At 71.1% G+C, this 230,686-nt stretch carries 192 protein-coding genes, 12 tRNA genes, 3 rRNA genes, 2 pseudogenes and 1 riboswitch (2 of these 210 only partly in view); of the genes and pseudogenes, 74 read left to right on the top strand and 135 right to left on the bottom strand.

Annotation, left to right across the window (positions count from 1 at the left end; genetic code table 11):
• The 14 genes from fusA to GR130_RS02240 all read right to left on the bottom strand — a co-directional run.
• A protein-coding gene (gene fusA, locus GR130_RS02305) for an elongation factor G (RefSeq protein WP_159503156.1) crosses the window boundary here: on the bottom strand, positions 1–1,154 show its 5' portion. It extends 967 nt beyond the left edge of the window; the window shows 1,154 of its 2,121 coding nt (coding positions 1–1,154); its start codon is at positions 1,152–1,154; its stop codon lies off the left edge, out of view.
• Positions 1,155–1,193: 39 nt separating this feature from the next.
• Positions 1,194–1,664, bottom strand: coding sequence for a 30S ribosomal protein S7 (rpsG, locus tag GR130_RS02300; protein ID WP_004571813.1), 471 nt, complete (start codon positions 1,662–1,664; stop codon positions 1,194–1,196).
• Positions 1,665–1,666: 2 nt separating this feature from the next.
• Positions 1,667–2,038 (bottom strand): 30S ribosomal protein S12, encoded by a 372-nt coding sequence (gene rpsL / locus GR130_RS02295; protein WP_003948652.1) that lies wholly within the window; start codon positions 2,036–2,038, stop codon positions 1,667–1,669.
• Between the two features lie 346 nt (positions 2,039–2,384).
• Positions 2,385–2,867: a DUF1707 and DUF4190 domain-containing protein gene (locus GR130_RS02290; protein WP_159503155.1), complete on the bottom strand. Its 483-nt coding sequence runs from the start codon at positions 2,865–2,867 to the stop codon at positions 2,385–2,387.
• 215 nt (positions 2,868–3,082) lie between these two features.
• Positions 3,083–6,982, bottom strand: coding sequence for a DNA-directed RNA polymerase subunit beta' (locus tag GR130_RS02285; RefSeq protein WP_159503154.1), 3,900 nt, complete (start codon positions 6,980–6,982; stop codon positions 3,083–3,085).
• A 99-nt stretch (positions 6,983–7,081) separates the two neighbouring features.
• Positions 7,082–10,564: a DNA-directed RNA polymerase subunit beta gene (gene rpoB / locus GR130_RS02280; protein WP_159503153.1), complete on the bottom strand. Its 3,483-nt coding sequence runs from the start codon at positions 10,562–10,564 to the stop codon at positions 7,082–7,084.
• Between the two features lie 628 nt (positions 10,565–11,192).
• The gene (gene rplL / locus GR130_RS02275) at positions 11,193–11,579 is read right to left on the bottom strand and encodes a 50S ribosomal protein L7/L12 (RefSeq protein ID WP_159503152.1); all 387 of its coding nucleotides are present in this window, start codon (positions 11,577–11,579) and stop codon (positions 11,193–11,195) included.
• A 110-nt stretch (positions 11,580–11,689) separates the two neighbouring features.
• Positions 11,690–12,217, bottom strand: coding sequence for a 50S ribosomal protein L10 (gene rplJ / locus GR130_RS02270; protein WP_159503151.1), 528 nt, complete (start codon positions 12,215–12,217; stop codon positions 11,690–11,692).
• 296 nt (positions 12,218–12,513) lie between these two features.
• A complete protein-coding gene (locus tag GR130_RS02265) occupies positions 12,514–13,323 on the bottom strand; it encodes a hypothetical protein (RefSeq protein WP_159503150.1) in 810 nt (269 codons plus the stop codon).
• 215 nt (positions 13,324–13,538) lie between these two features.
• Entirely contained in the window at positions 13,539–14,255 is a 717-nt protein-coding gene (gene rplA / locus GR130_RS02260; RefSeq protein WP_159503149.1) for a 50S ribosomal protein L1, read from the bottom strand.
• Positions 14,256–14,338: 83 nt separating this feature from the next.
• Complete coding sequence (rplK, locus tag GR130_RS02255) at positions 14,339–14,773, bottom strand: 50S ribosomal protein L11 (RefSeq protein WP_016571043.1); 435 nt, start codon at positions 14,771–14,773, stop codon at positions 14,339–14,341.
• A 166-nt stretch (positions 14,774–14,939) separates the two neighbouring features.
• Complete coding sequence (gene nusG, locus GR130_RS02250) at positions 14,940–15,815, bottom strand: transcription termination/antitermination protein NusG (RefSeq protein WP_159503148.1); 876 nt, start codon at positions 15,813–15,815, stop codon at positions 14,940–14,942.
• A 74-nt stretch (positions 15,816–15,889) separates the two neighbouring features.
• Complete coding sequence (secE, locus tag GR130_RS02245) at positions 15,890–16,186, bottom strand: preprotein translocase subunit SecE (RefSeq protein WP_159503147.1); 297 nt, start codon at positions 16,184–16,186, stop codon at positions 15,890–15,892.
• Positions 16,187–16,294: 108 nt separating this feature from the next.
• Positions 16,295–16,367: transfer RNA gene (locus GR130_RS02240), tRNA-Trp, on the bottom strand.
• 183 nt (positions 16,368–16,550) lie between these two features.
• On the opposite strand from GR130_RS02240, the gene GR130_RS02235 reads away from it, so the two are divergent.
• Both GR130_RS02235 and GR130_RS02230 read left to right on the top strand, forming a co-directional pair.
• Complete coding sequence (locus tag GR130_RS02235) at positions 16,551–17,810, top strand: pyridoxal phosphate-dependent aminotransferase (protein WP_159503146.1); 1,260 nt, start codon at positions 16,551–16,553, stop codon at positions 17,808–17,810.
• Between the two features lie 120 nt (positions 17,811–17,930).
• Positions 17,931–19,010 carry an adenosine deaminase gene (locus GR130_RS02230; protein ID WP_159503145.1) on the top strand — a complete coding sequence of 360 codons (1,080 nt, stop codon included), beginning with the start codon at positions 17,931–17,933 and terminating at the stop codon, positions 19,008–19,010.
• On the opposite strand, the gene GR130_RS02225 is transcribed toward GR130_RS02230, so the two are convergent.
• From GR130_RS02225 to GR130_RS02200, 6 genes are all read right to left on the bottom strand, one after another.
• Positions 19,000–20,076 (bottom strand): UDP-N-acetylmuramate dehydrogenase, encoded by a 1,077-nt coding sequence (locus GR130_RS02225; RefSeq protein ID WP_159509667.1) that lies wholly within the window; start codon positions 20,074–20,076, stop codon positions 19,000–19,002. The genes GR130_RS02230 and GR130_RS02225 overlap by 11 nt on opposite strands.
• 61 nt (positions 20,077–20,137) lie before the next feature.
• Positions 20,138–20,572, bottom strand: coding sequence for a MaoC family dehydratase (locus GR130_RS02220; protein WP_159503144.1), 435 nt, complete (start codon positions 20,570–20,572; stop codon positions 20,138–20,140).
• Between the two features lies 1 nt (position 20,573).
• Positions 20,574–21,026, bottom strand: a complete 453-nt coding sequence (locus GR130_RS02215) for a MaoC family dehydratase N-terminal domain-containing protein (RefSeq protein ID WP_159503143.1) — start codon at positions 21,024–21,026, stop codon at positions 20,574–20,576.
• Between the two features lie 83 nt (positions 21,027–21,109).
• A complete protein-coding gene (rpmG, locus tag GR130_RS02210; RefSeq protein ID WP_006604855.1) occupies positions 21,110–21,274 on the bottom strand; it encodes a 50S ribosomal protein L33 in 165 nt (54 codons plus the stop codon).
• Positions 21,275–21,363: 89 nt separating this feature from the next.
• Positions 21,364–21,436, bottom strand: a tRNA-Met gene (locus GR130_RS02205).
• A gap of 47 nt (positions 21,437–21,483) precedes the next feature.
• Positions 21,484–21,556: transfer RNA gene (locus tag GR130_RS02200), tRNA-Thr, on the bottom strand.
• Between the two features lie 181 nt (positions 21,557–21,737).
• On the opposite strand from GR130_RS02200, the gene GR130_RS02195 reads away from it, so the two are divergent.
• Together GR130_RS02195 and GR130_RS02190 are read left to right on the top strand one after the other, a co-directional pair.
• Positions 21,738–23,012, top strand: a complete 1,275-nt coding sequence (locus GR130_RS02195; RefSeq protein ID WP_159503142.1) for an amidohydrolase family protein — start codon at positions 21,738–21,740, stop codon at positions 23,010–23,012.
• 89 nt (positions 23,013–23,101) lie between these two features.
• Positions 23,102–23,764, top strand: coding sequence for an NAD(P)H-binding protein (locus tag GR130_RS02190; RefSeq protein WP_159503141.1), 663 nt, complete (start codon positions 23,102–23,104; stop codon positions 23,762–23,764).
• Between the two features lie 52 nt (positions 23,765–23,816).
• On the opposite strand, the gene GR130_RS02185 is transcribed toward GR130_RS02190, so the two are convergent.
• Positions 23,817–24,791: a quinone oxidoreductase family protein gene (locus GR130_RS02185; RefSeq protein ID WP_159503140.1), complete on the bottom strand. Its 975-nt coding sequence runs from the start codon at positions 24,789–24,791 to the stop codon at positions 23,817–23,819.
• A gap of 196 nt (positions 24,792–24,987) precedes the next feature.
• Here GR130_RS02185 and GR130_RS02180 point away from each other — a divergent pair, with 196 nt between their 5' ends.
• Positions 24,988–25,617, top strand: a complete 630-nt coding sequence (locus GR130_RS02180; protein WP_159503139.1) for a TetR/AcrR family transcriptional regulator — start codon at positions 24,988–24,990, stop codon at positions 25,615–25,617.
• A gap of 105 nt (positions 25,618–25,722) precedes the next feature.
• On the opposite strand, the gene GR130_RS02175 is transcribed toward GR130_RS02180, so the two are convergent.
• Positions 25,723–25,804 (bottom strand) — tRNA-Tyr (locus GR130_RS02175).
• 189 nt (positions 25,805–25,993) lie between these two features.
• Here GR130_RS02175 and GR130_RS02170 point away from each other — a divergent pair.
• The 3 genes from GR130_RS02170 (at position 25,994) to GR130_RS02160 (ending at position 27,929) form a co-directional block, all read left to right on the top strand.
• Positions 25,994–26,482: a YajQ family cyclic di-GMP-binding protein gene (locus GR130_RS02170; RefSeq protein ID WP_159503138.1), complete on the top strand. Its 489-nt coding sequence runs from the start codon at positions 25,994–25,996 to the stop codon at positions 26,480–26,482.
• Positions 26,483–26,629: 147 nt separating this feature from the next.
• Positions 26,630–27,403, top strand: a complete 774-nt coding sequence (locus GR130_RS02165; RefSeq protein WP_159503137.1) for a hypothetical protein — start codon at positions 26,630–26,632, stop codon at positions 27,401–27,403.
• A 199-nt stretch (positions 27,404–27,602) separates the two neighbouring features.
• Complete coding sequence (locus GR130_RS02160; protein ID WP_236572701.1) at positions 27,603–27,929, top strand: hypothetical protein; 327 nt, start codon at positions 27,603–27,605, stop codon at positions 27,927–27,929.
• Positions 27,930–28,030: 101 nt separating this feature from the next.
• Here the strand turns inward: GR130_RS02160 and GR130_RS02155 are convergent.
• Together GR130_RS02155 and GR130_RS02150 are read right to left on the bottom strand one after the other, a co-directional pair.
• Positions 28,031–28,321: pseudogene (locus GR130_RS02155) on the bottom strand (YccF domain-containing protein); the annotation flags it as partial.
• Positions 28,322–28,650: 329 nt separating this feature from the next.
• Positions 28,651–28,872 carry a hypothetical protein gene (locus GR130_RS02150; protein ID WP_159503136.1) on the bottom strand — a complete coding sequence of 74 codons (222 nt, stop codon included), beginning with the start codon at positions 28,870–28,872 and terminating at the stop codon, positions 28,651–28,653.
• Between the two features lie 327 nt (positions 28,873–29,199).
• Between GR130_RS02150 and GR130_RS02145 the strand changes: the two genes are divergently transcribed.
• Complete coding sequence (locus GR130_RS02145; protein WP_159503135.1) at positions 29,200–29,547, top strand: hypothetical protein; 348 nt, start codon at positions 29,200–29,202, stop codon at positions 29,545–29,547.
• Positions 29,548–29,648: 101 nt separating this feature from the next.
• Here GR130_RS02145 and GR130_RS02140 read toward each other — a convergent pair whose 3' ends face one another.
• From GR130_RS02140 to GR130_RS02075, 14 genes are all read right to left on the bottom strand, one after another.
• Positions 29,649–30,041 (bottom strand): YccF domain-containing protein, encoded by a 393-nt coding sequence (locus GR130_RS02140; protein WP_201304779.1) that lies wholly within the window; start codon positions 30,039–30,041, stop codon positions 29,649–29,651.
• 116 nt (positions 30,042–30,157) lie between these two features.
• Positions 30,158–31,024 (bottom strand): zinc metalloprotease HtpX, encoded by an 867-nt coding sequence (gene htpX, locus GR130_RS02135; protein WP_159503134.1) that lies wholly within the window; start codon positions 31,022–31,024, stop codon positions 30,158–30,160.
• Positions 31,025–31,214: 190 nt separating this feature from the next.
• Positions 31,215–32,729, bottom strand: a complete 1,515-nt coding sequence (locus tag GR130_RS02130) for an NADH-quinone oxidoreductase subunit N (RefSeq protein WP_159503133.1) — start codon at positions 32,727–32,729, stop codon at positions 31,215–31,217.
• Positions 32,729–34,324 carry a complex I subunit 4 family protein gene (locus GR130_RS02125; RefSeq protein WP_159509661.1) on the bottom strand — a complete coding sequence of 532 codons (1,596 nt, stop codon included), beginning with the start codon at positions 34,322–34,324 and terminating at the stop codon, positions 32,729–32,731. Before GR130_RS02125 ends, GR130_RS02130 begins: the two co-directional genes overlap by 1 nt.
• Positions 34,325–34,436: 112 nt before the next feature.
• Positions 34,437–36,434 carry an NADH-quinone oxidoreductase subunit 5 family protein gene (locus tag GR130_RS02120; RefSeq protein WP_159503132.1) on the bottom strand — a complete coding sequence of 666 codons (1,998 nt, stop codon included), beginning with the start codon at positions 36,432–36,434 and terminating at the stop codon, positions 34,437–34,439.
• Positions 36,431–36,805, bottom strand: coding sequence for an NADH-quinone oxidoreductase subunit NuoK (nuoK, locus tag GR130_RS02115; protein ID WP_159503131.1), 375 nt, complete (start codon positions 36,803–36,805; stop codon positions 36,431–36,433). Before nuoK (GR130_RS02115) ends, GR130_RS02120 begins: the two co-directional genes overlap by 4 nt.
• The gene (locus GR130_RS02110) at positions 36,805–37,422 is read right to left on the bottom strand and encodes an NADH-quinone oxidoreductase subunit J family protein (RefSeq protein WP_159503130.1); all 618 of its coding nucleotides are present in this window, start codon (positions 37,420–37,422) and stop codon (positions 36,805–36,807) included. Before GR130_RS02110 ends, nuoK (GR130_RS02115) begins: the two co-directional genes overlap by 1 nt.
• Positions 37,419–38,102: a NuoI/complex I 23 kDa subunit family protein gene (locus GR130_RS02105; protein WP_443043524.1), complete on the bottom strand. Its 684-nt coding sequence runs from the start codon at positions 38,100–38,102 to the stop codon at positions 37,419–37,421. Before GR130_RS02105 ends, GR130_RS02110 begins: the two co-directional genes overlap by 4 nt.
• Positions 38,102–39,067 carry a complex I subunit 1/NuoH family protein gene (locus tag GR130_RS02100; protein WP_159503129.1) on the bottom strand — a complete coding sequence of 322 codons (966 nt, stop codon included), beginning with the start codon at positions 39,065–39,067 and terminating at the stop codon, positions 38,102–38,104. Before GR130_RS02100 ends, GR130_RS02105 begins: the two co-directional genes overlap by 1 nt.
• Entirely contained in the window at positions 39,064–40,452 is a 1,389-nt protein-coding gene (locus GR130_RS02095) for an NADH-quinone oxidoreductase subunit C (RefSeq protein ID WP_159503128.1), read from the bottom strand. Before GR130_RS02095 ends, GR130_RS02100 begins: the two co-directional genes overlap by 4 nt.
• A complete protein-coding gene (locus GR130_RS02090; RefSeq protein ID WP_236572699.1) occupies positions 40,449–41,186 on the bottom strand; it encodes an NADH-quinone oxidoreductase subunit B in 738 nt (245 codons plus the stop codon). The genes GR130_RS02095 and GR130_RS02090 overlap by 4 nt, the downstream gene beginning before the upstream one ends.
• Positions 41,177–41,578 (bottom strand): NADH-quinone oxidoreductase subunit A, encoded by a 402-nt coding sequence (locus GR130_RS02085; protein WP_159503127.1) that lies wholly within the window; start codon positions 41,576–41,578, stop codon positions 41,177–41,179. Before GR130_RS02085 ends, GR130_RS02090 begins: the two co-directional genes overlap by 10 nt.
• Positions 41,579–41,847: 269 nt before the next feature.
• A complete protein-coding gene (locus tag GR130_RS02080; protein ID WP_236572698.1) occupies positions 41,848–43,128 on the bottom strand; it encodes a hypothetical protein in 1,281 nt (426 codons plus the stop codon).
• Between the two features lie 803 nt (positions 43,129–43,931).
• A complete protein-coding gene (locus tag GR130_RS02075; RefSeq protein ID WP_159503126.1) occupies positions 43,932–45,065 on the bottom strand; it encodes a secretion protein snm4 in 1,134 nt (377 codons plus the stop codon).
• Between the two features lie 183 nt (positions 45,066–45,248).
• On the opposite strand from GR130_RS02075, the gene GR130_RS02070 reads away from it, so the two are divergent.
• The 6 genes from GR130_RS02070 to rarD all read left to right on the top strand — a co-directional run bounded on the left by GR130_RS02070 (position 45,249) and on the right by rarD (position 53,548).
• A complete protein-coding gene (locus GR130_RS02070; protein ID WP_159503125.1) occupies positions 45,249–46,484 on the top strand; it encodes a sensor histidine kinase in 1,236 nt (411 codons plus the stop codon).
• A 167-nt stretch (positions 46,485–46,651) separates the two neighbouring features.
• Positions 46,652–47,974 (top strand): sensor histidine kinase, encoded by a 1,323-nt coding sequence (locus GR130_RS02065; RefSeq protein WP_159503124.1) that lies wholly within the window; start codon positions 46,652–46,654, stop codon positions 47,972–47,974.
• Between the two features lie 216 nt (positions 47,975–48,190).
• The gene (locus GR130_RS02060) at positions 48,191–48,850 is read left to right on the top strand and encodes a response regulator transcription factor (protein ID WP_328707587.1); all 660 of its coding nucleotides are present in this window, start codon (positions 48,191–48,193) and stop codon (positions 48,848–48,850) included.
• 294 nt (positions 48,851–49,144) lie between these two features.
• Positions 49,145–51,097 carry a 2-oxoacid:acceptor oxidoreductase subunit alpha gene (locus GR130_RS02055; protein ID WP_159503122.1) on the top strand — a complete coding sequence of 651 codons (1,953 nt, stop codon included), beginning with the start codon at positions 49,145–49,147 and terminating at the stop codon, positions 51,095–51,097.
• Positions 51,090–52,184 (top strand): 2-oxoacid:ferredoxin oxidoreductase subunit beta, encoded by a 1,095-nt coding sequence (locus GR130_RS02050; RefSeq protein ID WP_159503121.1) that lies wholly within the window; start codon positions 51,090–51,092, stop codon positions 52,182–52,184. Before GR130_RS02055 ends, GR130_RS02050 begins: the two co-directional genes overlap by 8 nt.
• A gap of 341 nt (positions 52,185–52,525) precedes the next feature.
• On the top strand, positions 52,526–53,548 hold the full coding sequence (rarD, locus tag GR130_RS02045; RefSeq protein ID WP_201304778.1) for an EamA family transporter RarD: 1,023 nt from the start codon (positions 52,526–52,528) through the stop codon (positions 53,546–53,548).
• Here the strand turns inward: rarD and GR130_RS02040 are convergent.
• The 6 genes from GR130_RS02040 to GR130_RS02015 form a co-directional block, all read right to left on the bottom strand.
• Positions 53,538–54,404, bottom strand: a complete 867-nt coding sequence (locus GR130_RS02040; RefSeq protein ID WP_159503119.1) for an ABC transporter permease — start codon at positions 54,402–54,404, stop codon at positions 53,538–53,540. The genes rarD and GR130_RS02040 overlap by 11 nt on opposite strands.
• Complete coding sequence (locus GR130_RS02035; RefSeq protein ID WP_159503118.1) at positions 54,391–55,404, bottom strand: ABC transporter ATP-binding protein; 1,014 nt, start codon at positions 55,402–55,404, stop codon at positions 54,391–54,393. Before GR130_RS02035 ends, GR130_RS02040 begins: the two co-directional genes overlap by 14 nt.
• Before the next feature lie 178 nt (positions 55,405–55,582).
• Positions 55,583–56,854: a LolA family protein gene (locus GR130_RS02030; RefSeq protein WP_159503117.1), complete on the bottom strand. Its 1,272-nt coding sequence runs from the start codon at positions 56,852–56,854 to the stop codon at positions 55,583–55,585.
• A gap of 322 nt (positions 56,855–57,176) precedes the next feature.
• Positions 57,177–58,190, bottom strand: coding sequence for a polyprenyl synthetase family protein (locus tag GR130_RS02025; RefSeq protein ID WP_159503116.1), 1,014 nt, complete (start codon positions 58,188–58,190; stop codon positions 57,177–57,179).
• A gap of 458 nt (positions 58,191–58,648) precedes the next feature.
• Positions 58,649–59,851: an FAD-dependent oxidoreductase gene (locus tag GR130_RS02020; RefSeq protein WP_159503115.1), complete on the bottom strand. Its 1,203-nt coding sequence runs from the start codon at positions 59,849–59,851 to the stop codon at positions 58,649–58,651.
• Between the two features lie 25 nt (positions 59,852–59,876).
• On the bottom strand, positions 59,877–61,100 hold the full coding sequence (locus GR130_RS02015) for a carboxylate--amine ligase (protein ID WP_328707536.1): 1,224 nt from the start codon (positions 61,098–61,100) through the stop codon (positions 59,877–59,879).
• A 286-nt stretch (positions 61,101–61,386) separates the two neighbouring features.
• Between GR130_RS02015 and fahA the strand changes: the two genes are divergently transcribed.
• Both fahA and GR130_RS02005 read left to right on the top strand, forming a co-directional pair.
• Entirely contained in the window at positions 61,387–62,628 is a 1,242-nt protein-coding gene (gene fahA, locus GR130_RS02010) for a fumarylacetoacetase (RefSeq protein ID WP_159503113.1), read from the top strand.
• A 323-nt stretch (positions 62,629–62,951) separates the two neighbouring features.
• Complete coding sequence (locus GR130_RS02005) at positions 62,952–63,437, top strand: hypothetical protein (protein ID WP_159503112.1); 486 nt, start codon at positions 62,952–62,954, stop codon at positions 63,435–63,437.
• An 83-nt stretch (positions 63,438–63,520) separates the two neighbouring features.
• Here GR130_RS02005 and nuoN read toward each other — a convergent pair whose 3' ends face one another.
• The 14 genes from nuoN to GR130_RS01935 are packed head-to-tail and all read right to left on the bottom strand — an operon-like array spanning position 63,521 to position 79,677.
• Positions 63,521–65,173: an NADH-quinone oxidoreductase subunit NuoN gene (gene nuoN, locus GR130_RS02000; protein WP_159503111.1), complete on the bottom strand. Its 1,653-nt coding sequence runs from the start codon at positions 65,171–65,173 to the stop codon at positions 63,521–63,523.
• The gene (locus GR130_RS01995; protein ID WP_159503110.1) at positions 65,170–66,837 is read right to left on the bottom strand and encodes an NADH-quinone oxidoreductase subunit M; all 1,668 of its coding nucleotides are present in this window, start codon (positions 66,835–66,837) and stop codon (positions 65,170–65,172) included. Before GR130_RS01995 ends, nuoN begins: the two co-directional genes overlap by 4 nt.
• Before the next feature lie 3 nt (positions 66,838–66,840).
• Positions 66,841–68,724: an NADH-quinone oxidoreductase subunit L gene (gene nuoL / locus GR130_RS01990; protein ID WP_159503109.1), complete on the bottom strand. Its 1,884-nt coding sequence runs from the start codon at positions 68,722–68,724 to the stop codon at positions 66,841–66,843.
• A gap of 13 nt (positions 68,725–68,737) precedes the next feature.
• Positions 68,738–69,037: an NADH-quinone oxidoreductase subunit NuoK gene (nuoK, locus tag GR130_RS01985; RefSeq protein WP_006604821.1), complete on the bottom strand. Its 300-nt coding sequence runs from the start codon at positions 69,035–69,037 to the stop codon at positions 68,738–68,740.
• On the bottom strand, positions 69,034–69,900 hold the full coding sequence (locus GR130_RS01980) for an NADH-quinone oxidoreductase subunit J (protein WP_159503108.1): 867 nt from the start codon (positions 69,898–69,900) through the stop codon (positions 69,034–69,036). Before GR130_RS01980 ends, nuoK (GR130_RS01985) begins: the two co-directional genes overlap by 4 nt.
• Positions 69,897–70,553, bottom strand: a complete 657-nt coding sequence (nuoI, locus tag GR130_RS01975) for an NADH-quinone oxidoreductase subunit NuoI (RefSeq protein WP_201304777.1) — start codon at positions 70,551–70,553, stop codon at positions 69,897–69,899. The genes GR130_RS01980 and nuoI overlap by 4 nt, the downstream gene beginning before the upstream one ends.
• Positions 70,546–71,922, bottom strand: coding sequence for an NADH-quinone oxidoreductase subunit NuoH (nuoH, locus tag GR130_RS01970; protein ID WP_159503106.1), 1,377 nt, complete (start codon positions 71,920–71,922; stop codon positions 70,546–70,548). Before nuoH ends, nuoI begins: the two co-directional genes overlap by 8 nt.
• Positions 71,919–74,426 (bottom strand): NADH-quinone oxidoreductase subunit G, encoded by a 2,508-nt coding sequence (locus tag GR130_RS01965; protein WP_159503105.1) that lies wholly within the window; start codon positions 74,424–74,426, stop codon positions 71,919–71,921. The genes nuoH and GR130_RS01965 overlap by 4 nt, the downstream gene beginning before the upstream one ends.
• On the bottom strand, positions 74,423–75,805 hold the full coding sequence (gene nuoF, locus GR130_RS01960; RefSeq protein WP_159503104.1) for an NADH-quinone oxidoreductase subunit NuoF: 1,383 nt from the start codon (positions 75,803–75,805) through the stop codon (positions 74,423–74,425). The genes GR130_RS01965 and nuoF overlap by 4 nt, the downstream gene beginning before the upstream one ends.
• Positions 75,805–76,614 carry an NADH-quinone oxidoreductase subunit NuoE gene (gene nuoE / locus GR130_RS01955; RefSeq protein ID WP_159509653.1) on the bottom strand — a complete coding sequence of 270 codons (810 nt, stop codon included), beginning with the start codon at positions 76,612–76,614 and terminating at the stop codon, positions 75,805–75,807. The genes nuoF and nuoE overlap by 1 nt, the downstream gene beginning before the upstream one ends.
• A gap of 35 nt (positions 76,615–76,649) precedes the next feature.
• Complete coding sequence (locus GR130_RS01950) at positions 76,650–77,984, bottom strand: NADH-quinone oxidoreductase subunit D (RefSeq protein WP_159503103.1); 1,335 nt, start codon at positions 77,982–77,984, stop codon at positions 76,650–76,652.
• Complete coding sequence (locus GR130_RS01945; protein ID WP_159503102.1) at positions 77,984–78,739, bottom strand: NADH-quinone oxidoreductase subunit C; 756 nt, start codon at positions 78,737–78,739, stop codon at positions 77,984–77,986. The genes GR130_RS01950 and GR130_RS01945 overlap by 1 nt, the downstream gene beginning before the upstream one ends.
• Positions 78,736–79,308, bottom strand: a complete 573-nt coding sequence (locus tag GR130_RS01940; protein ID WP_159503101.1) for a NuoB/complex I 20 kDa subunit family protein — start codon at positions 79,306–79,308, stop codon at positions 78,736–78,738. Before GR130_RS01940 ends, GR130_RS01945 begins: the two co-directional genes overlap by 4 nt.
• A gap of 9 nt (positions 79,309–79,317) precedes the next feature.
• Positions 79,318–79,677, bottom strand: a complete 360-nt coding sequence (locus GR130_RS01935; RefSeq protein ID WP_043264951.1) for an NADH-quinone oxidoreductase subunit A — start codon at positions 79,675–79,677, stop codon at positions 79,318–79,320.
• 769 nt (positions 79,678–80,446) lie between these two features.
• Between GR130_RS01935 and GR130_RS01930 the strand changes: the two genes are divergently transcribed.
• Together GR130_RS01930 and GR130_RS01925 are read left to right on the top strand one after the other, a co-directional pair.
• Complete coding sequence (locus tag GR130_RS01930) at positions 80,447–81,244, top strand: C40 family peptidase (protein WP_159503100.1); 798 nt, start codon at positions 80,447–80,449, stop codon at positions 81,242–81,244.
• 313 nt (positions 81,245–81,557) lie between these two features.
• Complete coding sequence (locus GR130_RS01925; RefSeq protein ID WP_159503099.1) at positions 81,558–82,403, top strand: ATP nucleotide 3'-pyrophosphokinase; 846 nt, start codon at positions 81,558–81,560, stop codon at positions 82,401–82,403.
• Positions 82,404–82,425: 22 nt separating this feature from the next.
• Here GR130_RS01925 and GR130_RS01920 read toward each other — a convergent pair whose 3' ends face one another.
• From GR130_RS01920 to GR130_RS01910, 3 genes are all read right to left on the bottom strand, one after another.
• Positions 82,426–83,244 carry an alpha/beta fold hydrolase gene (locus GR130_RS01920; protein ID WP_159503098.1) on the bottom strand — a complete coding sequence of 273 codons (819 nt, stop codon included), beginning with the start codon at positions 83,242–83,244 and terminating at the stop codon, positions 82,426–82,428.
• Between the two features lie 421 nt (positions 83,245–83,665).
• Complete coding sequence (locus tag GR130_RS01915) at positions 83,666–84,121, bottom strand: carboxymuconolactone decarboxylase family protein (RefSeq protein WP_159503097.1); 456 nt, start codon at positions 84,119–84,121, stop codon at positions 83,666–83,668.
• 287 nt (positions 84,122–84,408) lie between these two features.
• Entirely contained in the window at positions 84,409–85,716 is a 1,308-nt protein-coding gene (locus tag GR130_RS01910; protein ID WP_443043748.1) for a geranylgeranyl reductase family protein, read from the bottom strand.
• A 512-nt stretch (positions 85,717–86,228) separates the two neighbouring features.
• Here GR130_RS01910 and GR130_RS01905 point away from each other — a divergent pair.
• On the top strand, positions 86,229–87,131 hold the full coding sequence (locus GR130_RS01905) for a D-alanyl-D-alanine carboxypeptidase family protein (protein ID WP_443043521.1): 903 nt from the start codon (positions 86,229–86,231) through the stop codon (positions 87,129–87,131).
• 353 nt (positions 87,132–87,484) lie between these two features.
• On the opposite strand, the gene GR130_RS01900 is transcribed toward GR130_RS01905, so the two are convergent.
• From GR130_RS01900 to GR130_RS01885, 4 genes are all read right to left on the bottom strand, one after another.
• A complete protein-coding gene (locus GR130_RS01900) occupies positions 87,485–88,183 on the bottom strand; it encodes a demethylmenaquinone methyltransferase (RefSeq protein ID WP_159503096.1) in 699 nt (232 codons plus the stop codon).
• Between the two features lie 686 nt (positions 88,184–88,869).
• Positions 88,870–89,460 (bottom strand): imidazolonepropionase-like domain-containing protein, encoded by a 591-nt coding sequence (locus GR130_RS01895; protein ID WP_159503095.1) that lies wholly within the window; start codon positions 89,458–89,460, stop codon positions 88,870–88,872.
• A gap of 289 nt (positions 89,461–89,749) precedes the next feature.
• Positions 89,750–90,949: a cyclic dehypoxanthinyl futalosine synthase gene (gene mqnC, locus GR130_RS01890; protein WP_159503094.1), complete on the bottom strand. Its 1,200-nt coding sequence runs from the start codon at positions 90,947–90,949 to the stop codon at positions 89,750–89,752.
• 230 nt (positions 90,950–91,179) lie between these two features.
• Positions 91,180–93,243: a serine/threonine-protein kinase gene (locus GR130_RS01885; protein WP_159503093.1), complete on the bottom strand. Its 2,064-nt coding sequence runs from the start codon at positions 93,241–93,243 to the stop codon at positions 91,180–91,182.
• Positions 93,244–93,661: 418 nt separating this feature from the next.
• Here GR130_RS01885 and GR130_RS01880 point away from each other — a divergent pair, with 418 nt between their 5' ends.
• A complete protein-coding gene (locus GR130_RS01880; RefSeq protein ID WP_159503092.1) occupies positions 93,662–94,750 on the top strand; it encodes an alpha/beta hydrolase in 1,089 nt (362 codons plus the stop codon).
• 81 nt (positions 94,751–94,831) lie between these two features.
• On the opposite strand, the gene GR130_RS01875 is transcribed toward GR130_RS01880, so the two are convergent.
• Positions 94,832–95,746 carry a menaquinone biosynthetic enzyme MqnA/MqnD family protein gene (locus GR130_RS01875; protein WP_443043520.1) on the bottom strand — a complete coding sequence of 305 codons (915 nt, stop codon included), beginning with the start codon at positions 95,744–95,746 and terminating at the stop codon, positions 94,832–94,834.
• Between the two features lie 249 nt (positions 95,747–95,995).
• Between GR130_RS01875 and GR130_RS01870 the strand changes: the two genes are divergently transcribed.
• The 3 genes from GR130_RS01870 to GR130_RS01860 all read left to right on the top strand — a co-directional run bounded on the left by GR130_RS01870 (position 95,996) and on the right by GR130_RS01860 (position 97,073).
• Positions 95,996–96,199 carry a cold-shock protein gene (locus GR130_RS01870; protein WP_003984261.1) on the top strand — a complete coding sequence of 68 codons (204 nt, stop codon included), beginning with the start codon at positions 95,996–95,998 and terminating at the stop codon, positions 96,197–96,199.
• 412 nt (positions 96,200–96,611) lie between these two features.
• The gene (locus GR130_RS01865; RefSeq protein WP_158690127.1) at positions 96,612–96,749 is read left to right on the top strand and encodes a hypothetical protein; all 138 of its coding nucleotides are present in this window, start codon (positions 96,612–96,614) and stop codon (positions 96,747–96,749) included.
• Between the two features lie 12 nt (positions 96,750–96,761).
• Entirely contained in the window at positions 96,762–97,073 is a 312-nt protein-coding gene (locus GR130_RS01860; protein ID WP_159503091.1) for a hypothetical protein, read from the top strand.
• Between the two features lie 3 nt (positions 97,074–97,076).
• Here the strand turns inward: GR130_RS01860 and GR130_RS01855 are convergent, their stop codons facing one another.
• Both GR130_RS01855 and GR130_RS01850 read right to left on the bottom strand, forming a co-directional pair.
• Positions 97,077–97,367, bottom strand: coding sequence for a DUF397 domain-containing protein (locus GR130_RS01855; protein ID WP_159503090.1), 291 nt, complete (start codon positions 97,365–97,367; stop codon positions 97,077–97,079).
• Complete coding sequence (locus GR130_RS01850; RefSeq protein WP_159503089.1) at positions 97,348–98,202, bottom strand: helix-turn-helix domain-containing protein; 855 nt, start codon at positions 98,200–98,202, stop codon at positions 97,348–97,350. Before GR130_RS01850 ends, GR130_RS01855 begins: the two co-directional genes overlap by 20 nt.
• Before the next feature lie 112 nt (positions 98,203–98,314).
• Between GR130_RS01850 and GR130_RS39635 the strand changes: the two genes are divergently transcribed.
• Both GR130_RS39635 and GR130_RS39630 read left to right on the top strand, forming a co-directional pair.
• The gene (locus GR130_RS39635) at positions 98,315–98,530 is read left to right on the top strand and encodes a hypothetical protein (RefSeq protein ID WP_201304776.1); all 216 of its coding nucleotides are present in this window, start codon (positions 98,315–98,317) and stop codon (positions 98,528–98,530) included.
• Entirely contained in the window at positions 98,527–98,907 is a 381-nt protein-coding gene (locus GR130_RS39630) for an ATP-binding protein (protein ID WP_201304775.1), read from the top strand. Before GR130_RS39635 ends, GR130_RS39630 begins: the two co-directional genes overlap by 4 nt.
• Before the next feature lie 94 nt (positions 98,908–99,001).
• On the opposite strand, the gene GR130_RS01840 is transcribed toward GR130_RS39630, so the two are convergent.
• Complete coding sequence (locus tag GR130_RS01840; protein ID WP_159503088.1) at positions 99,002–100,924, bottom strand: AMP-dependent synthetase/ligase; 1,923 nt, start codon at positions 100,922–100,924, stop codon at positions 99,002–99,004.
• A gap of 470 nt (positions 100,925–101,394) precedes the next feature.
• Here GR130_RS01840 and GR130_RS01835 point away from each other — a divergent pair, with 470 nt between their 5' ends.
• Entirely contained in the window at positions 101,395–102,336 is a 942-nt protein-coding gene (locus tag GR130_RS01835) for a hypothetical protein (RefSeq protein WP_159503087.1), read from the top strand.
• 45 nt (positions 102,337–102,381) lie between these two features.
• Here the strand turns inward: GR130_RS01835 and GR130_RS01830 are convergent, their stop codons facing one another.
• The 3 genes from GR130_RS01830 to GR130_RS01820 all read right to left on the bottom strand — a co-directional run bounded on the left by GR130_RS01830 (position 102,382) and on the right by GR130_RS01820 (position 105,181).
• Entirely contained in the window at positions 102,382–103,065 is a 684-nt protein-coding gene (locus GR130_RS01830; protein ID WP_236572694.1) for a TetR/AcrR family transcriptional regulator, read from the bottom strand.
• Between the two features lie 745 nt (positions 103,066–103,810).
• Positions 103,811–104,335, bottom strand: coding sequence for a DUF3995 domain-containing protein (locus tag GR130_RS01825; RefSeq protein WP_236572692.1), 525 nt, complete (start codon positions 104,333–104,335; stop codon positions 103,811–103,813).
• Positions 104,336–104,701: 366 nt separating this feature from the next.
• A complete protein-coding gene (locus GR130_RS01820) occupies positions 104,702–105,181 on the bottom strand; it encodes a DUF1453 family protein (RefSeq protein WP_159503086.1) in 480 nt (159 codons plus the stop codon).
• Between the two features lie 100 nt (positions 105,182–105,281).
• On the opposite strand from GR130_RS01820, the gene GR130_RS01815 reads away from it, so the two are divergent.
• Positions 105,282–105,899: a TetR/AcrR family transcriptional regulator gene (locus tag GR130_RS01815; protein WP_159503085.1), complete on the top strand. Its 618-nt coding sequence runs from the start codon at positions 105,282–105,284 to the stop codon at positions 105,897–105,899.
• Between the two features lie 114 nt (positions 105,900–106,013).
• Here GR130_RS01815 and GR130_RS01810 read toward each other — a convergent pair whose 3' ends face one another.
• From GR130_RS01810 to GR130_RS01790, 5 genes are all read right to left on the bottom strand, one after another.
• The gene (locus GR130_RS01810; RefSeq protein ID WP_159503084.1) at positions 106,014–107,378 is read right to left on the bottom strand and encodes a dicarboxylate/amino acid:cation symporter; all 1,365 of its coding nucleotides are present in this window, start codon (positions 107,376–107,378) and stop codon (positions 106,014–106,016) included.
• Between the two features lie 502 nt (positions 107,379–107,880).
• Positions 107,881–108,168, bottom strand: coding sequence for a DUF4229 domain-containing protein (locus GR130_RS01805; protein WP_159503083.1), 288 nt, complete (start codon positions 108,166–108,168; stop codon positions 107,881–107,883).
• A gap of 96 nt (positions 108,169–108,264) precedes the next feature.
• A complete protein-coding gene (locus tag GR130_RS01800) occupies positions 108,265–108,789 on the bottom strand; it encodes a GNAT family N-acetyltransferase (protein WP_159503082.1) in 525 nt (174 codons plus the stop codon).
• A 32-nt stretch (positions 108,790–108,821) separates the two neighbouring features.
• The gene (gene mqnE, locus GR130_RS01795; RefSeq protein WP_159509641.1) at positions 108,822–109,985 is read right to left on the bottom strand and encodes an aminofutalosine synthase MqnE; all 1,164 of its coding nucleotides are present in this window, start codon (positions 109,983–109,985) and stop codon (positions 108,822–108,824) included.
• Positions 109,986–110,193: 208 nt separating this feature from the next.
• On the bottom strand, positions 110,194–110,652 hold the full coding sequence (locus GR130_RS01790; protein ID WP_159503081.1) for an Lrp/AsnC family transcriptional regulator: 459 nt from the start codon (positions 110,650–110,652) through the stop codon (positions 110,194–110,196).
• A 121-nt stretch (positions 110,653–110,773) separates the two neighbouring features.
• Between GR130_RS01790 and GR130_RS39625 the strand changes: the two genes are divergently transcribed.
• Positions 110,774–110,911 (top strand): hypothetical protein, encoded by a 138-nt coding sequence (locus GR130_RS39625; protein ID WP_201305266.1) that lies wholly within the window; start codon positions 110,774–110,776, stop codon positions 110,909–110,911.
• Here GR130_RS39625 and GR130_RS01785 read toward each other — a convergent pair.
• The gene (locus GR130_RS01785) at positions 110,908–111,645 is read right to left on the bottom strand and encodes a UbiX family flavin prenyltransferase (RefSeq protein WP_201304774.1); all 738 of its coding nucleotides are present in this window, start codon (positions 111,643–111,645) and stop codon (positions 110,908–110,910) included. The two genes, GR130_RS39625 and GR130_RS01785, sit on opposite strands and share 4 nt — an antisense overlap.
• A gap of 109 nt (positions 111,646–111,754) precedes the next feature.
• Here GR130_RS01785 and GR130_RS01780 point away from each other — a divergent pair, with 109 nt between their 5' ends.
• Both GR130_RS01780 and GR130_RS01775 read left to right on the top strand, forming a co-directional pair.
• Positions 111,755–112,348, top strand: coding sequence for a rhomboid family intramembrane serine protease (locus GR130_RS01780; protein WP_159503080.1), 594 nt, complete (start codon positions 111,755–111,757; stop codon positions 112,346–112,348).
• A gap of 4 nt (positions 112,349–112,352) precedes the next feature.
• Positions 112,353–112,562: pseudogene (locus GR130_RS01775) on the top strand (hypothetical protein); the annotation flags it as partial.
• Positions 112,563–112,706: 144 nt separating this feature from the next.
• Here the strand turns inward: GR130_RS01775 and mqnP are convergent.
• Both mqnP and GR130_RS01765 read right to left on the bottom strand, forming a co-directional pair.
• Positions 112,707–113,627 carry a menaquinone biosynthesis prenyltransferase MqnP gene (gene mqnP / locus GR130_RS01770; protein ID WP_159503079.1) on the bottom strand — a complete coding sequence of 307 codons (921 nt, stop codon included), beginning with the start codon at positions 113,625–113,627 and terminating at the stop codon, positions 112,707–112,709.
• Positions 113,624–115,078, bottom strand: coding sequence for a menaquinone biosynthesis decarboxylase (locus GR130_RS01765; protein ID WP_159503078.1), 1,455 nt, complete (start codon positions 115,076–115,078; stop codon positions 113,624–113,626). Before GR130_RS01765 ends, mqnP begins: the two co-directional genes overlap by 4 nt.
• A gap of 87 nt (positions 115,079–115,165) precedes the next feature.
• On the opposite strand from GR130_RS01765, the gene GR130_RS01760 reads away from it, so the two are divergent.
• From GR130_RS01760 to GR130_RS01745, 4 genes are all read left to right on the top strand, one after another.
• Positions 115,166–115,690: a PLD nuclease N-terminal domain-containing protein gene (locus GR130_RS01760; protein WP_159503077.1), complete on the top strand. Its 525-nt coding sequence runs from the start codon at positions 115,166–115,168 to the stop codon at positions 115,688–115,690.
• A 103-nt stretch (positions 115,691–115,793) separates the two neighbouring features.
• Positions 115,794–116,354 carry a nucleoside deaminase gene (locus tag GR130_RS01755; RefSeq protein ID WP_159503076.1) on the top strand — a complete coding sequence of 187 codons (561 nt, stop codon included), beginning with the start codon at positions 115,794–115,796 and terminating at the stop codon, positions 116,352–116,354.
• Positions 116,355–116,440: 86 nt separating this feature from the next.
• A complete protein-coding gene (locus tag GR130_RS01750) occupies positions 116,441–117,070 on the top strand; it encodes a DUF4291 domain-containing protein (RefSeq protein ID WP_159503075.1) in 630 nt (209 codons plus the stop codon).
• Between the two features lie 192 nt (positions 117,071–117,262).
• Positions 117,263–118,690 carry an alkaline phosphatase family protein gene (locus tag GR130_RS01745; RefSeq protein ID WP_159503074.1) on the top strand — a complete coding sequence of 476 codons (1,428 nt, stop codon included), beginning with the start codon at positions 117,263–117,265 and terminating at the stop codon, positions 118,688–118,690.
• A 180-nt stretch (positions 118,691–118,870) separates the two neighbouring features.
• Here GR130_RS01745 and ccsB read toward each other — a convergent pair whose 3' ends face one another.
• The 7 genes from ccsB to hemL all read right to left on the bottom strand — a co-directional run bounded on the left by ccsB (position 118,871) and on the right by hemL (position 126,736).
• On the bottom strand, positions 118,871–119,965 hold the full coding sequence (gene ccsB, locus GR130_RS01740) for a c-type cytochrome biogenesis protein CcsB (RefSeq protein ID WP_159503073.1): 1,095 nt from the start codon (positions 119,963–119,965) through the stop codon (positions 118,871–118,873).
• The gene (gene resB, locus GR130_RS01735) at positions 119,962–121,815 is read right to left on the bottom strand and encodes a cytochrome c biogenesis protein ResB (RefSeq protein ID WP_159503072.1); all 1,854 of its coding nucleotides are present in this window, start codon (positions 121,813–121,815) and stop codon (positions 119,962–119,964) included. The genes ccsB and resB overlap by 4 nt, the downstream gene beginning before the upstream one ends.
• Positions 121,816–121,818: 3 nt before the next feature.
• Positions 121,819–122,580: a cytochrome c biogenesis CcdA family protein gene (locus GR130_RS01730; RefSeq protein WP_159503071.1), complete on the bottom strand. Its 762-nt coding sequence runs from the start codon at positions 122,578–122,580 to the stop codon at positions 121,819–121,821.
• 4 nt (positions 122,581–122,584) lie between these two features.
• Positions 122,585–123,199 (bottom strand): TlpA family protein disulfide reductase, encoded by a 615-nt coding sequence (locus GR130_RS01725; RefSeq protein WP_159503070.1) that lies wholly within the window; start codon positions 123,197–123,199, stop codon positions 122,585–122,587.
• 61 nt (positions 123,200–123,260) lie between these two features.
• On the bottom strand, positions 123,261–124,556 hold the full coding sequence (locus GR130_RS01720; RefSeq protein WP_236572690.1) for a hypothetical protein: 1,296 nt from the start codon (positions 124,554–124,556) through the stop codon (positions 123,261–123,263).
• A 147-nt stretch (positions 124,557–124,703) separates the two neighbouring features.
• Positions 124,704–125,384 carry a histidine phosphatase family protein gene (locus GR130_RS01715; protein ID WP_159503069.1) on the bottom strand — a complete coding sequence of 227 codons (681 nt, stop codon included), beginning with the start codon at positions 125,382–125,384 and terminating at the stop codon, positions 124,704–124,706.
• A 26-nt stretch (positions 125,385–125,410) separates the two neighbouring features.
• Positions 125,411–126,736 carry a glutamate-1-semialdehyde 2,1-aminomutase gene (hemL, locus tag GR130_RS01710; RefSeq protein ID WP_159503068.1) on the bottom strand — a complete coding sequence of 442 codons (1,326 nt, stop codon included), beginning with the start codon at positions 126,734–126,736 and terminating at the stop codon, positions 125,411–125,413.
• A 307-nt stretch (positions 126,737–127,043) separates the two neighbouring features.
• On the opposite strand from hemL, the gene GR130_RS01705 reads away from it, so the two are divergent.
• Positions 127,044–127,637 carry a hypothetical protein gene (locus GR130_RS01705; protein WP_159503067.1) on the top strand — a complete coding sequence of 198 codons (594 nt, stop codon included), beginning with the start codon at positions 127,044–127,046 and terminating at the stop codon, positions 127,635–127,637.
• 246 nt (positions 127,638–127,883) lie between these two features.
• Here the strand turns inward: GR130_RS01705 and GR130_RS01700 are convergent, their stop codons facing one another.
• Both GR130_RS01700 and GR130_RS01695 read right to left on the bottom strand, forming a co-directional pair.
• Positions 127,884–128,633, bottom strand: coding sequence for an SDR family NAD(P)-dependent oxidoreductase (locus GR130_RS01700; RefSeq protein WP_159509635.1), 750 nt, complete (start codon positions 128,631–128,633; stop codon positions 127,884–127,886).
• Between the two features lie 116 nt (positions 128,634–128,749).
• Complete coding sequence (locus GR130_RS01695) at positions 128,750–129,349, bottom strand: cupin domain-containing protein (RefSeq protein WP_201304773.1); 600 nt, start codon at positions 129,347–129,349, stop codon at positions 128,750–128,752.
• 364 nt (positions 129,350–129,713) lie between these two features.
• On the opposite strand from GR130_RS01695, the gene GR130_RS01690 reads away from it, so the two are divergent.
• Positions 129,714–130,007: a MazG-like family protein gene (locus tag GR130_RS01690; RefSeq protein ID WP_159509633.1), complete on the top strand. Its 294-nt coding sequence runs from the start codon at positions 129,714–129,716 to the stop codon at positions 130,005–130,007.
• Positions 130,008–130,204: 197 nt separating this feature from the next.
• On the opposite strand, the gene GR130_RS01685 is transcribed toward GR130_RS01690, so the two are convergent.
• Positions 130,205–130,861 carry a TetR/AcrR family transcriptional regulator gene (locus tag GR130_RS01685; protein ID WP_236572688.1) on the bottom strand — a complete coding sequence of 219 codons (657 nt, stop codon included), beginning with the start codon at positions 130,859–130,861 and terminating at the stop codon, positions 130,205–130,207.
• Positions 130,862–130,963: 102 nt separating this feature from the next.
• Between GR130_RS01685 and GR130_RS01680 the strand changes: the two genes are divergently transcribed.
• From GR130_RS01680 to GR130_RS01670, 3 genes are all read left to right on the top strand, one after another.
• Complete coding sequence (locus GR130_RS01680) at positions 130,964–132,607, top strand: FAD-dependent oxidoreductase (protein WP_159503066.1); 1,644 nt, start codon at positions 130,964–130,966, stop codon at positions 132,605–132,607.
• A 137-nt stretch (positions 132,608–132,744) separates the two neighbouring features.
• Positions 132,745–133,080, top strand: coding sequence for a YnfA family protein (locus GR130_RS01675; RefSeq protein WP_159503065.1), 336 nt, complete (start codon positions 132,745–132,747; stop codon positions 133,078–133,080).
• A gap of 349 nt (positions 133,081–133,429) precedes the next feature.
• The gene (locus tag GR130_RS01670; RefSeq protein ID WP_159503064.1) at positions 133,430–134,218 is read left to right on the top strand and encodes an SDR family oxidoreductase; all 789 of its coding nucleotides are present in this window, start codon (positions 133,430–133,432) and stop codon (positions 134,216–134,218) included.
• Between the two features lie 422 nt (positions 134,219–134,640).
• On the opposite strand, the gene GR130_RS01665 is transcribed toward GR130_RS01670, so the two are convergent.
• On the bottom strand, positions 134,641–135,834 hold the full coding sequence (locus GR130_RS01665) for an RtcB family protein (RefSeq protein WP_159503063.1): 1,194 nt from the start codon (positions 135,832–135,834) through the stop codon (positions 134,641–134,643).
• 162 nt (positions 135,835–135,996) lie between these two features.
• Here GR130_RS01665 and GR130_RS01660 point away from each other — a divergent pair, with 162 nt between their 5' ends.
• From GR130_RS01660 to GR130_RS01650, 3 genes are all read left to right on the top strand, one after another.
• A complete protein-coding gene (locus GR130_RS01660) occupies positions 135,997–136,875 on the top strand; it encodes a hypothetical protein (RefSeq protein WP_159503062.1) in 879 nt (292 codons plus the stop codon).
• 200 nt (positions 136,876–137,075) lie between these two features.
• Entirely contained in the window at positions 137,076–137,789 is a 714-nt protein-coding gene (locus tag GR130_RS01655; protein WP_159503061.1) for a DUF3558 family protein, read from the top strand.
• Positions 137,790–137,881: 92 nt separating this feature from the next.
• The gene (locus GR130_RS01650) at positions 137,882–139,282 is read left to right on the top strand and encodes a DUF2637 domain-containing protein (protein ID WP_236572686.1); all 1,401 of its coding nucleotides are present in this window, start codon (positions 137,882–137,884) and stop codon (positions 139,280–139,282) included.
• Positions 139,283–139,370: 88 nt separating this feature from the next.
• Here GR130_RS01650 and lysS read toward each other — a convergent pair whose 3' ends face one another.
• Positions 139,371–141,095, bottom strand: coding sequence for a lysine--tRNA ligase (gene lysS, locus GR130_RS01645; protein ID WP_159503060.1), 1,725 nt, complete (start codon positions 141,093–141,095; stop codon positions 139,371–139,373).
• A gap of 280 nt (positions 141,096–141,375) precedes the next feature.
• Here lysS and argS point away from each other — a divergent pair, with 280 nt between their 5' ends.
• Positions 141,376–143,133: an arginine--tRNA ligase gene (gene argS / locus GR130_RS01640; protein ID WP_159503059.1), complete on the top strand. Its 1,758-nt coding sequence runs from the start codon at positions 141,376–141,378 to the stop codon at positions 143,131–143,133.
• Positions 143,134–143,220: 87 nt separating this feature from the next.
• Here the strand turns inward: argS and GR130_RS01635 are convergent, their stop codons facing one another.
• Positions 143,221–143,787 (bottom strand): Uma2 family endonuclease, encoded by a 567-nt coding sequence (locus GR130_RS01635; RefSeq protein ID WP_201304772.1) that lies wholly within the window; start codon positions 143,785–143,787, stop codon positions 143,221–143,223.
• Between the two features lie 264 nt (positions 143,788–144,051).
• On the opposite strand from GR130_RS01635, the gene GR130_RS01630 reads away from it, so the two are divergent.
• Positions 144,052–145,011, top strand: coding sequence for a Het-C domain-containing protein (locus GR130_RS01630; protein WP_236572676.1), 960 nt, complete (start codon positions 144,052–144,054; stop codon positions 145,009–145,011).
• A gap of 51 nt (positions 145,012–145,062) precedes the next feature.
• Here GR130_RS01630 and hemB read toward each other — a convergent pair whose 3' ends face one another.
• From hemB to GR130_RS01605, 5 genes are all read right to left on the bottom strand, one after another.
• Complete coding sequence (gene hemB, locus GR130_RS01625; RefSeq protein ID WP_159503057.1) at positions 145,063–146,058, bottom strand: porphobilinogen synthase; 996 nt, start codon at positions 146,056–146,058, stop codon at positions 145,063–145,065.
• Between the two features lie 146 nt (positions 146,059–146,204).
• Positions 146,205–147,854, bottom strand: coding sequence for a uroporphyrinogen-III synthase (locus GR130_RS01620; RefSeq protein WP_159503056.1), 1,650 nt, complete (start codon positions 147,852–147,854; stop codon positions 146,205–146,207).
• Entirely contained in the window at positions 147,851–148,867 is a 1,017-nt protein-coding gene (hemC, locus tag GR130_RS01615; protein WP_159503055.1) for a hydroxymethylbilane synthase, read from the bottom strand. Before hemC ends, GR130_RS01620 begins: the two co-directional genes overlap by 4 nt.
• On the bottom strand, positions 148,864–150,261 hold the full coding sequence (locus tag GR130_RS01610) for a glutamyl-tRNA reductase (protein WP_159503054.1): 1,398 nt from the start codon (positions 150,259–150,261) through the stop codon (positions 148,864–148,866). The genes hemC and GR130_RS01610 overlap by 4 nt, the downstream gene beginning before the upstream one ends.
• 64 nt (positions 150,262–150,325) lie before the next feature.
• Positions 150,326–151,096 carry a redox-sensing transcriptional repressor Rex gene (locus GR130_RS01605; RefSeq protein ID WP_159503053.1) on the bottom strand — a complete coding sequence of 257 codons (771 nt, stop codon included), beginning with the start codon at positions 151,094–151,096 and terminating at the stop codon, positions 150,326–150,328.
• 332 nt (positions 151,097–151,428) lie between these two features.
• Here GR130_RS01605 and GR130_RS01600 point away from each other — a divergent pair, with 332 nt between their 5' ends.
• The 4 genes from GR130_RS01600 (at position 151,429) to GR130_RS01585 (ending at position 155,431) form a co-directional block, all read left to right on the top strand.
• A complete protein-coding gene (locus GR130_RS01600) occupies positions 151,429–151,716 on the top strand; it encodes a glutaredoxin family protein (RefSeq protein WP_159503052.1) in 288 nt (95 codons plus the stop codon).
• A gap of 259 nt (positions 151,717–151,975) precedes the next feature.
• Positions 151,976–152,845: an HAD family hydrolase gene (locus GR130_RS01595; RefSeq protein WP_443043747.1), complete on the top strand. Its 870-nt coding sequence runs from the start codon at positions 151,976–151,978 to the stop codon at positions 152,843–152,845.
• Between the two features lie 330 nt (positions 152,846–153,175).
• Positions 153,176–153,964, top strand: a complete 789-nt coding sequence (locus GR130_RS01590) for an ECF subfamily RNA polymerase sigma factor, BldN family (protein WP_159503050.1) — start codon at positions 153,176–153,178, stop codon at positions 153,962–153,964.
• A gap of 267 nt (positions 153,965–154,231) precedes the next feature.
• Positions 154,232–155,431 carry a DUF5667 domain-containing protein gene (locus GR130_RS01585; RefSeq protein ID WP_159503049.1) on the top strand — a complete coding sequence of 400 codons (1,200 nt, stop codon included), beginning with the start codon at positions 154,232–154,234 and terminating at the stop codon, positions 155,429–155,431.
• 58 nt (positions 155,432–155,489) lie between these two features.
• On the opposite strand, the gene GR130_RS01580 is transcribed toward GR130_RS01585, so the two are convergent.
• The 12 genes from GR130_RS01580 to GR130_RS01525 form a co-directional block, all read right to left on the bottom strand.
• Positions 155,490–156,476 carry a lysophospholipid acyltransferase family protein gene (locus tag GR130_RS01580; protein WP_159503048.1) on the bottom strand — a complete coding sequence of 329 codons (987 nt, stop codon included), beginning with the start codon at positions 156,474–156,476 and terminating at the stop codon, positions 155,490–155,492.
• A gap of 14 nt (positions 156,477–156,490) precedes the next feature.
• Positions 156,491–157,540: an NAD-dependent epimerase/dehydratase family protein gene (locus tag GR130_RS01575; protein ID WP_159503047.1), complete on the bottom strand. Its 1,050-nt coding sequence runs from the start codon at positions 157,538–157,540 to the stop codon at positions 156,491–156,493.
• Between the two features lie 201 nt (positions 157,541–157,741).
• On the bottom strand, positions 157,742–157,840 hold the full coding sequence (locus GR130_RS01570) for a 30S ribosomal protein bS22 (protein WP_003948845.1): 99 nt from the start codon (positions 157,838–157,840) through the stop codon (positions 157,742–157,744).
• A gap of 119 nt (positions 157,841–157,959) precedes the next feature.
• Positions 157,960–158,169, bottom strand: coding sequence for a helix-turn-helix domain-containing protein (locus GR130_RS01565; RefSeq protein WP_033271009.1), 210 nt, complete (start codon positions 158,167–158,169; stop codon positions 157,960–157,962).
• Between the two features lie 128 nt (positions 158,170–158,297).
• Complete coding sequence (locus tag GR130_RS01560; protein WP_159503046.1) at positions 158,298–159,113, bottom strand: phosphatase; 816 nt, start codon at positions 159,111–159,113, stop codon at positions 158,298–158,300.
• A gap of 142 nt (positions 159,114–159,255) precedes the next feature.
• Positions 159,256–160,431, bottom strand: a complete 1,176-nt coding sequence (locus GR130_RS01555; protein WP_159503045.1) for an acetoin utilization protein AcuC — start codon at positions 160,429–160,431, stop codon at positions 159,256–159,258.
• A complete protein-coding gene (locus GR130_RS01550; protein ID WP_159503044.1) occupies positions 160,382–161,635 on the bottom strand; it encodes an MFS transporter in 1,254 nt (417 codons plus the stop codon). Before GR130_RS01550 ends, GR130_RS01555 begins: the two co-directional genes overlap by 50 nt.
• Before the next feature lie 146 nt (positions 161,636–161,781).
• A complete protein-coding gene (locus GR130_RS01545) occupies positions 161,782–162,432 on the bottom strand; it encodes an HAD family hydrolase (RefSeq protein ID WP_159503043.1) in 651 nt (216 codons plus the stop codon).
• Positions 162,433–162,557: 125 nt separating this feature from the next.
• A 5S ribosomal RNA gene (gene rrf, locus GR130_RS01540) occupies positions 162,558–162,674 on the bottom strand.
• A gap of 77 nt (positions 162,675–162,751) precedes the next feature.
• A 23S ribosomal RNA gene (locus tag GR130_RS01535) occupies positions 162,752–165,875 on the bottom strand.
• 300 nt (positions 165,876–166,175) lie between these two features.
• Positions 166,176–167,704: ribosomal RNA gene (locus tag GR130_RS01530) — 16S ribosomal RNA — on the bottom strand.
• The 16S, 23S and 5S rRNA genes sit together here, the layout of an rRNA operon.
• 709 nt (positions 167,705–168,413) lie before the next feature.
• On the bottom strand, positions 168,414–168,974 hold the full coding sequence (locus GR130_RS01525; RefSeq protein WP_159503042.1) for a MarR family winged helix-turn-helix transcriptional regulator: 561 nt from the start codon (positions 168,972–168,974) through the stop codon (positions 168,414–168,416).
• Positions 168,975–169,154: 180 nt separating this feature from the next.
• Between GR130_RS01525 and GR130_RS01520 the strand changes: the two genes are divergently transcribed.
• The gene (locus GR130_RS01520) at positions 169,155–170,444 is read left to right on the top strand and encodes an MFS transporter (RefSeq protein ID WP_159509625.1); all 1,290 of its coding nucleotides are present in this window, start codon (positions 169,155–169,157) and stop codon (positions 170,442–170,444) included.
• 22 nt (positions 170,445–170,466) lie between these two features.
• On the opposite strand, the gene GR130_RS01515 is transcribed toward GR130_RS01520, so the two are convergent.
• Complete coding sequence (locus GR130_RS01515) at positions 170,467–172,245, bottom strand: ATP-binding SpoIIE family protein phosphatase (protein WP_159503041.1); 1,779 nt, start codon at positions 172,243–172,245, stop codon at positions 170,467–170,469.
• 295 nt (positions 172,246–172,540) lie between these two features.
• Positions 172,541–173,920 carry an NAD(P)/FAD-dependent oxidoreductase gene (locus tag GR130_RS01510; protein ID WP_268977959.1) on the bottom strand — a complete coding sequence of 460 codons (1,380 nt, stop codon included), beginning with the start codon at positions 173,918–173,920 and terminating at the stop codon, positions 172,541–172,543.
• 444 nt (positions 173,921–174,364) lie between these two features.
• On the opposite strand from GR130_RS01510, the gene GR130_RS01505 reads away from it, so the two are divergent.
• On the top strand, positions 174,365–175,168 hold the full coding sequence (locus GR130_RS01505) for a TetR/AcrR family transcriptional regulator (RefSeq protein WP_159503040.1): 804 nt from the start codon (positions 174,365–174,367) through the stop codon (positions 175,166–175,168).
• 261 nt (positions 175,169–175,429) lie between these two features.
• On the top strand, positions 175,430–177,427 hold the full coding sequence (locus tag GR130_RS01500; protein ID WP_159503039.1) for a sigma-70 family RNA polymerase sigma factor: 1,998 nt from the start codon (positions 175,430–175,432) through the stop codon (positions 177,425–177,427).
• A 131-nt stretch (positions 177,428–177,558) separates the two neighbouring features.
• Here the strand turns inward: GR130_RS01500 and GR130_RS01495 are convergent, their stop codons facing one another.
• Positions 177,559–180,918 (bottom strand): ATP-binding protein, encoded by a 3,360-nt coding sequence (locus GR130_RS01495; protein WP_159503038.1) that lies wholly within the window; start codon positions 180,916–180,918, stop codon positions 177,559–177,561.
• A gap of 208 nt (positions 180,919–181,126) precedes the next feature.
• Complete coding sequence (locus tag GR130_RS01490) at positions 181,127–183,208, bottom strand: asparagine synthase-related protein (protein WP_159503037.1); 2,082 nt, start codon at positions 183,206–183,208, stop codon at positions 181,127–181,129.
• A 710-nt stretch (positions 183,209–183,918) separates the two neighbouring features.
• Between GR130_RS01490 and GR130_RS01485 the strand changes: the two genes are divergently transcribed.
• The 7 genes from GR130_RS01485 to GR130_RS01455 all read left to right on the top strand — a co-directional run bounded on the left by GR130_RS01485 (position 183,919) and on the right by GR130_RS01455 (position 192,505).
• Positions 183,919–185,367, top strand: a complete 1,449-nt coding sequence (locus tag GR130_RS01485; protein ID WP_159503036.1) for an MFS transporter — start codon at positions 183,919–183,921, stop codon at positions 185,365–185,367.
• 270 nt (positions 185,368–185,637) lie between these two features.
• Positions 185,638–186,849: an L-2-hydroxyglutarate oxidase gene (lhgO, locus tag GR130_RS01480; RefSeq protein ID WP_159503035.1), complete on the top strand. Its 1,212-nt coding sequence runs from the start codon at positions 185,638–185,640 to the stop codon at positions 186,847–186,849.
• Positions 186,850–187,590: 741 nt separating this feature from the next.
• Positions 187,591–188,514, top strand: coding sequence for a tRNA (guanosine(46)-N7)-methyltransferase TrmB (gene trmB, locus GR130_RS01475; protein WP_159503034.1), 924 nt, complete (start codon positions 187,591–187,593; stop codon positions 188,512–188,514).
• A gap of 307 nt (positions 188,515–188,821) precedes the next feature.
• Positions 188,822–190,219 carry a PrsW family glutamic-type intramembrane protease gene (locus GR130_RS01470; protein ID WP_159503033.1) on the top strand — a complete coding sequence of 466 codons (1,398 nt, stop codon included), beginning with the start codon at positions 188,822–188,824 and terminating at the stop codon, positions 190,217–190,219.
• A gap of 137 nt (positions 190,220–190,356) precedes the next feature.
• On the top strand, positions 190,357–190,821 hold the full coding sequence (locus tag GR130_RS01465; protein WP_159503032.1) for a MerR family transcriptional regulator: 465 nt from the start codon (positions 190,357–190,359) through the stop codon (positions 190,819–190,821).
• 8 nt (positions 190,822–190,829) lie between these two features.
• Positions 190,830–191,861, top strand: coding sequence for an aldo/keto reductase (locus tag GR130_RS01460; RefSeq protein ID WP_159503031.1), 1,032 nt, complete (start codon positions 190,830–190,832; stop codon positions 191,859–191,861).
• A gap of 341 nt (positions 191,862–192,202) precedes the next feature.
• Positions 192,203–192,505 (top strand): hypothetical protein, encoded by a 303-nt coding sequence (locus GR130_RS01455; protein ID WP_043265018.1) that lies wholly within the window; start codon positions 192,203–192,205, stop codon positions 192,503–192,505.
• A 245-nt stretch (positions 192,506–192,750) separates the two neighbouring features.
• Here GR130_RS01455 and GR130_RS01450 read toward each other — a convergent pair whose 3' ends face one another.
• Positions 192,751–193,695, bottom strand: coding sequence for an aldo/keto reductase (locus tag GR130_RS01450; protein ID WP_159503030.1), 945 nt, complete (start codon positions 193,693–193,695; stop codon positions 192,751–192,753).
• Between the two features lie 202 nt (positions 193,696–193,897).
• On the bottom strand, positions 193,898–195,154 hold the full coding sequence (locus GR130_RS01445; RefSeq protein WP_159503029.1) for a M23 family metallopeptidase: 1,257 nt from the start codon (positions 195,152–195,154) through the stop codon (positions 193,898–193,900).
• An 11-nt stretch (positions 195,155–195,165) separates the two neighbouring features.
• Positions 195,166–195,310, bottom strand: a riboswitch (cyclic di-AMP (ydaO/yuaA leader).
• A gap of 449 nt (positions 195,311–195,759) precedes the next feature.
• Here GR130_RS01445 and GR130_RS01440 point away from each other — a divergent pair.
• A complete protein-coding gene (locus GR130_RS01440; protein WP_159503028.1) occupies positions 195,760–196,965 on the top strand; it encodes a DUF2332 domain-containing protein in 1,206 nt (401 codons plus the stop codon).
• A 119-nt stretch (positions 196,966–197,084) separates the two neighbouring features.
• Here the strand turns inward: GR130_RS01440 and GR130_RS01435 are convergent, their stop codons facing one another.
• The 5 genes from GR130_RS01435 to GR130_RS01415 all read right to left on the bottom strand — a co-directional run bounded on the left by GR130_RS01435 (position 197,085) and on the right by GR130_RS01415 (position 202,795).
• Positions 197,085–198,164, bottom strand: a complete 1,080-nt coding sequence (locus GR130_RS01435; protein ID WP_236572666.1) for a PP2C family protein-serine/threonine phosphatase — start codon at positions 198,162–198,164, stop codon at positions 197,085–197,087.
• Positions 198,165–198,760: 596 nt separating this feature from the next.
• Positions 198,761–198,833 (bottom strand) — tRNA-Lys (locus GR130_RS01430).
• A gap of 258 nt (positions 198,834–199,091) precedes the next feature.
• Positions 199,092–201,293, bottom strand: a complete 2,202-nt coding sequence (locus tag GR130_RS01425) for a DEAD/DEAH box helicase (protein WP_159503026.1) — start codon at positions 201,291–201,293, stop codon at positions 199,092–199,094.
• A gap of 281 nt (positions 201,294–201,574) precedes the next feature.
• On the bottom strand, positions 201,575–202,312 hold the full coding sequence (locus GR130_RS01420) for a hypothetical protein (protein WP_159503025.1): 738 nt from the start codon (positions 202,310–202,312) through the stop codon (positions 201,575–201,577).
• Between the two features lie 132 nt (positions 202,313–202,444).
• A complete protein-coding gene (locus tag GR130_RS01415) occupies positions 202,445–202,795 on the bottom strand; it encodes a metallopeptidase family protein (RefSeq protein ID WP_201304771.1) in 351 nt (116 codons plus the stop codon).
• Positions 202,796–202,934: 139 nt separating this feature from the next.
• Between GR130_RS01415 and GR130_RS01410 the strand changes: the two genes are divergently transcribed.
• The 4 genes from GR130_RS01410 to GR130_RS01395 all read left to right on the top strand — a co-directional run bounded on the left by GR130_RS01410 (position 202,935) and on the right by GR130_RS01395 (position 205,022).
• On the top strand, positions 202,935–204,584 hold the full coding sequence (locus GR130_RS01410; RefSeq protein WP_159503024.1) for a metallophosphoesterase: 1,650 nt from the start codon (positions 202,935–202,937) through the stop codon (positions 204,582–204,584).
• 166 nt (positions 204,585–204,750) lie between these two features.
• Positions 204,751–204,823: transfer RNA gene (locus GR130_RS01405), tRNA-Glu, on the top strand.
• Positions 204,824–204,869: 46 nt separating this feature from the next.
• Positions 204,870–204,944 (top strand) — tRNA-Asp (locus GR130_RS01400).
• A 4-nt stretch (positions 204,945–204,948) separates the two neighbouring features.
• Positions 204,949–205,022, top strand: a tRNA-Phe gene (locus GR130_RS01395).
• A 68-nt stretch (positions 205,023–205,090) separates the two neighbouring features.
• On the opposite strand, the gene GR130_RS01390 is transcribed toward GR130_RS01395, so the two are convergent.
• Positions 205,091–206,164: an ABC transporter permease gene (locus tag GR130_RS01390; protein WP_159503023.1), complete on the bottom strand. Its 1,074-nt coding sequence runs from the start codon at positions 206,162–206,164 to the stop codon at positions 205,091–205,093.
• A gap of 135 nt (positions 206,165–206,299) precedes the next feature.
• Between GR130_RS01390 and hrpA the strand changes: the two genes are divergently transcribed.
• The 3 genes from hrpA (at position 206,300) to GR130_RS01375 (ending at position 211,006) form a co-directional block, all read left to right on the top strand.
• Positions 206,300–210,322, top strand: coding sequence for an ATP-dependent RNA helicase HrpA (hrpA, locus tag GR130_RS01385; RefSeq protein ID WP_159503022.1), 4,023 nt, complete (start codon positions 206,300–206,302; stop codon positions 210,320–210,322).
• Between the two features lie 96 nt (positions 210,323–210,418).
• Positions 210,419–210,493: transfer RNA gene (locus tag GR130_RS01380), tRNA-Asp, on the top strand.
• Positions 210,494–210,769: 276 nt separating this feature from the next.
• Positions 210,770–211,006, top strand: a complete 237-nt coding sequence (locus GR130_RS01375; protein ID WP_159503021.1) for a DUF6274 family protein — start codon at positions 210,770–210,772, stop codon at positions 211,004–211,006.
• Positions 211,007–211,530: 524 nt separating this feature from the next.
• Here the strand turns inward: GR130_RS01375 and bldC are convergent.
• On the bottom strand, positions 211,531–211,737 hold the full coding sequence (gene bldC, locus GR130_RS01370) for a developmental transcriptional regulator BldC (protein WP_003980577.1): 207 nt from the start codon (positions 211,735–211,737) through the stop codon (positions 211,531–211,533).
• Between the two features lie 502 nt (positions 211,738–212,239).
• Positions 212,240–213,076: a hypothetical protein gene (locus GR130_RS01365; protein WP_159503020.1), complete on the bottom strand. Its 837-nt coding sequence runs from the start codon at positions 213,074–213,076 to the stop codon at positions 212,240–212,242.
• 193 nt (positions 213,077–213,269) lie between these two features.
• On the opposite strand from GR130_RS01365, the gene GR130_RS01360 reads away from it, so the two are divergent.
• The gene (locus tag GR130_RS01360; RefSeq protein WP_159503019.1) at positions 213,270–214,403 is read left to right on the top strand and encodes a Leu/Phe/Val dehydrogenase; all 1,134 of its coding nucleotides are present in this window, start codon (positions 213,270–213,272) and stop codon (positions 214,401–214,403) included.
• A gap of 323 nt (positions 214,404–214,726) precedes the next feature.
• Positions 214,727–214,975, top strand: coding sequence for a DUF3073 domain-containing protein (locus GR130_RS01355; RefSeq protein ID WP_159503018.1), 249 nt, complete (start codon positions 214,727–214,729; stop codon positions 214,973–214,975).
• Between the two features lie 119 nt (positions 214,976–215,094).
• Here GR130_RS01355 and purM read toward each other — a convergent pair whose 3' ends face one another.
• The 7 genes from purM to purS all read right to left on the bottom strand — a co-directional run bounded on the left by purM (position 215,095) and on the right by purS (position 223,370).
• Positions 215,095–216,165, bottom strand: a complete 1,071-nt coding sequence (gene purM / locus GR130_RS01350; RefSeq protein WP_159503017.1) for a phosphoribosylformylglycinamidine cyclo-ligase — start codon at positions 216,163–216,165, stop codon at positions 215,095–215,097.
• A 33-nt stretch (positions 216,166–216,198) separates the two neighbouring features.
• On the bottom strand, positions 216,199–217,758 hold the full coding sequence (gene purF, locus GR130_RS01345; RefSeq protein ID WP_159503016.1) for an amidophosphoribosyltransferase: 1,560 nt from the start codon (positions 217,756–217,758) through the stop codon (positions 216,199–216,201).
• Between the two features lie 453 nt (positions 217,759–218,211).
• Complete coding sequence (locus GR130_RS01340; RefSeq protein ID WP_159503015.1) at positions 218,212–219,009, bottom strand: maleylpyruvate isomerase family mycothiol-dependent enzyme; 798 nt, start codon at positions 219,007–219,009, stop codon at positions 218,212–218,214.
• A 41-nt stretch (positions 219,010–219,050) separates the two neighbouring features.
• Positions 219,051–219,932, bottom strand: a complete 882-nt coding sequence (locus tag GR130_RS01335; protein WP_159503014.1) for a M23 family metallopeptidase — start codon at positions 219,930–219,932, stop codon at positions 219,051–219,053.
• A 227-nt stretch (positions 219,933–220,159) separates the two neighbouring features.
• Positions 220,160–222,433: a phosphoribosylformylglycinamidine synthase subunit PurL gene (gene purL / locus GR130_RS01330; RefSeq protein WP_159503013.1), complete on the bottom strand. Its 2,274-nt coding sequence runs from the start codon at positions 222,431–222,433 to the stop codon at positions 220,160–220,162.
• On the bottom strand, positions 222,430–223,110 hold the full coding sequence (gene purQ, locus GR130_RS01325; RefSeq protein WP_159503012.1) for a phosphoribosylformylglycinamidine synthase subunit PurQ: 681 nt from the start codon (positions 223,108–223,110) through the stop codon (positions 222,430–222,432). Before purQ ends, purL begins: the two co-directional genes overlap by 4 nt.
• Entirely contained in the window at positions 223,107–223,370 is a 264-nt protein-coding gene (purS, locus tag GR130_RS01320) for a phosphoribosylformylglycinamidine synthase subunit PurS (RefSeq protein ID WP_159503011.1), read from the bottom strand. The genes purQ and purS overlap by 4 nt, the downstream gene beginning before the upstream one ends.
• 300 nt (positions 223,371–223,670) lie before the next feature.
• Here purS and GR130_RS01315 point away from each other — a divergent pair, with 300 nt between their 5' ends.
• From GR130_RS01315 to GR130_RS01300, 4 genes are all read left to right on the top strand, one after another.
• Positions 223,671–223,991, top strand: coding sequence for a histone-like nucleoid-structuring protein Lsr2 (locus GR130_RS01315; RefSeq protein WP_159503010.1), 321 nt, complete (start codon positions 223,671–223,673; stop codon positions 223,989–223,991).
• A 119-nt stretch (positions 223,992–224,110) separates the two neighbouring features.
• A tRNA-Gly gene (locus tag GR130_RS01310) sits at positions 224,111–224,182 on the top strand.
• A gap of 74 nt (positions 224,183–224,256) precedes the next feature.
• Positions 224,257–224,329 (top strand) — tRNA-Gly (locus GR130_RS01305).
• Between the two features lie 1,136 nt (positions 224,330–225,465).
• Positions 225,466–225,538, top strand: a tRNA-Gly gene (locus GR130_RS01300).
• 66 nt (positions 225,539–225,604) lie between these two features.
• Here GR130_RS01300 and GR130_RS01295 read toward each other — a convergent pair.
• From GR130_RS01295 to GR130_RS01285, 3 genes are all read right to left on the bottom strand, one after another.
• On the bottom strand, positions 225,605–226,504 hold the full coding sequence (locus tag GR130_RS01295; RefSeq protein WP_159503009.1) for a phosphoribosylaminoimidazolesuccinocarboxamide synthase: 900 nt from the start codon (positions 226,502–226,504) through the stop codon (positions 225,605–225,607).
• A gap of 87 nt (positions 226,505–226,591) precedes the next feature.
• Positions 226,592–227,827, bottom strand: a complete 1,236-nt coding sequence (locus tag GR130_RS01290) for an MFS transporter (protein WP_159503008.1) — start codon at positions 227,825–227,827, stop codon at positions 226,592–226,594.
• Between the two features lie 146 nt (positions 227,828–227,973).
• Positions 227,974–229,179 (bottom strand): RNA-guided endonuclease InsQ/TnpB family protein, encoded by a 1,206-nt coding sequence (locus GR130_RS01285; RefSeq protein WP_159503007.1) that lies wholly within the window; start codon positions 229,177–229,179, stop codon positions 227,974–227,976.
• Positions 229,180–229,328: 149 nt separating this feature from the next.
• Between GR130_RS01285 and GR130_RS01280 the strand changes: the two genes are divergently transcribed.
• Positions 229,329–230,231 (top strand): LysR family transcriptional regulator, encoded by a 903-nt coding sequence (locus tag GR130_RS01280; protein WP_159503006.1) that lies wholly within the window; start codon positions 229,329–229,331, stop codon positions 230,229–230,231.
• A 71-nt stretch (positions 230,232–230,302) separates the two neighbouring features.
• Here GR130_RS01280 and GR130_RS01275 read toward each other — a convergent pair whose 3' ends face one another.
• A protein-coding gene (locus GR130_RS01275; RefSeq protein WP_159503005.1) for a N,N-dimethylformamidase beta subunit family domain-containing protein crosses the window boundary here: on the bottom strand, positions 230,303–230,686 show its 3' end. It continues 1,098 nt past the right edge of the window; only the last 384 of its 1,482 coding nucleotides appear in the window; the start codon falls outside the window, past its right edge; its stop codon occupies positions 230,303–230,305.

The following is a 230,686-nucleotide window of genomic DNA, read 5'->3' as shown; positions in this document are numbered from 1 at the left end:
CCGGCACCCACCGACTCGATCTCCTCACGCTTGTTCGCGTGCATCCGGTAGATCTTGCCGATGCGCTCCTTCTTGCCCTTCACCGAGTTCTGCACCTGCGTGCCGGCCTCAAGGCGGCCCGAGTACACCCGGATGAAGGTGAGCTTGCCCAGGTGGGGGTCGCTCGCGATCTTGAACGCCAGGGCCGACAGCGGCTCGTCCTCGGACGGCTTGCGCTTGACGACCTCCTCCGGGTTGTTGACCGCGTGGCCCTCGATGGCCTCGACGTCCAACGGGGAGGGGAGGTAGCGCACGACCGCGTCGAGCAGGGGCTGCACGCCCTTGTTCTTGAACGCGGTACCGCAGAACACCGGGGTGACGGTGGTGACGTCGGCCTTGCCGGAAGCGATCGTGATACGGCGGATCGCCGCGTACAGCTGCTCCTCGGTGGGCTCCTGGCCCTCCAGGTACAGCTCCATGATCTCTTCGTCGTTCTCGGCGACGACCTCGAGCAGCTTGCCGCGCCACTCGTCGGCGGCCTCGGTGTGGGTGGCCGGGATGTCGACGGTGTCGTACATCTCGCCCTTGGCGGCCTCGGCCGACCAGACCAGGGCCTTCATCGACACGAGGTCGACGACGCCCTTGAAGTCCATCTCGGTACCGATCGGCAGCTGCATGACGATCGGCACCGCACCCAGGCGGTCGCTGATCATGTCGACGCAGCGGTGGAACTCGGCACCGGTGCGGTCGAGCTTGTTGACGAAGCAGATACGCGGCACGCCGTAGCGGTCCGCCTGACGCCAGACGGTCTCGGACTGCGGCTCGACACCGGCGACGCCGTCGAACACCGTCACCGCACCGTCCAGGACGCGCAGCGAGCGCTCCACCTCGACCGTGAAGTCGACGTGACCCGGGGTGTCGATGATGTTGATGGTGTTGTCGACGTTCTCCAGCGGCCAGTGGCAGGTCGTCGCGGCAGACGTGATCGTGATGCCGCGCTCCTGCTCCTGCTCCATCCAGTCCATCGTGGCAGCGCCGTCGTGGACCTCACCGATCTTGTACGAAACACCGGTGTAGAACAGGATCCGCTCGGTGGTGGTCGTCTTGCCCGCGTCGATGTGGGCCATGATCCCGATGTTGCGGACCTTGGCCAGGTCAAGCGAAGTGGTAGCCATAGTGGCTCAATCTTCTCTCGGTCTCGATGGGGGTTGCGACTACCAGCGGTAGTGCGCGAAGGCCTTGTTGGACTCGGCCATCTTGTGCGTGTCCTCACGCTTCTTGACCGAAGCGCCGAGGCCGTTGGAGGCGTCGAGCAGTTCGTTCATGAGGCGCTCGGTCATGGTCTTCTCGCGGCGGGCGCGGGAGTAGCCCACGAGCCAGCGGAGCGAGAGGGTGGCGGCGCGGCCGGGCTTGACCTCGACCGGGACCTGGTAGGTCGCGCCACCGACACGGCGGGACTTGACCTCAAGGGTCGGCTTGATGTTCTCCAGCGCGCGCTTCAGCGTGATGACCGGGTCGTTGCCGGTCTTCTCGCGCAGACCCTCCATGGCGCCGTAAACGATGCGCTCGGCGGTGGAGCGCTTGCCGTTCAGCAGCACCTTGTTGATGAGGGAGGTCACCAGAGGAGAGCCGTAAACCGGGTCGATGATGACCGGACGCTTCGGGGCGGGGCCCTTACGAGGCATTCTTACTTCTCCTTCTTGGCGCCGTAGCGGCTGCGAGCCTGCTTGCGGTTCTTGACGCCCTGCGTGTCGAGGGAGCCGCGGATGATCTTGTACCGAACACCCGGCAGGTCCTTCACACGGCCACCGCGCACGAGCACGATCGAGTGCTCCTGCAGGTTGTGGCCCTCACCCGGAATGTAAGCGGTGACCTCGATCCCGCTGGTCAGACGCACACGCGCGACCTTACGCAGGGCCGAGTTCGGCTTCTTCGGGGTGGTCGTGAACACACGCGTGCAGACGCCGCGGCGCTGGGGGGAACCCTCAAGTGCGGGCGTCTTGTTCTTCTCGACCTTGTCCTGCCGGCCCTTGCGGACCAGCTGCTGGATCGTAGGCACCGTTTCTCCGGTTTCTGTGTGCCAGTCTCGGTAAAGCTAACCTGGAACATTCCCCGACCCACGCGGTCGGGTGTGTCGAATACTGCAGACCTGCCTCGCTGGAACGAGGGCGGCGGCAGATTGCGGTGTCAAAACCCGGCTTCCGCGCTGTCCGCACTCTCCGGCCGGTGATGGCGGGAGAAGGCACGCACGGCAGCCCAGGGACACCCCAGGCACAAGGTCAGAGCGTACCTACCGCATTGGCTGCGGTCAAAACAAATGCACACGCGAAGGACACGCCGGACTCCCCCGGCGCTGCGGCCACCGTAGTGCGATCCACCGCGCTACGGAAGAAGGCGCACGGCCGTCACGGCCGCACCACGGCGACCAGCACCATCACCAGGATGAACAGCGCCCAGGCCCCGATCCCGAGCCAGCCCAGCACCAGCCCCGCGACCGCCTGGCCGTCCCCGCGCTCACCGGTCCGCCGGATCTCGGCCCGCGCCTTGTGCCCCAGGATCACCGCCGGAATCGAGGACACTCCCCAGGTCACCGGCGCCAGCAGGCCGCACACCAGCGCGCCCGTCGCGGAGCCGTTGGTGGGCTGCACCATCGGCATCTGCATCGGCAGGAACGTGGTCGGCACGGCCACCGGCCGCGGCGCGAACTGCGCCTGCGGCACCGGCCCTTGGGGCAGATCCGCGACCAGCATCTGCAGCTCGGCGTGGGTCTGCGCCTGATACGCCCGCGCGATCCGCTGCTCGTACTCCGGCTGCCCGAGCCGGCCCTCCGCGAAACCCGCCTTCAGGACATCGACCGCCCGCTCGCGATCGGCGTGCGAGGCACGCATGGCCGGCACCTGATACGGATTCTGAGCAGGCTGCCCACCCTGCCACGGCTGGAACGCCATGTCGCGAACCTCCCCCCCGCTCGACAGTTCTCCTCATCTTCTCATCACAGACGCAGCAATGGGAGGACGAGTTCCCTCCGCCACACGGGCGGCCGAACGCCGCAGGGCGGCCACCCCGAGGGGTGGCCGCCCTGTTGCTGTTCCGCGGTGCGGGATTACTGGTTGTACGGACCGTAGTCGTAGTCCTCCAGCGGGACCGCCTGGCCGGAGCCGGTGCCGAAGGGCGAGTAGTCGATGTCGTCGTAACCGACGGCCGAGTACATCGCGGCCTTGGCCTCTTCGGTGGGCTCGACCCGGATGTTGCGGTAGCGGGACAGGCCCGTACCGGCCGGGATGAGCTTACCGATGATGACGTTCTCCTTGAGGCCGATCAGGGAGTCGGACTTGGCGTTGATCGCCGCGTCCGTCAGGACCCTGGTCGTCTCCTGGAAGGACGCCGCCGACAGCCAGGACTCGGTGGCCAGCGAAGCCTTGGTGATACCCATCAGCTGGGGACGGCCGGAGGCCGGGTGGCCGCCTTCCGCCACCACGCGACGGTTCTCGCCCTCGAACTTCGTGCGCTCCACCAGCTCGCCCGGCAGCAGCTCCGCGTCGCCGGACTCGATGATCGTCACGCGGCGCAGCATCTGCCGGATGATGATCTCGATGTGCTTGTCGTGGATCGCCACGCCCTGGCTGTTGTAGACCTTCTGGACCTCGCCGACCAGGTGGACCTGGACGGCACGCTGGCCGAGGATCCGCAGCACGTCGTGCGGGTTGATCGCGCCGACGGTCAGCGGCTGGCCGACCACGACGTGGTCGCCCTCGCCCACCAGCAGACGGGCACGCTTCGAGACGCCGTAAGCCATCTCGTCCGAGCCGTCGTCCGGCGTGACGATGACCTTCTTGGTCTTCTCGGTCTCCTCGATCCGGACGCGGCCGGCCGCCTCCGAGATCGGGGCGACACCCTTGGGCGTACGGGCCTCGAAGAGCTCGACGACACGCGGCAGACCCAGGGTGATGTCGTCACCGGCCACACCACCGGTGTGGAAGGTACGCATCGTCAGCTGGGTGCCGGGCTCACCGATGGACTGGGCGGCGATGATGCCGACCGCCTCACCGATGTCGACCAGCTTGCCGGTGGCCAGCGAACGGCCGTAGCAGAAGGCGCAGGTGCCGACCGCGGACTCGCAGGTCAGGACCGAACGGGTCTTGACCTCCTCGACACCCGCGTTGACCAGCGCGTCGATGAGCACGTCACCGAGGTCGACGTTCGCCGGGGCGACGACCTTGCCGTCGACGACGACGTCCTCGGCCAGCATGCGGGCGTAGACGCTGGACTCGACGTCGTCCGCCTTGCGCAGGACACCGGCGGCGTCCTTCGCGGCGATCCGCAGCTTGAGACCGCGCTCGGTGCCGCAGTCCTCCTCGCGGATGATGACGTCCTGGGAGACGTCGACCAGACGACGGGTGAGGTAACCCGAGTCGGCGGTACGGAGGGCGGTGTCCGCCAGACCCTTACGGGCACCGTGCGTGGAGATGAAGTACTCCAGCACGGAGAGACCCTCACGGAACGACGCCTTGATGGGCCGCGGGATGGTCTCGTTCTTGGCGTTGGACACCAGACCACGCATACCCGCGATCTGACGCATCTGCATCATGTTTCCGCGAGCACCGGAGTCCACCATCATGAAGATGGGGTTGGTCTTCGGGAAGTTCTCGTTCATCGCCTCGGCAACCTCGTTGGTCGCCTTGGTCCAGATGTTGATGAGCTCCTGCGTGCGCTCGTCCTTGGTGATCAGACCGCGCTCGTACTGCTTCTGGACCTTCTCGTCCTGGGCCTCGTAGCCCGCGACGATCCCCTTCTTGGCCTCCGGCACGACGATGTCGGAGACGGCGACGGTGACGCCGGAACGGGTGGCCCAGTGGAAGCCGGCCGCCTTCAGGTTGTCGAGCGTCGCCGCCACGATGACCTTCGGGTAGCGCTCCGCCAGGTCGTTGACGATCGCGGAGAGCTGCTTCTTGCCCACCGAGTAGTCGACGAACGGGTAGTCCTCGGGCAGCAGCTCGTTGAAGAGCGCGCGGCCCAGGGTGGTGCGCAGCCGGAAGCTGTCACCCTGCTGCCACTCGGGCTCGCCCTCCTCCGCGACCGGCGGGGTCCAGCCGCGGGGCGGAACCGTACCGATCGGGAAGCGGATGTCGACCTTGGCCTGCAGCGACAGCTCGCGGGCGTCGAAGGCCATGATCGCCTCGGCGACCGAGCCGAAGGCCCGGCCCTCGCCCTTGACCTCGCGCTCCTCCTCGTCCGTGGTGAGGAAGAAGAGGCCGAGCACCATGTCCTGGGTCGGCATGGTGACCGGACGGCCGTCGGCCGGCTTGAGGATGTTGTTCGAGGACAGCATCAGGATGCGGGCCTCGGCCTGGGCCTCCGCGGACAGCGGGAGGTGGACGGCCATCTGGTCACCGTCGAAGTCCGCGTTGAACGCGGTGCAGACGAGCGGGTGGATCTGGATGGCCTTGCCCTCGACCAGCTGCGGCTCGAACGCCTGGATACCGAGGCGGTGCAGGGTGGGCGCACGGTTCAGCAGCACCGGGTGCTCGGCGATGACCTCTTCGAGGACGTCGTACACGACGGTGCGGCCACGCTCGACCATGCGCTTCGCGCTCTTGATGTTCTGCGCGTGGTTGAGGTCCACCAGGCGCTTCATCACGAACGGCTTGAAGAGCTCCAGCGCCATGGCCTTCGGCAGACCGCACTGGTGCAGCTTGAGCTGCGGGCCGACGACGATGACGGAACGGGCCGAGTAGTCGACGCGCTTGCCGAGCAGGTTCTGACGGAAGCGGCCCTGCTTGCCCTTGAGCATGTCGGACAGCGACTTCAGCGGACGGTTGCCGGGGCCCGTCACCGGGCGGCCACGGCGGCCGTTGTCGAAGAGCGCGTCCACGGCCTCCTGGAGCATGCGCTTCTCGTTGTTCACGATGATCTCGGGCGCGCCGAGGTCGAGAAGCCGCTTCAGGCGGTTGTTGCGGTTGATCACACGGCGGTACAGGTCGTTCAGGTCGGAGGTCGCGAAGCGGCCACCGTCCAGCTGCACCATCGGACGCAGGTCCGGCGGGATCACCGGGATGCAGTCCAGCACCATGCCCTTGGGGCTGTTGCGGGTCTGCAGGAAGGCGGAGACGACCTTGAGGCGCTTGAGCGCACGGGTCTTCTTCTGGCCCTTGCCGGTCCGGATGATCTCGCGGAGGCGCTCGGCCTCCTCCTCCAGGTCGAAGGTCTCCAGGCGCTTCTGCAGGGCAGCGGCACCCATGGAGCCGTCGAAGTACGTGCCGAAGCGGTCACGCAGCTCGCGGTAGAGGAGCTCGTCGCCCTCCAGGTCCTGGACCTTGAGGTTCTTGAAGCGGTTCCAGACCTCGTCGAGGCGGTCGATCTCGCGCTGCGCACGGTCGCGCAGCTGCTTCATCTCGCGCTCGGCACCCTCGCGCACCTTGCGGCGCACGTCCGCCTTGGCACCCTCGGCCTCCAGCTCGGCCAGGTCGGTCTCGAGCTTCTTGGCGCGGGCCTCCAGGTCGGCGTCGCGGCGCTGCTCGATCTGCTGGCGCTCGACGGAGACGTGGGCCTCCAGCGAGGGCAGGTCGCGCGTACGGCGCTCCTCGTCCACCCACGTGATCATGTAGGCGGCGAAGTAGATGACCTTTTCGAGGTCCTTGGGCGCGAGGTCCAGCAGGTAGCCCAGCCGGCTCGGCACGCCCTTGAAGTACCAGATGTGCGTCACGGGAGCGGCCAGCTCGATGTGGCCCATCCGCTCACGGCGCACCTTGGCGCGAGTGACCTCGACGCCGCACCGCTCGCAGATGATGCCCTTGAAGCGGACGCGCTTGTACTTACCGCAGTAGCACTCCCAGTCCCGGGTCGGACCGAAGATCTTCTCGCAGAAGAGTCCGTCCTTTTCGGGCTTGAGGGTGCGGTAGTTGATGGTCTCCGGCTTCTTGACCTCACCGTGGGACCACTGACGGATGTCGTCAGCGGTGGCAAGGCCGATCCGCAGCTCGTCGAAGAAGTTGACGTCGAGCACTATGCGTCAATCCCTCTCAGGGTCGTGTCTCTATGGTCTGTACGGGGTCCGGGGCGGGGCCGGGACCTCCTCTGCACGAGGCGGTCCCGACCAGACCCGTCAGACCTCTTCGACGCTGCTCGGCTCGCGCCGGGACAGGTCGATGCCGAGCTCTTCCGCAGCGCGGAAGACGTCCTCGTCGGTGTCGCGCATCTCGATGGACATGCCGTCCGAGGACAGCACCTCCACGTTGAGGCACAGGGACTGCATCTCCTTGATGAGCACCTTGAAGGACTCGGGGATGCCGGGCTCGGGGATGTTCTCGCCCTTGACGATGGCCTCGTAGACCTTCACGCGGCCGGTGACGTCGTCGGACTTGATCGTCAGCAGTTCCTGGAGGGCGTACGCGGCGCCGTAAGCCTCCAGCGCCCACACCTCCATCTCACCGAACCGCTGGCCACCGAACTGGGCCTTACCACCCAGCGGCTGCTGGGTGATCATCGAGTACGGACCGGTCGAGCGGGCGTGCAGCTTGTCGTCGACCAGGTGGTGCAGCTTGAGGATGTACATGTACCCGACCGAGATCGGGTCCGGGAACGGCTCGCCGGAGCGGCCGTCGAACAGCTGGGCCTTGCCGGAGCTCTTGACCATCCGCTCGCCGTCGCGGTTGGGGAGCGTCGAGTCGAAGAGACCCGCCAGCTCGTCCTCGCGCGCACCGTCGAAGACCGGGGTCGCGACGTTGGTGCGCGGTGCGACGTCGTCGGCGCCGATCGCCTGGAGCCGCTGCTGCCACTCCTCGGAGCCCTCGACCTTCCAGCCCTGGCTGGCGAGCCAGCCGAGGTGGATCTCCAGGACCTGTCCCGGGTTCATTCGGGACGGGACACCCAGCGGGTTGAGGATGATGTCGACCGGGGTGCCGTCCTCCAGGAACGGCATGTCCTCGACCGGCAGGATCTTCGAGATGACGCCCTTGTTGCCGTGGCGGCCGGCGAGCTTGTCACCGTCGGTGATCTTGCGCTTCTGCGCGACGTAGACGCGGACCAGCTGGTTCACGCCCGGGGGCAGCTCGTCCCCCTCCTCGCGGTCGAAGACGCGGACGCCGATGACCTTGCCGATCTCACCGTGCGGCACCTTCAGCGAGGTGTCGCGCACCTCGCGCGCCTTCTCACCGAAGATCGCGCGGAGCAGGCGCTCCTCGGGGGTCAGCTCGGTCTCGCCCTTGGGCGTGACCTTGCCGACGAGGATGTCGCCGGCGACGACCTCGGCACCGATCCGGATGATGCCGCGCTCGTCGAGGTCGGAGAGGACCTCCTCGGAGACGTTCGGGATGTCCCGGGTGATCTCCTCGGGGCCCAGCTTGGTGTCACGGGCGTCGACCTCGTGCTCCTCGATGTGGATCGAGGAGAGGACGTCGTCCTGCACGAGGCGCTGCGACAGGATGATCGCGTCCTCGTAGTTGTGGCCCTCCCACGGCATGAACGCGACGAGCAGGTTCTTGCCGAGGGCCATCTCGCCCTCTTCGGTCGACGGACCGTCGGCGAGGACCTGGCCCTCGACGACCCGCGCGCCCTCGTCCACGACGACCTTCTGGTTGAAGGAGGTGCCCTGGTTGGAGCGGGTGAACTTGGCGACGCGGTACGTGGTGTACGTGCCGTCGTCGTTGGCGACGGTGATGTAGTCCGCGGAGACCTCCTGGACCACACCGTCCTTCTCGGCCTTGATGACGTCGCCGGCGTCGACCGCGCAGCGGTACTCCATGCCGGTGCCGACCAGCGGCGACTCCGCCTTGATCAGCGGAACGGCCTGGCGCATCATGTTCGATCCCATGAGCGCGCGGTTGGCGTCGTCGTGCTCCAGGAACGGGATCATGGCGGTCGCGGCCGACACCATCTGGCGCGGCGAGACGTCCATGAAGTCCACCTCGTCGGCGGGGACGAGGTCGACCTCGCCGCCACGGCGGCGGACCAGCACACGCTGCTCGGCGAAGCGCATGTCGTCGCTGAGCTTCGCGTTCGCCTGGGCGATCAGGAAGCGGTCCTCCTCGTCAGCGGTGAGGTAGTCCACCTCCTCCGTGACCTGGCCGTCGACGACCTTGCGGTACGGCGTCTCGATGAAGCCGAAGACGTTGACCCGGCCGTACGACGCGAGCGAACCGATCAGACCGATGTTCGGGCCTTCGGGCGTCTCGATCGGGCACATGCGGCCGTAGTGCGAGGGGTGCACGTCACGGACGTCCAGACCGGCCCGCTCACGGGAGAGACCACCGGGACCCAGCGCCGACAGACGGCGCTTGTGGGTCAGACCCGACAGCGGGTTGGTCTGGTCCATGAACTGGGACAGCTGGCTGGTGCCGAAGAACTCCTTGATGGAGGCGACGACCGGCCGGATGTTGATCAGGGTCTGCGGCGTGATCGCCTCGACGTCCTGGGTGGTCATGCGCTCACGCACGACGCGCTCCATACGGGCGAGACCCGTACGGACCTGGTTCTGGATCAGCTCGCCGACGTTGCGCAGACGGCGGTTGCCGAAGTGGTCGATGTCGTCGGTCTCGACAACGATGCTGTTGCCGTTCTCGCCGATCGTCTCGGTCTCGCCGGCGTGCAGCTTGACCAGGTACTTGATCGTGGCGATGACGTCATCGGTGGTCAGCACGCCGGCGTCCAGCGGCTCGTCGCCGCCGAGCTTCTTGTTGACCTTGTAGCGGCCGACCTTCGCGAGGTCGTAGCGCTTGGGGTTGAAGTAGAGGTTCTCCAGCAGCGTCTGCGCGGCCTCGCGGGTCGGCGGCTCGCCCGGACGCAGCTTGCGGTAGATGTCGAGCAGCGCGTCGTCCTGGCCCTGGGTGTGGTCCTTCTCCAGGGTGGCGCGCATCGACTCGTACTCGCCGAACTCCTCGAGGATCTGCTCGGTCGTCCAACCGAGAGCCTTGAGCAGGACGGTCACGGACTGCTTGCGCTTGCGGTCGATACGCACACCGACCATGTCGCGCTTGTCGATCTCCATCTCCAGCCAGGCACCCCGGGACGGGATGATCTTGGCGGAGAAGATGTCCTTGTCGGACGTCTTGTCGATCGAGCTGTCGAAGTAGACGCCCGGCGAGCGGACCAGCTGCGAGACGACGACACGCTCGGTGCCGTTGATGCAGAAGGTGCCCTTGGGGGTCATGAGCGGGAAGTCGCCCATGAAGACCGTCTGGGACTTGATCTCACCGGTCTCGTTGTTGGTGAACTCCGCGGTGACGAACAGCGGAGCCGCGTACGTGAAGTCGCGCTCCTTGCACTCGTCGATGGAGTTCTTCGGGGGCTCGAAGCGGTGGTCGCGGAACGTCAGCGACATCGACCCGGAGAAGTCTTCGATCGGGGAGATCTCTTCGAAGATCTCTTCGAGACCGGACTTGGTGGGGACTTCCTGCCCACTCTCCAGCGCAGCCTCGACGCGACCCTTCCATGCGGCATTGCCGAGCAGCCAGTCGAAGCTTTCGGTCTGCAGCGCAAGGAGGTTCGGAACCCCGAGGGGCTCCTTGATCTTCGCAAAAGAGATGCGCAGCGGGGCGGTGCTGTCGCCGTTGTTCGTATTGGCAGTCGAGGCGTTGCGCGAGGCGGCCAAGAGGGGGTCCTTCCGAGGGCTCGGACTCACTACGCGCGTACCGGTCCCGAATCGAGCAGACTGAGGGAAAGCCCAGGTCAGGGCGGTTCATTCAGCTTTGCTCGGGCTCGGGTATGCCCCTGGTGACGGGCAGGGAGCAGCTAACAGGCAGCGCAAAGGGTCAGTGTAGCCACTTGGCACACTGATGTCCAGAGCGAGTTTCCGGAGACCGGCACAGCACCGTGATACCGATCTTCTCCCTCCGGGAGGTCACGCCCTCCGCACCGGAGGAGCCCCTCGTTGTTCTTCACTACGCCCAATGCCCTGCGCCTGCCGAAAGCCCTGCGCCAGTGGCGCACACCGATGCTTCCCTCTTCGTCGGCGATCCATGCCTCGAACCCTGGATCGCTTCTGCGTCGCGTCCCGAGAATTGCGCGCCGCGTCCGGTTCGTCAAGGCCCCCCACCTCAGGGAGATCGTCACATGGAGGCACGTCCGGACGACGAAGATCACCATACTCGCACTCCGGCGCGAGGCAATGCAGCCGTGGCTTGCACGACGAAGGGCGACCACCCGCATGGGTGATCGCCCTTCGCTGTGTCCGTGTACGCCCTCAGGCGCTCAGGACGTGAGTCAGAGACTCACCAGGGTCACTTGACCTCGACGGAGGCGCCGGCGCCCTTGAGGGCCTCGGCGGCCTTCTCCGCGGCCTCCTTGGAGACCTTCTCCACGACCGCCTTCGGGGTGCCGTCGACGAGGTCCTTGGCCTCCTTCAGGCCCAGGGAGGTCAGCTCACGCACGACCTTGATGACCTGGATCTTCTTGTCGCCGGCACCGGTGAGGATGACGTCGAACTCGTCCTGCTCCTCCTCGGCGGCGGCGGCCGGGGCACCCGGGGCACCCGCGACGGCAACGGCGGCCGGGGCGGCGGCGGTGACGTCGAACTTCTCCTCGAACGCCTTCACGAACTCGGAGAGCTCGATGAGGGTCATCTCCTCGAACTGCGCGAGCAGGTCTTCCTGGCTGAGCTTCGCCATGATGGGCGATCCTTCCACTAAATCGGCTGGTGCCGGATGTACATGTCGGCGGGCGTACGTTGGGCCCGCTTCGACCGTCGCCTCAGGCGGCGGTCAATGTGCGAGCCGAATTACTCGGCACCGCCCTGCTCGGCCTGCTTGGCACGAAGCGCCTCCGCGGTGCGGACGAACTTCGAGGGGAGCGCCTGGAAGAGCGCGGCAGCCTGGGACTGCTTGCCCTTCATGGCGCCCGCCAGCTTGGCGAGCAGAACCTCGCGGGACTCGAGGTCCGCAAGCTTCTTGATCTCGTCGGCGGACAGCGCCTTGCCGTCAAGGACACCGCCCTTGATGACGAGAGCGGGGTTCTCCTTGGCGAAGTCACGAAGACCCTTCGCCGCCGTGACCGGGTCACCGGTCACGAAAGCGACAGCGGTCGAGCCCTTGAGGTGCTCGTCCAGCTCGATCCCGGCCTGCTTGGCCGCGATCTTGGTCAGCGTGTTCTTCACCACACGGTACTGAGCGTTCTCGCCGAGAGAACGGCGGAGCTCCTTGAGCTGCGCCACAGTCAGTCCGATGTAAGAAGTCACAACAGCTGCGTTGGAGTCGCGGAGCTTCCCCGCGATCTCCTCAACGGCTGCGTTCTTGTCAGACGTCGCCATGAGCCTCGGCCTCCTTCCGGGTGATGAGGACCGCGCAGAAGGGGCTGGGCAAAACAAACGCCCCGGCGCAGGCGCACGGGGCGATACTCAACCAGGCTCACACCCGGGAGATCTTCCTCATTCACCTGCGCAGGCCGTCCGCAGCTAGCGGATCCTTCGGCCGCCACACGTCCCATACCGGACGCGCAGAGACAACCAGCGGTCTTTGGCTTCCGGGACACCGTACGGGACGGGCCTGCGCACAGGCAAATCGGCTGCGGTGGGGCGTCACGGACGCCCCACCGCGGACTCCCTCGTCAGGCGCCCGGCGCCGTCGTGGTGTCGCTCGCCGGCGGCGGCGTCACCGACACCTTGGTGCCGTAGTCCGAGTAGAAGACCGTCGAGTCCGACGCCCCCTGCTTGCCATCCATCTGCTCACGCTTCTTCACGAGCAGGTTGTCCGGGCCGATCCACAGGTCGATGGTCTCCTTCGTCGCACCGGCCTGCTGCAGCTGCGCCTGCAGCGTCTTCATGTCGGCCTCGCTGAGGCTCTTGCCCTGCAGCTTGACCATCTCGGCCACGTCGACCGTGCCGGTGTAGTGGGTCGCCTGCACGCCGCGGACGTCCTCCTTGCCGGCCTGCTGGACCTTGCCGGAGGCGATGAGCAGGTTCACCGACTTGACCGGGTCGTTGTTCTGCATCATGTCCTTCATCAACGCCCCGGTCGGGCTCTTCTTGGCCATGGCGTCGTAGTCGGACTTGATCCAGTTCTTGCCGCCCAGGGGCATGCCCATGTTGATGTACATCGACTGCGGCGTGTAGATCGCCTTCATGGGCTTGCCGGCCAGGGGACCGCCGGTCGTGGTGATGTCCACGGTCATGTTCATGCCGTTGGACCAGTCCATCGCGCCCTTCATCGTGCGCGTGGACGGACCGACCTTCTGCGTGCCGTCGATCTTCGCGGACTTCTTGCCGCTCGTCTGCTGCGAGGCCGTCTTCAGCGAGGCCAGGGCGGCGTCGAGCGGAGACTTCGAACCAGCCGCGTCACTGCCCCCGCCGCTGCTGCTGCCCCCGCCGGTGCCGTTGTTGGTGCCGCCCTTGTTACAGGCGGTCAGACCGGCCAGCATGACAACTCCCGCCGCCACGGCGGCGGCTATACGCGTGCTACGCACTTGAGGCTCCCCCTTTGATTCCTTAATGGACCTCGCAGGGGACTGTAGTGCAGGCCACCAACAGGGCTTCCGGCAGGTGCTGTTATGAACGCGTCAGGCCCCGCTCTCCGTACGGAAAGCGGGGCCTGACGGTGTGCGTCACACGCGATGAGGCGCGTCGATCAGGGAGATCAGACGGCCTCGTCCTCGACGAGGAGGTTGCGGGTGCGGTTGGGGTCGACCGGAACGCCGGGGCCCATCGTGGTGGTGATGACCGTCTTCTTGATGTAACGGCCCTTGGCGGCGGACGGCTTGAGGCGGGTGATCTCCTCAAGCGCGGCGGCGTAGTTCTCCACCAGCTTGGTCTCGTCGAAGGAGACCTTGCCGATGATGAAGTGGAGGTTCGCGTGCTTGTCCACGCGGAACTCGATCTTGCCGCCCTTGATGTCGGTGACAGCCTTGGCGACGTCCGGGGTGACGGTGCCGGTCTTCGGGTTCGGCATCAGACCACGGGGACCGAGCACGCGGCCGAGGCGGCCGACCTTGCCCATGAGGTCCGGGGTGGCGACGACGGCGTCGAAGTCCAGACGGCCCTTGGAGACCTCGTCGATCAGTTCGTCCGAGCCGACGATGTCGGCGCCGGCGGCTTCCGCTGCCGCAGCACGGTCACCGGTCGCGAAGACCAGGACCCGGGCGGTCTTACCGGTGCCGTGCGGGAGGTTCACGGTGCCACGGACCATCTGGTCGGCCTTGCGCGGGTCGACGCCCAGACGCATGGCAACCTCGACGGTCGCGTCGAACTTGACGGACGTGGTGTCCTTGGCGAGACGGACGGCCTCGAGCGGGGCGTACAGACGCTCCCGGTCGATCTTCGCGTCCGCGTTGCGAAGAGTCTTGCTGCGCTTCACTTCTGCTCCTGATGCAGTGGGGTGGAGTCGTGGTACGGACCAGCGCCTGGTCCTGCCACGTGTGTGCCTTGAAGGGCTGGGGTTCAGCCCTCGACCGTGATGCCCATGGAACGGGCGGTGCCGGCGATGATCTTCGACGCGGCGTCCAGGTCGTTGGCGTTCAGGTCGGGCATCTTGGTGGTGGCGATCTCGCGGACCTGCGCCTCGGTGATCTTGGCGACCTTGGTCTTGTGCGGCTCGCCGGAGCCCTTCTCCACGCCCGCGGCCTTCAGGATGAGCTTCGCGGCCGGCGGGGTCTTGGTGACGAAGGTGAAGGAACGGTCTTCGTAGACCGTGATCTCCACCGGCACGACCATGCCACGCTGCGACTCGGTCGCGGCGTTGTAGGCCTTGCAGAACTCCATGATGTTGACGCCGTGCTGGCCCAGCGCGGGGCCGACCGGCGGGGCCGGGTTCGCGGCACCGGCCTGGATCTGGAGCTTGATAAGCCCCGTGACCTTCTTCTTCTTGGGAGGCATGCTCTCTCCGGGTCCTAGTGAGAGGTGGTTCGCCCCGCAATCCGGTCATCCGGATGGAGGCATACCGCACAACGATAACGGGTATCCTCGCGCGGCCAAAAACCGAGCAGGTCAGACCGGCGGTGTACCGGTCTGACCTGGGCGGTGGCTGGTGCTCCGGAAGAACCTAGTTCTTCTGGATCTGGTCGAAGCTCAGCTCGACCGGGGTCTCGCGGCCGAAGATCTCGACCAGGCCCTTGACCTTCTTCGAGTCGGCGTTGATCTCGTTGATCGTCGCCTGAAGCGTGGCGAACGGGCCGTCGGTGACGGTGACCGAGTCGCCCACCTCGAAGTCCAGGACCTGGACCTCGACCTTGCGGGACGGCGCCGGCTTGCCCTCGGCCGCGGCGGCCTCCTTGGCGGCCTTCTCCTCGGCCTCCAGGGCGAGCATCTTGACGATCTCGTCCAGGGTCAGCGGGTACGGGTCGTAGGCGTTGCCGACGAAGCCGGTGACGCCCGGCGTGTTGCGGACCACGCCCCAGGACTCGTTCGTCAGGTCCATGCGCACCAGCACATAGCCCGGGAGCTTGTTCTGGCGGACCGTGCGGCGGTCGCCGTTCTTGATCTGGACGACCTCTTCCTGCGGCACCTCGGCCTGGAAGATGTAGTCCTCGACGTTCAGCGAGACGGCACGCTGTTCGAGGTTGGTCTTCACGCGGTTCTCGTAGCCCGCGTAGGTGTGGATGACGTACCACTCACCGGGGAGGCCGCGGAGTTCGTCGCGAAGGGCGGCCACCGGGTCGACCGGCTCCTGCTCCTCGGCGGCCTCGTCCTCGACGGCCTCGGCGAGGGCCTCGTCCTCGTCCTCGACGTGCACCGCGGCTTCCTCGGCGGGCTCGCCGGCTGCGGCTTCCTCGGCGTCGAGTTCCTCGACGACGTCGGCGCCCTCGACGATCTCGCGCTCGGTGTCGTCGCCCTCGACCTCGGCCGAGGCAGCCGCGTCAACGTCGGCCGCTGCCGTCTCGGCGGATTCGGCGGCGTCGTTCAGGTTCGGGTCAGACACGGTGGCTGCTTCTTCCTGGCTTCAAGGGGTTGAACATGCGAAATAGGCGCCCGCGCAGGCGCCCCTCCGCGGGATCAGCCGAAGACGTACCCGACGACTCGGTTGATTCCCAAGTCAATCACGGTTACGAGACCGATGATGATGACAACGAAGACGATCACCACACTGGTGTACGTCGACAACTGGCTGCGCGTGGGCCAGACGACCTTACGGAGTTCCGCGATGACCTGGCGGTAAAAGAGCGCGAGCCGCGCGAAGGGGCCCTTCTTGCCGCGCTTGCCTCCGCGGCGGGGCTTCTTCTGGGATTCCGTGGCGTCGTCCTCGGAACGACCACGCTCAGGCATGTCGATGGAGCCCAGGGCGTCCGTCACTCGTCCTCACCTGAATCCGGGTCGTGGCCGTGCCGCGCCCGGTTGAGCCGCACGGCGGTGCATTTCATACGTACGCGTGCACGCACTTTGGTGACGAAGTGCGTGTAGCAGGGCCGGAGGGACTTGAACCCCCAACCGCTGGTTTTGGAGACCAGTGCTCTACCAATTGAGCTACGACCCTTTGTGGTTCCCCCAACCTACCGCATGCGGCCGACTGCACTAAGTTCGTGCGCCGCAGCGACCTGTCGGGAGCCAACGGTCAGCGAGTGTACGTGCTTCAGAGCCGGGCGTCGAACAGAAACGTCCCGGGTGGCGCCCGCAAACCCAGGTTCCGGGCCGGAGAGCGGTCTGCGACGATGCCTGTATGAGCGCTGCCACTCCTTCCGTACCGTCCCCCGCCGACCGCCGGGTCTCCGCCCGCGTCGGTTCGATCTCCGAGTCCGCCACCCTCGCCGTCGACGCCAAGGCCAAGGCCCTCAAGGCCGCCGGGCGCCCGGTGATCGGCTTCGGCGCCGGTGAGCCCGACTTCCCCACGCCCGACTACATCGTCGAGGCGGCCGTCGAGGCATGCCGCACCCCGAAGTACCACCGCTACACCCCGGCCGGCGGCCTCCCCGAGCTGAAGTCCGCGATCGTGGCGAAGACGCTGCGCGACTCCGGCTACGAGATCGAGGCCGCGAACGTCCTGGTGACGAACGGTGGCAAGCAGGCCATCTACGAGGCGTTCGCCGCCATCCTGGACCCGGGCGACGAGGTCATCGTGCCGGCGCCGTACTGGACCACCTACCCCGAGTCGATCCGGCTCGCGGGCGGTGTGCCGGTCGACGTGGTCGCCGACGAGACCACCGGCTACCGCGTGACGGTCGAGCAGCTGGAGGCGGCCCGCACCGAGCGCACCAAGGTCCTGCTGTTCGTCTCGCCGTCGAACCCGACCGGCGCGGTCTACCCCCGCGAGCAGGTCGAGGCGGTCGGCCGCTGGGCCGCCGAGCACGGCCTGTGGGTGCTGACCGACGAGATCTACGAGCACCTGGTCTACGGCGACGCGGCCGCGCGCGCCGGCGCCGAAGGACTCAGCTCGTCGCTGCCGGTGGTCGTGCCGGAGCTGCGCGACAAGTGCATCGTCGTCAACGGCGTCGCGAAGACGTACGCGATGACCGGCTGGCGGGTGGGCTGGGCGATCGGCCCGAAGGACGTCATCAAGGCCGCCACGAACCTCCAGTCGCACGCCACCTCCAACGTCTCCAACGTGGCGCAGGCGGCGGCCATCGCGGCCGTCAGCAGCGACCTCACGGCCGTCGAGGAGATGAAGGTGGCCTTCGACCGGCGCCGCAGGACGATCGTGCGGATGCTCAACGAGATCGACGGTGTGCTGTGCCCGGAGCCGGAGGGCGCGTTCTACGCGTACCCGTCGGTGAAGGGCCTGCTGGGCAGGGAGATCCGCGGCAGGCGCCCGCAGTCCAGCGTCGAGCTGGCCGAGCTGATCCTGGAGGAGGCGGAGGTCGCCGTCGTCCCGGGCGAAGCCTTCGGCACCCCCGGCTACCTGCGGCTCTCGTACGCGCTGGGCGACGAGGACCTGGTCGAGGGCGTCTCCCGGATCCAGAAGCTGCTGGCGGAGGCGAAGTAGCGCCCGCGCGCGGGTGATTGCGGGGCCGGAGCGCGTTCCGGCCCCGCACGCTTTTCCGGTGGTGCCTTCGTTCGCGGCGGGGCCTATGCCTGCGGCGCGAGGGTGCGGCAGTATCGCCAGATGAAGCGTGTTCGTGATCTGCGTCAACTGCCGAAGGCCCACCTGCACCTGCACTTCACCGGCTCGATGCGGCCGGCGACCCTGCTCGATCTCGCCGACAAGTACGGCGTCCACCTGCCCGACGCGCTCAGGGGCGGTGAGCCGCCCCGGCTGAGGGCCACGGACGAGCGCGGCTGGTTCCGCTTCCAGCGGCTCTACGACATCGCGCGGTCGTGCCTGCGGTCCCCCGAGGACATCCAGCGGCTGGTGCGCGAGGCCGCCGAGGAGGACGTCCGGGACGGGTCGCACTGGCTGGAGATCCAGGTCGACCCGACCTCGTACGCCCCGCGGCTGGGCGGGCTGATCCCCGCGCTGGAGATCATCCTGGACGCGGTGCGGCGCGCCTCCCGCGACACCGGGCTGGGCATCCGCGTGCTGGTCGCCGCGAACCGCATGAAGCACCCCCTGGACGCCCGCACGCTGGCCCGGCTCGCGGTGCGCTACGCCGACCGCGGCGTGGTCGGCTTCGGGCTGTCCAACGACGAACGCCGGGGTTTCGCCCGGGACTTCGACCGGGCCTTCGCCATCGCCCGGGACGGCGGTCTGCTGGCGGCCCCGCACGGCGGCGAGCTGTCGGGGCCGGCGAGCGTACGGGACTGCCTGGACGATCTGCACGCCGGGCGGATCGGGCACGGCGTACGGGCCGCGGAGGATCCCGTGCTGCTGCGGCGGCTGGCCGCGCGCGGGGTGACCTGCGAGGTGTGCCCGGCGTCGAACGTGGCGCTGGGCGTCTACGAGAAGCCGGAGGACGTACCGCTGCGGACGTTCTACGAGGCGGGGGTGCCGATGGCGCTGGGCGCGGACGATCCGCTGCTGTTCGGCGCGCGGCTGGCCGCGCAGTACGAGATCGCCCGCGGTGCGCACGGCTTCACGGACGCCGAGCTGGCCGAGCTGGCCCGGCAGTCCGTACGCGCCTCCCGCGCCCCCCAGGACGTCCGGCAGCGGCTCCTGGCGGACATCGACGCCTGGCTGGCCGCCCCGCCGCCGCAGGAGCCCCCGGGCCCGTCCGCGCAGGCCCGCCCCGGCTGCTCTACAGGCTGACGCCGACCGTCACCGGTTCGTTGACGAGGGTGACGCCGAAGGCGGCCCGGACGCCGTCGCGGACCTCGCGGGCCAGGGCGAGCAGGTCCTCGGTGGTGGCCTCGCCGCGGTTGGTGAGGGCGAGGGTGTGCTTGGTGGAGATCCGGGCGGGGCCGCTGCCGTAGCCCTTGGTGAAGCCGGCCCGGTCGATGAGCCAGGCCGCGGAGGTCTTCACCCGGCCGTCGCCGTCGGGGAAGGCGGGCGGCGCGGCGTCCGGGCCGAGGCGGTCCCCGACGCGCCGGAGGAAGGCGGCGTGCTCGGCCTCGGTGAGGATCGGGTTGGTGAAGAAGGAGCCGGCCGACCAGGTGTCGTGGTCCGCGGGGTCCAGCACCATGCCCTTGCCGGCGCGGAGCGCCAGGACGGTCTCACGGGCGGCCGCGGCCGGGACCCGGTCTCCGGGCGCGACGCCGAGGGCGCGGGCCGTCTCGGCGTACTTCAGCGGCGCGGAGAGGCCGCCCGCGTCCTCCAGGGCGAAGCGCACCCGCAGGACGACGAACCGGTCGGGGTGCTGCTTGAAGCGGCTGTGGCGGTATGAGAAGGCGCACGCGTCGTTGGTGAGCGTGACCGTCTCGCGGGCGCGGCGGTCGTAGGCGACGACCTCGGTGATGGTGGCGGAGACGTCCTGGCCGTAGGCGCCGACGTTCTGGATCGGGGTGGCGCCGGCCGAGCCGGGGATGCCGGCCAGGCACTCCACGCCCGCGAGTCCGGCCTCGACGGTGTGCGCGACGGCGTCGGACCAGTTCTCGCCCGCGGCGAGTTCCAGGGCCGTGCCGTCCAGCCGGAAGCCGCGGGTGGCGATGTGCAGGGCGGTGCCGTCGAAGCCCTTGTCGCCGATGACGAGGTTGCTGCCGCCACCGATGACCAGCAGCGGGGTGCCGGTGTCGTCGGCCGCGCGGACGGCGGCGATGACCTCCTCGTCCGTGGTGGCCGTGACGAGGCGGGTCGCCGGTCCGCCGAGCCGGAAGGTGGTCAGCGGGGCGAGGGGGGCGTTGTCTACTACGGTCGCGACGTGTCGTTCCTGTTCCAGCACGCCCCCCAGGGTACGGGGGCGGTCCGGCGGGGCCGGCCGGCCCCGCCTCGCGGCCGCCTCAGGCGAGGCGGACCACGGCGCGGGACATGCCCAGCACCTTCTGGCCCGCGCTCGTCGCGAGGAGGTCGACGCGGACCGTGCGGGCGTCGTCGTCCAGCTTGGCGGCGACCTTGGCGCTGACCTCGATCAGCGCGCCGTTCTCGTCGTTCGGGACGACGACGGGCTTGGTGAAGCGCACGCCGTACTCGGCGACCGCGCCGGGGTCGCCGACCCAGTCGGTGACCACCCGGATCGCCGAGGCCATGGTGAACATGCCGTGGGCGATGACGTCCGGGAGGCCGACCTCCTTGGCGAACTTCTCGTTCCAGTGGATCGGGTTGAAGTCACCGGAGGCGCCGGCGTACCGGACGAGCGTGGCGCGGCTCACGGGGAAGGACTGCGCCGGGAGTTCGGTGCCGACCTCGACGTCGTCGTAGGAAATCTTCGCGGTCATCTCACGCCTCCTCAGCGCGCCGGGCGACGAGTTTGGTGAAGGCGGTCACCACGTGCTCGCCCGCCTCGTCGTGCACCTCGCCGCGGATGTCGACGATGTCGTTGCCGGCCATGGTCTTGACGGCCTCGATGGTGGAGGTGACGGTCAGCCGGTCCCCGGCGCGCACCGGCCGGTTGTAGGCGAACTTCTGGTCACCGTGCACCACCCGGCTGTAATCCAGCCCCAGTTGCGGGTCCTCCACGACCTGACCCGCGGCCTTGAACGTGATGGCGAACACAAAGGTCGGCGGCGCGATCACATCGGGGTGGCCGAGCGCCTTGGCTGCCTCGGTGTCCGTGTAAGCGGGGTTGCCGTCACCGATCGCCTCGGTGAATTCGCGGATCTTTTCCCGGCCGACCTCGTACGGGTCGGTGGGCGGGTACGTGCGTCCGACAAAAGACTGGTCGAGCGCCATGGGCTCGCAACCTCCCTGTACTGATGGTGATAACGCCGTGAGGCCGCCCCCAGATCGGGGACGGCCTCACGGACGAGCCTGTGTTATCGCGTCTCGCGGTGCGCGGTGTGCGAGTTGCAACGAGGGCAGTGCTTCTTCATCTCAAGACGGTCCGGGTCGTTACGCCGGTTCTTCTTGGTGATGTAGTTCCGCTCCTTGCACTCCACGCAGGCCAGCGTGATCTTCGGGCGGACGTCGGTGGCAGCCACGTGAGTGCTCCTTGACGGACGGATGGTCGAATAGAACGCATAGAAGAGTAGCCGATCGGAGGACCGACCCCACAATCGGCTACTGTCAGTAGCGGTGACCGGACTTGAACCGGTGACACAGCGATTATGAGCCGCTTGCTCTACCGACTGAGCTACACCGCTGTGATGCGAGAGTTCCCCGTCCGAGGACGGGGTCCCCCACACATCAGAGCCCCAATACGGAATCGAACCGTAGACCTTCTCCTTACCATGGAGACGCTCTGCCGACTGAGCTATTGGGGCGAGCGATGAAGACATTACACGGCCCGCCGCCAAACGTGAAATCCGTATCCGGTTCGCACCCCAACGGCCCCGCGCACCACACCGGTACGACTATTTCGCGCCTGCGCGAAGCTCTCCGGGCAGGCGCCTAGGCTCGGTGGAACGCTGCGTGATCTTGCACGCCGTGCCTTCGAGGAGCGCGATGTCCGACAGCAGTTCACCGCAGCCCCAGCCCCAACCGCAGCCGGGAAAGTCCGGAGGCGCCGGCCGGTACGCCAGGTCGGAATCCGGCGCTCTCGTACTGTGCGGGGCCCGGCTCGCCGACGGCCGCACCGTGGACGTACGGCTGGGCGGCGGGCGCATCGAGGCGGTGGGCACGGCCGGCAGCCTCGCCCCGCAGGGCGCCCGGGTGGACCTCGCCGGCTATCTGCTGCTCCCGGCCCCCGCCGAGCCGCACGCGCACTGCGACACGGCCCTGACGGCCGACTCCGACGGCCCCGCCTCCGACTCCGCCGAGGACGTCCAGCGCCGTACGACCGAGGCGGCGCTGCTCCAGCTCGGGCACGGGGCGACCGCCTCCCGGAGCCACGTCCGGGTCGGCGACGTCCAGGGGCTGCGGTCGCTGGAGGCGGTGCTCCAGGCCCGCAGGTCGCTGCGCGGGCTGGCGGACCTGGCGGCGGTGGCGGTGCCGCGGGTGCTGACCGGGGTGGCCGGCGCGGACGGGCTGGCGATGCTGCACGACGCCGTGAAGATGGGCGCCACGGTCATCGGGGGCTGCCCGGACCTCGATCCCGATCCGGCCGGGTACGTCGAGACGGTCCTGGAGGTGGCCGGCGAGCACGGCTGCCCGGTGGACCTGCACACCGACGGGGACGATCCGGCGCGGCTGGCGCGGTTCGCGGCGATGTCCGGCGGGCTGCGGCCGGGGGTGGCCATCGGGCCGTGCGCCGGGATGGCGCGGATGCCGCGGAGTGTGGCGGCCCGGGTCGCGGAGCAGCTGGCCGCCGCGGACGTCGCGGTGGTGTGCCTGCCGCAGGGCGACTGCACGGGTCTGGAGCGGTTCGGCTCGCGGGTGTCGCGGCCGGCGCCCGTACGGCTGCTGCGGGCGGCCGGTGTGCGGGTGGCGGCGGGCAGCGGGGCGCTGCGGGACGTGGCGAACCCGGTGGGGCGCGGGGACCCGCTGGAGGCCGCGTATCTGCTGGCGTCCCTCGGGGAGGCCACGCCGGAGGCCGCGTACGAGACGGTGAGCGCGGCCGCGCGGGCGACGCTGGGGCTGCCGGAGGTGCGGGTGGAGGCGGGCTTTCCGGCGGAGCTGCTGGCGGTGCGCGGGGAGCGGATCGCCGGGGTGCTCTCGCTGGCGTACAGCCGGATCGTGGTGCACCGGGGGCGGGTTGTGGCCCGGACCAGCGCGGTGCGCGAGTACTGCGACTCGGCGGTGGACGTGGCGCTGGAGCTGCCCCGGCAGTCGCAGCGCTGAGGGCCGGGCGGGGCGACGGCCGGACGGGCTCGGCGCCGCACCGGCCGGTCCGGCGGTGCGGCGGGGCGGTTCGGCGTACGGTCGGCTTCATGCGCATTGTCATCGCAGGTGGACATGGTCAGATCGCGCTGCGGCTGGAGCGGTTGCTGCATGCGCGCGGGGACGAGGTCGCCGGGATCGTCCGGCGGCCGGAACAGGCCGGCGACTTGCTGGCCGCGGGTGCCGAACCGGTCGTCTGCGACCTGGAGTCGGCGTCGGTGGGCGATGTCGCCCGGCATCTGGAGGGAGCGGACGCGGCGGTCTTCGCGGCGGGCGCCGGGCCGGGCAGCGGCGCCGAACGCAAGGACAGCGTGGACCGGGGCGCCGCGGCGCTCTTCGCGGACGCGGCCGAGGCGGCCGGGGTACGGCGCTTCGTGGTCGTCTCGTCGATGGGCGCGGACCGCGAGCCCCCGGAGGGCACCGACCCGGTCTTCGCGGCGTACCTGCGGGCGAAGGGCGCCGCGGACGCGGACGTACGGGCCCGCGCCGGGCTGGACTGGACGATCCTGCGGCCCGGCCGCCTCACCGACGACCCCGGTACGGGCCAGGTGACGCTGGCCGACGCGACCGGGCGCGGGCCGGTGTCGCGGGACGACGTGGCGGCCGTGCTGGTGGCGCTGCTGGACGAACCGGGCACGAGCGGGCGGACGTTGGAGCTGATCGACGGGGACGTGCCGGCGGTCGAGGCGGTGCGGAACGTGGCGGCGCACTGAGCGTGAACTCCCCATGGGCCCCGGTGCGTTGACGTCGCGCGCCGGGGCCGCCCTACGGGAGGACGAGGATCCGGCCGAGGTGGGTCCGCTCCTCGAAGAGCCGGTGCACGGCGGGCGCCTCGGTGAGCGGGAAGGTGGCGTGCACGGCGGTGCGCAGCCGCCCGGCGGACGCGTGGCCGGCCAGTTCGGTCATCTCCGCGCGGGCCCGTTCGGGGGCCGCCGCGCGCCAGGCGAGCAGCGAGAACCCGGCCACCGTCTTCAGGCCGAACAGCCCGGTCACCGGGACGTCGAGCAGTTCGCCCGCGGCGACTCCGTAGACGACGGCGCGGCCGAACGGCGCGAGGACGTCCAGGCTCCGCCGCAGGACCTCGCCGCCGACGGAGTCCAGGACGACGTCGACGCCCCTCGGCGCGGCGGCGCGGACCCGGTCGGGCCAGTCGGCGGCCGAGTAGTCGACGGCGACGTCGGCGCCCAGGGAGCGGACGAAGTCGGCCTTGGCCGGTGAGCCGACGGTGGCGATGACGGTGCCGGCGCCGAGGAGCCCGGCGAGCTGGACCGCGAGATGGCCGATGCCGCCGGCGGCGGAGTGGATCAGGACGGTCTCCCCCTCGGCGAGGCGGCCGGTGCGCAGCGCCCGCAGGGCGACCGGGGCGCCCATGGGCAGCATGCTGGCCATACCGGGGTCGAGTCCGGCGGGCACCGGGGCGAGCCACTGCGCGTCGGCGACGGCGTGGTCGGCGAACGCGTCCTCGGTCAGCGCCGCGACCCGCTGCCCGACCCGCCCCGGGTCGCCTCCGGGGCCGACGGCTTCGACGGTGCCGACCACATCGCCGGTGACCTTGCCGGGCAGCGGGCGCCGGAAGACGGACAGGGCGGCCGGGCCGCGCCGCATCTGGGTGTCCACGTAGTTGGCCCCGATCGCCTCGGTCCTGATGAGCACCTCGCCGGGGCCCGGGGCGGGGATGTCGGCCTCCTCGACCGTCAGGACGTCGGGGTCGCCGTACTCGTAGTAGCGGACGCGTCGCATACCGGGTCTCCTCAGGGGTCACTGGGGCACAACGAAGCCCGGACCGGCGACTTAACTGGACCACCGGTCAGGTTGCCTCGAACGTAGCTCTTACCTGACCGTCGGTCCAGTTATCTCGGCGACATCCTGCGAAATGATGGGGCGTGGAGTGGCGCCGCCCGCAGCGGCGCGGAGCGAGTGAGGACCCGAGGATCCGATGACACAAGGCCGTCCCGAACGCGCCGACGCGGTACGCAACCGGCGCGCCATCCTGCTGGCGACCGAGGAGCTGCTTGCTCACCACCGCCCCGAGAAGATCTCGATGGAGCAGGTCGCGGCGGCGGCCGGCGTCGGCAAGGGGACGGTGTTCCACCGCTTCGGCAACCGCATGGGGCTGATGCGGGCCCTGATGGAGGAACGGGCCCACACACTGCGCGAGGCGGTCACCGACGGCCCGCCCCCGCTGGGCCCGGGCACCTGCCCACGCGAGCGGCTGCTGGCCTTCCTGGACGCCACCGTCGACGTCATCGCCCGCAACAAGGGCCTGCTGGCCGCCCTCGGCCATGCCGTGACGACCTCCCAGCAGCCCCCGGACGAGCGACCCGGCACCCACCCCGTCCACGCGTTCTGGCACGCCCACATCAGCACGCTGATCGCCGCCCAGCGCCCCGACCTGGACGCCGACCTGCTGGCCCACCTCCTCCTCGGCGGCCTGCAGAGCGACGCGGTGCTGCGCCTGCTGGAGCGGGGCGAGAGCGCCCGCCTGGCGGCCTCGCTGCGCACCCTGGTGACCGCCACGCTCGACGCCCCGCCGGCCGCGGACACGGAAGCCCGCACGGGGGCGTGACGCGCCGCGGGTGACACGGGGGTGCCGCGTCGGGACACACGAAATCGGGACACACGAAAGGGGCCCTGAATCGTATTCCTACGATTCAGGGCCCCTTCACACCTGTGGCGGCGCCAGGATTCGAACCTGGGAAGGCGAAGCCGGCAGATTTACAGTCTGCTCCCTTTGGCCGCTCGGGCACACCGCCAGGGTTTGCCGCCGGGAGTTTCGCTGTGGGGCGATGCTCCGTGGCAACGACGTAAACCATACCCGATGGCTGGGGGTGCTTCGCCACTCGATTGCGGAGCGCTGGATCTTGGCCGGGTGGCTAGGCTTGGCAGGCGGTCCGGGAAGGACCGCGCCTCTGATGGATCTACGTACGAGGAGCCAACTCAACATGGCCGACTCCAGTTTCGACATCGTCTCGAAGGTCGAGCGGCAGGAGGTCGACAACGCCCTCAACCAGGCCGCCAAGGAGATCTCGCAGCGCTACGACTTCAAGGGCGTGGACGCGTCGATCGCGTGGTCGGGCGAGAAGATCGAAATGCGCGCCAACGCCGAGGAGCGGGTGAAGGCCGTACTGGACATCTTCCAGTCCAAGCTGGTCAAGCGCGGGATCTCGCTGAAGGCCCTGGACGCCGGCGAGCCGCAGGCGTCGGGCAAGGAGTACAAGATCGTCGCCTCGATCGAGGAGGGGATCTCGCAGGAGAACGCGAAGAAGGTCGCCAAGATCATCCGCGACGAGGGCCCGAAGGGCGTCAAGGCGCAGGTGCAGGGCGACGAGCTGCGGGTCAGCTCCAAGAGCCGCGACGACCTCCAGTCGGTGCAGCAGCTGCTGAAGGGCAAGGACCTGGACTTCGCGATTCAGTTTGTGAACTACCGCTGAGAACCCCGGATTCGGGGTACCTTGCGCGGTTGAGCGGATGGGGCGGTGCGACACGGGGGCGCACCGCCCCACCGGCATTTCGGGCCGCGGCCGGGGCGCACCGGTCCGCCTTGACCTCAACATTGGTTGAGATTGCAGGGTGAGGGCATGACCTCTTCGCCTTCCACCCCCTCGCCTTCCACCTCTTCCCTGTCTCCCGCCTCCCCTTCCCCCTTTTCGCCTTCTTCCGGCGGCTTTCGTGCCGACGTCTTTCCGGAGATACGGCGGGCGGATGCCGGTGCCGTACTGATCGGCGAATGGGACGCGGGGAACCCCGAGGGACAGCGGGCCGTGCTGGACGGCGTCGCGCGGGCCTGGGAGGAAACGCCGCTGCCGTACGGGTTCCTCTCGCAGGTGCTGTTCGCCGGGACGGACGGGCGCAGTGTGCTCAACTACGGCCAGTGGGTGAGCGGTTCGGCGCACCAGGAGTTCGTGCGCACCGAGGGCACCGGGCTCGCGGATCGGATCGCGGCCGTGCTGGACCGCGTCGGGAACGTCGGTGGTTACGGGCCCGGCCGGTTCCGGCTCCACGGCAGCCTGCTCCTGCCGGAAGGCGAGGCGCCGGCACCGGGCTGCGTCGTACGGGTCGCGTTCCGCACGGCGGGGCACGAGCCCGCCCGGCGGCTCGTGGACGGGCTGCTGGAGATGTTCGGCGGGCGGCAGAGCGGGGACGGCGGGATCGCCTCGCACTTCCACATCAGCGAGGACGGCACCCGGGTCGTGAACTACAGCGAGTGGACCGACGCGCGGTCCCACGAGCGGGTGGTCGGTACCCAGTTGCAGGACGGCGGGGTGGTGAAGCGCTTCATCGCGGGCGTGGCGGGCGTCGAGACGCTCGGATTCCGCCGGTACACGGCTCCTCGCGGGCTGGTACGCGCCTGAGGCGGCATCAGGCGGTGAACGGCTGATCCGGGGCGCGATTTCACGGCCGAGCGGCAGCAGGGTGTCATCTCCGGGCGTCATCACCACGACGGAGTAGCACAGCGTGATCATGGCGTTACTGCTTCGTTAGCGCGGTGATCCCGGCTCAGGACCGGGACCAGGACAGGAAGGACGTTCCGTCGTGGGTAAGACAATGCGTGTGGTCGCGGGCACCCTCGGGACCGGTGCCCTGCTGCTGTCGGCGGCAGGCACGGCCAGCGCCGGAGGCCAGGGTGGCGAGTACTTCGATCAGCACATTCACTGCGCGCCGTCATTCAGCTTCAGCCTGCTGCCGTCCCTCACGCCCGGGGACGGTTGCCGCACGAACATCTTCATCGACAACCAGAAGAGGATCGCCAGCATCGTCCAGAACGCCGGGGGCAGCATTTCCGGCACCGTCGTGACGGACCCGATCGGCCGGGGCGGCCGGGGCTTCCTGGGCGGACGGGGTGCCCTGGGCGGCGGAGGTGGCCGAGGCGGCCGCTGACACCACCACCGCACCCCGGAGCGCGTTGCTCCGGGGTGCGGCGTCATGCATGGCGTATCCGCGCGTCGCGTTTGGCGCGTTGCGTTTCAGCGGCTTGCGTTTCAGCGCGTCGCGAAGGGCTGGTCGGTGGGGACGATCTCGCGGCCGAGCGGCAGCAGGGAGATCGGGATCATCTTGAAGTTGGCGATGCCGAACGGGATCCCGATGATCGTCACGCGCAGCGCGATACCGGTGACTATATGGCCCAGGGCCAGCCACCAGCCCGCGAAGACGATCCAGATGATGTTGCCGATCACCGAACCCGCACCGGCATCCCGCCGCTCCACGGTGGTGCGGCGGGATGGCCAGAGCGCGCAGCCGGCGATACGGAACGACGCGACGCCGAACGGGATCGCTCACCGAGGGGCGGCTTCGACCATCGAAGCCGATCCGGTTCCGGCTAGCCATCTCCCCAGGCGTTGCGGCCGGGCCCGGGGCTCGGGGGTAGAGCCGCGGTAGTAGGAGGTCCGGCGGTGGCCTCGTCGAAGTCCGGGGTCCGGAAGGGATCGGTCGTCGGACGTGGCAAGGCCGTCGTGATGTGCGGGAGCACCGTTTCGGGTGCGGAGAACAGCGAAGTCGCGTCGATGAGTCGTCTTCTCTCGGTTGCGGGCGTGGTGGCAGCGTGCGGAAATCGGTTCCGGCCGGAGGCTCATCCGCAGGCGCCCCGACCACCGCAAGGCTCTCAGAGCTTGGTCAACTTGCCGTACGGACTGGCGATCCGCACCGTTAGCGATCCGAAGTCGACGAGTACCGCGATGTCAGCCTCGGTACCGATGACGCGGCCGAGGCCGTGCTCATCGTGGGTGACCCGGTCACCCATCGCGAACTCCTTGAGAGGCGGCGTGGCCGGGGGCTTGAAGGGGCTTGACGGTAGATGGCGCCGGGTTACGGCTGGCTTTGTCATTAGCGCCAGTATGCGCCTGGTGGGCGATCAGGCACACCACACGAGCGCTGTCACCACCCATGCCTTTCCATGAAAAGCCGGCTCAGGACGCGACGTCCCCCGGAGTCCCAGCTGGTCAGGGCAGGCGCTCGGGACACCCGCCCCTCCTGTTCAGCGAGTCGCGAAAGGCCGGTCCGTAGGCACGATCTCGCGGCCGAGCGGCAGCAGAGGATCACCTCCAGGCGCCGTCACCACGACGGAGTAGCGCAGCGTGATCGCGGCGTTACTGCATCGTTAGCGCGGTGATCCCGGCGCAGACCGGGACCAGGACAGGAAGGACGTTCCGTCGTGGGTAAGACATTGCGTGTGGTCGCGGGCACCCTCGGGACCGGTGCGCTGCTGCTGTCGGCGGCAGGCACGGCCGACGCCGGGGGCCGGGGTGGCGAGTACTTCGGTCAGCACATTCACTGCGCGCCGTCATCCAGCTTTTTGAGCCTGCTGCCGACCCTCACACCCGGAGGCGGTTGCCGCACGAACATCCTCATCGACAACCAGAAGAACATCGCCAGCATCGCCCAGAACGCCGGGGGCAGCATTTCCGGCACCGTCGTGACGGACCCGATCGGCCGGGGCGGCCGGGGCTTCCTGGGCGGACGGGGTGCCCTGGGCGGCGGAGGCGGCCGAGGCGGCCGCTGACACCACCACCGCACCCCGGAGCGCGTTGCTCCGGGGTGCGGCGTCATGCATGGGGCATCTGCGCGTCGCGTTCGGCGCGTTGCGTTTCAGCGGCTTGCGTTTCAGCGCGTCGCGAAGGGCTGGTCGGTGGGGACGATCTCGCGGCCGAGCGGCAGCAGGGAGATCGGGATCATCTTGAAGTTGGCGATGCCGAACGGGATCCCGATGATCGTCACGCACAGCGCGATACCGGTGACTATATGGCCCAGGGCCAGCCACCAGCCCGCGAAGACGATCCAGATGATGTTGCCGATCACCGAACCCGCACCGGCATCCCGCCGCTCCACGGTGGTGCGGCCGAACGGCCAGAGCGCGTAGCCGGCGATACGGAACGACGCGATGCCGAACGGGATCGTGATGATCAGGATGCAGCAGACGATTCCGGCGAGTACGTAGCCGAGCGCCATCCAGAAGCCGCAGAGGATCAGCCAGAGAATGTTGAGGATGAACTTCATGATCGGCAGCCTTCCACGGGCACGGCGAGTGTTTCCGCCGTGCTAGACGCGCCGGACCGTGCGAAACGTTGCTTCAATCTTGCGCGGAGGCGGGCGGCGGCGCCAGCGGCCGGGGTTCAGGGGCGGTGGTGGCCGGCCATCTGTTCCAGGCGGGTGATGCGGTCGTGCATCGGGGGGTGGGTGGAGAAGAGGCGGGAGAGGCCCTCGCCGGGGCGGAAGGGATTGGCGATCATCATGTGACTGGCGGTCTCCAGGCGGGGCTCGGGCGGGAGCGGGAGTTGCTGGGTGCCCGTTTCGAGCTTGCGCAGGGCGGAGGCCAGGGCGAGCGGGTCGCCGGTGAGCTGGGCGCCTGAAGCGTCGGCCTGGTATTCGCGGGAGCGGCTGACGGCGAGCTGGATCAGGGAGGCCGCGACCGGGCCGAGGATCATGATCAGCAGCATGCCGACGATGCCGGGGCCCTCGTCGTCGTCCGAGCGTCCCACGGGGATCAGCCAGGCGAAGTTGACCAGGAACATCACGACGGAGGCCAGGGCGCCCGCGACGGAGGAGATGAGGATGTCGCGGTTGTAGACGTGGCTGAGCTCATGGCCGATGACGCCGCGCAGTTCGCGTTCGTCGAGGAGCTGGAGGATGCCGTCGGTGCAGCAGACCGCGGCGTTGCGGGGGTTGCGGCCGGTGGCGAAGGCGTTGGGCGCCTGGGTCGGGGAGATGTACAGCCGCGGCATGGGCTGGCGGGCGGTCGTCGAGAGCTCCCGCACCATGCGGTAGAGCTGTGGTGCCTCGAACTCGCTGACCGGGCGGGCGCGCATGGCGCGCAGCGCGAGCTTGTCGCTGTTCCAGTACGCGTAGGCGTTGGTGCCCACGGCTACGAGGACGGCGACGATCAGGCCCGTACGGCCGAAAAGGCTGCCGATGACGATGATGAGTGCGGACAGTCCCCCGAGGAGTACGGCGGTCCTGAGCCCGTTGTGCCGGCGGTGCACGGTACGCCCTCCAAGTGGTGCGGCAGGGGAACCCTTTGCTTCGTTTCTCCACTCTCCAGTGGACCCTTACTCACTGGTCAACGCGAGAGGGGGTGGGGTGGTTCCCCTGGCGCGGCGGGGAGGTGCCGGGCGGGCGCGCGGCCGTACGGGCCGCCGTACGGCCACGCGCGGGGATCCGGCTGCCGTACGGCTAGAGGAGTGCCCCGGAGGCGAAGCGGAGGACCAGTTGGGGGGCTCCGGACAGGGCGATGCCGAGGGCCGCGGCCAGGGTGATGGCGGTGGTGAGGGCGGCCGGGATCCGGGCGCGGGGCGTTTCGGCGGCCGGGGCTCCGTCGCCGCGGAAGAGGACCGCCGTCCACTGGAGGTAGTAGTAGAGCGCGATCACGACGTTGACGGCCATCACGACGGCGAGCCAGCCCAGGCCGGCGTCGACGGCCGCGGAGAAGACCGTCACCTTGGCGAAGAGGCCGATGATGCCCGGCGGCAGACCGGCGAGGCAGAGCAGGAAGAAGCCGAGGGCGAGCGCCACCAGGGGGCGGCGGGCGTAGAGGCCCCGGTAGTCGGCGATGCGGTGGGCGGGGCTGGTGCGGGCCACCAGGGCGGCGACGGCGAAGGCACCGAGGTTCACCGCGCCGTACATGAGGGCGTAGGCGACGGTGGAGCCGATGGCGTGCGCCGGGTCGTGGGCGTAGCCGGCGGCGGCGATCGGGACCAGGAGGTAGCCGGCCTGGCCCACCGAGGACCAGGCGAGCAGGCGGACCGCGCTGTGGGTCCGGTACGGGTCCTGGCGGAGGGCGGCGACGTTGCCGACGGTCATGGTGAGCGCGGCGAGGACGGCCAGCGCCGGGCCCCAGACGTTCGCGTACGAGGGGAAGCCCCGCACGGTGACCAGGATCAGGCCGGAGAAGCCGACGGCCTTGCCGACCACGGAGAGGTACGCGGCGATCGGCAGCGGCGCGCCGACGTAGGTGTCCGGCACCCAGAAGTGGAACGGGACGGCGGCGGTCTTGAAGGCGAAGCCGACGAGGGTGAGCGCGACTCCGGCGCTCGCGAGGGTGGCCAGGCGGGGGTCCGGGAGGGCGGTGAGGGCGTGCGCCACCTGGGAGAGGTGCAGGCTCCCGGTGGCCGCGTACAGGAAGCTGACGCCGAGCAGCATCACGGCGGTGGCGGCCACGGAGGACAGGAAGAACTTCAGGGCCGCCTCGGAGGAGAGCCGGTCGCCGCGCCGCAGCCCTACGAGGGCGAAGGCGGGCAGGGAGGCGACTTCGAGGGCGATGACCAGGGTGGCGAGGTCCCGGGAGGCGGGCAGCAGGGCGGCGCCGGCCGCGGAGGAGAGCAGCAGGAACCAGTACTCGCCGGTGGGCAGGTCGTGGTCCTTGATGGTGTCGATGGACAGCAGGGCGGTCAGCAGCGCGCCGGCCAGCACCAGGAACTGGATGACCAGCGCGAAGTGGTCGGCCGCGTAACTGCACACGTCCGGCCGGCCGGTGAGGCAGAAGGTGCGGCGGTGGCCGTCCAGGAGGGGCAGCAGGGACAGCGCGGCGAGGGCCAGGCCCGCGGTCGCGATCCAGCCGAGCAGCGGCTTCCGGGCGGCGGGCAGGAAGAGGTCGGCGACCAGCACCGCCAGGGCGACGGCCGCGGCGATGGTGGGCGGGGCGATGGCGAGCCAGTCGACGGACTGGACCAGAGAGGTGACCGGGCTCATCACTTACCGCCTCCGAGGAGCTGCTGGACGGCCGGGTTCGTGAGGCCGAGGAGGGCCGCGGGCCACAGTCCGGCGAGGACGGTGAGGGCGGCGAGGGGGCTCCAGGCCGCGTATTCGTAGCGCGCGAGGTCGGGGATGGCGAGGGCGGCGGGGCGCGGCGCCGTGGTGCCGTCCCCGGGTGCCGGCTCCGCGGTCAGGGTGCCGCCCATGCAGACCCGGCGGACGACGAGCAGCAGGTAGGCCGCGGTCAGCAGGGTGCCGAGGCCGGCCAGTGCCATGAACGTCAGGAAGGCGGGGCGGCTCAGTCCCGCGGCCGGGCGGAAGGCGCCGAACATCGCCAGCATCTCGCCCCAGAAGCCGGCCAGTCCGGGCAGGCCCAGGGAGGCGACGGCCCCGAAGGCGAGCAGTCCGCCGAAGCGGGGCGCCCTGCCGTAGAGAGCGGCGCCGGTGGCGCCCGCCAGGGTGTCGAGGTCGGTGCTGCCGCAGCGGTCCTTGAGGGCGCCGACGAGGAAGAACAGCAGGCCGGTGATCAGGCCGTGCGCGATGTTGGCGAACAGCGCGCCGTTGATCCCGGTGGGGGTCATGCTGGCGATGCCCAGCAGGACGAAGCCCATGTGGCCGACGGAGCTGTAGGCGATCAGGCGCTTGAGGTCGCCCTTGGCGCCCTTGCGGACGAGGGCGAGGCAGGCGAGGGATCCGTAGATGATGCCCACGGCGGCGAACGCGGCGAGGTAGGGCGCGACGGTGTGCATGCCGTCGGGGGTGATGGGCAGCGCGATCCGCACGAAGCCGTAGGTGCCCATCTTCAGCAGGACGCCGGCCAGCAGCACCGAGCCGACGGTGGGGGCGGCGGTGTGGGCGTCGGGCAGCCAGCTGTGCAGCGGCCACAGCGGGGACTTGACGGCCAGTCCGATGCCGACCGCGAGCACCGCGATCAGCTGGACCGTGTGGCTGAGCTGGGCTTTCGGACCGTTGTCAGTGGCGAGTGCGACCATGTCGAACGTGCCGGATTTCAGGCCGATGAGGAGGAGGCCGAGCAGCATGACGACCGAGCCGAGCAGCGTGTAGAGGATGAACTTCCATGCCGCCGCCTGCTTCTGCGCACCGCCCCAGCGGGCGATGAGGAAGTACATCGGGATGAGGACCATCTCGAAGGCGAGGAAGAACAGCATCAGGTCGAGGACGGCGAAGGTCGCGAGGGTGCCGGACTCCAGGACGAGCAGCAGCGCCACAAATGCCTTGGGTGACGGGCCCGTTGGCATCTTGAAGTAGCTGTAGAGGGCGCAGAGGAAGGTCAGCAGCGCGGTCAGGACGAGGAGGGGGAGCGAGATGCCGTCGACGCCGAGGTGGATGCGGATGCCGAGCGCCGGGATCCAGCTGAGGTCGGTGGTGGCCTGCATACGGGCCGGGTGGCCGCGGTCGAAGCCGGCGGCCAGCGCGAGGGTCGCGGCGAGCACGACCGCGGTGACGGTCACGCCGTGGCGCAGTACGGCCTGGTCGGGGTTCTTGCCCTTCAGGCCGGGCGGCGCCGGCAGCAGGGCGGCCAGCGCGCCGACGAGGGGGAGGACGACGGCGGCCGCGAGGAGGATCTGCATGGCGGTGTGATTCACGGGTCAGGCCCACCTCAGGGTTTCGGCTCCGGCGAAGCCGGCTGCGAGGGCTGTCGGCCGGTGGTGCGGGGGTCGGCCCCCGGGGGATGGCAGCACGTCAGGCCCCCGTGGCCGTGGCGACGAGGACGGCGGCGACGGCCAGCACGAGCGAGCCGGCGAGCAGGGCGCCGAGGTAGGTCTGCACGTTCCCGGTCTGGGCGCGGCGGACGGCGGCGCCCAGCCAGCGGGGGGCGGTGCCGGCGCCGCGGACGTAGGTGTCGACGACCTCGCGGTCGAGGAAGCGGACCAGCTCCGCGGCGCCGCGGACGGGCCGTACGAACAGCGCGGCGTAGACGGCGTCCAGGTGGAAGCCGAGGGCCGCGTGGCGGTGCAGCGGGCCGAGCAGGAGGCGGCCGGGGTCGGCCGGGTCCGGGGCCTCGGCGGCGCCCGCGTAGGCCGCGGGGTGGGTGACGATGGCCAGTTCCTCGGCGAGCGCGGGGGCGGCGTCGGCGGCGACGGCGGGCTCGAGGAGGGGGGTGCGAGCGGCCAGGGCGCTGGTGTGGCGCCAGGCGGCGTAGGTGACCAGGCCGCCGACGAGGGCGGCGCCGGTGCCCAGGACGGAGGTGGTCAGGGTCGGTGCGAGCGAGCGCCCGTCGAACCAGGCGGGCAGGAAGGGGGCGGTGAGGCCGAAGCCGACCGTGGGGATGAAGAGGACCCACAGGACGGAGGTCATGGCGAACGGCTGCGGACCGTGGTCCGGGACCTCGGCGCCCCTGCCCCTGAAGACCAGCAGCCACAGACGGGTGGCGTAGGCGGCGGTGAGGAGGGCGGTGAGCAGTCCGGAGACCAGCACGGTCCAGCCGGCGGCGCCGGGGATACCGGCCGCGTGACCGGTGGCGGCGTGCTCGGCGGCGCCCAGGACGGCTTCCTTGGAGAAGAAGCCGGCGAACGGTGGGATGGCGGCGAGCGCGAGCAGCGCGACGGTGACCGTCCAGAAGGCGTCCGGGATGCGCTGGGCGAGGCCGCCCATACGGGACATGGCGGCCAGCGAGTTGGTGCCCGCGGCGTGGATGATCACGCCCGCTCCGAGGAAGAGGAGGGCCTTGAACGCACCGTGGGACAGGAGGTGGAAGACGGCGGCGCCGCGGTCGCCGACGGCCAGCGCACCGGTCATGTAGCCGAGCTGCCCGACGGTCGAGTAGGCCAGTACGCGCTTGATGTCGTCCTGGGCGAGCGCGGCAAGCGCGGAGCCGACCATGGTGATCGCGGCCATCACCGCGAGCACCACCAGCGCCGCCGCGGAGGCGGCGAAGACGGGGAGGAGGCGGGCCACGACGTAGACACCGGCGGCGACCATCGTCGCGGCGTGGATGAGCGCCGAGACGGGCGTCGGGCCGGCCATCGCGTCCGGGAGCCAGGTGTGCAGTGGGAACTGCGCGGACTTGCCCGCGACGCCGGCCAGCAGCAGCAGCGCGATCAGCGTCGGGTGGTCCAGGCCGTCCCGGGTGACGTGGCCGAGGATGCCGGTGATCCGGAACGTACCGGTCTCGGCGGCCAGCGCGAAGATGCCGAAGAGGAAGGGGACGTCGCCGAGCTTGGTGACCAGGAACGCCTTGAGGGAGGCGCTGCGGGCGGCCTCGGTCTCCCAGTAGTGGCCGACGAGGAAGTACGAGCAGATGCCCATGACTTCCCAGCCGACCAGCAGCACCATCAGATCGCCGGTGTAGACGACCAGCAGCATCGCGGAGGTGAAGAGGGAGACCAGCGCGGTGTAGGAGGCGTAGCGCGGGTCGTCGCGCAGATAGCCGGTGGAGTAGATCTGCACACAGGTCGCCACGACGCCGACGAGCACGGCGATCAGCACGGCGAAGCCGTCGAGGTGCAGGGCCAGGTCGACGGGGAGCGAGCCGGTCGGGGTGAGCCGGGTGGCGACGTCGGTGGCCGGGCCGGTGCCCTGGCCGATGGCGACGGTCACCGCGAGCACGGCCGCGGCGAGCGTCGGCAGCACGGCCAGCGGGCGGACGAAGCCGGGTGCGCTCCGCCCCAGGAGGAGGCCGGCGACGGCTCCGAGGAAGGGCAGGAGGGGGACGAGTACGGCGGTGGTCGTGAGCGTCACGCGGCGGCCTCCGCCTTGGTGTCCGGCTGCTGGTGGTCGCCGTCCGCGGCATCCGGCCCGGCCGGCCGCTCGGCGAGGTCGCGGAGCCGGTCGATGTCGGAGCTGCCGCGGTTGCGGTAGACGAGCAGCACGATCGCCAGGCCGATGCCGATCTCGGCGGCGGCGACGGCGATGGTGAAGAGGGTGAGCGCCTGGCCGGCGTGCAGGGTGTCGCGCAGCCAGACGTCGAAGGCGACGAGGTTGAGGTTGACGGCGTTGAGCATCAGCTCGACGGACATCAGCACCAGGATCGCGTTGCGGCGGGCGAGCACGCCGTACAGGCCGGTGCAGAAGAGGAGGACGGCGAGGACGGCCGGGTAGGCGAGATGCATCAGCGCTGCCCCTCCCGGGCGACGGGGGCGTCCGGGGTGCGGCGCACGGCGCCCTTCGCGGAGCCCTCCGCCGCGCCCGTCGCGCCGCCGCCCTTGCGGGAGAGCACGATCGCCCCGACGAGCGCGGCGAGCAGCAGGACGGACAGCGCCTCGAAGGGCAGCACCCAGTACTGGAAGAGGCTGCGCCCGGAGACTGCTGCGGAGCCCTGGACGCCGTCGAGGGTGATCCAGGTGGTGCGGAACGCGTCGACCACGACCCAGACCAGGGCCGCGGCGGAGGCGAGGGCCACCGCGAGCGCGGCCCAGCGGTTGCCCGAATCGGCGTCCGGGGAGCGGCCGATGGGCGCCTTGGTGAGCATCAGCCCGAAGAGCAGCAGGACGACGACGGAGCCGACGTAGATCAGCACCTGCACCCACGCGATGAACTCGGCGGTGAGCAGGAGGTATTCCACGGCGATCCCGCCGAGGGCGACCACCAGCCACAGCGCGGCGTGCACCAGCTGGCGGGAGCTGACGGTCACGATCGCCGCCCCGAGGGTGGCGATACCGACGAGGACGAAGGCGATCTCGACACCCGTGGGCGAGAGGAAGCCGTGGCTTGCGGCGGCGAGCGTCACGTTCCCTCCTCCTTGGTGTCCTTGACGTCCTTGGTGTCCTTGATGCCCTTGGCATCCCGGTCCGGTGTCTCCGGCGCCCCGGCGGGCGCTTCGGCCGCCGCTTCGGCTCCGGCTCCGGCAGCGGCTTCGGCAGCGGCTTCGGCCTCCGCCTCGGCTGCCTGCTGGGCGGCGAGTTTGTCCGCGGCCTTGCGGGCGGCGGCGATCTCCTTGGGCTCCTCGGCCGCCGGGTCCAGCGCGGGCGGCTCGGGCACCGTCCACATCCACTCGCGCAGCTTGTCGCGCTCGTGGGTCAGCTCGCGGATGTCCGTCTCCGCGTACTCGAACTCCGGTGACCAGAAGAGCGCGTCGAACGGGCAGACCTCGATGCAGATACCGCAGTACATGCACAGTGCGAAGTCGATGGCGAAGCGGTCGAGGACGTTCCGGCTGCGCTCCCGGCCCCCGGGCGCGGCCGGCGGCACCGTCTCCTTGTGGGAGTCGATGTAGATGCACCAGTCCGGGCACTCACGGGCGCACAGCATGCAGACCGTGCAGTTCTCCTCGAACAGCCCGATGACGCCGCGCGTACGGGGCGCGAGGTCGGGCTGGACGTCCGGGTACTGGGCGGTGACCGAACGCCGGGTCATCGTGCGCAGGGTGACGGCCAGACCCTTGGCGAGGCCGCTGCCGGGGATACCCATCAGGAGATCACCACCTTGACGATGCCCGTAAGGGCGATCTGGGCGAGGGCGAGCGGGATCAGGACGGTCCAGGCGAGCTTCTGGAGCTGGTCCTCGCGGAGCCGCGGGTAGGTGACCCGCAGCCAGATGACGCCGAAGGCGAGCACCACGGTCTTCAGCAGCGTCCACAGCCAGCCCAGGCCGTCGGCGCCGAACGGGCCGTGCCAGCCGCCCAGGAAGAGGACCGAGGTCAGCGCGCAGAGGACGACGATGCCGGCGTACTCGGCGAGCAGGAAGAGCGCGAAGCGCAGCCCCGTGTACTCGGTGTACGCACCGAAGATGATCTCCGAGTCGGCGACCGGCATGTCGAACGGCGGTCGCTGCAGCTCGGCGAGCCCCGCGGTGAAGAAGACCACGCCGCCGACGATCTGCCACGGCACCCACCACCAGTGGAAGGCGTCGAGGATGCCGGGCAGCGAGAGCGTGCCGGCGGCCATCGCGACGGACGCGGCGGCCAGCAGCATCGGCAGCTCGTACGCGAGCAGCTGCGCGGCCGTCCGCAGACCGCCGAGCAGCGAGAACTTGTTCGCCGACGCCCAGCCCGCCATCAGGGAGCCGAGCACGCCGACGCCCATGACGGCGAGCACGAAGAAGATGCCCGCGTCGAGGGCCTGCCCGACGGCGTTGTGCGGCCCTATCGGGATGGCGACAAGGACCAGGAGGTACGGCAACAGGGCGACGGCCGGCGCGAGTTGGAAGATCCGCCGGTCGGCGCCGGCCGGGACGATGTCCTCCTTCTGCGCGAACTTGACGCCGTCGGCGACCAGTTGCGCCCAGCCGTGGAAGCCGCCCGCGTACATCGGTCCGAGGCGGCCCTGCATGTGGGCCATGACCTTGTGCTCGGTCTGGCCGATGACCAGCGGGAAGACCAGGAAGACGACGAAGACGGCGAGCAGCCGCAGCGCGATGGCGAGGGTGTCGCTCACGGGGTGTCGCCTCCTTCTTCACCGGGCCGGTGGTGGGCGGAGTCGGGCTTCGGGGCGGGGCCTGGGCTGGGGGCGGGCCCGGGTCCGGGGCTGGGGCCTGGTTCGGGCTGGGGCGCGGGCTCGGGCTTCGATTGCGGTTCCGGCTCGGGCGCGGGCTTCGATTCCGGCTCAAGCGTGCGGTCCGGCTCGGGCTTCCGCTCCGGTTCCGGCTTCCGCTCCGGCCGGGATTCGTCGAAGGCCGGGCGGGCGTGGTGCCAGGGCGCGTCGGAGGAACGCGGGGTCGCGGGGGTCTCCTCGGCGGGCGGGGCGGCCGGAACGGCCGGGGCTTCCTCAGGCGCGGCGGTGTCCTTGCCCACCGCGGCGTCCTTGCCCGCCGCCGTGTCCTCGCCCGCGGCGATGTCCTTGCCCGTGGCGGCCTGCTGGCTCGCCGATCCCTCGCTCGCCGAACGCATCCGCCGGGCGGGCCGGTCCGGGCGCCCCGTCACGGTGCCGGCCCCGGTCGCGGTCCCCTCGGCGGCCTCCGTCCCCGCGGCAGCCTCCGTCCCCGCGGTCTGCTGGCTGGCCGAGCCCGCGCTCGCGCTGCGGGTACGCCGGGCCGGGCGCTCGCCGGCGGCGGCACCCGCGCCCCGCGCGGCGCCCGCCGCACGCGCACCACGCGCCGGGCGCGCCGGCGCCGGCGGCAACTGGCCCTTGAGCGGGCCCCACTCGTTGGGGTCGGGCACACCGGGCGGCAGCATCTGCCGCCGCTTGGGCCCGCCGTGCTCGGACTCCCCCGGCTCCTTGGCACCCGGCCACGCCTTGGCGACCCGTGCCGCGAGCACGAAGTCCTTGCGCAGCGGATGTCCCTCGAACTCGTCCGGGAGCAGCAGCGGGACGAGGTGCGGATGACCGGTGAAGTCCACGCCGAACATCTCGTGCGTCTCGCGCTCGTGCCAGGCGGCACCCGCGTACACGCCGACGGCGGTGGGCAGCGCGGGCGCGTCGTGCGGCACGGTCGTCCGGACGAGCAGCCGGCGGACGGTGCCGGGGTGCGCCACCTCCGCGAGGTGGGCGCAGATCCGGAAGCCGGTACCGGGCTCGTCGACGGCGCTCAGCCAGTCGAAGTAGGTGCAGCCGAGGTCGTCGCGGGCGGCGGTGAGCGCGTCGATCCATTCGCCCGCCGGGACGTCCACGGTCAGCAGGTCGTACGCCAGCTCCGCCGTGGCGCCCGTACCGAAGATCTCGCTCGCCGGGCGCGGCAGCCAGCCGACGGCGGGCTCGGGCGCCTCCGCGACGGGACCGGGGACGCTCGCGAGGGACTGCCCGTCCGCTACGGGCTGCCCCGCTTGCTCCTCGGGCTGCTGCGCCGGCTGCGGCTCAGGCTTCTGGTCGGGCTGCTCGCTCATCGGGGGCCCTCCCCCGCCGCGGTGTCCACCGGCTCCTTGGCCGCGCCGGCTTCGTCGGCCTCACCTGCCCCCTCGGTCGCACCGGCCTCCTGTGCCGGACCGGCATCCTTGGCTGCCGGGGGCGCCGCCGGGGGTGCGACGAGCCCGCTGCGCAGCGCGGCGGCGGACGGCCGGCCGGTGCGCGGGTAGCGCTCGCCCAGCGACTCGCGGGCGATCTTCTCCTGGAGCTTGAGGATGCCCTGGAGCAGCGCCTCAGGGCGGGGCGGGCAGCCCGGCACGTACACGTCCACCGGGATGATCTGGTCGACGCCCTTGGTGACCGAGTACGAGTCCCAGTAGGGGCCGCCGCAGTTGGAGCACGCACCGAAGGAGATGACGTACTTCGGCTCCGGCATCTGCTCGTAGAGCCGCTTGACCGCGGGCGCCATCTTGTCGGTGACGGTGCCGGAGACGACCATCAGGTCGGCCTGGCGCGGGCCGGGCGCGAACGGGATCACGCCGAGCCGGATGAAGTCGTGCCGGGCCATGGACGCCGCGATGAACTCGATGGCGCAGCAGGCCAGCCCGAAGTTGAATACCCACAGGCTGTAGCGGCGGCCCCAGTTGAGGACCACCTTCATCGGTTCGGGCGCGAGCCGGGCGAGCGCGCCCAGCCGACGCGGCTCCGGCAGGAACTCGGGGCCGGCGCTCTCGGACGCGGCGGCGGAGCCGGCGGGAACGGGGATCACGTCCATTCCAGGACGCCCTTCTTCCATGCGTAGAGCAGGCCGACGGTCAGGAAGCCGAGGAAGACGAACATCTCCGCCAGCGTCACGCCGCCGAATCCGGGGGCGGCGAAGACCGTCGCCCAGGGGAACAGGAAGATCGAGTCGACGGCGAAGATGACATAGAGGAACGCGTAGACGTAGTAGCGGACCTGGGTGTGCGCCCAGCCCTCGCCGACCGGGTCCACACCACATTCATACGTCAGCAGCTTCTCGGGCGTCGGCACCACAGGCCGCAGCAGCCGCCCGGCCCCGAAGGCCACGGCGACGAACAGCACCCCGACCACGGCGATGATCCCGACGACCGAGTAGCCCTGGAAGTAGTCCGCGGCGACGGTGGTGCGTACGGTCGCGTCCAGCACGTCCGCCCCTCGCTCCCTGACTGCGCTTGTTCAACGACTTCGACGATCTGTACGGACGGAGTCTAGGCCCTGCCCCGGCCGCGCTGAGCAGCCGCGTCGCGGCGGATGGCCTGGTTGTCCCCACTTCGCCCTTCCTGGGTGGCCGGCAGCGTAGACGGCCGCTCCGCTTGTCTCAGAAGGTGTCTCACAGAGCGGACGGCGGGGGTCTGCATGGCGGGATGGGGCCGGGCAGGGCGGTGGCGGCCGGACTCCGTCACGGCCGGTCCGGGTCAGCTCCGAGAGCCGCCATAGGGGGTGCGGGGATCGGCCTGCGGGGGCGGGGGCGCCGACGGGGGCCGGGGGTGGGCCGGCGGCGCGGCGGACGCCGGGGCCTGCGGCGGGTACGGCTGCGGCGGGTACGGCTGCGGCGGGTACGGCTGCGCTGCCGGCTGGGCAACCGGCTGGGGCCGGTGCGCCGCATGCGTCCGGGGGTGGCTCTGCGGCGCCTGGTGCTGCGGCTGGTGCGATGTCTGCTGCCGCGTCGTCGCCCGCGGCTGAGGTGTCGGCTGCTGCATCGTCGGATGCTGCTGCGGTGTCGGCTGCGGCTGCAGCCGCGGCTGCGGGGATTCCTGGTGGGGCGTGGGCTGCTGCCGGCGGCGGTGCGGGTCGCGGGAGACCGCGCGGTCCATGGCCTCGGCCGCGATCCGCGCCGCGGCCTCCCGCGTCCGCTCCCCCAGCAGCTCCGGGCGGATGGCGCCGCCGGCCGCCAGATGGCGGTCGTACGGCAGCGGCAGCACCGCCGCTCCCCCGGCGCCCAGATGGCCGGCGGCCTTGCGGACGTCGACGCCGCTGTCGGGCGAGGAGTGGGTGAGCACCACGACCGTGGTCGGCAGGAGGCCCGGGTGCAGACCGCCGACCCAGTCCAGCACGGAGCGGGTGGCCGCGACGCCCTCCGGGGTCGCCGGGGTGACCAGGACCCGGGCCTGGGTCGTCACCAGCGCGGTGCGCGCCACCTCGGCGGGCAGCGTCTCGCAGTCCACGACCGTGGCCGCGAAGTGGCGGCGCAGGGAGGTCATCACCACGCGGTACGCGTCGATGTCCAGCCGCGCCCCGATGGAGCCCTGACTGCCGGGCAGCAGCCAGCCGCCCCCGGCGAAGGGGAGGAGATAGCCGGTCAGGTCCGTGATGAGCATCGACGGATCGACGATCTGCGCCAGATCGCTGCCGGACCAGCGCACTTCACGGGCGCCGAGCCGGTGCGGGAGCGTGCCCAGCGCCGGGTCGGCCTCGACGGCGAGCACCGGATCGGAGCGGTAGTGCGCGAAGGTCAGCGCCAGGAGGGCGGCCACGGTGGACTTGCCGGCGCCGCCGCGGATGCTGGAGACGGCGATCTGCCGGCCCGTGGACACCGGTTGCTGGATGGCGTACGCGGCCTGGGTGACGGCGGCGGTCTCGGCGGCCGGGGACGACGCGAACACCCGGCGCAGGGCCCGGCCCGCGCGCCGGGTCAGCGGGTCGCCGCGCCGGGGCCGGGGCTGCCCGTCGGCCAATTCGGGCGGCAGCAGCGGCACGGACACCGGGGTCCGGGCGGGCAGCCCGGCACGACCGTAGCGACCGGGATCGGGGGCCGAGGGAGCCGAGGGAGCCAAGGGGGGTGAGGGAGCGGCGCCGGGGGCCACGGCGGGCACCGGCATCGGGGCGGTGGCAGCCGTCGGGTGCGGGGCAGCCGGGCCCGGCGCGGCAGGCGCGGCGGGAGCGGCAGGCGCGACGCGCCCGGCAGGCGGCGCCGGTGCCGCGGGGCCGGTCCACGGCGTGCCGGGGGCCGGCGGCGCTCCTCCGGGAGCCGCCGCAGGTATCGGCCGTGCGGCCGGCATCGCCTCGGGGGGCATCGGCGCCGAGGGCGCCGCCACGGGCTTGGGGTCGAACGGCGACGCCTCAACAGCCGCCGGCGCAACGGGAGTCGCCGGCGCGGGGGCCGACACCGCAGGTGCCGGCTCCGGCACCGCAGGGACCGCTGCCGGCATCGGTACCACCGCCGGCAGCGCGCCCGGCGCGTTCCCGGCGTCCGCCGCCGCACCGCTCGCCATCTCCACACCCTTCGTACTCACCGGACCCGCACCCCCTCCCCGCGCCTCGCGGTCGCGCGGCTCACCCGTCTCTCCGCCCGCCCGGCCTTCCTGCCGACCGCGCCGTTCCTGCCGTTCCTGCCGTTCCTGCCGTTCCTGCATTCCGAACTGCTCCGCGCCCTGCGGAAGTTCCGGTGGCGCCGGGTCTTCACAGGATTTCCCCCGCGGATCCCCGCCGGGGCAGCCCTCGTCTCCGCCGGCACCACCCCCCTCACCCCTCACCCCTCCCGCCGTTCCCGCCTGCCCGGTCAGGACCCGCCCCACAGGAGCCCGTAGAGCCCGCAGGCGCCCAGGCCCACCGGGATCAGCGCCACCATGCTCACCGACTCGACGAGGTCCAACCAGCGCCACAGCCGGGCCCGGAGCGGTTCCGGCACCCGTACGGCGAGCACCGCCGCCGGCACCGCGGCCAGGACGCACAGCGCGGCCAGGGCGAGGCCCGGGGCCCCGCCGGCCGTGGCGCAGAGGAGGACGAGCCGTACGCAGACGGCCGCGCCGGCCGCGAGCAGCGCGACCACCTCGATGGCGAGGGGGTAGGCGCGGGCCCGGGAGAACAGGACCACGGACAGCAGGACGGCGGTGAGCACCGACCAGATGCCGCCGTCGCCCGCCACGAGGACGCCGGCCGCGCCGGCCGAGGCCGCCATGGCCACCGTGGCCGGGGCCAGCCCCCGGTGGGTGGCACCCAGCGCGGCGGCCACCTGGTGCCGGCTGACCGGGGTGCCACCGGAGTGCCGGTCGTCCAGCCGGGTCAGACCGGCCGCGGTCAGGGCCAGCCGGGGCAGCGCCCCGAGGGCGAGTACGGAGAGGAAGCCGAGGGCGGCTCCCGTAGGGGTGGGGCCGGTCAGGGCCAGGCCCGCCTCCCAGGCGCCCACGGCGAGCGCGAGCGCCGCCGCTCCCGTGAGGCCGCCACGCCCGAGGCCGGTGCGGAGTCCGAGGAGTGCGAGGACGGCGGCGGCGGTGAGTCCGACGGCGGCGAGCCGGGCGGCGCCCGCCGGGGCGGCCTGCCAGGCGGCGACGGCGCCGAGGGTGCCGCCGGACAGCAGCAGGGCGGTGCCGGGGGCGGGCCGCCCGGTGCGGGCCGGGGCGGCGAGGGCGGCGCCGGCGCCGGCGGCCACGACGGCGACGCCGCCGAGCCAGCGGGCGGCGGCGCCGTCCCCGTACCAGGCGCCCGCGCACACCCCGGCGACCGCGGCGAGCAGCACGCTCGCCGTCACCGCGGTCCAGGTCCGGCTCGGCTCGCCCCACCCCCAGCCGTGGACGTCCAGGGGGTCGGCCGCGTCACCGGTGAGGTCCCTGCCGGCCGGGGCCGTCGCGGGTACCGTCCGGCCGCTGCCGCGCTGCCCGGCCCCCGCGCCCACGCCCGTATTCACACTCGTCATGTCCACGCGGCCCCGTTCTGCACCGCAACACCATACGGTCCCGCCGCGGAGCCCTGTCCACACCGGTCGCGTAACGGAGCGGCACCAACCCGCGCCGATACGGCGGGTGGTGGGGCAAACCCCACCCCCGCCACCCCACGAACCCCATGGCACGCCGGTCGCGGGACCGGCAAGCTGGGAGGTATGACGGAAAGTTCCCAGCTCACCGACCCCGCCGACGCCCGTGACGGTGTCTCACTGCCGCCGCCCAGGGCGCCGCTCAGCGGCTGGACCTGGCGGGAGATCGGGTATCTGCTGGTCAACTTCCCGCTGGACGTGGTGGCGTTCGTGGTGCTGGCGGTGTGGCTGGTGGCGGGGCTGGCGCTGTCCGTCACGGTGGTCGGACTGCCGCTGCTGGCGACGGGGCTGACGGCCTGTCGGCAGTACGGGAGGCTGGAGCGGGCCCGGGCGCGCTCATGGCTGGGGGTGGCGGTGGACGAGCCGAGCCGGCTGCGGCCTCGGGAGCGCGGGTTCTTCGGGTGGCTGTGGACGTGTCTGAAGGACCCGGTCGCCTGGCGGCACGCGCTGTTCGCGTTCGTCCGGCTGCCGTGGGGCATCCTCACGTTCTCGGTCGTCCTCGTCTCGCTCGTCGTGGGCTGGCCGGTGCTGCCCTGGGTGGCGCGCTGGCTGTCCAACGCGGACCGGGCGATGGTGCGCGGGCTGCTGTCGCCGTCCGACGAACTGGAGCGGCGGATCGCCGAGCTGGAGTCGGACCGGGTGGTGGTCACCGACACCGCGGCGGCCGATCTGCGGCGTATCGAGCGGGACCTGCACGACGGCGCGCAGGCCCGGCTGGTGGCGCTCGCCATGGGACTGGGGCTGGCCAAGGAGAAGCTGCTGGAGGGCCGGGCCGACGAGAGCGTGGCGGCAATGGTGGACGAGGCGCACGGCGAGGTGAAGCTGGCGCTCCAGGAGCTGCGGGACCTGGCCCGGGGCATCCATCCGGCGATCCTGACCGACCGCGGTCTGGGGCCCGCGCTGGCGTCACTGGCCGGGCGCTGCACGGTGCCGGTGACCACGTCCGTGGATCTGGCCGAGCGGCCCGCCCCCGCCATCGAGGGCATCGTCTACTTCACCGTCTCCGAGCTGCTCCAGAACGTCTCCAAGCACAGCGCCGCGCGGCAGGCGTCCGTGGAGGTGTGGCGGTCCCGGGACCGGCTGCTGCTCCAGGTGCGGGACGACGGGAAGGGCGGCGCGCGGCTGGACGGCGGCAGCGGGATGGCCGGCCTCGCCGAGCGGCTGGGGTCGGTGGACGGGCTGTTCGTCCTGGATTCGCCGGCGGGCGGGCCGACGCGGGTGACGGCGGAGGTCCCGTGGCGGCCGCGGCCCGGGGGGCGTGCGCAGGGCGACCGGGGGAAGGGCGGGCACGGGCGCCGCTGACCGGCCGCGCGGGGGTGGGGAAAACCCCCGGGGAAGACTGCGAGCAGCCTCATGGTCCGGGCGCCGGCGGTGGCGGAACCTGGTAATGGGCCGGCGGGTATCGGAGCCGGCCGGAATCGGAGCCGGGTACGGCACGGGCCGCCACGGCAGAAACGGACGACGAGAGCATGGATACCGCGCACTCCGCTTACCCCCAGCACGCCCGCGGTCCCCGGGTGCCCGTGGGGCTGCGCGCCCCCTTCTCCGGGCGCACCTGGCGGGAGTTCCTGCACCTCTTCCTCAGCGTCCCGATGGCGAGCCTGATGTTCTGCTACGCGATCGCGGTGGTCTCGCTGTCGGCCGGTCTGCTGATCACGTTCGTGGGCATCCCGGTACTGGCCGGCGGCCTCGTCGGTGCCCGGGGGCTGGGCACTTTGGAACGCCTCCGGGCCCGGGCCCTGCTGGACGTGGACGTGGCCGATCCGGCGCCGGTCCGCCCGCCGAAGCCGGGCCTGATGGGGTGGGTCGGGGCGGTGCTCAAGAGCGGTGTGTCCTGGCGGCATCTGCTCTACTCGCTGCTGCACTTCCCGTGGGCGCTCTTCGCGTTCGTCTTCGCGACGACGTTCTGGGCGGTGGGCTGGGCGCTGCTGGTCTATCCGCTGTGGGCGTGGACGTTCCCCCAGTACACCGCCCAGCCCGGCCTCCAGCTCTGGGGCGACGGCTACGGCCACGGCCTCTACCTCGACTCCCCCCTGGCGATCGGGCTCACCAGCGGCGTCGGGCTGCTGCTGGTCCTGGCCGGGCCGTGGGTGATCCACGGGCTGACGCAGGTGGACCGGGTCCTGGTCCGCGGCCTGCTGGGGCCGTCGCCGCTGGCCACCCGGGTCTCGGAGCTGGAGTCGGACCGCGGGGTGGTGGTGGACACCGCCGCCGCCGATCTGCGGCGTATCGAGCGGGACCTGCACGACGGCGCGCAGGCCCGGCTGGTCGCGCTGGCGATGGATCTGGGCCTGGCGAAGGAGAAGCTGGCCGAGGACCCGCAGGCCGCGGCGCGCATGGTGGGCGAGGCGCACGGCGAGGTGAAGACCGCCCTCCAGGAGCTGCGGGACCTGGCCCGCGGGATCCACCCGGCGATCCTGACCGACCGCGGTCTGGGCCCGGCGCTGTCCGCGCTGGCCGCGCGCTGCACGGTTCCGGTGGCGGTCCAGGTCGACCTGGACCGGCGCCCGGCCGCGGCGATCGAGGGCATCGCGTACTTCACCGTCTCCGAGCTGCTGCAGAACGTCTCCAAGCACGCCCGGGCCGGCCGCGCGACGGTGGACGTCTGGCGCACCGCGGACCGGCTGATGCTGCTGGTGTCGGACGACGGCCGGGGCGGTGCGCACACCGAGGCGGGCAGCGGGCTGGCCGGTCTCGCCGAGCGGCTGGACTCGGTCGACGGCCTGCTGGTCGTGGAGTCCCCCGAGGGCGGCCCGACCGCCGTCACCGCCGAGCTGCCGTGGCGCGGCTGACCGCAGCCGGGCCGCGCTCCTGAAGCCGCGCGGCCGGAGCCGGGACGGGGGTCCGGCTCCGGCCGCGCCGTCCGCCTCCCCCTCGTCCCCCTCCCTTTCGTCCCCCTCCCCCTACGTTCCGCCTCACCCGCCCGCCCCCGTCCGGATGCTGGAATGCTGGGGGCTGGCAGGGTGGGACCGTACGGAGCTGGGGGACGTGTAGTCGTGGAGGACAAGGTGCAGGTGGTCATCGCCGAGGATTCGGTGCTGCTGCGGGAGGGCCTGACGCGGTTGCTGACCGACCGCGGGCACGAGGTCGTGGCCGGGGTCGGCGACGCCGAGGCGTTGATCAAGGTGATCGGGGAGCTGGCGGACGGGGGCACGCTGCCGGACGTGGTGGTGGCGGATGTGCGGATGCCGCCGACCCACACCGACGAGGGCGTACGGGCCGCGGTCCGGCTGCGCCGGGACCACCCCGAGCTGGGGGTGCTGGTGCTGTCGCAGTACGTGGAGGAGCAGTACGCGACCGAGTTGCTGGCCGGTTCGAGCCGGGGCGTCGGCTATCTGCTCAAGGACCGGGTCGCCGAGGTGCGGGAGTTCGTGGACGCGGTGGTGCGGGTGGCGCGCGGCGGTACGGCGCTGGACCCGGAGGTGGTGGCCCAGCTGCTGGGCCGCAGCCGCAAGCAGGACGTGCTGGCCCACCTGACGCCGCGGGAGCGGGAGGTGCTCGGGCTGATGGCCGAGGGCCGGACGAACTCCGCGATCGCCCGGCAGCTGGTGGTGAGCGACGGCGCCGTCGAGAAGCACGTCAGCAACATCTTCCTGAAGCTGGGCCTGGCTCCGAGTGACGGGGATCACCGCCGGGTGCTTGCGGTACTCACCTATCTCGACTCCTGAACACCTGACACTCTGTCAGATGTGCAGGCCGGGGCGGCACCCATCCAAAACCGGGACCTTGGACGTAGAACCAATAGACGAGACCGGAGCGTGCGGAGAACAGGGCCACGGGGGCAATGATTCGATGACAAAACAGGTCAGAACGGCGTCTCACCTCGGTGTCCACGATGTGACCGACCCAGGGAAGGACACCCTTACCCAAGTACGATGGATATGGGACAACCGGTCGGTCCGATACGTCCCGAGCCCTGCCTCCGGCGGGGATGCCGCACCCCTTGAGGGAGGTCCGAAGCAGTGACCAGCCAGGTCAGTAGCACAGCCGAGCAGGCCGACGGAGCGCTTGTCGGGGAACAGCGCAGCCCCGGCAGCGGGGACCCGGGCAAGGAAGTCCGGCGCCTGGACCGGGTGATCATCCGGTTCGCCGGCGACTCCGGTGACGGTATGCAGCTCACCGGTGACCGGTTCACGTCCGAGACGGCGTCCTTCGGCAACGACCTGTCGACGCTGCCGAACTTCCCCGCCGAGATCCGGGCCCCCGCCGGCACCCTCCCGGGCGTCTCCAGCTTCCAGCTGCACTTCGCCGACCACGACATCCTCACCCCCGGTGACGCGCCGAACGTGCTCGTGGCGATGAACCCGGCCGCCCTGAAGGCGAACATCGGCGACGTGCCGCGCGGCGCGGAGATCATCGTCAACACCGACGAGTTCACCAAGCGCCCGATGGCGAAGGTGGGCTATGCCACCAGCCCGCTGGAGGACGGCTCGCTGGAGGCGTACAACGTCCACCCGGTGCCGCTGACGACGCTGACCATCGAGGCGCTGAAGGAGTTCGGGCTCTCCCGCAAGGAGGCCGAGCGCAGCAAGAACATGTTCGCGCTGGGGCTGCTCTCCTGGATGTACCACCGCCCGACCGAGGGCACCGAGAAGTTCCTGCGCGCCAAGTTCGCCAAGAAGCCGGACATCGCGGAGGCGAACGTCACCGCCTTCCGTGCCGGCTGGAACTTCGGCGAGACCACCGAGGACTTCGCGACGTCCTACGAGGTCGCCCCGGCCACCACCGCCTTCCCGACCGGCACGTACCGCAACATCTCCGGGAACCTCGCGCTGTCCTACGGGCTGGTCGCGGCGAGCCGGCAGGCCGACCTGCCGCTGTACCTGGGCTCGTACCCGATCACCCCGGCCTCCGACATCCTGCACGAGCTGTCCAAGCACAAGAACTTCGGTGTGCGGACGTTCCAGGCGGAGGACGAGATCGCCGGCATCGGCGCGGCGCTGGGCGCGGCCTTCGGCGGCTCGCTGGCCGTGACCACGACCTCGGGCCCCGGTGTGGCGCTGAAGTCGGAGACCATCGGCCTCGCGGTCAGCCTCGAACTCCCGCTGCTGATCGTGGACATCCAGCGCGGCGGCCCCTCGACGGGCCTGCCCACCAAGACCGAGCAGGCCGACCTGCTCCAGGCGATGTACGGGCGCAACGGCGAGGCTCCGGTGCCGATCGTGGCACCGAAGACGCCCGCCGACTGCTTCGACGCGGCGCTGGAGGCGGCCCGGATCGCGCTCACCTACCGCACCCCGGTCCTCCTGCTCTCCGACGGCTACCTGGCCAACGGCTCGGAGCCCTGGCGCATCCCCGAGGTGGACGAACTCCCCGACCTGCGCGTGCAGTTCGCCGCCGGCCCCAACCACGAGCTGACGGACGGCACCGAGGTGTTCTGGCCCTACAAGCGCGACCCGCAGACGCTGGCGCGCCCGTGGGCCGTCCCCGGCACGCCCGGTCTGGAGCACCGGATCGGCGGCATCGAGAAGCAGGACGGCACCGGCAACATCTCGTACGCCCCGGCCAACCACGACTTCATGGTGCGCACCCGCCAGGCCAAGGTGGACGGCATCGACGTCCCGGACGCCGAGGTCGACGACCCGGTGGACGAGAGCGGCCGGGGCGCCGGCACGCTGGTGGTGGGCTGGGGTTCGACGTACGGCCCGATCACCGCCGCGGTACGGCGCGTGCGGGGCGCCGGGGAGCGCATCGCACAGGTGCATCTGCGCCACCTCAACCCCTTCCCGCGGAATCTCGGCGAGGTCCTCGGGCGTTACGACAAGGTGATCGTGCCGGAGATGAACCTCGGGCAGCTCGCCACCCTGCTGCGCGCCAGGTATCTGGTCGACGCGCGCTCGCACACCCAGGTCAGCGGAATGCCGTTCAAGGCCGAGCAGCTCGCGGAGGTCTTTAAGGAGGCCATCAATGACTGAGACGATCTCGGAGGGGGCCTCGCAGATCGAGGCGCTCTCCCTGGTGCCCAAGGCCGAGGCCAAGCAGTCCATGAAGGACTTCAAGTCCGACCAGGAAGTGCGCTGGTGCCCCGGTTGCGGTGACTACGCCGTCCTCGCCGCCGTCCAGGGCTTCATGCCCGAACTCGGCCTGGCGAAGGAGAACATCGTCTTCGTCTCCGGCATCGGCTGCTCCTCCCGCTTCCCGTACTACATGAACACCTACGGGATGCACTCCATCCACGGCCGCGCCCCGGCCATCGCCACCGGCCTGGCCTCCTCGCGCCGCGACCTGTCCGTCTGGGTCGTCACCGGCGACGGCGACGCGCTGTCCATCGGCGGCAACCACCTCATCCACGCGCTGCGGCGCAACGTCAACCTCAAGATCCTGCTGTTCAACAACCGGATCTACGGGCTGACCAAGGGCCAGTACAGCCCCACCTCCGAACTCGGCAAGATCACCAAGTCGACGCCGATGGGCTCGCTGGACGCGCCGTTCAACCCGGTCTCGCTGGCACTCGGCGCCGAGGCGACCTTCGTCGCCCGCACCATCGACTCCGACCGCAAGCACCTGACCTCGGTGCTGCGCGAGGCCGCCGCGCACCCCGGCACGGCACTGGTGGAGATCTACCAGAACTGCAACATCTTCAACGACGGCGCCTTCGAGGTCCTCAAGGACAAGGAACAGGCCCAGGAAGCCGTGATCCGCCTGGAGCACGGGCAGCCGATCCGGTTCGGCACCCCGGCACCCGACGGCCTGGGCTCCAAGGGCGTGGTCCGCGACCCGTCCTCCGGCGACCTCATGATCATCGACGTCACCGAGGAGGGCGCCGACGGCGTCCTGGTGCACGACGCGCACAGCCCCTCCCCCACCACGGCGTTCGCCCTCTCCCGGCTCGCCGACCCCGACACCCTGCACCGCACCCCGATCGGCGTGCTGCGCAACGTCGACCGGCCGGTCTACGACACGCTGATGGCCGACCAACTGGAGCACGCCGTCGAGCAGCAGGGCAAGGGCGACCTCTCCGCCCTGCTGGCCGGCAACGACACCTGGACGGTCGTCGGCTGACGGACCGCCGCCACCTGCCGGAAGCGAGCGGGTGCCCGTACGGGAGCGTCTGACGGCGCTTCCGTACGGGCACCCGCTCGACTCGTTCCGGGCGGCCCGGGGACGGCGATGGACGGCCGGCCAGGGGGCCTGTCCGACGGATCCGGGAAGGGCCGGGAGGGCTCTGGGGAGGGGCTGGGGAGAGGGCTGGGGAGAGGGCTGGGGAGAGGTCCGGGACGGGACCCGGCGGGCGCGGTGGGGGGCCGGCGGCCGCCGTCATGACCGTATTTCAGAACGGACATGACATGCGGCCCCGGCGGCGCTACCTTTCACAGATCGACGCAGCACATCAGGAGGGCCCCTTGCAGCCTCGAAGCGACCAGCGCACCGGACTCGCCTACGGCCTCGCCGCCTACACCATGTGGGGTCTGCTGCCGCTCTACTGGCATCTCCTCAGTGCCGCAGCACCCGCCGAGATCCTGGCCCACCGCATGGTCTGGTCGCTGCCCGTCGCCGTCGCCATCCTGGCCGTGCTGCGCCGCTGGTCCTGGATACGCCCGCTGCTGCGGCAGCCACGGAGGCTCGGGCTGATCCTGGTCTGCGCCGTCGTCATCTCGCTGAACTGGTTCCTGTACATCTGGGCGGTCAACACCGGGCACGTGCTGGAAGCCTCACTGGGCTACTTCATCAACCCGCTGGTCAGCATCGCCTTCGGGGTGCTGGTACTGCGGGAGCGGCTCCGGCCGCTCCAGTGGACGGCGGTGGGCGTCGGCGCGCTGGCCGTCGTGGTGATGACCATCGCCTACGGCAAGATGCCCTGGATCGCGCTCGGGCTGGCCCTGTCGTTCGCGACGTACGGGCTGGTCAAGAAGGGCATCAAGCTCGACGGCATCGAGGGGTTCAGCGCCGAGACGGCGCTCCAGGCGCTGCCGGCGCTGGGGTATCTGGTCTTCCTCGGGATCCACGGTGAGTCCAGCTTCACCACCGGCGGGGTGGGCCAGGCGCTGCTTCTGTCGGCGTGCGGTATCGCCACCGCGGTGCCGCTGATCTGCTTCGGCGCCTCGGCGGTACGGCTGCCGCTGACGACGATCGGCATGCTGCAGTACCTGGCGCCGACCTTCCAGTTCCTGCTCGGCCTGACGGTCTTTCACGAGAAGATGCCGGCGGAGCGCTGGGCCGGCTTCGCGCTCGTGTGGGCCGCGCTGGCGGTACTGACCTGGGACGCGCTGCGCACCGCCCGGCAGGGCCGGACGGAGCTGGCCCGGGCCGCGGCACGGGCCGGCGAGACGGCCGCGGCCGAGGCGGCGCGGGCCACCCGGACCGCCTCGGACCCGGCCGGGCCCGAGGCCGGGCCGCAGGCCGCCCCCGGGCCCGTCAGGCAGTGATGTCGCGGGTGGTGAACCGCGCCCAGGCCGCCGAGCCGAACACCACCGCGTACAGCGCCTGAAGGCCGAGGTTCTTCTGCAACTGGTCCCAGTAGACGGGGTCGCGGAGCAGGTCCGCGAAGGACAGCCAGTAGTGCGAGAAGAGATACGGCTGGATGGCGTGCAGCTGCGGGATGGTGTCCAGGATCTGCACGGTGATCAGCAGGCCGACCGTGGTCGCCATCGCCGCGATCCCGCTGTTGGTGAGCGTCGAGATGAACAGGCCCAGCGCCGCCACCCCGAGGAGGGACAGCGCCACCACGGCGGCGATCGCCAGCGCCCGCAGCAACCCCTCGCCGAAGGATATGGACGTACCGGAGAGCAGGGTGACCTTGCCGAGGGGGAACAGCGCCGCGCCGGTCGCCAGCGCCGAGAGCGCCACGACCAGGGTGCCGACCAGGCAGAACGCCATGCTCGTCGCGTACTTGGCGAGCAGCAGGCGGGTGCGGCCCGCGGGGGCGACGAGGAGATAGCGCAGCGTCCCCGCGTTGGCCTCGCCGGCGATGGCGTCGCCCGCGATGACCCCGATGGCCATCGGCAGGAAGAACGGCAGCGTCACCGCGAGGGAGGTGAAGACCAGGAAGAGGCCGTTGTTGGTGACCTGGGAGATGAACGCCGGGCCGCCGTCCCCGCCACCCGGACCGCGACTGCCGGTCTCGATCTTGACGGCGACGCCGACCAGGACCGGGACGCCGGCGAGCACGGCAAGCAGCGCGAGGGTGCGCCAGCGCCGGAAGGTCGTACCGATCTCGCTGCGCAGCAGACCCAGCGACCACAGCCGGCGGGGCGCGCGCGGCACCGTCTCAGCCTGCGACATCGAAGCCCTCCCCGGTGAGATGCACGAAGACGTCCTCCAGTGACGCCCGCTCGGCGCCGAAGGCGCGGACCCGGACGCCGGCCCGGACCAGCGCCGCGTTCAGATCCGCCGGCTCCGCCGGCTGCCCGTCCACCGGCGCGGGGAGGTCGCCGGTCACCCGGTCGCCGGCGACCCGGAGGTCGGTCACCCCGTGCTCCTTCAGGACGCGGACCGCGTCGGACGGGTCCGGGGTGGTCACCGCCAGCCGGCCGTGGCCGCCCGAGTCGAGGACGGTGGCGGAGAGTTCGGCGACCGTGCCCTGGGTGATCAGCCGGCCGCGAGCCATCACCGCGGCATGGGTGCAGACCTGCTCGATCTCGTCGAGGAGGTGGGAGGAGAGGAAGACCGTGGTGCCGTCCGCGGCCAGCTCCCGGACCAGGCTGCGGATCTCCCGCATGCCCTGCGGGTCCAGGCCGTTGGTCGGCTCGTCCAGGACCAGCAGCTCACGGGGCTGGAGCAGCGCGGCGGCCAGGCCGAGGCGCTGCTTCATCCCGAGGGAGTAGGCGCGCGCCTTCTTGCCGGCGGCGGCACCGAGGCCCACCCGCTCCAGCGCCCGGTCCACCCGCGCGTCGCGGGTGCGCGGGTCGGCGGCCGGGTCGGCGGCGTCGAAGCGCCGCAGGTTGTCCCGGCCGTTGAGGAAGCCGTAGAGCGCCGGGCCCTCGATGAGCGCGCCCACCGCGGGGAGCACCCGGCGGCTCGCGGCCGGCATGGGCCGGCCGAGCACCCGGGCGCTGCCGGCGGTCGGCTCGATCAGGCCCATCAGCATCCGGATGGTGGTGGTCTTGCCGGAGCCGTTGGGGCCGAGGAAGCCGAAGACGCTGCCGCGCGGTACGGCGAGGTCGAGGCGGTCGACGGCGAGCTGGCCGCCGCGGTACGCCTTGGTCAGCCCGCGGGTCTCGATCACGTGGTCCGCGTCGCGCGGCACCGCGCGCCCGGAATCCGCGGCGGATGGCGGTGGCATGGCTCCCTCACCTCATGGCGTACGGCATGGCTGCTGGGACGCATGACGCCGGCGGACGGCACGGCGCACCTCCCGCCGGTGTGCTGGGCGCGCCGCGCCTCCCGGGCGGGAGGCGCGGCGGGCCCCGCGCGTACGGCGGATGGTACGGCGGCTCTCCACGACCGCCGAGACCGGCCCGCTACTTCGCGGCGTTGGCCGCGTCTATCAGGGCCTGCTTGTCGACGGCGCCGACGTAGACCGTGCCGTTGTCCGTGATCAGGGCGTTGACCAGCCGGGTGCTGAAGAGGTGGCCGGAGCCGAAGGAGCCGGTCACCTTGCTGCCCAGGCTGTCCAGCATCTTGCCGGCCTGGCCCTTGGCGGCCTGGTCCTTGCCGCCGGCGCCGGCCGCTCCCTTGATCTTGGCGATGGACGTCCAGTCCTTGCCGATGACGTTCAGTCCACCGAAGTCCTTCAGGCCCTTGCGGTCCTTGGCGCCCTTGCCGTGCTGCTCCTTCGCCCGCTGCTGGTCGCCGTTGACGACCTTGGCGCCCTTGGGCGGGGTGAAGGAGAAGGTGCTCGCGGCGGGCTTGGCGAAGTCGACGCTGGTGTAGCCGACGTCGATGGCCGCCGGGCCTCCGCTCTTGGGGGTGAGGGTGAACTTCAGCGGGACGCCGTTGGCGGCGTCCACCGCGACCCGGATCGAGCCGATCGTGGAGCCGGACTGCCTGGGCTTGATGACGAGCTGGTAGGCGTCCCGCCCGGCCACCTTGGCGGTGTCGCCGACCGTGACGGAGGTGGTGTCGCCGGCCGCCTTCAGGGCCTGCTGGGCGAGCTCCTGCGGAGTGGCGTTCTGCAGGCCCTGGGGGAGGTCCTCGGGGCCTTCGTGGTGCTTGCCCTGCTTGCCGGGCTTGCCGTGACGGCCGTCCTCGCGGGCGGTGTTGTGCACGACGGTGTTGCTGCCGCTGTCGTACGCCCAGACGTCCTTGCCGTTGTGGACGAGGGTGTAGTCGGCGGTCTTGTCGACGATCGACACCCGCTGCTTCTCGGGGCCGTCGGCGGCGACGCGCAGCGTGTGCGTACCGGACGCGAGCTCGGTGAGCTTGCTCTGCGGCGACGCGGAGGCGCCGGACCCGCCGTGCCCACCGTGCCCGCCGCCGCCCGGGCCGCCGCCGAAGCCGCCGGCCCCGCCCATGCCGCCCGGCAGGGACGGCAGTCCGAGGTCCGTGGTGACCTGGACCGTGCCGGAGAGCTGCTGGACATCGGATTTGGCGATCTTGGCTATCAGGTCCTGCGCGGAGATCTTGGGCAGGTCCGGGGAACCGGATCCGGCGAACGCCGGGACCAGCCCGATCGTCGCCGCCGTCACCCCCGCCACCGCGACCGGTACGGCGTAGCGCACCGCCTTACGGCGCTTCGACGAGCGCCCCCCGTCCCATTCCTCGGTGACCTCGGTCGGTTCGTTCCGTGGCATCTGGCGTACCTCCGTCGTGTGCGGCGGGCTTACGTCCTCCACGCGTCCACCCCTGGCTCATTGTGGCCCGCCCACCGCTTTCTGGTGCCCCCCATCCCACCAAATCCCGGAACCGCGGTCGTCAACCCGCAGGGCCAACTCCGCCTACTGCTGTGGGATGACGCCGGGGCACCGCACGCCCACCCCCGTACGACCGCGGGTTGATCTCGCACTAGGGGAAAGCCCGGGGGACGTCAGGGAGCGTCAGGGGACATCGAGGGAGGAGCCGGACGCGGCAACCGGGCAGGACCGCCCGGACCTCCGCCGGCACCACACCCCGGCCTCACCCCGCGCGGTGCACCACCGTGTCGCAGAGCCCCTCCAACGCCGACTTCGCCATGCACTCGGGCAGCGGCGCCAGCGTCGCGCGGGCGTCCTCGGCGTAGCGCACCGTGTCCCGGCGGGCCTGCTCCAGCGCCGGGTGGGCGCGCAGCCCGGCCAGCGCCTCGGCGTGCCGGGCGTCGTCCGTGAGATCGCCGGCCAGCAGCTCGCACAGCGCGCGGTCCTCGGGGGTGCCGGCGCTGCTCTCGGCGAGCGCCCGCAGCCGCAGCACGGGCAGCGTCGGAATGCCCTCGCGCAGGTCCGTACCGGGCGTCTTGCCCGACTCGTGCGAGTCGCTGGCGATGTCCAGAACGTCGTCCGCCAGCTGGAAGGCGGTGCCCAGCCGCTCGCCGTACTGGGTGAGGATGTTGACCGTCGACTCGTCGGCCCCCGACATCATCGCGCCGAAGCGGCAGGCGACCGCGATCAGCGAGCCGGTCTTGCCCGCGATGACGTCCAGATAGTGGTCGACCGGGTCGCGGCCGTCGCGCGGCCCCGCGGTCTCCAGGATCTGCCCGGTCACCAGGCGCTCGAACGCCTCTGCCTGGATCCGGACCGCCTCGGGCCCGAGGTCGGCGAGGATGTGCGAGGCGCGGGCGAAGAGGAAGTCACCGGTCAGCACCGCGACGGAGTTGCCCCAGCGGGCGTTGGCGCTGGCCACCCCGCGGCGCACATCGGCCTCGTCCATCACGTCGTCGTGGTAGAGCGTCGCCAGGTGCGTCAGCTCCACGACGACCGCCGAGGGCACCACACCGGGGCTGTACGGGTCGCCGAACTGGGCCGCCAGCATCGAGAGCATCGGGCGGAACCGCTTGCCCCCGGCCCGCACGAGATGCTGCGCGGCTTCGGTGATGAACGGCACGTCGCTCTTGGTGGCCTCCAGAAGGCCCTCCTCGACAGCCGCCAACCCGGCCTGGACATCGGCCTCAAGAGCCTGGTCCCGCACGCTCAGCCCAATGGGCCCGACGACGGTCACGAGGGGTACTCCTGTCTGCTGACGATCAAACGGAATGTCGATCTGTCGCTGTCTTCACCATTGGCCAGCGTATCCGGTCGCACTTGGATCACCGTGAGCGCCCGCCCCCCGAACCACTCGGCCAGCACAGAAGCCGCCCCGCAGCCGCGTCCCGGATCACCTCCCGGCACGCATCACCCCTGAGAGGGAGGGGGTGAGAGAGGCGTACGAGCCCCCGAACGCCCCTTGCGGCGCAGGCGCACCACCGTCCCGGCCAGCGGCCCCGCCGCGGTGTCGACCGGAATCGGCGCACCCGCGAGCACCAGGCGCCGGGCGGCCGGCCCCTTCCCCGACCGCAACGGTGTCCCCCGGTGCCCCCGGCCGCCCCGATCTCCTCGACACGCAGGTCGTTCCGGCCGGCCGCGCGGCCGGCCTGGCCGCTCACGGCGCGCTCCGGTACCGCCGGGTGCCCCGCCGCCTCACCCGTAGGTCCGCGCCACCGCCCGCGCCAGCCGGGGCGCGGCGAAGTCCGTGCCGCACACGAAGCGCATCAGCGGCCCGAAGGACGCGGCGGCCGTAAGGCCGGTGAAGTACAACCCCGGTACGGACGAGCCGAAACCGGCGTCCAGCAGCGGCCCGCCCGCCCGCACGGTGATCCCGGTCCGCAGTCCCGGGCCCAGGAAGTCCAGCGCGCCCAGCGCCACCCGGTAGCCGGTCGCGGCCAGTACGTGGTCGGCGGCCAGCTCGCCGCCGCGCCCGTCGGGGCCGCGCAGCGACAGCACCGGGCGGCCGTCGCGCACCTCGGCCCGGTCGATCGCCCGCCCCTGGGTCACCCGCACCCGTCCCACGAAGCGGTCCCGCAGCCACCACGCGCCCAGTGGGCCGAGCACCCGGCGCACCAGGAACCGCCGGGCGGGCACCGGGAGATGGCGGAAGCCGCCCGCGTACTGGGTCAGCGCCCACAGCGACCAGGCGTTGCCGAACGGCGAGGACGGACGCAGCCGCGGCTGGCGGTCCGGGGGCGCGCCGAAGCCCACCGCGGCCCGCCCGCGCGCCACCACCCGCACGGACGCCGCGCCCGCCTCCGCGAGCAGCACCGCGCTCTCCAGGGCCGACTGCCCGGCGCCGACGACCACCACCTCGCGGCCGGCCAGCGCGGCGAGGTCGCGGTGCTGGGAGCTGTGCGAGACGGGCCCGGCGGCCGACGGCCCTGCGGGGACGGCGGCGGCCAGTACGGGCGGCAGGTGCGCCAGCCCGCTCAGTCCGGTGGCGACGACCACCGCCCGCGCGCCGAACTGCTCACCGCTGTCCAGTTTCAGCTCGAAGCCGTCCGCCCGCCGGTCGACCGAGACCACCCGGACCCGCTCCAACTCCGGGACCAGCCGCCGCTGCACCCACCGGCCGTAGCGGACGAAGGTCTCGACGGGGATGACGTCCCAGTCGGAGGCATGGCGCCGCTCCCCCACCGCCGCGCAGAAGTCGCCCAGGGTGTGCCCGGTGTGCGGGACGGCGATGCTGGACGCGGCCGGGGTCGACTTGAGCAGCATGCCCGAGGGCATCCGCTCCTCCCAACTGTCCATCGGTTGCCCGAAAACCCGTACCGGCAGGCCGCGGGCCCGCAGATGCGCGGCCGTCGCCAGCCCGAACGGCCCGGCCCCTATGACCGCTACCGGAGTGCTCACTTCGGTCCCTCCCCACGGCGGAGTTTCACGTGAAACGGCCCCCGGCCGTACCGGCGCGGCGGCCCACCCGCCGCAGCTGCACCAGATGCCGGGCGCCCGGCCCGACGCTGCGCGCGAGCATGGTGAAGAACGGCAGCGGGTCATCGCCGGCGAACCACGCCAGTTCGGTTCCGGCGGCCCGTGCCGGTCCGCGCGGTCCCGTACGGTCGCGCCCGTAGGCGAGCCGCGCGGGCAGATCGATGTTCTCGGCGACGAAGCGGCGCCCGGCCCGCTGCACGCCCTCGGGCACCGGCCGCCCGGTGAGCGCGAGGTGCTGGGCGCGGACGACGTCCACCCCGGCGGTGCTCTCGAAGAGCCGGAACTGGGCGCCCATCCGCGGGTTGAAGTCCAGCAGCTTGTAGCGGCCGTCCCGGCGGTCGAGCCGCCAGTCCAGGTCGGCGATCCCGGCGAAGCCGATACGCCGCACGAAGTCGCCGGTCATGGAGGCGAGTTGGGGGTTGTCGACGACGTGCGCACAGGCCGTCATCCCCGCGTACGGCGGCCAGGAGCGCACCTTGACCCCGGTGAACAGCACCCGTACCGCGCCGTGTTCCGCGCAGTAGGCATGCACGATCCAGTCCTCGGCCTGCTCGCCCGGCAGGTACTCCTGGAGGATCACCGCCGGCCGCGGGCCCCAGTCGCGCGCCAGGTCCAGCAGCCGGTCCGGTCCACCGATCCGGGTCGTCCCGGCGACCGCGGGCCGGCTGCGCCGGACGAACGCCTCCCGGTTCTTGGCCACCACGGGGAAGCGGGCCCGGTCCGCGTACGCCGCGATCTCCGCGTACGAGCGGGGGAAGGCGGCGGCCGGCGTGGGCACCCCGTGCGCGGCGCAGAGTTCGTGCAGGCCCTGCTTGCTGGCGAGTCGGCGGGGCAGCGCGGGATCGACGCGGGGGAACAGAAACGATCCGGCGAGATCCGCGGCGTGCTCCGCGATCAGCACCGCCGCCTCCTCGTCGGTCGGGAACAGCACCGCGGGCCGGCCGATCCGGCGACCGATCCGCAGCAGCCCCTCGACCAGCCGCGCCGGATCCTCCCGCCCGGTGGTGGGCCAGACGAACCGGCCCGCCAGATGGCGGGAGGCCGCCGCGGGCGTGAAACGGTCCTCGGTGACGGCGTACACGGGCACCCCGAGACGCCCCAGGCTGCGGATCGCGCCGACACCGCCGTGGTGCAGCGGATACCGGCCGATCTTCACGATCAGTCCCGGCACGGTCCGATCGGCCCCGAGCCGTACGCCCCTGCGCACCACATGTCCCCCCAACGGAACGGCCCCGACGGGACGCCCCCCGGCCCGTGCCCGCAAAGGACGCTAGGACCGAATTGCGCAGTGCAGCAAGGCTTTTCCGGACATTGCCAAAACCGGAGGGTTGCCCCCCATCGGCACACCGTCCGATTCCCGGGCGCGGACCGCCCCGCCGCGCGCCCCCGGCCGTACCCTGATCGACGGACCACCGGCCGCCCACCGGCGACCACGACGAACGCGAGGAGCAGCGTCCATGCCCGAGCAGAGCCCGGAGCAGAGCCCGTTCGACCTGGCGGAAGGCGACCCCTTCGGCCCGCACACCCTTCCCTACGGCGTCTTCAGCACCGCCGACGCGCCCGACCGGCGCCGGATCGGCGTCCGCTACGGCAGCCGGGTCCTGGACCTGAGCGCACTGCCCGGCGCACTGCCCTCCGTCGTCCCCGCGCCGCACGGCGAACTGCTCGCCGCCGCCACCCTCAACCCGCTGCTGGCCGCCGGCCGCCCCGTATGGCAGCAGGTCCGCGCGGCCGTCCGCACCGCCCTGACCGACCCCGCGCACCGCACCGCGGTGACCCCGCTGCTGCACCCGCTGGACGGCGTCACCCTGCACCTCCCCTTCGAGGTCGCCGACTACGTCGACTTCTACTCCAGCGAGCACCACGCCACCAACGTCGGCAAGATCTTCCGTCCGAACGGCGCCGCGCTGCCGCCCAACTGGAAGCACCTGCCGATCGGTTACCACGGCCGGGCGGGCACCGTCGTCGTCTCCGGCACCCCGGTGGTCCGGCCCAACGGCCAGCGCAAGACCCCCGAGGACGCCGCGCCGGTCTTCGGCCCGTCCACCCGCCTCGACATCGAAGCCGAGGTCGGCTTCGTCGTCGGCACCCCCTCCGCACTCCACGAGCCGGTGGACCTGGCCGGCTTCCGCGACCACGTCTTCGGCGTCTGCCTGGTCAACGACTGGTCCGCGCGCGACATCCAGGCGTGGGAGTACGTCCCGCTCGGCCCGTTCCTCGGCAAGTCCTTCGCCACCTCCGTCTCCGCCTGGATCACGCCGCTGGACGCCTTCGACGCGTCCCGGACCCCGCCGCCCGCCCGGGACACCGCGGCGCTGCCCTACCTCGACGACGCGGCGGCCGAGCCGGGCGGCATCGACCTGCGGATCGAGGTGGCCCACAACGGCGAGGTGATCTCCCGCCCGCCGTTCGCCGCGATGTACTGGACGGCGGCCCAGCAGCTCGCCCACATGACCGTCAACGGCGCCTCGCTGCGCACCGGCGACCTGTACGCCTCCGGCACCGTCTCCGGGCCCGAGCCCGACCAGCTCGGCTGCCTGCTGGAACTGACCCAGGGCAAGGGCCCCTACCTCCAGGACGGCGACGAGATCACCCTCACCGCCTGGGCGCCGGGGCCGGACGGCTCCCGGATCGGCCTGGGCGAGGTCACCGGCCGGGTGCTGCCGGCCCGTGAGGTCCCGGCCGGCGGCCCGGCGTGACGCACCGCACCGGCCCGTAGCCCACCCTCCCCGAGGAGCTGCTGCCGCCCGCCCTCGCCCCGGCGCGCGGCCGGCCCCCGGTCACCCGCCGGTTCGTGCGGTACGGGGTGGCCGGGCGGCCCTCGCCGCCCCGGAGGCGGCCGGGCGGATCACCGCCGCACCGTGCGGCCGGGCCGCGGTGGGCCGGCCGCTCGAACGGAGTGGAGAGCTTGGATTAAGGCCGCGGCGAGCGGGGGCCAGGTCCTCTCCACGGCGACCGGTGTCGGCCGCCCCGGCCCGCTGCTAGCCTCACGGGTCCCTGTCCCACAACGGAGGAGACGTACGTGCGCAAGGCAGCGCAGTTCGCCGGGGCGGTCGCCGTCGCCGCGCTGCTGCTCAGCGGTTGCGGCAGCAGCGGCGGCAGCAAGGACAGCAGCACCCCCAGCAAGACGCCGGAGGCCGCCCCGTCGACTCCGGGCGGCGGCGACGGCAAGGCCGCGGGCGCCACCGCGGTCGAGGGCGCGTGGAAGGGCGGCACCGCCGCCGGCCCGCTGGTCCTCGTGGTCGCCAAGGGCACCATCGCGTTCAGCAACGGCCACAAGTCCGCCTGCATGGGCAAGGTCGAGAAGATGGCCGGGACGACCATGGCCGTCCTCAAGTGCACCGACGGGGACACCACCCGCACCATGGGCACCCTCAAGCCGGGCGCGGACGGCAAGACGCTGACCGTCTCCTGGAAGGGCGGCCCGACCGAGAAGTACACCAAGAGCGAGGACGGCAGCGTGAAGATCCCCGACATGCCGAGCCTCCCGGACCTGCCGAAGAGCTGACCGGCGCGCCGCACAACGGCCGCCGCCCGGTACCCGCGACGGGGTACCGGGCGGCGGACGTTCGCCGGCGGGCCGCGGGGCCCTCAGCGGATGAACACCCCCGCCTGGCCCGCCAGGTCGAGGAAGTACTGGGGCGCCAGGCCGAGCACCAGGGTGGCCGCGACCCCGACCGCGATGGCCGTGGACGTCAGCGCGCTGGGCACCGCGACCGTCGGGCCGTCCGTCTTGGGCTCGCTGAAGAACATCAGCACGATCACCCGGATGTAGAAGAACGCCGCGATGGCCGACGAGATCACACCGACCACCACCAGCCAGCCCGCGCCGCTCTCCGCCGCCGCCTTGAACACCGCGAACTTCCCGGCGAACCCGGACGTCAGCGGAATGCCCGCGAAGGCCAGCAGGAAGACCGCGAAGACCGCGGCCACCAGCGGTGAACGGCGGCCCAGACCGGCCCACTTGGACAGGTGGGTGGCCTCGCCGCCGGCGTCCCGCACCAGGGTGACCACGGCGAACGCGCCGAGCGTCACGAAGGAGTACGCGGCGAGGTAGAAGAGCACCGAGGAGATGCCGTCCTTGCTGGCCGCGATGACACCGGCGAGGATGAAACCGGCGTGCGCGATGGAGGAGTAGGCCAGCAGCCGCTTGATGTCGGTCTGGGTGATGGCGATGACCGCACCGCCCAGCATCGTGACGATCGCGACGCCCCACATCACCGGCCGCCAGTCCCAGCGCATCCCCGGCAGCACGACGTACAGCAGCCGCAGCAGCGCGCCGAAGGCGGCGACCTTGGTGGCGGCGGCCATGAAGCCCGTCACCGGCGTGGGGGCGCCCTGATAGACGTCCGGTGTCCACATGTGGAAGGGCACCGCGCCGACCTTGAACAGCAGGCCCATCAGCAGCAGGGCCCCGCCGATCAGCAGCAGCGCGTCATTGCCCATCGTCCCGGCCAGCGCCGGGTCGACCTGCTTGGCGCCGTCCGAGACCACCTCGGCGATCCCGGCGTACGTCACCGTGCCGGCGTAGCCGTAGAGCAGCGCCACGCCGAACAGCAGGAAGGCGGACGAGAAGGCGCCGAGGAGGAAGTACTTGACCGCGGACTCCTGCGAGAGCAGCCGCTGCCGGCGGGCCAGCGCGCACAGGACGTACAGCGGGAGGGAGAAGACCTCCAGGGCGATGAAGAGGGTCAGCAGGTCGTTGGCCGCGGGGAAGATCAGCATGCCGCCGACCGCGAAGAGCAGGATCGGGAAGACCTCGGTGGTGGTGAACCCGGCCTTGACCGCGGCCTGTTCGGCGGCGCCGCCGGGGACGGCCGCGGGCTGCGCGGCGAAGGAGTCGATGTGGTTGCCGTGCGCTGCGGGGTCGAGCCGGCGCTCGGCGAAGGTGAAGACCGCGATCAGCGACACCAGCAGGATCGTGCCCTGGAGGAAGAGCGCGGGGCCGTCGACGGCGAGGGCGCCCATCGCGGCCAGATGCGCCCTGGACGATCCGAAGCCGCCGGCCGCCAGGCCGATCACCGCGGCGAACGCGGCGGCCAGCGACACCACGGACAGCAGCAGCTGGGCGTAGTAGCGGCTGCGGCGCGGCAGGAACGCCTCGATCACGATGCCGGCCACCGCGGCGCCGAGGACGATGAGCGTCGGCGACAGCTGGGCGTACTCGATGTGCGGCGCCGGGATCCTGCCCGGCGTGCCGGCCGCCGTTGTCCACAGGCTGTGGACACTTGCCACGGGACTCACTTCGCGGCCTCCACGTCTTGATCACGCACGGCTTGGCCGGGTCGGCCATGGCCGGGCACGGCGGTCACCTGCACGGTGGGCTTGGGGTCCTTCTTGTCCACGACGGACAGGGTGTGGCCGACGGCCGGATTGACGATGTCGGTCAGCGGCTTGGGATACACCCCGAGGAAGAGCAGCAGCGCGATCAGCGGCGCGGCCACCACCAGCTCCCGGGCCCTGAGATCGCGCATCCCGCCGACCTCCGCCCTGACCGGGCCGGTCATCGTCCGCTGGTAGAGGACGAGGACGTAGAGGGCGGCCAGCACGATGCCGAGGGTGGCGACGACACCGATGGCCGGATAGCGGCTGAACGTGCCGACCAGGACCAGGAACTCGCTGATGAACGGGGCCAGTCCGGGCAGCGAGAGGGTCGCCAGACCGCCGACGAGGAAGGTGCCGGCGAGGACCGGGGCGACCTTCTGGACGCCGCCGTAGTCCGCGATCAGCCGCGAGCCGCGGCGGCTGATCAGGAACCCGGCGACCAGCATCAGCGCGGCGGTCGAGATGCCGTGGTTGACCATGTAGAGCGTCGCGCCGCCCTGGCCCTGGGAGGTCATCGCGAAGATGCCCAGGATGATGAAGCCGAAGTGGGAGATCGAGGCGTAGGCGATCAGCCGCTTGATGTCCCGCTGGCCGACCGCGAGCAGCGCGCCGTAGAGGATGCTGATCAGCGACAGCACCAGGATGGCCGGGGTGGCCCAGCTGCTGGCCTGCGGGAAGAGCTGGAGGCAGAAGCGGAGCATCGCGAACGTGCCGACCTTGTCGACGACCGCGGTGATCAGCACCGCGACCGGCGAGGTCGCCTCGCCCATGGCGTTGGGCAGCCAGGTGTGCAGCGGCCACAGCGGGGCCTTGACTGCGAAGGCGAAGAAGAAGCCGAGGAACAGCAGCCGTTCGGTACCCGTGCCGAGGGTCAGCCGGCCGGACGCCCGCGCCTCGACGATCTGCTGGAGCGAGAAGGTGCCGGCACCCAACTGGTGCGCGGTGACGGCGTACAGCCCGATCACCGCGGCCAGCATGATCAGGCCGCCGACGAGGTTGTAGAGCAGGAACTTCACCGCGGCGTACGACCGCTGGACGGCGGCCTGCTCCTCGCCGTGCGGGCCGGCCCGGTCCCCGAAGCCGCCGATGAGGAAGTACATCGGGATCAGCATGGCTTCGAAGAAGATGTAGAAGAGGAAGACGTCGGTGGCCTCGAAGGAGACGACCACCATCGCCTCGACGGCCAGGATCAGCGCGAAGAAGCCCTGGGTGGGCCGCCACCGGCGGTTCGGCGTCGCGCCCTCCAGGGGGTCGGCGTCGTGCCAGCCCGCCAGGATGACGAACGGGATCAGCAGCGCGGTCAGCCCGATCAGGGCGACCGCGATGCCGTCCACCCCGAGGTCGTAGCGGACCCCGAAGTCCCGGATCCAGGCGTGGGATTCGGTCAGCTGGAACGGGCCCTTGGCGCCGGGCCGGAAGCGGACGGCGATCACCAGCGCCAGCGCCAGGGTGGCCAGCGAGAACAGCAGCGCCAGCCACTTGGCGGCGGTGCGCCTGGCGGCGGGCACCGCGGCGGTGGCGATCGCACCGATCGCCGGGACCGCGGCGGTGACCGTCAGCAGGGGGAAGGAAAAGGCTGCCATGGCTCAGACACCCCTCATCAGCAGGGTCGCGGCGACGAGAACGGCGGCCCCGCCCAGCATCTGGACCGCGTACGAGCGGACGAAGCCGGTCTGCAACCGGCGCAGCCGGCCGGAGAGTCCGCCCACCGAGGCCGCCGTGCCGTTGACCGCGCCGTCCACCAGGGAGTGGTCGAGATAGACCAGCGTGCGGGTCAGATGCTCACCGCCGCGCACCAGGACGACGTGGTTGAAGTCGTCCTGGAGCAGATCGCGGCGGGCCGCCCGGGTCAGCGGCGAACCGTGCGGGGCGACCGCCGGGACCTCCTTGCGGCCGTACATCAGCCAGGCGATGCCCACGCCGACGACCAGCACCACCATCGTGGCGGCGGTGACCACGCCGGCGCTCACCGGGGAGTCGCCGTGCGCGAAGGAGGTGACCGGCTCCAGCCAGGTGACGAAGGCGTCGTTGATGCTGAACAGCCCGCCCGCGAAGACCGATCCGACGGCCAGCACGATCATCGGGAGCGTCATCACCTTCGGCGACTCGTGCGGATGGAACTCTTGCGGATCCCAGCGCCGCTCGCCGAAGAACGTCATCAGCATCACCCGGGTCATGTAGAACGCGGTGATCGCGGCGCCCAGCAGGGCCGCGCCGCCGAGGATCCAGCCCTCGGTGCCGCCCTGGGCGAACGCCGCCTCGATGATCTTGTCCTTGGAGAAGAAGCCGGACAGCCCGGGGAAGCCGATGATCGCCAGATAGCCGAGGCCGAAGGTGACGAAGGTGATCGGCATGTGCCTGCGCAGACCGCCGTATCGGCGCATGTCCACCTCGTCGTTCATCCCGTGCATCACCGAGCCGGCGCCGAGGAAGAGGCCCGCCTTGAAGAAGCCGTGGGTGACCAGGTGCATGATCGCGAAGGCGTAGCCGACGGGGCCGAGGCCGGCGGCCAGGACCATGTAGCCGATCTGGGACATCGTCGAACCGGCCAGCGCCTTCTTGATGTCGTCCTTGGCGCAACCGACGATCGCACCGAACAGGAGGGTGACCGCACCGACCGCGACCACCGCCGTCCTGGCGTCCGGCGCGGCATTGAAGATCGCCCCGGAGCGGGTGATCAGATACACGCCGGCGGTGACCATCGTGGCGGCGTGGATCAGCGCGGACACCGGCGTCGGGCCCTCCATCGCGTCGCCCAGCCAGGACTGGAGCGGCACCTGCGCCGACTTGCCGCAGGCGGCCAGCAGCAACAGCAGCCCGATGGCGGTCAGCCTGCCCTCGCTCGTGGCGCCCGTCGAGGCGAGCACCGGGCCGAAGGCGAAGGTCCCGAACGTCGTGAACATCAGCATGACGGCGATGGACAGGCCCATGTCGCCGACGCGGTTGACCAGGAACGCCTTCTTGGCGGCGGTGGCCGCGCTCGGCTTGTGCTGCCAGAATCCGATCAGGAGATACGAGGCGAGGCCGACGCCCTCCCAACCGACGTACAGCAGAAGGTAGTTGTCGGCGAGGACCAGCAGCAGCATCGCCGCCAGGAAGAGATTGAGATAGCCGAAGAAGCGGCGGCGCCGCTCATCGTGCTCCATATAGCCGATCGAGTAGATGTGGATCAGCGATCCGACACCGGTGATCAATAGGGCGAAGGTCATCGACAACTGGTCGAGCTGGAAGGCCAGATCGGCCCGGAAGCCGCCGACCGGGATCCAGCTGAACAGGTGCTGGTGCAGGGCGCGGTGCTCGGCGCTCCTGCCGAGCATGTCGGCGAAGAGCACCACCGCGACGGCGAACGAGGCCACCGCGAAGAGCGAGCCGATCCAGTGGCCGGCGCGGTCCAGGCGCCGGCCGCCGCACAGCAGCAGGGCCGCACCGACCAGCGGTGCCGCGACGAGCAGCGCGATCAAGTTCTCCACTTTGTGCGACCCCTTACAGCTTCATCAGGCTGGCGTCGTCGACCGAGGCCGTGTGACGGGTGCGGAAGATCGACACGATGATCGCCAGGCCGACCACGACCTCGGCCGCGGCGACGACCATCGTGAAGAAGGCGATGATCTGGCCGTCCAGATTCCCGTGCATCCGCGAGAAGGTGACGAAGGCCAGATTGCAGGCGTTCAGCATCAGTTCGATGCACATGAACACCACGATGGCGTTCCGCCTGATCAGCACTCCGGCCGCGCCGATGGTGAACAACAGGGCGGCGAGGTAGAGGTAGTTGACCGGGTTCACTTCTGGGCACCCTCTTTCGGTTCCCTTGGCGCCGCGGGACCCGACGGCCTGGGTTTCTTCGCCTCGCCGGAGCCCCGCCCCAGCCAGTCCTCGGAGCGCTGCTCCAGCGCCTTCAGCTCGGCCAGCGACTCACCGGAGACGTCGCGGACCTGGCCGCGCTCCCGCAGCGTCGGGCTGACGGTCAGCTCGGACGCGGTGCCGTCGGGCAGCAGGCCGGGGATGTCGACGGCGTTGTGCCGGGCGTAGACACCGGGGGCGGGCAGCGGCGGCACCTGCTTGCCCTCGCGGATCCGCGCCTCGGACTGCTCCCGCTGGGACTTGGCGCGCTCCGTACGCTCCCGGTGGGTGAGCACCATCGCGCCGACGGCCGCCGTGATCAGCAGCGCGCCGGTGATTTCGAAGGCGAAGACGTACTTGGTGAAGATGAGCGCGGCCAGGCCCTGCACATTGCCGCCTGCGTTGGCCTCGCCCAGGCCGTTGAACTGCCGGAGCGAGGCGTTGCCGATACCGGCGACCAGCAGGACGCCGAAGCCCAGGCCCAGGCCGGCGGCGAGCCAGCGCTGGCCCTTGAGGGTCTCCTTGAGGGAGTCCGCGGCGGTGACGCCGACCAGCATCACGACGAACAGGAACAGCATCATGATCGCGCCCGTGTAGACCACGATCTGCACGACGCCGAGGAAGTAGGCGCCGTTGGCCAGATAGAAGACCGCCAGGACGATCATGGTCCCGGCGAGCGAAAGGGCGCTGTGCACGGCCCGTTTCATCAAGATCGTGGACAGGGCGCCGGCGACGGCGACGATGCCCAGGAGCCAGAACTGCACGGCCTCCCCCGAGGAGGTCGTGGTGGCGGCGAGACCGGTCATGCGCGGGCCCCCTTCTCCCGGGCGTCCGACCCGGCCGCTGCCGCATCCGCCGCCGCTTGCGCATCCGCATCCGCATCCGCATCCGGGTCCGGGTCCGCCGGCTTCTCGCCCTTGGAGACCGCGACCTGGCGGACCGTCCCCGGAGCGGCCCCGGTCACCAGCCCGTTGTAGTAGTCGCGCTCCGTCATGCCCGGATAGATCGCGTGCGGGGTGTCGACCATCGTGTCGTCCAGGCCCGCGAGCAGCTCCTCCTTGGTGTAGATGAGCGATTCGCGGGACCGGTCGGCGAGTTCGTACTCGTTGGTCATGGTCAGCGCGCGGGTCGGGCAGGCTTCCACGCACAGGCCGCACAGAATGCAGCGGAGGTAGTTGATCTGGTAGACGCGGCCGTACCGCTCACCCGGGGAGTAGCGCTCCTCGTCGGTGTTGTCCGCGCCCTCGACGTAGATCGCGTCCGCCGGGCAGACCCAGGCGCACAGCTCGCAGCCGATGCACTTCTCCAGCCCGTCCGGATGCCGGTTGAGCTGGTGCCGGCCGTGGAAGCGCGGCGCCGTCGGCTTCTTCTCCTCCGGATACTGCTCGGTCAGCCGCTTCTTGAACATGGCCCTGAAGGTCACGCCGAAGCCGGCCACGGGGTTCTGGAACTCAGGCACCGTCGCCCCCCTTTCCGTCGGTCTCATTTCCGTCACTCACAGTGTCCACCCGACCACTGACAATCAACTCGCGGTCCCGGCGCGGGCGCCTGCGCGGCACCGGCGGCAGGCTCTGGCCGGGCAGCGGCGGTACCGGGAACCCGCCCGCCATCGGGTCGAAGGCGCCGTCGCCGTCCGTCTCCTCCTCCTCGCCGCGCCGGAAGAAGTCCACGAGCAGCGAGATCAGCAGCAGCGTGATCGCGCCGCCGGCGACGTACAGCACGATCCGGGAGAAGTCGTAGCCCTCGTTCTTCAGCGCCCGGACGGTGGCGACGAGCATCAGCCAGACCATCGAGACCGGGATCAGGACCTTCCAGCCCAGCTTCATGAACTGGTCGTAGCGCACCCGGGGAAGGGTGCCGCGCAGCCAGATGAAGAAGAACAGGAACAGCTGCACCTTGATGACGAACCAGAGCATCGGCCACCAGCCGTGGTTCGCGCCCGCCCAGAACGTCGAGATCGGCCAGGGCGCCTTCCAGCCGCCCAGGAACAGGGTGACCGCGACCGCCGAGACGGTGACCATGTTGATGTACTCGGCGAGCATGAACATCGCGAACTTGATCGACGAGTACTCGGTGTTGAAGCCGCCGACGAGGTCGCCCTCGGACTCCGGCATGTCGAACGGCGCCCGGTTGGTCTCCCCCACCATCGCGACGATGTAGATGACGAAGGACACCGGCAGCAGCAGGACGTACCACTTGCTCTGCTGCGACTCCACGATGGTCGACGTCGACATCGACCCGGAGTAGAGGAACACCGCCGCGAACGACATCCCCATCGCGATCTCGTACGAGATCATCTGCGCGCACGACCGCAGGCCGCCGAGCAGCGGATACGTCGACCCGGAGGACCAGCCCGCCAGCACGATGCCGTAGATGCCGACCGAGGCCGTGGCCAGGATGTAGAGGATGCCGATCGGGAGGTCGGTGAGCTGCATCGGGGTGCGGTGGCCGAGGATCGAGATCTCGTTGCCGGCCGGGCCGAACGGGATCACCGCGATCGCCATGAACGCCGGGATGGCCGCCACGATGGGCGCGAGGACGTAGACCACCTTGTCCGCGCGCCGGACGACCAGGTCCTCCTTCAGCATCAGCTTGATGCCGTCGGCGAGCGACTGGAGCATCCCCCAGGGGCCGTGCCGGTTGGGACCGATCCGCAGCTGCATCCAGGCGACGACCTTGCGCTCCCAGACGATCGAGAACAGCACCGTCAGCATCAGGAACGCGAAGCAGAACACCGCCTTGACGACGACCAGCCACCACGGGTCACGCCCGAACATCGACAGGTCCTCTTGGGCCAGCACGGCCACCGGATGACCGAACCGCATCATGCGTCCACCTCCTTGGCCGGCGCCGGCGTACCCGGGACGGCGGAGACCTTCACCAGGTCACCGGGGAGCGCCCCGGTGTCGGCGGCCACGCCGCCGCCCACGGAATTCAGCGGCAGCCACACCACCCGGTCGGGCATCCGCGTGACGCGGAGCGGCAGTTGCACCGATCCGGCCGGCCCGGTGACCGCCAGCAGGTCGCCGTCCTTGACGCCGGCCTCCTCGGCCGTGGTGGCCGACAGCCGGGCGAGTGCGGCGTGCCGGGTGCCGGCCAGCGCCTCGTCGCCCTCCTGGAGCAGCCCCTGGTCCAGGAGGAGCCGGTGGCCCGCCAGTACGGCCTCGCCGACGTCCGGGCGGGGCAGCGGACGCCCCGTCTCCAGCGGATCACCGGCGAACGGGCCGCCCCAGCCGCCCAGTTGGTCCAGCTCCCGGCGCACCGCCCGCAGGTCCGGCAGCGCCAGATGGACGTCCATGGCATCGGCGAGCATCTGGAGCACCCGGGCGTCCGGCTGGAGCAGCCGGCGGGTCATCTGGTCCGGCTTGAGCGCGGCCTCGAACCGCCGGGCCCGGCCCTCCCAGTTCAGAAACGTTCCGGCCTTCTCGACCACGGCCGCCACCGGGAGCACCACATCCGCCCGCTCGGTGACCTGAGAGGGCCGCAGCTCCAGGCTGACCAGGAACCCGACCTCGTCCAGCGCGGTCAACGCCCGTGCCGGATCGGGCAGATCGGCGACCTCGACGCCCGCCACCAGGAGCGCGCCGAGCTCACCGGTCGCCGCGGCCTCGACGATCTGGCCGGTGTCCCGCCCGTGCCGGTGCGGCAGCGCGGCCACACCCCAGGCGGCGGCGACCTCATCGCGGGCCCGCGGATCGGTGGCCGGCCGCCCACCGGGCAGCAGACCGGGCAGCGCGCCCGCCTCGACGGCACCCCGCTCGCCCGCCCGCCGCGGCATCCACACCAGGGAGGCGCCGGTCGCGGAGGCGGTGCGGATCGCGGCGGTCAGCGCGCCGGGCACCGCCGCCAGCCGCTCGCCGACGATGATCACCGCACCGTCCGCGCGCAGCGCCTCGGCCGCGGCCCGACCCACGCCGTCCAGCCCGACGCCGCCCGCGAGAGCGTCCAGCCATTCGGTCTCCGTACCGGGCGCCGCCGGGAGCAGCGTGCCGCCCGCCTTGATCAGTCCGCGGGTGGCGTGGCTCGCCAGCCCGTACGTGCGCTGGCCGCTCCTGCGGTGCGCCTTGCGCAGCCGCAGGAAGACGCCGGGCGCCTCCTCCTCCGCCTCGACTCCGGCCAGTAGCACGGCCGGTGCCTTCTCCAGCGCGGTGTACGTGACGCCGCCGCCGTCGAGATCCCGGCCGCGGCCGGCGACCCTGGCGGCCAGGAAGTCGGCCTCCTCGGCGCTGTGCCGCCGGGCCCGGAAGTCGATGTCGTTGGTGTGCAGCGCGATCCGGGCGAACTTGGCGTAGGCGTAGGCGTCCTCGACGGTCAGCCGGCCGCCGGTCAGCACCCCGGCGCGCCCCCGGGCGGCGGCCAGTCCGCGGGCCGCGGCCGCCAGGGCGGCGGGCCAGCTCGCCGGTTCCAGTTCACCGGACTCCGGGTCGCGCACGAGGGGGTGCTCCAGCCGGTCCCGCTGCTGCGCGTACCGGAAGGCGAACCGCCCCTTGTCGCAGATCCACTCCTCGTTGACCTCGGGGTCGTCGGCCGCCAGCCGCCGCAGGACCTTGCCGCGGCGGTGGTCCGTACGCGTCGCGCAGCCGCCGGCGCAGTGCTCGCACACCGACGGCGAGGAGACCAGGTCGAACGGGCGGGACCGGAAGCGGTACGCGGCCGACGTCAGCGCCCCCACCGGGCAGATCTGGATGGTGTTCCCGGAGAAGTACGACGCGAAGGGGTCGCCCTCCCCGATACCGACCTGCTGGAGGGCGCCGCGCTCGATCAGCTCGATCATCGGGTCGCCGGCGATCTGGTTGCTGAAACGGGTGCAGCGCGCGCACAGCACGCAGCGCTCGCGGTCCAGCAGCACCTGCGTGGAGATCGCCACCGGCTTCTCGTAGGTGCGCTTCTTCCCCTCGAAGCGGCTGTCCGGGTCGCCGACCTGCATCGCCTGGTTCTGCAGCGGGCACTCGCCGCCCTTGTCGCAGACCGGGCAGTCCAGCGGATGGTTGATCAGCAGCAGCTCCATCACCCCGCGCTGGGCCTTCTCGGCCACCGGCGAGGTCAGCTGCGACCTGACCACCATGCCGTCGGTGCAGGTGATGGTGCAGGAGGCCATCGGCTTGCGCTGGCCCTCGACCTCGACGATGCACTGCCGGCAGGCGCCCGCCGGGTCCAGCAGCGGGTGGTCGCAGAAGCGCGGGATCTCGATGCCGAGGAGTTCGGCGGCGCGGATGACCAGCGTCCCCTTCGGGACGGAGATCTCGATGCCGTCGATCGTCAGGGTGACGAGGTCCTCCGGCGGTACCGCCGCCTCGCCGCCCCCGGAGGGCGCATCAGTCGTGACGGTCATGCATTCACCCCCAGGTGGGCGTCGGTGCCGGCCCAGAGGGTCGACTTGGCGGGGTCGAAGGGGCAGCCCTTGCCGGTGATGTGCTGCTCGTACTCCTCGCGGAAGTACTTGAGCGAGGAGAAGATCGGCGAGGCGGCGCCGTCGCCGAGGGCGCAGAAGGACTTGCCGTTGATGTTGTCGGCGATGTCGTCGATCTTGTCGAGGTCGCCGAGCCGGCCGCGGCCCGCTTCGATGTCCCGCAGCAACTGCACCAGCCAGTAGGTCCCTTCGCGGCAGGGTGTGCACTTGCCGCAGGACTCGTGCGCGTAGAACTCGGTCCAGCGGGTGACCGCCCGGACGACGCAGGTGGTCTCGTCGAAGCACTGCAGCGCCTTGGTGCCGAGCATCGAACCGGCCGCGCCGACGCCCTCGTAGTCGAGCGGGACGTCGAGGTGCTCGTCGGTGAACATCGGTGTCGAAGAGCCGCCGGGCGTCCAGAACTTGAGCCGGTGGCCGGGCCGCATCCCGCCGCTGACGTCGAGCAGCTGGCGCAGCGTGACGCCCAACGGGGCTTCGTACTGGCCGGGGTTGGCCACATGGCCGCTGAGCGAGTAGAGCGTGAAGCCCGGGGACTTCTCGCTGCCCATCGACCTGAACCAGTCCTTGCCCTTGTTCAGGATCGCGGGAACCGACGCGATGGATTCGACGTTGTTCACGACAGTGGGGCAGGCGTACAGGCCGGCCACCGCGGGGAAAGGGGGACGCAGACGGGGCTGTCCGCGACGGCCTTCCAGGGAATCCAGCAGCGCGGTTTCCTCACCGCAGATGTACGCGCCGGCGCCCGCGTGCACGATCACGTCCAGGTCGAGTCCCGACCCCAGGATGTCCTTTCCGAGGAAGCCCGCCGCATACGCCTCGCGCACGGCCTCGTGCAGCCGGCGCAGTACGGGCACGACCTCACCGCGCAGGTAGACGAAGGCATGGTGCGACCGGATCGCGTGAGCGGCGATCACGATCCCCTCGATGAGGGAATGCGGGTTCGCGAAGAGGAGCGGGATGTCCTTGCAGGTCCCGGGCTCCGACTCGTCGGCGTTGACAACGAGATAGTGCGGTTTGCCGTCGCCCTGCGGAATGAACTGCCATTTCATCCCGGTCGGGAAGCCGGCGCCGCCACGGCCGCGGAGCCCGGAGTCCTTGACGTAGGCGATGACGTCGTCCGGGGCCATCGCGAGGGCCTTGCGCATGCCCTCGTAGCCCTCGTGGCGCAGATAGGTCTCCAGCGTCCAGGACTCGGGCTCGTCCCAGAAGGCGGAGAGGACGGGGGCGAGGACCTTCTCGGGGCTGTTCGCGCCTCCGGCCTGCGGCCGGGGGGTGCCGCCGAACTCGGCTGCCACGGTCATCACTCCCCCTCCTCGCCCGTCGGGCCGGCGGCATCGTCGCTGCGGGGCGGAGCCCCTCCGTCCGGGGTGGTGGGAGAGGGGCCGGCCTCGTCGGGCGGGCCGTCCGCGGTGGTGCGCGGGGAGACGACGTGGTCCGCGTGGCCGGGGGCCACCTCGCCCTTGGCCAGGCGCAGTCCGATCAGGGAGGCGGGACCGGCGCCGCCGGTGGCCTCGACGGCGCCCGGGCGCCGGTCCGGGAAGCCGGCGAGCATCCGGGCGGTCTCCTTGAAGGTGCAGAGGGGGGCGCCGCGGGTGGGCCGGACGGTCCGGCCGGCCCGCAGGTCGTCGACGAGCTGCCGGGCGGACTGCGGGGTCTGGTTGTCGAAGAACTCCCAGTTGACCATCACGACGGGGGCGAAGTCGCAGGCGGCGTTGCACTCGATGTGTTCGAGGGTGATGGCGCCGTCCTCGGTGGTCTCGCCGTTGCCGATGCCGAGGTGGTGCTGGAGGTCGTCGAAGATGGCGTCGCCGCCCATCACCGCGCACAGGGTGTTGGTGCAGACCCCGACCTGGTAGTCGCCGCTCGGCCGGCGGCGGTACATGGAGTAGAAGGTCGAGACCGCGGTGACCTCGGCGGTGGTCAGGTCGAGCAGTTCGGCGCAGAAGCGGATGCCGGTGCGCGTGATGTGCCCTTCCTCGGCCTGGACGAGGTGCAGCAGCGGCAGCAGCGCCGAGCGCGAGCCGGGGTAGCGGGCGATCACCTCCCTGGCGTCCGCTTCCAGCCGGGCCCGTACGTCGGCCGGGTAGTCCGGGGCCGGGAGTTGGGGCATGCCCAGCTGGACGTCATTGCGTGCCGGAGTGGCGTTCACCGGTCGACGCCTCCCATCACGGGGTCGATGGACGCGACGGCGACGATGACGTCGGCGACCTGGCCGCCTTCACACATCGCTGCCATGGCCTGCAGGTTGGTGAAGGACGGGTCGCGGAAGTGCACCCGGTAGGGGCGGGTGCCACCGTCGCTGACCGCGTGGACGCCCAGCTCGCCCTTGGGCGACTCGACGGCGGCGTACGCCTGGCCGGGCGGGACCCGGAAGCCCTCCGTCACCAGCTTGAAGTGGTGGATCAGGGCCTCCATCGAGGTGCCCATGATCTTCTTGATGTGGTCGAGGGAATTGCCGAGGCCGTCGGGGCCCAGGGCCAGCTGGGCGGGCCAGGCGATCTTCTTGTCCGCGACCATCACGGGCCCGGGCTCCAGCCGGTCCAGGCACTGCTCGACGATGCCGAGCGACTGGCGCATCTCCTCCAGCCGGATCAGGAACCGGCCGTAGGCATCGCAGGTGTCGGCTGTCGGCACCTCGAAGTCGTAGTTCTCGTATCCACAGTACGGCCGCGTCCTGCGCAGGTCATGGGGCAGTCCGGCGGAGCGGACGATGGGCCCGGTGGCTCCGGTGGCCATGCAGCCGGCCAGGTCGAGGTAGCCGATGCCCTCCATGCGGCCCTTGAAGACGGGGTTGCCGGTGGCGAGCTTGTCGTACTCGACGAGGTTCCTGCGCATCTTCCTGACGAAGGCGCGCACCTGGTCGACGGCGCCCGGCGGCAGGTCCTGGGCCAGGCCGCCGGGGCGGATGTAGGCGTGGTTCATCCGCAGGCCGGTGATCAGCTCGAAGATGTCGAGGATCATCTCCCGGTCGCGGAAGCCGTAGATCATGATCGTGGTGGCGCCCAGCTCCATGCCGCCGGTGGCGATGCACACCAGGTGGGAGGAGAGCCGGTTGAGCTCCATCAGCAGCACGCGGATGACCGAGGCCCGGTCGGGCACCTGGTCGGTGATGCCGAGCAGCTTCTCCACGGCCAGGCAGTAGGCCGTCTCGTTGAAGAAGGGCGTCAGGTAGTCCATCCGCGTCACGAACGTCGTGCCCTGCGTCCAGGTCCGGTATTCGAGGTTCTTCTCGATGCCGGTGTGCAGGTAGCCGATGCCGCAGCGGGCCTCGGTGACGGTCTCGCCGTCGATCTCCAGGATCAGCCGGAGCACGCCGTGGGTGGACGGGTGCTGCGGCCCCATGTTGACGATGATCCGCTCGTCGTCGGACTTGGCGGCGCCCGCCGCGACCTCGTCCCAGTCGCCGCCGGTGACCGTGTAGACGGTGCCTTCCGTGGTCTCGCGGGGGGTTGCGCGGGACGCCTCGCTGGGAGTGCTCATCAGGTGTACGACCTCCGCTGGTCGGGAGCCGGGATCCGGGCGCCCTTGTACTCGACGGGAATGCCGCCGAGCGGGTAGTCCTTGCGCTGCGGGAAGCCCTGCCAGTCGTCCGGCATCATGATCCGCGTGAGCGCCGGGTGCCCGTCGAAGACGAGGCCGAAGAAGTCGTAGGTCTCGCGCTCGTGCCAGTCGTTGGTCGGATAGACCCCGACGAGCGAGGGCACGTGCGGGTCGGCGTCCGGGGCCGAGACCTCCAGCCGGATCAGCCGGTTGTGGGTGATCGAACGCAGGTGGTAGACGGCGTGCAGCTCGCGGCCCTGGTCGCCGGGGTAGTGGACGCCGCTCACGCCCGTGCAGAGCTCGAAGCGCAGCGCGGGGTCGTCGCGCAGCGTCCTGGCGGCGGCCGGCAGATGCTCCCGGGCGATGTGGAAGGTGATCTCGCCGCGGTCGACGACGGTCTTCTCGATGACGTTCTCGGGCACCAGGCCCTGTTCGTCCAGGGCGCCCTCCAGCTCGTCGGCGACCTCGTCGAACTCTCCGTACTCTCCCGCACCGGACGGTCCGCCGTACGGCCGCGCGCTCGCGCCGGGCAGCCGGACGGAGCGCACCAGCCCGCCGTAACCGGAGGTGTCTCCTCCGTTGTTGGCGCCGAACATCCCGTGGCGGGTGCCGATCACCTCGCCGGTGTCCGCGCGCTGCGCCGGGACGGCCTCGTCCGGCCGGTCCGGGGTCTCGGGGTTCTTCGGCTCGCTCACCGCAGCAGGCCCTTCTTTTCGGTCGAGAGGGGCATCTCGATCAGCGGGAGGGCCTTGAGCGCCGCTTCCTCCGCTTCATGGGCCGCCTGCACCTGATTGACCCCGAGCTTGCTGCTCTGGATCTTCTGGTGGAGCTTGAGGATGGCGTCCATGAGCATCTCGGGGCGCGGCGGGCAGCCCGGTAGGTAGATGTCGACGGGAACGATGTGGTCGACGCCCTGGACGATCGCGTAGTTGTTGAACATCCCGCCCGACGAGGCGCAAACCCCCATGGAAATCACCCACTTCGGGTTCGGCATCTGGTCGTAGACCTGCCGCAGGACGGGCGCCATCTTCTGGCTCACCCGGCCGGCCACGATCATCAGGTCCGCCTGCCGCGGGGAGCCGCGGAAGACCTCCATGCCGAAGCGGGCCAGGTCGTAGCGCCCGGCGCCGGTGGTCATCATCTCGATGGCGCAGCAGGCCAGCCCGAAGGTCGCGGGGAAGACCGACGACTTGCGCACCCAGCCCGCGGCCTGCTCGACAGTGGTCAGCAAAAAGCCGCTGGGCAGCTTCTCTTCCAGTCCCATTGGTGCCCCCTAGTCCCATTCCAGGCCGCCGCGACGCCAGACGTAGGCGTAGGCGACGAAGACGGTGAGCGCGAAGAGGAGCATCTCGACGAGCCCGAAAAGCCCCAGGGCGTCGAAGGTGACGGCCCAGGGATAGAGGAAGACGATCTCGATGTCGAAGACGATGAAGAGCATCGCCGTCAGGTAGTACTTGATCGGGAAGCGACCGCCACCGGACGGGTGTGGCGTCGGCTCGATTCCGCATTCGTACGCTTCGAGCTTGGCCCGGTTGTAGCGCCGGGGGCCGATGAGCGTGGCCATGACCACGGAGAAGATCGCAAAGCCTGCCCCGAGGGCTCCCAGTACGAGGATGGGCGCGTAAGCGTTCACCGTCCTCGCTCCCTTCAGTCGACGATGACTGGATGGCGGTCCGCTCGGGCTTACCGGCTGCCCCGTGGAGATCGTGCCTATGTGAGGCAGTTCACAAGCCCGAATGCCTGCATCTTATGCCCGTCGCTCTGTGATCTGCGACACGGGGTGCGGCAACGACTTTGTGATCTTCACCACCTGACGAAGGATCATGGAACCGGATGCCCGATGATCCCCTTACACGACGCTCGCCGGTGATCACTAGAGGTGATATTCGCCAAGGTTACCGCTGGTCAGGCCAGGCATCCCATTATCAAATGAGGTGCCGTGCAGGCAAATTGGCCCCGGACGAAACCAACTGATATACGCGGCGGGCCCGTAGACGTGATCCGCTCGTGACCCGGCCGTGATCGTCGGTACGTGCCTCGATTCACGAGCGCGCCGGACGGAGCCGGCGGACGGATGGCCGACTCCCGACCGGGCGACCGGCCGGCCACTCGGTCACGGGAACATAACGGACACTCACAAGTGACCTATCCCACGCGACGTGAAGCACTAAGTCCTTGACGCCCGGGAAGCCTTGGCGTGGCGGATGAGGAAGTGATAAGCGCCGCCAGGGCCCGCACGAAGCGCCAAATGCCGTGCGTAGGAACATGATCGCGAATTCCGGACATCGCGCGGGCGAGGCGACGGGCAGTCAAAAGTCCGTTTTATTCGTCGCGTACGCGTCAAGTGTGGCGTACTGCACCTTTGTTGGCAGCAACCTGCGGGGCCTGATAGCCGTGGTGCCATGTCCCCGAACGCACTCATACCCAGCCACCGGAAGCCCCGCCGTTCCGCGTCCTCGCGGGCCCTGCGTGCGGGCGTGACCGGTGGCTTCCTCACCCTCGCGGTAACCGGCGCCACCGTGCCGGCCAACGCCCTCGAGAAGTCCGTCTCCGAAACCCAGGAGATGCCCACCATCACGGCAGCACTGGCCACCAGTGCCACCGAGAGCGCGGACGCCGCCCAGCAGGCCGCGTTCGCCTACGAGCGCCAGGCGCTCCAGGACGCCGCGGCCGCCAAGGCCGACAAGGCGGCGAACAAGGCGAAGGCCGCCGCCGAGAAGAAGGCCCAGGCCGAGGCCGAGGCGAAGAAGGCCGCCGACGAGGCCCGCAAGGCCCAGGACGCCGCGCAGACCCGCGCCTCGCGCTCCGACGACCGCACCTCGCTCTCCACCTCCAGCAGCGCGACCGGCAGCGCCGCCGCCCTCGTCTCCTTCCTCAAGGCGCAGCTCGGCAAGGCGTACGTGCTCGGCTCCAGCGGCCCGTCCTCGTACGACTGCTCCGGCCTCACCCAGGCCGCGTTCTCCCAGATCGGCGTCAGCCTGCCGCGCGTCTCGCAGAGCCAGTCGACCGCCGGCACCCAGGTCAGCCTCAGCAACCTCCAGGTCGGGGACATCCTGTACTGGGGCAGCGCGGGCAGCGCCTACCACGTCGCCGTCTACGTCGGCGGCGGCAACTTCATCGGGGCCCAGAACCCGAGCACCGGCATCGTCGAGCGCCCGCTCAGCTACGACGAGCCCACCGGCGCGGTGCGCGTCCTCTGAGGCCGCCGCACCCCGGAGTGCCCTGAAGGGCCGCCCCTCCCCCGCTCGGGAGGGGCGGCCCTCTGCCGTAGGGGCCGGCATCCGGCAGCCGGACCGGCGTGCGTTTCGCGCCGCGCAGCGCACCGATCCGGTCAGGTACCGGCCGAACGGCCGTCCGCGCAGCCACCGATGCGCACCGCGCCCGTTGCACCTCTCGTCCTGTGTCGTAGTGCTGCCCGCCGGCATCCGGCGGGCAGCACTACGACGACCGCCATGCGGCAGCCGTACCGCCACTGATCAGCGACACGGCCCGCAGAGAGGAATCCGCACTCCGATGACCCCGTACCGCACCGGCCGGGCCACCGCCCGCCGCGCCGTCACCCGGGCCGCGCTGGCCACCGCACTGGCCACCGCGCTGGGCATGGGCGCCGTGCACACCGCCACCGCGTCCCCGGCCGCGCCGCCGCACGGCCCCGTCCCTGCCCCCTCCGCACAGCCCCGCGCCACCGGCCCCGGCGGCTGGAGCCAGGACGGACTCCGGCTCAGCGCCGACGACAACAAGAAGGTCGACGCGTTCCTCGCCCGCGCGCGTCGGGCGGAGCGCTCCATCAGCCCCCAGGTCCGCGCCGCCGCACTGCTCAGCCATGCCCAACTCATCGGCTTCGACCAGCGGCTGAAGTCCCCGGACTCGCTCAAGCGCAAGGTCGCCACCCGGATGCTGGAGACCCCCGGGCAGCCCGTGGAGACCTCGCTTTCCCAGATCAACGACTCGGTCCGCTACACACTTCAGTGGCCGACCGGGCAGTACACCCAAGGCGTCATCGTCGCCGCCGGACTGCTGTCCGCCTGGGGCAACGACAGCGCCCGCTGGTCCGACACCTGGGGCCGCGCCAAGGGCTACAAGGCGGTCAACTCCGCCTGGCGCGCACCCCACTCGGGACAGGTCTTCGAGGTCCAGTTCCACACCCCGCAGAGCAAGGCCGCCCAACTGGAGACCCACAAGATCTACGAGGAGCAGCGGCTGCCCGGCACCCCGCCGGAGAAGGTCCGCGAACTCCAGGCGAAGCAGGACGCGATCTTCGCGGCGGTGCCGGTCCCCGCGGGCGCCGACCGGCTGACCGCCCCGGCCCGCCGGACACCACTGCCCGCCCGGGCCAACGGGTTTCCCGTCAGCCGGTGATCGGCCGGTGATCGGCCGGTGATCAGCCGGTGAGGAACTCCAGCAGGTCGGCGTTGAGCCGAGCGTGGTGGCTGGCGTAGATGCCGTGGCCGGCTGTCGGGTACTCCTTGTAGACGGCGCCCGGTATCAGCTCGGCGGTACGCCGGCCGGTGACGTCGACCGGCGCGGAGAAGTCGGCCGCGCCGTGCACGATCAGCGTCGGGACGTCGATCCCGCGCAGCCCCGCCCGGTGGTCGGTGTGGAAGATCGCCTGCTGCACCTGGAGCGTCGCGTACGGCGCGCACGACAGGCACTGCGCGATCGTGAGGTCGACCATGAGGGGCGAGATGTCGTTGTCGCCCAGGTGGGTGGCGAAGAAGACCTGCGCCTGGCGGGCCATCCACCTGGGCCGGTCGGTCCGCAGCAGCGCGAGGGACGCCTCGAACGCGGCCTGTGGCACCCCGGACGGATTGTCGTCCGTCAGCTTCAGGAAGGGCAGCATCGCGGCGACGAACGCGGCGCGGGCGACCCGGCCGGAACCGTGCCGGGCCAGAAAGCGGGCGATCTCCGCACCGCCCATCGAGTGCCCGACGAGGGTGACCTCGCGCAGATCGAGGTGCTCCAGGAGGGCGGCGAGGTCGTCGGCGGTCGAGTCGTAGTCGTAGCCGGACGAGGGCCGGTCCGAGCGGCCGTGCCCGCGCCGGTCGAAGGCGACGCAGCGAAAGCCCCGCTCGACGAAGAAGGGGATCTGGTACTCCCACATGTCGGTGGGGAGCATCGCACTCGACACGAACACCAGCGTCTCGCCCTGCCCGTAGTCCTCGTACCAGAGGCGGGTCCCGTCGTGGCCCTCGAAGAACATGGCGTTTCCTCCCGTTACGTCGATCACGTCGACCAGTGCGTGACACCGACCAGGCTGCCGGGCCGGCGAGGTTGCCTCAATTACCTTGCGGGTCATGGGGGTTGGAACCGGCGGCGGCTTCGCCACCACCGACAGGAACGGTGCACCCGCCGCCGACGCCCACAGACCGGATCTCCACAGACCGGATGCCTACAGACTGGATCTCCACAGACCGGATCTCCGCAGACCGGATCTCCACAGACCGGATGCCTACAGACTGGATCTCCACAGACCGGATCTCCGCAGACCGGATCTCCACAGACCGGATCTCCACAGACCGGATCTCCGCAGACCGGATGTCCGCGTACCGCCTGTCCACAGGCTGTGCGGTACGCGGAAGGGCCGCCCCGTCCGGAGCGGCCCCGCGTCGGTCGTGCCTCGATCACCAGCCGGCACCGGCGGGTTGCCGGGTCGTGGCGTTGAGGCGGTTGAACAGGTTCGTCAGCCCGATGGTCAGGACGAGGGACGCCAGCTGGCGCTCGTCGAAGTGCCGGGCGGCCGCGTCCCAGACCGCGTCCGGCACCGGGTCGGACCGGTCGGCGAGGCGGGTGGCGTGCTCGGCCAGCTCCAGGGCGGCGCGCTCGGCGTCGGTGAAGTACGGCGCCTCCCGCCAGGCCGCCACCGCGAACAGCTTGTCGTCGGCGACCCCCGCCTTGCGGGCGCTCTTGACCCCGCCGTCGACGCAGAAGCTGCAACCGTTGATCTGGCTCGCCCGCAGGTGCACCAGCTCCAGCGTCTCCTCCGGCACCCCGCCGCTGCGGGTCGCCTTCGCCACGTTGAGAAGCGGCTGCATGGCCTCCGGAATGACCACCGCGGGGTTCTTCATCCGTGCATCCATCACTGCTCTCCTTACGGAATCCATCCGGCGAGCCCTGCTGGCTTCTCACCGTCACTGCACTGACGGATCCCGCACGGGGAGTGTGACGACGGACCGGCCCCTTTTTTCCGGGGACCGGCCCGCGGGCTTTCCGGGACCGGCCCGCGGTCCGCGGCGCGCCTGGTCGGAGGCGTTTCAGCGGGTGCCGCTCCGGGGGCTGAGGCTCGCGAGCCGCAGCCCGGGAAGCCACTGGGCGGCGAGCCGCGGCCCGGGAGTCCACTGAGCGACGAGCCGCCGCCCGCGAGACGTCACGCCTTCGGCGCGACCTTGCTCAGCCCGTTGATGATCCGGTCCATCGCGTCGCCGCCCGTCGGGTCGGTGAGGTTGGCGAGCATCTTGAGCGTGAAGCGCATCAGCAGCGGATGGGTCAGACCGCGCTGGGTGGCGATCTGCATGACCTTCGGGTTGCCGATGAGCTTCACGAACGCGCGGCCGAGGGAGTAGTAGCCGCCGTAGGTGTCCTTGAGGACCTTCGGGTAGCGGTGCAGCGCCAGCTCGCGCTGGGCGTACGTGGCACGGGCCTGCGCCTGCACGATGACCTCGGCGGCGATGGCGCCGGACTCCATGGCGTACGCGATGCCCTCCCCGTTGAACGGGTTGACCAGCCCGCCCGCGTCACCGACCAGCAGCAGGCCCTTGGTGTAGTGCGGCTGGCGGTTGAAGGCCATCGGGAGGGCCGCGCCGCGGATCGGGCCGGTCATGTTCTCCGGGGTGTAGCCCCACTCGGCCGGCATCGAGGCGCACCACGCCTTGAGGACCTCCCGCCAGTCCAACTCCTTGAAGGAAGCGGAGGTGTTCAGCACCCCCAGCCCCACATTGGAGGTGCCGTCGCCCATGCCGAAGATCCAGCCGTACCCGGGCAGCAGCCGGTCCTGGGCGCCGCGGCGGTCCCACAGCTCCAGCCAGGACTCCAGGTAGTCGTCGTCGTGCCGGGGCGAGGTGAAGTACGTACGGACCGCGACGCCCATCGGCCGGTCCTCGCGCCGGTGCAGCCCCATCGCCAGCGACAGCCGGGTGGAGTTGCCGTCGGCGGCGACCACGATCGGCGCGTGGAAGGTGACCGGGACCTTCTCCTCCCCGAGCTTGGCGTGCACACCGGTGATGTGGCCGGTCAGCTCGTCGACGATCGGCGCGCCCACGTTGCAGCGCTCGTAGAGCCGCGCACCGGCCTTCTGCGCCTGCCGGGCCAACTGCTCGTCGAAGTCGTCGCGCTTGCGGACCAGCCCGTAGTCCGGGAAGGAGGCGAGGTCCGGCCAGTCCAGCTGGAGCCGCGAGCCGCCGCCGATGATGCGCAGGCCCTTGTTACGGAGCCAGCCGGCCTCTTCGGAGATGTCGATGCCCATCGCGACCAGCTGCTTGGTGGCGCGCGGGGTGAGCCCGTCGCCGCAGACCTTCTCCCGCGGGAACGCGGTCTTCTCCAGCAGGAGGACGTCCAGGCCCGACTTGGCGAGGTGGTAGGCGGTGGCCGAGCCGGCCGGCCCGGCACCGACGACGATCACATCCGCGCTGTGCTCCGATCGCGGCGTGGTCACGGACGCGGTGACGGTCTCGGTCACGGACGCGCACGCGGACTCGGACTCGGTCACTGACGCGGACTCGGTCACCGACGCGGACTCGGACTCGGTCACGGCGTTGTCTCCCGGAAGTCGATATCTGGATATCTGGGTGCCGACCGGCACTGGGCACCTGCAGTCTATGGGGGCCTTGGTGATCGGAGACTGAAGGGTTGCCCCATGAAGCCCGCGCCCGGCAGGACCGGTGGCCGGCCCCGGCCGGTGCAGCCGCCGAACCGGCAGGGGCAGAACGGACGGTCCCCGAACGAGCAGGAGTCACAGGGGCAGTGGCCGAACGAGCAGGGGCCGAACGAGCAAAGGCCGTAACCCGGCGAACACGGCGAACACGGCGAACGCAGCCACCACAGCCAACATGGCCAACACGGCGACAAGGCGGCGGCACGGCGGCGAGAAATACCGCCCGGCCGCGTGCATCCATTGCCCTGCCCCGCACGTCTCACCAGTAAGCGGCATTCTCAAGTGACCGCACTGCAGGGGTATTTGGAGCATTCACTTTGAAAATCGGCATCAAAGGCATTAAGGGCATTCGTCGCGCTTCCGCGGTCGCCATCACCGCCGGAGCCGTCCTGACCGCCGGGGCGTTCACCTCCCCGGCACAGGCCGCCGCCCTCCCGACGCCCACGATCAACGCCCCCGGCGGCTTCGTGATGAACAACGGCACCGGGGCGACCCTCTTCAGCAAGACTGCGGACACCCGGCGCGCCACGGGGTCCACCACCAAGATCATGACGGCCCGGGTGGTGCTCGCGCAGAAGAACCTCGACCTGGATTCGAAGGTCACGATCCAGAAGGCGTACAGCGACTACATCGTCAACAACAACTGGGCCTCGTCGGCGCACCTGATCGTCGGCGACAAGGTGACGGTCCGTCAGCTCCTCTACGGGCTGATGCTCCCGTCCGGCTGCGACGCCGCGTACGCGCTGGCCGACAAGTTCGGCAGCGGCTCGACCCGGGAGGCCCGGGTGACGTCGTTCATCGGCCAGATGAACGCCACCGCCAAGAGCCTGGGGTTGAAGAACACCCACTTCGACTCGTTCGACGGCATAGGGCGTGGCAAGAACTACTCGACGCCGCGCGATCTGACCAAGATCGCCAGCAGCGCGATGAAGTTCTCCACGTTCCGCACCGTCGTCGGCACCAAGTCGACCAAGCAGAAGGTCACGACGCAGAGCGGCGGCTACCGCTACATGTCGTGGACCAACACGAACAACCTGCTCAGCAGCTACAAGGGCACCATCGGCGTCAAGACCGGCTCGGGCCCGGAGGCCAAGTACTGCCTGGTGTTCGCCGCCACCCGCGGCGGCAAGACGGTCATCGGCACGGTCCTCGCCTCGTCCTCGATCGACACCCGCACCGCGGACGCGAAGAAGCTGATGGACTACGCGTTCAAGAAGTAACCCCCAGGCTCCCGGGAGTCCTGAGGGAACCCGACTCCCGGGGGTCGTGACATACAGGGCTCCGGGGGACTCCCGGTAGCCCGGACAACTCAAAACCGAGGCCCGCTCGTCACGTACCTCCGGTACGAACGCGAGCGGGCCTCTCCATGGTGGCGCGATGACACTCCGGCACATCGGCCCGTTGGCGACGCATCGACACACCGACACACCAACACACCAACACACCGGAACATCGACGACACATCGACACTTGCCGGAACAATCGGTACGTCGGCTGACGGCCGGCACGTCGACTGACGGCACAATCCGTATGTTGACGGCACAATCCGTACGTTGACGCGCCGGCCGGCGGATCAGTCGGCGGGCTTCGTCCCCCGATGGAGCGCCACGACGCCACCGGTCAGATTGCGCCAGGCGACCTTGGTCCAGCCCACCGCCTGGAGCCGCGCGGCAAGTTCGGGCTGGTTGGGCCAGGTGCGGATGGACTCCGCGAGATAGACATAGGCGTCCGGGTTGCTGCTGACCGCCCGGGCCACCGGCGGCAGCGCCCGCATCAGGTACTCGGTGTACACGGTCCGGAACGGCGCCCACGTCGGCTCGCTGAACTCACAGATCACCACCCGCCCACCGGGCTTGGTCACGCGGTACAGCTCGGCCAGCGCCACGTCGGTGTCCTGGATGTTGCGCAGCCCGAAGGAGATCGTGACGGCGTCGAACACACCGTCCGCAAACGGCAGCCGCGTCCCGTCCCCCGCGGCGAACGGCAGCCACGGGTGCCGCTTCTTGCCCTCGGCCAGCATCCCGACGGAGAAGTCGCACGGCACGACGTACGCGCCGCTAGCCGCGAACGGCAGCGAGGAGGTGCCGGTACCGGCCGCGAGGTCGAGCACCCGCTCGGCCGGGCGAGCGGCCACCGCGCGGTCCACCTCCTTGCGCCACAGCCGCGCCTGCCCCAGGGAGAGCACGTCGTTGGTGATGTCGTACCGTGCCGCCACGTCGTCGAACATCGCGGCGACTTCGTGCGGCTGCTTGTCCAGGGATGCTCGGGTCACCCGGCCATTGTCCACCGTGCGACGACCGCCGCCCGCACCGGGCGGCACACAGCACCCGGACCCCACCGCGCTCGCGACCCGCCTGGTGGACAGTCGGCCAGAGGGCGGCCGGCCAGAGGGCGGCCAGAGGACGTTCGGCCAGAGGTCAGAGGACGTTCGGCCAGGGGACATTCGGCCAGAAGCCAGAGCGCGGCCGTCCGGCGATCGGTCAGCAGGGGACGGCCGAACCGCGCGCCCGCTGCTGGCCTGGGGCTGGTCGGGGACGGCCGTATGCCCCCCTCTGAACATCCGGGCGGTCCAGCGGTGCGTAGCGCATCGTGAGCGGCCGGTCCGGCCGTCCCCGCGCTCACGATCTTGCAGGGCTGAACCCCTCGCTCCGCTTCCCTTGACGCCGCCCTGACGGGCGGCAAGTCGGAGCTAATGGATCCCTAACGCCCAAATGTCCGATCACGGCCCCGCACCCACCCTTGGCACCCACCCTTGGCGCCTACCCCTGCACCCCTGACGCCTGCCCCTGCACCCCTCACGCCCACCTCCGCACACTTGCCGCCCACTCGGCACCGTGGCCGCGCTCGCCGCCTCCTCATATCCCGGCAACGATTACGTAGAGTGACTAGTTCCTTCCATTATTACACTCTGTGACGGTGGTGGGTGGTGGCTTTGTGCCGGGGCTCCGTGACGCGGGGTCAGCGGCGGCGGTGGACGAGGCGGCCGGCGATGACCGTGGCGAGGCAGGTGCCGTCCGGGGCGAAGATTGCGAAGTTGGCCGGGCCCCCGGCGGCCAGGGGGAGCGGGCGGGGGCCGGGCAGCTCTTCGATGCCGGATCGCCGGACGGCCGTGCGTACCGCGGGCCGGGCGAACGGGCCGGTCAGCGAGGTGGTTCCGGTCGCCAGCAGGCGTTGCAGGCCGCGGCGGGCGCTGGCTCCCCAGCGGGTCTCCGGCATGTCGAGTGCGGCCAACGCGGCCCCGGTCAGCGGCTCGCTGCCGAGTTCGGCGGCCTCGCGCGGGTCGGGGTGGTAGGTCGCCTCCAGGAAGGCGGCGCCGTCCGGTTCGTGGCGGCCCGGGGTGAGTACGCCGTCCCACTCCCGGACCCGTGCCCTCCCCCAAGCTCCCGGCTTCGCTTGAGCAGGGGGGACCCCCATGCCGTAGGCCGCCAGCAGTTCCTCGTACGGGCCGATGGCGGCCAGCCGGGCGCCGTCTACGACGACCGCGTGCCCGGGGGCCGGTTCGCCGCCCTCGGCGAACCGGACGGCGCGCACCCGGTGGAGCGTCAACACCCTTGGTCCAGCGGTTGGTTCGGGAGAGGCATGTGGAGGCGGGGGAGCGTGTGGAGGCGGGGGAGCGTAGAGAAGCGGGGGAGCGTGCGGAGGCGGATCGGCGCCGTGCGGTGCGCGCCCGATGGCCGGGCCTCACGCCGGCGGCAAGGCCGGCGTCGCGTCGGCTCGGGGTCGGTCACGGTCGGCTCGCCTCTACTGCGGGGCCCAGTGGGTTACGGGGTTCGGCCGGTTGCCGGGACCGGTTGGTCACGGGGTTCAGTCGGCTACTGGGACCGGTTGTTCGCGGGGGTCAGTTGGTCTCGATCAGCTTCAGTTCGGGGTGGGCGGTGCCGCCCTCGATGGCCGTGGACGAGAGGTGCGAGACGACGCGGTCGTCCACCGGGTCGTTGGCCGGGTCGTCGTGGACGACCAGGTGCTCGTACGTGGTCGCGCGCTGGGCCGGGACCCGGTCCGCCTTGCGGATCAGGTCGATGATCTCCAGGCGGTTGGAGCGGTGCTTGGCGCCGGCCGAGGAGACGACGTTCTCCTCCAGCATGATCGAGCCGAGGTCGTCCGCGCCGTAGTGCAGCGACAGCTGGCCGATCTCCTTGCCGGTGGTCAGCCACGAGCCCTGGATGTGCGCGACGTTGTCGAGGAAGATCCGGGCGATGGCGATCATGCGCAGGTACTCGAAGAGGGTGGCCTGCGTCTGGCCCTTCAGGTGGTTGTTCTCCGGCTGGTAGGTGTACGGGATGAAGGCGCGGAAGCCGCCCGTACGGTCCTGGACGTCGCGGATCATCCGCAGGTGCTCGATGCGCTCGGCGTTGGTCTCGCCGGTGCCCATCAGCATGGTGGAGGTGGACTCGACGCCCAGCTTGTGCGCCGTCTCCATGATCTCCAGCCAGCGCTCACCGGACTCCTTGAGCGGCGCGATGGCCTTGCGGGGGCGGGCGGGGAGGAGTTCGGCGCCGGCGCCGGCGAAGGAGTCGAGGCCCGCGGCGTGGATCCGGGAGATGGCCTCCTCGACGGAGACCTTGGAGATCCGCGCCATGTGCTCGACCTCGGAGGCGCCGAGGGAGTGGATGACCAGCTGCGGGAACGCCTTCCTGATGGCCGAGAAGTGCTCTTCGTAGTACTCGACGCCGTAGTCCGGGTGGTGGCCGCCCTGGAACATGATCTGGGTGCCGCCCAGTTCGACGGTCTCCGCGCAGCGGCGCAGGATGTCGTCGAGATCGCGGGTCCAGCCCTTGGCGGTGTCCTTGGGGGCGGCGTAGAACGCGCAGAACTTGCAGGCCGTCACGCAGACGTTGGTGTAGTTGATGTTGCGCTCGATGATGTACGTCGCGATGTGCTCGGTGCCGGCGTAGCGGCGGCGGCGTACGGCGTCGGCGGCCTGGCCCAGCGCGTGCAGCGGCGCGGAGCGGTAGAGGTCGAGCGCCTCCTCCGGCGTGATACGGCCGCCCTGTGCGGCGCGGTCGAGTACGGACTGGAGGTCGGCGTTCTCGGTCACCGGGGCGTCCCTTTCGGAGGCGGACAGACAGCGGACAGACACTGGGCACGGTGAGCGCGGTGAGTGGGGCGCTCCGTACTCAAGGACTGAACCAGCGTACGCCAGGGGGCCGACAGACTCGGGGGCGGCCGGGAGCCCCCTCCCGGCCGCCCCGCGGCACGGCCTCCGACACCCCGCGCCACGGCCTCGGACACCCCGCGCCCACGCGCCGGCCGGCCCGCGCCACCGCCTCAGCCGCTCTTCTCCAACGTCGCCTTCGGGGTGCCGCCCCGCTTGTCGTCGGAGGTGAAGGTGAGCGCGCCGTCCTTGCCGAGGGTGTACGTCACCGTGGACGTGTTGCCCGTGCAGCCCGGCCCCTGTGTGCCGTCCGAGCTCTCCTGGAGCACCAGTTCGGTATCGGTGGCCGAGAGCAGTTTCGCCTTCGCCCGGCAGCGCACCAGCAGCGCGTCATAGGTCGTACGGACCACGAACTCCCCTTGGTGGCCGGCCTTGATGACGCTGGTCATGGAGCCGTTGGGGATGCCGTTGGCCATCGTGATGCCGCCGCTCCAGGTGCCGAGGAAGGAGTGCGGGACGTCGCCGACCGCTTCGCCGGTTCCTTGGCCGGTTCCTTGGGCCGGCTCGGAGGGCTGTGCCGACGCGGTGTGCCCGGAGGGCGGCTGGGTGGCGGTGGCGCCGTTGCCGCCGCCGTTCCTCATCAGCGTGAAGACGAACCCGGCGGTCGTCGCGGCGGCCAGTGCGCCGGCCACCGAGAGCACCAGCGTGCAGCTCACCCGCCGCGGCCGGTCCCTGCCGCCGACGGCACCGGCGAGCGCGATCCGCCGCTCCTTGGGGGCGGACGGCGACGACGGGAACGGGGACGGCGACGGGGGCCCGGTCGGCAGATCGGCGACGGCGGCGGCATCGGGCGCACTCGGGACGGCGGCGGCATCAGAGGTGCTCGCGACGGCGGCAGCGCCGGAGGGATCCGCGCGGTCGGCAGCACCGCCGATGTCGGTGGCACCGGAGGCGTGCGGAGTCGCCGGTGGCGCGCCGGCGGACGGCCAGGCGGTCTCCGGCGGTGCCACGGACGGAGGCGTGGACGAAGACGTGGAGGGAGGCGCGGAGGGAGGCGTGGGCGTGAGCGGTACGGAGGGTGGGGCGGCCGGGGTCGGGCGCGGGAGCGGCGTGCCGAGGCCGCCGGGCCGGTCCGCGGGGGCCTCGGCCTCGACCTGTACCGGTGCGTCGAAGGGGATCAGCCCGGACACCGCCCCGTACGACGGATCCGGCGGCCCGAACGTCCCGCTCGGCACCCCCGCCGTCCCCGCCGTCCCCGCCGCCCCGGGAGCCCCCGCCCGCTCTTCCCGATCCTCCTGGTGTTCCCGAACCTCCCCCTGCTCCCGCTGCTCCACCTCAAGGTTCAGCAGTTCCACCGCCTGCCGGCTGACCTGCTCGACAACGGGTGCGGGCAGCCAGCCGTCGCGCACCAGCCCGGCCGCGCCACCGATCCGGTCCCCCGCGAGCCGGGCCGCGACCCCCTCGGGGGCGGGCCGCCGCGCCGGGTCCTTGGCGAGGCAGCCGGCCACCAATTCCCGTAGTTCACCGTCTAGTTGGGGTCCCAGTTCCGGTTCCTCGTGCACTACCTTGTAGAGCAGGGAGGCGGACGAGTCCCCGGGGAACGGGGGGACGCCGGTGGCCGCGAAGGCCAGTACCGCCCCCAGTGAGAAGACGTCGGCGGCGCCCGTCGCGCCCTTGCCCAGGATCTGCTCGGGCGCCATGTAGCCCGGTGACCCGACCGACACCCCGGTGGCCGTCAGGGAGGCGGTGCCGTCCGTCGCGCGGGCGATGCCGAAGTCGATCAGCAGCGGCCCGTCCAGGGTCAGCAGGACGTTGGAGGGTTTGACGTCGCGGTGGACGAGCCCGAGGGCGTGCACCGCGGTCAGCGCCTCGGCCAGTCCGGCGCCCAGGGCGCGTACGGAGTGCTCGGCCAGCGGCCCGAACGCGCCGACCGCCTGTGCCAGTGAGGGGCCCGCCGCGTAACCGGTGGCGATCCACGGAACGGAGGCGTCCGGATCGGCGTCCAGTACGGGCGCGGTCCAGGCGGCGCCCACCCGCCGGGCCGACTCGATCTCCCGCCGGAAGCGCGCCCGGAACTGCTCGTCGGCGGCGAACTGCGCGTGCACGACCTTGACCGCGACGGTCCGGCCGCCCGCGCTGCGCCCCAGATAGACCCGCCCCATGCCGCCCGCGCCGAGCCGGCCGAGCAACCGGTATCCGCCCAGGACCCGTGGATCTTCCCCTGCCAGCGGCTCCATCGCCCCTCCCCCTCATGACGGCGCCCCAAGCTTATGGCTCGCGCCCTGCCCCGGACCGGAAACGCCGATGACCCACGCGAGCTCTGATCACCGAAGCCAGCACTGATCACCCACGCGAGCACTGATCACAGACGCCAGCACCGACCACCAACTCCACTGGCGCTCACCGACGCCAGCGGTGCTCACCAACGCCAGCGGTGCTCACCCACGCCAGCAGCGCTCACCGACGTCAACGCCGTACACGCCGATCACCCACGTACACGCTTATGACCCACGTCATGCCCCGTTGCGGAAACCTTCGCCCCGTTTTCCGCATCAAACAGGACACAAGTCGGCCCTCCCGCCCGACCTTTCCGCCCCCAGCGGTCCTGCCCTGCGACAGCGCCCCACGCCGCCGCGCGACCCTCCGGAGAACGCCGTGCACCACCGCCCGCGCCCGAAGTTCCGCCGCCGGGGTCGCCGTACGTCCGAGAGCCCCCGGCCCAAGTGGCGGCTCTCCCTGCTCACCGCGTTCATCGCCATCCTGGGGCTCGGCGCGTACCCGGCGGTCAAGTACATGGACGTCCTCAACGACACCGGCGAGCCGATGTCGTTCAGCCAGACCATCCCCGACGGGGTGCCCGGCCCGCCGCAGCCGGCCGCCGCCGACCCCTCCGTACGGATGCCGACCGGCCCGCGCGCGCAGTTCCGTACGGCAAGCACGCTCAGCGACGGCACGAAGATCGGCGTGACGACCCTGCACGGGAAGAAGTCCGGCTTCACCGGCGACGTGTGGGTCTGGGCCCCGAAGGAGTACTACGAGGACCGCTACCGCAGCAGCGCGTTCCCCGTTCTGCTCGCCCTGCCGGGCAGCTACGGCTACCCGACCAACTACTGGACGGGCCCCGACCTCAAGCTCCAGCGCACCATCAGCGACCTGGTGGCCCAGGGCCGCAGCAAGCCGTTCATCGTCGCCATGCCGGTCCTCAACCCCGGCAAGCGCTACTACGACGGCAGCGACATCCCGGGGCAACCGAAGATGGGCACCTGGATTTCCGACGACGTCCCCGACCTGGTCAAGGCCAACTTCCGGACCTTCACCTCGCGCGACGGCTGGGCGATCATGGGTTCCTCGTCGGGCGGTTTCGTCGGCCTCAAGCAGGTCCTCCAGCACCCCGACCGCTTCAAGGCGGTGATCGCCAGCGGCCCGGACACCCGCCCCGACTCCCCTCTCTGGCGCGGCCACGAGAAGGAGAAGCGGGCCAACGACCCGGAGCGCCTGGCCCGGCAGCTCGCCGCCCGCCCCGGCGCCCCGGACGTCTACCTGCAGTTCCAGATCGGTACGCGGGAGAGCGGCCGGGCCAATCTGGAGCGCTTCATCCGGCAGTACGCCAAGGGGCCCGTGAAGGCGCACCTGCACGTCATCGAGGACGGCGGGCACGACGCCAAGAGCTACATCAGGGGCATGCGGGACGCGAGCCTGGAGGCCATCAGCAAGGTCCTCAGCGGCCCGACGCCCTCCCCCTGAGGCCGGTGGCGCCGCGCTGCGCTGCGCTGCGGCCGACGTACGCGGGACGCCGCCGGCCGCGGCCATCACGCCCGGCGGCCGTCACGCCCGGCGCGCCCCGGCCAGCAGCTCCACCGACACATCGGCCGGGAAGCCGGTCGTCGGACCGACCCGGCGCGCGAACTCGGTGACGCCGCGCAGCTGATCCGCTCCGAACCGGAAGTCGAGCGTGGTGAAGTACCGCTCCAGCACCGCCTCGTCGAAGTGCTCCCAGCGGGCGGCCTGCTCGGCGACCTTGCCGACCTCCTCCAGCGACAGGTCCCGCGAGGCCAGGAACGCCTCGTGCACCTTCTCGACCACCTCCGGCTCGCGCTCCAGGTAGTCCCGCCGGGCCGCCCATACGGCGAAGACGAACGGCAGCCCCGTCCAGTCCTTCCACATCTGGCCCAGGTCGTGCACGTCCAGCCCGAGCTTGGGCCCGTCGTGCAGGTTGGCGCGCAGCGCGGCGTCGCCGATCAGCACCGCGGCGTCCGCCTCCTGCATCATCAGCCCGAGGTCCGGCGGGCAGCGGTAGTACTCGGGCCGCACCCCGATCTTCTCGGCGAGCAGCAGCTGCGCGAGCCGTACGGAGGTCCGCGAGGTCGACCCGAGGGCGACCCGGGCGCCGTCCAGCTGCTCCAGCGGCTTCTGCGAGACGATCACGCAGGACATCACCGGCCCGTCGCAGCCGACCGCGAGGTCGGGGAAGGCGACGAGGTCATCGGCGGCCCGCAGGAATTCGACGAGCGTGATCGGCGCGATGTCGAGATCCCCGCGCACCAGCTGTTCGCTGAGCTTCTCCGGGGTGTCCTTTGTCAGGTCCAGGTCGAGCAGAGTGCCCGTACGCGCCAGGCCCCAGTAAAGGGGCAGGCAGTTCAGGAACTGGATGTGGCCCACTCGCGGCCGGCTGCGACGGTGGCCGGCGTCGGCTCCTGCGGGTGCGTCTGCGGGTGCGTCTCCGAAGGTTGAATTGTCCACATGCGGAGGCTAGACCCGCTCTCCTCGGCGCAACACGGCGGGTCCAGGTATGACCTTTCACGCTCTCGGCTAAACGTGATCTTTGGCTCTTCCGCCTCAGGAGCGCATCATGCTACGCTCAGCGCAAGTTGCAGTTTGGTTTCCCTTGCAGTACAGAGCCTGCGGAGCATGTAACCCGCAGGCTTTTGTAGTTTTCAGACTTGTTTGCAGGTTCTGGAGCAGGGCAACCCTTTGGCCCAAGGAGGGCTCATGGCTACCGGAACCGTCAAGTGGTTCAACGCTGAAAAGGGCTTCGGCTTCATCGCCCAGGACGGCGGCGGCCCGGATGTCTTCGTCCACTACTCGGCGATCAACGCCTCTGGCTTCCGCTCCCTTGAGGAGAACCAGCAGGTTAACTTCGACGTCACGCAGGGTCCGAAGGGCCCGCAGGCGGAGAACGTCACGCCGGTCTAAGTTGCCCGGTCAGACCTTTACCTATTAGGTCGACTAGTAGTACCCAAGGAGCCCCGCTCCTCCTTTCGGGAGGAGATCGGGGCTCCTGCCTTTTGCCCGCCCGCCCTTTGCGGACGCGGTTTTAATGGCAGCTACATGAACTTTTCCCGTCGGCCGCATTGCGCCGCGAGAAACGCGGGAACAGCCCCTCTCCGGCCCGCCCCTCCGGAGAAAACCGATCCTTGTCGCGGAATTAACGCCCCGGAACGATCACTCGGGGGCGGGGCGGAGCCGACCGTTCCGCCATGAACCGTTCACGACGAGTGCCGACAGGCCCCGGTCCGCGGCACCCCCGGAGCCCGCTCGCGGTGGAGTTCCGCCTGATTACGGAAAGTGGTCGCATGGCCACATGACACGGCCTACCGTGGGCAGAATGAGCGAGAACATGCCTCCGCAGAAGCCCTGCCCCGACTGCGGCGGCGCGGGCACCGTGGAGTGGGAGACCCCCGGCGGCCACAAGGTCACCACACAGTGCTCCGGCTGCGCCGGCACCGGAACCGTCCTGGCATAGAGGAGGCAGACCATGGCGGCCTTCAGCAGAAACGGCAAGCCGGTCGGCCTGGACGCCCAGTACGTCGGCAAACTGCCCTGCGCCGGCTGCGGGTTACGTCCGATGAAGCTGCCCGGCCGCGACGGCGGCGTCTGCATCCCCTGCTACGCGGAGGAGCGCACGGCCGCCGGGCGCCGGGCCGCGTCGGCCGGCTCCTGGGTCGCCGCGAGCTTCGTCGGCGACCCGTGCCTGGCGTGCGGCTCGCGCTCCGTCGACGCGAACGGGTGGGCGTTCTGGTGCAACTCGTGCCAGATGCAGACGGCTGTTGCCTTGCCGCCGCGTTGAGGCTCAGCAGTCGCCGGAGGCGGCGATGGCTCCAATGAAGGCGCCCCAGGCGGCAGTTGAGAAGGTGAGGGCGGGGCCCTGAGGGGCCTTGCTGTCGCGGACGGGGACGATGCCGGGGGTGCCGTCGGCGACCTCGACGCAGTCCCCGTCGGAACCGTTGCTGTAGCTGCTCTTACGCCAGCGAGCGCCGCCGGGGAACCCCTCGGCCACCTCTATGCAGGCTCCGCCATCACCGTTGCTGTAGCTGCTCTTGCGCCACCGGGCACCAGTCAAGTCAATCCGGTTGCTTGCCATTTCGATAGTCCTCTGCCGCTGCCTCGATGGTGGCCAGGGACGCCTCAGGCGGCATTGCGGCGGCCCTGAGCCGATCGTATGCCTTGCGGTACCTCCTCACGAGGGCCGGATCGTCAGTGGTGGCACCGCTGTACGACGATTCGGTGTAGACGAGGGGCGGGGCGTCGAGGAACGTCAGGATGATCGCCGGGCCGAGCATGAGCGGGTGCGGGCCACTGTTCCACGGAATGACCTGCACAACGATCCGCCGCCGCCTCACCAACGCCGCGATGCTATCCAGCTGTTCGGCCATCTCCCCTGGCGGAAGGATGGACTGTCGCAGCAATGACTCGTGCAGGATTGCCCAGAACTCTGGAGTCTTGTGGTCGCTCTCGAAGAGGCACGCACGAGCCAACCGGGCGTTGACCTTCTCTTCCACCTCTTCTTCGGTCGCGTTGGGATGTTCCGCCAGCACCAAGGCCCGTCCGTACGGCGCGGTCTGCAACACACCAGGGATGAGAGTGGGGGCCCAGTCCTCGATGGTGTCCGCGTGCTTCTCGGCTTCGAGGATCCGCTCGAAGTACTCCGCATGCCCCGCCCGCCGCGCCTTGCGCACATCCGCGCAGCGGCGTTCGAAGTAGCCGTCGGTCTTCAGGAGGCGGTCCACGTGGCAGGCGAGTTCGACCGGCATGCGGCGCTTGCCGTGTTCGATCTCGCTGAGGTACGTCTCGCCGAAGTAGCTGCCTTCGACGGTCTCCCTGAGCGTCAGGCCGGCCGCTTCGCGCTTCCAGCGCAGTTCGGCGCCGTAGAAGGCCGGGACGCTCGCGGAGCCGTCAACATCCTTGCGTGCGGGCATGGTTCACCTTTCCACCATTCGCTCAGCGAGGTCGGATTCCCTTCCACGCTACGCGGACTCGACGCCACTCTGTGAGCAGTTCGTCACCATGCGCACAGAAGGGTCCACGCCCATGCCACACCCCACCCCCGCCCCCGATGACGTGCACGAGTGTGCGGAAGGGCTCCGTTCCGCGTTGCGGGAGAACGGGATCACGCTGCCGTCCCTGGGGGTCGAGCTGCCGTCGTTCGCGGGGAGTTATCCGCCGCCGCTGGTCGCGCTGGGCAACTGCAACACGGCCACCGCGCGGCGGCTGGCCGAGGTGCTGCGCAAAGCGGCGGCGCGGTGACCTCGCCCTGCAAGCCGCTCACCGTGGAGCTGCTTGCCGTGCCGAAGGAAGTCCCCGTGCTGCGGCGCACCCTGCGTGCGCATCTCGGCAGGGTGTGTCCCGAAGTCGAGCTGTGCGTCAGCGAGTTGCTCGGTAACGTCATTCGCCACGTCGGCGAGGGCTCCCCGGTGACCGTTCACGTCGCCGTCCGCGCCGATGGACGTAGGCGGATCGAGGTGACCGATCCGGATCCCCGGGCGCTGCCCGTGCTGCTGCGGGCGGCGGCCGACGACGAGAGCGGGCGGGGGATGGCGCTGCTGGATGCCGTGGCGCTGCGGTGGGGCGTGCGGCAGGGGGAGGCGGGCAAGACGGTGTGGTGCGAGGTCGCCGACCCGTAGCGCGGGTACGGCGAAAACCCCGTGCCACCTCCCCCACAGAGGTGACACGGGGTTCTAGTTTGACGTGCGGAGAGTCACAGCTCCATACCGGGGGTTACTGGCTTTCGTAAAGCTGGTCTATCTCTTTTGCGAAGTCGCGGGCGACCAGGGCGCGGCGGAGTTTGAGGGAGGGGGTCAGATGCCCGGTTTGCTCGCTGAAGTCCGCCGGGAGGACGGCGAAGCGGCGGATGGACTCGGCGCGGGAGACGAGTTTGTTGGCGTCGTCGACGGCGTGCTGGATGTCGGCGAGGAGGCGTTCGTCCCGGACGAGTTCGGTGAGCGGGGTGTCGCGTTTCCTGGTCATCTGGCGCCAGTGGGAGAGGCCGTCGGGCTCCAGGGTGATCAGCGCGGTGACGTACGGGCGGTTGTCGCCGACGACCATGCACTGGCCTACGAGGGGGTGGGAGCGGAGGCGGTCCTCCAGGGGCGCGGGGGCGACGTTCTTGCCGCCGCTGGTCACGATGATCTCCTTCTTGCGGCCGGTGATGGCGAGGTAGCCGTCGGCGTCGAGGGCGCCGATGTCGCCGGTGGGGAGCCAGCCGTCCCGGTCGGTCGCCGGGCGGGCGGCGCCCAGCTCGGCGTCCCAGTAGCCGGAGAAGACGTGGCCGCCGCGGAGCAGGATCTCGCCGTCGTCGGCGATGCGGACGGCGCTGCCGGGGAGCGGCCAGCCGACCGTGCCGATGCGGGGGCGGAGGGGTGGGGTGACGGTGGCCGCGGCGGTGGTCTCCGTCAGGCCGTAGCCCTCGAAGATCTCGATGCCGGCGCCGGAGTAGAAGGCGGCGAGGCGGTGGCCCAGGGGGGAGCCGCCGCAGATCGCGTAGCGGACCCGGCCGCCGAGGGCGGACCGGATGCGGCGGTAGACGAGGGGGTCGTAGAGCTTGCGGGCGGCCCTGAGGCCGACGCCGGGGCCGGGGCCGGTGCCGTGTTCGCGGGCCTCGACCGCCTCGCCGTAGGCGCGGGCTATCCGGGCGGCGCGGTCGAACGAGGCGGCGCGGCCCATTTTCTCGGCGGTGGCGCGGCCGGTGTTGAAGACCTTCTCCAGGACGTAGGGGATGGCGAGGAGGAAGGTGGGCCGGAAGCCGGCGAGGTCGGCCAGCAGTTCGTCGGTCTGGATGCTGGGGGCGTGGCCGAGGCGGACCCGGGCGCGCAGGCAGCCGACGGCGACCATCCGGCCGAAGACGTGCGAGAGGGGCAGGAAGAGGAGGGTGGCGGCGGGCTCGTCGCTGACGGACCGGAAGACGGGGTGCAGCAGCTCGACGGCGTTGTCGACCTCGGCGAAGAAGTTGGCGTGGGTGAGGGCGCAGCCCTTGGGGCGGCCGGTGGTGCCGGAGGTGTAGACGAGGGTGGCGAGGGCGGGCGGGGCGACGGCGGCGCGGCGCGCGTCGACGGCCTCGTCGGGGAGGTCGCGGCCGGCGTCGACGAGCTGGGCGACGGCGCCGGTGTTGAACTGCCAGAGGTTGCCGAGCGCGGGGAGGTGGGTGCGGACGGCGCTGATCAGGCGGGCCTCGTCGACGGTCTCGACGACGCAGGCGCGGGCGGCGGAGTCCTGGAGGATCCACTGCGCCTGGTAGGCGGAGGAGGTCGGGTAGATGGGGACGGTGACCAGGCCGGCGGCCCAGGCGGCGAAGTCGAGGAGGGTCCATTCGTAGGTGGTCCGCGCCATGATCGCCAGGCGGTCGCCGGGTTCCAGGCCGTGGGCGATGAGCCCTTTGGCCACGGCGCGCACTTCGCCGGCGAACTCGGCGGCGGTGATGTCGCGCCAGGCGCCGCTGGGCTGCCGGCGGGAGAGGACGGTCTCGTGCGGGGCCTCGGCGGCGTTGGTGAAGGGGATGTCGCCGAGCGAGCCGGTGCGGACGGGCGGGGCGAGTGGCGGGACGGAGACCTCGCGGACGACTCCCTCGACCAACACCCGGTGGGGCTGGACGAGTTGGGGGACGGCAGGGGCAGGTGCGGGGGGTGCACTGTCCTGGTTGAACACGAGCGGCTCCTCGTTTCTCCGGTGACGTGCGGGGGGTGGCGGGGACGCGGGGCGGGGCGGGCGGGGTGCCGGGCGGCAGTGGCAAATGGCGGTATCCGATTTGCGGCGGGCGGTGGTGCCGGTTCGGCCGGGAGCGCCGCGGGGCCGGGGTCCACGGGACCGGTTCCGCCGCGCCGGCCGCGTCGCACCGGCGCCACCGGACCGTGAATTCCGCAGGATTCCAGCCCTCGGCCCCCTCCGACCCCCCAATGACCCGTCAGTAACCTTACTTCCGGGTAAATTTACGCCGGAGCTCCGGTGCGGCCAAGAGCCGTACACGACATCCGCACACCGCGCGCCTCGTCCTTTCGACCGGGTGAACCTTGTCCAATGTTCCGATGTGTCCGTATTGATCCGGAAATAGCTTGGAGTGCGTCGGTTTGCCGACACCACTTCACGCGCATCGCACATCGAGAAGGGTTACGAGCTCCATGAAGACCACCCGCATCTCCCCCGCCTCGCGCATCTCCCTGCGTGCCATCTGCACCGCCGCCCTGCTCGCCGGGGCCATGGCCGTCCCGGCCGCCGCGTTCGCGGGCACGCCGGGGCAGCAGGAACGGCCCGCGTCCACCGGCGCCGCGCACTCCGCACCCCAGGCGCCGGCCAAGGGCAAGGTCAGGGCCGTCGACATCGGCGGCGGCATGGAGGCCGTGATCCACAACGGGGTCTGCGACCTCCAGGCCATCGGCAGCGGCCGGCCGTTCGCGACCCTGCGGAAGGGGCAGAGCTACACCAACGGCATCCACGTGTACTTCGACGGCCGGAACGTCAGCGCCAGGTCGCAGGGCGAGCGCACCCACGGCAAGGTCAAGCCGAACCCGGCCCGTACGGTCAGGCTGTCCAACGGCGCGCAGGCCACCGTCCAGAAGGTCAACGGCAGCTACACGGCGAAGATCCAGGTCAGGAACAAGCGGATCGCCACCCTCGACTCGGCCCACCGGTCCGTCACGCACCAGGGCGTGCGCTACACGGTGAACCCGAAGGACGGGAAGGTGGCGGTCCAGCGCATGAAGAAGCGTCAGATGCTGCACCGGATGACGCACCGGGTGATCCACGTGCGGGCGCACCACCTCCAGAGGCCGCACTTCCAGCGGCCGGTGACGAGCTACGCGCAGACGCCCGCGGCGAGCCCCGCGCAGCCGACGGCGAACTACGCGACCTACGCGAGCCCCGCGCAGCAGCCGGTCACGGGCCAGACGCCGTTCGGCGGCCAGGCACAGACGCCGATGTACGGCCAGGCGCAGACGCCGATGGTGGGCCAGGCGCAGACGCCGATGTACGGCGGCGGGTGGATGCACCGGTCCCGGCACGGTGCGTCGGCGGGCGCGATGGCGATGTCGTACTCGGCCGCGGGCTCCAGCTCGGGCCGCTGACGGGACGGTCGCGGGTGTGACCGACGCGGCGCCGGGGCCGGCTGCTCAGCCCCCCGGCGCCCAGCGCTCCCCGGCCATGAGGCGCCCGAGCCCCGCCCAGACGAAGTTCATCAGCGTGGCCGCGGTGTCCTTGGCCGTCGGCCGCTCCCGTTCGCCGGAGAAGCCGAAGGCCGAAGTGCCGTCGGCGGTCCGGGCGTTGGCCCACTCCGCGAGCGATTCCGCGGCGCCGACCAGGGCGTGCGCCAGGCCCGCCACCTCGCGGTCGGCCAGTTCGCCGTCGCAGCCGGCCTCCTTCGCGGCGGCGCCGATCAGCACGGTGACGAACCGGACGATCTCCGCCCGCATCGCGGCCACCTCGACCGCGAACGGCTCCCCCTGCGTACGCGCCTGCTGGTGCAGCACCGCCCACCCGTCGGGGTGCTCGGCGGTGTGCGCGAAGAACCCCTTCAGCCCGCTCCACAACTGCCGGTCGGCCGCCGCGTCCGGTTCCACGGCCGCCGTGACGGCCGCCACCAGCGCCGCCGACTCGCGCCGGATGACCGCGCTGAACAGCTCCTCCTTGGAGTTCAGATAGAGGTAGACCAGGGGCTTGGAGACCCCGGCCCCTTCGGCGATCTCGTCCATCGAGGCCGCCCGGTACCCGCGCCGCGCGAACGTCCGCACCGCGGCGTCCAGCATCTGCTGTTCCCGGACCGGCCGCGGCACCCGCTTGCTCTTCGCAGCTCCCACCCTGAATACCCCTCCATCATCCGCCCCCTTTACGGCATTTACCGCAAAGTAAGTTTACGATCTTCACTCTCCACACCCGGCAAGTTGATGACATGATCCCGACCATAGCGAGACGATACGTACCGTTACGTTGAGCCGGCACACGACGCCCGGACCGCACCCCGCTCCCCCACGCCCGGGAGGTCCCCGCCCGCAGCACTTCGTCGACGCCGCCCCCGGCATCGCCTGCGGCCCGGACGGCCTCGGCATCGCACACGCGCATCTCGTCGGGCTGTCATTGGGCGGCATGCTGACCCAGATGACGCTCGCCGACCACCCCGACCGACTGCTCAGCGCCACCCCCATGGGCACCAGCGCCCTCAGCACCCTCCCGCACACCCCGCCGGACGGCGGCACGGTGCCCGTCGAGGAGCCGCCGGGCACCGCGCCCGAGGTCCTGGAGACGTGGGCCCGACCGGCGGCGGATCCCGGCCGGGAGGCGGGTATCGCGCGCCGGATCGCACACTGGCGGGTACTCGACGGTGGTCAACTCCCTTTCGGCGAGGAGTACTTCCGCATCCTGGAAGGATGCCATCGCGCGCACCGGGCACCACCGCGATGGCACCGCCCACGGCCGCGCCGGCGACGGCGGGACGCTGCGGCACGGCGGCTCCTGGGCCGGGGGCGCTTACGACGCGATACGCGATATTGGAGATCCGCCGTAGGCGGTCGGCGGCCGAGTTCTGTTGCGACCGTTCCGGGCCAGCTATCCGATTCCGGCGATCAGGGCTGTCGCGGACAGCGCCAGCGCGCCCAGGCCGCCGACGATACCCGCGATCATGGCATCCCGGCGGTCAGCCGCCCCGCTCAAGTGAGTCCGTGCGGCGAATACGAAGGTGAGCCCACCAGCCACGAACCAAGGTCCCCAGAGGTAGGTGTACCAGCGGCTGACCGGCAGCAGTTCCGGGGCGAGTGCGATGACGTGTGTCTGTACAAGCAGTCCCTGCCCAACAAACAATGCTCCATGCCATACGAGCAGTACCCCCGCGCCCCACGCGGTCAACTGCAGGAGGCGATTCATGCCGCGTCCCCACGTGCGGCGGCGCACCAGAGAAAGGCCAAGCATTCCGCCGACGACTTTGAGTACTCCGGTCACCCACAACACCGTGATGAAGCCGGGATTTCGCTCTCGTGCCAGCTCGACCAGTGACGGTGAGATCGTGGACGCGGCCCCGGCCAGACCGCCCATCGCCCAGTAGAAGCTGGGAACGGCGAACGCGAACCCCCACACGGCAGCGGCATACCCAGGCCATCGGGCCAGGGAGCTCGCCGTTTCACGACGCAGACTCGTGATCGCAATTGTGCCCTGCCCGTCAAACGGCTCATACGCTGTATCGGCAGTCTAGCCATGACCTGACGGTGACCTCACGGGTTGGTGATGTTGTGAGGCTCGCATGGTCACCGTCACCTATCGGTACGACCCTGAGGATGTGACTCAGTGTCCGTTCTGCCGTCGAGATTTGGGAGCGTACTCAATTCCCGTGCAGCAGTCCGCTGTTCAGCCACTTGCCCATTCGTAGCAGTCGAGGTTGCGACTGCCGTGTGACAGCGTTCGTGGATGGTGCCGCCGCGGGGCGGCGATGCACATGACGGCCCGTCAGCGTCCGCGTGCTGCTGGCGTGAACGGAATGCCGGAGAGCATCCCACGCCGTCCCACCACCAGCGATTCCCCGAGGAAGCTCACCCCGAGGGAGAGCTGGACCGGGCGGGCACCTTCATGCATGCCCATCCTCACCGCGAGAACGTTGAAGCCCGCCATGGCCACCAAGCTGCCCACCATGACGAGAAAGGTGCGCCCGGTATAGCGCTGCCACAAAGCGCCGTTTCTGTCGGTGAGTTCGATGGTCGTGCCGCGCAGTGCGCCGAGAGCGGCACCCAGTACCGCGCCCGAGACGACCCACGCGTAGTCGGTGCCGGTCACCCCGGTCATCTTGACCAGGGACATCACGCCGATGCCGGTGAGGATCACCGGCGCCCCGAACAGCTCCCGTGCATTGACCGGTTCACCGATCCGCCGCTTGATCACCACAGCGATCACGAGCACCACGATGATCGCCGTCAGCAGCCAGGGATTCACGCACACACCACCCATCTTGACGTTGACATGCCTCGCCGCGCGCCTTTTATGGCACGATCGAGCCAAAAAGATATTAGCCCGACCGTGCTATAACGACAACATGCCGAAGATCGTGGACCCGGAAGCCCGCCGCCGCGCCGTGGCACAAGCCGTCCTGACCGTCGTCGCCCGGCACGGCCTGGAACACGCCTCGCTCCGTAACGTCGCCGAAGAGGCCGGCCTCGCCATCGGCTCGATCCGCCACTACTTCGCGGACCACGACGAGTTGATGACCTTCACCATGCGGGAGCTGAGCCGGCGCATCGGCGAGCGCATCCGCACCCACGCCGAGCGGCTCCTCGCCCCCGACGCCGACATCGACCGCCGGGCGGCCACCGAGGAACTACTGGCCGAGTTCCTCCCCCTCGACGACACCCGCCGCGAAGAGGCGGTCCTCTGGATCACCTTCACCGCCGCGACCCACACCCGCGCCGAACTGCGGCCTCACGCAGCCGAGATGCAGCAGGACATGCACGCCCTCATCGTCCGCGTGCTGTCCGAGGCCCAGCGCATGGGCGGACTGCCAGCCGGCCTGGATGCGGACCTGGAGGCCCATCGCCTGGCGGCCCTGCTCGACGGCCTCACCCTGCAAGCGGCGCTCCTCCCGGACCGCATGCCGCCGGAGCAGCAACGACAGGTGCTCCGGCGGCACTTGGACGCCCTCACGTCGGGCAGGTAGCGGGGTGAGTCGTGCCGCCGCGCCTGCTAACCAGTGCGGCGCGTGTCAGACAACACGCAGCTGCGCCCCGACCATGACATGGTCGGGGCGCATCCCGGAGGCCGGCGCAGAGCGCTACGCAGCAGCCGGCACCGACACGGAGACCTTCTCGGGCTCGGCGTCGGTGGTGTCGTTGTCGCCGATGCGGATGCTGGTGGCGTGCGCGTAGGCGTCGCGGTCCAGGATCTTCTCGCGAGCGGAGACCAGGATCGGTATGACTGATTGCCCAGCAACGTTCGTTGCAGTCCGCATCATGTCCAGGATCGGGTCGATGGCCATCAGCAGGCCGACGCCCTCCAGGGGGAGGCCCAGGGTGGAGAGGGTCAGGGTCAGCATGACCGTGGCGCCGGTGAGGCCGGCGGTGGCGGCGGAGCCGATGACCGAGACGAAGGCGATCAGGACGTAGTCAGCGATGCTCAGGTGGACGTTGAAGATCTGCGCGATGAAGATCGCGGCGATCGCCGGGTAGATCGAGGCGCAGCCGTCCATCTTGGTCGTCGAGCCGAACGGCACCGCGAAGGAGGCGTACTCCTTCGGCACGCCGAGGCGCTCGGTGACCTTCTGGGTGACCGGCATGGTGCCGACCGAGGAGCGGGAGACGAAGGCCAGCTGGATGGCGGGCCAGGCGCCGCGGAAGAACTGGAGCGGGTTGACCTTGGCGACGGTCGACAGCAGCAGCGGGTAGACGCCGAAGAGGACCAGCGCGCAGCCGACGTAGATGTCGACGGTGAAGGTCGCGTACTTGCCGATGAGGTTCCAGCCGTACGTCGCGATGGCGTGGCCGATGAGGCCGACGGTGCCGATCGGGGCGAGGCGGATGACCCACCACAGGGCCTTCTGGAGCAGTTCCAGTGCGGCGCGGCTGATCGTGAGGACCGGCTCGGCCTTCTCGCCGAGCTGGAGCGCCGCGATGCCGGCGACGGCCGCGATGAAGACGATCTGAAGGACGTTGAGCTGGGTGAACGGCGTGATGACGTCGGTGGGCACGATGCCGGTCAGGAAGTCGATCCAGGAGCCGGTGTGCTGGGGGAGCTTGCCGTCCTTGGGGGTCAGGCCGGTGCCCGCGCCGGGGTGCGTCAGCAGGCCGATGGCCAGGCCGATCGCGACCGCGATGAGCGAGGTGGCCATGAACCACAGCAGCGTGCGGGTGGCGAGCCGGGCGGCGTTGTTGACCTGCCGCAGGTTGGTGATGGAGACCAGGATCGCGAAGAAGACCAGGGGGGCGACGGCCAGCTTGAGCAGCTGGACGAAGAGGCTCCCTATGTGCTCCAGGGTGGAGCCGAGCCAGCCGACGTCACCGCTCTTGGCGATCCAGCCGAGCAGCACGCCGAGGGCGAGGCCGGCCAGGATCTGCACCCAGAACGGGATCTTGGGTATTCGGGAGGACCTGGGTGACTGGGGCGCCTGTGCGGACGCGGGGGTCTGGGCAGACGTGGACAACGGACACACTCCGGGGACGGGTCAGACGAAGGACGCGGGGCGTCGGGAACGGCGTGAAGGGGCGCCAGGAGGTCCGTACGAACAGGCAGGGATCTCCGGCCGCTGGGGAAGGGCGTCAGCGGCGGCGACAGGCCGCGGACAGACAGCGGCAGAGATCGACGTGCAGGCGCTCCACGAGCGGGACGCTCATGGGTGTCGAGGGCGCGGCTGCTGTCTTCATGTCCGATACGTTAACACTTGAACTTTGAGGAACCCAAAGGGATTCTTTGGGATGCGGAGAGGCCGGGAGGCCGCCGGCCGGGCAGGCAAAACGGCGCCCGGTCCGGGGAGTTGGGACTCCGCGGACCGGGCGCCGGTCGGATTCACGGGGGCGGGACGCGCGCCGGAGTGACGCGTCTTACAGCCCGCCGCCTCGGGGAGGGGTGGTGCGGGTGTGCCGTGCGGGCACCGTGCCGGGGCCCTGTCGGCCTGGGGCCTTCGCCCCTGACCCGTCGGGCAGACCCTAGAGCCCGTCCTCCATGCTCTGGTTGGCCGCCAGCCGCTCCTTCTGGCGGTCCACCTTGGCCACGATCTGCTCGGACATCGCGTCCCGCTGCTTGCGCAGCAGCACGAAGCTGAGCGGCGCGGAGATCACGATGGCGAGCAGCAGCAGCCAGATGGTGTTGGAGTTGCCGACGCCGAGCGGAATGATCCCGAAGTAGGCGAGCACCCACACCACGGCGAAGCAGGCGACGAACAGGCCGATGCGAAGGGCGGTGTAGCGGAGCGTGGCGAACTTGGGGCTACTCACGGACGGGACCTTCTTCTCAACGGCAACCGAAAGGGTCTGCGTCCAGTCAAGCACAGCTCCCGGGGCGATCTTCCGGGCCCCCGGCAGGGGGCCGGCTCAGCCCAGCTGCCGCCACATCGTGACGTCGTCGCGGAAGTCGCCCTCGGCGACCTTGATCGCGCCGGGGACCCGGCCGACCTCCTTGTAGCCGCAGGCTTCGTAGAAGCGGGGCAGGCCGGTGCCGCCGCGGCAGGTCAGCCGGATGCCGGTGATCCCGTCGATCCCGCGGGCGGACTCCTCGACCGCGGCCATCAGGGCGCGGCCGGTGCCCCGGCCCTGGAGGGAGGGGTGGACCATGACCGTGTAGACCCACAGCCAGTGGGTCATCAGGCGGTGCGGATTCAGGGAGAGGAAGGCGGTGGCCACCACCCGGCCGTCCTCGTCGCGGCCTGTCAGCAGGCGCTTGCGGCCCTTGGCCAGCTCCGTCAGATGCCCGAGCAGGTCGGGCCGGATGTCCTCCCGCGTCACGGGCGGGACGAAGCCGACCGCACCGCCGGCGTTGCTGACGTCCGCCCACAACGCGCAGATCCCGTCGCGGACTTCCGGAGTGACGGAAGGGTCCAGGTCGAAACGCACGTTCATGACCTGGACCCTACTGCGCACCACTGACAGCGTCAGAGCCGCATCGGCTGCGGGGCCTCGCGGCGCTCCGCGTCCGGGCCGGGGTACTCGCGGATGGTCTCGTAGCGGGTGTTGCGCTCGACGGGGCGGAAGCCGGCGTCGCGGATCAGGTCCAGCAGGTCGTCGCGGGTGAGCTTGTTCGGCGTCCCGTAGTTGTCCGCGTCGTGCGTGATCTTGTACTCGACGACCGAGCCGTCCATGTCGTCCGCGCCGTGCTGGAGGGCGAGCTGGGCGGTCTGGACGCCGTGCATCACCCAGAAGACCTTGACGTGCGGGACGTTGTCGAAGAGGAGCCGGGAGACCGCGAAGGTCTTCAGCGCCTCGGCGCCGCTGGCCATGGTCGTCCGCGCCTGGAGCCTGTTGCGGACCTTGCCGTCCTGCATGTCGACGAAGTCGTGCTGGTAGCGCAGCGGGATGAAGACCTGGAACCCGCCGGTCTCGTCCTGGAGTTCACGCAGCCGCAGCACGTGGTCGACGCGGTGGCGGGGCTCCTCGATGTGCCCGTACAGCATCGTGCACGGGGTCTTGAGGCCCTTCTCGTGCGCGAGGCGGTGGATCCGCGACCAGTCCTCCCAGTGGGTGCGGTGGTCGACGATGTGCTGCCGGACCTCCCAGTCGAAGATCTCGGCGCCGCCGCCGGTCAGCGACTCCAGGCCGGCGTCGATCAGCTCGTCGAGGATCTCGGAGGCGGTCAGGCCGGAGATCGTCTCGAAGTGGTGGATCTCGGTGGCGGTGAACGCCTTGAGGGAGACCTCGGGGAGGGCTTCCTTGAGCGCCTTGAGGGAGCGCGGGTAGTAGCGCCACGGCAGGGTGGGGTGCAGGCCGTTGACGATGTGCAGCTCGGTGAGGTTCTCGTTCTCCATCGCCTTGGCGAGGCGGACGGCCTCCTCGATGCGCATCGTGTACGCGTCCTTCTCGCCCGGCTTGCGCTGGAAGGAGCAGTACGCACAGGACGCGGTGCACACGTTGGTCATGTTGAGGTGGCGGTTGACGTTGAAGTGGACGGCGTCGCCGTTCTTCCGCGTCCGCACCTCATGGGCGAGCCCGCCCAGCCAGGCCAGGTCGTCGGACTCGTAGAGGGCGATGCCGTCCTCGCGGGTCAGCCGCTCCCCGGCGTGGACCTTCGCCTCCAGCTCGCGCTTGAGGCCCACATCCATCGACGCAGCCATCCGGTCGCCTCCCACTATCTGTGTGTGTCACTGGCCGTTTCGTGCGAAAAACGAGCTTCGCCGAGCCTACTCCCCCGGTTTCACGGCGGACGGAGGCCCCTTGGGGCCCGGGGGACGGACCGCGCCCCGGGGCCCCGGGCGGGTGCGCCGGGCGGCGCCCCGTCCGCCGTGCACGGACACCTGCCCACGGCCCCGCTTACTCGACCTCTTCGGGCAGCTCGCCGACGCGGTTCTCCCACTTGGTGGAGAGCACGATCGTGGTCCGCGTACGGGAGACGCCCTTGGTGCCGGACAGCCGCCGGATGGTGCGCTCCAGCCCGTCCACGTCGCCCACCCGCACCTTGAGCATGTACGAGTCGTCGCCGGCGATGAACCAGCAGTCCTCGATCTCGGCGAGGTCCTTGAGCCGGCGGGCGACGTCCTCGTGGTCGGCCGCGTCCGACAGGGAGATGCCGACCAGGGCGGTGACGCCGAGACCGAGCGAGGCGGCGTCGACCGTCGCGCGGTAGCCGGTGATCACGCCGGCCGCTTCGAGGCGGTTGATCCGGTCCGTGACGCTGGGCCCGGAGAGGCCGACGAGCCGGCCGAGCTCCGCATAGGAGGCCCTGCCGTTCTCGCGAAGTGCCTGGATGAGCTGCCTATCCACCGCGTCCATGCCCTCTAGCCTTCCAATCTTTCCGCTTTTTTGCGTTCTGCATGTAGAATCTAAGGCATCAGGGCTTCCGGCCCTGCGATTCTCTCTACGATCAACGACGATCTTCACAGGAGTTGTCACCGTGTACTCGATCGAGATGGCCTACGCCCGCATGCGCGAGCTGCAGGACCAGGCCAATCGTTCACGTGCCGCCCAGCAGGCCGCCACCCCGCGGCCCCGGCGCCGCCTCGGCCGCGCCGTCACCTCGAAGAAGCGCTAGGGAGCGTTCGGGGCCTCCCCCTTGGAGCCACCCCGCAGCTCCCCTTCCCACCGCCGGTACAAACCGTGCGGCACCTCCGCCGCATCGAGAACCCGGCCGGCGACGAAGTCCACCAGATCCTGGATGTGCGTCGCCCCCGCGTAGAACGCCGGAGAGGCGGGCAGCACCACCGCGCCCGCCTCGTCCAGCGCCACCAGAGCCTTGAGCGTCTGCCCGCTGAGCGGGGTCTCGCGCACCGCGACCACCAGCCGGCGCCGCTCCTTGAGCGTCACGCTCGCCACCCGCTGGAGCAGGTCCTTCGACAGCCCCAGCGCCACCCCGGCCACACACGCCGTGCTCGCCGGGACGATCAGCATCCCCTTCGCCGGGTACGAACCCGACGACGGCCCCGCCGCCAGATCCCCGGCCGGCCAGTACCGGACCGGTGCCAGCGACTCCTCGGTGACCGGGAACGTCTCCGGCTTGCCGTCCGCCCCGCGCGCCAGCCACTCCCGCAGGTCGCTGCGCCAATGGGCGTCGCGGAAGGCGATCCCGGTCTCGTCCAGCAGGGTCAGCCGCGACGCCCGGCTGACGATGAGGTCCACCGCCTCCCCGGCCGCGAGCAGCCCCCGCACCACGGACGCGGCGAACGGCGTCCCGGACGCACCGGAGATCCCCACGACCCACGGGCGGCGGCCCGGGTCCCGTGTGCCGGTGTCGGTCTGCTTGCTGATGTCGTTGTGCGGCGGCTCCACGGATCGAGCCTATCCGGCGGAACCACCGGGGCCGTCACGACCGTTCTTACGTGTGCGCCCGGACGGAGCCGGGCAGGCGCCGGGACAAGCCGGGGACGAGGGGGCGGAGATGACATCACGGGCCAGATCCGCGGCCGGCCTGATGCTGGGCTGGATCGCGCTGCTGTGGGTCCTGGAGGGCGTCGACCTCGTCAGCGGCAACGCCCTCGACAGCTTCGGCATCCAGCCCCGGGACCTCACCGGGCTCGTCGACGTGGTGCCCGCCGCCTTCATCCACTTCGGCTTCGGCCATCTGGCGGCCAACACCCTCCCGCTGCTGGTGCTCGGCTTCGTCGCCGCGCTGCGCACCGGGATCCGGCGGTTCCTCGGGGTGGTGCTGCTGATCATCCTCGTCAGCGGCGTGGGCGTCTGGTTCACGGCCGCACCGCACAGCAACACCGCGGGCGCCTCCGGCGTGGTCTTCGGGCTCTTCGGCTTCCTCCTGGTGCGCGGCTTCATCGAGCGCAAGCTCCTCGACGTGGGCATCGGTGTGGCCGTCGGCGCGGTCTACGGCTCGATCGTCTGGGGCGCGCTGCCGACCGACAGCGGCATCAGCTGGCAGGCGCATCTGTTCGGGCTGATCGGCGGGGTGCTGGCGGCGTTCGTCTTCCGCGAGCGCGGCCGGGCGATGACGGCGGGGACGGCTGTCCGACCCGTCCCGTAGTCTCGAGCGCCTGGCCGCGCTGCCCGGCGTCACCGTCCTGGACCTGGACCTGCCCGCCGCCCTGGCCATGGCACGGCAGCAGACCTGGGCCGCGGCCCACTGCCAGTACGCGGCGCAACCCGCCCCCGAACGCCCCGACGGCGCGATCGTGGCCACCACCGCTCCACAGCGATGGGGAGGAGAAGCAGTCCGTGTCCTGGACCTCAACACCTGAAACGTGCCGCGGCGAGCTGTGGATCCACCCCGGCCGCTCGCCAAGGACTGACCGGCGATCCGGCCGCGACACACCGTCAGGCCGTCCCGGCCCGATCACCGCGTGCGGGGCGTAGGGGTGTCCGAGTGCAAGAGCGGCAGGGCTTCAGGGCGTCAGACCGCGGACGAACAGGTCGAGCAGCGCGCAGACGAACAGCGCGATCCCGATGAAGCTGTTGACCTGGAAGAACGCCCGGTTGAGCCGCGAGGTGTCATGCGGGCGGACGATCGCGTGCTCGTAGCAGAAGGCCGCCGCCACGATCACCAGCCCGGCCCAGAAGAAGACGCCGGCGCCGATGGCGACGCCGTACCACGCCAGCAGCGCGGTGGTGACGACATGGCACCAGCGCGCCCCCCAGAGCGCGCCCGGCACACCGAAGCGGGCCGGCACGGACATGACGCCGTTCGCCCGGTCCGCCTCGACGTCCTGGCACGCGTAGATCAGGTCGAAGCCGCCGATCCAGATGCCGACCGCGAGACCGAGGATCACCGACTCCCAGGACCACTCGCCGGTGATCGCGATCCAGGCGCCGACCGGGGCCATCGCCTGCGCCAACCCCAGGATCGCGTGCGGGAAGTTGGTGAAGCGCTTGCCGTACGGATAGACCACCATCGGGATCACGGCGACCGGCGCCAGCACCAGGCACAGCGGGTTCAGCAGCGCCGCCGCGCCCAGGAAGACGACCACGGCGACCAGCGCGCCGGTCCAGGCGGAGCGGACCGAGACCGCGCCGGTGACCAGCTCGCGGCCGGCCGTGCGCGGGTTACGGGCGTCGATCTCCCGGTCGATGATGCGGTTGACGGCCATCGCGAAGGTCCGCAGGCCGACCATGGCGACGGTGACGAGCAGCAGCCGGCCCCAGTGGACGTTCCGGTCCAGCCCGTGCATCGCGGTGAACGACGCGATGTAGGCGAAGGGCAGCGCGAAGACCGAGTGCTCGATGACGACGAGGCGGAGGAACGCCCGTACCCTGCTGTCCGGTTGTGCGGGCCCCGGGCCGCCGATGACTCCTTCTGCCGCACTCACAGGCCGTACTCCTTCCAGCGGCGGTCGACCAGCGCGGCCGTCCGCGGGTCCGACTCGACCATGTCCGGCCAGCCGCCGTCTCGTGTGTAGCCCTCCTCGGGCCACTTCTTCGTGGCGTCGATGCCCGCCTTGCCGCCCCAGAACTGCTGGTACGAGGAGTGGTCGAGGTGGTCGACGGGGCCTTCGACGACGGTCAGGTCGCGGGCGTAGTCGGTGTTGCCGAGCGCCCGCCAGGAGACCTCGTGGAGGTCGTGCACGTCGCAGTCCGCGTCGACCACCACGATCAGCTTGGTCAGCGACATCATGTGGGCGCCCCAAATGGCGTGCATGACCTTCTGGGCGTGCTTGGGGTACTTCTTGTCGATCGAGACGATCGCGCAGTTGTGGAACCCGCCGGACTCCGGGAGGTGGTAGTCCACGATGTCCGGGACGATGATCTTGAGGAGCGGGAGGAAGAACCGCTCGGTCGCCCGGCCCAGCGGCCCGTCCTCGGTCGGCGGGCGGCCCACGACGATCGACTGGAGCAGCGGCCGGCGGCGCATCGTGACGCAGTCGATGGTGAGCGCGGGGAACGGTTCCTGCGGCGTGTAGAAGCCGGTGTGGTCCCCGAACGGGCCCTCCGGCAGCATCTCGCCGGGCTCCAGCCAGCCCTCGATGACGACCTCGGCGTTGGCCGGGACCTGGAGCGGGACGGTCTTGCAGTCGACCATCTCGATCCGCTTGCCCTGGAGGAAGCCCGCGAAGAGGTACTCGTCGATGTCGCCCGGCAGCGGCGCGGTCGAGGCGTACGTCACCGCCGGCGGGCAGCCGAAGGCGATGGCGACCGGCAGCTTCTCGCCGCGCTTGGCGGCGACCTGGTAGTGGTTGCGGCTGTCCTTGTGGATCTGCCAGTGCATGCCGATGGTGCGCCGGTCGTGGCGCTGGAGGCGGTAGAGGCCCAGGTTGCGGACACCGGTCTCGGGGTGCTTGGTGTGCGTCAGGCCGAGGTTGAAGAAGGAGCCGCCGTCCTTGGGCCAGGTGAACAGCGCCGGCAGCCGCTCCAGATCGACGTCGTCGCCGGTGAGCACGACCTCCTGGACGGGGGCGTCGCCCTTGACCTTCTTCGGCGGGACGTGGGTCATGTTCGCGAGCTTGCCGAACGCCTCGCGGACGCCGACGAACCCCTGCGGCAGCTCGGGCCTGAGCAGTCCGCCGATCTTGTCGCTGATGTCCTCGTACGCCTTGAGGCCGAGCGCCTTGAGGAGCCGGCGGTCGGTGCCGTAGACGTTCATCGCCAGCGGCATCGACGAGCCCTTGACGTTCTCGAAGAGCAGCGCCGGGCCACCGGACTTCTGCACCCGGTCCACGATCTCGCCGACCTCCAGATACGGGTCGACCTCGGCCTTGATGCGCTTGAGGTCGCCCTCGCGCTCCAGGGCCCGCAGCAGGGAGCGAAGATCGTCGTAAGCCATGCGCTCCAGTATCCGGTACGCACTACCCTGTACGGGTCACCGGGCCCCGGCGGGGGCTCGCCGCCGTCCGCTGGGGGACCGTCCGCAATGCTCAGGTATCTGCCGTTCCTGCTGGTGCTGGCGCTGTGGATCTACGCCTTCATCGACTGCCTCAACACCCCCGAGTCGCAGGTCCGCGGACTGCCGAAGGTGGTGTGGGTGCTCGTCATCCTGCTGTTCGGCGAGGTGCTGCTCGGGCCGATCGCCTGGCTGGTGGCGGGCAAGGCACGCTACCCGGCGCAGGGCGGCGGCAGCACGCCGTCCGAATGGCACCGCAACCACGGCGCGAACGCCCGCGGGACGTGGGTGGCCCCGGACGACAACCCCGAGTTCCTGCGGTCCCTCAAGGAAGAGCCTGCGTCTTCTCACAGCGTGAAGGACGAGGCGCTGCTGAAGGACTGGGAGGCCGACCTCCGGCGACGCGAGGAGCAGCTCCGGCGGCAGCGGCAGAACCAGCAGGGCGCGGCGGGCACGGAGCGTGCGGCGGGGGCGGAGGACGCCGCAGAGGGCACCGCCAACGGCCCGCAGGGCAAGGGCGGCCCGGAGGACACCACGCCGCCCGCGAAGGACTGACCCGCAAAGGGCTGATCCGCCAAGGACCGGGCCGGGCCGCCGCCGCGGCCGTACGGCCCCGCTCCCGTTGCCGGGGCGCGGCCGGGCGAGCAGAGTGACCGGCATGGACGCAGGGGATCAGAGCCGCACGCAGGACTGGGGGCAGGACCGCGACGAGTTCCGGCTGCACGGCGGCGCCGACGGCCACGGCGACCCGACCGGGCACCCCGACCACGTCCAGGAGCAGGCCCGCGCGATGCTCGCGACCGCCGTGGCGGAGGCGAAGGCGGGGCTGGCCGAGGGCGGCATCCCGATCGGGGCGGCGCTCTACGGCCCGGACGGCGCGCTGCTCGGCCGCGGCCACAACCGCCGCGTCCAGGACGGCGACCCGTCGCTGCACGCCGAGGTCGCCGCCTTCCGCGCGGCCGGCCGGCAGCGCGGCTACCGCGGCACCACGATGGTCACCACCCTCTCGCCCTGCTGGTACTGCAGCGGGCTGGTCCGCCAGTTCGGCATCTCCCGCGTCGTCATCGGCGAGGCCCGGACCTACCACGGCGGCCACGACTGGCTGGCCCGGCACGGGGTGCGGATCGTGCTGCTGGACGACCCCGAATGCACGGCGCTGATGCGGGAGTTCATCCGGGCGCGGCCGGCACTGTGGCAGGAGGACATCGGGGCCGGGTGAGTCACCCGGTGCGGCGCCCCCTGTGGCACCCGCTGTGGCGCGTAATGCGGTGGCCCGCGCGACGCGCCGTCCGCCAGGATGCGGCCATGAGCACCGGCACCACCGAACCGCAGCGCCGCATCCGGGCGCTGCACACCGCCGAGACCGTCACCGTGTACCAGGCGTACGCGCCCGCCCTGGGCCTGCCCGCCGCCCGGGACGGCCGCTTCCCGGCGGCCTGGAAGCGGGACCGGATGACATGGATAAAGCCCTCTTTCCTGTGGATGATGTACCGCTGCGGCTGGGGCACGAAGGCGGACCAGGAGACGGTGCTCGCCGTCGAGATCGACCGGGCCGGTTTCGACTGGGCGCTCGGCAACGCCTGCCTGTCGCACCACGACCCCGGTGAGTATCCCGACCGGGCGGCCTGGCAGCGGGAGTTGAGGCGGTCGCCGGCGCGGGTGCAGTGGGACCCGGAGCGCGATCTGCGGCTGCGTCCGCTGCCGTATCGTTCGCTTCAGCTGGGGCTCGCCGGCGAGGCGTCGCGGCGGTACGCGGACGCCTGGACGGTCGGCATCCGGGATGTGACGGCGCTGGCGCGCGAGGTCCATGCGCTGGTGCGGGCCGGGAAGCTCGCCGCGGCCCGGGCCCTGCTCCCGGAGGAGCGGCCGTACCCGACGCCGGAGGGAACTCCGGGCGTAAGCCGCGTGTCCGTGTCAATCGCCGCAAAGGCGTAATCGGAATGGTGCGCCGGCGGTCGCACGCTTCGTCATGTGACGTATGAGGCGTAGGGCCGATCAGCCAACTCTGGTCTGTTCACGGCCAATTGATGCAGCGTTCAGCAACCTCCCCCTGCCCGCGAAACTGCCCCGACGTCACAGTCGGGACGGCCCACTGAGGGCTCACGCGACTCAGGGAGAGTGGCACAAATGCCCGACATGACCCGACGCAGACTCCTCGGCTCGGCGGCCGGCGCGCTCGGCGGGGCCGCCGCACTGTCGCTGCTGCCGCCCAGCGTCCAGAAGGCCGTCGCCGCCGGCCCGCCGCGTCACGGCTCGCTCCGCGACATCGAGCACGTCGTCATGCTGATGCAGGAGAACCGTTCTTTCGACCACTACTTCGGCACCCTGCGCGGCGTCCGCGGCTTCGCGGACCCGCACGCGATCAAGCTCCCCGACGGCCGGTCCGTCTTCTACCAGCCGGACCCGCACAACCCGGACGGGTACCTGCTGCCGTTCCGCCTCAACACCCACACCTCCAGCGCCCAGGCCATCCCGTCCACCAGCCACGCCTGGTCCGTGCAGCACGAGGCGTGGAACGGCGGCAGGATGGACCGCTGGCTGCCGGCGCACCGCAAGGCCGACGGCGTCAACGGCCCGTACGTGATGGGCTATCACACCCGCCAGGACATCCCGTTCCAGTTCGCCCTCGCGGAGGCGTTCACCCTCTGCGACAACTACTTCTGCTCGGTCTTCGGCCCGACCTGGCCCAACCGGCTGTACTGGATGACCGGCACCCTCGACCCCGGCGGCACCCGGGGCGGACCGGTCCTCGACAACACCGCACCCAGGCCGTACCGCTGGACCACGTACGCGGAGCGGCTGCAGAAGGCCGGCGTCAGCTGGAAGGTGTACCAGGAGGAGGACGACTACGGCTGCAATCTGCTCAAGCAGTTCCAGACGTTCCGGGACGCCAAGCCGGGCAGCGCGCTGTACGAGCGCGGGATGCGGTCGGGGCCGGCCGGCGCCTTCGAGGAGGACGCCCGCAACGACAGGCTGCCGGCCGTCTCCTGGATCATCCCGACCAGCTACCAGTCCGAGCACCCCGACTTCCTGCCGGCCGCCGGCGCCGACTTCGTGGCCCAGAAGATCGAGGCGATAGCCGCCAACCCCAAGGTGTGGGCCAAGACGGCCTTCATCCTCAACTACGACGAGAACGACGGCCTCTTCGACCATGTGCCGCCGCCGGTGCCGCCCAAGGGGACGAGGAACGAGTTCGTCCACGGCCTGCCGATCGGCGGCGGCTTCCGCGTCCCGTGCCTGATCGTCTCGCCCTGGACGGTGGGCGGCTGGGCGGCCGGCGACGCGTTCGACCACACCTCGGTGCTGCAGTTCCTGGAGCGATTCACGGGTGTCGAGGAGCCCAACATCAGCGCCTGGCGGCGCGACACGTTCGGCGATCTGACCTCGGCGTTCGGGTTCCACAACCCGGCGCACCACCCGCCGCGGCTGCCGCACGACACCGCCCGGCAGCTGGCCGAGGCGAAGTGGGAGGTGGCGCATCTGCCCAAGCCGAAGCTGCCGGGGGCGGCCCAGAAGCCGCCGCAGCAGGAGCACGGCGGGCGCAAGCGCCGCTGACCACCGCCTGACCCGTCCCCCCTCCGACCGCGGCCCGACCGCCCCCCGGCCTCATCCCCGACGACCTTCCCCGACCGCATCCGTGATGTCCGTACCTACGACGGTGCCGTACGGGGCCGGCCTCGTGGTGAGGCCGTTTCCGTACGGCACCGGTGTGTCGCGGCGTGGACCACGGGCGGCTCAGACTCCGGCGTAGGAGTGCAGGCCGGTGACGAAGATGTTCACGCCGTAGTAGTTGAAGAGGTAGCAGGCGAAGGCGATCAGGCCCAGCCAGGCGGCCTTGCGGCCCTTCCAGCCGGCGGTCGCGCGGGCGTGCAGGTAGCAGGCGTAGGCGACCCAGGTGATGAAGGACCAGACCTCCTTGGGGTCCCAGCCCCAGTAGCGGCCCCAGGCGGCCTCGGCCCAGATGGCGCCCGCGATGATGGTGAACGTCCACAGCGGGAAGACGGTGGCGTTGACGCGGTAGGCGAACTTGTCGAGCGAGGAGGCCGAGGGCAGCCGCTCCAGCACGGAGGTGGCGAAGGCCCCAGGCTGCTTGCCCGTCGGGTCGGCGAGCTTGGCCTCGTGGCGGTCGCGGAAGAGGAACAGCAGCGTGGCGACCGCGCCCATGTAGAGCACCGCGCCGGAGAGGATCGCGCAGGAGACGTGGATCCACAGCCAGTACGAGTGCAGCGCGGGCACCAGCTGGTCGCTGGCGGTGTACAGAACGCTGACGGCCAGGCCCAGGTCGAGCAGGACGGTGGTGACCAGCGGCAGGCCGATCCAGCGGACGTTCTTCTTGAAGACCAGGAAAGCCAGGTAGAGGGTCACCGCGACCGCGCCGAAGGTCGTGGAGAACTCGTACATGTTGCCCCAGGGGGCGCGCTGCACGGACAGCGCGCGGGTGACCACGCCGCCCACATGGAGCGCCCAGGCCAGGACGGTCAGCGAGATGGCGATCCGGCCGTAGAGGTCGCCCTTCTCGGTGCCGCCGTGCGCGCCGGGGCCGTCGGGGACGTCACGGGCGCCGGCCACGGCCTTGGTGATGACCTTCGGCCGCTCCAGGACGGCGGTTCCGGTGGAGCCGGTGCTTGCTCCGGATTTCACGGACACCGTCGCGGGCGCCTTGGCCTCGGTGGTCAGCGCCGCGGCGGTACGGCCGACCTTGCTGCGGCTGCCGAACACCCACTCGGCCATGTGGGCCACGAAGGCGAGGGTGTAGACAGCCATCGCCGAATAGACCAGCAGATTGCTGTTGTGGGCCAGTGTCTCGTTGGCTGCGGCAGCGAGGTTCACGCGCGCGCTCCTTCGGAGGGGTCAGCAGGATCGGCAGAGTCGGTGGGCTCCGTCGGGTCTTGGTCGGTGCGGGCCGCGGGCCCGTCCGTGGCTTCCGTATCGGGCTGCGGCCCGGCGTCCGGGGCGATCGGGGCGTCGGGCATCAGCGCCACGGCGAGACCGGCCAGCTCCTCCGGGAGCCGGGCCGACTCGCTGCGGCCGAGGCCGGCCATCTCGACGACGGTGACGCCGACGCCGTTCTCCTCGACCCGCTCCGCTCGCACCCACACCCGGCGCCGCTGGATGAACAGCGAGGCGGCCAGGCCGACCAGGGCGGCGGCCGCGCCGGTCAGCGCGAGGCCGTTGCCGGGCTGGTGGGTGATCTTGAAGCTGGCCCAGGTCTTGATGCCGTCGAAGGTGATGGAGCCCTCGCCGTTGGGGAGGTTCATCGTGGACTCGGCCTCGATCTCCCGCGGCGACAGCGTGGCGCCGGAGTGACTCATCATCTGCATCGCCCGGTCCCTGGGCAGCAGCATCTTCTTGAAGATGTCGCCACTGGCGTCCTTGTACTGCTTCAGCCGCTTGGTGTCGAGCTGGTAGACGTTCTGCGGGAGACCGGAGTCCATGCCCAGGTCGCCGTGCCAGGCGTTCACCGACAGGACGGGGAAGTCCGGCGCGGGGAACTGGGAGAACATCGAGCCGGAGTTCTTACCGCCGAAGGTCGGGACGAACAGCGCCTGGAAGCCCAGCTGGTTGCGCTTGCCGTCCTTGGTCTCGGCGCCCGGCACCTTCACCACACCGGAGGAGGTGAAGTTCTTGGGGTCCTGCGGGAGGAACGGCACCGCGCCGTGGTAAACGACCTTGCCGCGGCCGTCCTTGACGGTGACGACCGGCGAATAGCCGTGGGAGAGCAGGTAGACCTTGTAGCCCTCGACGTCGAGCGGGGTGTTCACCTCCAGCGCCCGCTTGTGCTCCGTGCCGTCCGCGCCGGTGAAGTAGCTGATGTTGGCGCGGAAGGTGCGGGGGGTGCCCCGCTGGGGGCCGGTCCGCTCGTAGGTGGCGTCGAAGGAGTTCATGGTGAAGCCGAACGGCGCCATGGTCTCGGTGTCGAAGAACGGCCCCGACTTGAAGTCGTCGTACTGAGTGAGGCTGTTGGAGAAGCCGTCGCCCTCGGTGATCAGCTTGCCGCCCTCGGACTTCCACAGGCTGCCGACGGCGAACGCCACCAGCATCACGATCAGCGCGACGTGGAAGAGGAGGTTGCCGACCTCGCGGAGGTAGCCCTTCTCGGCGGCGACCGCGGTGCCGGACCGGTGGGCCCGGAAGCGGCGCTTCCGCAGCATCCGCCCGGCCGCCTCCAGGACCTCCTCGGGCTCCGCCTCCGTACGCCACGTGGTGTACGCGGGAAGCCGGGTCAGCCGGCGCGGGGCGGCCGGCGGGCGGCCGCGCAGCTGCCCGACGAACTGCCAGCTGCGCGGCACGATGCAGCCGATCAGCGAGATGAACAGCAGGAGGTAGATCGCCGAGAACCACACCGAGCTGTAGACGTGGAACATCCCCAGCTTGTCGTAGATCTCGCCGAGGGTGGTGTGCTGGGCCTTGAACTGGTCGACCTTTACCGGGTCGATGCTGGTCTGCGGGATCAGCGAACCGGGGATCGCGCCGATCGACAGCAGGAAGAGCAGCAGCAGCGCCACCCGCATCGAGGTCAGCTGCCGCCAGAACCAGCGCACCCAGCCGAGGGGGCCGAGCGAGGGGAGGCTGATGTCCTCCTGGGGAGCGGTGGAGAGCTGGGATCCGGCGGCGCCGAGATCACTGCCCGGGTCCGCGGTGGCCCCCGGCTCGCCGGTGGTGTCGGTCGTGGTGGACATCAATCAGATCCCAACGGTGGAGCTTTGCGTCCAGCTCTGGAGCTCGGACATCAGGCTGTCCCAGACGCCGGTGACGAGGAGGATGCCGAGGGCGACCATCATGCCGCCGCCGATCCGCATCACCCATACGTAGTGCCGCTTGACCCAGCCGAACGCGCCGAGCACCCGGCGGAAGGCGAGCGCCACGGCGATGAACGGCAGGCCCAGCCCCAGACAGTAGGCGACGGTCAGCAGGGCGCCGCGGGCGGCACTGGCCTGGTAGAGGGAGAGGGTGTTGACGGCGGTGAGGGTGGGGCCCAGACACGGTGTCCAGCCGACGCCGAAGAGCATCCCGATCACCGGCGCGCCGGCCAGCCCCATGGCGGGCTTCTTGTGGAAGCGCAGTTCGCGCTGGCCGAAGCGTTTGAGCACGCCCGCGAAGGCCAGCCCGAGCAGGATCATCAGCACGCCGAGGACGCGCGAGATGGCGTCCTTGTAGGTCTGGAGGTTCTGCCCGAAGAACCCGAAGAGGGCACCGGTGGAGACGAAGACGGCGGTGAAGCCGAGGACGAAGAGGGAGGCACCGGCCAGCATCCGGCCGCGCCGGGCCTCCGCCAGGTCGGTGCCGGTGACGCCGGTGACGTACGACATGTAGCCCGGGACCAGCGGCAGGACGCAGGGCGAGAAGAACGAGACCAGTCCGGCGAAGAGGGCGACGGGCACCGCGGCGAGCAGTGCGCCGGAGAGGACGGTCTCGTTCTGTGCGGTGGCGGCGAGCGCGATCACGCGATCACTTCTCGGCGATCAGCGGGTCGACCATCTTGCGCAGGTCGTCCTCCGCGAGCGGGCCGATCGAGCGGGCGGCGATCCGGCCCTGCTTGTCGATGGCGATCGTGGAGGGGATCGACTGCGGGTTGAGGCTGCCCTTGGGGAAGCGCAGCATCAGCCGGCCGGTCGGGTCGAACAGGCTCGGGTAGGGCAGCTGGTGCTGTTCCTCGAACTGGGTGGCCTGCGACTTCTCGGAGTCGCGGGTGTTGATCCCGATGAACTGGACGCCCTTGTCCTTGTCCTCGTTCGCGACCTTGGCGAAGTTCGGGGCCTCGGCGATGCAGGGTCCGCACCACGATCCCCAGACGTTGATGATGACGACCTTGCCCTTGTAGTCGGCCACGTCCAGCTTCTTGCCGGTAGTGGTCTCCCCGGACAGGTCGGGCGCCGGCTGCCGCTCGTCGGGCTTGACGGTGTCGACACCGTTCTTGCCCTGGACGAACCGGGTCTGCGCCGAACCGCCGGAGGCACCGTCCCCGCAGGCGCTCAGCGTCAGCGAGGCCACCGCGGCTCCTGCGGCGAGCAGGGTGAGACGGCGGCGGCTCGTGAGGCGGCGGGGGGCGCGGCTGTCACTCATGTGAAAAGTTTCGCATGGGCTGATTCCGGATCTTCCGCGCCCCCCTCGCGCCGCCGCGCCCTCACCAAACGGGCATGTCAGGCTCGTCCGGCCGGTCGCTTTGGGCCTCTCCCGGCGCGGCTTGCGAGGCTCCGATCTCGGACAGCGACAGATACGTCCTCCAGCCGCCGGCCGGCTCCTCGCCGACGCCGATCTGCTGGAGCCTGCGGACTATTCGGGGGTCCTGGGCGTCTATCCAGTCGGTGAACTGCCGGAAGGACACCAGCCGCACGTCCTTGTTCCGCTCGTTGGCTATGTGCTTGAGCGCTTCCTCGACGGCGTCCATGTAGATGCCGCCGTTCCACTCCTCGAAGTGGTTGCCGATGAAGAACGGCGCGCGATTGGTCTCGTAGGCCCGGCGGAATCCAGAGATGTACGCGTCGGTGGCCTGCCGGCGCCAGCCCGGGTAGTTGGCCGGCGGCGCCTTGGTGGAGTTCTTCGACTGGTTGAAGAGGATGTTGTAGTCCATCGAGAGCACCTCGAAGGGCTGGCCGGGGAAGGGTATCTGCTGGAGCGGGAAGTCCCAGATCCCGTGCTTCTTCCTGGGCCACGTCTGGAGGCCGCCGGGCGAACTCGCGTCGTAGCGCCAGCCCAGTTCCCGGGCGGTGGGCAGCAGGTTTTCCTGGCCGAGCAGGCAGGGCGTACGGCCGCCGACCAATTCCTTGCGGTAGTCGAAAGGCAGCGGTTCGGCCTCCTCGAAGCCGGTGTGCGTACGCCACTTGGTGACGAATTGCATCGCCTGGTCTATCTCGGCCTGCCAGTGCTCGGGCGTCCAGTGCTTGACGCTGCCGCTGCCGGAGCAGAAGTGGCCGTTGAAGTGGGTGCCGACCTCGTGGCCGTCCAGCCATGCGGCACGCACGTTGGTCAGGGTCTCCCTGATGTGCGTATCGCTGAGATAACCGATGGCGGAGGCGCCCGGCTCGTTGTTCGGCGGGAGATAGAGGTGCTTCTTCTCCTCGGGCAGCAGATACAGCCCGGAGAGGAAGAAGGTCATGGCCGCGCCGTGGTCCTTGGCGAGCTGCCGGAACCGGGGGAAGAGGCCGTTGCCGACCTCTCCCGCCCCGTCCCAGGAGAAGATGACGAACTGCGGCGGGGTCTGTCCGGGCTCCAGCCGCTCGGGCGCACCGGGCTGATGGGGCTGCTCCCCGTAATTCGCCGTCGAACCGTCACCTATGAGCTTCGGGCGCGCCTGCACCGAGTTCTTCACCCGCTGCTTTTCCGCCCCTCCCCGGCCGGCGGTCGAGCATCCGGCGACGCCGAGCGCCGCGGCCGCGCCAACTCCCATCCCGAGCAAGCCCCGCCGACTTATCGCGCCCATACCGTCGTCCCCATCCGTGCTCGACGAACCCAATACCCATATAAACGGACATTGATGTAGCGGGCATGTCGGAGGACGGGGGTTCCGCGCTATTCGCTCACTCTGGATATTTCTTTCGAATTTGACATACCGCTATATGACGGCTTTTCAGGCTCCGAAAGCCTTGCTTTTCCCCTTGACGGGTTTGGCGCCGGCCAGCAGGTGGGAGGGAACCAGGTCGCGCGCCGGCTCGCTGTACCCCACCGAGATGATCTTGTCGCCGTGGAACGTGAACGACGTCAGCGAGGCCAGCGTGCACTGCCGCCTCCGCGGGTCGTGCCACAGCCGGCGCCGCTCGGCGAAGCTGCGCACGATCCAGATCGGCAGCTGGTGGCTGACCGCCACCGCCTCGTGCCCGCGGGCCGCGTCCCGCGCCGCCCCGAGCGCCGCCATCATCCGGACGACCTGCTCGATGTACGGCTCGCCCCACGACGGGCGGAACGGGTTCGTCAGGTACTTCCAGTTGCCCGGCTTCTTCAGCGCGCCGTCGCCCACCCCGAAGGTCTTGCCCTCGAAGACGTTGGCCGCCTCGATCAGCCGCTCGTCGGTCGCCGTCGCCAGCCCGTGCACCCCGGCGATCGGCGCCGCCGTCTCCTGCGCACGCTCCAGCGGCGAGGCCACCACATGGGTGATGTCCCGCTCCGCGAGGTGCTCGGCGACCCTGTCGGCCATCTTCCGCCCCAGATCGGAGAGGTGGTAGCCGGGGCGGCGACCGTAGAGCACGCCCTCGGGGTTGTGCACCTCGCCGTGCCGCATCAGATGCACGACGGTGATGTCCTGGCTGCTCATGTCACCCATCTCCCGGTCCGCCTCCCTCACGCCGTCGCCTCGGCCGCGGCCCGTGCGGCGGCCGGCAGCGCGGCGGCGATCCGCTCGACGGCCGCGGCGTCGTGCGCGGTCGACACGAACCAGGACTCGAACGCGGACGGCGGGAGGTAGACGCCCTGCGCCAGCATCGCGTGGAAGAAGGCGGTGAAGCGGAACGACTCCTGCGCCTTGGCCGCGTCGTAGTCGGTGACCTCAGCATCGGCGAAGAAGACCGAGAACATGTTCCCCGCGACCTGGAGCCGGTGGGCCACGCCCTCCTTGGCCAGCGCCGCGGTGACCAGGCCCCGCACCTCCGCCGAGACCGCGTCGACCTTCTCGTACGCGGCGTCGTCCAGCAGCCGCAGCTGCGCGACGCCCGCGGCGGTGGCGACCGGGTTCCCGGACAGGGTGCCCGCCTGGTAGACGGGGCCGGCCGGCGCCAGATGCGCCATCACATCGGCGCGCCCGCCGAACGCCGCGGCCGGGAAGCCGCCGCCCATGACCTTCCCGAAGGTCATCAGATCCGGACGTACCCCATCAATTCCGTACCAGCCGGCCTTGCTGACCCGGAAGCCGGTCATGACCTCGTCGGAGATGTACAGCGCGCCGTTCTCCGAGCACAGGTCCGCGAGCCCCTGGTTGAAGCCGGGCAGCGGCGGCACGACACCCATGTTGCCCGGCGACGCCTCGGTGATGACGCAGGCGATCTCGCCCGGGTGCGCGGCGAACGCGGCGCGCACCGCCTCGATGTCGTTGTACGGCAGCACGATGGTGTCGCCGGCCTGCGCGCCGGTCACGCCCGGGGTGTCCGGCAGCCCGAAGGTCGCCACGCCCGAACCGGCCGCGGCCAGCAGCGCGTCGACGTGCCCGTGGTAGCAGCCGGCGAACTTGACCACCTTCGCCCGGCCGGTGAACCCGCGCGCCAGCCGGATCGCCGACATGGTCGCCTCGGTGCCGCTGGAGACCAGCCGCACCTGCTCGACCGGCGCGATCCGCGCCACGATCTCCTCGGCCAGCTCGACCTCGCCGGCACCGGGCGTCCCGAAGGACGTACCGCGGGCGACCGCCTCCTGGACCGCGGCGATCACTTCGGGGTGCGAGTGGCCGAGGATCATCGGCCCCCACGAGCACACCAGGTCGACATATTCCCGGCCATCGGCATCAGTGAGGTACGGACCGGTACCGGACACCATGAACCGGGGCGTACCGCCCACGGCCCGGAACGCCCGCACCGGAGAATTCACGCCGCCGGGCGTCACGACGGACGCGCGGTCGAACAGCGACTGCGAAACAGGGGCTTCATACGGAAAAGACACAGTGATCCTGACCTGCATAAACGGTGGGAGGGCGGCGGCACGCGGACACGGCCCGGCGGACAGCGGTGCGGGAATCGGCGCGCGGAACACCATCCGGCACCACTTGATTCCCACTTGGTTTCTTTTTCGTTCCTCTCGCTCGCGACCGGGCGTCAGCCCCCGCGCGTCTGCGAAACTGGGGCGTCGTACGAGTAAGTCACGCAAGCAATGGTCTCAGAGGCGCACGGGGGCGTGCGGCCGGGCGTTTCACGCGCCGGTGACGGGGGAGGTCTCTGAGACGATGATCGGGTTGCGCGGCTGGGGCTGCGAGTGGTCGGGTGGAGATATGCATCGCGGTGGCGAACTGGGCGAGGGAACCAATGACCGGGGTCCCGAGCGCGCCCAGCGCGGCCGTCACCGGCGCGAGGGGACCGAGGACATCACGGACGACCGGCGCGAGAACACCGAAAGCATTACGGGCGGGGAAACCAGGGGCGCGCGCATGGGGGTGACGTACAAATACTTCGGCGCCCCCAATGGCGCCACGGCCGCCCGCGTCCCGATCTCCATGCGCCCCGAGGAACTCGGCGGCGACGAGCTCGGCATGGGCGGCATGTTCTCCAAGATCAAGCCGGAGACGATGGCCGCCATGGTCCTCACCGGCATAGAGGGCATACCGCTCCATAAGGTTCCCCCGCTGGAGCTGGTCGTCCTCCACCCCGACTATGCCGTCGTGAAGCTCCCCATGACCGTCGTCGACCCGTTGCGCGGCGTCGGCGAGGAGTCGGTGGGCGCGGCCGCCTTCATCTGGTCCACCGTCCCCGACCGCGGCGGCCCGCGCGACGCGTTCAGCGTCTACCAGCTGCTGCACGAGTGGCAGGACTTCAGCCACCGGCTGCACGAGGCGGGCCACCAGGCTTACTGCCTGGTGTGGCCCTGACGCGCCGCGCGGCCCTGACGTGCGGCCCTGCGCACGCGGTGCGGCTCTGGGAACGCGGTGGGGACTGACGCACGGCCCGGTGTCCGCGGCCTTCGGGCTCCCGCGGGCATTCGGGCTCCTCGGAGCATGAGCGGTCGGGCGCCGCGGACCGGCGGGCACTGCGGAGGAGCGCGCCGGGCGTCGTCGTCCGGCGCGCAGGGCGGTGTGCAGGTCAGCGCGTAGACGGCGTCACCACGTAGGGCGGCGTCACCACGTAGGGCGGGCCGAGACACCGCCGTCCACGACGAGGTCATGGCCGGTGATCCAGGAGGCCATCGGCGAGGCGAGGAAGACGCAGGCGTCGCCGACGTCCTCGGGCCGCCCCAACCGCCCGGTGGGCGCGGCCTGTTGCCAGCGGCGCACCCCCTCGGGCCAGTCGTCGGCGAGGCCGGGCCGCGCGATCAGCCCCGGCGAGACGCTGTTGACGCGGATCCCGTACGGCCCGTACTCCAGCGCCGCCGCCCGCGCGTGCATCACCACCGCCGCCTTCGAGGCGCAGTAGTGGGCATGCCGCGGTGCCGGGCGGTCCGCCTCGATGGAGGCGATATGGGTCACCGAACCGCCGCCGCCCGCGCGCATCACCGCCGCGGCGGCCTGGGTGCAGGCGAACACGCTGTGCACGTTGGGGTCCGCCACGGCTCGCCAGTCGGCCAGCGACATCCCCGCCAGCTCCTGCGTGGGCTGCACCCCGGCATTGTTCACCAGCCCGGTCAGCCGCCCCCGCCACCCGGCCGCCTCCGTGACCAGCCGGTGGCACTCCTCCTCCACGGCCAGGTCGGCCCCCAGCGCCAGCGCGCGCCCGCCGGCCCGCTCGATCCCCTCGACCAGCGCCAGCGCGGCCTCGTCGCCCGTCCTGTAATGCACCACGACGTCCGCGCCCGCAGCCGCGAACCGCAGCGCGATCCCCCGCCCGATACCGCCCGCGGCCCCGGTGACGAGCACGACCTGCCCGGCCAGGTCGGGGAGATGACGAAGGTCGGGGAGATCACGAGGATCGGGGAGTTCGGGGGCAGCCGCCTCTCCCCCGGCGTTCGGCCGACCAGGGGCCGTCGGCTCTGTCACGGTCGACTCCGTCACGGTCGGCTCAGCGCCCCGATCCGGGCCGTCTCCCGGGGGAACCGCGCGGCCAGCCGCCCCGCGTCCCCGTGCTCGTAGTCCTCGACGGTGAAGCCGGGCGCCATGGTGCAGCCGAAGAGCGTCCAGGCGCCGCCCGCGGCGACCTCGGCCGCCATCCAGGTGCCCGCCGGGACCGTGAACTGCACGTGCTGGCCGCCGAGCACGTCCGGTCCGAGGACGACCGTACGGGCCACGGCTCGGGCACCGCCGCCCCCGCCGCCCCCGCTGCCGGCGTTGGCATCGGCATCGGAATGGGCGACAGCGGCGTCCACGGCGGTCGTACGGTCGGCCTCGGACAGCAGGAGCAGAGCGAGCGGGTCGCCCCGGTAGAAGTGCCAGATCTCGTCGGCCGGCAGTCGGTGCAGCGCCGAGAAGACGCCCGGCTCGGCGGTCAGCAGCATGACGATCGCCGTCCCCTCGGGCCGTCCGTCGGGCCGTTGGGGTCCGACCCACGTACGCCGGTACCAGCCGCCCTCGCGGGGCAGCGGCGTCAGCCCGTAGAACTCGATCAGTTCCCGGGGGAACCGCTCCCGGGGCATCGCGGGGTGCTCGTCCATCGGCCCGGCCGCCTCCCACTCGTCCGCCGTTCCGGCGCCGCCGGTCCTCGCCTCACCCGTTCCGGCAGCGCTGGTCGTCGCCTCACCCTAGGGGCGAGGGGCGTGCGGAACGGGGAACGGGCGGCAGAATCGGGCCATGTCTGCTGCCGCTCCTTCCGGTTCCGGGTCGTCCGGGGCCTCACGTTCCCGGTCGTCCGGAGCTTCCGGTTCCGGCCTGTCGGGATCCGTCGCTTCCGGCGCGTCCGGGGTTGCCGGTCCCGGGTCGTCCGGAGTCGCCGGTTCCGTCGTTCCCGATGCCGCGGCCGCCGCCGGCGCTTCCGGCGCCCTCGACGGGGCCGCGCTCTGGGAGACCGTCGACGGGCTCGTGCGCTGGCTCGACCGGGAAAGTCCACTGCCGCCGGAGCAGGAGCGGCTGCTGCGGATCCTGAAGCTGTCCGAGGAGGCGGGCGAGGTCGCCCAGGCGGTCATCGGGGCCGTCGGCCAGAACCCGCGCAAGGGGCACAGCCACACCTGGGACGACGTCCACAGCGAGCTGTGCGATGTCATCGTCACGGCGATGGTGGCCCTGCGCACGCTGACGCCCGACGCGCGGCGGGTGTTCGAGGCGAATCTGACGCGGGTCGCGGGGCGGGTGCCGGGGCCCGCGACCCCGGCCTGAGACCGGTTCCCGGGATCGGCGGAGGAGAGGACCGGCTCCCGAGATCGGCCGAGGGAGCCGGCTCCTGAGGCCGGCGGCGGGGCCGGCTGCTGAGGTCGGCGGCGGGGCCGGCTGCTGAGGTCGGCGGCGGGGCCGGCTGCTGAGGTCGGTGCCGGAATCCGCCCGCCGGGATCGCCCGCTCCGTCCCTGGCGGACTGTCAGGGGGTCTCGGCGGTGAGGTAGCGCTGGATCGTGGGAGCCAGCCAGGCGACGAGTTCGTCATGGCTGAAGTCGACGGCCGGCGGGACGTGCAGGACATAGCGGCACAGCGCCATGCCCAGGATCTGCGACCCGATCAGGGCGGCGCGGGCCGGCGCCTCCTCCGGCACCGTGCAGACCGCGTCGAGCAGCGGTCGCACCTGCTCGGCGAAGACCTGCCGCATGCGCTCCGCGCCCGCCTCATTCGTGACGCCGACGCGCATCATCCCGGTCAGCGTCTCGTCGCTCTCCCAGAGTTCGATGAAGTGGCGCACGAGCCGGGCGGCCCGCTCCTCGGGCGGCACCGCCATGAGGTCCGGGGCGCGCAGATCGATCTCCGAGGCGGCGGCGAAGAGGCCCTCCTTGTTGCCGTAGTAGCGCATCACCATCGACGGATCGATGCCGGCGTCCCGCGCGATGGCGCGGATCGTGGCGCGCTCATAGCCGTCGGCGGCGAAGCGGTCGCGGGCGGCGGCGAGGATCGCGGCGCGGGTGGCCGCGGAGCGACGCGGGCGCGGATGCCGCCCGGCGTCGGGGGCCGAGGCGGCGACGGGGGGCGGGTCGAGGTCCACGTCGGGGGTGATCGCGGGCCTGCCGGAGGGGGTGTTTTCAGGCATATCAACAACTGTAGGCCAACGACTGTTGACATGCCAGGCGTGGGCGCTCTACGCTTGCCAACAAGCGTTGACCAACACATGTTGGCAAAGGAGGCGGCAGTCATGGATGCCCTCAACCGCAAGCCCGCAGACCGCAGCACCCACCGCAGCAGCGACACCGGCACCGCGGCGGCGACCACACGCCGCGCGGGCGCCGCCGCCGACGGCCGGGACGCGGATGTCCTCGTCGTCGGCGCGGGCCCGACGGGACTGCTGCTCGCCGGAGACCTCGCCGAGGCCGGCCTCGACGTCACGCTCCTGGAGCGCCGCGACGACACCACCAGCAATCTCAGCCGCGCCCTCGCCGTGCACGCCCGCTCACTGGAGCAGCTGGACGCCCGCGGACTCGCCGATGAGCTGGTCGCCGGCGGCCACCGGCTCACCGGCCTTCAGATGTTCGGTGACGCGGTGCTCGCCCCGGGCCGCCTCCCGTCCCGCTTCCCCTTCGTTCTGATCACCCCGCAGTACGAGGTGGAGCGGCTGCTGGAGCGGCGCGCCCGGCAGGCCGGCGTCACCTTCCAATACGGGTCCGAGGTGCTGGGCCTCGACCAGGACGCGTCCGGGGTGACGGTGCGGTTCCGCACGGCGGAGGGCATCGGCAGCTCCCGGGCCTGCTATGCGGTCGGCACCGACGGCGGGCGCAGCACCGTCCGGGAGGCCATCGGCCTGCCCTTCCCCGGCAAGGCGGTGATCCGCTCCGTGGTGCTCGCCGATGTGCGGCTGGCCCAGGAGCCCGACTCCGCCTTCTCCATCAACGCCACCCGTGACGCCTTCGGCCTGATCGGCTCGTTCGGCGACGGCTGGTACCGCGCCATCGGCTGGAACCGCCGTGCCCAGCAGGACGACGACGCCCCCGTGGATCTCGCCGAGGTCCGCGAGGTCACCCGCCTCGCCTTCGGCACCGACTTCGGTATGCACGAGGCCCGTTGGGTCTCGCGCTTCCGCAGCGACGAGCGCCAGGCTCCCGCCTACCGCGTCGGCCGGGTCTTCCTCGCCGGCGACGCCGCACACATCCACTCCCCGGCCGGCGGCCAGGGGATGAACGTCGGCCTTCAGGACGCGGCCAACCTCAGCTGGAAGCTGACGGCGGTGCTGAAGGGCCACTCCCCCGACAGCCTGCTGGACAGCTATCAGGCCGAGCGCCATCCGGTCGGCACGCAGGTGCTGCGCAGCAGCGGCGCGATCATCCGCCTCGCGCTGGTGCAGTCCGCGGCGGGACGGGCCGCCCGCGGGCTCGCCGCTCAGCTCATCAACCGCCTGCCGCCGCTGTCCCGCCGCGCGATCGGCAATGTCTCCGGCATCGATGTCGCCTATCGGGCCGAGCGCGGCGCGCACGCGCTCGCCGGCCGCCGGGCCCCGGACGTCCAACTGGCCGGCGGCAGCCGCCTCTACGAGCTGCTCCGCCAGGGCGCGTTCGTCCTTATCACTCCCGCGGACGAAGCTCTGGCAGTCGCGGCGGACGCGGGCACCGGCCCCGTTCCCCCCGGCGACCGGGTCGTCACCGCCTCCTGGCGGAGCGACCGCCGCACCGCCCTGCTGGTGCGCCCCGACGGCTATATCGCCTGGGCCACCGACGCCACCGCCCCCGCCGAGCGTGCCGCGTCGCTCCATACCGCCCTCGCCCGCTGGACCGGCGCGCCGGCCGGCCCCGCTCCGGCGGACGCGGTGCGCCCCGCCGCGCGAATACAGCCGGAGCCTCTCGGCTGAGGCCCGCACCGCCGCCTGCCGGCGACCGCGCCGACCGGTGCCGCCAGGCCCACCGGGCACCGGGGCCGGTCGGCGCCCGGCGGACGGTCCGTGCCCCCGTCCCGGCCCCAAGCGCTGCTTTCCCTACGCTGAGTCCCATGCTCATCGCCCGTTCCGCAGCCCTGTTCGTCGTCGCCGCGCTCTTCGAGATCGGCGGTGCCTGGCTCGTCTGGCAGGGGGTGCGGGAGCACAAGGGCTGGGCGTGGATCGGAGCGGGAGTGATCGCCCTCGGGGTGTACGGCTTCGTGGCCACGCTCCAGACGGACGCGCATTTCGGCCGCATCCTCGCCGCGTACGGAGGGGTGTTCGTCGCCGGATCGCTGGCCTGGGGCATGGTCGCGGACGGCTACCGCCCCGACCGGTGGGACGTCATCGGGGCGCTGATCTGCCTCGCCGGCATGGCCGTGATCATGTACGCGCCGCGGGGGCGCTGAGCCGGGACCCATCCGATGGGTCAGTGCCTGCCGGTGGGCAAAGCCCGTCCCATGGCTCAGGGCCTGGCCCGGCACCGCTGGGACGCGGCCGAGCGCCCCCGCACACCCCCGTCCCACTCCCCCGGCCGCGCACCACCCCCCACCGGTCCCCGTCAACAGCCCGTCCGCCACTGCATATCCTGGCCACACACGAAGCACCAGCCACACGAGCCACCTGAGACGCATGAGCCACACCGCTCATGCCGACCGCACCGCCCGTGCCGGCCGCGCCACGACGTAACAGCACCAGCGTCAGCGCCACCGCGTACCACTCGCGCACCACCCCGCACCGTCCGCAAGGGAGAGCGTCATGACCGCCGAGGCCGCAGCTGCCAACGCCGACACCGCCGACGTCCGTACCGCCGTCGTCACCGGAGCGAGCAGCGGCATCGGCGCCGCGACCGCACGGGCCCTGGCCGCCGCCGGCTACCGCGTCGTGCTCACCGCCCGCCGAAAGGACCGCATCGAGGCACTCGCCGCCGAGCTGCCGCATGCCGAGGCGTACGCGCTCGACGTGACCGACCGGGCCGCCGTCGACGCCTTCGCCCACTCGCTCGACCGTTTCCCCTCCATCGACGTGCTGGTCAACAACGCCGGCGGCGCGCTCGGCGCCGAGCCGGTCGCCACCGGCGACCCCGCCGACTGGCGCGCGATGTACGAGGTCAACGTGCTCGGCGTCCTCCACATGACGCAGGCGCTGCTTCCCGCGCTGACCGCGTCGGGCGAGGGCACCGTGGTCGTCCTCTCCTCCACCGCCGGGCACGGCACGTACGAAGGCGGCGGCGGATATGTCGCCGCCAAGCACGGCGCCCATGTCATCGCCGAGACGCTCCGGCTGGAGCTGTGCGGCCAGCCGGTACGCGTCATCGAGGTCGCGCCCGGGATGGTCAAGACGGAGGAGTTCGCCAGCACCCGGTTCCGCGGCGACAACGCCAAGGCCGCGAAGGTCTACGAGGGTGTGGCCGAGCCGCTCAGCGCGGAGGACGTCGCCGACACCGTCGCCTGGGCGATCACCCGCCCACCGCACGTCAACATCGACCTCCTGGTGGTCCGCCCGCGCGCCCAGGCGTCCAACACCAAGGTCCACCGCACCAGTTGAGGACCGGCGAGCCGGCGGCCCGGCGCACCACGGGCGGCGGTCCGTAGCCCCCCACTCCGGGAGCTCGGGCCCGCCGCCCCGGCCCCACCCCCGGCCCCGGCATCGCTCCCCGCCCCTGCCTACGACCTCACCCTCACCCTCACCCCCAGGGACTCCCAGCCGAACCACGAACCGGGAGCCGAACGCCGGCCAGAAGCAGGGGTGCCGCGACCGCGAGCCGAACACCGCCCAAGAACGGAACACCTCCCGAGAACGGGATTGCGGTGCCCAGGAACCGGAGTGCGGCGCCCGAGAACGGGAGGGGACGCCCGGCAACGGGAGTACGGCGCCCGGGAACGAGAACGGGGCTGCGGCGCCCCCAAGCCGGGGGCGGCAGCCCCGAAACCGGGTGCGGCGCCCAACGCGTCGCACCCGCGCATCGCTCAACCCTTCACGCACACCACCTGCTTGAGCTTGGCGACGACCTCCACCAGGTCCCGCTGCTGCTCCATGACCTTCTCGATCGGCTTGTAGGCGCCGGGGATCTCGTCGACCACCCCGGAGTCCTTACGGCACTCCACGCCCCGCGTCTGCTCCTCCAGATCGCGGGTGGAGAACCGCTTCTTGGCGGCGTTCCGGCTCATCTTGCGGCCTGCGCCGTGCGAGGCGGAGTTGAAGGACGCGGGGTTCCCGAGGCCCTTGACGATGTACGAACCCGTGCCCATCGAGCCCGGGATGATCCCGTATTCGCCACTGCCCGCCCGGATCGCGCCCTTACGGGTCACCAGCAGGTCCATGCCCTCGTAGCGCTCCTCCGCCACATAGTTGTGGTGGCAGGAGATCACCGGGTCGAAGACCGGCCGGGCCTTGCGGAACTCCTTGCGGATGACGTCCTGGAAGAGGGCCATCATCACTTCGCGGTTGTGCTTGGCGTATTCCTGCGCCCAGAACAGGTCGTTGCGGTACGCGGCCATCTGCGGGGTGTCCGCGATGAAGACGGCGAGGTCCCGGTCGACCAGCCCCTGGTTGTGCGGCAGCTTCCGGGCCTGCTCGATGTGGAACTCGGCCAGTTCCTTGCCGATGTTCCGGGAGCCGGAATGCAGCATCAGCCACACGGAGCCGTTCTCGTCGAGGCAGAACTCGATGAAGTGGTTCCCGGACCCGAGCGAGCCCATCTGCTTGGCGGCCCGCTCCTGACGGAACCTGACGGCCTCCGCGACCCCGTCGAAACGGGCCCAGAAGTCGCTCCAGCCCGCCGTCGGGAAACCGTGGATGCGGCCCGGGTCGAGCGGCTCGTCGTGCATCCCGCGGCCCACCGGGATCGCCTGCTCGATCTTGGACCGCAGCCGGGACAGATCGCCAGGAAGGTCATTGGCCGTGAGCGAGGTCCTGACGGCGCTCATTCCACAGCCGATGTCGACGCCGACCGCGGCCGGGCAGACCGCGCCGCGCATCGCGATGACCGAGCCGACGGTGGCCCCCTTGCCGAAGTGCACATCCGGCATCACGGCCAGGCCCTTGATCCACGGCAGCGTGGCGACATTGCGCAGCTGCTGCATCGCGACACCCTCGACCGTGGCCGGATCGGTCCACATCCGGATCGGCACCTGGGCACCGGGCACTTCGGTGTACGACATATCTGACTCATTCCCCCGAAAATCCGAAAAACGCAAAAGACGGACAATGCATCCGATCATGGACGCCGGACCGGCATGTGCGGCAAGACGTGCGGTAGACATTGTGTCCACCCGCCGCCATCCGGCGGCAACCGCATTTCCGCAGGGAAGGAGCCGCGAACGATGCCGCGCAAATCGTTCGTCCCCGGTGCCGCGCTGCTGGTCACCGCGGCACTGGCCGCCGGCCTCACCGGCTGCACCAGCGGCTCCGCCACCGGCACCGGCGGCGGCGACGGCAAGGGCAGCGGCGCCACCGCGTCCGCCCAGTCCGCCCAGCCCGGCCGCTACCAGACCCTCCCGGAAGCCTGCGGCCTGCCCTCGCGCAACACCGTGCGCGCCATGCTGCCCGGCGACGACCAACCGCTGTCGCAGGCCGACGCCGCGAAGATCTACGCCGGCCGGGCCGACATCACCTACGACACCGACCGCCGCGTCGGCTGCCAGTGGACCCGCGAGACCAGCGAGGGCACCCGCCATCTGACCCTCGACATCCAGCGCGTGGTCTCGTACAACGCCGCGGTCAGCGACGACGACCGGGCGCAGGAGATCTACACCGGCAAGCAGCAGGCCGCGAAGATCCCGGCCGGCAGCTCCGGCTCCCCCTCGGCCGACGCCAGCCCCAAGGACGCCCCCACGGACCAGGCCACGGACAAGGGCGCCGACGCCGGCGGGAAGAAGGCGAACGGGGGCGCCGCCGCGCCGTCCGCCACCCCGTCCGACCCCGGAGCCACCCCGTCCGACCCCGGAGCCACCCCCGGCAGCCCGCTCGCCCCGCGCGAGCTCGAAAACCTCGGCGACGCGGCGTTCCTCAACGACAAACTGGTCACCACGGACTCCGGAGTGCACCGCGACGTCACTGTGGTCTTTCGCACGTCGAACGTCATCGTGACGATCACCTACGACCAGTGGTCCGTGGACAAGACGAAGCTGCCGGAAAGCCAGGAACTGCAGGACAAGGCCCGTTCACTGGCCGGCGAGCTGGCCGACCACCTCGGCGAATAGCGCTGTAAGCGGCAATAACCTCGAATGAGTAACTAGGGTCGCTTATGCCCGAATTACCCCCTTGTGCCGATCGCCACGAAACGGCCGCCTCCCTCGCTCCGCCGCGTACCGTGCCCTCTAGCCCCGCCCCACCCCGAGGCAGGGCAACCCGCTCCACAAGGGTCCGTGTCGACTCCACGACGACGAACAGCGAAGGAACCATGCACCGTTCAGCCAAGCGACTCGCCAGCCTTCTCACCTGCGCAGCAGTACCGGTGCTGCTCGTCGCCGGCTGCTCCGGCTCGTCGAGCGGCAAGAGCTCCGGTGACAGCACTCCCTCCGGCTCGTCCAGCAGCGCCGGCAACCCGTCGCCGACCGTCGCCGCGGCGAAGTACAAGAAGCTGCCGAACCCGTGCCAGGCGTTCACCAAGGACACCATCGACAAGTTGCTGCCCAAGGTGAAGGACGCGGCCGGCGACCAGGCCAAGTCCACCGACGCCACCGCCCGCGGCGCCTGCTCCTGGACCAGCTCGGACGACCAGGGCGTCGACGGCACCCAGTTCCGCTGGCTGGACGTCGCCTACCAGCGCTACGACTCCGCCGCGGGCATCGGCTCCGGTGAGAAGCGCGCCACGGACTACTACACCAAGCAGGTCGCCGACGCGAAGGGCACCCAGGGCGCCAAGAAGGTCGCCGCGGCGCCGGTCGCCGGCACCGGCGACGCCGCCACCGCCGTCGCCTACGACATCTCGAAGGACGGCAACGACTTCAAGAACACGACGATCGTGGCCCGCAGCGCCAACATCGTCGTCACCATCAACTACAACGGCGCGGGCATGGCCGGCGCCGACACCCCCGACGGCACCGACCTCCTCAAGCTCGCCCAGGCCGCCGCCAAGGAGGCCGTCGCGGCCGGGGCCAAGGCCAACGCCTGACCCGAGCGCTCGTCCCGGCCCTCCCCGGCCCGGCGTGAACGGGTGTGCAACGCTATGCGCGCCAATTCGCCGAGTCCGGGGAGGGACCGCGGGTGTCCGCGACACAGACCGCCCAGTTGACCCGCACGCACCGCGTCCTGATAGGCGTGGTGATCGCCGGGGCAGTCCTGATCGCGGCCATCGGCTTCACCGGCTCCTACGCCGCGGTGCGCGCGCTGGCCGAGAAGAAGGGCTTCGGCGCCTTCGCGGTCGTCTTCCCGATAGGCATCGACGCCGGGATCGTGGTCCTGCTGGCGCTGGACCTGCTGCTCACCTGGATCCGCATCCCCTTCCCGCTGCTGCGCCAGGCGGCCTGGCTGCTGACCGCCGCGACCATCGCGTTCAACGGGGCCGCGGCCTGGCCCGACGCGCTGGGCGTCGGCATGCACGCGGTGATCCCGCTGCTCTTCGTCGTCGCCGTCGAGGCCGCCCGGCACGCCGTCGGCAGGATCGCCGACATCACCGCCGACAAGCACATGGAGGGCGTCCGGCTCACCCGCTGGCTGCTCGCCTTCCCCTCCACCTTCCGGCTGTGGCGGCGGATGAAGCTGTGGGAGCTGCGCTCCTACGACCAGGTCATCCAGCTCGAACAGGACCGCCTCGTCTACCAGGCGCGACTGCGCGCCCGCTACGGACGCGCCTGGCGCCGCAGGGCCCCCGTCGAGTCGCTGATGCCGCTGCGACTGGCCCGCTACGGCGTACCGCTGGCGCAGACGGCGCCGGCGGGCCTGGCGGCGGCCGGGATCGCGCTGCCGGCGCCCGTACGGGACGAGGGGGTCGGCGACGCCGCCCAGGACGGTGCCGCCAAAGCCGTACCGGACGCGCCCCGGCCCGCGGTGGACGTTCCGCGGCCCGCGGTGGAAGCCGCCCGCCTACCGGAACCCGCGCCCGTACCGGAATCAGCGCCCGCACCCGTGGCAGCACCCGATCCGGGGCCCGCTCCCGAGGTGGAACCCGAACTTCCCGCTCCCGCGCCCCAGTTGACCGTTCCCGTGGGGCCGGGGCGCAGCCGGCCACTGGGGAGTGCGGGGGCCGGCCTGCCCGGCGCCCGCACCGACGGCGGCCCGCGGGCGGTCGCGGAGACCGCCCCGCGGGACGTACCCGGCGGCCGCCCCGGCCTCCCCGATCCCGCCGACGTCCCAGTCGTCCCAGTCGCCCCAGACATCCCAGTCGGCCCAGATATCCGGGACATCGCCGAGACCTCCGATATCCCTGATATCCCTGATATCCCCGGCGACGCTCCGCGCGACGAGAAGTACTTCGCCGCGTTCCGCGAGTACGTGGCGGAGAAGAACGACTTCCCGGACTCCCGGCAGTTCGGCCGCTATCTGCTGGAGTTCTACGGGTACACGGGCCGGGACGGCGGGCCGCTCAGCGAGCGCTATCTGCGCGGCTTCGTCCGGGAGTTCCGGGCCCGCATCCGCATGGAGCTGGAGGCCGAGCACATCCCGTAGGACCGGCCTCCACCCGGGAAACGGACCGGGGCCGGCCCGGGGTGCGTCTCCCCGGGCCGGCCCCGATCGCGGACGGTGCGCCGCGCGCTCAGCCGGCCAGCAGCTTCCGCACCCGGTCGGCGCCCACCGCCAGCAGAAGCGTGGGCAGCCGCGGCCCGGTGTCGCGGCCGACCAGGAGGTTGTAGAGCAGGGCGAAGAACGCGCGCTGGGCGGCCTTCAGCTCCGGGGTCGGCTTGGCGTCCGGCGTGAGGCCCGCCTGGACCTTCGGGACGCCGTAGACCAGGGTGGTCAGACCGTCCAGAGACCAGTGGTCGTCCAGCCCGTCGAGCAGCAGCCGCAGCGAACCGCGGGCCTGCTCGTCCAGGGTGGCGAGCAGCTCCGCGTCGGGCTCGTCGCGGACGACGGTGCGCTGGTCGGCGGGGACCTGGGTGGTGATCCAGTACTCGGCCTTGTCGAGCCGCGGCCGGGTCTCGTCCAGGGACGTGACCGGGTTCTCCGGGTCGAGGTCGCTCAGGATGCGCAGGGTCTGCTCGTCATGGCCCGCGGTGATGTCCATGACGGACGCCAGCGTGCGGTACGGCAGCGGGCGCGGCGTGCGCGGCAGTTCGCCGGCGGCGGTGCCGATGGCCCGGGTGTAGGCCGCGGCGTCCGCGGGCTGCGCGGTGCCCTCCGCGACCTTGGCCGCCAGCTTGTCCCACTCGTCGTAGAGCCGCTGGATCTCCTGGTCGAAGGCGATCTTGAAGGACTGGTTGGGCTTGCGGCGGGCGTACAGCCAGCGCAGCAGCGGCGCCTCCATGATCTTCAGCGCGTCGCCCGGGGTGGGCACCCCGCCCTTGGACGACGACATCTTGGCCATGCCGCTGATGCCGACGAAGGCGTACATCGGGCCGATCGGCTGGTCGGCGCCGAACACCTCGCGGACGATCTGACCGCCGACGACGAACGACGAGCCGGGCGAGGAGTGGTCGACACCGGACGGCTCGAAGACCACGCCCTCATAGGACCAGCGCATCGGCCAGTCGACCTTCCAGACCAGCTTGCCGTGGTCGAACTCGCGCAGCACCACGGTCTCGGAGTGGCCGCAGGCGGTGCACTCGTAGGCCAGCTCGGTGGTCTCGTCGTCGTACGAGGTGACCGTGGTCAGGTCCTTCTCGCAGACCGTGCAGTACGGCTTGTACGGGAAGTAGCCCGCACCGCCGGCGCTGCCGTCGTCCTCGCCGGCCGCGCCGGAGCCCTCGGCTGCCTCCAGCTCCGCCTCGTCGACCGGCTTCTGCTGCTTCTTCGGCTTGCCGGTGGCCTTGTCCTTGGTGCGGTAGCGGTCCAGGACGGCGTCGATGTCGGTGCGGTGCTTCATCGCGTGCAGCACCTGCTCGCGGTAGGCACCGGAGGTGTACATCTCGGTCTGGCTGATGCCGCGGTACTCGATCCCCAGCTCCGCCAGGGCCTCCTCCATGGCCGCCCTGAAATGCTCGGCCCAGCTGCCGTACGGGCTGCCGGGCGGGGCCGGCACGGACGTCAGCGGCTTGCCGATGTGCTCCGCCCAGGACGGGTCGATGCCGGCCGGGACCTTGCGGTAGCGGTCGAAGTCGTCCCAGCTGAGGACGTGCACGCACGCGTGGCCGCGGCGGCGGATCTCGTCCGCGACCAGGTGCGGGGTCATGACCTCGCGGAGGTTGCCCAGGTGGATCGGGCCGGAGGGGCTCAGGCCCGAGGCGACGACGACCGGTTTGCCGGGGGCGCGGCGCTCCGCCTCGGCAATGACCTCGTCCGCGAACCTGGAGACCCAGTCGGTCTCGGTGCTCTGCTGAGCCACGATCGGCCCTTCCTCTTCCTGGTGCTTTTCCGCTGCGCTGTGGTGCGCCGTCCGGCCCCGCGGTGCCGGGGCCCGTCCGACGGGTCACGGCCGGACGGCCCCTGGGCCGCGACACGGCGTCGATGGGCCTGGACGCACAGAAGCCTGACAGAGCCATTGTCCCAGACACCCGCCGGACGGAAATTCAGTGGTAGTGCCGTGGGATACTCGGTGGCAAACCCTTTCCCCGGCAACGACTGCTCCTACGGCAACGACTCCTCTAGAAGAGAGTGCTCTCTCCATGGCCTCGGTCCCTTCCCTCGCAGCTACGGTCAACCAGCGCGTCGCGGACGCCCTCTCGGCAGCCCTGCCGGAGGCCGGCGCCGCGGACCCGCTGCTGCGACGCAGCGACCGGGCCGACTTCCAGGCCAACGGCATGCTCGCGCTGGCCAAGAAGCTGAAGGGCAACCCGCGGGAGCTGGCCGGCAAGGTCGTCGACGCGATCGGCGCCGACGGCCTCCTCAAGGAGGTCGAGGTCTCCGGCCCCGGGTTCCTCAACATCACCGTCGCCGACGCGGCGATCGTCGAGACCCTCGCCGCGCGCGCCGCCGACGACCGGCTGGGCGTGCCGCGCAAGGACACCCCGGGCACGACCGTCGTCGACTACGCGCAGCCGAACGTCGCCAAGGAGATGCACGTCGGCCACCTGCGGTCGGCGGTGATCGGCGACGCGCTGCGCAACATGCTGGACTTCACCGGCGAGAAGACGATCGGCCGCCACCACATCGGCGACTGGGGCACGCAGTTCGGCATGCTCATCCAGTACCTGATCGAGAACCCCGACCAGCTGGCCGCCCCGGCCGCCGACACCGACGGCGAGCAGGCGATGAGCAACCTGAACCGGGTCTACAAGGCGTCGCGCGCGGTCTTCGACTCCGACGAGGAGTTCAAGGAGCGGGCCCGCAAGCGGGTCGTCGCGCTGCAGTCCGGCGACCCGGAGACGCTCGACCTGTGGCAGCGGTTCGTGGACGAGTCGAAGATCTACTTCTACTCGGTCTTCGAGAAGCTGGACATGGACATCCGCGACGAGGAGATCGTCGGCGAGTCCGCGTACAACGACATGATGGCCGAGACGGCCCGGATGCTGGAGGAGGCGGGCGTCGCCGTCCGCTCCGAAGGCGCGCTCGTGGTCTTCTTCGACGACATCAAGGGCAAGGACGACAAGCCGGTCCCGCTGATCGTGCAGAAGGCGGACGGCGGTTTCGGGTACGCGGCCAGCGACCTGTCGGCGATCCGCAACCGCGTCGCCGACCTGGACGCGACGACGCTGCTGTACGTCGTGGACGTCCGCCAGTCGCTGCACTTCCGGATGGTCTTCGAGACGGCCCGCCGGGCGGGCTGGCTGAACGACCGGGTCACCGCCCACAACATGGGCTACGGCACGGTCCTCGGCGCGGACGGCAAGCCGTTCAAGACGCGTGCGGGCGAGACGGTGCGGCTGGAGGACCTGCTCGACGAGGCGGTGCAGCGCGCCGCCGAGGTGGTGCGCGAGAAGGCGCAGGACCTCACCGAGGACGAGATCCGGGAGCGGGCCGCTCAGGTCGGCATCGGCGCGGTGAAGTACGCGGACCTGTCGACGTCGCCGAGCCGGGACTACAAGTTCGACCTGGACCAGATGGTGTCGCTCAACGGCGACACGTCCGTCTACCTCCAGTACGCCTACGCCCGTATCCAGTCGATCCTGCGCAAGGCCGGCGAGACGAAGCCGGTCGCGCACCCGGAGCTGGCGCTCGCCCCGGCGGAGCGGGCGCTGGGCCTGCACGTGGACGCGTTCGGCGACACCGTCGCCGAGGCGGCGGCGGAGTACGCACCGCACAAGCTCGCCGCGTACCTCTACCAACTCGCGTCGCTGTACACGACGTTCTACGACCAGTGCCCGGTCCTGAAGGCGGACACCCCGGAGCAGGTGGAGAACCGCCTCTTCCTGTGCGACCTGACCGCCCGCACGCTGCACCGGGGCATGGCGCTGCTGGGGATCCGGACGCCCGAGCGCCTGTAAGGACCTGCCCCGGCTCCAGGGCCGCACGCACGAGTCCCTCGCACCTCTGGTGCGGGGGACTCGTCCTTTTCCGCCGTACCGGCCGGGTCAGGCGTACCGGGCCAGACTTCCCGTCACGATCTTCACCCCGAGCGCGGGGACTTCGGCGTCCTCCCCGTACAGGCCGTGCCTGCGCGCCTGGTACTCGCCGTCACGCGGCACGGAGTACATGGTCCACGTACCGTCACGCGGATCGATCAGGAGATAGGTGGGAATGCCCGCGTCGGCGTACCAGGCGACCATGTCGCGGGTGTCCTTGGTGCTGTTCCCCTTGGAAACCACCTCCACGACCAGCTCCACGTCACCGGGGTCCGCCAGCCACTCGTCGGACTCGCCGAACCCCGCGTCGCAGATCAGGAGGTCGGGGGTGGCGTAGTCGTCGGGGTCGTCGGGGAGGGGCACCGAGGCGACCTGGAACACGTCCAGATGCGAAGGCAACTCTCCGAGGAGCTGTTTGCTGATCGCGTTGATGATGCCCGCGTGCTTGCCGCGCCGAGTCGGCGACATCATGAGAACCCCCCGGATGATCTCGGCCCGCAGGCCGCTGGCTTCTTCGGCGGCCTCGGCGGCCTTGCGCAGCGGTGTCATCACGCGCTCCGGGCTCTTGAGAGTCATGACGGGCTCCCTTCCGATACCCGTCGAGTCCAACGAGGCCGCTCCCGGCAGGTCGCGCCGACCGCGCGCGGACCCCCGGTGGCCCGGGCGGCGCTCACCGCGTCCGCCCCGGCCCGCCCACCAGCCCGGCACACCCTCCCGACCTGGCCGTTTAAACTTGGACGTCGGCCCGGGGCGGGCATGGGAATCACGGAACCAAGAGGGCTGCACGTGCGGGGGCGTAACACGACGAGTCGCAGGCTGCCTGCCTTCCTGGCAACGGCCGTGGTCACTCCCGCTCTGCTGCTGGCGACCGCCGGGCCCGCCGACGCCTTCGGGACGGTCAACGCGTTCGGGCAGCACGCGGAGCACGAGCGGATCACCCGGGCGGCGCTGGCCTGCGCTCCGGGGATCCCTTCCGACGGCTCCTGCTTCGAGCCGCGCTCCCTCGATCAACTCGCCGGGCACAGATGGACGTTCGGCGCGGTCGGCGCGCCGGACTCGGACGAGACCCTCGACTCCTCCGCGCACTGCGACAACGCGGACTACCTGGACGCGAGAGGCTATCCGCGGAGCCGGCGGCAGGCCACCGAGGCGCTGCGCGGCTGCATCGCCCACCTGCAGGCGCGCTTCCGGCAGGGGGTCGCGGCGGCCCGCCGCACACTCGATGCCCGAGGACGCGTCACGGCCTCGGAGACGCGGCTGCGGAGCGACTGCACCTTCACGCTCGGTCTGGGCGGCCGGGCCAAGTGCGAGGCCGTGGAGGGGTTCGGCCGCGCCCTGCACGGAGTCCAGGACTTCTACGCGCACAGCAACTGGACGGACCGCAGCGACCCGTCCCGCCCGGTGAGCCTGGTCAATCCCCCGGGCCTGGGTCGCTCCGCGCCGTCACCGCTGCTGGATCTCGCCGCGCCCCGGCCGCCCCGGCCGTGGGCGATTCCGCGGAACCTGACGACGGGCTGCTTCTCACTCCTGGTCGGCGCCTGTTCCCAGCGCATCACCCACGCCGACCTCAACAAGGACGAGGGGTCCATCGACCCGGTCTCGGGCGCGACCAGCGCTCCCGGCACCGTACGCGGCCAAGCGGCGGGGAACTTCGGCCGGGCGGTGCAGGGTGCCATCACCGAATCCCGCCGCCAGTGGCGGGAGTTCCGCACCGCGCTCCTCCAGCGGTACGGCAGGCAGCGCGGTGCCCGCCTCGTCTGCGTCATCACGCATGACGACCCGGTCCGCGACTGCGCCTGACACCTCCTGCGGAACGTGCGGGCGCGGTCGCGGAACCACCGTCGGCGTCGGCTAGTCGCGCAGCCGCCGCGCGACCTCCGTCGCCCAGTACGTGAGGATCATGTCGGCGCCGGCCCGCTTGATGCCGGTCAGGGTCTCCAGGATCGCCTTGTCGCGGTCGATCCAGCCCTTCTCGGCGGCCGCCTCGACCATCGCGTACTCGCCGGAGACCTGGTATGCGGCGACCGGCACGTCCACCGCGTCCGCGATCTTCGCCAGCACGTCCAGGTAGGGCAGCGCCGGCTTGACCATCACCATGTCGGCGCCCTCCTCCAGATCGAGCGCCAGCTCGCGCAGCGACTCGCGGAGGTTGGCCGGGTCCTGCTGGTAGGTCTTGCGGTCGCCCTCCAGCGACGAGCCCACCGCCTCGCGGAACGGGCCGAAGAACGCCGAGGAATACTTCGCGGTGTAGGCGAGGATCGAGACGTCCTCATGGCCGGTCTGGTCCAGCGCGTCCCGGACGACGCCGACCTGACCGTCCATCATGCCGCTGGGGCCCACGACATGGACGCCCGCGTCGGCCTGGACCTGGGCCATCTCGGCGTACCGGTCCAGGGTCGCGTCGTTGTCGACCCGGCCCGCGGCGTCCAGCACCCCGCAGTGCCCGTGATCGGTGTACTCGTCCAGGCACAGGTCCGACATGATGACGAGGTCGTCGCCGACCTCCGCCCGCACGTCCCGGATGGCGAGCTGGAGGATGCCGTCGGGGTCCGTGCCCGCCGTACCGGCCGCGTCCTTGTTCGCGTCGTCCGGCACGCCGAACAGCATGATCCCGGCGACCCCGGCCTCGACCGCCTCGACGGCTGCCTTGCGCAGGGTGTCGCGGGTGTGCTGGACGACGCCCGGCATCGCGGCGAGGGGCACCGGCTCGGCGATGCCCTCCCGTACGAACGCCGGCAGGATGAGGTCGGCCGGATGCAGGCGGTACTCGGCGACCATCCGCCGCATGGCGGGGGTGGTGCGCAGCCGTCGCGGTCGCGCGCCCGGGAAGCTTCCGTACTTCGTCATGCCACCCACGCTACGCCCGCCCCGCACCCGCCTTTGCCGACGCAGCGTCGGCCGGCCGGGCCCCGCACCCCCGGGGCCGGGGCACCCCGGACAGGCAGAAGGGCGCCCCCGAAAGAGGCGCCCTTCAGAGCCGTACGTACCGCCGGTCAGCTACGGGCCCGCCGGCGCGAGCCGGGCCGCCGCTCGCTGGGGCGGGTGACCGGGTCCCCGGCCTCGATCGCCGCGTCGCGCCGGGCCGCGCCGAAGTCCGCGAGGGCTTCGGCCAGCTTGTGCACCGACGGCTCGGGCGACATCACGTCGACGCGCAGCCCGTGCTCCTCGGCGGTCTTGGCGGTGGCCGGGCCGATACAGGCGATCACGGTCACGTTGTGCGGCTTGCCGGCGATGCCGACGAGGTTCCGCACGGTCGACGAGGACGTGAACAGGACCGCGTCGAAGCCGCCGCCCTTGATCGCCTCGCGGGTCTCGGCCGGCGGCGGCGAGGCGCGCACGGTCCGGTAGGCGGTGACGTCGTCGACCTCCCAGCCCAGCTCGATCAGGCCGGCCACCAGCGTCTCGGTGGCGATGTCGGCGCGCGGCAGGAACACCCGGTCGATCGGGTCGAAGACCGGGTCGTAGGGCGGCCAGTCCTCCAGCAGCCCGGCCGCGGACTGCTCGCCGCCGGGCACCAGGTCCGGCTTCACGCCGAAGGCGACCAGTGCCTTGGCGGTCTGCTCGCCGACCGCGGCGACCTTGATCCCGGCGAACGCGCGGGCGTCGAGCCCGTACTCCTCGAACTTCTCCCGGACGGCCTTGACGGCGTTGACCGAGGTGAAGGCGATCCATTCGTAGCGGCCGGTGACCAGGCCCTTGACCGCGCGCTCCATCTGCTGCGGGGTGCGCGGCGGTTCGACGGCGATGGTCGGGACCTCGTGCGGCACCGCGCCGTACGCGACGAGCTGGTCGGAGAGCGACGCGGCCTGCTCCTTGGTCCGCGGTACGAGCACCCGCCAGCCGAACAGCGGCTTGTTCTCGAACCACGAGAGCTGGTCCCGCTGCGCTGCCGCGCTGCGCTCACCGACCACGGCTATGACCGGCTGCCCGCCGTCCGGCGACGGCAGCACCTTGGCGGCCTTCAGCACCTGGGCGACGGACCCGAGGGTCGCCGTCCAGGTGCGCTGCCGGGTGGTGGTGCCGGCGACGGTGACGGTCAGCGGGGTGTCCGGCTTGCGGCCGGCGGCCACCAGCTCGCCGGCGGCGGCGGCCACCGAGTCGAGGGTGGTGGAGACCACCGCGGTGGCGTCGCTGGTGCCCAGCTCGGCCCAGCAGCGGTCGTCGGCGCTGCGGGCGTCGACGAAGCGCACGTCGGTGCCCTGGGCGTCGCGCAGCGGCACACCGGCGTACGCGGGCACGCCGACCGCGGCCGCCACGCCGGGCACCACCTCGAAGACGATCCCCTCGGCGGCGCACGCCAGCATCTCCTCGGCGACATAGCCGTCGAGCCCGGGATCCCCGGTCACCGCTCGCACGACCCGCTTGCCCGCGCGGGCGGCCGCCATGACAAGATTGGCGGTGTCCCTAAGGGTGGGGATGTCGGCGGGGATTGACGCCTCGTCAGCTGACGCCTGCAGTGGTGTGTCCACCTGTGCGCGTGCGTGCACGCGCACGACGTCCAGGATCTGCGGGTCGGCGATGAGTACGTCCGCGGAGGCCAGCGCCTCCACAGCACGCAACGTCAGCAGTCCCGGGTCTCCCGGCCCGGCACCCAGGAAGGTGACCTGACCGGAGGCGGAGTGGTTTGGGACGGTGGGGTTCAAAGTGCTCGCTCCCCCATAAGACCGGCCGCACCCTTTGCGAGCATCTCGGCGGCGAGTTCCCGGCCCATGGTGAGCGGGACCGATTCGTCGTCAAGAGAGGCAGGTACGTGCCCGGTGGTGGACAGCTGCACCGCCGCGCTGCCGTCGGTCGTGCCGACGACACCGCGCAGGTGCATTTCGGTGACAGCCTGCTCGTCAGCCTTGGGGCCTCCCCTGCTCGAGCACAGCCGAGAGCTTGGGGAAAGGTCGGCCAGTGCCGCCACGGGAGCGGAACAGCCGGCCTCCAGGGCGGCGAGCAGGGAACGCTCGGCGGTCACGGCGGCCCGGGTGACCGGGTCGTCGAGCTCGGCGAGCATGGCGATGAGGTCCGCACGGTCGGCGGCGCACTCGATCGCCAGTGCCCCCTGGCCGGGGGCGGGCAAAACCATGTCGGGCGACAGCAGCTGCGTCGCCGCGTCGATCCGGCCGATCCGGGTGAGTCCGGCGGCGGCCAGGACGACCGCGTCCAGCTCCCCCTTCTCGACGAAGCCGATCCGGGTGTCGATGTTCCCGCGTATCGGGACGGTCTCGATGCGCTTGCCCAGCGCCCTGGCCCAGGCGTTGAGCTGCGACATCCTCCTGGGGGACCCGGTCCCCACTCGCGCGCCGTCCGGGAGTTCTTCGAACCGGAGCCCGTCCCTGGCGATCAGCGCGTCGCGGGGGTCCTCGCGCACGGGTATGGCCGCCAGGACCAGGTCCTGGGGCTGTGCGGTCGGCAGGTCCTTGAGCGAGTGGACCGCGAAGTCGATCTCGCCGGCGAGCAGCGCGTCGCGCAGCGCGGAGACGAAGACGCCGGAGCCGCCGATCTGCGCGAGGTGCTCACGGGAGGTGTCACCGTAGGTGGTGATCTCCACGAGCTCGACGGGGCGGCCCGTCAGCTCGCGCACCGTCTCGGCGACCTGACCGGACTGGGCCATGGCGAGCTTGCTCCGCCGCGTCCCCAGTCTCAGGGCCTTCATCGTGCTGTCAGTCATGCCCGCTCCCGTGCTGCATCGTGCCGGTCGGCCCGCGTGTCGGCCCTGCTGACGGCGGCGACCGTCTGCGGGTCGAGGTCGAAGAGTTCCCGCAGCGCGTCCGCGTATCCGGCGCCGCCGGGCTCGCTGGCGAGCTGCTTGACCCGCACGGTGGGCGCGTGCAGGAGCTTGTCGACGACCCGGCGGACGGTCTGGGTGATCTCCGCGCGCTGCTTGTCGTCCAGGTCGGGAAGGCGGCCGTCGAGCCGGGCGATCTCGCTGCTGACGACGTCCGCCGCCATGGTGCGCAGGGCGACCACGGTGGGGGTGATGTGCGCGGCGCGCTGCGCGGCGCCGAAGGCGGCGACCTCGTCGGAGACGATGCCGCGCACCTTGTCCACGTCGGCCGCCATGGGCCCCGCCGACGGCGTCGGCTGGTCCGACCCGGTGGCGGACGCGTCGGCCAGCGTCTCGATGTCGACGAGGTGCGCGCCCTCGATCCGGTGCACCGCGGCGTCGATGTCGCGCGGCATGGCCAGGTCGAGCAGGTACACCTCGCTGTCGCGTCCGCGGACCGCGGTCGCGACCTGGGCACCGGTCAGCAGCAGCCCGGCCGCCCCGGTGCAGGAGACCACGATGTCGGCGACCGCGAGCTCATGGTCGACACAGGACATCGCCGCCGCGCGGGCGACCAGCCCGGTGCCGGCGCCCGGTCCGCCCGGCTCGGTGAGGATCTGCACGAGCCGCTCGGCGCGCGCCACCGTGCGGTTGGCCACGACCAGCTCGCCGACGCCGTTCCGTACGAGGGTGGTGGCGGCCAGCGAGGACATCGAGCCGGCGCCGATCACCAGCGCCCGCCGGCCGTGCGCCCACCGCGCGACATCGGCGCCGCCGGCGAGCTGCTCCAGGCCGAAGGTGACCAGCGACTGGCCGGCCTTGTCGATCCCGGTCTCGCTGTGCGCGCGCTTGCCGACCCGCAGGGCCTGCTGGAAGAGGTCGTTGAGCAGCCGCCCGGCGGTGTGCTGCTCCTGGGCGACGGCCAGCGCGTCCTTGATCTGGCCGAGGATCTGGCCCTCACCGACCACCATCGAGTCCAGGCCGCAGGCCACCGAGAAGAGGTGGTGGACGGCGCGGTCCTCGTAGTGGACGTAGAGATAAGGAGTCAGCTCCTCCAGGCCGACGCCGCTGTGGCGGGCCAGGAGGGTGGACAGCTCGGCGACACCGGCGTGGAACTTGTCCACGTCGGCATAGAGCTCGATGCGGTTGCAGGTGGAGAGCACCGCGGACTCGGTGGCCGGCTCGGCCGACACCGCGTCCTGGAGCAGCTTGCCGCGCGCCTCAGGGGCGAGCGCCGCCCTCTCCAGCACGCTCACCGGCGCGCTGCGATGGCTCAGCCCGACGACGAGAAGACTCATGCTCGCACCTCACTCCGCGAGGCACGGCGGGCGCACGGGGTGCGCCGTCCGGTGGTGCGCTCGTTCATGCCGGCATCACGGCGGGGACGTCCCCGTCAGGTCCCTTGCGGTCGGCCGCGACGGCGCCGGTGTCGGCCACCGGGGCCGGCGCCGCGCTCTCGTGGCCGGTCTCCTCGCCCGCCTTGCGCTGCTCGTGGAAGGCGAGGATCTGCAGCTCTATCGACAGGTCGACCTTGCGGACGTCCACCCCGTCCGGGACGGTCAGCACGGTCGGCGCGAAGTTGAGGATCGAGGTGACCCCGGCGGCGACCAGCCGGTCGCAGACCTGCTGGGCCGCGCCCGCCGGCGTCGCGATGACGCCGATCGACACGCCGTTGTCCTCGATGATGTGCTCCAGCTCATCGGTGTGCTGGACCGCGATACCCGCGACCGGCTTGCCGGCCATGGCCGGGTCGGCGTCGATCAGCGCGGCGACCCGGAAGCCGCGGGAGGCGAACCCGCCGTAGTTGGCGAGCGCGGCGCCGAGATTACCGATACCGACGATGACGACCGGCCAGTCCTGGGTCAGGCCGAGCTCCCGCGAGATCTGGTAGACGAGGTACTCCACGTCGTACCCGACGCCCCGGGTCCCGTAGGAGCCGAGGTAGGAGAAGTCCTTGCGCAGCTTCGCGGAGTTGACCCCCGCCGCGGCCGCGAGCTCCTCGGACGAGACCGTGGGGACCGAGCGCTCGGAGAGCGCGGTCAGTGCGCGCAGATACAGCGGTAGCCGGGCGACGGTGGCCTCGGGGATGCCTCGGCTTCGGGTCGCCGGTCGGTGAGTTCGGCCAGTTGCCACGGTGCTCCTGCGGGTAGAGCGGGGCTGCAGGCGGCCGCGAGAAACCCGACCGCCCCGTCTTCTGCAGGCTATGTCTTTGTGAACGCGTGCACAAAGATAGTGTCCGCTTTGTCCGGCCAAAGTGATAGGGGTCACGCGGCTTTTACAAGCATTCGCGGAACCAACTCCCACGTCACACCGTTCACTCGCGCCACCGGCAATCCGCGGCAGCACCGACGGGAGCACGCGCCCTCACTCCTCACCGCCATACCCCCGGAAACCTACAAATCGCCCATCGATGGTAATCGACCGGCCGCCCCGGCGGCGCCGCTGCGAACCGGCACAATGGCCCCATGGCTCCCCTGTTCGGCTCAATCGGCCGCGCCCCCCGCAAGAACCCCGCCGACCGGATGGTCACCCTCATCGGAAAGCCGGGCTGCCATCTGTGCGACGACGCGCAGGCGGTGATCGAGAAGGTCTGCGCGGAGACCGGCGCGTCCTGGGAGAAGAAGGACATCACCGAGGACGCCGAGCTGCACCACAAGTACTGGGAACAGATTCCGGTCGTCCTCGTCGACGGCGCCCAGCACGACTTCTGGCGGGTGGACCCCCGGCGGCTGCGCACCGCACTGGGCGCCTGAGCGCCCCACACCCCCGCAAAGCCCCGTACGGACCTCGTACGGCCCGCGGAAAACGGCCCCACGGGTTGGCCGTAACGCATCCGTCGGCAGGCCAGGGGTCGCCTGACACGCGCCCGTAACCGGCTGCACCGAACAAACTGGCTACGCTAGCCGCATGGCCCGCCCGTCGCCCGCCCACCGCCCCGCCAAAAGTCCCGCCGGAGCGCACTTCTCAGCGGGATGGTTCACCCGCCGCAGACGACCCGCCACCGCACGCAGCGTGCTGGCCGGCGAGGCCGCGGCCGAGGCCGCCCGGAAGTCCTCCCAGGAGGCGCCACCGGAGGAGGCCGCCCCGGCCGAGCCCGAGTTCCCGGTCGCCGGGGACGAGGCGGCCGCCGCCTTCTTCGACCTCGACAACACCGTGATGCAGGGCGCCGCGCTCTACCACTTCGGCCGCGGCCTGTACAAACGGCACTTCTTCCACAAGCGCGACCTGGCCCGCTTCGCCTGGCAGCAGATCTACTTCCGGCTGGCCGGCGAGAACTCCGAGCACATGGCGGACGTCCGCAACAGCGCCCTGTCCATCGTCCAGGGCCACCGAGTCGCCGAGCTGATGTCCATCGGCGAGGAGATCTACGACGAGTACATGGCCGAGCGCGTCTGGCCCGGCACCCGCGCGCTCGCCCAGGCCCACCTCGACGCCGGCCAGAAGGTCTGGCTGGTCACCGCCGCCCCCGTCGAGACCGCGACGATCATCGCCCGCCGGCTGGGCCTGACCGGCGCCCTCGGCACCGTCGCCGAGTCGGTGGGCGGGGTCTACACGGGCAAGCTGGTGGGCGAGCCGCTGCACGGCCCGGCCAAGGCCGAGGCGGTCCGCGCGCTGGCCGCCGCCGAGGGCCTGGAGCTGTCCCACTGCGCCGCCTACAGCGACTCCGCCAACGACATCCCGATGCTGTCGCTGGTCGGCCACCCCTACGCGATCAACCCCGACACCCGGTTGCGCAAGCACGCCCGGGAGCAGGGGTGGCGGCTGCGCGACTACCGAACGGGGCGCAAGGCCGTCAGGATCGGCATCCCGGCGGCCGCCGGTGTGGGTGCCCTCGCGGGCGGCGCGGCGGCCGCGGTCGCCCTCCAGCGCCGCCGCCGCTGACCAGCACTGATCACCGGGCGACGCGGCGGGCCAACCGCACTCCCTACCCCCGCCGCCGCCCCGCCAGTCCCTTTCCTGCCGGTTAGCCACAACACGCCTTCCAACCAGGCAGATTGCGCTCCCTTCCGATCAGTAGTTGCTCAATATTCGATACTTGATCCGCCACCAACCGGACACGGAACGTAAGTAATCGATGATTTGAGCAACTGGGTGTAGCGCTGCCTGTACGAAGCGTTATTCTCCTCAGACGCAATCCGGAACCCACACGTCCCTACGACGAGTGAACGGTCCCGCACTGCACGTGATGGAAGCTCTGCCTCTGGGAGTCCCGTGTACCCACACGTCGGGGTTGACGCCTCGGGCCTGGCTACGCTGCGTACGACGCTCGTCGACCACCTGCGCAGTTTTGTCCCCACCGCGTACGCCGTCCCCGCATTCGCCTCAGCCATCCCCGCCGGCCCCTGCTACGCCCTGGCCGACGGGAGCGCTGCGGTCGGCAAGGCCGCTGCCGCCGGCAGAACCCGCCGCGCCGGCACCGGCACGGCCACCGCGCGGCGCCCCGCCGACAGCGACAGCCGCCGCATGATGGACCTCGTCGAACGCGCCCAGGCCGGCGAGGCCGACGCCTTCGGCCGCCTCTACGACCAGTACGCCGACACGGTCTACCGCTACATCTACTACCGGGTCGGAGGCCGCGCCACGGCCGAGGACCTCACCAGCGAGACCTTCCTGCGCGCCCTGCGCCGCATCGGCACGTTCACCTGGCAGGGCCGCGACTTCGGCGCCTGGCTGGTGACCATCGCCCGCAACCTCGTCGCCGACCACTTCAAGTCCTCCCGCTTCCGCCTGGAAGTCACCACCGGAGAGATGCTCGACGCCAACGAGGTCGAGCGCAGCCCCGAGGACTCGGTCCTCGAATCCCTCTCCAACGCCGCCCTGTTGGAGGCGGTACGCAAGCTCAACCCCCAGCAGCAGGAATGCGTCACCCTTCGCTTCCTGCAGGGCCTCTCGGTCGCCGAGACCGCCCGCGTCATGGGCAAGAACGAGGGCGCGATCAAGACCCTCCAGTACCGGGCCGTCCGCACCCTGGCGCGGCTCCTCCCCGAAGACGCCCGCTGACCCCCAGCACCCCTCCGCCACCCCCAACACCCCCTCAACCGCTCACCGTTGGTGACCGGTCATGCCCGGTCGGTCAGATCATCGTGAGTGCGTAACCCGAGTGCCGAGCCGCTCGTTGTCCGGAATGCAGGCTCCAAGCGGTCACGCCATGTCCGCCGCCCCTCACTCGATCGAGTGGCTCGGACAAGGCGTGCAACCATCCGGCCCGTCTGGATAGTCCAAGCCAGTCCGGGGAGCCGAGCGGGATGACGAGAGGAGGTGCCGCCCGTGATCGCGAATGTCTCCGTGCACCGGCGGGCCAACGCCTTCGCCCAGGCCCTGGAGGAGCAGGAGCTCAAGGGCGCGGCGACCGAGGACCAGGTCGACAATCCGGCGCAGGCGCCGGGAGAAGCACGGCTGTTGGCGGTCGCCGACGGCCTCGGGGAGCTCCCGAGGCCGGAAATGGCCGCCGAGGTCAAGACTGTCCAGCGCGCCCAGCTCATCGCAGCGATGGAGGCCGCCTTCGCCGAAGGCGCCTCGTCCGGCGACGCCCGGGTGCCCGAGCAACGCGAACGGGGGGGCACGCACCGCGCCGGCAAAGCGATCGGCCGGCTGCGCCCGCGCTCCCGTCTGTCCAAGGGGCTGGCAGCGGGCGGACTGACGGTCGGCGTGGCCGCCGGGGCGTTCAGCGGCGTCGCCGCGGCCAGCACCGACGCCCTTCCCGGTGACTCGCTCTACGGCCTCAAGCGCGGCATGGAGGACCTTCGGCTCACCCTGGCCGACGACGACTCCGACCGCGGGCAGCTCTATCTCGACCAGGCTTCCACCCGCATGCTGGAGGCCCGTCGCCTGATGGAGCGCGGCCGGGCGACCAGCCTCGACCACGAAGCGCTCGGCGAGGTCCGCAAGGCCCTCTCCGGCGTCCGGCACGACGCGGGCGAAGGTCACCGCCTGCTGCACGCCGCCTACGAGCGCAACGGCTCGCTCGGCCCCATCCAGGCGCTGAACTCCTTCACCCGGTCGCACCGCCACACCTGGACGCAGCTGCGCGACAAGCTCCCGGTGCAGCTCATGGACGTGCGCGACCAGGTCAGTTCGGTCTTCGCCGCCATAGACGACGAGGTCGGCCCGCTGCTGCCGTCGGGCCCGGACAGCCGCAGCCACCACCGCGGCACATCCGCCGGCGGGGGCACCGCGGCCGGCGGGGACAGCCGCCCGTCGCCGCAGAACGGCGATACGGGCACCGAGGCCCAGGGCAGCGGCTCCCAGCGGCCCCGCCCGTCGGCGTCGCCCTCCCAGGAGCACGAGGGCCTGCTCGGCGGCAATACGGGCGGTCTGCTCAACCCGCCCGGCAAGGGAGGCAGTCCGTCCCCGCACGACGGCAGCCATGGCAAGGACGCCATCGGCCGGCCCGATGTCACCCTCCCACCGCTGCTGCCAGGGCTGCTTCCCGGTCTGGGCATCGACGGCGAGGAGTCGCCCAGGTAGCACCCCGTACGGCCCGTACGGCAGCTGCCGCGCGCTCGGTGTTCTTCCGGTCCTTCCCTCAGAAGAACACCGAGCGCCGCTGCACCAGCAGCTTGTAGAGGGTGTGCTGGATCGTCTCCCGGACCTGGTCGGTCAGGTTGAACATCAGCATCGGATCGTCCGCGGCCTCCGGCGGAAAGCCGTCCGTCGCGATGGGCTCGCCGAACTGGATCGTCCACTTCGTCGGCAGCGGCACCGCCCCCAGCGGCCCCAGCCACGGGAACGTCGGCGTGACGGGGAAATACGGCAGCCCCAGCACCCGCGCCAGCGTCTTGGCGTTCCCGATCATCGGATAGATCTCCTCCGCGCCCACGATGGAGCACGGCACGATCGGCACCCCGGCCTTCAGCGCCGTCGAGACGAAGCCGCCCCGCCCGAAGCGCTGGAGCTTGTAGCGGTCCGCGAAGGGCTTGCCGATGCCCTTGAAGCCCTCCGGCATCACCCCGACGATCTCGCCGCGCTCCAGCAGCCGCTGGGCGTCCTCGGCGCAGGCGAGGGTGTGCCCGGCCTTGCGCGCGAGCTCGTTTATCACCGGCAGCACGAACACCAAGTCGGCCGCCAGCAGCCGCAGATGGCGCGTCGCCGGGTGGTTGTCGTGCACCGCGACCTGGAGCATCAGGCCGTCCAGCGGCAGCGTCCCGGAGTGGTTGGCGACGACCAGCGCGCCGCCCTCGGACGGGATGTTCTCCAGGCCCTTCACCTCGACCCGGAAGTACTTCTCGTAGAACGGCCGCAGCAACGACATCAGGACCTGGTCGGTCAGCTCCTTGTCGTAGCCGAAGTCGTCGACCTCGTAGTCGCCGGTGATCCGCCGGCGCAGGAAGTTCAGCCCACCCGCGATCCGTTCGTCCAGGGTGCGGCCGGTGCTCGGCGGCGGGGATGCCGCCGGCTCCGGATCGGTGCGCGCTTCCGGTACGGTCGCCAGCGCCGTGCCGCGCCCGGCCCGCCTGGCCTTCCGGCGCGCCCGGGGTTCCTCGCCGAAGGGAATGACCTTGGCGTCCGCCATCGTGGGTGAACTCCTCACTGGGTCGGGCCGCCGCGTGCGGTCAGCACGCCGGCGAGCCGGTCGACGGTGCGGGCGAGGGACTCGGGCGGCAGCAGCCCGGGTCCGCGGCTGCGGGCGAATTCCGCGAAGGTCTCCGCCGTCGTGTACTGCGGGTGGAACCCCAGTGTCTCGCGCATCTGCGTGGTCTCGACGACCCGTCCGTGCGTGAGCATCCGGATCTGTTCCGGGGAGAAGTCCGTGATGCCGATGGACCGCAGCGCCGTACCGGCCCAGGTCACCGTCGGCAGGAACAGCGGCAGCGTGGGCCGCCCCAGTCGCCGGGAGGTCTGCGAGAGCAGCAGGACGCCGTCGCCGGCGATGTTGAAGGTGCCGCTGTTGAGCGTGCCCCGGCGCGGCTCGGCGGCGGCGATCCGCAGCACCTCGATCGCGTCGTCCTCGTGGACGAACTGGAGCCGGGGGTCGTAGCCGAGGACGGTCGGCAGCACGGGGAGCGAGAAGTACTCGGCGAGCGGGGAGTCCGCGCACGGGCCGAGGATGTTGGCGAAGCGCAGCACGCACACCGCCACGTCGGGCCGGCGCCGGGCGAAGCCGCGTACGTACCCCTCGACTTCGACGGTGTCCTTGGCGAAGCCGCCGCTGGACAGCGACTTGGGCGGGGTGTTCTCGGTGAAGACGGCCGGGTCGCGGGGTGCGGAGCCGTAGACGCTGGTGCTGGACTTGATGACCACGCGCTGGACGTTCGGGGACTTCTGGCAGGCGCCGAGCAGCTGCATGGTCCCGATGACGTTGGTCTCCTTGACGGAGGCCCGGCTGCCGCGGCTGCCCAGGGGCGTGCCGTTGATGTCCATGTGGACGACGGTGTCGACGCCGGTCTCCGCCAGGACCCTGGCGATCGCCGGATGCCGGATATCGGCCTTGAGGAATTCGGCACCGCCCAGATGGTGCTCCGGTGGCACGGCGTCGACCCCGATCACCCGGTCGACGTCGGGATCACGCTGGATCCTGCGGACGAACCGGCCCCCCAGCTGCCGTGCGGCTCCCGTGACGAGCACGACGTTGCCCAAGATCAGCCCTCCTTCCCACAGCGGCTGCCAGCCGAGCCGAGCTGTCCGGCTCACGCTAGCCGGTCGGTGTTGCGCGGTGATGACCGCACGATGCCCGTAACGACATTTGCGTACGACCACCGTCCATACGGCCCACACAAGCGCCGCGGCCCCTTATCGCCCAGGGGCGATAAGGGGCCGCGAAATCGCGATCAGCGTCGCTTACTTCTTGTTACGACGCTGAACACGGGTGCGCTTGAGCAGCTTGCGGTGCTTCTTCTTGGCCATCCGCTTGCGCCGCTTCTTGATAACAGAGCCCACGACTACCCTCGCTCACTTCGAATCACTCGGTGCGGGGCGTCCGAGCCCACACTACCTACATCGGGCCAGCCTACCCGGCGCCGGGCGTACGGCGTAATCCGAGGGTCCCCAAAGGCCCGTCAGGCCGATTCCACCCCCACAAACGACTCACGGAGATAGTCGTGGACCGCCTGCTCCGGCACCCGGAAGGACCGCCCCACGCGGATCGCGGGCAGATGACCGCTGTGCACCAAGCGGTACACGGTCATCTTCGACACTCGCATCACCGTGGCGACTTCCGCCACTGTCAAAAACACAACCTCGTTCAGAGGCTTCTGGTCCGCAGCCATCACACACCTGCACCTTCCGCATAAGACGGTCACCGGCTTCCCCTCCGGTGACTCTTCGTCGCCATGCGTTCACTCCCCAGATTAGGGGCGGGTGATGCGAGTGGGGAAGAGGAGCAGCGAACGACCGCCTACCGGGACAGACGTGCCCGATCCAGTACATACCGCGTCAGGGGGCGATAGTGAACAGCCTCTACCCCGTCATCGAGCGGCACCACCGCCGACACCCGCCCCTCCGCCTGCCCGACGAACAGCGCCGGGTCGTCGGTGTCCGCCAGGCCGATGGCCTCGATACCCAGCTGACCTGCCCCACAGACCCAGCCATGGTCCCCGATGACCAGGGCGGGAAGCTGTTCCGCGGCCGCCGCCGCGGCATCGAGAGCGGTCCGTACGGGGAGCGGGGAATGGGTGTGCACGCCCCCTGTACCGGCCGCGCCCCGCACGCCGGTTTCGCGCATCACCGCGACTCCCCGTACGTAATCGAGGACCCCGGTGCGTACGCCGAACCGGGTCGCTATGTCGACACGGTGGCCATACGCGGGGGTGAGGACAGGGCAGCCCGCCGACGAGAGAGCGTCTGCAAGCACGGCGTAGAACTCCAGCAGCCGGTGCGGATGCCCGGTGCCGAGCAGCACCGGCACCCGGCGGCGGGCCGCCACGCCGACCCGGTCCGCGAAACGGTCCAGCCCCGCGATCGTGCGATCCGGATCGATCACATCAGGGCCTGAAGTGTGTGCGGGATCGACCGAAATCCCGCACTCCTGTCCCATCAGCCGCAGAACTTCACCGAACGCCCAGTCCCCTTCCGGATCGAGCCCCAGCAATACCCGGGGATCGCGCGCCGAGAAGAGCAGATAGCGCCGCAGACTCTTCTCCCGCACGGTCGCGATCGTCCCCGCGAGCCGCGCCTCGATCAGGTGCGCCCGCAGCGCACCGGTGCCCAACACGGGCCCCATGCTGACCCGTTGACCGGGGAGCCAATGCCCTAACCGACGGGTAGTCACACATCTGGGGGCACCGGCGCCGGACGGCACCGGGGGCCGCGCCGCAAGGGCCCGCCGCCCGTGCGGCGCCCGTTCCGGAGCAGCCCTACGGCAGCAGCCCGTGCGCCGGGAACACCGCCCGGCGGGTGGCCAGCACCGCCTGGTCCAGCCGGTCGGCCGGGTCGTAACCGCCCTCGGCGAAGTCCCGCCAGGTGGGCGTCCTTCCGTCCGTCATCCGCTGCGGCGCCAACTGCCGCGTCCTGCGGAACACTTCGTGCCGCCAGGCCGGCGGCACCATCGAGGTCGGTTCGATCGGCCGGCCCGCCGCGATCGCCGTCAGATGCGTCCAGCTGCGCGGCACCACGTCCACGACCTCGTAGCCGCCGCCACCGAGCGCGACCCAGCGGCCGTCCGCATGCTCGTGGGCCAGCGCGTGGCAGGACTCGGCCACCGCGCGCTGCGCGTCCAGGCTCACCGCGAGATGCGCGAGCGGGTCCTCGAAGTGGGTGTCCGCACCGTGCTGGGTGACCAGGGCCTGCGGCCGGAACGCCGCCAGCAACTCGGGCACCACCGCGTGGAAGGCCCGCAGCCAGCCCGCGTCGCCCGTCCCGGCCGGCAGCGCCACGTTCACCGCGCTGCCCTCCGCGCCCTGCCCGCCGGTCTCCTCCGGCCAGCCGGTCTGCGGGAACAGCGTCCGCGGATGCTCGTGCAGCGAGATCGTCAGCACCCGCGGGTCCTCCCAGAACGCCGCCTGGACGCCGTCGCCGTGGTGCACGTCCACATCCACGTACGCCACCCGTTCGGCGCCCAGCTCCAGCAGCCGGGCGACCGCCAGCGCCGCGTCGTTGTAGATGCAGAAGCCGGACGCGCCGCCGGGCATCGCGTGGTGCAGCCCGCCGGCGAAGTTCACCGCGTGCAGCACGTCACCGCGCCAGACCGCCTCCGCGGCCCCCACCGACTGACCGGCGATCAGCGCCGACGCCTCGTGCATCCCCGCGAACGCCGGGTCGTCCGGCGTCCCCAGCCCGTACGCGCCATCCGCCGAATCGGGGTCGGCGGAGGCCCGACGGACCGCCTCGATGTAGTCCTCGCGGTGCACCAGCCGCAGCGTGGAATCCCCGGCCGGCTTGGCCGCGACCACCTCCAGCGGCCCGCGGTCGAGCTCGTACGCCTCCACCAGGCGCATGGTCAGGGCGAGCCGGACGGGGTCCATCGGGTGCCCCGGCCCGAAGTCATAGCCCGTTACCGCCTCGTCCCACATCAGCTGTGCGCGACCGCTCATGGTCGTCACCGTATCGGGCCGGAGCTGACCCGAACGAGCGGGCATGGACCAACGTGACCAGGACCAGCGCCATCGGCACCAGCATCGCCCCGCGATAGCTCCATGCGTCGCCGAGCGCGCCCACCAGCGGGGAGCCGATCAGAAAGCCCACATAGTTGAAGATGTTCAGCCGCGCGACGGTCGTGTCCGAAGCCCCCGGGCCGTGCTGCTCGAAGGCGTGCCGCCCCGCCGCGGCGAACGTCTGCGGCACGATCACACACAGCCCGAGCCCCAGCAGCGTGAAGCCCGCCATCCCCACCCACGCCCCGGGCGCCGCCGCCACCACCGCGAAGCCGACCGCCGCCACCACCGCCCCGGTCCGCACCACCGCGACCGGCCCGAAGCGCCGTACCCCCAGGTCCCCGACGGCCCGCCCCAGCAGCGTCGTCACCATGTAGACGTTGTACGGCACGGTCGCCAGCTGCTCCGAGCTGCCCAGGACGTCCTGCAGATACTTCGCGCTCCAGTTGGAGACCGTCGAGTCCCCGATGTACGCGAACGTCATCACCAGGCACAACGGCAGCAGCAGCCGCATGGCGACCGGAGTCCCGGCCTCCGCCCCCTCCGCACCCGCGGTCGCCGCCCGCCCGCAGCCGTCCACGAACCACCGGCCTACGACCAGCGCCAGCGGTACCAGGAGAGCCACCACCGGCCCGTACAGCAGCGCCAGCGACAGCTTCCAGTGCGCGCCCGCCCACGCCAACGAGGCGCCCACGATCCCGCCCAGGCTGTACGCGGCGTGGAAGCCGAGCATGATGCTCCGACCGTACGCCCGCTGGAGGCTCACCCCGAGCATGTTCATCGACGCGTCCAGGGCGCCCACCGACAGCCCGAACACACCGAGCGCAACGGCCACTTGCGCCACCGAACCGACCGAGCCGACGGCCAGCAGCGCCACACACACCACCGGCTGCACACACCGCAGCACCACACTCGGCCGCACCCGCTTGACCAGGTGCTCGGTACCGACGCTGCCGGCCCCGGCGAGCACCGGAACCGCCGCCAGGAAGACCGGCAGCAGCCCGTCCGGGATCCCGTACCGCACCTGGATCGCCGGTATTCGGGTCACCAGCAGGGCGAACACCACACCCTGGACGCAGAAGCTGAGGGCAAGCGAGACCCGACCGTGCCGCAGCCGCGCTCCTCGTTCCTGTGGGTCCGTCATGGCCGGTCAGCCTAGAACTCCCGTCTACCACTGGGTAGATGGATCACCCGACCAATTCCCACTGACATACGAAGGGTCGGCAACCGTTCATCCGGACGACATCCCCTCATCCGTCCAGCCGGCATCCCCTCATGCGGACGACATCCCTACAGCAGCAACCGGGGCAGTTCCGCCATATCGGTGAACAGCACGGTGGCACCGGCCCCCGCCAGCTCCTCCGCCGGCGTCATCGCGGTGAACCCGTACACGTCCATCCCCGCGGCCACCGCCGCCCGCACTCCCAGCGGGCTGTCCTCGACCACCGCACACCGGCCCGGCGCGACGCCCATCTCCCGGGCCGCGTGCAGAAACAGATCGGGCGCCGGCTTCCCCCGCCCCACATCCTGCGACGAGAAGATCCGGCCCTCTCCGAACCGATCGAACAGCCCGGTCTTCGTCAGCGCCACCCGAATCCGCTCATGGCTCCCGGACGACCCGACGCAGTACGGCACGTCGTCCGCGGAGAGCTTTTCCAGCACCGTCCCCACGCCCGGCACGGCTGTCAGCCGCCGACGGAACTCCTCGAACACACGCGTATGGAAGCCGATCTCGAAGTCCTCCGGCAGCGGCCGGCCGCTCCTCTCCCGCACCACATCGCGCACCCGCTGCACGGATCCCCCCATGAAGTCGCGCAATGACTCCTCGTACGTGGTCGGGTGGCCCAACTCCGTCAGACAGGCGGCAAGGATCTGATTGGAGATCGGCTCGCTGTCCACAAGGACACCGTCATTATCGAAAATGATCAGGCCATAGCGCATACCTTCGAGCGTACCTACCTGCACCCGCCGTACTGAAAGGTGCACGGGCACAACACGGCACACAGGCACAACGCAAAAAAGCCTCGTCGGGAACCGAAGTTCCCGACGAGGCTTTTTCAAAAATTGTTCGGCGGCGTCCTACTCTCCCACAGGGTCCCCCCTGCAGTACCATCGGCGCTGAAAGGCTTAGCTTCCGGGTTCGAAATGTAACCGGGCGTTTCCCTAACGCAATAACCACCGAAACACTATGAAGAAAACAAACTCCAGCCGACAAGGCGAGTTCGTTACTTCAGAACCTACACAGTGGACGCGAGCAACTGAGGACAAGCCCTCGGCCTATTAGTACCAGTCAACTCCACACCTTACGATGCTTCCATATCTGGCCTATCAACCCAGTCGTCTACTGGGAGCCTTACCCCATCAAGTGGGAGGGAGCCCTCATCTCGAAGCAGGCTTCCCGCTTAGATGCTTTCAGCGGTTATCCTTTCCGAACGTAGCCAACCAGCCATGCCCTTGGCAGGACAACTGGCACACCAGAGGTTCGTCCGTCCCGGTCCTCTCGTACTAGGGACAGCCCTTCTCAAGACTCCTACGCGCACAGCGGATAGGGACCGAACTGTCTCACGACGTTCTAAACCCAGCTCGCGTACCGCTTTAATGGGCGAACAGCCCAACCCTTGGGACCGACTCCAGCCCCAGGATGCGACGAGCCGACATCGAGGTGCCAAACCATCCCGTCGATATGGACTCTTGGGGAAGATCAGCCTGTTATCCCCGGGGTACCTTTTATCCGTTGAGCGACGGCGCTTCCACAAGCCACCGCCGGATCACTAGTCCCTACTTTCGTACCTGCTCGACCCGTCAGTCTCACAGTCAAGCTCCCTTGTGCACTTACACTCAACACCTGATTGCCAACCAGGCTGAGGGAACCTTTGGGCGCCTCCGTTACCCTTTAGGAGGCAACCGCCCCAGTTAAACTACCCACCAGACACTGTCCCTGATCCGGATCACGGACCCAGGTTAGACATCCAGCACGACCAGAGTGGTATTTCAACAACGACTCCACACCAACTGGCGTTGGCGCTTCAAAGTCTCCCACCTATCCTACACAAGCCGAACCGAACACCAATATCAAGCTATAGTAAAGGTCCCGGGGTCTTTCCGTCCTGCTGCGCGAAACGAGCATCTTTACTCGTAATGCAATTTCACCGGGCCTATGGTTGAGACAGTCGAGAAGTCGTTACGCCATTCGTGCAGGTCGGAACTTACCCGACAAGGAATTTCGCTACCTTAGGATGGTTATAGTTACCACCGCCGTTTACTGGCGCTTAAGTTCTCAGCTTCGCCAACCCGAAGATTGACTAACCGGTCCCCTTAACGTTCCAGCACCGGGCAGGCGTCAGTCCGTATACATCGCCTTACGGCTTCGCACGGACCTGTGTTTTTAGTAAACAGTCGCTTCTCGCTGGTCTCTGCGGCCACCCCCAGCTCAGGAAGCAAGTTCCCTCACCGGAAATGGCCCCCCTTCTCCCGAAGTTACGGGGGCATTTTGCCGAGTTCCTTAACCATAGTTCACCCGAACGCCTCGGTATTCTCTACCTGACCACCTGAGTCGGTTTAGGGTACGGGCCGCCATGAAGCTCGCTAGAGGCTTTTCTCGACAGCATAGGATCATCCACTTCACCACAATCGGCTCGGCATCAGGTCTCACCCTTATATGAGAGACGGATTTGCCTATCTCTCGGGCTACACCCTTACCCCGGGACAACCACCGCCCGGGCTGGACTACCTTCCTGCGTCACCCCATCGCTTACCTACTACAAGTCTGGTCCGTCGGCTCCACCACTCCCCTCAACTCCGAAGAGATCAGGGCGGCTTCACGGACTTAGCATCGCCTGATTCAGTATTGGGCGCTCCAAAGCGGGTACCGGAATATCAACCGGTTGTCCATCGACTACGCCTGTCGGCCTCGCCTTAGGTCCCGACTTACCCTGGGCAGATCAGCTTGACCCAGGAACCCTTAGTCAATCGGCGCAAGAGTTTCCCACTCTTGTATCGCTACTCATGCCTGCATTCTCACTCGTGAACCGTCCACAACTCGCTTCCGCGGCTGCTTCACCCGGCACACGACGCTCCCCTACCCATCACGATCCCCGTTAGGAGTAATATCGCAATGACATGACTTCGGCGGTGTGCTTGAGCCCCGCTACATTGTCGGCGCGGAATCACTTGACCAGTGAGCTATTACGCACTCTTTCAAGGATGGCTGCTTCTAAGCCAACCTCCTGGTTGTCTCTGCGACTCCACATCCTTTCCCACTTAGCACACGCTTAGGGGCCTTAGTCGATGCTCTGGGCTGTTTCCCTCTCGACCATGGAGCTTATCCCCCACAGTCTCACTGCCGCGCTCTCACTTACCGGCATTCGGAGTTTGGCTAAGGTCAGTAACCCGGTAGGGCCCATCGCCTATCCAGTGCTCTACCTCCGGCAAGAAACACACGACGCTGCACCTAAATGCATTTCGGGGAGAACCAGCTATCACGGAGTTTGATTGGCCTTTCACCCCTAACCACAGGTCATCCCCCAGGTTTTCAACCCTGGTGGGTTCGGTCCTCCACGAAGTCTTACCTCCGCTTCAACCTGCCCATGGCTAGATCACTCCGCTTCGGGTCTTGAGCATGCTACTCAACCGCCCTATTCGGACTCGCTTTCGCTACGGCTTCCCCACACGGGTTAACCTCGCAACATACCGCAAACTCGCAGGCTCATTCTTCAAAAGGCACGCAGTCACGACGCAAAGACAAAATCTCTGCGCGACGCTCCCACGGCTTGTAGGCACACGGTTTCAGGTACTATTTCACTCCGCTCCCGCGGTACTTTTCACCATTCCCTCACGGTACTATCCGCTATCGGTCACCAGGGAATATTTAGGCTTAACGGGTGGTCCCGCCAGATTCACACGGGATTTCTCGGGCCCCGTGCTACTTGGGTGATTCTCAAGCAAGCCGTCAATGTTTCAGCTACGGGGGTCTTACCCTCTACGCCGGGCCTTTCGCATGCCCTTCGCCTACATCAACGGTTTCTGACTCGCCGACCGGCCGGCAGACCGATCAAGAGAACTCCCACAACCCCAACCACGCAACCCCTGCCGGGTATCACACGTGACTGGTTTGGCCTCATCCAGTTTCGCTCGCCACTACTCCCGGAATCACGGTTGTTTTCTCTTCCTGCGGGTACTGAGATGTTTCACTTCCCCGCGTTCCCTCCACACTGCCTATGTGTTCAGCAGCGGGTGACAGCCCATGACGACTGCCGGGTTTCCCCATTCGGACACCCCCGGATCAAAGCTCGGTTGACAGCTCCCCGGGGCCTATCGCGGCCTCCCACGTCCTTCATCGGTTCCTGGTGCCAAGGCATCCACCGTGCGCCCTTAAAAACTTGGCCACAGATGCTCGCGTCCACTGTGCAGTTCTCAAGCAACGACCAGCCACCCACCACCCCAACCCGAAGGCTGAGTTCACTGGGGCCGGCATCGCGAAGGGCGAGCAACGCTCGCACCCTCAGACACCCAACAGCGCGCCCGACCCGACCAGTTAAGACCCACGTTCCACGCCGAAGCAGTACTAATGATCCCAACCGACCGTGCCGAATAGTCAACGTTCCACCCATGAGCAACCAGCATCAGACACTCGCTGATGTACTGGCCTCTGACCAAGCCGAAGCCCGGTAAGAAGTGCTCCTTAGAAAGGAGGTGATCCAGCCGCACCTTCCGGTACGGCTACCTTGTTACGACTTCGTCCCAATCGCCAGTCCCACCTTCGACGATTCCCTCCCACAAGGGGTTGGGCCACCGGCTTCGGGTGTTACCGACTTTCGTGACGTGACGGGCGGTGTGTACAAGGCCCGGGAACGTATTCACCGCAGCAATGCTGATCTGCGATTACTAGCAACTCCGACTTCATGGGGTCGAGTTGCAGACCCCAATCCGAACTGAGACCGGCTTTTTGAGATTCGCTCCACCTCGCGGTATCGCAGCTCATTGTACCGGCCATTGTAGCACGTGTGCAGCCCAAGACATAAGGGGCATGATGACTTGACGTCGTCCCCACCTTCCTCCGAGTTGACCCCGGCAGTCTCCTGTGAGTCCCCATCACCCCGAAAGGCATGCTGGCAACACAGAACAAGGGTTGCGCTCGTTGCGGGACTTAACCCAACATCTCACGACACGAGCTGACGACAGCCATGCACCACCTGTACACCGACCACAAGGGGGACCGTGTCTCCACGGTTTTCCGGCGTATGTCAAGCCTTGGTAAGGTTCTTCGCGTTGCGTCGAATTAAGCCACATGCTCCGCTGCTTGTGCGGGCCCCCGTCAATTCCTTTGAGTTTTAGCCTTGCGGCCGTACTCCCCAGGCGGGGAACTTAATGCGTTAGCTGCGGCACGGACGACGTGGAATGTCGCCCACACCTAGTTCCCAACGTTTACGGCGTGGACTACCAGGGTATCTAATCCTGTTCGCTCCCCACGCTTTCGCTCCTCAGCGTCAGTATCGGCCCAGAGATCCGCCTTCGCCACCGGTGTTCCTCCTGATATCTGCGCATTTCACCGCTACACCAGGAATTCCGATCTCCCCTACCGAACTCTAGCCTGCCCGTATCGAATGCAGACCCGGGGTTAAGCCCCGGGCTTTCACATCCGACGCGACAAGCCGCCTACGAGCTCTTTACGCCCAATAATTCCGGACAACGCTTGCGCCCTACGTATTACCGCGGCTGCTGGCACGTAGTTAGCCGGCGCTTCTTCTGCAGGTACCGTCACTCTCGCTTCTTCCCTGCTGAAAGAGGTTTACAACCCGAAGGCCGTCATCCCTCACGCGGCGTCGCTGCATCAGGCTTTCGCCCATTGTGCAATATTCCCCACTGCTGCCTCCCGTAGGAGTCTGGGCCGTGTCTCAGTCCCAGTGTGGCCGGTCGCCCTCTCAGGCCGGCTACCCGTCGTCGCCTTGGTAGGCCATCACCCCACCAACAAGCTGATAGGCCGCGGGCTCATCCTTCACCGCCGGAGCTTTCCACACACAGGAGATGCCTCCGTGTGTCATATCCGGTATTAGACCCCGTTTCCAGGGCTTGTCCCAGAGTGAAGGGCAGATTGCCCACGTGTTACTCACCCGTTCGCCACTAATCCCCGGCCGAAACCGGTTCATCGTTCGACTTGCATGTGTTAAGCACGCCGCCAGCGTTCGTCCTGAGCCAGGATCAAACTCTCCGTGAATGTTTACCGGTAATCCGGTGACACTCGCGTTGAGCGGAACAACCAGGAGGAATAGTCCCAGTCGTTCACAGCGTCCTCGCTGTGTGCGCCTCCCAAAAACTTGGAAGGACTTTCAAAGGAACCTCATCTCCATGATGGAGACGGGGTATCAACATATCTGGCGTTGACTTTTGGCACGCTGTTGAGTTCTCAAGGAACGGACGCTTCCTTTGCGCCTGTTTCACCAGGCTCTCCGGGCGCTTCCCTTCGGTCTTGCGTTTCCGACTCTATCAGACCCTCGCGGCCCCGATTTTCGCCGGTGCGATCCGGCCTTTCGACCTTCTCGCGGTTCCAAACCTTACCAGATCCGTTTCCGGCTCCGGCCCCCTGTTGGAGCGGGGTCGGCCGCTTCGCTTTCGCTTTTCGGCCTTTCCGACTTTAGCAGATCTTCGTTCTTACCGTTTCCGGTTCGAATTCCGTTCTGTTTCCCCGTCGGAGGGGGTTGTTCGCGCCTTTCGGCGTGATCACTACTTTAGCGGAATTCCTCGGTGACGCCTAATCAGGTCGATCGCGCCGAAGGGAATGAATTTCGGCACGCGAAATCCAGCCCCGCGAGGGTCCGTGCAGTAGTGGTGTGCCGCGAAGCGGCGGGATGGCTGCCGCAGAACCGTTCCGGCTCATCGGCAACTCGGAGAACATTACGGATCGGGCTAGGGCGTGTCAACTTGGGTCAGCCGAGGTCGCTCAGGCGGCCTTCGGCGTCCGGCTGAGCGTCCTCGACACGGCGCAGCAGGCGCGTCAACACCTCGCCGAGGATGCGGCGTTCTTCGCCGTCGAGGTCCTGGAGGAGTTCCTCTTCGAAGACCGTCGCCAGGCGCATCGCCTCCCGCCACTTCTCCCGGCCTTCGTGGGTCAGCTCGACGATGACGCGGACACGGTTGGTCTCGTCGCGTTCCCGGGTGACCAGACCCTCGTTCGCCATGCGGTCGATGCGGTGGGTCATGGCGGCCGGCGTGAGGCCGAGGAGCTTGGCGAGTTCGCCGGGACCCATGCGGTAGGGAGCACCCGAGACGACGAGGGCCTTGAGGACCTCCCATTCGGCGTTGCTCAGGCCGAGGGTGGCGGTCTGCCGTCCATAGGCGACGTTCATCCGTCGGTTGAGGCGCTGAAGTGCGGAGACGACCTGCTCCACCTGGGGGTCGAGGTCCTGGAACTCGCGCTGGTAGGCCGCGATCTGTTCTTCGAGGCTCGGCTCGGTGGCGTCGGCTGCCGCATCTGAGGGCTCTGGCATGCGGCGCAGTATGGCACGAAAGTCATTGGCGTTGAAGTTCTTCGTCGTGTAGTCTTTAGCTTCGAACTTTAGAGTCTAAGTCTTGAGGGTGTGACTGTCCGGTTCTGGACAGGACCTCGGCTACGGCTTGGGGGGTTCCTGCTTCGTATTCGTCTTTCGACCTGACCTAGGTAGGTGAGTGTGACCACCGCGATGGGCGCCGCGCTGCGCCGGATCCAGCTGGGGAACGCGCTGAGCGCGTTCGGCAACGGCTTCACGGTTCCGTATCTGTACGTCTATGTGGCGAACGTGCGGAATCTTGGTGCCAGTACGGCCGGTGTGGTGCTGGCGATGCTGGCGGTGTCCGCGCTGGTCGTGCTGCCGCTGACCGGGCGCGCGATCGACCGGCGGGGTCCGCTGCCGGTGGCCGTCGCGGGGACGGTCGCCGCTGCCGCCGGTGCGCTGGGGATCGGGCTGTCGGCGACCGAGCCGATGGTCGTCGCGTCGGCGATCGCGCTGGGTGCCGGTATAGCGGTGATCCAGCCGGCGCTCGCGACGATGATCGTGTGGTGCTCGACGACGGTGACCCGGTCGCGGGCGTTCGCCACCCAGTTCTTCCTGAACAACCTGGGGCTGGGCGTCGGCGGACTGGTCGGTGGGCAGTTGGTCGATCCGGCGCATGCGTCGAGCTTTGTGCGGCTGTTCGCCATCGAGGCCGTGATGTTCCTGGTGCTGGGAGCGGCGATCGCGACCGTACGGCTGCCGAAGGCGCCGCGGGTCGAGGACGCGGTGCCGACCGAGGAGCGGGCCAAGGGGGCCTGGCGGGCGCTGTTCGGCGACCGGCGGATGGTGTGGCTGTGCGTGCTGGGCTTTGTGCTGTTCTTCGCCTGCTACGGGCAGTTCGAGTCGGGGCTGGCGGCGTACGCCACCGAGGTCACGCGGATCGACCCGGCGACGCTGGGGATCGCACTGGCGGCGAACACGGCGGCGATCGTGGCGGCGCAGTTCGTGGTGCTCAGGTTGGTCGAGCGGCGGCGCCGGAGCCGGGTGATGGCGCTGGTCGGGATGGTCTGGACGGTGGCGTGGATAGCCGCCGGGCTGTCCGGGCTGGTGCACGGTGCCCAGGCGGTGGCGACGACGCTGCTGATATCCACGTACGCGCTGTTCGGTGTCGGTGAGTCGATGCTGTCGCCGACGGTGGCGCCGTTGGTCGCGGATCTGGCGCCGGCCTCGCTGATCGGTCAGTACAACTCGGCGTTTGCGCTGGTCAAGCAGCTGGCGCTGGCGGTCGGACCGGCCGTGGGGGCGCTGATGGTGGGCCACGGGCTGTATGTGGCGTACATCGCGATGCTGGTGCTGTGCTGCGTGGGGATCACCGGGCTGGCGCTGTGGCTGGGGCGGATGCTCAGCCCGGCACAGGACCAGCCGCACCGGGTGACGACCGTCCCCGCGCCGCGGGCCGAGGCGGAGGCCGTGGGCGCAGCCGCGTAGGCGTGACCCGTCGGCGCCTCCGCTACCCCCGCGGCAGGGCGAATTCGCACCACACCGCCTTCCCGCCTCCCGGGGTTCGGCGCGAGCCCCAGGAGGACGCGATGGTGGCGACGATGGAGATGCCGCGGCCGGCCTCGTCGGCGGGCTCGGCCCGCCGGCGGCGCGGGAGGTGGTCGTCGCCGTCGGTGACCTCGATGATCAGGCGGCGGTCGGTGCGGCGCAGCCGCAGGCGCATCGGCGGGGTGCCGTGCTGGAGGGAGTTGGCGACCAGTTCGCTGGCGGCCAGGACTCCGAGGTCGTGGAGTTCCGGGGAGAACCGCCAGGAGGCGAGGACGCCGGACGCGAAGGCGCGGGCCCTGGGCGCGGCTTCGGTGCCGCCGTGGAGTTCGAGCGCGGCGTTGTGGAACAGCTCGGCGTCATGGCCCGTACGGTCCGGGTTCTGGATGACGAGGATGGCGACGTCGTCGTCGTGGGTCGCGGTGATGCCGAGGGAGCGCAGCAGGCGGTCGCAGACGATGTCGGGTGCGCCGGTGGCGCCGGCGAAGGCGCGCTCCAGTGCCTCGACGCCGTCGTCGATGTCCTTGTCGCGGCGCTCGACGAGGCCGTCCGTATAGAGGACGGCGCTGCTGCCGGGGGCGAGCGGGACCGAGCCGGAGGTGTGCAGCCAGCCGCCGGTGCCCAGGGGCGGGCCGGTCGGTTCGGCGGCGCGGAGGACCGCGCCGTCCGGGTCGCGTACGAGGATCGGCAGGTGGCCGGCCGAGGAGTAGACCAGGCGGCCTTCGTTGGGGTCGTGGACGGCGTAGACGCAGGTGGCGATCTGGCTGGCGTCGATCTCGGCGGCCAGACCGTCCAGGAGTTGCAGGACCTCGTGGGGCGGGAGGTCGAGGCGGGCGTAGGCGCGGACCGCGGTGCGGAGCTGGCCCATGACGGCGGCGGCGCGCACCCCGCGGCCCATGACGTCCCCGATGACCAGGGCTGTGCGGCCGGCGCCGAGGGTGATGACGTCGTACCAGTCGCCGCCGACCGCGGCGTCGGTGCCGCCGGGCTGGTAGGTGGCGGCGACCCGCAGGTCGTCGGGCTGTTCCAGCTCCTGGGGCAGGAGGGAGCGCTGGAGGGTGACCGCGGCGGCGCGCTGGCGGGCTTCGCTGGCGCGCAGCCGTTCGGCGGACTCGATCTGGTCGGTGACCTCGGCGCCGAAGACCAGGACGCCCTTGTGCGGGGCGACGCAGGCGACCTCGGGGTCGGGTGCCGGGCCGCTGGCGGCGACCTCGATCGGGGTGCAGGTGAAGGTGTAGTAGCCGTCGCGGGTGCGGTCGCCTCCGGCGCCGGCCGGGACCTTGCGGGACTTGACCGTGCGCGGCTTGCCGCTGCGCAGGACCTGGTCCATCAGCGGGAGCAGGCCCAGTTCGCCGAGTTCGGGGAGGGCTTCGCGGGCGGTCTGGCCGGCCGGGCGGGGGCCGAAGACGCCGGCGTAGGCGCCGTTGACATAGGCGATGCGGTGCTCGGGGCCGTAGACGACGGCGACCAGGGCGGGGATGGTGCCGAGGATGTCGTGGACGGAGAGCGCGTCGACGGTGGGCGGAGCGGCTCCGGGGGCGGCGTCCTCGGAGGAGGGGCCTTCGCCGCGGGCGGCGGGGACGCCGCCTGGCGGTCCCTCGGGCGCGTCGCCGCCGTCCGCGGGCGCGGCGGAGTGTGCCGCGGGGTCCGCGGACGGGGTCGCCGGCGGGGTGGCGCGGTCGGACCGGGCGGCGGCGCGCCGCTGTGTGCCGGGGAGTTTGGCGCTCCAGCGCGTGAAGATCACGGAGGGGTACCTCTTACTTCGCGTCGTCGCGCGGGGTCGGGCCGTCGGCATGGGGGGATGCCCCCTGGCGTGGCGGGGGGCACTGTCGGCACCCTCTGGCGGATTGCAGCAAACGTCCAGAATCCTCGTGATTGTCACTCTTTGCAGATACGAGCCCACCCATGGTCACACGTCCAGTGTGGCCGACCGGACTGTCATCCGTCAGACGCCGGGCGCCGGAGTGGAGTTCCTCGTTCCTCCCCGGGCGTCGCACCCCGGCCGGACGTGCGGTCAACTTCCCTGGTGGGGAGGCCGGTCAGCTGGTTTCGTTGTGCCGGCCGGTGCCCGCGGCGAGTTCGAACTCGGCGCGTGGGTTCTCCAGCGAGCCCAGTGAGACGATCTCGCGTTTGAACAGGCCGGCGAGGGTCCACTCGGCGAGGATCCGGGCCTTGCGGTTGAGGGTGGGGACCCGGCTGAGGTGGTAGACGCGGTGCATCAGCCACGCCGGGTAGCCCTTCAGCTTGCGCCCGTAGACATGGGCGACGCCCTTGTGCAGACCGAGCGAGGCGACCGAACCGACGTACTTGTGCTCGTAGTTCCTGACCTGGCCGCCGCGCACGACCGCCGTGAGGTTCTCGGCGAGCACCTTGGCCTGGCGGACGGCGTGCTGCGCGTTGGGCGCGCACTCCGCCGGGGGCTCGTCGGGCGAGGCGGGCGGCGGTGCCGTCAGGTCCGGGACGGCGGCGGCGTCCCCGGCGGACCAGGCGTGTTCGGCACCGTCCACCTGGAGCGTGGCGGTGCACTTGAGGCGCCCGCGGCCGTTCAGCGGCAGCTTGGTCGCAGCCACGATGGGGTGCGGCTTGACGCCCGCGGTCCAGACCAGGGTTCTGGTGGGGAAGCGGGAGCCGTCGCTGAGCTGCGCGACGCGGTTCTCGCAGGACTCCAGCCGGGTCTCCAGCCGTACGTCGATGTTGCGGGCGCGCAGTTCGCGGACGGCGTAGCGGCCCAGCTCCGGGCCGACTTCGGGCAGGATCCGGTCGGTCGCCTCGACCAGGATCCACTTCATGTCCTCGGGCCGGACGTTGTGGTAATAGCGGACGGCGTAGCGGGCCATGTCCTCCAGTTCGGCGAGCGCTTCGACGCCTGCGTAGCCGCCGCCGACGAAGACGAAGGTGAGCGCCGCGTCGCGGACGGCGGGGTCGCGGGTGGAGGAGGCGATGTCGAGCTGTTCGAGGACGTGGTTGCGCAGCCCGATGGCCTCTTCGACGGTCTTGAAGCCGATGCCGACGTCGGCGAGGCCGGGGACGGGGAGGGCGCGCGAGACCGATCCCGGCGCGAGGACCAGCTCGTCGTACGCCACGATCATGGCCTCGGCGCCGGCCTCCTCGGCGGCCAGGGTCGAGATGGTCGCCTTCCGCTCGGCATGGTCGATGGCGGTGACCTCGCCGATGACGACATCGCAGTCCGGCAGGACGCGGCGCAGCGGGACGACGACATGGCGCGGGGAGATGGAGCCGGCCGCCGCCTCGGGCAGGAACGGCTGATACGTCATGTACGGCTCGGGGTCGACGACGATGATCTCGGCGGTGTGCTGCCGCAGCTCCTGCTTGAGCGTCCGCTGCAGCCGCAGGGCGGTGTACATCCCCACGCAGCCGCCGCCGACCACGAGAATCCGCGCCACATCGTCCGAAGACACAGCCTTCACAGAGGTACTCCTCGCGGTGTCGACCAGGTCCGGGGCGCCACCGATCGGGCGGCCGGCCGGCGGCGCGGCCACCCTCGGGCGCTGCGCCCCCGGGAAGCGCAGCACTGTTCCATGACGCACCCCCGAGACGCCTTTGTCCACAGGCCGGTCGAAAAGTAAGTACGGCGCGGGCAGCTGTGCGGAGTGGGACATTCCGACCGACCCGTGCGAAGTACGCTGGTCAGGCAGAGATTGGCGCAGAGCGGGAGGGAGCGCAATCAGGGCGGATCGGCCCCGTTGGGCCGATCGGGGGGCGCAGCGCGCGGAACGCCCCCTTCAATCTTGACGCAGGCTCAACTATGTTCGTATCTCGTTGGGGTGCACCCTCTTGTCGGGTCACCCCGACCGTCAGGGCGGGGAGTCTCCGGGGGGAGACGTCATTACCGGGGGATCACTATGCACATTCAGGGCTCTCAATGGCCGGCGGCAGTCGCTGTGACCGCTGCTTCCAACGGTGCCAACGGCAGCAGCGGTGACAGCCGCGGTACGGGCGCGGTGACCGGCGCCAACGGCCGCAGCACGCCACTGCGCGTGGATGCCCAGCGCAATCTGGAGCATGTACTGCGCGCGGCCCGCGAGGTGTTCGGCGAGCTGGGATACGGCGCGCCCATGGAGGACGTGGCGCGGCGGGCCCGCGTCGGTGTCGGGACGGTCTACCGCCGCTTCCCGAGCAAGGACGTACTGGTCCGGCGGATAGCCGAGGAGGAGACCGCGCGGCTGACCGAGCAGGCGCGGGCCGCGCTGGGACAGGAGGACGACCCGTGGTCGGCGCTGTCGCGGTTCCTGCGGACGTCGGTCGCCTCGGGAGCCGGACGGCTGCTGCCGCCGGGCATCCTGCGGGTGGGCGCGAGCGAGGAGAGCGGGCCGGAGACACGGGTTCCGGACGGCGGGATCGAGGCGCGGGTGCCGCAGCAGCGGGTCGCCGGCGAGGCGGTCGAGCCGCGGACGGCCACCGCCGAGAGCGGGGCCGGCGCGGTGGAGGAGACGCCCGGCGGGCAGGCCCTGCTGGAGGTCGTCGGGCGACTGGTGGAGCGGGCCCGGGCGGCGGATGCGCTGCGGGCCGATGTCACGGTCTCCGACGTCCTGCTCGTGATCGCCACGGGCGCGCCCGCGCTGCCCGATCCCGAGCACCAGCGGGCCGCCTCCGCGCGGCTGCTGGAGATCCTGCTGGAGGGACTGCGGTCGCGCCCGGCCGGGTGAGAACCGGCGGCCGGCCCCGTCCGGAGGAGCCCCGGGTGCGGGGTGTCCGGGCGGGGCGGCTGCTCCCGTGCCCCGCGGCGACCCCGGGGTGTGCGGAATATCCCGTACGCGCAAATTACCCCGCACGAGTGAACGCCAGTGCGGTCGTCCGAGGGGCCTCCTCGGACGAGTGGTTGGCCACACGGCCCCTGAAGCGTGGGCCATCGATGTGGCACGCTTGCGCGGTGTTGCGGTGTGATGGCGGGTTCGGGGGCCTCGGCGATGGGTGTTGACGGGCGGGACGAGCGGCGCGGAGACGACAGTGCGGGCCCGCCTTCCGGACAGGTTCCCGGTCAGACCGGGCCGCTGGGAGCGACGCCCCCGGTGAAGCGCCCGGCGGGGCCGGAGGTGCCCGAGCCCAGCGTGCCGCCGCAGCGCGAGCACGCCCGCCGGGTGGCGGAGACCTCCGGGCGCGAACCGGCCGGTGCGTCCGCCAGCGGCCCGGACGCCGATCTGCCGCCGTCCGACGGCCAGTTGATCGCGGCCATGCGGGCCGGCGACGACAGCGCGTACGAGGAGATGTACCGCCGGCATGCCGAGGCGGTGCGGCGCTATGCGCGCAGCTGCTGCCGCGACGCGCACACCGCGGAGGACCTGACCGGAGAGGTGTTCGCGCGCACGCTGCAGGCGGTGCGGGGCGGGGCGGGGCCGGATTCGGCGGTGCGCGCCTATCTGCTGACCGCCGTCCGGCGGGTCGCCGCGGCCTGGGCGAAGACCACCAGACGGGAGCAACTGGTCGAGGACTTCGCGGTGTTCGCGGTGTCGGCGGCCGGGGCGTCGCTGGACGACGACACGCTCGACCTCGGCGCGGACGTCCGGGCGATGCACGAGGCCGAGCAGTCGATGGCGATGCAGGCGTTCCGCAGCCTGCCGGAGCGCTATCAGACGGTGCTGTGGCACACCACGATCGAGGACGAGTCGCCGAGTCAGGTCGCACCGCTGCTGGGGCTGACCGCGAACGCCACCGCCGTACTGGCGCACCGGGCCCGGGAGGGCCTCAAACAGGCGTATCTGCAGGCGCATGTGAGCCAGTCGCTGACCGCGGGCGGCGACTGCGCCCGGTATGCCGACCGGCTCGGCGCGTACGCCCGGGGCGGGCTGCGGATGCGGGCCGAACGGGGGCTGCGCAGGCATCTGGAGGAGTGCGCCCGGTGCCGGATGGCGGCGCTGGAGGTCGCGGACGTCAACGAACGGATCGGGGCGGTGCTGCCGATCGCGGTCGTCGGATGGTTCGCGGCCGGGTACGCCGTCAAGGGCGCCGCCGTCGTGGCGGGGGTCGCCGGGGCGGGGGCGGCGGCGGGGGCCGGTGCGGCTGCCGCCGCGTCCGGGGCCGGGGCCGGCTCCGGCACGACGAGCGGTGCCGGCGGCGCGGCCCTCGGTGAGGGGCTGGGCGTGCCGGTGAAGGTCGCGATCGGCGCCGGGCTCGTGGTCGCGGCGGGCGCGGCGCTGGCCTTCGCGCTGGCCGGGTCCCCTCAACCGGCCCCGCACCCGCAGGCGAAGCCGCACCGGCCGGTACCGTCCGCACCGCGATCGCCGTCTCCGGCGCCGTCGCAGAAGCCGGTGCCGTCGCAGAAGCCGGTGCCGCCGGTGGGCGGGGCGGTGCCCGTGCCGGCACCCGTCCGGACACCCAGCCCTACGCCGACGCCGACGCCGACGCCGACGCCGACGCCGACGCCGACGCCGACGGCCACGCCGACACCGGTCCCCACGCCGCCGAAGCCGACGCCCACGCCCGCGCCCACGCCGACATCCACACCGACACCGCCGACACCGCCGAAGCCGCCGCCGACGACGTACCAAATCGGCTCACTGCCCTACGACTTCGCCGGCGACGGCACCGCGCCGGAGGTGCGCACCTTCGAGAGCAGTTGGATGTGGAAGCGGCATCGGCCGAGCATCGACGGCACGGCGTATCCCCACGGCGTGAGCGTGCAGGCGTCGTCCTCGGTGGTGATCGCGCTCAACCGGCAGTGCACCGCGTATGACGCCGTGGCGGGTGTCGACGATCTCAGCCTGGGGCTGGGGGCGCTGCGCTTCTCCGTGTACGCGGACGGGGTGCGGCTGTGGCAGTCGGGGGTGGTGCACGGCGGGGAGCGGGGAGTCCCGGTGCACGTACCGCTGGCGGGCCGCAGGACGCTGCGGCTGGTGGTCGAGCCGGCGAGCGCCGGCGATCTGGTGGCGCTGGGGGACTGGGCCCGGTCGCAGATCAGCTGCCGGTGAGCCGTGCCGTTGGCGGTCCCGGGGCCGTCGACGCCTGCGGGGCTGTTGACGGTCGCGGGACGGCTGGCGTGGCCGGCACCGCGGCCGGGCGGGAGTTGGGGGGCGGGTCCGCCCTCGTGTCGTAGGCCGGGTCATGTGCCGGATCCCGGGGTGGGGGCCGTGCCGGCTGCCGGGGAGGCGTCGGATGCGGGCGCCGGCGTGGGGGCTGGTCCGGACTCCGGCGGGAGGGGGGCGAACACCAGGAGGGCGATGACGTCCGCCGGTGTGAGGTGTGTGCCCTCGGCGTGCAGCGTTTCGTAGGCGCCGTCGGCCGCGCCGTTCAGCTCGGCGCGCAGGGCCGCGGCCGTGCGCCCGATGTCCGCCTCCTCGGGGACGGGGCGGGGCAGTCGGCCGCGCCAGGCGTCCGCGGCGCCCAGCAGCCGGGCGGCGTCACGCGGGCGGCCCGTGGCGTGCAGTGCCGAAGCCGCGCTCTCGACGACCGCGGCCACCACGGGGCGGGTGCAGTAGCGCGTCAGGCCCGAGGTCAACGCGTCGTGGCACAGGCGCAGGGCGCGCGGTGCGTCGCCGGAGGCGGCGGCGATCCGGGTCGCGAGACCGGCGAGCAGGAGGGTGAACTGGGGTGGCAGGGTGCCCAGCTCACCGGCGGCCCGGGCCGCCTCGCACGCCTCGTGCGCCGCCCGGGGGTCACCGCGGAGCAGCGCCATCCGGGCGCGCAGCGCGTGGTTGCAGGCCACCGGGTCCTGTACGTGCCACTCGGCGGCCTGCTCGTCGGCCCGTATCAGCGCCTTCTCCGTGGCCGCCAGGTCCCCGCCGGCGAAGTGGAGTTCGGCGAGCCGGGAGAGGATCCACGGGGCTTCGGTGTGCGCCCCCAGCTCCTGGGTCAGGGCCAGCGCTTCCTCGTAGGCGGCACGGGCCTCCTCGTAGCGCCCGCAGGTCTGGCGCATCTCGCCGGTGGCCGCGGCGGCCTGGGCGAGCATCCAGCGGTCGCCGGTCCGGCGGGCCAGCGCGGTCAGCTCCCGCCGGGCCGCCTCGGCCGGCTCCAGGCCGCCGGGCAGGTCGATGGCGATATGCGTACGGAACAGCAGGGCGACGCCCAGCTCCCAGTCGCCGCCCAGCTCCCGGGTGGTGGCGACCGCGTCGTCCAGCAGGGGCAGGATCTCGCCGTATCCACCGAGGAAGTACGCGGAGAACGGCCAGAGCAGGCCGGGGAATCGGGCGCTGCCCGGATGGGGGCGGGAGTAGGTGGTGAGCAGGCGGTCGACCAGCGCTCTCTTCTCGGGGGCGGCGAATTCGCGGTCGAGTTCGTGGTCGTGGAGCAGGAAGAGGAGCAGCAGACGCAGGTCCGCCTGCGCCCGGAACCGCGGATCCGCGTCGCCGAGCTCCTCCAGGGCGGGGCCGAGGGCGATGACCCTCTTGACCCATGAGGCGCCCTCCACGCGGTAGTTGCGCAGCCACCAGAACCAGCCCATGGCGACGGTCAGCCGCTGTGCGGTGGCGGTGTCCCGCGCGGTGAGCGCGCGGTGCAGCACCGCCCGTACGTTGTCCAGCTCGGCCTCGATACGGGCCAGCCACGGCAGCTGTTCGGCGGACCGGATGCGGGGGTCGGCGTCCGTGGCGAAGCGCAGGAAGTGGGCGGTGTGCCGGGCGTGGGTGCGGTCGCGTTCCTCGGGGCGGGCGGCGGCCCGTTCCTTGGCGTAGGCGTGGATGGTCTCCAGCATGCGGTAGCGGGGCTCGGCGTCCCGGTGGTCGACGAGCAGCAGGGACTTGTCGACCAGGGCGCCCAGCAGGTGGAGCACCTCCTCGGCGCCATCGGCTCCCTCGGGCTCGCCGCACACCGCTTCGGCCGCGCCGAGGGTGCAGCCGCCGGCGAACACCGACAGCCGGCGCAGCAGGGCGCGTTCGGGCTCGTCCAGCAGATCCCAGCTCCAGTCGACGACCGCGCGCAGCGTCTGCTGGCGGGGCAGTGCGGTGCGGCTGCCGCTGGTCAGCAGCCGGAAGCGGTCGTCGAGGCGGTCGGCGATCTGGCGCGCGGAGAGCAGCCGCAGCCGGGCCGCGGCCAGTTCGATGGCGAGCGGCAGCCCGTCCAGGCGGCGGCAGATCTCGTCCACCGCGGCGGCGTCGCCGGCGGCGCGGAAGCCGGGGCGGACGGCCGCGGCCCGCTCGGCGAACAGCTGATGCGCGGGCGCCGGGCGCAGCGGCTCCAGGGGCCGTACGGCCTCGCCGGGGACGCCCAGCGGCTCGCGGCTGGTGGCCAGCACCGTCATCTCCGGGCAGTGCCGCAGCAGTTGGTCGGCCAGCGCGGCGGCGGCGCCGATCACGTGCTCGCAGTTGTCCAGCACCAGGAGCAGCCGGCGGTGGGCGCAGTGGTCGGCGATCCGGGTGGCCGGGTCGGGGTGCTCGCCGGCCGTACGGGCCTCCAGGGCCGGGCCGAAGACGGCCGTGTCCCGGAGGCCGAGTGCGGACAGGACGGCACCCGGGACGGCTTCGGGGGCGTCCAGCGGGGCGAGTTCGGCGATCCAGACGCCGTCGGGGTGGTCGGCGGCAAGGGAGGCGGCCAGTTCTTCGGCGAGGCGGGTCTTGCCGGAGCCTCCGGGGCCGGTGAGGGTGACGAGGCGGGTCCGGCGGCTCCCCAACTGCTGCCGGAGTGCGGCCAGCTCGCCCTCTCGGCCGAGGAAGGAGTTCAGGCGGGGGCGGAGGTTGCCGCCGCGCACGGGTGCGCGGGGGGCGGCCGTACGGCGATCGTCCGCGGGCGCACCCGCGGGCTGCTCGGCTGCTGCCAGCAACTGGGCGTGGAGGCAGCGGAGTTCGGGTCCGGGGTCGGCGCCCAGCCGGTCCGCGAGCGCCAGCCGGGCGTCCTCGTAGGCGGCCAGGGCTGCGGCGCTCCGTCCGGTGGCGTCCAGGGCGCGGATCAGCTGGGCGCGGAACGGCTCGTCCAGGGGGTGGTCGGCGGTCAACTGGACCAGCTCGGGGAGCAGTTCCGCGGCACGCCCGAGGGCCAGATCCGCGTCGATGCGGTGGTGCAGCGCGGTCAGCCGCAGCGCCTCGGGGCCGCGGGCCGCGCTCGCGCCGTCGGGGAGGTCCGCGAGGGCCGGGCCGCGCCACAGGGCGAGCGCGGCGCGCAGGGTCTCGGCCGCGGGCGCCGGGTCACCGTCCCGCAGCACCCGGGTGCCGTCGGCCACCAGCCGCGCGAAGCGGTGCAGATCCACCTCGTCCGGCTCGGCGACCAGCCGGTACGCCCCCGGCAGCGAGGCCACGGCCTCATTGCCCAGCGCCCGCCGCAGCCGCCCGACCAGCGCCTGCAGTGCGGCCGGCGCGTCCCGCGGCGGCCCGTCCACCGCCCATACGTCGTCGATCAGTGTCGCCACGTCCACCCCCCGACCGGCCCTCAGCGCCAGCGCCGCCGTCAGCGCCCGCAGCCGCGGACCGCCCAGCGGCACCGGTCGTCCTCCCTCGCCCAGGACCTCCGTCGTGCCCAGAATCCGAACCTTCACGCGGTCATTGTCGCGGGCCGCGGCGCACCCCCGCGCGTTGTCCACAGCCCGGATCCGCGGCAGCGGCGGTTGTCCACAGCCCGGTCGGGTTCTCCTGAGGCCCGGTCGGGTTCTCCCGGGGCACGCGAACGGGAGCCACCGGGTCCGGGCACAGCCCCACGCCGCGCCGGCCCGGCGGCCCGGACGCTTGTCCCCCACCCGCCCCGGCTCAGGCTCCGGAAAGCCGTGCCCTGGGGACCACGCCGCCCGCCACCGCGCGCTGCCGCGGCGCCTCCGCGCCGGTCCAGCACGAGCCGCGCCGGGCCAGCAGCCGCCGCAGCCACAGCTCCGTGGAGACCAGCTCCGCCAGTCCGTCCAGCGGCAGCGCGGCGCCCTCGGCCGCCGCGCGGAGCGCCTTGCGCACCACCCGTGCCTCTATCAGTCCCGCGTCGGCGAGCAACGGCGCGTCGAAGAGCTGCACCAACTGGCCGACGGCGGCGCGCAGTCCGGCACGTACCGCGGCGGTGTGCGTGAGGTGCGAGGTGGCGCCCCAGCCCGGCGGCAGGTCCCGTACGCCGGCGCCGGCCAGCACCGAGCGCAGTACGGCGGCGCGGGCGCCCGGCTGCACCCGGAGGGTGTCCGGCAGCGCACGGCAGGCGAGCACTACCTGGTTGTCCAGGAAGGGGGCGTGCAGCCGCTGGCTGCGGACCTCGGCGGCCTGCTCGAAGACCCGGTGGTCGGCGGCCTGACGGGCCAGTGCCGCACGGGCGCGCCGTTCGCCGGGCCGGCCGGCGGCGGGCGAGCGGGTCGCCGCGTCCCCGAGGCGACCCGATACTTCGGCCAGCGCCTCTCCCGTGAGCCAGCGGGCGGCCGGTCCGGGCCGGCACCAGGCGAGGGCGGCCAGTGAGGCGTCGACCGCCCCGCCGGCCACCGGTTCGTCGGCGAACTGCCGCTCCATGAGGCGGCGCGCCGCCTCGGTGATGCCGGTGGCGTACGGGGTGCGGGCGAGCCGGCGGGCGGCCCGGTAGACGGTGAACGGGACCAGGGCGGAGTGCGCGGACGGGCCGTCCGCCTTGGCCAGCGCGGTGACCGGGCGCAGCAGATGGCGCCGCCGGCGGTCCACGAGGAGGTCGGCGAGCCGGGCCGGGTGGGCGTCGAGGACCTGGCGCGCGCCGTTCCCGACGAAGTGGTCGGCGCTGCCGGCCAGCAGCCGCCGGCGGTGGCGGCCGGCGACGGTGAGCGAGGGGCCCGGCTCGTCCGTGAGCGGACCGCTGTCGAGGTCGGCGTACGGGAGCGCCTCCTCGCCGGCGGCGACGACGACGTGGTGCAGCCGGGGGTTGTCGGCGATGCTGCGGGCGCGCTCCAGTTCGGCCTCGCGGTGGGGCCTACCGCCGTTGGTGGCGCGGTCGTTGAAGGTGACGGCCAGCAGGCGCTCGCCGTGGCCGTTGATCGTGCCGGGCTGCCCGGGGAGACCGGCGGCCAGAAGGGCGAGCGTTCCGGAGGCGCTGCCTCCGGAGAGGTCGGCGCCGATGCCGGGGACCGGTCCGCCGCGGGCCGCGCGCCGCTCCGCGGGGCCCATACCGGGCACCGGGCCGGGGTCCAGCCCCTCCGGCCCGTCCGGGTCGGGGGCGAAGCGGGGGCCCGCCAGCCGGGTGCGCACCGCCTCGACGAGGGCCTCGCGGACGCCGTCCACGGCCTGGTCCGGGGCCAGTTGGGGCGCGGCGACGGCCAGTGAGGCGGCCGGTTCGAAGGAGGCGATCTCGCTGGTGCCGGCGCGCAGCACCAGGGCGTGGCCCGGCGGGATCCGGCGCACACCCTCGTAGGGCGTGCCGGCGCCCAGCGCCTCGGGGGCGTCCGGGCAGGCCAGCAGGGCTGCCAGATGGCCGACGTCGAGGCTGGCCTCGACGAGGTCGGCGAGCGGCAGGGCGGCGGTGGCGTACGCGGTACCGCCGGCCCACCGGGTGTGGAACACGGGGCGGGCGCCGGCCAGATCTCCGGTGATGGTGATCCGGCGGCCCACCTGGACGACGGCGGTGTAGCTGCCCGGCCAGGCGGTGAGGTGGCGCAGTGCGCCCCCTCGGGCGGCGAACAGCCCGACCCTCAGCTGGTCGTCGGTGGCGCCGCACACCCCGAAGACGGCGAGCCGGGTCTCCGGGTCGGCCTGTACGACGCGGACTTCGTAGGGCCGCCAGTCGCCGACCGCCCACAGGGGGTCCGGGTCGCCCCAGAGGAGCTGCGCGCCCACGGGCAGGACCGTGCGGCTCTCCCGGCCGGCGGTCGCGGCGCTGCTCCACCCCACCAACCAGCGCATCGCCGCCTCCACCCGATTCCCCGTCCGCAGCGGGGCCGATGGCCGCCCCGTACAGCGGATTCCCCAGCTGTTGTGCGGTCCATGCTGCCATGACGAGGGGTTTCGGGAGGTGCCAAAGGGGGCTCATATGCGGGCGGTCAACGGTGCCGGGCGGCGGGCGCGGCGGCGCGCCACCGCGGCGCGCGATGCGCCCAGGGGCGGGCGCGGGCCGCTGCGGCGACCCCGGGTGGCCCCCCGTGTGGCCCCCGGGGCGGGCGGCGGCGTGAAAGCATCACCCATCGCTTTTCGGCCAAAGTCCGTACCGTACAACCCAGTTGGAGACCGGCCGACACGTCGGGTGCCGTGTCGTCCGGTGCGGTGGCCGAGTGGCGCCCGGCCCCCGCGACGGCCCGGGAAGCGGGCTGCGCCTCCCGGACCGGACCGCCACCCGCGGGGAATGAGGTGGCGGTGTCCCCCAGCCCACTGGATCCAGTGCAGCGGGCCGACCCACGCAGAATCATCGAAGCGCTCCCGCTGACGGGCGGCCAGCGCGCACGGACGGGCGCACGGGCACACGTACCCGGAGCACATGCCAATTCCCGCACCCCTGTTTGAACACGAATCTCGCCATCCGGGACACCGACTCTTAACGGTCGGGATCCGGCGAACTACTCTGGGTGGACGCATGCCCCGGGGTACCGGGGAGGCTGTCGCTGTGTCGAGGGGTGCGCATGTCCAGGGATATACGCGGGCCGAACGAAAAGCTCGGCACCGTTCTCGCCCTCGCGGGGATCAGCAATGCCGGACTCGCCCGCCGGGTCAACGACCTCGGTGCGCAACGCGGCCTGACGCTTCGCTACGACAAGACGTCGGTGGCCCGATGGGTCTCCAAGGGCATGGTGCCCCAGGGTGCCGCGCCCCATCTGATCGCGTCCGCGATCGGCAGCAAGCTGGGGCGTCCGGTGCCGCTGCACGAGATCGGACTGGCCGACGCCGACCCGGCGCCCGAAGTGGGCCTCGCGTTTCCCCGTGACGTGGGCGCCGCGGTGCGCTCCGCGACCGAGCTCTACCGCCTCGATCTGGCCGGACGGCGGGCCGGCGGGGGCGGCATCTGGCAGAGCCTGGCCGGTTCCTTCTCCGTCAGCGCGTACGCCACCCCGGCCTCCCGCTGGCTCATATCCCCGGCCGACAGCTCCGTGGCGCGGGAGGCGGCCGAGGCGCGGGACAGGGACGCCGCGGCCGCCGGCGACGCCGGTATCCCGCAGCACGTCGGCCACAGCGATGTCACCAAGCTGCGCGAGGCCGCCGAGGACGCCCGGCGCTGGGACTCCAAGTACGGCGGCGGGGACTGGCGTTCGTCCATGGTGCCGGAGTGCCTCCGGGTGGACGCGGCGCCGCTGCTCCTCGCCTCGTACAGCGACGAGGTGGGCCGCGCGCTCTTCGGGGCGACGTCCGAACTGACCCGGCTGGCCGGATGGATGGCCTTCGACACCGGGCAGCAGGAGGCCGCCCAGCGGTACTACATCCAGGCGCTGCGGCTCGCCCGCGCCGCCGCCGACGTCCCCTTGGGCGGCTATGTCCTGGCATCGATGTCCCTCCAGGCGACGTACCGGGGCTTCGCCGACGAGGGCGTCGACCTCGCGCAGGCCGCCCTGGAGCGCAACCGCGGCCTGGCAACGGCCCGCACGATGAGCTTCTTCCGCCTGGTGGAAGCGCGGGCGCAGGCCAAGGCCGGCGAGGCGCGCGCCTGCGAGGTGGCGCTCAAGGCGTCCGAGGGGTGGCTGGAGCGCTCCCGCAGCGGCGATCCGGACCCCTCCTGGCTGGACTTCTACTCGTACGAGCGGTTCGCCGCCGACGCGGCCGAGTGCTACCGGGATCTGCGGCTGCCCCGCCAGGTGCGCCGGTTCACCGAGCAGGCGCTCTCCCGTCCCACGGAGGAGTTCGTCCGGTCGCACGGTCTGCGCCTCGTCGTGTCCGCCGTCGCCGAACTGGAGTCCGGCAATCTGGACGCGGCCTGCGCGGCGGGCACCCGTGCCGTGGAGGTCGCTGGCCGGATCTCCTCCGCCCGCACCACCGAGTACGTCCGCGATCTGCTGCACCGCCTGGAGCCGTACGGGGACGAGCCCCGGGTGGTGGAACTCCGCGAGCGGGCACGGCCGTTGCTGGCGGCGCCGGCATAGCGGACGGAACGGGCGGAACGACCTGAACGGGCGGAACGGTCGGCAGGGGAACCGGTCGGCGGGGGAACCGGTCGACGGAGGCGTGGCGGTTCAGGGGACGGGTTGGACGGGTGGGCGTGCGGCGGGGCGGATGGCGCGGCCGCGAGCGGGGTAGCGGTGGCGGCAGGGCCGCGTTGTCAGTGCCGCCCGTCATGATGGAGTACGTCGTCGGCGATGATGCGCGGGGCCGCGGCGACGGGCAGGCCCGCGAGTTGCGGTTGGGGAGGTGCAGTGGCGGCGTACGACTGCGATGTGCTGGTGATCGGTGCCGGGATCGTGGGGCTGTCCACGGCCCATGCCCTGACGCGCTCGGTGCCCGGTATACGCGTCGTGGTGCTGGAGAAGGAGCCCGGACCGGCCCGCCACCAGACCGGACGCAACAGCGGCGTGATCCACAGCGGGATCTACTACCCGCCCGGTTCGCTCAAGGCCCGCTTCGCCCTCCAGGGGTCGGCGGAAATGGTCAAGTTCTGCGCCGAACACGACATCGCCCACGAGGTCACCGGCAAGCTCATCGTGGCCACGGACCGCAGCGAGCTGCCCCGGCTGCACGGCCTCATCCAGCGCGGCCGGGAGCACGGCCTGCCGGTGCGCGAGCTGGGCCCCGCCCAGATAGCCGAGTACGAGCCCGAGGTGCGCGGCCTGGCCGCCATCCATGTGGGCACGACCGGCGTCTGTGATTTCGGCGCGGTGGCCCGGCAGCTCGGCCACCTCGCCCAGGAGGACGGCGCCCGGATCGCGTACGGCGAGGACGTCACCACCATCGCCCGCCGCCCCGGCCGGGTCGCGGTCCGCACGGCCGCCGGCACGGTCTACCGGGCCCGCGCCCTCGTCAACTGCGCCGGCCTGCACTGCGACCGCATCGCGCGGCTCGCGGGCGACGCTCCCGGGATGCGGATCGTCCCCTTCCGCGGGGAGTACTTCACCCTCGCCCCGGAGCGCGCCGCCCTCGTCCGCGGGCTGGTCTACCCGGTCCCCGACCCGGCCTTCCCGTTCCTGGGCGTCCACCTCACCCGCGGCATCGACGGCGCCGTCCACATCGGCCCGAACGCCGTCCCCGCCCTGGCCCGCGAGGGCTACGACTGGCGCACGGTCCGCCCCGCCGACCTGGCCGGCACCCTCACGTATCCGGGCGCCTGGCGGATAGCCCGCCGCCACTGGCGCTACGGCGCCGGCGAACTGCACCGGTCGCTGTCCCGGCGCGCCTTCACGGACGCGGTCCGCCGGCTGCTCCCCGCCGCCCAGGAGGAGGACCTGCTGCCCTCCCCGGCCGGGGTCCGCGCCCAGGCCGTCCTCCCTGACGGCACCCTCGTCGACGACTTCCTCTTCGCCGAGACCCCGGGCATGATCCACGTCCTCAACGCACCGTCCCCGGCCGCCACGGCTTCCCTCCCCATCGGCCGGGAGGTGGCCCGCCGGGTAAGGGGGGTGCTGCGGGGGTGAGGGGGAGACCTGCGGGTGATGGGAGCCTACGGGTGTGATGGGGATCTGCGCGTGCGTGGCGGGCCCGCGGGCGTGACGAGGGATCCGCGGGGGACGACCGGCGCCCACGGGTGACCGGGCCGATGGGGGTGACCGGGATCTGCGGGACGACTGGGATCCGCAGGACAACTGGGATCCGCAGGACAACTGGGATCCGCAGGACAACTGGGGCACCGGGGCCGGCGGGGTGGCCGAGGTCACGGGGCTGAGCGGAGCCGTGCGGGGCAGCCGTAGCAGGGCCTAGCGAGCGGTGATGAGCGACACGTAGTGGGATGGGCACGGCGGGGCGACGGGCCGGCCGGGCGGGGTGACGAGCCGCCCAGGCGGGGCGGGCCGGGGGTGCCCTCGCGGGGCGTAATTGCCCCTGTCGGGTGTGCGCCCCGTGCGCCCTGTGCGCCCCCCAGGCGCCCCCTCCAGACGCGCCCTTCCAGGCCACTTCCCCACTTCACCTCCTCACTCCACCTCCTCACTCCACCTCCTCACTCCACCTCCTCACTTCACTTCCTCACCTCCTCGCTTCCTCCGTGGGCGCGCCCCAGGCCGCATACCCATCAGCAGGCTCCCTCCCCTGCTGCCCTCCCTACGACGGTCCCTACACCGCCGTCCCGTACCGCCGTCCCGCCGTCCCCCGCGGCCGCGCCGCACAGCCGCCCCCGCCGGTGCTCCCGTCCCCTCCCCCACCATCCGTAGAATCGACACACTGTGTCCGAGAACCGCGCCACCCCCGAGACCACCGCCCCCGAAGCCGACGCCCTGGGCGCCGACGCCGCGCACGCCCGCGGGCCCGCCACGCACACGGACGGCCGCGCCGCCGGAGAGCGGGCCGCCTCCCCGGCCCCCGAGGCCGGCGAGCCCCGCCCCCTCGGTGCCACCGCCGTCTCCGCAGCCGTGCCCCGGCGCGGCAGGCCGATGTTCCCGGACGGGACCGGACCGGCGGCCGACCCCGCGGGCTCGCACCACGAGCGCCGGATCCGCTCCTTCCAGCCGCGCCGCAGCCGCGTCTCGCCCTCGCAGGCGGACGCGCTGCGCCGGCTGTGGTCCAAGTGGGGCGTGGACATCGACGGGCTCTCCCGTATCGACCTCGACGCGTTCTTCGACGGGCTGCCGGTCGTCCTGGAGATCGGCTTCGGCATGGGCGAGGCCACCGCGCAGATGGCCGCCGCCGACCCGGCGACCGGCATTCTCGGCTGCGATGTGCACACTCCAGGCCAGGGCAATCTGCTCGGTCTCGCGGAGCGGAACGGGCTGTCCAACATCCGGGTGGCCAACGGCGACGCGATCATCCTGCTGCGCGAGATGCTGGCCCCCGGCTCGCTCGCCGGCCTGCGCGTGTACTTCCCCGACCCGTGGCCCAAGAAGCGCCACCACAAGCGCCGCCTCGTCCAGCCGGAGTTCATCGCGCTGGCGTCCACCCGGCTCGCACCCGGCGCCCTGGTGCACTGCGCGACCGACTGGGAGCCGTACGCCGAGCAGATGCTGGAGGTGCTCTCCGCCGAGCCGACGCTGGAGAACCTGCACCCCGGTTACGCGCCCCGGCCGGACTTCCGCCCGCTGACCAGGTTCGAGGGCCAGGGCCTGGACAAGGGGCATGTCGTCCACGACCTGCTCTTCCGGCGCCGCGGCTGAGAGCGGCTCGGGCCGCGGGACCGGCCCGTACGACGGGAGCCTGATCCGGTGGCGGTGCGTAGGCGGCTCCGGCAGCAGCCGCGCACAAGGGCGTCCGGCAGCGGCCGGTGCACAAGCTCCTCCCACAGCGGCCGGTGCGCAAGGGCGTCCGGCAACGGGTGCCCAGGGGCCGGCCCCTGACACCGGTGTCGCCCACCGGCACCGGCCTCGCCCACCGGCCGGCATCAGCCCCACCCCGAACCGACCGCCGGCCGACGTCTTCCCGCCATCCGCGCGTCATGCGGTCGCCCCTCGTTAGGGTCTATGGGTGTACCCGTCCCCGCCGCCGCTCCCCGAGCGCTCACCCGGCCCGCCCCCGTACACATACGCCGAGGCCCCTCCCGGGTCCCGGCCGGGGCGCCGGCCCGCGCCGTGGCACAGCAAGACCGTCCGCGCGATCGCGCTGGCGTCGCTGCTCGCGCTCTCGGGCGTACTCATCATCGGCATCGTCCGCCGCCAGACCGGCACCGAGGGCTTCCTGGTCGGCCTCGGCCTGGCGGTCTTCCCGGTACCGCTTCTCATCTCGGCGTTCTGCTGGCTCGACCGCATCGAGCCCGAGCCGTGGCGCAACCTGGCCTTCGCCTTCGCCTGGGGCGCCTGCGCGGCCACCCTGGTCGCGGTCCTGGCCAACGGCTTCGCCACCAACTGGCTGGCCACCAACATCACTTCCGCGTCCCCCACCGAAGCCGAGACATGGGGCTCGACCGCCATCGCGCCGGTCATCGAGGAGGTGGTGAAGGCCGCCGCGGTCCTCCTCCTCTACCGCTTCCGGCGCCGCGACTTCAACGGCATCACCGACGGCATCGTCATCGCCGGCATCACCGCCACCGGCTTCGCGTTCACCGAGAACATCCTCTATCTGGGCAGCGCGTTCGGCGAGGACCAGTCCCTGGGGCACAGCGGGCTGGGCTCCCTCACCGCCGGCACCTTCTTCGTACGGATCGTGGTCTCCCCCTTCGCCCATCCCCTCTTCACGATCCTCACCGGCCTCGCGTTCGGGATAGCCGCGACCCGCTACCCCCGGCGCCGCGCCGCCCGCGCCGCGCTCGCCGTCCTCGGCCTGGTCACCGCGATCCTCCTGCACGCCGTCTGGAACGCCGCCTCCAGCCTCGGCAACAGCGGCTTCGTCACCATCTACGGCCTGTTCATCGTCCCCGTCCTCCTCGTCGTGACCTGGCTCGCCCTCTGGGTCCGCCACCAGGAACTGCTCTCCCTCCACGCCTACCTCGCCCCGTACATCACCGCCGGCTGGCTCGCCCCCGCCGAACCCACCGCCCTCACCTCCCTGAAAACCCGCGCCCTGGCCCGCGACATAGCCCGCCGCACCCACGGCCCCACCGCCGCCCGCGCCGTCACCGAATACACCGCCCTGGCCACCACCCTCTCCTTCCACCGGCGCCGCGCCCACCTGACGGGCACCACCCCGGACTTCGCGGCCCGCGAGCGCGACCTGCTGGACCTCCTGTGGCACTACCGCCCGTGGGCCGAACCGGCCCTGATCCAGGCCCTGGCAAGCCGAGAGGGAAGCAAGGGGAAGACGGCACGGAAGGCAGGGAAGGTGGGGAAGGCAGGGAAAGTGGAGAGGGTGGGGACAGAGAGGAAGGAAAGGGAAGGCGGACCGGGCGCCGTGGCACTCGTCGACGAGGCGGACCAGTCGCCCGGTTGAGCGCGGACTGCAGGCCCTTACGTGGTGGGCCGCGGACGCGACCGACCCAAGAGGCACAGGCACCGCACGACGACCCAAGAGGCGCCGCGCGACGGGCGCTTGCTTCAAGTGCACTTGAAGGTCCTAGCGTGGTCGGCATGACGGTGATCGACAGCACCCCCGTGGCGTCGCCGCCCGTGGACGCCTGTGTGTCCGCGGGGGCGGCGCATCCGCGCCCCGACGGCCAGGACCGCTACACGATCAGCGAGGTCGCGGAGTACACCGGACTCAGGGCGCACACCCTGCGCTGGTACGAGCAGATCGGTCTGATGCCGCAGGTGGAGCGGTCGCACACCGGCCAGCGTCGCTTCGACAACAGGGACCTGGACTGGCTCACCTTCGTGGGCAGGTTGCGGCTGACCGGGATGCCGGTCGCCGACATGGTCCGCTTCGCGGAACTGGTCCGCCAGGGCGAGGTCACCTTCGGCGAACGCCGGGAGATTCTGGAACAGACCCGGCTCGAAGTCGCCACGCGCATCGCGGAGTTGCAGGACACCCTCGCCGTACTCGACGCCAAGATCAATTTCTATGCGGGCGCCCGCCAGGCGCCGGAAGGGGCCTGAGCGCCATCATGAGCAACGCCATCGAACAGATCCGCAAGGTCGAGCTGGGCACCGGCGGCCCCCTCGTCGGCGTCCAGGGCTTCGGTGCGATGGGCATCAGCGCCGCCTACGGACAGACGGACGACGCGGCGGCCCGCGACACCCTGGAGGCCACCGTCGAGGCGGGCGTCACCCTCATCGACACCGCCGACATGTACGGCGTCGGCGCCAACGAGGAGTTCCTCGCGCCCTTCGTCGCCGCACACCGCGACGAGATCACCCTGGCCACCAAGTTCGGCATCGAATACCGCACCGACGACCCGAGCTACCGGGCCATCCGCAACGACCCCGGCTACGTCAAGAAGGCCGTCGAAGCGAGCCTGCGCCGCCTGAACGTCGAGGTCATCGACCTCTACTACATGCACCGCCGCGACCCGGCCATCCCGCTCGCCGAGTCCGTCGGCGCCATGGCCGAGCTGGTGCGGGAAGGCAAGGTCAAGCACCTCGGCCTGAGCGAGGTCACCGGTGCCGAACTGCGCGAGGCGCACGCCATCCACCCGATCACCGCGCTGCAGACGGAGTGGTCGGTCTTCAGCCGGGACGTCGAACACAGCGCGGTGGGCGCGGCCGCCGCGCTCGGGGTCGCCTTCGTGCCGTACTCGCCGCTCGGCCGGGGCTTTCTGACCGGTGCCTTCAGCGACGCGAGCACAGAACTCTCCGGCAGCGACTTCCGGCAGTTGCTGCCGCGCTTCACCGGCGACAACGCCAGGGCGAACGCCGCCCTCCTGGCGCCGCTGCACAAGATCGCAGCCGACCGCGGCGCCACCACGGCGCAGATCGCCCTGGCCTGGGTACAGCACCGGGCCCAGGCGCACGGCCTGACCGTCGTACCGATTCCGGGAACCCGCAAGCGCAGCCGGCTCCTCGAAAACGCCGCGGCCACCCGCATCGTGCTGACCGCCGAAGAGCTGGCCCTCCTAGAGCCGATCGCCGGCCAGGTGGCCGGCGACCGCTACGCGGACATGTCCCTCACCTCCGCAGCCCGGGAAGCCCAGGAGTGATCGGCGAGCCGTCGTCACGCACCGCGCTCCTGACGTGGACCCGACCGACCGTCGACGACCAGGGCCTGGCCAGCCCACCGGCCTGACCCACCTGTCCGGGGCACCTATCCAGGCCACCCATCTGGGTGGAATGCGTAATTACGACTGCACGTCCGGCTCGGTCAACACAACAGGTCGGTCGGCCCACCGCGCTCGATGGCTCTGTACGCATTCCCTTTTGATCTGGTGTTCCTTGACGCTGCCCTTCGGAGACGCCGGGCGGGGTCCCGAAGTTCACGAGGTCCGAGCGTAGGCTCCTCGACATCGACCTTGATTTGGGACGGATTACGGAGGTTTCTGTGATGGCCGGTATACCGACGAGTGTGGTCGCGGCAAGTGGGCTGGTGGCCGGCTACGGCGTCGCCCGGTGGACGAAGAAGCGGCCGTTGGGTGGGGTGGCGCTGGCGGCTGCCGGGGCGGTGGCCGCCAAGGGGTGGCAGGAGAAGGCCGGTACGAAGGCGGCGGCTGCGCTGAGCGGGGCCTATGTGGCGGCGTTTGCGGGGTCGCATCCGCTGGCCAAGAAGATCGGGGCGTGGCCTTCGGTGTTCGCGGTCGCGGGCGGGGTGGCGCTGGCGTCGTGGGTGGTGGCGGATCGTCGGGGGTAGTGGCGCCCCGGGGGGCCGAGTTGTTGTGGTGTTCGTGGTGCGGGGCGGGTGAGGGTTACCGCCCCGCACCACTGTTGTCAGTCCGCTGTTGTCAGTCCGCTGTTGTCAGTCCGCTGTTGTCAGGCCACTGTTGTCGGTTCGATGTTGGCGGTTCGATGTTGGCGGTCCTCGCGCTCGAGGTCGCCCGCTGTCAAGGGTTCCGCGTTCTCACGGATCCCGGGCCCACAGAGGCCAGGGCGCGAGGGTCAGGCCGACGCCCTCGTGAGGAGGGCCAGTTCGACGTCGGTGAGGGTGAGGTCGGAGACGGCCAGGAGGGGCGGGAGCTGGGCGACGTTGCGGGCGCTGGCGATGGGGGCCGCGACGGTGGGCCTTGCGGCGAGCCAGGCCAGGGCAACGGTGGCGGGCTCGGCGTCGTGGGCGCCGGCGACCGTGTCGAGGGCCTGGAGGACGCGCCGGCCCCGCTCGGTATCCAGGTACGCGGCGGCCTTCCCGGAGCGGGGGCTGTCGACGCTGCCGCCCGGCCGGTACTTGCCGGTCAGGAAGCCGGAGGCGAGGGCGTAATACGGGACCGCGGCGACACCGTGGCGGGCGGCCACATCGGCGAGTTCGCCCTCGTAGGTGTCGCGGGAGACCAGGTTGTAGTGCGGCTGGAGCGCCACATAGCGGGCCAGGCCCTCGCGGGCGGAGAAGGCCAGCGACTCGTCCAGGCGCCGCGCGGAGATGTTGGACGCGCCGATCTCCCGGACCTTGCCGGCGCGGACCAGCTCGTCGAGGGCGGTCAGGAACTCCGCCACCTCGACCGATTCGTCGTCGTAGTGGGTGTAGTAGAGGTCGATGTGGTCCGTACGGAGACGGGTCAGGGACGCCTCGACCGCGGTCTTGATCGTGGCGGCGGACAGGCCCTTGAGATCCGGTCGGGCACCCACCTTGGTGGCGATGACGACCTGGTCGCGGTTGCCGCGGGCCGCCAGCCAGTTGCCGATGACGGTCTCGGACTCGCCGCCCCGGTGGCCGGGCACCCACATCGAGTACGCGTCGGCGGTATCGATGAAGTTCCCCCCGCCGGCCACGTAGGCGTCGAGCACCCGGAAGGACTCCGCCTCGTCGGCGGTCCAGCCGAAGACGTTGCCCCCGAGGCAGAGCGGGGAGACGGACAGCGAGCCGATGGTCTTGGTGGTGTGGGTCGTCATGCGTCGCTTCAGCGCCGGCGGACGGGGAGATATTCCGTCGGCGGGCGGGGAGTTACTCCGTTGGCGGAGAGGGAGTCACTCCGTCGGCGGGCGGGAGTCGTTCGCCGCCCTGCCGCCCTGCCGCCCTGCAACGCGTCGTTGCGCGCATCCCGTGGGGGCGTGCGCCCGTACGCATTCCACGGGGGGGGACGTGCCCCATACGTCAGACGCCGACCCCGTGGTCGCGCAGCCACGGCATCGGGTCTATCGGATCGCCGGCGTCCGGGCGCACCTCCAGGTGGAGGTGCGGGCCGGTGACGTTGCCGGTGGCGCCGACGCGGGCGATCACGTCTCCCGTGGTGACCTTGCCGGAGGTCTTCACCATGGAGGACAGATGGCAGAACCAGAGTTCCGTGCCGTCGTCGAGGGTGAGGACGATGCGGTAGCCGTACGGACCGGCCCAGCCCGCCTTGGTGATGGTGCCGGAGTGAACCGCCTTGACCAGTGAGCCCGTTGGCGCCGCGAAGTCCTGGCCGGTGTGGTTCGCCGCCCAGTGGTCGCCGGCCTGCCCGAAGCTCGCGGTGAGGGTGTACGAGGAGACCGGGACGACATAGCTCTTCGCCAGTTCGGCGAGGCGGGCGGCCTCCGCCGCCTGACGCTTGGCCTCCGCCGCCGCCTCCTTTTCGGCGGCAGCGGCCTGCTCGGCCGTCTTCTGGTGCACGGTCGCGTCCTTCGCAGCCTCCTGGATCGCCGAGTGTTCCGCGGTCTCACGCGCTTCCCGGTCCGCAGCGCCCTGCTGGGCATCGGCCTGCTGGAGGATCCGGCTGCGCAGCGCCTCGGCCGCGCCCGTGCCCTGACCGGCTTCGTGGTGCGTCACCCCCGCCTGGGAGAGGGGGCGGGAGGTGCCGGCGGACGCGGGCGTGGAGTCCGCTCCGGCGGCGGACGGGGCGTCCGTACCGGCGGCCGATGCCGTCGCGGTGCCCCCGCCGTCGGAGAGGAGCGAGCCGATGCCGGGCAGCGAGGCGGCGTCCGGGAGCTTGCCTGCGAGGTCGTCGGCCATCCCGCCGAGGTCGGGCATCGATATCGGCACCGGCGGCCGGTCCTCGGCCGTGGCCATCCCGCCGGCACCGACCGCCGCGATGACGCCGACGCCCAGGACCGTACCGCCGCGGGCGAGTCCGCCGCTGCGCTGCTTGGCCACCCGGTGCTTGCCGCGGACCGGGCGGACGGACTCCTCGGTGGGGTTCCACTCCTCCCAGGGGCCATCGTCCTCGACGGACGCGCCGTCGTGGGCGGCGGCGAATCCCGGGGCGCCGGCGAATCCCGTGGTGTCGGCGGGGCTTTCGCAGGTGTCTCGCCCCTCGCCCGGGTCGGGGAGATCAGCGGCGGGGACGTCGAAGCCGAGGACGCCGTCGCGGCGACCCGGACCGGCGAGGTCGTAGGCGGACGGGGCGTGTGGGGCGGGCCTGTTGGACGCCACGGGGGCGCACTCCTTTCCTTCCTTCTCGCCTACCGGGTTAGCTGACGGGTTCGGAGCAGGAAGGTCTCCTACGGGCGCCCCCTGGCGAGAGGCGTCCGATTCACCCCAAGGTGGTGGTTCCCCGGTTCCCTTGGCGCGGTGCTGCGCAATTCCAGGCAGATACGGCGGATTCGGGTGCGCCCCGTCGGGCGACCCGGTGCGGTTCTGGGCAATTCCGCACGGCTCTTCACGGCTCTGTACGGCTCTGTAGGACGGGTGCGAGCGAGCAGTTCGGAGTGGTGCGGAGTGGTCCTGGACGTGCGGGAACAACGCATTCGGGATTCGGCGTCGGCGCGCGGTGCCGCCATTGGCGACGGCTGGGACGACCGCGCTCCGTTATCGGACAGTAATAGAGACGGCGGCGGAATACCAAGCGTTCCCGCGAATCCGCACGGGTTTTGCCCACTCCCCGTACGAGCTGTGGCATGGGATTTTGGCCGCCGGCGCGGGCGCAGACCGGGCGAGTGGCCGGCGCCGCGCCGGGTGATCTTGCGGTGATGGTGTGTCAGTTGTTATGCGGAGGGATGCCCCGCGGTCACGGAGCGTGAGAGCAGTACGGTCGGATCATGGTCGTCAACGTCGTGAACACCGGGAACGCCGGGAACACCGTCAACAGCGCTCAGGCAGTGGCGAATCGGCACCGGGAGTTCTCCCGGCAACAGGCCCGGGGACGTTCCGCCCCACACGAGGAGTTGACCGCACGGATCAGCCGGGACCCCGAATTCTGCGGCCTGCTCTCGGGTTCGCTGCCCGCCGGCGACCGCCGGCACCCAGAGCTGCTGCTCGCCGCCGTGCGCTATCTCGACGGCCCGCACGCGGAGTTGGGCCCGCGTGACGAGACGGCCTACGGGCGCTGGCGCGAGTGGACGGTCCGGCACTGGGACGAGGTCCGCGCGGTGATCATGCGCCGCGCGCCCCGGACCGGCGAACCGGCCCACTGCGCCACCCTGCTGCCGCTGCTCGCCCGCCTGCCGCAGCCGCTGGCCCTCCTGGAGATCGGCGCATCGGCCGGGTTGTGTCTGCATCCGGACCGATACCGGTACCGGTACCGCTACTGCCGTACCGGGCAGGAGGCGGGCGGTTCCGACTCCAACCCGGGTCCCGGTGCCCGTTCCGGTGCCGGTCCCGGTGCCGGTGCAGGACCGGACGCCGCAGGCCCCTACGGGACGCCGTACGAGGAGGCCGGCGCCCCGGACAGCCCCGTGACCTTCACCTGCCGTACGAGCGGGGCGGCGGGCGCCGCGAGCGGCGGTACGGTCCCGCCCGGCGCGCTCCCCGACATCGTCTGGCGCGCCGGTATCGACCCGAACCCCCTCGACCCGGTCGGCGAGCCGGACGACCTCCGCTGGCTGCGGGCCCTCGTATGGCCACAGGACGCGGACCGCATGGCGCGGCTGTCGGCGGCCGTCGAGGCGGTACGGCCGGCGCCGCGCCCCCGTATCGTGCGCGGCGACCTGGTCGGCGAACTGCCCGCGCTGGCCGCCGAGGCGCCGCCGGAGGCCACGCTCGTCGTCTTCCACAGCGCCGTACTGGCCGGTCTTCCGCCCGCCCGGCGCGAGGAGTTCGCCCGGCGCGTGCGGTCGCTGCTCGCCGACCGGGACGGCGGCGGGCACTGGATCTCCCAGGAGCACCACAGCGTGCTGCCCTGGATCGCCGCGCCGGAGCACGCGTCCCTCGGCCCGGAGGACTCGGCGCTGCTGACGCTCGCGCTGGACGAGCGCCCGGTGGCCCTCACCGGACCACAGGGCCGGAGCCTGCACTGGCTCCGGTGACCCGGGAGGACTGGCCCCTGTGACCCCGGAGGACTGGCTCCGGTGACCCGGGAGGCCGTGAGACGCGCGGCGGCTGCCCCCATCCCTCGTCCCTCCAGGGGGCCGTTCCCCAGGGACCGTTACCCCTCCAGGGGCCGCTGCACCGCCAGGAGCGCCATGTCGTCCGCCGGCGCCCCGCCCGAGTGCCGGGCGACATCGTCGAGCAGCAGCTCCAGGAGGTCGTCGGTCCCGGCGAAGCGCCGGCCGCGCAACCGGCCGCCCGGGTCGTAGAACCGGCCCAGCAGGTCCCGGGCCTCGGTCACCCCGTCGGTGAACAGGAGCAGCAGCGCCCCGGCCGGAAGAAACGTCTCGTCCGACCGGTCCGGCCAGCCGGCCACATCGCTCAGCCCCAGCGGCAGCGCGGGCGAGCTGGGCATCAGCTCCCGCAGCCCGCCGTCGGGGGTGAGCAGCAGAGGGGCCGGGTGGCCGCGGTTCAGGACGCGCACCACGGACCGGTCCCCGGCGGGGACCTCCGCCAGTACGGCGGTGGTGAAGCCCTCGAGCCGGTCGGGCCCCTCGCGCCGCCCGCCTTCCCGTTTGAGCGCGCGTTCCAGCCGGCCGGCCACCGCCTCCAGCGTGGCCTCCTGCTCCGCCGCCTCCCGGAAGGCACCGATGAGGACCGCCGCCGCCTCCACGGCCTCCAGGCCCTTGCCCCGCACGTCGCCGACGATCATCCGCACCCCGTACGGGGTGTCCTGCACCGCGTAGAAGTCGCCGCCGATCCGGGCGTCGGCCCGCGCGCCCACGTAGCGCGCGGCGACCGAGAGCCCGGCCAACTGTTCCGGCGGCGCGGGCAGCACGGCCCGCTGGGCCGCCTCCGAGACATCCCGTACGGACGCCAGCCGGGCGTCGCTCATCCGCACGACCCGGTTGATGCCGAGCGCCAGCAGCGCCACCACGACGACCGTGACCGCCTCGGTCACCGACTCGTAGTAGTCCGTCTCGCCGTGGTACGTCACGACCCACACCTCGCTGAGGACGGCGGCCACGACGGTGACGGCGGTGGCCCGCAGGGTGTAGAGCGGGGCCGCCACCAGGGGAGCGGCGGAGAGGAACGGGGCCGCGGTGTACTGGGGCGGCGTGACGTAGTCGAAGACCACGCCGCCGACGATCAGCGCGGCCGGCAGCCAGCGCGCCAGGCGGCGGCCGAGCGGGGACATCTGCTCCCGGCGCGCCCGCCTCTCCCGGTCGCCCGTGCGGTATCTGCCACCTCGACGCATCCGCACACGCCTCTTCCCACTCCGTCCACCCGGCCGCGCCCCGCAAGGGCTGCCCCGTCCGCAGGGGAGCCCTCGCCTGCGGACGAACGGACACCGTCCCCCAAGGCTTGCCGCTACGGGGACCGGGCGGCGAGTCCTCGAGGTCCGGACGGGTCAATACGAGGGCGCCGGTACGGAGCCTCGGTACGGGGCGTCGGTACGGGGCGGTAAGGGGCAGTAAGAGGCGGTAAGAGGCGTCGGGCAGGCCGGGCGGGGCCGGGTCCGCCTGTACCGTCGCAGGGCCCGCTCCGGGCTCCGGGCTCCGTCCCGGGAACGTCCGCCGGTCGCCCTGGTCCGAGGCACCGGCCCCGCGGAGCCGAGCCGCGCCGCCGCGCGCCGCATTCCCCTCGCCCGCCCGGCATCTGACGCAGCGCCTGCCGGGCCGTCCGCGCCACGCGGCGCCCGCGCCCGGCCGGAAAAGCGAAGCGCCCCGACCGGTGCTTTCCGGTCGAGGCGCTGAACCGCAGGTCAGGCGGCCTGTCCTGCGAGGGAGTCGGTGGGCCATCAGGGGCTCGAACCCTGAACCAATGGATTAAAAGTCCACTGCTCTGCCAATTGAGCTAATGGCCCGCACCGAGCAGCATAGCCCGAGGACGTCCCGCAGCCCGAAGGCATGGGCTATCCGGCCAATCGGCGGCGTGCCGCCACGGGCGCGGCCGCGGTGTCCCGGGCGCCGCGAGAGCCCCGGTACGGCCGTCGCGGACGGCTGCCGCACCCGCCCGCCCGTATGCCGCCACCTGCGCCAACGCGCAGGGCCCGTACGGCACTTGCGCACCGTACGGGCCCTGCGGGAGCTATGGCCGAATCTCGGCCGTCGCGCTTCGGGGATCAGCCGTTGCGCTTCCAGCGCGGCTTGTCGTCGCGGCGGCCGAAGGAGCCGGCCGCGCTGCCCGAACCGCGGTGGTCGTCCCGCCGGCCGTACGGACGGTCGCCGCGGTAGCCGCCGGTGGACGGACGGCCGCCGGAGCGGTCGTCGCGGTTGAACGGACGGTCGCCGCCGCCGGAGCGGTAACCGCCGGAGGACGGACGGCCGGCGGAGCGGTCGTCGCGGTTGAACGGACGGCTCGGACGGTCGCCGCGGTCGCGGTTGAAGCCCCGGTCGTCGCGGCGCTCGAACGACCGCCCACCGGAGCGCTCGTCACGACGGTCCCGGTCCCGGTCCCGGCCGAAGCCGCCACGGTCGTCACGGCGGTCGTCACGACGCTCGAAGGAACGGGCGCCGAAGCGGTCGTCACGGCGGTCCCGGTCGCGGCCGAAGCCGCCACGGTCGTCACGGCGGTCCCGCTGGAAGCCGCCCCGGTCGTCGCGGCGCTCGTCGCGGCGGTCGAACGACCGCCCACCGGAGCGCTCGTCACGACGGTCACGGTCCCGGCCGAAGCCGCCACGGTCGTCACGGCGGTCGTCACGACGCTCGAAGGAACGGGCGCCGGAGCGCTCGTCACGCCGGTCGTCGCGGCGCTCCCGGCGCTCGAAGTTGCCCCGGTCGTCACGGCGGTCGGACGACCGGCGCTCGCCCGTCGCCTGCTCCGGCACCGCCGCCGCGGCCTCGGCCACCGCCTCAGCGGAAGCCTGGGCGGTCGCCGCCAGCGCCTCCGCCGGGTCCTCACCGCGCTCGCGGGCGGCGCGGGCGGTCAGCCGGTCCGCCTCCTCGCGCAGTTCGGCGGCGCGGCGCTGCAGCCGCTCCAGCTCGCGGCCGAGCTCGCCGACCTCGCGCTCCGCCTGCTTGGCGGAGTTGTTGGCCGACTCGGCCTGGACCTCGGTGAGCGAGCGCGCGCCGGTGATCCGGGCGACGTCGTCGTCGAAGACGCCGGCGCCGCCGACGATGTGGCGCGAGGCGTCCACGCCCGCGTCCTCCATCAGGCGGAAGATCTGCCGGCGCTGGTGCGGCAGCGACAGCGAGACGACGGTGCCGGACTGGCCGGCGCGGGCGGTACGGCCCGAACGGTGCAGGTAGTCCTTGTGGTCGCCGGCCGGGTCGACGTTCAGGACCAGGTCGATGCCGTCGACGTGGATACCGCGGGCGGCGACGTCGGTGGCGACCAGCGCGTTGACGTAGCCGTCCTTGAAGTCGGCCAGGACGCGGGTACGCGCGCCCTGGGTCATCCCGCCGTGCAGCGCGTCCGCCTTCACGCCCGCCTCGACGAGCTGCTCGGCGATCCGGTCGGCGCCCAGCTGGGTGCGGACGAAGATGATCGTGCGGCCCTTGCGGGCGGCGATGGCGGCGGTGACCGGCGCCTTGTCCTTCGGCTTCACGACGAGGACGTGGTGGGTCATGGTGGTGACGTTGCCCTGGGCGCTGTCGACCTCGTGGCTGACCGGGTCGGTCAGGTAGCGCTTCACGAGCGTGGAGATCTCGTTCTCCATCGTGGCCGAGAACAGCATCCGCTGGCCGCCCTCGGGCACCTGGTCCAGCAGCTCGGTGACCTCGGGCAGGAAGCCCAGGTCGGACATCTGGTCGGCCTCGTCGAGGACCGCGACCTGGACGTCCTCCAGGGAGCAGGCACCGCGGTTGATGATGTCGCGCAGCCGGCCCGGGGTGGCGACGAGGATGTCGACGCCGCGCTCCAGGGCGTAGATCTGGTTGCCCATGGACGTACCGCCGCAGACGACCTTCATCTTCAGGCCGAGGACGTCGCCGTACGGCTGGAGGGCGTCCGCGACCTGCATCGCCAGCTCGCGGGTCGGGGTGAGGATGACCGCGCGGGGCTTCTTCTTGTCGGTGTGGCCGCCGGCCAGCCGGGCCAGGGTCGGCAGACCGAAGGAGAGGGTCTTGCCGGAGCCGGTACGGCCGCGGCCGAGGATGTCCTTGCCGGCCAGCGCGTCCGGGATGGTCGCGGCCTGGATCGGGAACGGGGTGGTGACACCGTTCTGCGCGAGCTTGCGGACAACGCCCTCGGGGAGTCCGAGGTCCGCGAACGTCACGGTCTCGGCGCCGGCAGCGGCCGTCTCGGCCTCTGCCGCTTCGACGACCTCGGGAGCCGGCTGCTCGTCGAACGCGGGCAGGGCGGACTGATCAGTGGAAATGGACATGCGAAATGCGAAACCTTCCGGAGTCTCGGCACGCGCCCACAACTCCGTGTGATTTCACAAAGACCGCCTCTATGCGGTCAGCCACGGCAAGGGAGAGAACGCGCCACGCGGCGCGCTTCTTTTCTGGCGCCGGGCAAATGGGATCAAACGATCTACCACCATACGCACCCTGCCCCCCGGAAGGCAAATGGACCCCCGGCCACCCGCTCCCCGCACCCTCCCCACCCCCTCACCAACGCCCCCGTAGACCCCCGTATGCCCCCATGAGCGCCGCCCGTTCCTCAGGCGTCCCACTCCACCTGCGGCGCCGACAGCGACGGCGCCGAGGCTGACGAGGAGGACGAGTGCGCCCCGCGCGAGGACGACGGGGAGGCGCCCGAGGACATCGGGGACGCGGGCGACGGCCCGGACGCCTGCGTGCTGCCGGGCGGCTGGGAGCCGCGCGACGGGCCGGACGGCTGCGCGCTCGGCACACCGGCGCTCGGCGAGGCCGGCGCGGACGGCCGCTCGGGGCGGGAGGGCGAGGGCTGCGCGGGCGCCGAGGCGCCGCCCCGGCCGCCGGACCCGCCGCGCCCGGCCCCCGCTCCGGGCTCGGGGCCGGACGGCTTGGCCGGCTGCTCCGGCTCCGCCTGCGCCGCCGGTGACGACGAGGACTGCGCACTCGGCGACGCCCCGCCCCCGCCCGAGCGGCCCGCGGCCGGCTCGCCGCCCGCCGGACGCCCGGGGCCGTGCCCCGTCCGCCGCGACCCGTTGCCGCGCCCGTCGGCGGCGAGCCCGCCGGGGCTGGGCTTCGCGCCCTTCCCGTCGCCGTGCCGCGCGGCACTGCCCGACGGCTTCGGCTGGCCGGGATCGCTGACGCTCATGCAGCCGGCCAGCGAGACGGCGAGCGCGGAGACGGTCACCGCCACGGCGGCGACCCGCGCGAGCGGACGCCCGGACGGCGGCGCGGAGCGCGCAACCGGGCGGTCGACGCGCTCCGCGGCCGGCCGCGGCGGAAGCAATGGGGGGCGGGGTGGCATCGGGCGCACGGCGGGACCTCCGGATCCGGAGCGCAGGGACGGCGGCGACGGACGCCCTGCCCAACTCCCGCCCCCCGCTTGAGGACACGCGCACCGCCCGCCCGATCGCGCCCGCCCGGCCGGCGGCTCCCGTCAGCCGTACCCCAGGGCGTGCAGCCGCTCGTCGTCGATCCCGAAGTGATGCGCCACCTCGTGAACGACCGTCACCTCCGTCTCGGCGACCACGTCCTCCTTCGTCGCGCACATCCGCAGCGTCGGCCCGCGGTAGATCGTGATCCGGTCCGGCAGGACGCCCGCGTACCACTCCCCGCGGTCGGTCAGCGGCGTCCCCTCGTACAGGCCGAGCAGCTCGGGTTCGTCGGCCGGGGGCTCGTCCTCGACGAAGACCGCCACGTTGTCCATCAGCCGGGTCAGCTCCGGCGGGATCCGGTCCAGCGCCTCGGCGACCAGTTCCTCGAACTCCTCGCGCGTCATCTCCAGCACACCACCATTCTCCGCCCGCGAACGCGCGGACCCCGCGGCCCGCTCCGCAACCGATGGTCGGGGACCGGCCGCCGGCCCGCAGCCCAAGCGGAGCCGGAACGTCCCGCATAACGGACGGCACCGCGGGCATATGGGGCCAATGGCCCGCGCAGCGCGCTCCCGGACACCGCACCCCGACCCGCCAGGCCGCCCGCACCCCCGCCTACCGCGCCCCCGTCGCCCCGGCGTCCGCACGCCGTCCGTACGGGACCTGCCGAGCGCCGTACGGGGCCTGCCCGCGGCCGTCCGCCGCCACTACCGCTCGCGTCGTACGGCACCCGCCGCCACGCTCGCCCCGCCCGCGCGCCCGTACGCCCGCGCCGTCGGCCTGGCGGCCGTCGCCGTGCTCGGGGCGTGGCTGGGGCTGCTCGTCATCGGGAGCGTCCAGGCCCCGGTCGGCCCGATGGACACCACCATGGCGCTGCGGCCCTCCCTGGCCGGCGGCACCCGGATCACCGTCCCGCCCCTGGGCGACCTGGAACTGGACAGCCACTACGCCCCCGTCCGCCTCGATGTCGACGTCGACCGGCTGGACCCGGCCCGCTCCGCGGAGCTGGTCGACCACCCCGAGCGGTTCGCCGGCCTCCAGGACCAGGTCACCCGCGACGTCCTCCGCGGCGCCGCGGGCCTCGCCGTGGCCTCCTGCGTGGCGGTGGCCTCGGGCGCCACCGCGCTGGGCCTGGTCGTCTACCGCCGCCCGCGGCGTGCACTGGCCGCCGGCGGCCTGGCGCTCGCCCTGCTCACCGCCTCCGGCGCCACCGCCTACGCCACCTGGAACCCCGAGTCCGTCCTGGAGCCGCGCTTCTCCGGACTGCTCTCCTCGGCGCCGTCCGTCGTCGGCAACGCCCGCAGCATCGTCAGCGAATTCAACGTCTACCAAAAGGAGTTGGCGCGCCTGGTCACCAACGTCACCAAGCTCTACGACGCCGCCTCGACGCTGCCCGCGTACCGGCCGGACCCCACCACCATCCGCGTCCTGCACGTCTCCGACATCCACCTGAACCCGGCCAGCTGGCACATCATCGCCTCCCTGGTGAAGCAGTACCGGATCAACGTGATCATCGACACCGGCGACACCATGGACCACGGCTCGGCCGCCGAGAACCACTTCCTGGACCCCGTCTCCACCCTGGGCGCGCCGTACGTCTGGGTGCGCGGCAACCACGACTCGCGCGGCACCCAGCGGTACCTGACCGGCCGCAAGCACGTCATCGTCCTCGACAACGGCCGGGTCACCCAGGTGGCCGGGGTCCGCATCGCGGGCGTCGGCGACCCGCAGTTCACCCCGGACCGCTCCATAGTGGCGGCCGGCGACGCCGCCGAACGCACCGCCGGCGGGCGACTCGCCGACGCGCTGCGCACCCAGCGGCTGGCCGGCACCCCCGTCGACATCGCGCTCGCCCACAACCCGGCCGCGGTGACCGAGGCGGACGGCCTGGCCCCGCTGGCGCTCGCGGGCCACATCCACCAGCGCGCGATCAGCACACTCCCCCAGGGCACCCGGCTGATGGTCGAGGGCTCCACGGGCGGCGGCGGGCTGCGCGCCGTGCAGAACCGGCAGCCCGCGCCCGTGCAGGCGTCGGTGCTCTATCTGGACCGCGCCACCAGGCGGCTCCAGGCGTGGGACGAGATCACGCTGGGCGGGCTGGGCCTGGCCCGCGCCGAGGTCAGCCGCCACCTGCCCGAACGGGTGAAACCCGGCCAGTCGGCCTCTCCGGAATCGAGTTTGGCCCGGGCCGGAATGCCGTAGTAGAGTCTGCGACGTGCCCAAGCGCACCGGTCAGGGCTTGACCGTCCCGAGATCCATAGGATCAGAGGAGAAGCGGAACCCTTCGGGGGGAAGTGGAGTCACATGCTTCTCACGTCCCTTTCCTTTGGTGGGGGACGACGGAGAGAAGTGGCCTCATGGTCGGTTAGCCCTCATCGTCTAGTGGCCCAGGACGCCGCCCTTTCAAGGCGGTAGCACGGGTTCGAATCCCGTTGGGGGCACGCATTACCGTGTGCGAGACTGGTTCACGCCGCTCGCACAATGCAAGGTCCTGTGGAGCAGTTTGGAGTGCTCGCCACCCTGTCAAGGTGGAGGCCGCGGGTTCAAATCCCGTCAGGACCGCTGCGGCTGGGTAGCTCAGTTGGTACGAGCGATCGCCTGAAAAGCGATAGGTCGCCGGTTCGACCCCGGCCCCAGCCACACCCATTGGGAGAAGGCCCCGGTTCACCGAACCGGGGCCTTCTTCGTGTCCGGGAACGGACCCCGCGTCAGCCGTCCGCCGCATGCGCCGGGGCGATGTCGCGGCCACCCGGGTGCCGGTGCCGCCAGACCAGGAAGATCGTGCAGGCGAGCGCCGACCAGCCGGCCAGCACCAGGAACGGGAAGAGGTGCTGGTGGCCGCGGAAGTAGACCGCGGTGTGCTGGGCGTTGACCGACGCGCCCGGGGGCAGCCAGCGGCCGATGGAGCCGAGCACGGAGGGGAGCAGGGGCCAGGAGACCGCGCCGCCGGAGGAGGGGTTGCCCAGCAGGACCATCAGGCCCCAGGTGGGGATCATCGCCCAGCGGCCGATCAGGGTGTTGAACATCGTGAAGACCATGCCGGACGTGAACATGGTCAGCGCGAGGATCAGCCAGGACTCGGCGAACGGGAGCCGCAGCGCGCCCAGCCACCAGTCGGCCACCGCCGCGATGGCGAAGGCGCCGAGCAGCGCGTAGGCGAGGGTGCAGCCGATCCGCTCGGCCGGGTTGAGGGCGCGGGCGTGCACGCTGAGCTGGATCGCCCCGACGAAACCGATGATCACGGCGGCCAGCGAGATGTAGAAGAGCGCGAGCCCGCGGGGATCGCCTTCCTGGAGCGGCTTGACGTCCCGGACCAGGACCTCCACCCCGGTCGCCCGGCCGACCTCGGCGCCCGCCTGGCTCAGCAGCTGCGCCACCGACGCGCCCGAGGCGCCGGACACGTCCAGCTCCACGCCGCGGCCGTGGGCCCTCAGGACGGCGAACTCGCGCTGCTCGTCGACGGCGTCGCGCGCCTCCTCGTAGGTGGCGTACCGGGTCAGCCGGAGCGAGGCGTTGAGGGCCTTCTCCATGCCCAGGACGAACGCCTCCTCCTGCGGGGCATCGGCGGTGGCGACGACGGCGGTGGGGATGTGCCGCGGGGTCGGGTTGGCCATGGTGTAGGTGTACGAGCCGGCGAAGAGGCCGGCCGCCGCGGCGAGGATGAGGATCAGGACGGCCGCCGGGAAGAACGGCGATCTCTTGAAGGCGGCCCATCTCTCCGCGGGGGTCGGGCGCCTTCCGTGTGCGCCGTGCGGGACCGATGCACCTTCATGATCAAACATATGAACACGCTAAAGCACCGTTGCCGGACATATCCTCCCGGACCCCCGGGCACTACCGCCGCCCCGTCCGCGATCCGGTCACCGCCGTCAAATGGTTCGCCAGTCGTTTGCGCGAGGTGAGATCCTGGGGGACGTATGTCCAGTCAGCCTGCCTCCGCCCTGCCCGACGGCACCGCCCCCGCGCTGCCCGCGCTGCTGAAGCGACTGCCCGAGCTGATGCTGCGCGATCAGCAGCGGCTGGGCCGCCGACTCGACGGCGCGCGCCGGATCCGCAAGCCCGAAGCCCGTGCCGCCGTGCTCGCCGAGATCGCCGGCGGCATCGACGAGGCGGAGCTGCGGGTCGCCCAGCGGCGCGCCGCGATGCCGGAGATCGGCTATCCGGCAGAACTCCCGGTCAGCCAGAAGAGGGACGAGATCCTCGCGGCGATCCGCGACCACCAGGTCGTGATCGTCGCGGGCGAGACCGGCTCCGGCAAGACGACCCAGATCCCCAAGATCTGCCTGGAGCTCGGCCGCGGCGTCCAGGGCCTGATCGGGCACACCCAGCCGCGCCGGATCGCGGCCCGTACGGTCGCCGAGCGGGTCGCCGAGGAGCTGAAGACCCCGCTGGGCGAGAGCGTCGGCTGGAAGGTCCGCTTCACCGACCAGGTCGGCGACGACACCCTGGTCAAGCTGATGACCGACGGCATCCTGCTCGCCGAGATCCAGACGGACCGCGAGCTGCGCCAGTACGACACGATCATCATCGACGAGGCGCACGAGCGCAGCCTCAACATCGACTTCATCCTCGGGTATCTGGCGCAGCTGCTGCCCAGGCGCCCGGACCTGAAGGTGGTCATCACCTCCGCGACCATCGACCCCGAGCGGTTCTCCCGGCATTTCGGGGACGCGCCGATCGTCGAGGTCTCCGGGCGTACGTATCCGGTGGAGGTGCGCTACCGCCCCCTGCTGGAAGAGGGCGGCCAGGACCCCGACCGCGACCAGATCACCGCGATCTGCGACGCCGTGGACGAGCTGCGCGCCGAGGGGCCCGGCGATGTCCTGGTCTTCCTGTCCGGTGAGCGCGAGATCCGGGACACCGCGGACGCGCTCAACAAGAAGAACCTGCCGGCGACGGAGGTGCTGCCCCTGTATGCCCGGCTGTCGCACGCCGAGCAGCACCGCGTCTTCCAGCGCCATACGGGCAGACGGATCGTGCTGGCCACGAACGTCGCCGAGACCTCGCTGACCGTCCCGGGCATCAAGTACGTCATCGACCCCGGCATGGCCCGCATCTCCCGCTACAGCTTCCGTACGAAGGTGCAGCGGCTCCCCATCGAGCCGGTCTCGCAGGCCAGCGCCAACCAGCGCAAGGGCCGCTGCGGCCGGACCAGCGACGGCATCTGCATCCGCCTCTACTCCGAGGACGACTTCCTCACCCGCCCGGAGTTCACCGACGCCGAGATCCTCCGGACGAACCTGGCCTCCGTCATCCTCCAGATGACCGCGGCCGGCCTCGGCGACATCGAGAAGTTCCCGTTCATCGACCCGCCGGACCGCCGCAACATCAAGGACGGCGTCGACCTGCTGAGCGAGCTGGGCGCGCTCGACCTCCAGCAGAAGGACCTCAGGAAGCGGCTGACCCCGCTCGGCCGCCAGCTCTCCCAGCTGCCGGTGGACCCGCGGCTGGCCCGGATGGTGCTGGAGGCGGACCGCAACGGCTGCGTCCGCGAGGTCATGGTCATCGCGGCGGCGCTGTCCATCCAGGACCCGCGCGAGCGGCCGTCGGACAAGCAGCAGCAGGCCGACCAGCAGCACGCCCGCTTCAAGGACGAGACGTCCGACTTCCTGGCGTTCCTCAACCTCTGGCGCTATGTGCGCGAACAGCAGAAGGCGCTGTCGTCGTCCGCGTTCCGCCGGATGTGCCGCACGGAGTTCCTCAACTACCTCCGCATACGCGAGTGGCAGGACATCTACTCCCAGCTCCGTACGGTCGCCAAGGGCATGGGCATCCACCTGTCGGAGCAGGACGCGGCACCGGACCGCGTCCACATCTCCCTGCTGTCCGGTTTGCTTTCGCATATCGGGCTGAAGAACGCGGGGCTGGAGGGCGGGAAGGAAGGGGCCGGCAAGAACGAGTACCTGGGCGCCCGCAACGCCAAGTTCGCGGTCTTCCCCGGCTCCGCCCTCTTCAAGAAGCCCCCGCGCTGGGTGATGTCCGCGGAGCTGGTCGAGACCTCCCGGCTGTGGGCGCGGGTGAACGCCCGGATCGAGCCGGAATGGCTCGAACCGCTGGCCCAGCACCTGGTGAAGCGCAACTACAGCGAGCCCCACTGGGAACAGAAGATGGCCGCGGTGATGGCGTACGAGCGGGTGACGCTCTACGGCGTCCCGATCGTCGCCCAGCGCAAGGTCAACTACGGGCGGATCGACCCCGAGGTCTCCCGCGACCTGTTCATCCGGCACGCCCTGGTGGAGGGCGACTGGCGCACCCACCACCAGTTCTTCCATGACAACCGCAAACTGCTCGGCGAGGTCGAGGAGTTGGAGCACCGCGCCCGGCGCCGCGACATCCTCGTGGACGACGAGACGCTCTTCGACTTCTACGACCAGCGGATCCCGGCGGACGTGGTCTCCGGCGCGCACTTCGACTCCTGGTGGAAGAAGAAGCGCGGCGAAGAGCCCGAGCTGCTCAATTTCGAGCACTCGATGCTCATCAACGAATCCGCCGAGGCCGTCACCAAGGACGACTACCCGGATTCCTGGCGCCAGGGGAAGCTGAAGTTCAAGGTCACCTACCAGTTCGAGCCGGGCGCGGACGCGGACGGCGTGACCGTCCACATCCCGCTCCAGGTCCTCAACCAGGTCTCCTCCGAGGGCTTCGACTGGCAGATCCCGGGCCTGCGCGAGCAGCTGGTGACGGAGCTGATCCGCTCGCTGCCCAAGCCGATCCGCCGCAACTACGTCCCGGCGCCGAACTTCGCCGCCCGCTTCCTGGACACCACCGTCCCCCTCCAGGGCGCCCTGACCGCCTCCCTGGCGGCCGGGCTCCAGCGGATGGTCGGCGTCCCGGTCGAGGCGGCGGACTTCGACACCGCCAGGATCCCCGACCACCTCAAGATCACCTTCCGGGTGGTCGACGAGCGGCGCCGCAAGCTCGCCGAGGCCAAGGACCTCGAAGCGCTGCGGCTCCAGCTCAAGCCGAAGACCCGGGCGGCGATCTCCAAGGCATTCGAGCAGGCCGCCGAGCGGCCCGCCAAGGACGGCAGGGGCGGCCGCGGCGACGGCGGCCCCCTGGCCGGCCTGGAGCAGCGCACCGGCCTGACGTCCTGGACGATCGGCACGCTGCCGCGCACCTTCGAGACCCGTCGAGCGGGCCAGCCCCTCAAGGCGTACCCGGCGCTGGTCGACGAGGGCACCAGCGTCGCCGTGCGCCTCTTCGACACCGAGGCCGAGCAGCTGACGGCCATGTGGGCGGGCACCCGCCGGCTCATCCTGCTCAACATCCCGTCCAACCCCGCCAAGTTCGCCCAGGACAAGCTGAGCAACCAGCAGAAGCTCGCGCTGTCCCGTAATCCGCACGGTTCCATCGCGGCGCTCTTCGAGGACTGCGTGACCGCCGCCGCGGACCGGCTGATCGCGGCCCGGGGCGGCCCGGCGTGGGACGAGGAGTCCTTCCGCAAGCTGTACGACGCGGTGCGCAGCGACCTGGTCGACGCGACGCTGAAGACCATCCAGCAGGTCCAGGAGGTGCTGGCCGCCTGGCAGGCATGCGAGCGCCGGCTGAAGGCGACCGCGTTCCCGTCGCTGCTGACGTCGCTGGCGGACGTCAAGGAGCAGCTGGCGGAGCTGATCAAGCCGGGCTTCGTGACCGCGCACGGCGCCAAGCGGCTGCCGGACCTGATGCGCTATCTGGTGGCCGCCGACCGCCGTCTGACGCAGCTGCCCACCAACGCCGAGCGGGACCGCACGCGCATGGCGAAGGTGAAGGAGATGCAGGACGAATACGCCTGGCTGCTGGAGCAGTTCCCCCCGGGCCGCCCGGCGCCGGCCACGGCCCGGGAGATCCGCTGGATGATCGAGGAGCTACGGGTCAGCTACTTCGCGCACGCCCTCGGGACCGCGTACCCGATCTCCGACAAGCGCATCGTGAAGGCGGTGGACGCGGCGGCCCCGTAGCCCCGGGCGGGGTGCCGGGATCGAGTTCGACCGCACCCCCTGACCTGCTGTACAGTCTTGTTCCGCAGCCCGCTGCAAGCGGAAAGCGAAACGCAAGGTCCTGTGGAGCAGTTTGGAGTGCTCGCCACCCTGTCAAGGTGGAGGCCGCGGGTTCAAATCCCGTCAGGACCGCTTTTTCACGGCCCGCATCCTTCTCGGATGCGGGCCGTTGTGCTGTCCGGGCACGCCCGCGGCGCGGTACGGTGCGCGGCACACGCCCCCGCAGCGCGCCCCGGCGGGCAACCGATCCCCCCGGTCGCCCGCGCCCCGCGCACCCCCTCCCCGGGCCGTCCGCCCCGTGGCCCGAAGGCCCCCGTCCGATCCGGCCGGCGGCGACGGGCGTCTTGACGGCGGCACCTGCCGCCGGTACTCACAGAGGAGGCGTGGGGGCCGGGGAGGTGGCGTGCGATGACTGCTGCGGTACGGCACGAGACCAGGGCACTGTTGCGAGCCCACCTGTCGGCGGCCCTCGCCTACGGCTCTCGGCATCTGACCCGGCACTGCCCGGTCTGCCATCAGCTGCTGCGGCTCGCCATGGAGCCGCACGGGGCGCTCTCCGGGGCCGACGCGCCCCCGGCCGCCTCCGCCCCCTCTCCGGCCGTCTGCGAGCCGCCGGCGGAGGACGAAAGTCCCGCCGCCCGGTGACCAAGGACGCCTGCGCCACCGGTGGTGCGGTGGAAGGCTGTTGACAGGGCGGTAGCGGAACGCCTTTTACCGCAGGGTCCGCATGGCCTTCAAGGACCGCACCCTGTGATGGGAGTCACCGAACAAGTTTCGCGGGATGGGGAACTTACCGCCCATCTACAACCGGTCAATTTAATATGTGCAATTGCACTCTCCGCCGAGCGTCCCGAAACAAGACCGCCAGGTCCGCACTGACGGGCCCCCTCAGGGCCCCTGGGCGGGGCGTGGCGCCCCCGCCGGAGCCGACCGGCGCCAGGGTGGCCCGAGCGCCGCGAGCGGCCCTGGAGCGGCCGCACACAAAAAGAGATCGCGCTGGACCCGGCGGAGTCCAGCGCGATCGATGACGTACCCAGATGGAGCGGGTGTGGGCCTGTTGGGGCAGGCGCCGCGTCGTAAAGAGCTCTATGGAGCGGGGTGAAGCATGTGGTGCCAAAGCGGGCGTTTCCGGGTTGGGGGGCCCGAAAACAGCCTGGTTATGCGGTTATTCAGGACTCGCTACGCTGCTGCGGGATACCCGCGAGCAGCGCGCGGACCTCAGCCTCGCGGTAACGCCGGTGCCCTCCGAGCGTACGGATGGACGTGAGCTTGCCTGCCTTGGCCCAGCGGGTCACCGTCTTCGGGTCCACGCGGAACATCGTGGCAACCTCGGCGGGGGTAAGCAGCGGCTCGGCGTCAGGGGTGCGAGCGGTCATGAGCGGCCTCCTCGGGAGAACCGAACCATCACGGTTCTTTCCTCTAAATTCTGCACCTTGACCCACGTTGCCCGAAATGGCAGACGCGGGCCGAGTCGGTTATAGGACGAACGGCTTGTCCTCGGCACTACAACTACACCATCTGTCCAGCCACGTCGGCCAAACCGATGGAATTGCCCTCTCAGGTGTTCAACCTTGGCGGATGCCGATGGACCGTGCCATAGCGGACAGTCACACCCCCGTGACGATCAGTCACAACGTGACCAGCCACCACGAGACCCCTCAAGGAGCGCAATACCGATCTATCCGCCCTTAGTTGGACGGAAGGAGCCCGAGTCAGGCTCCTTGTCCTATTTTGGCACGAGGGTACGCCTTGGGAGCAAGACCCGAAGTCAGTGCTTTAGGTCACGCCTGAGGCAATAGCCCGGATCAGGACCTACGTCCCGTACGTCCCGACCACCGGAATGCCGCACCCGGCAACTCCGCCCCGGGCGCCGGACATTCAGCTGGAGAACTGACGTTCGCGCACCGCGCGCCACCGCTGCGAGAGCTTCTCGTACGCGGCGCCGGCCCGCTCGCCGTCCCCCTCGCGCAGCGCCGCCAGTCCCTCCGCCACCTCCGCGGCGGAGCGGTCCTCGGCGAGCTGCCCTTCGGGCACCGCGTGCACCAGCCCTCCGTAGTCCAGCTCCACGAGCGAACGCGGATGGAATTCTTCGAGCCAGCGCCCCACATCTACCAGGCCGTCGATGAGCGGCCCCTCTTCCAGGGCGTCCCGAAGAGTACGCAACCCGCGCGCGACGCGGCGCCGCGCCTGCACCATCGGCGTCCGGTAACGCAGCAGGGGCCCCTGCTCACCCTCCGCGTACTCCCGCTCGCCGTCCGAGAAGAGGACGAACCAGCGGACCGGGACGTGCCAGGTCGCCGCCCGGATCCACGGCCGGGCGTCCGGATTGCGCTCGCGCCACCGCTCGTAGTCGGTGGCCGCCTGGCGGCGCACCACCGGGGGCAGTGCGGCGTCCAGCACCGAGGTCGGCAGCAGCTCCTCCAGGGCCTCCAGGGCCTGCCAGCCGCGCAGCCGGGTGCGCCAGGGGCACACGCAGGTGACCTTGTTCACCACGGCGACGAACGCGTCGGCGCTCTCGTGGACCGGCACCGGGACCGGCGGGGTCGGCAGCAGATCGGCCAGCGCCCGGCGCTGCTCGTCGACGGCCGTGGGCGTGTGGTCGCGCTTGGCGTAGCGTGCCCAGTAGGAGCGCTCCGGCTCGGGGAACGCGGCCAGCGGCTCGTAGACCCGCAGATACGCGACATACGGGACCCGTACCGACGACGCCAAGGCCACGCCCGCTCCTTCAAAGGAAAGTCCACCGCCCGGAGTTGCCTACCCTCCGCCCGGTCCGGATACGGCAGATCGTCCCATGCCCGTCCCCCGGGAGAGGGTGATCCCCGGTACCTGGCGGATCAACGCGCCCTCCAGGTCTTACGCTCGTTCCAACCGGCCCTCCCCACCCGCAGGAGGGCGTCCTCCGCGACATATGGGAGTCACCACCGTGACTGACGTACGTCCTGCCCCCGCAGGCGCCGAGAGCGGCGTGCTGCAGACCCTGTTCCGCACGGAGCAGGGCGGCCACGAGCAAGTCGTTCTCTGCCAGGACCGGGCGAGCGGCCTCAAGGCCGTGATCGCCATCCACAGCACCGCGCTGGGCCCCGCCCTCGGCGGCACCCGCTTCCATGCCTACGCCTCCGAGGAGGAGGCCGTGCTGGACGCCCTGAACCTGTCGCGCGGCATGTCCTACAAGAACGCCCTGGCCGGGCTGGACCACGGCGGCGGCAAGGCGGTGATCATCGGCGATCCCGATCTGATCAAGACCGAGGAACTGCTGCTCGCCTACGGCCGGTTCGTGGCCTCCCTCGGGGGCCGCTACGTCACCGCGTGCGACGTCGGCACGTACGTGGCCGATATGGACGTGGTCGCCCGCACCAACAAGTGGACCACCGGCCGCTCCCCCGAGAACGGCGGCGCCGGCGACTCCTCCGTGCTGACCGCCTACGGCGTGTTCCAGGGCATGCGGGCCTCGGCCCAGCACCTGTGGGGCGATCCGACGCTGCGGGACCGCAAGGTCGGCATCGCGGGCGTCGGCAAGGTGGGTCACCATCTGGTCGAGCACCTCCTCCAGGACGGCGCCGAGGTCGTGATCACGGACGTCCGCGCCGAGTCGGTGGACCGGGTCCTCGCGCGACACCCCCGGGTGACCGCCGTCGCGGACACCGAGGCGCTGATCCGCACCGAGGGCCTGGACGTGTACGCGCCCTGCGCGCTGGGCGGCGCGCTCAGCGACGACTCGGTGCCGGCGCTGACCGCCAAGGTGGTCTGCGGCGCGGCCAACAACCAGCTGGCGCACCCGGGCGTGGAGAAGGACCTCTCCGACCGCGGGATCCTCTACGCGCCGGACTACGTCGTGAACGCCGGCGGCGTCATCCAGGTGGCCGACGAGCTGCACGGCTTCGACTTCGACCGCTGCAAGGCGAAGGCCGCGAAGATCTTCGACACCACGCTGTCAATATTCGCTCGTGCGAAGTCCGAGGGCATCCCCCCGGCCGAGGCGGCCGACCGGATCGCCGAGCAGCGGATGGCCGAAGCGCGGACGGCGGGGGGCCCGCGCACCTGACGGCCGCACCGCGGTCCAGCGCGGCCCAGGTGGCCGAAAACACACTGTGCGCGACCCACCGCGGGCGGCGGGGGAGACATCCCTCACCACCCGTCGGCGGGTCGCCGTTCAGGACAGGTTAAAATCGCAGTTGACCAGCGTGGACGGGGCGCCTCGCCGGTCGTGCGGAGCGGTGGGTGATGCGGGCGACGTACCGTATGGCCGCGGAAGCAGGTACCGTTAAAGCCCTACGGGCCGGTCTCTCTGTCGAGAGTCCGCTCTGAATCATGAACGCGTGTCAAGACTCTGGGGCCATCGAGCCCCGTCATTGAGGGGGTCGACCCATGGGGCGCGGCCGGGCCAAGGCCAAGCAGACAAAGGTCGCCCGCCAGCTGAAGTACAGCAGCGGTGGGACGGATCTCTCACGACTGGCCGACGAGCTGGGTGCAACGCCGTCGAACCAGCAGCCTCCGAACGGAGAGCCGTTCGAGGATGACGAGGACGACGACCCGTACGCACAGTACGCAGACCGGTACAACACCGATGACGACGAGGACGAGGGCAACTCGACCAACCAGCGTCGTCGCGCTTGACGCTCTGCGCGCTCGCGGCACTCATAACACCATCACGGACCCGGTCCTGGGCATTGCCCGGGCCGGGTTCTGTGCTGCCCTGGTGACCGCCGGTGCGGCGGCCCCAGGGCTCAGCCGATTCAGGCCGCGTAGTCACCGGTGAGGGTCACTGCCTCGGTGTGGTCGCCGCGCTCGACGATCTCACCGCTGACCCAGGCGTCCACGCCGCGGTCGGCGAGGGTGGTCAGGGCGACGTCCACGGACTCCTGGGGGACGACGGCGACCATGCCGACGCCCATGTTCAGGGTCTTCTCCAGCTCCAGGCGCGCCACCGAGCCGGCCGAGCCGACCAGGTCGAAGATCGCGCCCGGAGTCCAGGTGGAGCGGTCGACAGTGGCGTGCAGCCCGTCCGGGATGACCCGGGCCAGGTTGTTGGCCAGCCCGCCGCCGGTGATGTGCGAGAACGCGTGCACCTCGGTCGTCCGGGTCAGTGCCAGGCAGTCCAGCGAGTAGATCCTGGTGGGCTCCAGCAGCTCCTCGCCGAGGGTGCGGCCGAACTCCGGGATCTCCCGCTCCAGGGCCATCCCGGCCCGGTCGAAGAGCACATGGCGTACCAGCGAGTACCCGTTCGAGTGAAGTCCGGAGGAGGCCATCGCGATCACCGCGTCGCCCGTACGGATACGATCCGCGCCCAGCAGCCGGTCAGCTTCGACCACTCCCGTGCCGGCGCCGGCGATGTCGAAGTCGTCCGCGCCCAGCAGCCCCGGGTGCTCGGCGGTCTCGCCGCCGACCAGCGCGCAGCCGGCCAGCACACAGCCCTCCGCGATGCCCTTGACGATCGCCGCGACCCGCTCCGGGTAGACCTTGCCCACGCAGATGTAGTCGGTCATGAACAGCGGCTCGGCACCGCACACGACCAGGTCGTCGACGACCATGCCGACCAGGTCGTGGCCGACGGTGTCGTAGACGCCCATCCGGCGGGCGATGTCGACCTTCGTGCCCACGCCGTCGGTGGCCGAGGCCAGCAGCGGACGCTCGTAGCGCTTGAGCACGGAGGCGTCGAAGAGGCCGGCGAAACCGCCCAGCCCGCCGACGACCTCCGGGCGGGTGGCCTTCGACACCCACTCCTTCATGAGGTCCACGGCGCGGTCGCCGGCTTCGATGTCGACGCCCGCGGACGCGTAGCTGGCACCGGTGGAATCAGCGGACATGGCTGAGAACTTTCGTTTGGGTGGGTACGAGCACTACGGGCGACGCAGCGCGTCGGCGCCGCCGACCCCGGCCGTGAGCGTCCGGAGACCGTCCACGTCGGAGGCGGACGGGGCCGCGGTCTCCGACTCCAGGAGGTGCTTGCCCAGCAGCTCCGGGTCGGGCAGCTCCATCGGGTATTCACCGTCGAAGCAGGCGCGGCACAGCTTCGGCTTGTCGATCGTGGTCGCCTCGATCATCCCGTCGATGGAGATGTACGCCAGCGAATCGGCGCCCAGCGACTTGCCGATCTCCTCGACGCTCAGCCCGTTGGCGATCAGCTCCGCGCGGGTGGCGAAGTCGATGCCGAAGAAGCACGGCCACTTGATCGGCGGGGACGAGATCCGGATGTGGACCTCGGTGGCGCCGGCCTCGCGGAGCATCCGGACCAGCGCGCGCTGGGTGTTGCCGCGGACGATCGAGTCGTCGACGACCACCAGGCGCTTGCCGCGGATGACTTCCTTGAGCGGGTTGAGCTTGAGCCGGATACCGAGCTGACGGATGGTCTGCGAGGGCTGGATGAAGGTCCGGCCCACGTAGGAGTTCTTGACCAGGCCGGAGCCGTAGGGGATGCCGCTGGCCTCGGCGTAGCCGACGGCGGCGGGGGTCCCGGACTCCGGGGTCGCTATCACCAGGTCCGCGTCGGCGGGCGCCTCGGCGGCCAGCTTGCGGCCCATCTCCACACGCGAGAGATAGACGTTGCGGCCGGCGATGTCGGTGTCCGGGCGGGCGAGGTAGACGTACTCGAAGACGCAGCCCTTGGGGCGGGCCTCGGCGAAACGCGAGCTGCGCAGGCCGTTCTCGTCGATGGCGACCAGCTCGCCGGGCTCGATCTCCCGGATGAAGCTGGCGCCGACGATGTCCAGGGCGGCCGTCTCGGAGGCCACCACCCAGCCGCGCTCCAGGCGGCCGAGGACCAGCGGGCGGATGCCCTGCGGGTCGCGGGCGGCGTAGAGCGTGTGCTCGTCCATGAAGCAGAGGGAGAAGGCGCCCTGGACCTGCGGAAGGACGCGCGGCGCGGCCTCCTCGACGGTCAGCGGCTTGCCGTCCTCGTCGACCTGGCCGGCGAGCAGCGCGGTCACCAGGTCGGTGTCGTTGGTGGCCGCGACCTGGGTCGCCCGGCCGCCGTCCCGCGGCAGTGCGGCGACCATGGCGGCCAGCTCGGCGGTGTTGACCAGGTTGCCGTTGTGGCCGAGCGCGATCGAGCCGTGCGCGGTGGCACGGAACGTCGGCTGGGCGTTCTCCCACACCGAGGCACCGGTGGTGGAGTAGCGGGCATGGCCCACGGCGATATGGCCCTGGAGGGAGCCGAGCGAAGTCTCGTCGAAGACCTGGGAAACCAGGCCCATGTCCTTGAAAACGAGGATCTGGGAGCCGTTGCTCACCGCGATGCCCGCGGACTCCTGTCCACGGTGCTGCAGCGCGTACAGCCCGAAATAGGTGAGTTTGGCGACCTCTTCACCCGGAGCCCAGACACCGAAGACGCCACATGCGTCCTGGGGGCCCTTCTCGCCGGGGAGCAGGTCGTGGTTGAGTCGTCCGTCACCACGTGGCACGTTCCAGAGTCTAGGGCAGGTCGCGCATTCATCCGAACCGGGGATGGACGCGGAGCTGGAGGAGCGCATGAACGGCGCATTGCGCGCGCTTGACGTGTGCGCGTCCGTTCAGCCGCGCACTGCGCCGTCGCGGGCCCCGCAAACCCTTGGCGCGCCTGGCCTCCCACCAGATGCGCCGCGGCGCCCGGCGTCCCGACCGGCGCCGTCGCACCCACCCCGGTCGCGTGGCCGGTACGCCCTCCCCGCCCCCCTGAAGGACGGGCACCGATTTTCTCGCCCGCGCCCACCCCACCACCTCTGAGCTGCACTTTCGCGTATTTTCCAACACCCGCGACAAGGCGGCTTGAGGCCATATATGGTGTATGCCGGTTTTGCTTTCCGGTCGGTCGGTGTGAGATACGCGACGCCCGCGCGCGACAGCCGGACCGGGCACGGGCCGGGCACCGGACCGGCTCAGCTCATGACCGGCAGAACGCCGCTGATGTCCGCGCGTTCGCCGCTGGCGCTGACCGCCGCCGCGTCCAGCGCCGCGGCCCAGCCCAGCCGGCCGGTGGCCAGGCGTATCCACGTCAGCGGGTCGGTCTCGACCACGTTCGGCGGGGTGCCGCGGGTGTGCCGGGGGCCCTCGACGCACTGCACGACGGCGAACGGCGGCACCCGGACCTCGACCGAGCCGCCGGGCGCCTTCACGGCCAGCGCGTCGGCCAGCAGCCGGGTGGTGATGGCCAGCGCCTGGCGGTCGTACGGGATCTCCCGGCCGGTCGCCGCCGCCAGGTCGTCGGTGTGCACGACCAGCTCGATGCAGCGGGTGACCAGGAAGTCGTCCAGCCGCATCGCGGCGGGCCGGGCGGGCAGCACCCGGTCGTCCGGCTCCTGCGGGAGCAGCTCGGCGAGTTCCTCGGCGGCGCGCGCCAGCAGCTCCACGGGGTCGTGGGCGGCGGCCAGCTCGCGGGTGTGCGCGTCGACCCCGGGGGCGAACTCGGCGGTGACCGCCGGCCAGTCCAGGAGAGCGGCCCCGGCCCGCTCCGGGACCGGCAGCCGCAGGGCGCGCGCCACGCTGCCGACCGCCATGGACAGATGCACGGCCAGCTCCCGCACCCTCCAGTCCCCCAGCCGGGTCGGCAGCGCGAACTCCTCCGGCGTCAACTCCCCCACGGCCGCGCGGACATGATCCAGCTGCGCGGTGACGGCCGCACGCGTCTTGCGGGGGTCGTACTGGCGGGGGCGCGGCTTCCGGGCGGTCGGCGACATGGTGATCAGCCTAGGACGCACCACTGACAATCGGGCCGGGTTCAGGGGCGCGCGCGGGTGCTTTCGGGCTCCTCGGCCGTGAAGGTCTCGCCGTTGCGCGGCACGCCGATGCCCCGCCAGACGAACGGGACGCCGTCGGCGGTGTCCGGGTCGGCGCCGTTCATCAGCTGGAAGTGCAGGTGCGGCTCGGTGCTGTTGCCGGAGTTGCCGCACTCGCCGAGCGGCTGGCCGGTCCGCACCCGGTCACCGGGACGCACGCGGGCCGAGCCGCGCCGGACGTGCGCGTAGAGCGCGTGGGTGCCGTCGCCCAGGTCGAGGACCACATGGTTGCCGATCACCCGGCGGCCGCCGCCCAGCGAGCGCACCACGCTCTCGACCAGGAAGAAGTAGCCGAGCGCGAGCCAGGACGTACGGCTGAGGTGGTCGCGCTGACCGTCCTCGACGCGGACGACGGTGGCGTCGGCGACGGCGAACAGCGGCTTGCCGAACGCCGGGAAGGCGGCGGCGGGCCGGGCCGGCGGCCACCAGCCGGGGCCTGGCCGGGCGCCCGGCCCCGGCGCGACCACGATGTCGATGGCGTACTCCTGCCCGTAGTCGCGGGTGCCGTGGCTGGGGACCTTGTCGGCCGGGCTGTTCAGGGCCGCCCAGCGGCCGGCGACCGGCGCGGCGACCGTCACCGCCTCCGGGGCGGCGGCGCCGGACCCGCCGCCCGTTTCCGCCGCCCCGGACCGGCGGTTGCCCCCGACTCCGATCACCACCCACAGGCCCAACGGGATCCAGGCCCACCAGACCGGAATGCCGGCGAAGAAGCTCCCGGCGAGCAACGCGAGGAACGCCACCAGGCACAACCGGGCGGCGTACGGGAAGAGCTTCCGCAGCACCAGGGAGGTCGGGTGGGCGGGCCGGGAACGGGCGGACTTCATGTGGGACTCCCCCTGCGGTCGGCCGGGCGTCGGCGCCCGGCGGCGGTCGGCATCGCCTCCAGCCGTACCACGTGGTCGGCGGTGCCTCGTACGAAAGGAGCCAACGCCTTGCGCAGGACGCCGGAGCGCCCGCGGGTGCGCGCCGAAACGGCGACACGGCCCGCCAGACGTACTGGCGGGCCGTGTCGGCACGGCGGCACACACGGACCGGTGGTCCGGGAGCGACGCTAGGAGATCAGCCCCGGGATCGTGGTCTCGTGGGCGTGCCGCAGTTCGGCGAGGGGAATGCTGAACTGTCCCTGGATGTCGAGGGTTTCGCCGTCGACGACGCCGATGCGGGTGGCGGGGAGTCCCCGCGCGCCGCACATGTCGGTGAAGCGGAGTTCCTCGCTGCGGGGCACCGCGACGATGGCACGGCCGGCGGATTCGGAGAAGAGGAAGACGAACGGGTCCAGGCCGTCGGGAACGACCAGGCGCGCGCCCTTGCCGCCCTTGAGGCAGGACTCGACCACTGCCTGGATCAGCCCGCCGTCGGACAGGTCGTGGGCGGCGTCGGCCATCCCGTCCCGCGAGGCGGAGATCAGGATCTCGCCGAGCAGCTGCTCGCGGTCCAGGTCCACCCGCGGCGGCATGCCCCCCAGGTGGTCGTGGACCACCTGCGACCAGGCCGAACCACCCAGCTCCTCGCGGGTGTCGCCCAACAGGTAGATCAGCTGGCCCTCTTCGGCGAACGCCACCGGGGTGCGGCGGGTGACATCGTCGATGACACCCAGCACCGCCACCACCGGAGTGGGGTGGATGGCCGTCTCACCGGTCTGGTTGTAGAGGGAGACGTTGCCGCCGGTGACCGGCGTGCCCAGCGTCTGGCAGGCATCGGCCAGACCGCGGGTGGCCTCGGCGAACTGCCACATGACCGCCGGGTCCTCGGGCGAGCCGAAGTTCAGGCAGTCCGAGACCGCCAGCGGCTTGGCGCCGGTGGCCGCGACATTGCGATACGCCTCGGCCAGCGCCAGCTGCGCACCGGCATACGGGTCGAGCTTGGCGTAGCGGCCGTTGCCGTCGGTGGCGACGGCGACACCCAGGTTGGTGTCCTCGTCGATCCGGACCATGCCGGAGTCCTCCGGCTGCGCCAGCACGGTGTTGCCCTGCACGAACCGGTCGTACTGGTCGGTGACCCACGCCTTGGACGCCTGGTTGGGCGAGCCGACCAACTGCAGCACCTGGGCGCGCAGTTCCTCGGGCGTGGCCGGGCGCGGCAGGCGGGCGGCGTCGTCGGCCTGGAGGGCGTCCTGCCACGAGGGGCGGGCGTAGGGGCGGTGGTAGGTCGGGCCCTCGTGGGCGACCGAACGCGGCGGGACGTCGACGATCTGCTCGCCGTGCCAGAAGATCTCCAGCCGCTCGCCGTCGGTGACCTCACCGATGACGGTGGCGATCACGTCCCACTTCTCGCAGATCTCCAGGAAGCGGTCGACCTTGCCGGGCTCGACGATCGCGCACATCCGCTCCTGCGACTCGCTCATGAGGATCTCCTCCGGCGAGAGCGAGGAATCCCGCAGCGGAACGGCATCCAGCTCCACCCGCATGCCGCCGGAGCCGGCGCTGGCGAGTTCGCTGGTGGCGCAGGACAGGCCGGCGCCGCCGAGGTCCTGGATGCCGGCGACCAGATGCTCCCTGAAGATCTCCAGAGTGCACTCGATCAGCAGCTTCTCCTGGAACGGGTCACCGACCTGCACGGCGGGCCGCTTGGCCGGCTTGCCCGTGCCATCGGCGCTGTCGGGCGCTGTGTCGAACGTCTCCGACGCCAGCACGGACACGCCACCGATGCCGTCACCGCCGGTGCGGGCACCGTAGAGGATCACCTTGTTGCCGGCGCCGGACGCCTTCGCGAGGTGGATGTCCTCGTGCTTCATCACGCCCACACACAGCGCGTTGACCAGCGGATTTCCCTGGTAGCAGGGGTCGAAGACCACCTCACCGCCGATGTTGGGCAGGCCCAGGCAGTTGCCGTAGCCGCCGATGCCGGCGACCACGCCGGGCAGGACGCGCTTGGTGTCGGGGTGGTCGGCGGCACCGAACCGCAGCGGGTCCATCACCGCCACCGGCCGGGCGCCCATCGCCAGGATGTCGCGGACGATGCCGCCGACACCGGTGGCCGCACCCTGGTAGGGCTCGATGTAGGAGGGGTGGTTGTGCGACTCGACCTTGAAGGTCACCGCGTACCCCTGACCGACGTCCACGACACCGGCGTTCTCCCCGATGCCGACGAGCAGCGCGTCGTTCTCGGGGGCCTTGTCGCCGAACTGCTTGAGGTGGACCTTGCTGCTCTTGTAGGAGCAGTGCTCGGACCACATCACCGAGTACATCGCCAGCTCGGCGCCGGTCGGACGCCGCCCCAGGATCTCCCGGATCCGCGCGTACTCGTCCTCCTTGAGGCCGAGCTCGGCCCAGGGCTGGGCCGCCTCCGGGCTCTCGGCCGCGTGCTTGACGGTATCGAGGCTCATGCGCCCACCAGCTTCTTCAGGATCGAGGTGAAGAACGCCAGACCGTCGGTACGCCCCGTACCGATCAGCGGCTCCACCGCATGCTCGGGGTGCGGCATCAGGCCCACGACATTGCCCGCCTCATTGGTGATGCCGGCGATGTCCCGCAGCGAACCGTTCGGGTTGCCGTCCAGATAACGGAACGCCACCCGGCCCTCCGCCTCCAGCATGTCCAGCGTCCGCTCGTCGGCCACATACCGGCCGTCGATGTTCTTCAGCGGAATGCTGATCTCCTGGCCCCGCGCGTAGTCGGTGGTCCAGGCGGTCCCGGCGTTCTCCACCCGCAGCTTCTGGTCGCGGCAGACGAAATGCAGGTGGTTGTTGCGCAGCATCGCGCCGGGCAGCAGGTGGGTCTCGGTGAGCACCTGGAAGCCGTTGCAGATGCCCAGGACCGGCATCCCGGCCCGGGCCTGGTCGATCACGGTCTCCATCACCGGCGAGAACCGCGAGATCGCCCCGGCCCGCAGGTAGTCCCCGTAGGAGAAACCACCGGGCAGGACCACGGCGTCCACCTGGTGGAGGTCCTTGTCGCGATGCCACAGCGGCACCGCCTCGGCCCCGGCAACCCGGACCGCGCGCTGGGTGTCGCGGTCGTCGAGCGTGCCGGGAAAGGTGATGACTCCGACACGAACGGTCATGACTCGGCTCGCTCGGCTTCGTCGACCCGGACGGTGAAGTCCTCGATAACGGTGTTGGCCAGGAAGGTCTCGGCCATCTCATGGATACGGGCGAGGGCGGCCTCGTCGACCGGACCCTCCACCTCAAGTTCGAAACGCTTGCCCTGACGGACGTCGGCGATCCCCTCGAAACCCAGGCGTGGCAGTGCGCGCTGCACCGCCTGCCCCTGCGGGTCGAGGATCTCCGGCTTGAGCATGACGTCGACTACGACGCGTGCCACTGGCACTCCCGGTGGTGTGGTGCGTAAGGCGGTGTCCTCACAGTACCGTGTTCGAAAATCTACGCGCATAGATATCCGGGCCGTCCGATCACGGCCCGGTATCGGCGGGAGTGCGCTCCAGGGAAAATCCTCGAAAAGATCCGGAGTCCTGATTGCGGGAAGACACGCTGACAAAATTAACTGGGCTTCACAATGCAATGCCCATCGCTGTACAAATGAAAAAGCATTGATCCCAATCAGCCGGATCCGGAGCATCACCCCATGTCAACAAGGGGTCGCTCCCCGAAAGGACCGATATCCGTGGCGCAGCGCGTAGTAGTGACGCTCTCCGATGACATCGACGGAGGAGAAGCCGCAGAGACGGTCATCTTCGGTTTGGACGGGAAGTCGTACGAGATCGACCTCAATCCCGCCAATGCGAAGAAACTGCGCGGCGCCCTCGCCCCGTTCGTGGAGGCCGGCCGCAAGCGTGCCAAGTCCGGCAAGACCTTCCACCGGACCGCGGTGACCCCCGATCCCGCGGCGGTCCGCGCCTGGGCGCGCTCCCACCAGATGGACGTCCCGCCGCGCGGCCGGATCCCCAAGAAGGTCTACGAGGCCTTCAACGAGGCCAACCACTAACCGACTTACCGGCACCCGCGGGCCAGCACACCGCCGACTTGCACAGCACCCCCACTGATCAGCTAGAGTCTGGAGCACGCCGAGGGGCGAGGCCGAAAGGCCGGGCCCCGAGGAGTCACGCGGGTGTAGCTCAGTAGTAGAGCGCCCCCTTTCCAAGGGGGAGGCGCAGTGTGCAATCCCTGTCACCCGCTCTGACAGTTCAACCGGTCCAAAGGATCAGGTAGAGTAGCTGTCGCGCCACTTGGTGAAAGCCGAGTGGATGCCTGCGGACGTAGCTCAGTTGGTAGAGCGCAACCTTGCCAAGGTTGAGGTCGCGAGTTCGAGCCTCGTCGTCCGCTCAGGAAAAGAAGGCCCCGGTCCTGGAGACCGGGGCCTTCTTGATTTTCCGTCGCGGGCCCGGCGGATTTCCGGCGTGCGACTCTCGCGGGTTCCCGGCATGCGGGCTTGCGGACTTCCCGGCTTCCGGGATTCTGCCGATGCTTTCTTCGCGAGGCGGGCTTTGCGGGCCCGGCTTTGCGGACACGGGCTCGCGGGTGGGACCTCACCCGGCCTCCCGCCGTCGCACCGTGTTCGGATTGCCCCGGTACGGGATGAATAGCCGTACGCGAGCGGGGTGCTGCGATCTGCGTCACAGCCGGCGGCGGGGCGTATGCGCTCGGTGCGTTCCGCCGGGTGCGGGGCGCCGGTGACTGCCATGTGTCATCGACTGCCGGGGGGCGACCGTGCCGTTCCTTTCCCGGGTGGACCCACGGGCGGGCCGGACGCCGAAGCCCGCCATGGGGCCGGGGAGTTGGCCCGGGGACTTTTCCACATACGGCAACGGCCCCGGAGAAGGAGACGGGGAGGGGCGCGCGGGGCGGGTGTGTGCGTACGTGAGGAACGGCGTTGCGGGGCGCGGGTATTTCCCCGGGCGGGACGAGGCCGGCGGTGCTGCTACTCGCCCTGGAGCGGGCCGGGTTGATGCTTCTCGGACGCGACGTGCGGGCGATGCGCCGGGGCGGAAGGGGGGTGCCCGCGTGCGGGTGGTGGGTGTGGCGGTGGGTGTGGCGGTGGACACATCGTGGAGGGGTGCGGCGCCGGGTGCGGGGCGGGGATCGTGGCGCGTCGGGGGTGGTCGGCGGTGTGGGGTGGAGGACGGGGCGGGCATGCCGGGGGGCCGTGGCGACGGTGGGGCTGGCGTGGCGCCGGCGGAGGTCGTGCGCGGGAGGGGCGTCGCGGAGACCGTTGCGCGGGGCCGGAGTTGGCGGGGGACGGGGTCGGTGGCGAGGGGGCACCGCGGATGGTTCGGGAGCAGTGGTGCGGGAGCCGGGCGCCTGTGCCGGGAAGCGGGCCGCGCGGTCGCCGGGGGTGGGGCGGAACGGGCCGTCGGGCGGCACCGCGGAGGCGGGCGCGGGGCGCCGTCGTGCGGCGGGGCGCCTCACACGGCGGCGAGGTTGGCTATAGTGGGGCTCGCACCGCGCGGAAGCGTGGGCATGCGGACGTAGCTCAGTTGGTAGAGCGCAACCTTGCCAAGGTTGAGGTCGCGAGTTCGAGCCTCGTCGTCCGCTCCGAGAAAAGACCCCGGTCGGTTGCCGACCGGGGTCTTTTTGGTGCTGGTCGGGCCGCGCCGGCCGTCAGGACCAGGTGTGGCCTGTGAGGCGCTCGTACGCCTCGATGTACTTGGCGCGGGTGCGGTCGACGATGTCCTGCGGGAGGGCCGGCGGGGGCTGCTCGCCGGTGCGGTCCCAGGCCGCGGCGGGGGAGGTGAGCCAGTCGCGGACGAACTGCTTGTCGAAGGACGGCTGGGCGCGGCCCGGCTGCCACTGGTCGGCGGGCCAGAAGCGCGAGGAGTCGGGGGTGAGGACCTCGTCGGCCAGGGTGAGGCGGCCCTCGCGGAAGCCGAACTCGAACTTGGTGTCGGCGAGGATCAGGCCGCGCTCGCGGGCGATGTCCCGGGCCCTGCCGTAGATGGCGAGGGTCAGCTGGCGGAGCTGCGCGGCGGTCTCGGCGCCGACCTGGCGGGCGGTCTCCTCGTAGGAGACGTTCTCGTCGTGGTCGCCGACGGCGGCCTTGGTGGCCGGGGTGAAGATCGGCGCGGGGAGTTCGGAGCCGTTGACCAGACCCTCGGGGAGGGCCAGGCCGCAGACCGTGCGGGACTTCTCGTACTCGACGAGGCCGGAGCCGGCGAGGTAGCCGCGGGCGACGCACTCGACCGGGACCATCTCCAGGGACGAGCAGACCAGGGTGCGGCCGGCCCAGTCGGCGGGGGCGCCGGGCGGGACGTCGGTGGAGATGACGTGGTGCGGGGCCAGGTCGGCGAGCTGGTCGAACCACCAGAGGGAGAGCCGGGTGAGGACCCGGCCCTTGTCGGGGATCTCGGTGGGCAGCACCCAGTCGAAGGCGGAGGTGCGGTCGCTGGCGACCATGACCAGGTCGCCGTCGGCGTTCTGGTAGAGGTCGCGCACCTTGCCGGTGTGCAGGTGGGTGAGCCCCGGGACCTGCACGGGCTCGGGCTTTTCTACGAAACCGGACACGCTGCCTCCGCGTAGGTTGATCCAGGAGTCGAGGTGATTCTCCCGTATGGGGCGGGCGGTCCGTGCTTCGGGGGCCGCGGCCGGTGGTCAAGCGGAGGTACGGGCTCCGGAACGGACGACCGTGGCGAGGGTGAGCAGGGCGAGGACGGCGGCGCCCAGGAGGATCGCGGGCGGGGTGAACGTGGCGGTGAGCAGGGTGACCACGTAGGGGGCGCAGAAGCCCAGGTAGCAGGTGGTCCAGAAGCGTGCGGTGAGGCGGGCCAGGTGGTGCGGGGGCGCGAGGGCGGCGACCTCCGTCAGGCCGTAGGCGACGCACAGGCCGTAGCCGGCGCCGAGCAGCGCGGCGGCGAGCAGCGCCACGGCGGGCTCCGCGCGCGCCACCGCGAGGGCACCGGTCAGCAGGCCGGCGGCGGTGACGAGCAGGCCGGCGGCGCCGGTGGCGACGCGGTGCCGGGCGGTCAGCCGGCGGGCGAGCGGGGCGACGAGGAGGCCGGCGCCGGGGGTGACGGCGGTGATGATCCCGGCGTACACGGTCTGCCAGCCGTGGAGGCCGGTGTCGACGAGGCCGGGGAGGACGGCGAAGGCGATCGCGGGGGCGGCGAACACCCAGGGCGCCACCGGGACGACGAGGCGGCGGAACGGGGTGCGGTACGCGGGGACGGCGGGCTCCGGGGCCGCGGCACCCGGCGTCCGGGCCGGGACGGTCTCGGGGGCGCGGGCGGCGCCCAGGGCGGCGACCGCGACCAGGACCAGGTGCGGGACGTAGGCCAGGGTCATCGGGTACGGGGCCCACTGGGCTATCAGGGAGGCGGCCAGGCCCCCGGTGGCGAAGCCCGCGGAGAGGAAGAGGCCGGAACGGCGGGCGGCGGCGCCGGGGGTGGGCGCGGTGCCGTACGGCGGGGTGGAGAGTTCCTTGATCCAGACGCTGCCGGCGGTGAGCAGGGTGCCGGCGCCGACGCCGGTGAGGAAGCGGCCGGGCCACAGCAGCACCGGGGCGGCCGGGCCGGCCATCAGCAGGCAGGTCGCCAGGGCGGAGATGCCCAGGGCGGTGTAGGTGACCCGGCGGCGGCCGTGGCGGTCCGCGAGCGGGCCGCCGGCGAGGAGGCCGGGGATCAGGCCGACGACGTAGACGGCGAACAGGGCGGTGGTGGCGGCGGCGGTCAGACCGAGGTGGGCGCGGTAGGCGCCGAGGAGGGAGGAGTACTGGTTGGCGCTCCACCCGGAGGCGGTCATCAGCCAGCCGGCGCGCAGCCAGTGGCGCGGGGCGAAGGCCGCGGTGGCGGCGGTGCCGACCTGGGCCGTCGGGGTGTGTGACAGGGGCATGGGGGACGTTGTACGGCGGGGGCGGGCGGGCGCGCCGCCTCCGTTCAGGAATGGTGAACGGCCCGGGGTGGAGGCTTGGGCCCCGGCTTATCGTGGCGCGTGTGACTCCACCCACGCGTAAACGCGCGGGTTTCCTGCGTGGGTGGCTAGGCCGCCGCGCAGAGGACCAGCCCGGCCCTGTTGAGCACGTTGAGTGCGCCGACATGGTCGGCGTTGGCGACGAGGCCGCACTTGACGCACTCGAACTTCGCTTGAGTGACACGGTTCTCCCTGGCGACATGCCCGCATTCAGGGCACGTGCGGGAGGTGTTGCGGGCGTTGACCGGGATCACGCGGCGAGCGGCACTCTCAGCCTTCTGCGCCAGGATTCCCAGGAAGAGCCCCCAACCCACATCGAGGATGCTGCGGTTGAGTCCGGCCTTGGCCCCGGCCCCGTTCGGGAGGTACGCGCCGGGTTGCCCGGGGTCGGGCCTGGGTGCGGGTGTCTTGGTCATGCCCGCTGTGTTCAGCTTCTCGTGCCCGATCACATCGTGCTCGCGGACCAGGGCGAGAGCGGTCTTGTGGTGGTGGTCGACCCGCTGACGCCGGATCTTCGCGTGGATCTTGGCGACCTTGCGTGCTGCGGCACAGTGCTTCTTCGTGCGGCACCGCGTGCGCTTAGGGAACGTCGCAAGGTGCCGCTGAGCAGCAGCCAGTTCTTCGGCCATCGACTCCACAAAGCGCGGGTTGGCCACGTGCACGCCGTCGGAGTCGGTGAAGAAGTGCGTGGTGCCCATGTCGATACCCACGATGCTGCCGGTGGCGGGCAGTGTCTCGGCGGGTACCTCGTCGCAGGCGAGGATCACGTACCAGCGGCGGCCCTCGCGCTTGACCGAGATCGTCTTGACCCGACCGCGCACGGCACGGTGCTGGTGGACCCGGATGTGCCCGACACCTTGCAGACGCACACGGGTCTGCCGGTGATGCGGGGTGGAGTCCCAGCGGCAGCCGTCACCGTCCTTGGGGAACTCGACGGTGTCAAAGTGCCCCCTGCCCTTGAAGCGCGGATACCCAGGAGTCTGCCCGTCCTTGACCCGGCGGAAGAACGCGGCGAACGCCATGTTCAACCGCCGCAGTGTGGCCTGCTGCGAGGAGAACGACCAGCGGGCCTGGTCCGGGTCGAAGCCGCGGATCTCCTTCAGCTGCGCGGACTGCTCCCCGTACCGCACCGTCGTACGCGAAGCGTGCCGGTAGGCATCACGGCGTTCCTGAAGCGCGGCGTTGTAGAGCATGCAGTGATCCCGCAGCATCACCCGCAGCGCGGCTTCCTGCCGCACCGTCGGGCGCAGCACGAACTTGTAGGCACGGCGCACGCTCGTTCACCCCCCTTCACACAACCCCACCAACCCTACGTAACCCCACTGACAACAGCGCAGATCCATGAAGAAAGTCGAGGTCAGAGCAGTTGAAAGAAGCGATTCCCCCCTCGCCTGAAGACGAGGATCCCCTCGCTAGAAATCCGATGGATCTGCGACGGCTGTCTTCCTTCCTGGCGGTGGTCGAGGAGGAGCACTTCGGGCGGGCCGCGACCCGGCTGTTCCTGTCGCCGGCCGCGGTCACCCAGCATGTGCAGCAGCTGGAGCGGGAGTTCGGGGCGCGGCTGCTGGACCGCGGCCGGGGGCCGGTGGTGCCGACGGCCGCCGGGCGGCGGCTGGCGTCGCACGCCCGGACGCTGCTGGCCGCCGCGAACGCCGCGATGGAGGACGTGGCCGAGGCCGCCCGGGGGCGTTCGTCGCGCGGGCTGCGGGTCGGGGTGATGGGCCACGGTTCGGCGGAGCTGACCCCGGCCGCGGTGAGCGCATTCCGCCGGGCGTCTCCCGAAGTGCCGGTACATCTGGTGGAGTTGACCTTCACCGAGCACTGCAGCGCGCTGCGCGAGGACCGGGTGGACGTGGCGTTCGTACGGCCCGCGGTGGAGGCCGAGGGCATCGAGGTGGACGTCCTGACGACCGAGCAGCGAATCGTGGCGGTCTCGGCGCGGTCGCCGCTCGCGGACGCGGCGCACGAGGGGCTGCGGGTCGCGGACGTCATCGATCTGCCGTTTCTGCGGGTGCCGGCGCGCACCCCGCGGCCGTTCGTCGACTACCTGTACTTCCGGGACGGCGAGCGGCGGGCGCCGGACTGCGCGCTGACGCCGCACGACGTACTGACGAGTGTGGCGGCCGGGCGCGGCGCGGGGTCCGGGCTGAAGTCCTTCGCCCGCTACTACCCCTGGCCGGGCACGGTGTTCGTACCGGTGCTGGACGCGCCGCGGGCGCACAGCGTGCTGGTGACGCGGGCCGGGGACCCGCGTCAGGAGGTGCGGATCTTCCGGGCGCTGACGGTCGCGCTGGCACGGGAGTTGGGGGAGTTCGCGGCGCGGTAGGTCCCGGTGGCGCGCAGGCGCTGCGGGCGGTTTCCGGGGCCTGCCGTAGGGCCTGTCCGATGGGCCGGGCCCTAGTCGCGCTTGCAGATGCGGTCGAGGAGGTTGGCCGTGGCGCGCTGGACGCGCTGGTCGACGTGGCCGGGGCGGTCGAGGGCGGGCGACCAGGCGAAGGTGCCGGAGGAGAAGACCAGCGCGCCGCTGGGGGCGCGGTAGAGGGAGGTCTCCTGATGGCGGCGGTTGCCCTCGCTGTCGCGGTACGGGGAGTGAGCCAGCAGGATGCGGCGGGTGTGCTCGGGGAGGCTGGTGCGCGGGAAGTAGCGGTCGGCCTCTCCGGCGACCAGGCCGGGGATCTCGTCGCCTTCGTCGGCGCCGGTGGCCTCCCACAGCCAGTGGTCGGCGTTGCGGACGACCAGGGGGGCGGGCTCGGGGACCCGGCCCGCGTACTGGATGCCCAT

This window comes from Streptomyces sp. GS7 (assembly GCF_009834125.1).
Classification (GTDB): Bacteria; Actinomycetota; Actinomycetes; order Streptomycetales; family Streptomycetaceae; genus Streptomyces.
This window is presented reverse-complemented; position numbering and strand designations above follow the sequence as displayed.

Excerpts from the sequence above, each read along its gene's own strand:
- rpsG (WP_004571813.1), bottom strand. The coding sequence starts at position 1,664 with ATGCCTCGTAAGGGCCCCGCCCCGAAGCGTCCGGTCATCATCGACCCG.
- GR130_RS02290 (WP_159503155.1), bottom strand. The coding sequence starts at position 2,867 with ATGCGTGCCTCGCACGCCGATCGCGAGCGGGCGGTCGATGTCCTGAAG.
- rplL (WP_159503152.1), bottom strand. The coding sequence starts at position 11,579 with ATGGCGAAGCTCAGCCAGGAAGACCTGCTCGCGCAGTTCGAGGAGATG.
- rplJ (WP_159503151.1), bottom strand. The coding sequence starts at position 12,217 with ATGGCGACGTCTGACAAGAACGCAGCCGTTGAGGAGATCGCGGGGAAG.
- GR130_RS02265 (WP_159503150.1), bottom strand. The coding sequence starts at position 13,323 with ATGCTGGCCGGTCTGACCGCCTGTAACAAGGGCGGCACCAACAACGGC.
- rplK (WP_016571043.1), bottom strand. The coding sequence starts at position 14,773 with ATGCCTCCCAAGAAGAAGAAGGTCACGGGGCTTATCAAGCTCCAGATC.
- GR130_RS02235 (WP_159503146.1), top strand. The coding sequence starts at position 16,551 with ATGAGCGCTGCCACTCCTTCCGTACCGTCCCCCGCCGACCGCCGGGTC.
- GR130_RS02230 (WP_159503145.1), top strand. The coding sequence starts at position 17,931 with ATGAAGCGTGTTCGTGATCTGCGTCAACTGCCGAAGGCCCACCTGCAC.
- GR130_RS02220 (WP_159503144.1), bottom strand. The coding sequence starts at position 20,572 with ATGACCGCGAAGATTTCCTACGACGACGTCGAGGTCGGCACCGAACTC.
- GR130_RS02215 (WP_159503143.1), bottom strand. The coding sequence starts at position 21,026 with ATGGCGCTCGACCAGTCTTTTGTCGGACGCACGTACCCGCCCACCGAC.
- GR130_RS02195 (WP_159503142.1), top strand. The coding sequence starts at position 21,738 with ATGTCCGACAGCAGTTCACCGCAGCCCCAGCCCCAACCGCAGCCGGGA.
- GR130_RS02190 (WP_159503141.1), top strand. The coding sequence starts at position 23,102 with ATGCGCATTGTCATCGCAGGTGGACATGGTCAGATCGCGCTGCGGCTG.
- GR130_RS02185 (WP_159503140.1), bottom strand. The coding sequence starts at position 24,791 with ATGCGACGCGTCCGCTACTACGAGTACGGCGACCCCGACGTCCTGACG.
- GR130_RS02180 (WP_159503139.1), top strand. The coding sequence starts at position 24,988 with ATGACACAAGGCCGTCCCGAACGCGCCGACGCGGTACGCAACCGGCGC.
- GR130_RS02170 (WP_159503138.1), top strand. The coding sequence starts at position 25,994 with ATGGCCGACTCCAGTTTCGACATCGTCTCGAAGGTCGAGCGGCAGGAG.
- GR130_RS02165 (WP_159503137.1), top strand. The coding sequence starts at position 26,630 with ATGACCTCTTCGCCTTCCACCCCCTCGCCTTCCACCTCTTCCCTGTCT.
- GR130_RS02150 (WP_159503136.1), bottom strand. The coding sequence starts at position 28,872 with ATGACAAAGCCAGCCGTAACCCGGCGCCATCTACCGTCAAGCCCCTTC.
- GR130_RS02140 (WP_201304779.1), bottom strand. The coding sequence starts at position 30,041 with ATGAAGTTCATCCTCAACATTCTCTGGCTGATCCTCTGCGGCTTCTGG.
- GR130_RS02130 (WP_159503133.1), bottom strand. The coding sequence starts at position 32,729 with ATGAGCCCGGTCACCTCTCTGGTCCAGTCCGTCGACTGGCTCGCCATC.
- GR130_RS02125 (WP_159509661.1), bottom strand. The coding sequence starts at position 34,324 with ATGCAGATCCTCCTCGCGGCCGCCGTCGTCCTCCCCCTCGTCGGCGCG.
- nuoK (WP_159503131.1), bottom strand. The coding sequence starts at position 36,805 with ATGCATCTCGCCTACCCGGCCGTCCTCGCCGTCCTCCTCTTCTGCACC.
- GR130_RS02105 (WP_443043524.1), bottom strand. The coding sequence starts at position 38,102 with ATGGGTATCCCCGGCAGCGGCCTCGCCAAGGGTCTGGCCGTCACCCTG.
- GR130_RS02095 (WP_159503128.1), bottom strand. The coding sequence starts at position 40,452 with ATGAGCGAGCAGCCCGACCAGAAGCCTGAGCCGCAGCCGGCGCAGCAG.
- GR130_RS02090 (WP_236572699.1), bottom strand. The coding sequence starts at position 41,186 with ATGGACGTGATCCCCGTTCCCGCCGGCTCCGCCGCCGCGTCCGAGAGC.
- GR130_RS02075 (WP_159503126.1), bottom strand. The coding sequence starts at position 45,065 with ATGACGAGTGTGAATACGGGCGTGGGCGCGGGGGCCGGGCAGCGCGGC.
- GR130_RS02070 (WP_159503125.1), top strand. The coding sequence starts at position 45,249 with ATGACGGAAAGTTCCCAGCTCACCGACCCCGCCGACGCCCGTGACGGT.
- GR130_RS02065 (WP_159503124.1), top strand. The coding sequence starts at position 46,652 with ATGGATACCGCGCACTCCGCTTACCCCCAGCACGCCCGCGGTCCCCGG.
- GR130_RS02050 (WP_159503121.1), top strand. The coding sequence starts at position 51,090 with ATGACTGAGACGATCTCGGAGGGGGCCTCGCAGATCGAGGCGCTCTCC.
- GR130_RS02040 (WP_159503119.1), bottom strand. The coding sequence starts at position 54,404 with ATGTCGCAGGCTGAGACGGTGCCGCGCGCGCCCCGCCGGCTGTGGTCG.
- GR130_RS02035 (WP_159503118.1), bottom strand. The coding sequence starts at position 55,404 with ATGCCACCGCCATCCGCCGCGGATTCCGGGCGCGCGGTGCCGCGCGAC.
- GR130_RS02030 (WP_159503117.1), bottom strand. The coding sequence starts at position 56,854 with ATGCCACGGAACGAACCGACCGAGGTCACCGAGGAATGGGACGGGGGG.
- fahA (WP_159503113.1), top strand. The coding sequence starts at position 61,387 with ATGCCCGAGCAGAGCCCGGAGCAGAGCCCGTTCGACCTGGCGGAAGGC.
- GR130_RS01995 (WP_159503110.1), bottom strand. The coding sequence starts at position 66,837 with ATGGCAGCCTTTTCCTTCCCCCTGCTGACGGTCACCGCCGCGGTCCCG.
- GR130_RS01980 (WP_159503108.1), bottom strand. The coding sequence starts at position 69,900 with ATGACCGGTCTCGCCGCCACCACGACCTCCTCGGGGGAGGCCGTGCAG.
- nuoH (WP_159503106.1), bottom strand. The coding sequence starts at position 71,922 with ATGATGCGGTTCGGTCATCCGGTGGCCGTGCTGGCCCAAGAGGACCTG.
- GR130_RS01965 (WP_159503105.1), bottom strand. The coding sequence starts at position 74,426 with ATGACCGTCACGACTGATGCGCCCTCCGGGGGCGGCGAGGCGGCGGTA.
- nuoF (WP_159503104.1), bottom strand. The coding sequence starts at position 75,805 with ATGACCGTGGCAGCCGAGTTCGGCGGCACCCCCCGGCCGCAGGCCGGA.
- nuoE (WP_159509653.1), bottom strand. The coding sequence starts at position 76,614 with ATGCCCCAACTCCCGGCCCCGGACTACCCGGCCGACGTACGGGCCCGG.
- GR130_RS01950 (WP_159503103.1), bottom strand. The coding sequence starts at position 77,984 with ATGAGCACTCCCAGCGAGGCGTCCCGCGCAACCCCCCGCGAGACCACG.
- GR130_RS01940 (WP_159503101.1), bottom strand. The coding sequence starts at position 79,308 with ATGGGACTGGAAGAGAAGCTGCCCAGCGGCTTTTTGCTGACCACTGTC.
- GR130_RS01930 (WP_159503100.1), top strand. The coding sequence starts at position 80,447 with ATGTCCCCGAACGCACTCATACCCAGCCACCGGAAGCCCCGCCGTTCC.
- GR130_RS01925 (WP_159503099.1), top strand. The coding sequence starts at position 81,558 with ATGACCCCGTACCGCACCGGCCGGGCCACCGCCCGCCGCGCCGTCACC.
- GR130_RS01920 (WP_159503098.1), bottom strand. The coding sequence starts at position 83,244 with ATGTTCTTCGAGGGCCACGACGGGACCCGCCTCTGGTACGAGGACTAC.
- GR130_RS01915 (WP_159503097.1), bottom strand. The coding sequence starts at position 84,121 with ATGGATGCACGGATGAAGAACCCCGCGGTGGTCATTCCGGAGGCCATG.
- GR130_RS01885 (WP_159503093.1), bottom strand. The coding sequence starts at position 93,243 with ATGGAGCCGCTGGCAGGGGAAGATCCACGGGTCCTGGGCGGATACCGG.
- GR130_RS01870 (WP_003984261.1), top strand. The coding sequence starts at position 95,996 with ATGGCTACCGGAACCGTCAAGTGGTTCAACGCTGAAAAGGGCTTCGGC.
- GR130_RS01865 (WP_158690127.1), top strand. The coding sequence starts at position 96,612 with ATGAGCGAGAACATGCCTCCGCAGAAGCCCTGCCCCGACTGCGGCGGC.
- GR130_RS01860 (WP_159503091.1), top strand. The coding sequence starts at position 96,762 with ATGGCGGCCTTCAGCAGAAACGGCAAGCCGGTCGGCCTGGACGCCCAG.
- GR130_RS01855 (WP_159503090.1), bottom strand. The coding sequence starts at position 97,367 with ATGGCAAGCAACCGGATTGACTTGACTGGTGCCCGGTGGCGCAAGAGC.
- GR130_RS01850 (WP_159503089.1), bottom strand. The coding sequence starts at position 98,202 with ATGCCCGCACGCAAGGATGTTGACGGCTCCGCGAGCGTCCCGGCCTTC.
- GR130_RS39635 (WP_201304776.1), top strand. The coding sequence starts at position 98,315 with ATGCCACACCCCACCCCCGCCCCCGATGACGTGCACGAGTGTGCGGAA.
- GR130_RS01835 (WP_159503087.1), top strand. The coding sequence starts at position 101,395 with ATGAAGACCACCCGCATCTCCCCCGCCTCGCGCATCTCCCTGCGTGCC.
- GR130_RS01815 (WP_159503085.1), top strand. The coding sequence starts at position 105,282 with ATGCCGAAGATCGTGGACCCGGAAGCCCGCCGCCGCGCCGTGGCACAA.
- GR130_RS01800 (WP_159503082.1), bottom strand. The coding sequence starts at position 108,789 with ATGAACGTGCGTTTCGACCTGGACCCTTCCGTCACTCCGGAAGTCCGC.
- mqnE (WP_159509641.1), bottom strand. The coding sequence starts at position 109,985 with ATGGATGTGGGCCTCAAGCGCGAGCTGGAGGCGAAGGTCCACGCCGGG.
- GR130_RS01790 (WP_159503081.1), bottom strand. The coding sequence starts at position 110,652 with ATGGACGCGGTGGATAGGCAGCTCATCCAGGCACTTCGCGAGAACGGC.
- GR130_RS01780 (WP_159503080.1), top strand. The coding sequence starts at position 111,755 with ATGACATCACGGGCCAGATCCGCGGCCGGCCTGATGCTGGGCTGGATC.
- GR130_RS01765 (WP_159503078.1), bottom strand. The coding sequence starts at position 115,078 with ATGGCTTACGACGATCTTCGCTCCCTGCTGCGGGCCCTGGAGCGCGAG.
- GR130_RS01760 (WP_159503077.1), top strand. The coding sequence starts at position 115,166 with ATGCTCAGGTATCTGCCGTTCCTGCTGGTGCTGGCGCTGTGGATCTAC.
- GR130_RS01755 (WP_159503076.1), top strand. The coding sequence starts at position 115,794 with ATGGACGCAGGGGATCAGAGCCGCACGCAGGACTGGGGGCAGGACCGC.
- GR130_RS01750 (WP_159503075.1), top strand. The coding sequence starts at position 116,441 with ATGAGCACCGGCACCACCGAACCGCAGCGCCGCATCCGGGCGCTGCAC.
- GR130_RS01745 (WP_159503074.1), top strand. The coding sequence starts at position 117,263 with ATGCCCGACATGACCCGACGCAGACTCCTCGGCTCGGCGGCCGGCGCG.
- resB (WP_159503072.1), bottom strand. The coding sequence starts at position 121,815 with ATGTCCACCACGACCGACACCACCGGCGAGCCGGGGGCCACCGCGGAC.
- GR130_RS01725 (WP_159503070.1), bottom strand. The coding sequence starts at position 123,199 with ATGAGTGACAGCCGCGCCCCCCGCCGCCTCACGAGCCGCCGCCGTCTC.
- GR130_RS01720 (WP_236572690.1), bottom strand. The coding sequence starts at position 124,556 with ATGGGCGCGATAAGTCGGCGGGGCTTGCTCGGGATGGGAGTTGGCGCG.
- GR130_RS01715 (WP_159503069.1), bottom strand. The coding sequence starts at position 125,384 with ATGAGCAGCCAGGACATCACCGTCGTGCATCTGATGCGGCACGGCGAG.
- hemL (WP_159503068.1), bottom strand. The coding sequence starts at position 126,736 with ATGCAGGTCAGGATCACTGTGTCTTTTCCGTATGAAGCCCCTGTTTCG.
- GR130_RS01705 (WP_159503067.1), top strand. The coding sequence starts at position 127,044 with ATGCATCGCGGTGGCGAACTGGGCGAGGGAACCAATGACCGGGGTCCC.
- GR130_RS01695 (WP_201304773.1), bottom strand. The coding sequence starts at position 129,349 with ATGGACGAGCACCCCGCGATGCCCCGGGAGCGGTTCCCCCGGGAACTG.
- GR130_RS01685 (WP_236572688.1), bottom strand. The coding sequence starts at position 130,861 with ATGCCTGAAAACACCCCCTCCGGCAGGCCCGCGATCACCCCCGACGTG.
- GR130_RS01680 (WP_159503066.1), top strand. The coding sequence starts at position 130,964 with ATGGATGCCCTCAACCGCAAGCCCGCAGACCGCAGCACCCACCGCAGC.
- GR130_RS01675 (WP_159503065.1), top strand. The coding sequence starts at position 132,745 with ATGCTCATCGCCCGTTCCGCAGCCCTGTTCGTCGTCGCCGCGCTCTTC.
- GR130_RS01670 (WP_159503064.1), top strand. The coding sequence starts at position 133,430 with ATGACCGCCGAGGCCGCAGCTGCCAACGCCGACACCGCCGACGTCCGT.
- GR130_RS01665 (WP_159503063.1), bottom strand. The coding sequence starts at position 135,834 with ATGTCGTACACCGAAGTGCCCGGTGCCCAGGTGCCGATCCGGATGTGG.
- GR130_RS01660 (WP_159503062.1), top strand. The coding sequence starts at position 135,997 with ATGCCGCGCAAATCGTTCGTCCCCGGTGCCGCGCTGCTGGTCACCGCG.
- GR130_RS01655 (WP_159503061.1), top strand. The coding sequence starts at position 137,076 with ATGCACCGTTCAGCCAAGCGACTCGCCAGCCTTCTCACCTGCGCAGCA.
- argS (WP_159503059.1), top strand. The coding sequence starts at position 141,376 with ATGGCCTCGGTCCCTTCCCTCGCAGCTACGGTCAACCAGCGCGTCGCG.
- GR130_RS01635 (WP_201304772.1), bottom strand. The coding sequence starts at position 143,787 with ATGACTCTCAAGAGCCCGGAGCGCGTGATGACACCGCTGCGCAAGGCC.
- hemB (WP_159503057.1), bottom strand. The coding sequence starts at position 146,058 with ATGACGAAGTACGGAAGCTTCCCGGGCGCGCGACCGCGACGGCTGCGC.
- hemC (WP_159503055.1), bottom strand. The coding sequence starts at position 148,867 with ATGACTGACAGCACGATGAAGGCCCTGAGACTGGGGACGCGGCGGAGC.
- GR130_RS01610 (WP_159503054.1), bottom strand. The coding sequence starts at position 150,261 with ATGAGTCTTCTCGTCGTCGGGCTGAGCCATCGCAGCGCGCCGGTGAGC.
- GR130_RS01600 (WP_159503052.1), top strand. The coding sequence starts at position 151,429 with ATGGCTCCCCTGTTCGGCTCAATCGGCCGCGCCCCCCGCAAGAACCCC.
- GR130_RS01580 (WP_159503048.1), bottom strand. The coding sequence starts at position 156,476 with ATGGCGGACGCCAAGGTCATTCCCTTCGGCGAGGAACCCCGGGCGCGC.
- GR130_RS01565 (WP_033271009.1), bottom strand. The coding sequence starts at position 158,169 with ATGGCTGCGGACCAGAAGCCTCTGAACGAGGTTGTGTTTTTGACAGTG.
- GR130_RS01555 (WP_159503045.1), bottom strand. The coding sequence starts at position 160,431 with ATGAGCGGTCGCGCACAGCTGATGTGGGACGAGGCGGTAACGGGCTAT.
- GR130_RS01550 (WP_159503044.1), bottom strand. The coding sequence starts at position 161,635 with ATGACGGACCCACAGGAACGAGGAGCGCGGCTGCGGCACGGTCGGGTC.
- GR130_RS01545 (WP_159503043.1), bottom strand. The coding sequence starts at position 162,432 with ATGCGCTATGGCCTGATCATTTTCGATAATGACGGTGTCCTTGTGGAC.
- GR130_RS01525 (WP_159503042.1), bottom strand. The coding sequence starts at position 168,974 with ATGCCAGAGCCCTCAGATGCGGCAGCCGACGCCACCGAGCCGAGCCTC.
- GR130_RS01505 (WP_159503040.1), top strand. The coding sequence starts at position 174,365 with ATGCACATTCAGGGCTCTCAATGGCCGGCGGCAGTCGCTGTGACCGCT.
- GR130_RS01500 (WP_159503039.1), top strand. The coding sequence starts at position 175,430 with ATGGGTGTTGACGGGCGGGACGAGCGGCGCGGAGACGACAGTGCGGGC.
- GR130_RS01490 (WP_159503037.1), bottom strand. The coding sequence starts at position 183,208 with ATGCGCTGGTTGGTGGGGTGGAGCAGCGCCGCGACCGCCGGCCGGGAG.
- GR130_RS01485 (WP_159503036.1), top strand. The coding sequence starts at position 183,919 with ATGTCCAGGGATATACGCGGGCCGAACGAAAAGCTCGGCACCGTTCTC.
- GR130_RS01465 (WP_159503032.1), top strand. The coding sequence starts at position 190,357 with ATGACGGTGATCGACAGCACCCCCGTGGCGTCGCCGCCCGTGGACGCC.
- GR130_RS01460 (WP_159503031.1), top strand. The coding sequence starts at position 190,830 with ATGAGCAACGCCATCGAACAGATCCGCAAGGTCGAGCTGGGCACCGGC.
- GR130_RS01455 (WP_043265018.1), top strand. The coding sequence starts at position 192,203 with ATGGCCGGTATACCGACGAGTGTGGTCGCGGCAAGTGGGCTGGTGGCC.
- GR130_RS01450 (WP_159503030.1), bottom strand. The coding sequence starts at position 193,695 with ATGACGACCCACACCACCAAGACCATCGGCTCGCTGTCCGTCTCCCCG.
- GR130_RS01440 (WP_159503028.1), top strand. The coding sequence starts at position 195,760 with ATGGTCGTCAACGTCGTGAACACCGGGAACGCCGGGAACACCGTCAAC.
- GR130_RS01435 (WP_236572666.1), bottom strand. The coding sequence starts at position 198,164 with ATGTCCCCGCTCGGCCGCCGCCTGGCGCGCTGGCTGCCGGCCGCGCTG.
- GR130_RS01425 (WP_159503026.1), bottom strand. The coding sequence starts at position 201,293 with ATGTCCATTTCCACTGATCAGTCCGCCCTGCCCGCGTTCGACGAGCAG.
- GR130_RS01420 (WP_159503025.1), bottom strand. The coding sequence starts at position 202,312 with ATGCCACCCCGCCCCCCATTGCTTCCGCCGCGGCCGGCCGCGGAGCGC.
- GR130_RS01410 (WP_159503024.1), top strand. The coding sequence starts at position 202,935 with ATGGCCCGCGCAGCGCGCTCCCGGACACCGCACCCCGACCCGCCAGGC.
- GR130_RS01390 (WP_159503023.1), bottom strand. The coding sequence starts at position 206,164 with ATGTTTGATCATGAAGGTGCATCGGTCCCGCACGGCGCACACGGAAGG.
- hrpA (WP_159503022.1), top strand. The coding sequence starts at position 206,300 with ATGTCCAGTCAGCCTGCCTCCGCCCTGCCCGACGGCACCGCCCCCGCG.
- GR130_RS01375 (WP_159503021.1), top strand. The coding sequence starts at position 210,770 with ATGACTGCTGCGGTACGGCACGAGACCAGGGCACTGTTGCGAGCCCAC.
- bldC (WP_003980577.1), bottom strand. The coding sequence starts at position 211,737 with ATGACCGCTCGCACCCCTGACGCCGAGCCGCTGCTTACCCCCGCCGAG.
- GR130_RS01360 (WP_159503019.1), top strand. The coding sequence starts at position 213,270 with ATGGGAGTCACCACCGTGACTGACGTACGTCCTGCCCCCGCAGGCGCC.
- GR130_RS01355 (WP_159503018.1), top strand. The coding sequence starts at position 214,727 with ATGGGGCGCGGCCGGGCCAAGGCCAAGCAGACAAAGGTCGCCCGCCAG.
- purM (WP_159503017.1), bottom strand. The coding sequence starts at position 216,165 with ATGTCCGCTGATTCCACCGGTGCCAGCTACGCGTCCGCGGGCGTCGAC.
- GR130_RS01340 (WP_159503015.1), bottom strand. The coding sequence starts at position 219,009 with ATGTCGCCGACCGCCCGGAAGCCGCGCCCCCGCCAGTACGACCCCCGC.
- GR130_RS01335 (WP_159503014.1), bottom strand. The coding sequence starts at position 219,932 with ATGAAGTCCGCCCGTTCCCGGCCCGCCCACCCGACCTCCCTGGTGCTG.
- purL (WP_159503013.1), bottom strand. The coding sequence starts at position 222,433 with ATGAGCCTCGATACCGTCAAGCACGCGGCCGAGAGCCCGGAGGCGGCC.
- purQ (WP_159503012.1), bottom strand. The coding sequence starts at position 223,110 with ATGACCGTTCGTGTCGGAGTCATCACCTTTCCCGGCACGCTCGACGAC.
- GR130_RS01290 (WP_159503008.1), bottom strand. The coding sequence starts at position 227,827 with ATGCCCCTGTCACACACCCCGACGGCCCAGGTCGGCACCGCCGCCACC.
- GR130_RS01280 (WP_159503006.1), top strand. The coding sequence starts at position 229,329 with ATGGATCTGCGACGGCTGTCTTCCTTCCTGGCGGTGGTCGAGGAGGAG.